Raw genomic sequence first — 184,536 nt, 5'->3', positions numbered from 1 at the left:
TAACTAAGCGTCACGACGTTGATTTTTCTTCCAATTTTAAACAAACTTTGGGACATAAAATTGTTACGACCACCAACCTTATACTTCATTTATATTGGATCTTTTTCAGTAGTCCATTAATTCAATTTAACTAATTGCCTGCCGCAGGCTTATGTGCAAGCACGACTGTGACACGCTACAAGTTCGTCCCTGAAAGCTCGGCCATGACGTCCATGTCATGGACGGTCACAGCCTTGCTTACACTGGGATTATTTTCTCTTCGATTTGACTGCATTCGTGGCAATTTAAAGAGCTAGAAAGCTCAATTTGAATTGAGGACTTTGAAGGAAATCGCGTGAGCCTGACAGGACGTCAGGCTAGCTTTCGCGGTGCATGGATGCACCATCGGAAGCGTTAGCATTTTCGAAGAAGTCTGAAGCTGTCTACAAACGAAGTTAAAAGCTGGATCAAACCCCATCGAAAATCATGCGTTTTCCAGCATTTTTCGTTAGGGGCGCTGAGGGTTTGTTAAGGGGAACAAGCGCTTTCCCCCTTGACTCTGGTGTGGACGAAGCGCCACGACGTTAATCCAAACGGAGTTTGGAAACAGAGATAACCCCACGACGTTAATCCAAACGGAGTTTGGAGATCCAGTGTGAAATCCCTATGCCTAAAGCTGATATTAACTAAGCAACAGGATGTTGATTTACCAAATAATGGCTTAGTGAATATCCCAAATGGCACAGAATGACGCGCTTTAGTAACTAAACCGCTACTAGGTTCTCCCCTGATAGTGATAAAATCTTTGCATCAGAATTAACGAGACACTCTATGTTTATCCATCATGTTAACGGCATCGACTGGCTGGTGATTACCGCTTTTGAAGAACTGAAAACGATGTTTATTGAAGAAGCAGGTGCTATCCCTTCTTACTTCTCTACAGCTAGTGAATTGAGCCTGATTGATCAAGCCAAGCGCAGTTATGGATATTTGCCTACATTCAGCGGCGTAATCACTGACACGGGAACCTTTCAAAGTCAGGATAACGAAGAAGATTTGACCCCACAGCTTGCTTGCATAGTTGAAGGGCGTGGTCGGGTGTTTATCTATCACGACGGCTTTGTTGCTTTTGTGGATGACGAACACACGCTTATTACCCGAATGGACTAACCATGTGATGCAAACTCAGGGGTAAAGTACTTTTGTTGTAGTTGCTCTACTGTCAGCGGCTTATCGAAGTAATACCCTTGAATGAGGTCACATCGGTATGATTTTAACGTTAAGAACTGCCTTTTTTCTTCAACACCTTCAGCGACAACACTGATGTTGTAAGCTTCGCTTATGGCAAAAATTGCTTTTACGAGTGCATTACTTTGCTTACTGCTATTAATATTATTAATAAAGCATCGATCAATTTTGATTTCAGTAATCGGTAGCTCGTTTAAATAACTTAATGAAGAGTAGCCAGTGCCAAAGTCATCAAGGGAAATACCAAATTTTAGTGCCTTTAATTCATTTAAAATTATGGCGGTCATTTTTAAATCTTGAAGCACTAAGTTTTCAGTAATTTCTAAGGTAATACGATGAATATCAATACCCACTTCACTGACGATTTGGGTCACTGATTCTACGAAGTTGATATCCACTAATTGCTTAGGTGAGATATTGATTGAGACATTGATTGCACCGTGCCCATTGGGCGATGTTGCTAAGATATCTTCACAGGCTTTACGGAAAATAAATAAGCCAATATCAATAATCAGTCCGGTTCGTTCTGCAAGGTTAATGAATACGTCGGGTGAAATTGAACCAAGCTTTGGGTTATTCCAACGAGCAAGCGCTTCAACGCTTTGTATTTTCACATTGCGGGTATTGATTTGAGGTTGATACAAGACGCTAATTTCATTGTTGTCTAATGCCTCCCTTAGTTGCTCTTCAAGCTGATACTCATAACTGACCTGAGCATCGACTTCTGCATTAAAGAATGTGACTGAGCCGTTTAAATTGGTTTTAGATTTATAAAGTACGATGTCTGCTTTTCGGATTAAGCCTTCAGGATCTTGGCTGTCTGAGGGATACATACTAATACCGATACTGCACTTAATCATATGTTCAGTGTTATTTACCGTATAGGCTTTATTTAAGATCGTTTGTATTAGCGCAATTTTTTGATGAACTTGTTGGTTGTTATCTAAGTTAGGAAAGCAAAATGCAAACTCATCGCCACCAAAGCGTGCCAAGGTATCGATAGGTTCAATTGATTGCGCTAGGGCTTGGCTTAATTTTTTAAGTAATTCATCTCCTGATGATTGGCCATAAATATCATTAACCTTTTTGAAGTTATCAATATCAATCAGCACCAGCGCGAGCTTTTTATGGTGTTTTTTAGCAGATTTAAGATCTTGGTTAATTTTGTCTAATAAACACATTCGATTAGGAAGCCCAGTTAATGCATCATGCATTGCCATATGTTTCATGGTGGCTTTTGAGTTGGCTAGCTTAGTAAAATCCTTTTCGATACGGTGTTTAAACTTTTTGAATCGATTCGCAATAAGGTTACTTGCAAATAAACAGCCTCCCACCATAAGAAAAGTGGAGATGATACTTAATGTCAGTACCTTCATTAATTTCTCGTGGTTATTGAGCAGCAAGGCTTCTTGCTTGCTCATAAGGTAAGCTTCAAAGTCATGGGAATTGAAGTGAGAGCCAACAATCCAGCCCCATGGTTCAAACAGTTTGGCATAAGTGATTTCTACCGGGGTTAATGCAAACTCTGTTTGGCTCGATAAATCAAACTCCACCAAGTTACCTTCAGTGGTTACTTGGGAAAGTAGCTGTTTCACCATTTGTTGCGTTGTATCTTCATGGCGATCAATAAAAGCATGCTCGTTATGCGTGATAGGGTTAGCGAGTGAGTGACCTTGTTTGTCAATGACAAACAGGCGTTGATGATTACCGTAGTCGTATTCAGAAATCCAATTCAGTAAGGTTGCCTTCTCATCATTTTCAACATCGGCGATATACTCTCCAGTCCCGATAAACCAATTAAATGGGGTAAATTGTTTACCAAAGCCGACTTTTTCGAATTCTTGTGTGGCTGGGTACCCTGGTTTTTGGTACCACCAATGATAAAAGGCTTCACCTTGTTGGCGTTTTATTTTATTGATGTGCTCTTGCAGGATGAAAGTGCCGCGTAAATCTTGGGCATCCCATACTGAGGTGCCTTCCAAATGGGGCTTTAATCCATGCAGGATATTATTGCCCTGCATGTCAAAAATGAAAAAATACCCTCTGCCATCATTAAAGCGTATCGGCCTTAACGCATTGATAATCATTTTTATGACGTCTGATTTCGGCTTGTCAGGGTTATTAACGAATATACTTTGCGCGATTGAGTGGGCTTCATCGACCCGTGATTTGGACTGCTGTTTTAGCTGTGATAACACCAGGTTGTTTTTGAATTGAATGACATTGATGATTTGATTTACTTGTTGATTAATCTCTTTTTTCTGACGAGAAATAACGTCTTCTCGAAGGGATAGGATGCTTTCATTTTCTTTTTGTTGGTTGTCATGAATGATGACCGCATTGATCACTATCATAAAAAAGCATACCGTTAGCGCAGGGGCATACTTGATTAAGTTAATCAGTTTTTGGTCATTCCATAGCAGCATAATCTTCCTTGAATATCCTTTAATTTCTGTTTTAGCTTAGACTAAACATAGAACAAAACTCAACGCCCCTTATTAAGATAAATAATATCGATATCAATTACTTTGGATTATGTGAGAATCATCAAGCTATTGATGGTATTTAATGAGGCTTGGTTGCTTTTTCATCAAGGTTAAGTGCTGAGTTAACATGCCCCATGATATTTCGATAAGTATCGACCCACAGTAAGTCTCGGTTATCGCTCAAATACTGCAGTAATTCATTGTGAGCTTGATTGCTGACGCTTAAGTAATCTTCTTCAATGCCGTGAAATAATATGTTGGCAATGCCCCCTTGTTGTTGGGCTTGCTTGACAAAATTAATCAAGGTTTCGCCATCTACATTTTCAGGCATTAATAGCAAATCGAACTTTGGAGCCAGTTGTGGGTTGTAACCTTTGATTGCGACAAAGTTTTCACGTATGGCATCAATATAATTACCATCTGCGGCATAAAAATCACCGCATGGCGGCGTAAAAGTACGCTCAGTTTGTTGGTCTATGGCTTGGAGGAAGGTATTGGCGGTTTCGATTTCTTGCTGCATTTGCGCCATGGTTTTCGTATCAATATTATTGTGAGGCTCTACCCAATCACGTCCTTCAATACTTTTACTGCAGGCATGGAATAAGGTGTGGTTGCCCAGTTCGTGGCCATCAGCGGCAATATCACGCCATCGCGCTAGCGCTGTTTGGGTACCAGAATTAGATAGCGTGAGATAAAAAGAGGCTTTAAAACCATGCTTATTTAACGCTGGAATCGCGTAGTTTAATTGGCTAAGTAGTGCATCATCATAAGATAAACTCACCGCAGCTTGATAGTTGTTTGGCCATTTTAGATCTGCTTGGTTTGTTGCTGCATATGCAGTGCTAGTGACTTGAAAGCTCGATAACGCCAAAAGGGTGATGGCTGATGCAAGATATTGGCGCAACATAACTAATCCTTGTACTTGTAATGCTGTATCGAATTGTAATGGTGTATTGAATTGCTTTTTCAGCTTATAGACACCAAGTTTCAACACCACTGACTGAAGCGGCTCATTAAGTAAAAAGCTGGTTTGGTCATAGTCGTCAGCGTGACCGTGTTTATAAAGTAACAATGCCAGCCATGAAAGCAATCAAATTTATGGCATGTGGCTATTCATGTAATGAATGGGGCAAAGGGATATAACCAATGATGACTTTTGATATAAATGACTTTTGATACAAATAAATAGTGCCTAGAGATATAAATGACTTTTGATATAAATAAATGGTGCCTAGAGATATAAATAAATGATGCGCAGTGAACACAGTAAAAAGGGGCGTTAATGCAATCATTAACGCCCCTATACGTTTTGTTGAGACCAATAAAACGCTTAGTTTCTTACCGCTTGACCTGGGTAGATATCTTTTAACACCACAGAGTCATTAACAATGACGGTACCGTTAATCAATACATAGGGAATCCCCGTTGTTGGTAAACCTGCATCGGTTAACGTGGCGTTATCTGTTACGGTTGTAGGGTCAAAAATAGTAATGTCTGCATCTTTGTTCACTTGAATACGGCCTTTATTTTCCATCGCATGCACACCGTTTTCTTGTAAGTATTTCGCAGGCTTGTAACTCATTTTAGAGATAGCAGTCATGAGTGGCATGATGTTTTGCTCACGCACTAAACGTAATACTTTGCCATGAGTTCCCGCAGCTCTAGGGTGACCTTGTAAGCCTTCATAAGGGGTATCAAAGTCAACAGCCATTTGCCCAGTAGCAGGGATTGTTAACGGCATAGCGTCACTACCAACATGAACATTTGGATCCACTAATGCTTCCAGCATACCTTGCTTAGAAATACCTGCAAAAATTACTGATGCACTTGGGTTGTTTGCCACTAACTCATCGTAACGCTCTTTGGTTAACGGCTTCATGGTTGCCACTTCAATAATGTCTTTATACGTTCTCCCCATGTTTGGACCATAGTTATCAGGGACGAGGTAATCTGCACCAGCAATGGTTGCACCTTGATAGTATGGGTAAACCTCTGCTGAAACCTTTAGTCCAGCTTTACGCGCATCTGCAATCATTTTTAATGCTTCAGGTGTTTTCTCTAATGATTGTTGGTGGATATGTTGGATCAGTAAGCCGCCGCCATAAATACCTACATTTGAGATCATTTCTTGGAAGCCTAAAATGCCAGTCGTTGCCGGTTTTTGGCTTGAGAATCGGCCATGTAAATAAGTTGATGAACCATATTTAGCTGCGGTTTCTTGCCATGAAATGGTTTCTTCTGATGTCGTACCTACTGACATATAACCTACAGGAACACCAATACCGATTGCGCCTTGCTTCATTTCTTCATCAACCATTTGGTTGATTTGGCCAATTTGTTCTTTATTAGGTAAGAAGGTAGCTACTGCCATGCTGGCATGTGAATGCTCATGTTCATGCTGCTCAAATAAGTCAGTAACAATTGATGCTGTATTTGAGTGATATTCAGGGTTAATAATCGATTCACGTATGCCAGCGGGTGATACCGATGTGCCGTAGTTGGTCATCGACTTGCCTTCTAGTCGGTCGTAGAAAGTATTAACAGGGTAAGAGCCAATCTCTAAATCTAATGGGGTCGTTACACCGTCACGTAAGTGCAACTTTTGCCCAAATGGAATGTTTGATACATGAGAGTGAGTGTCAATAAACCCAGGTGCAACCACTAACCCCTTGGCGTTGATTGATTGCTTACCTTCGATGATGTCTTTGGTAATGCTTAAAATTTTACCATCTTTAATACCAATATTGGCGACTTGATCAAAACCTGTTTCAGGATCCATCACACGTCCTTCGTTGATGACAATATCAAAGTCTTGTGCTTGAACTTGACCACCAATGAGTGCCATTGCGATAACCAATGGAGTGATTTTGCTGACTAATTTCATGATTATTCCTCGAGTTAGAAAGATGAACATTAAATCCATCGTATTCAGGCAGCGTGTTTGCCTGTTGAATGACGAGTAATTTACTGGCTAACTGCAAAAAAGTGATATCTCTTAAGGAGGGTTTAATCATCACCTCGGAGGAGGGAACTGCCCCTTTTGTGTACCTTTTGAGTAATAGAAAGGCTTTTATTCCCAAGTGGTGGTTTTTTTGTGGATGTTTTATCTGCATTGAAGCGTGTGATGATGAAATTGTCATCGCTTGGCGATTATCTGGATTTAAGAAGTGGTTTTACTATCTCGGTTTACATCAATACCGGAGATAGCACTAATGAAACGATCGACCTTAGCAACACTTTTATTGAGCTCACTAATATTTACTGGCACTTATTCCTCGGCAATCGTTGCCGAAGAAAAGCCTGAACATGACCCTTCTGATTTAACCAAAGCAACGACATCTGGCTACGCCGCGATGAGCAATAAAGGGGACTTGAAGGTGTCTATTTCAGGTTCGTTTAGTGTCAGTCCCACCCAAGAAGGAATGCTGACGCTTGAAGGGACGATGAACAATGAAGGTGAGTATAGCGACAGTCGTTTACAATACTTTCATGTGTTTGATTTAGAAAGTACAGCCGTACCTAAGGTCGCGATGTCATTGGATATGATTGACAATGATGCTTTTACCACGGCGGCTATTGGCGGAATTGCATCGATTACGTTACCGAGTGACAAGGTTAATTTATTCGTAAGAGCGGGCGTGCTAGGTGGTGAATACAGTGATGATTTTGTCGAGATGATGGGGGAGTCAGACACGGCAACTTATGGGGCAACAGGCGATATATTCTTGATTTTGAAAACGGGCAATGATGGCACCTATTTTATGATTAACCCTGAATATACCTACATGACAGGCAGTATTGAAACATCGGTGCTAAAAACCACATTAGAAGTCGCAACACCATTAAGCCAAGACAAAACTCGTTGGGGTCAGATTAAGATTGAAAATACACTAGCAAGTACGTCATCAACTCATTTTGATTACTCAGCTGATGAGACGGTTGTGTGGGCGCTATACAAGGCTTATTTTTAATCGAGTGCCAATCTTATCTGGCGGCTGCTCACGATGTATGTGCGGTTTTCCGTGTTGATTGTCGTGTTGATTACCGTGTTAATTGTCATGTAACTGATGTAAAAAAGCGACGTTGAGTCGCTTTTTTATTGCGTGTTTTTTATGACGAGCATGTTTTCAGTAAAGGATTGCTATTGAACCTGCTGGCCTAACGATATGTATCGATCAAACGCCGCTTTTATCGACTTTTTCACTTCAATGATGGGTTTTGTTTTTAAACTCCACAAAGCCAGTGGAACGAAATAGTCATCGCTAATTTGCGGACATTGTATTTGCAGTAGCTCATTGGTGGCGTTGGCATTATCTTGATGTTTTGGGAGTAAGGTCCAGCCTAAATTATCGTTGACTAATTTGATGGCGAGCGACAATTGATCCACAACATCATAATGGGGTGACAAGGTGATTTTTTTTGCCATATTTTCATCTAAAAAAGATTTTAGAATAATTTGTCTTGATGATTGAAGCGCACTAAACACTTCATTGCTATCGAGCTTGGCGATATCACTATTGCGATTAACATACGGAGCAAAAGGCATTTGGCCGAGTAAGACATAATCTAAATTACTCATGGCGCTGGCATTCGTGATATTCACAATACCAAAATGAATAGACTCATCTTCAATTCCCGCTCGGATCTCTTGCTGAGTCCGCACTAATAGACGCACCCGCATATTAGGAAAGTCAGAGGTGAGCTGTGCTCTGATCAATGATAAGGCTGTGTGTGGAATAAAGCTGTTATAAGCGATTGTAATTGAATCAAGTTCGCCGTAAGAAAGGCTAAGCGCGACTTTATCGAAAGTTTTGACTTGTTCTAAGGCTTGCTTAGCGTAATGGTACAGTAAACTGCCTTCGTGGGTTGGGGTGACATTTCGAGCTCCTCGTTCAAACAAGGTCACTGCTACTTGGTCTTCTAAATTGCTGATCACTTGTCCAACAGTCGTGCGGTGTTTATTGAGTTTGATTGCGGCTTTACTGATTGATTGTTCCTCATAAACAATCACGAAAGCTTGTAGCTGCTCTAGACTAAAATTCATTCACCGCTCCGAGGTTGGTTGCATCAGGCTCTAAATTATTAACATAATTGAAGACTGGATATTATTAGCATAACTGAACTCAAGTTATGTTGCTGTTTGATTTACGCTGTTTTCAATAAAAATGGCTGATGATGCAATGACTGAAGAGCGTAATGGGCTGCGTTAGCTTTAAAACATTGTTGCTTTTTTAGGGCAGATAAAAATAGGGCATAACATGGAAATGTTATGCCCTAAAATCGTGAACGGTAAAGATGCATTGCAGTATCAAGTTATAACTCTGACTCACCATCCATTTTTCTAAACAGCCAGTCTGGTAATTTATGCCAGCTTCCATAATTAGGATTGCTATTGAGTACCTTATCTTGACTTCGCCACTGGATATCCCCGTTTTCTTGTTGGGTTACATGCCAAAAAAGCGTGGCTTTTTGTTGTAAAAGATACTGGTGTAGATGCTCGGCAAACTCAGTGCTGTGAACGAACAAGCCAAACTCTATGTTTAAGAAATCTGAGCGTGGATCAAAGTTTGATGACCCCACATAAGAGACATGATTATCTAGAATAATGGTCTTGTTATGGTAGTAAGTATCACCATGGTAAAAATGATCGTCATTTTGGGCCGTGTCTTTATATTCATAAATATCGACTCCCATATCCAATAAGGTTTGGCGGTGCTTTTCATAATATGCCGGGATAAATAGCGAATCATTTGACGCTGACGAGTTGGTCACTAACGTGACTTTAGATGCTTGGGCTGTCAGGTTTGCAATGACCGTAAACTCGTTATCTGTCGGCACAATGTAAGGTGTTGAAATAACGACATCCTTGGCTTGCCTTAACTCTTCACTGACCGTCATTTCAGCTCGTGTTCTGAAGTAAGGTAAACGGTCATGCATTTTTTGCAGAGAATCGAAAACAGGTGACACTGTCACATCAATAAACGCTGGGTTTGTCATATTATTGATTGTTAATTCAATATCTTGTGTTATTTCTGGGTGCTTTTTTTGGGCTTTAGCTAAGGCTTTAGAAAAGTGACGTGTGTCGCTAATATCCGCATTCACCTTAATTAACTCACTCACAGGGACAACAAAGTCACTTTGCCATTGCTGTTCATAATTGGTTGCAAATGGCGTAATAATATCGCCAGTGAACAGCACATCTAAGTCGAAAAAGTTAGCCTCTTTACTGTAACCAAAATACTCGTCGCCAATGTTTCTTCCGCCGAGGATCATTTGCTGATGATCGACGTTAAAGTACTTTTCATGCAAACGATTATCTAGCACTTCTTGATGGATTTGGAAATCAAAAGCACGGCCAACCCAGCCCATTTTTCGCGAGTTAAATGGGTTGAAAATTTTGATTTGGACATTAGGGTGCTTGTCGACATCCGCCAGCCATTTTTCGTTAAAAACCAGTAAGTCATCTAAGGTTAGCCTGACCTTTACGCCACGGTCAGCCGCGAGTTTGAGCTCATTCAGTAAGGTGAGGCCTAAGGTATCGCCATTCCACGAGAAATAGGTCATATCGATGCTTGATTGTGCTTTTCTGACTAAATCAATTCGACGGGCAAAGGCTTCATTTGCCGCTGGAATTAAGTAAGCCTGTGCTTGATAGTCACGTTTTACAAAGTGGCTTTCAAATCCTTCTGGGACACTTGGGTTAGGTGTGGCGCAGCCTGTCAGTAACAATATGCCGCAAAGCAATGTCAGCAGTGACATATGCTTAATAGGGTTAATTGACTTAATAGGGTTAAACAGCTTCATGAGGTATCCGTTAATCGTCAAAAAACGTCATAAAAAAGGCCAGCGAACTGGCCTATTTTTTGGGGGAGTTGTTAGGTATGACTAACAAAGAGTGAAATCTTGTGCTTTGATCGCGCTAAGTCACTGCTTATAGGTAACCTAAGATCAGGTTTAAATCTTCAAGTCCTTGTAAGCGACCTTGTCTAAGCGCCGGATCCGTACCTGGCTGTTTGCTATCCCAGTCTGACTCGAATGTATGAATTCCGTCTTCGTCGATTAACAGCACGCTGTCGTTGTTGTATTGGTAGTTTTCGAATAATGCATCGCTAAACCACAGGCGAGACATTTTATCCATTAACGCTTGATCTTTACTGCTTACAGAGACTGGTGAACCATCCAGTTTCAGTGCTTTGTTAAATACAAATGGCAGTTCAGAGCCATTACACGCACCACTTATACAGCTGATCGTTTTAATCACATCGCCGATATCAAGATTGCCATCTTCACCTTCTGTGTTGTATGTCCATACGTTGAAACTTGCATGGTAACCAAACTGATAGAAGGTGGCGTCTACGTTATTTTCTTGGGTTTCTCGTGCTTGTTTACGTGAAGGCCCAGCAAATAACATGTCATTTAGCATCATTTTAAATTGCTTCATGTTGGTTAAAGCGCCCGATAATTCACTTTCATTGTTTGGATAAAAGTCTGCTAAATCGAGTAATGCATTGGTGGTGTCACCGTTACCAAGACCAAAGTAAAACTTAACAATGGCTTCATAGGCGCTGCTCGGTAAGATATCACCTAGCTCCACTTGCGCTTTAATATCATCAGCGGTTAGTTGAGCAATTTCTTGTTCAGCTAAAGCCATGTTTTTCTCGTCAGCAAGCCAAGTTAGCATGGCTTGATTGATGTCACCTTGTTCGATTAACTCTGGATCGAGATTATTCATTAAGTTAATAATCGTTGGGATCAAGAAGGTTAAGCTTGGCAACATCGCGAAAGTATTGGCTTCTTCCGTATTCGAACCTACAACTGTCGGTACGGTAAAATGATCCAATGAAGGCTGAGTGGTTAAGTGGTAGCCTTTAATGGTTGAACCAAACGTTGGCTTGTAATATTCAACGTATGGTGCAAATGGCATTAGATTAGCCATTGGGCTTGCTTCACCTGATATTTTGCTGGTTAAGCATATTCCGCTACCCACAAGGTTATCTAGATCAACACAGCTAAGCCCAGTCCAATCACCGATACGACCAATTGGCGAGTTCACTTTAGCCTGAAGTGCCATAAGCTGGTCTAAAGGCATATCCGCTAAACTTAACTCACTGAGTTCTGGCATTTCAGCGCGGGTGTCTTCAATTCTAGTGGCAAAGCTTTTAGCCTGATTGTACGTGCGATAATCAAATCCAGCAGGGTTACTTTGCATAATAGCGCGAGTAAAATACTCACCTGCCATCGGCTCTTCAGTTGCTTCTTGTTGTAAAATGCCTACCGACATTGCACCAGCGCCTTGACCGATTAGGGTGATGTTTTCAATATCACCGCCAAAGTCAGCAATATGGTTATTGACCCACTCTAAAGCGCGCTTTTGATCGCCAAGGCCATAGTTGCCGCCTTGATTGTCTTTAAGCCAGTGGCTGCCTAACATGCCAAGGCGATAGTTAAGTGTCACGGCAATAAATGGGTTACCTTCAGCAGCGCCTTGCGCAACAACCGTATCGCCATGAATCAATGGCTCAGAGCCTGCGCCGTATTCAAAATCACCACCATGGATAAATACATAAACCGGTAGTACCACATCCGTTGACAGATCCGCTGGACGCCAAATATTCAAATTTAAACAATCTTCAGACTGAGGTTGTGATGTTGTTTTAAGCTGTGGACATGCAAAGCCAAATTCTGTCGCATTGACCGTTTCGTCCATATCAAGTTGCGCACTATGGCTAAATCGCTCTGCTGTTGCGTAAGTAATGCCCTTGAATGTTTCGATACTGGCAAGTGATTTTTCACCTGTTACTGAGGTAACAACATGAGACTCTTTTAGGGCTTCAACCTGACTTTGGCCAATGGTTAACGTCACCTCTTCAGTCGGAAGTGGCGTGACTTCTGGTGGTGGCGGTGGCGTCGGTGTTGTTTCGTTATTATCATCGCTGCCAGAACAAGCTGCTAATGTGAATGCGATTGAAACAGCAAGTATGGTTTTATTGAATATTGTCATTTTCGTGTCCTGTAATGGCCTAATCGTCCAAACGTAACCTGTTATTTGCTAATGAGGCTGATTGATTATTGTTAAGGCCTGATAGCTAGGTTGTCTGCAAATGTGGCTGTATATTAATTGTTCAGCGCCTACATGCGTAATCGGTTATGTAGGATGAAACCCTCATGAAAATTCAGCCCTGATTGTCAGCCTTACCCGTTGAGGTGCGTGCAAGGAGAAATGACTCACTCAACTTGATAGAGTGAGGTCATTGGTTTTCTCAGGTAGTGTTTTGGGTTACATCAAGTCAATTTAGAAGTGGTAACCGAAATTGAGTGTGACTGCATTACGGGTTTCGCCTTTGTTATACAGCACAGTTAAGTTGTAGTGCTTACCAAATTGTTTGTTAAAGCCAACAAGGTAAGCCCACTTATCTAGGTCAACTCCCACGTTGTAGAAGAACTCTTCACCGCCAAGTTCGACGCCTTGGATAGACCCTTCCATGTTAGGTTTTAGGCCTTGATATTCAGCACCAACAAAGATTTGTGCGCGGTAATCTGCTAACTGGTACCCCAGCATTGGTTGAACGGTTAAGATGCCGTCGCCCCACTTATCTGTTCCGACCATTCTTGTTCTCGAGTAGCTACCTGTAACAGAAGCAAAGAACTGTTTGTAACCAACCGATAAGGTTGTTCCAACCCCCATTAGGTCGTATTCAAGATGCAGGGGTACGTTTAAGGTGCCAGAGTTACATAGTGCTGATAGCTCATTACAGAATGCATTACCTAAACCAGGTAACTTGTTGTTTAACTTATCTTGTAACTGACGACCAATTTCACCTGTGTATTCAGCATCAACTTTGGCATCAACATTAATTTTTCCGACGTAACCAAATACATTCCAAAAAGGCAAAATATTCACATCACCACGTAAACTTAAGCTTTCCGCATTCACTTGAGCTACCGATTTAAATGGGTCAAAGAACTCATTTAAATTGGCGCCCATAATGTCAAAGTCACTAAAGCCAAAATTCATATCTTGATTACGGTAAGCAACAGACACACCGAACGGTAAAGGCACATCGATACCTTGACGGCGGACTAAATCCCCCATTAATGGGAATACGCGGTCTAGCTTCACGCTTTCTTCTTTGTAGCGAGGATCTGATACTTGGGACAGACGTTCTTGGTTAACAACGGTAGCTTCCATGTCACCATCGTAAAAGGCCACAGGTTCAACGATGGTTGCGATGCTAACGGCTGTGCCTTTTGAGTTTTCACCATTGGCTTCGATGCGCTTGTTTTTAACGCCAACGTTACCATTGTCATAGGTTTCAAAATTGACCACTTGATGATAGTCATTAATGCGGTAATTTTGATATGCAAAGTCACGGGTATTCTTAATAATCATTTTTACAGGTTGGTTATTCTCAACCGTGATTTTGACTCGCATAAAACGAAAGTAAGCAATATCTTGCGGTAAGCCAAACTTAGAGTAATTGAATGCGATTTCTACTTGGCCATTACCTAGCTCTGTTGCGGTAACAGAGTTCGGATCATAACTTTGCGCATAATTACGTAAGCGATACTCAATTTTAGTATTCGCTTCGATTTCTTTAATAATGTCTTCGTTTTCATCAAGCTTTGCTGGGTCATATTTGATACGAAGGTCAATGTTGCCTTTCTCGTCAGTATTTTGAATTAAAAACACTTCGGATTTACGCTCTTCATCGCCGACTTTGGTTGAGCGTTTGACGTGCTCAACCAAGTGCTCACCTTGTACTAATGAATTCAACCCAAGCTTAGGTAAGTCATCTGCAATGCCGTATTTTTTGAAGATGGCTTTACCTGTCAAAATTTGCTGTTGCTCGCTCTCTTCAACAGATTGAAATTCTTCAGCTAATGCATTCACTGGAAAGTTGAGTGCCATTACGCTGATGCCTATGGATAAAGCTTGCTTCGGGAAAGAGGTTATCCAATTTTTAGTAAAGGTCATGCTGTATTTGCTCCTACTGAACCGCAAACCTATGCGTATTCAATCGTTATTGATGTCAACTAACCGTTCATTTGTTAGTCGTGAATCTCATACAAACCTCGCTAAAAAGGCTGCAGTCTTTTTTGTGCCGCTAGCGCTTTTTGCATTGATGAAACTGTGTTGGCGAGCATTCTAGGGAGAAAGATTAAATTTAGTTAATCGCGTTTGTAGGACGAAACCCTCGGTTTGTTTTTTATACAAACTGATTAATAAATGACGAAACACAAACTGTTGAATGGGTTACTTGAGAGAAGGAATTAATTCCGTTTGCAGTTAGGAGTTAAGTGCTGAGGAAATGGCGTTGAGAATGAAATTAGGGAAGTGATGCATTTTCCATTGAGTCATTGGGGCTGTAACACGAAACGCTAGAGACTTGGTCAATACTGGATGAGGGTTTGATCCTTCATATGTGATTCTGCTTAGGTCATTTCAGTCTCTATAATGCGTCAAATCAACCTGCTAACCTTAGGTGTTTCACTATAAAGTTACTGATTTAAAAGCTTTTTATAATAAGTGGTGTGTAGGTGTGACAAAGTGGATTTACCCCATTAAGCGTTATTTTCTGTGTTGTAGCCACAAACGGCGGACCAACAGAAGAGAAGGCTTGTTGCAATAAACAGAACATATAGAGAGAAGCAATGAATCACGTTAAACAGATAGCAGCCATTTTATTATTGATGCTTATCGCTGGCTGTAGCACCACACATACTTTGGATCTTCGAGTTCCTGAACAGGGTTATGAGCAAGCGACCGTTGGTGGTGAAGCAAAATCACCTAATGCTGAGCCGCTGCGCTTTTGGGCTGGGGAACCATCCACTTTTTTATATTCTGATTTAACAAAATCCACCCCGTTAACTGTTCAGGGCGATGCGTTAAACATTTTAGTGTTATCAGGTGGCGGGGCTAAAGGTGCGTTTGGTGCAGGTGTCGTTAATGGCTTATACGATCATGATCAACTTGAACAATACACAATAGTGACAGGCGTTAGTGCGGGGGCATTAATCGCACCATTTGCATTTTTAGGCGGAGATGAAGTGCCTAGATTAAAGCAGGTCATGCTATGCATTAATGACAAAGAAATCATGGGCAAACGTAACTTTTTAAATACGCTTTTTAAAGATGCTTTTACCAACGGTGACAATATGCTGGAGTTCATTGCTAGCGTGTACACCCCAGAAATGATAGCTGATATCGCTAAGCAGCATAATGCAGGGCGTCGATTATTTATCGGCACAACACAGTTTGATTCTGGCCGTTTATCAATATGGAATATTGGTGCGATTGCTAACAGTAATATCGACAATAAAGCTGGTTTTATTCATCAAATTTTAGCGGCGAGTGCATCGATCCCTGGTGTGTTCCCTCCGCAGTTTATCAAGGTCGATTATCAGGGTGAAGCGTATGAGGAATTGCACGTCGATGGTGGTTTATCTGCACAAATGTTCTTTGAGCCAGTAACAACTGATTATGGAAAACTATCAAAGGCACTTGGGCTAACTCAACAGCCATATATTCATGTTATCCGTAATGGCATGTTAACTATGCCTTATGAAGTGATACCAGATAAGGGCATGGCATTGCTGACTCGAAGTTTAAAAAGTTTAACAGTGCTGCAAAGCAGAGGTGACTTATACAAAATGCTTTATGACAGCCAATTACAACAAATCGATTTGAGCTTCACTTATGTGGATAACGAATTTGATGCACCAGTAGAAACTAAGGCAATGTTTGATTTTGAATACATGCAAGCACTTTACAATTACGGCTATGACAAAGCAGTGAAGGGGCAAGTGTGGTCTAAGCAATTACCTTAATAGAAACGGGTTTTAAGCCAATTAACAATACTCAGTTTAACCATAAAAATACCAGATAAATCGACTTTTATTACCAACCCTAATCGTTGATTACAGCTTTACCTGTCCATGTGTTGTGGCACAAGGTGTAGCAAATTTGCGTAAAAGCACTTTTGGTAATCAATGCACGGAAGCAGCTTGTTAGCCGGACATCTTGTCCGGCTTTTTTTTAACTAAAACAGGGCTTCGCAAGTAAGGTATCTGCAGCTGTGATTCCCATTTGATATCCTGCCTCTAAAACCGCTTTATCAGTGGTTAATCTACCGACGTTAAAATCATCTGGCGGGGCGATAATATGGATTTTGCAGTCTGCTGGTGGCTGCATGATAAAGTCGATGGCTTGGTTATAATTGGTTGCACGGTTCACCATGGCTTCTGCAAGTTTAGGGTGTCGTTTGAGAGTTTTAGTGATTAGCCAAGGTATTTTAGGGGCCTTTTTGCGATAACCTAATGGTCTAGATAATACTACTGTGATCTCTTTGGCGCCCATTTCGTAGGCTTTAATAACAGGTATTGAATCGGCAATGCCGCCATCTGTCATAGGAGCACCTTGATAAGTAGGAAAGTCTCGATAAGCGATAGGCACTGAACAGGATGCTTTTAAAATCAGTTCGAGATTGTCTTCTGTGCTTTTTATATAAACCGCTTCACCTGTATTGATGTTGGTTGTGACCACAAATAGAGGGATCGGCTGTTGCACAAACGCTGCCATATCGTAATAGCATTCTTTTGCCAAAATATCCCATAACCAGTCAAGCTCAAGCCAATGACCGCCACGAATAAAACGGCCAAAATCAATAAATTCAGGCAGGCATGAATAATGGGTAATGATACGGTAATTGCGCTGCTTTTGATGAGATAACCAAGAGGCTAAATTTGTTGAACCAGCTGACACGCCGATACAAAAGTCGAAAGGACGATATTGTTGTTCAATAAATCTGTCTAACACGCCAGAGGCAAAGATCCCTCTCATTGCGCCGCCTTCTACTACAAGGGCGTGTTGATTTTTCGTTGTGGTATATGCATCCATTGCGGTTTCTTTATCGCTCAATGCGATTATCTGATTCGAGTGTTGTCATTATCTTAATGTTGATAGAGTAAAGACTCAATATTTGTCATGGGATCCGCTAATGATAGCGTCGATTATTATGGATTAATAAGTCCATAATGTTTGGTGCTGGTGGCTATGTCGAAATTAGCCATTTTTAACTAGTATTACTGCAACAAGATTTTAAGCGACTTTATTCATGGGAATGGTAATAACATTCTCTTGATTCATTTTTGTCTCTTGATTCATTTTTTGACATTGCTTATTGAGGAAATACTTTATGTCTCATCAAATTATTACAGATCTTAACAGCCGCTATACAGCTAAAAAATATGATGCTTCTAAACGGATTTCTGCAGAAAATATGTCAGTACTTAAAGAGGCGATGCGTTTATCTGCTTCTTCGATCAATTCGCAGCCTTGGAAATTTATTGTGCTTGAAACGGATGCTGCCAAACAACGTTTCCACGATACTTTTGCAAACATGCATCAGTTTAATCAGCCTCATGCGACTGAAGCATCACACATTATTTTATTTGCTCACAACCCGTATTACACCAAAGATGATTACCGTAAAGTGGTTGACGCAGAAGTGGCATCAGGCCATTTACCGGCAGAAATGTACGACAACATGTTAAATGGTGCTTATGCCTTTGCTGATTTAAATACTGATGAAAATGGGTTTAACGGCAACTGGACTAAAGCGCAAACATACATTGCGATTGGTAATACACTGCACGTTCTAGCGCGTTTAGGTATTGACTCAACGCCAATGGAAGGGGTCGATCCTGACTTAATTGGCGAGATTTTCAAAGAAGAACTAGCAGGTTATGTGTGTCAATTTGCATTAGCGATTGGTTACCATAAAGGTGGTGAAGATTATAACCACGGTAAACCTAAAGCTCGTTTACCTGAAGCTGATGTGATTACTGTTTTATAATCGCATTGGTTTACTAAAAAAGCTCAAGCAATTGCTTGAGCTTTTTTGTTTTCGTCACTATTTTATGCTGTCACTTATCGAGCTGAAAACAGGGCAGAACCTTTTCATAAAAACAGTCATAAAAAAAGTCATAAAAACTGACAGAGTTACTTGTCAGCATTGGTTGAGCCAATTTTGTGAATGGCTAAATCAGCGCCTATATATTCATCTTCTTGGCTCAAACGTAAGCTAGCTATTTTATGAACAATACCGTAAACAATCACGCCGCCTACGATGGCAAAACCAACACCCACAAATGTGCCAACCAGTTGCGACATAATGCTTACACCACCAAGACCGCCTAAGCTCTGTTGTCCAAAAATACCAGCAGCAACACCGCCCCAAACACCGCATAATCCATGCAAAGGCCAAACACCTAATACATCATCAATTGTGGTGCTGCGTTGAAGTTTTGTGAATACAAAAACAAATAAGCCACCGGCAACACCACCGACGACAAAAGCGCCAACTGGATGCATTAAATCAGAACCCGCACAAACAGCAACTAACCCAGCTAGTGGACCATTATGGATAAACCCTGGATCATTTTTACCAACAACTAAAGCGATAATCGTGCCGCCGACCATGGCCATTAAACTGTTTAGGGCCACAAGGCCACTTATGCCATCTAAGGTTTGTGCTGACATGACATTAAAACCAAACCAGCCGACAATTAATATCCACGACCCTAATGCCAGAAAGGGAATGTTAGATGGAGCAAAGGCAACTCCCGGCTTACGGCCACCACGAACACCTAAAAAGTACACAGCAACTAATGCTAACCAACCGCCCATACCATGTACGACAACAGAGCCTGCAAAGTCATGAAACTCTGCGCCAAAGGTGTTGCCTAACCATGCTTGAAATCCATAGTTACCATTCCAAATCATGCCTTCAAACAGTGGGTATACAAACGCCACAATCAATGCAGAGGCAAACAAGAAGGGGCGAAAGCTACCACGCTCAGCAATACCGCCAGAAACAATGGCGGGAATAGCGGCGGCAAAGGTGAGTAAGAAAAAGAACTTCACTAAGTCATAGCCATTATTAGCAGCTAATGTCTCTGCACTGACAAAGAAGTGGCTGCCGTAAGCGATTTGATAGCCAATGACAAAATAGGCTACAGCTGAAAAAGCAAAGTCGGTTAAAATCTTAACTAATGCGTTCACTTGGTTTTTATGTCTAACAGTTCCCACTTCTAAAAATGCAAAGCCTGCGTGCATAGCTAGCACCATAATTGCACCAAGAAGGATAAAAACGGTATCCGCACTTTGTGCAATTACCCCGATCGCGTCACTGATATTGTCCATTTATGCTCCCCAAAGCTATTCTCTTATTTATAATTCAGTCACTTAGTGAAGCAAGAATTATTCCTATGTTGTTAATTTGTTAAATGCTGGTGGGGCTAAAATGGTGCGGTTAGATAAAAATTCCATCATAACAATAAGTTCTATGATCGATATCGGTGCGATTTTTCTGCAGCTTTAGGTTGAGTGATTAAGTTCTGTTCAGTAAATGAGCGCATTTTGTTTCATAATGGTGCGATGGCTGAGTCACCACAGTGCAGCGCGTTATCAAACAGTGCAGCGTTATCAAATAGTGTGGAGCGGTTTATTAAGGCCATTTAATTTGATGTGTTCTAATGCGCTAATCGCTTTTAAGATGCCATCTGAATTATCAACAGCGTTGAGATCAACATGGGTTTGTTGGCGGACTTGTTCTAGGATTACAGATCGGTTAACTCGATATTTTTCAGATACGCAAACGGCACAAGAGCGTGCACTCGATGCTCGATAAGCAATAGGGCGGCTTTTATCTAATGCACGTTTACGGCTAGAGCTAAATGACATTATTAACGGTATTTCATCGGCTTATGTATGCCACTCATGGCTGAAGGCTCATCGCTGAAGGCTCATCGCTTAAGGTTCATCGCTAATGGCACTTTACTAAGAGTGCCAAGTTAGCTTGATGATATATCGTTTATTGCTTTGTTTTACAGCAGTATTAATAACATTTACAAATGGCTTTTAGCTGTTTTTCATCGAGGTCTAACAATCGTCAGTATATAAAGTGGTTTTAGCGGGATAAGTTGCTCCACGAGCATCAGTCCACTGGTGGCTGTATTGTACGAAGCAGTTGCCAGCCCCATCACCAATGGTAGGGTGGTCAGCAGGATGAATTCTCATGTTTACTTCATTGGTTTTTTCCATTTCCCATGCACTTGGGTCATCAATACCTTCGACAAACATCACTAAGCTTGTTTCATCAGACTGCATGCTGCCATATATGAGCGTTGCACCTGCATATTCATCGCCAATTGCAGCAGCATCTATCGACGCTTCTTTTTCAACACCATTAATCGCAGACTTCGAGTAAACCAAGCTGTTTGCGCTATCAATGGCTCCTGCCATCGCTTCAACGGTAGCAGTATGGGCATCGCCTTTAAGATCGATAAATTTTGGCGCTGCGACCACAGATAAAATACCCAAAATAATAATCACGACCACTAATTCAATTAGCGTAAAACCATTACTGCGCTGCATTATAAAACCTCAAATAGTGAATTTGTGGCTATTATTCCTCAATGAAAACTTAAAAAGTTACCATTTGGTGCCAGATACAGGATTTATGGCATAACGCAAGGAATCATAGTGAGAGCAACTAAACAAAAAAGGCAAAGGAGCTGAAATAACATTGCATTTTAATAGACGATCGGTCTAATATGATTTTATGACAAAATCAATTGTAGAAAACATCACTAAACCACGACGTGGTAGACCGCCCAAGCAGGCGAGAGACAGTCAAGATACTCGGGCGGAACTAATTCGCAGTGGTCTTGAGCAACTGACTGAGAATGGCTTTGCCTCTTCTGGAATCGATCAAATTCTTAAAAAGGTCGGGGTGCCCAAAGGTTCGTTTTACTATTACTTTGCGAGTAAGGAAGCATTTGGTCAGGCGGTGATTGAAAACTACGCCACGTATTTTGCCTACAAACTTGATAAGTGCTTGCTAAATGAAGCTTACTCAGCGCTTGAACGTATTGGCCTTTTTGTTGAAAGTGCGATGGATGGTATGGAGCGCTATCAATTTAAGCGTGGTTGTTTGGTTGGTAATTTAGGCCAAGAAGTGGATTTATTGCCTGAAAGCTACAGACAGCAATTAATTGATATATTTTTAGATTGGCAGCAAAGATTAACGGCTTGTCTAGAGGCTGCCAAAGTTGAGGGCGAATTATCCCCAACGGCTAACTGTGCTTTATTGGCTGAGCATTTTTGGGTTGGCTGGGAAGGGGCAGTAAGCCGTGCAAAGTTAGTTAGAAGCACTCAGCCACTGCAAAATTACCTTGAATGTTTTATCGCAGGATTACCGCGATAAAATTTTTTAACTATTTATAGACGAGCGGTCTATATTGAGGAGTGACCATGTTTAACGGCTTATTAATTGAAAAAGATGACCAAGGATATCGCGCGGCAGTTAAGGAAATTGATGAGAGTGTTTTACCCGATGGCGATGTAAGCGTAAAAGTGATTTATAGCACGATAAACTATAAAGATGCATTGGCAATTACCGGTAAAGGTCCTGTGGTTAGGCAGTTTCCTATGGTGCCTGGTATTGATTTAGTGGGGCTTGTTGAAGCGTCCGACACTGATAAATTCAAAGTTGGCGATTACGTGCTACTCAATGGCTTTGGTGTTGGTGAAGTGCATTGCGGTGGCCTTGCTGAGCGGGCTCGTTTAAAAAGTGAATGGTTGATCCCATTGCCTAATGCCTTTACACCAAAGCAAGCTATGGCGATTGGCACCGCAGGTTATACCGCAATGTTGAGTGTGATTGCGCTGGAGAAAAATGGCGTCACTCCTGAAAAAGGTGAAATTCTGGTGACAGGCGCTAATGGTGGTGTCGGTAGCTTTGCTATCGCCATTTTAGCCAAACTTGGCTATCAGGTTGTGGCATCAACAGGGCGAGCAGATCAAGCCGCTTATCTTGAAAAGCTTGGCGCTGCAGAAGTGATTGACCGTAACACCTTATCGGAGCCAGGTAGACCATTAGCCAGGGAGCGCTGGGCTGGGGCGATTGATTCTGTTGGTAGTCACACCTTAGCCAATATCTGCGCCAGTACAAAATATGGCGGCACAGTAGCGGCTTGTGGCTTGGCACAAGGGATGGACTTTCCTTCTTCTGTCATGCCATTTATTTTACGTGGTGTGACGTTAGCGGGTATCGACAGTGTCATGCGTCCTCTTGAAGACAGACTTGAGGCATGGCAACGCTTAGCTGAGATTATTGAACCACAAATGTTTGATGATATTTCAGCAGATATTGGTTTAGATGAAGTGATAAGCACGGCAGAAGCGTTAATGGCTGGTCAAGTTCGTGGCCGCGTTGTGGTCGATTTAACTAAGTAGCAAAAGTACACTTTCATCGACTCATAAAAAGCCAGTCAATTGACTGGCTTTTTTATTTATCGGGTGATTGACCGATTACCAAATACGAACGCGTTGGTCTTCTGGTAAGTAAAGCTTGTCACCTGGTTTCACGTCAAACGCTTTGTACCATGCATCATGGTTACGAGGCGCAAGTGCGCGGTAACGGCCTGGTGCGTGAGTACCTGCACGCAGCTGACTTAACATGCTTTGCTCGGTGCGTTTTTCTTTCCACACTTGTGCCCATGCTAAGAAGAAACGTTGATCGCCCGTCAGGCCATCAATAATCGGTGCTTCTTTACCATTTAAGCTTAACTGGTATGCATGATAGGCCATGGCTAAACCACCTACATCACCAATATTTTCGCCTAAGCTGTTACGGCCATTTACGAAGTTGTCCGGTAGTGGCTCGTATTGACTGTATTGATCTGCAAGCATATCGGCTTTCGCCTCAAATGCGGCTCGGTCACTGTCTGTCCACCAGTTACGTTGAATACCGTTAGCATCAGATTTAGAGCCTTGGTCATCAAAGCCATGGCCCATTTCATGACCAATCACAGCGCCAATGCCGCCATAGTTCACAGCTGGGTCGGCATTTGGATCGAAAAACGGAGGCTGTAAAATCGCAGCTGGGAACACAATCTCGTTAAATGAGCTGTTGTAGTAGGCATTAACAAATTGAGGCGTCATGCCCCAACGGTTACGGTCAGTCTTTTTCAATTCTTTAGCAATGCTATCGGCATGGAAGTACTGGCGTAAGTTTTGGATATTAGCGATTAAGTCTTTGTTGGTTAATGTTAAGCCATCGAATTCTTGCCATACATCTGGGTAACCAATCTTAGGTTTGAATGCGGCAAGTTTAGCGTGGGCGTTTACCTTAGTTTCATCACCCATCCAATCAAGACCATCAATACGTTGACCTAACGCAGTGCGAAGATTTTCAACCAATTCAGCCATTTGCTGTTTTGATGACTCAGGGAAGTAACGCGCTACATACACTTTACCAATAGCAAAACCTAACGATTGGGTGCCAGACATTTCGGCTACGGCACGTTTCCAGCGCGGTTTAGGCTCTTCTTGGCCGCTAAGCTCTTTGCCATAAAAAGCAAAGCTTGCGTTGTAGATATCTTCAGATAGTAGGCCTGCATTGTTACTGACAGTGTGGAAGGTCAGGTAGTCTTGCCATACATTCAACGGCTCGTTATTGATTAGCTCAATCATCGCTTTGATCGGCTCAGGCTGAGACACGTTAAGTTGTGGGATTTGGTAACCTGATTGCTCAAAGAATAAGTCCCAGTTGAAGTTAGGGTACTCATTATTTAAGTCTGCACGTTTAACCTGATTTAAGGTTAAGTCACGGTTACGGCGTTTCTCACGTGGCCATTGACCTTCAGCAATTTTAGTTTCTAACGCAAGAATAGCTTCTGCGCGAGCTTGGCCATCTTTAATGCCAGCAAAAGCTAGCATTTCAGCAATGTGGCTCACATAAGCGGTGCGAATTTTTACAAAACGCTCGCTGTCTTCTAGGTAGTAAGAGCGATCAGGTAAGCCTAAACCGCCAGCGCCAATAGACAGTTCATATTGGTTTGGATCTAAACGGTTGAACCACATGCCGCCATAAATTGGCGATTCAGCATCGGTGAGCCACGCGTTACCAAATACCTTGGTTAAGTCATCAGTGTTTTTAACTGCGGTAATAGTATCTAATGTGCCTTGAATAGGGGTGATACCCAATTTATTGATGGTATCAGTATCCATGTAAGACTGATAAAAATCTGCAATTAACTGCTCTTCAGCATTTAAATCACTACGACTAGCGATATCATCAATGATTTCTTTAACTTGTTTCTCGCTGCGCTCACCTAATGCAGTGAAAGCGCCATAACGAGTTTTATCCGCGGGCATTTCAAAGTTGTCATACCAAGTGCCACTGGCATACATAAAGAAGTCGTCACCCGGTTTTACCGCTTCATTTCGGGCGGTTAAATCAATCCCGAAATCGCCTAACTCAGCGTGGGTGTTGGTGGCTTTTGTTACTGTAGCTTCTGCCTTATTCGTGTCATTGACTTTGACATCTGAACTGCCGCAAGCACTCAAAAAGGTTGAGGCTAGTGCAATTGCAATTAGCGTTTTTTCATTGTGGTCTGCTTCCTTACAAAAAATGGGGTTCATTTTTGTTTTTTATTGGTTTTATTTTGATTTTTATTCGGGCGATCTTTTTACAACGACAATTTTTTACTGCAATTATCTATAGGATCCATATCTAATAATCGCCACCATATTCTAAGACTGAGCCAAAAAGTCAATCTTATAATTGTTAGCAAATCTTGTTACGTATATAGCCAGCTTGAGCTTAATACTTAGGTATGAATCTAAACTGAAACAATGAGGTGAGCATTTGGGAGATAAGTGTTAAATATTAATGCGAAACAATAATGTTATTTTGAAAGCGCTTTCTGTGTTTATTTTTTGTTAATTAATTGTTTTGTTTTATGTGTTGTTCTGGTTGTTTTGGCTAAATGTAACAAAATATTTGGTAAGTGCGTTAATTGAAGACTACAGGTTAAAAGGCAGCTTAATTGTTTGTATTAATTCTACATTACACAAGGAATGTCTATGACCTCAGATCAAACTGCTTTTCAAAATAGTTCAGCTTTTTACTCAAACTCTGTGAACTTTTTCCATTGTATTACCTCATCTCGCATAGTGAGCCATGTGAGTATTTTACTCGTTGGTGGGGCTATCACGCTTGCCTTGTTTGTATTCATGGCCCAGTTGATAAAAAGCGATGATGTTTATGTGGAAGAAGTGCAACCGAGCCCAATCATTGATTATTTTGAGAGGCCTGCAGAGCCGTCAAAGCCGATAAAAAAAATTAGATTGGAAAAGAAATCAATACCGCCCTTAGTTAAACGCGATACGGTTGCGACAACCAGCTCGGATACGAATAATACTTTTGATGACATCTCGCCAGAAATGACGACGCCGATTCAAGAAACGTTTACTCCGGGATTTAATGAAGGGGACGCAATGCCTGTAGTACAAGTCTCACCTCAGTATCCTATGGATGCTGCTCGTGACGGGAAAGAAGGTTATGTGATAGTGATGTTTGATATCAGTAGCAGTGGGGCGGTTATCAATGCACAAGTGCTGGAGGCTGAACCTAAAAGAACCTTTAACCGTGCAGCTTTGCAGGCGATTAATAATTGGAAGTACAAACCAAAAACGGTCAAAGGTCAGGGCGTGATCCAGCGTCATCAGCAAGTAAGATTAGACTTTACGCTCGATCATTCTCAGTAATAGCGCTCAGTAATAGCGCTCAGTAATTGCACTCAGTAATAGCGCTCAGTAATTGCACTCAGTAATCGCACGTAGCCGTATTGGCGGTTTTATTCGGGTTAACCTAGCTCATTTAGCTGCAGAGTTAGGTTAATCTGCTAAACCACTATTGTCGCTGTGATGGCGGCAGGTGACGACTTATCCAATCTGACGTAAAGGTAATAAAACTCGCTAATCTTGCTGATTGATGTATCAGTTGTGGATGAACAAGGTAAGTAGAAGAGGCCTGTGTGGGCTCATTGACGAGTAAAGGCATTAAGTTGCCAACTTCAAGTTCTCTATCAACCAAATACTCAGGCACAAAAATGATCCCTTGGGCATCAAGTGCTAACGCTTTTAGCATGTGATTATCATTAATGCTTAAATGACTTTTCACCATCATCGGTTCTTGCCCTATATGCCACAGGCTTTGTTCTTCAGCGGTTAAGCAGTGATGTTGTGTCAGCTCTTCAATTGTACTTGGAGCACCGTGTTGTTCAATATAAGCGGGTGCCGCGCAGCATACATACTGGTAAGAAAATAACTTTTTAGCCACCATATTTTGTGGTGGTGTTTTGGTTGCTCTAATGGCTAAATCAAAGTCATTTTGGGTTAAATCGTAGGTGGTGTAACTACTGTCGAGCGTAAACTCAATGAGTGGATTTTGCTTTTGAAAATCACGGCAAATAGTCAATAGGTAACGTTGAGTAAACTGGCTGGGTGCTGTAATACGAATTCGACCCGCAATACTGTCATTGTCATGGCGTATCTGCCTATCTAACTCCAATAACGATTGTTTTACCTGTCCCATCTTCGCCAATATTAATTCACCTTGAGGTGTGAGTTTTACACTGCGCGTACTGCGGATCAGCAAAGGTCTGCCAAATTCCTTTTCTAATTGGCGGATCTGTTCCGAAAGATAGCCTCTGGATATGCCTAAAGTCGCCGCTGCTTCGGTAAAGCTGAGCTGTTTTGCGACTTCATTAAATAGAAATAGTCGCTCAAATTTCTTGTGCTCTCGGCTCATTAGCTTAGTCCTTCATAAAATACGTATGATATTTTTTGTTCTTTAAAGTGAATTGTATTTTGTTATTGGTAGTTATATCAAATAATGATTTTGGAGAATACGGTTCCACTGATGGGCTTAATGTTGAGAATATGCATCATCTTAATACTTAACATCAGTGATTAAACCATGAAGTCTGTCGTTAAACCTTTGGCAAATGTTAGCCCTAATCCTTTACCTCTTAATCAGCACTTACCTCACGCAAGCCCTTTAGTGTATGGCTGTATGGGGTTGGGAGGGGGCTGGAATAAAAATGGCATAAATGCAAAAGACTTAGCGCAGGCACATGATGTGGTGAATACCGCTTTAGACCAAGGGATAACCTATTTTGACCATGCGGATATTTATACTTTTGGTAAAGCGGAACAAGTATTTGGTCAAGTTTTATCGTCTCGACCTGAGCTAAGAGAGCATATGTTGATTCAAACTAAATGCGGTATTCGATTTGCTGATGATAAGGGGCCTAAACGCTATGATTTATCGGCACAATGGATAGGCCACAGTGTGAATCAAAGTCTAAAACACCTGCAAACTGACTACCTAGATGTACTGGTATTACACCGACCCGATCCGCTAATGGATGCAGAAGATGTTGCCCATACCTATCACCGACTTCGTGACGAAGGCAAAGTGAGATTTTTAGGTGTCTCGAATATGCAGCACCATCAAATGCGTATGCTGCAACAGCATTTAGATACGCCTTTGGTCGTGAATCAGTTAGAGCTGAGTTTACACAAACAGCATTGGATAGATGAAACTGTTTATGCCGGAAATCAGCTTGGGGCTGATATTAATTTTACCCCTGGCACATTGGAGTATTGCCAACAGCAACATATTCAAGTGCAGTCGTGGGGAAGCTTATGCCAAGGACGATACAGCGGCGCAGATCTCAGTGATGAGCCAATGCGGGTTAAACAAACCTACGCATTAGTTTGTCAGCTTGCCGCTGAATACAGTGTCAGTAAAGAGGCCATCATTCTTGCTTGGTTAATGCAGCATCCGGCTCGAGTTCAGCCAGTGGTTGGAACAACCGACTTGCAACGTATTGCAGCATGTCAGCAAGCAGTGGGGTTACAGCTAACTCGTGAGCATTGGTATGCCTTATATGTCAGTGCAAAGGGGCATGAACTGCCTTAATTTCAGCACGTTATTGGGCTGATTTGGATTATTCATTAATGGATTAAGAAGGTGTTATGAAACAAATATTTTACACGAGTTTGGCTTTACTGTTATTGGCCTTCCACATACACGCTGCGCCTAAGGTAAACGATGCGAAAGCAACGGACGATAACGTGATATATCAGGATTATCTTCATCGTGATATTCGAGATGACATTTTTTATTTTGTTTTACCAGATCGTTTTAACAATGGTAATCAAGCCAATGACAATGGAGCCGTATCTGGTGTATCTCATGGCGGGTTTGCTCCCCTTACTGAGCGCGGTTTTCATGGCGGTGATATTAACGGTATTGAACAGAAACTTGCGTATCTTGAATCGCTTGGTATTACAGCAATATGGATGACACCACTGCTAAGAAATAATGCGATTCAAAAAGACGGCATTGCTCACCATGGATACTGGATTGTCGATTTTACTGAAATCGATCCGCACTTTGGTACAAACGATGATCTGAAACAATTGATTGATGCGGCGCACCGACGTGGCATGAAAGTATTTTTTGACATTATCACTAATCACACTGCAGATATCATTCGTTATAAAGAGTGCCACCAACTTGATGGTCGATTTATTGAAGGGCTAACGCGTTGTGAATATAAGCCAGTAAACACAGCAATGAGTGAGCAGTATTCGCCATTTCTATTGGATGATGAAGCCAATATCAAAACACCATCTTGGCTAAATGACCCACAGTATTATCATAATCAAGGCGACAGTAATTTTGAGGGAGAAAGTTCATTAAACGGTGATTTTAATGGTCTAGACGATCTGAATACTTTGCATCCTAAAGTGCTGTCTGGGATGGTCGAGATATATCAAAACCTCATTGCTGAATTTAAACCTGATGGATTCAGAATCGATACCGTGCGTCATGTTGATTTATCATTTTGGCAAACCTTCAGCCCTGCTATTGTTGAGTTTGCCAAGCAGCAGGGGATCCCTCAGTTTCATGTATTCGGTGAAGTCTATGATACCAACCCTGTTAATTTGAGCTTATACACAACAGATGGAAAACTGCCGTCGGTATTGGACTTTGCTTTTCAAGACGTGGCTGCAAAAATCTTTTATCAAGGGCAAAGTCCGCTGCTTGCCAAGCAATTATTTGAGCAAGATGATTTGTATAAAGATGAAGATAGCCAAGCCGATTTACTGATGACTTTTTTAAGTAATCACGACATGGGACGAGCAGGTTACTTTATCAATGAATCTGGCATTGCCAGCACAGAAGCAGAAAAATTACAGCGCAGTATTTTATCCCATGCCTTTATGTTTTTATCTCGAGGGATTCCGGTGGTGTATTACGGTGATGAGCAAGGGTTTACTGGCGATGGTAATGATATTGATGCCCGAGAAGACATGTTTGCCTCACATGTCGCAAGCTATAACGACAATTCGTTATTGGGCACTTTGGCAACAACGGCTGATGACAACTTCGATAAAGCGCATCCTTTGTATAGGGCTATTGCCGCACTGAGTGAGCTACGCAAGACTGAGCGGGTTTTACGCCGTGGTGAGTATCAAGCTCGATTTTATGCTGATAAAGAGAACGCAAGTCATGCCGCTATGTTTGCTTTTTCAAGAATAGATAGCAGCACTGGTGAGGAGTTATTGATGGTATTTAATACTGGTACCAGCTTGGCTTCGGCAACGATTCCTATGCTGGTTACTGAAGTGGATTCACTCCTTAATACGCAGGCTTTAAAAGAAGCGGCAACATCATCAAAGACTGCTATATCACCGAGTCAAGTCAGGGTTAATGAGCATGATATTAAGGTCTCACTCGCTGGTTTAAGTTTTGAGGTGTATCGAGTGACTCATCGCAACGACTATTAGCAATGCAACGACTAATAGCAAGGAGTCAATATAGGCTCAGATTGACGATAAAACCTCACTAAGGAGCTTTCCCCTTTTTACTCCTGACCACTGTAGGTATGAGTTTACAGTGGTTTTTTTATTGGATAAGCGTGATGCAACGATTGCGCAGTGATTAATGAAACTAAGTGGGATTATTGGATAATTCATTAAGCTCAGAAACCAATGAGCTTAATGAATAACAAAGCGTGGTGGGAGATGAACGCCTGTATTGGAAAAAGAAATCGTTAGTTAAGAATTCTAGGGATTACGCAAAAAAATCATCCTCACCCATTGCACGTTTGAGTTGTTGTGCTTCGAGGTAGTCTTCAAGACGTCTTTTTACTTCACGTCTGTGTTGTATATCTTCTTTTGCTTTTGGATTAGATGGTTTTTCAAACCCATCTATTTCTGTGTTACTTGGAACAAATTCAATAATTTCAGCCATAAAATATCCTCATTATCGAGTCGAATTTTCTTGGTGTTTCATGGGCCAAATGGCGCTGATGGTATTCAAGAAAACCTGTCGATATCAAACATAGAGACCAAACTACAAGCATTTAGTATTGGTAAAAATAAACACTACATTAGTGTATGCTTAAGCTGGAATTTATCAGGAGTTTCAAAATGAAAATGCGATCCGGATAACAATTTTATTTTAAAGTTTCAAAAGGAGATATCCGTCATCTTTTTAGATAGATAGCAGCTTTTTGTGGCTATTAAATCTGACTATCAACAAGCTAAAAATTGCTAATTTACGTAAAGGTAAGCCCATTTTATAATGGCTATATAGATTTTGTTGATTATTTCGCTGAGCAATTTGGCCAAAAGCCTTATTGGGATTAAAGCATGGCCATGAATGTATCTTTAACTCCAACTGCGACTTCAGAGTAATTCCATATGACTGATAGAGCTGCTTTAACGTTAAGCCCGACTCAAGCTAGAAAGTTAGTTTTACTGTCTCAAGGTTTTCCGGTTAAATCCTCAAAGAACACCGCAAACTCAGCCTCTTTGGCCGTAATAAGGCGCTTAGGCTATGTGCAAATCGATACTATTTCGGTGGTGCAAAGAGCGCATCATCACACGCTTTGGACTCGTAACCCACATTATCAACTCGATCATATCGATACGCTTATTGCAGATAAAAAAGTCTTTGAGTATTGGTCGCATGCAGCGGCTTACTTACCCATGCAAGATTATCGCTTTAGCTTACCAAGAAAGAATGCTTTAAAAGCTGGGGAGCAACAGCATTGGTTTAATAAAAATTTACCATTAATGGCTGAGGTCATGAGTCGAATTGAAGCGGAAGGGCCGCTAATGGCTAAAGACTTTGTGTCGAAAGGTTTAAAAAATAACGGTTGGGGAGCCAGTCCAACAAAACAGGCGCTAGAAAATTTGTATATGCAAGGTGATTTGATGATTACCGAGCGGCGAAACTTTCATAAGGTCTATGATTTAACCCAGCGAGTATTACCTAAAAATATTGATGACAGTGTGCCTACACCACAGGAACATGGCCGATTTTTAGTGTTGCGATTTTTACGCGCTCAAGGCTTTGGTACTCTGGCTGAAATCATCTATTTACTCAAGCACGTTAAAGCCTATGCAAGTGCAGCTATCGATGAGCTTTATCACTCAGGTGAGATTGATAAAGTGCTGATTAACGGTGTGGAATATTATGCTTGCCATGATGTTTTAGCATTACTAAACCGCAGAGTGAACAAGCAACAACTGAAAATACTGTCGCCGTTCGATAACTTACTGATCCAACGCAAACGCGCCAATGCGATATTTGATTTTGATTACTTGCTTGAGTGCTATGTCCCCGCCGCAAAACGCCAGTTCGGCTATTTTTGTTTGCCGATAATGTGGAATGCAACCTTAGTAGCAAGAGCGGACTGTAAAGCAGAAAAGCGAACAGGTACTTTGTATGTCATTCACTTAATCCTTGAGCCTTCAATAAAAGAGTTAAGTGAATTTATGACGGAGTTAGAATCGCAGTTGCAAGAATTTGCTCACTTTAATATGTGCGAAAGATATATTATTCAGAAGGTTAGTAAGATTTCTTAATCACTTTTAGTGAGTTCTATAAATAACCGCTACTTTATCATTCAGCATCTAAGCCTTTTCGTTTTCAATACGCAGTAATTCTAATTGTGCGCCACTTATGTCAAAGCTTAAAAGACTGTAAAGCTGCTAGTGATTAGTGTCTTGCTAGGGTTAAATAACCTTATTCAATATTTTTGAATAGCCTATTATTAACAAACACATTTATTTGATTGACTGAAGGGCCTATGAAAAACGAATTGTTTAAAAACATCCTATTTTCAGTTGGCGGTATCGTCATGATAGGAAGTACAGCGATGAGCTGTGCTTCTGATGATATTCAAATGCACCATGATGACTATCTCGGCTCAGGGAGTATTACCCAAGGCGCTGCGACTACCGTCGTCAGTAATTTGTTTACGTGTCAAAATGGTCGCAGTCGCGTTGCTGGTATAGGTGAGATTACTGATGCGCAGGGCGCAGTATGGACTGTACCAGGCAGTAATCAATTTAGCAGTGCGCCCAAAGCAATGGATTTATATGAACAATGCGCTGGTATTACCCCTAGAAATTTAGCCGAAGTTAATCAAGATGATGTACCTGTGGTGACAGTTGACCCGCAAGGTGAGGTGATTACTGGGTATATTTTTGCAGATAATTACTTTGAGCTTTATATCAATGGCAAATTAATCGCCGTTGATAGCGTGCCATTTACGCCATTTAATTCAAGTATTGTAAAATTTAAGGTCAGTAAACCTTATACCATTGCAGTTAAAGTCATTGATTGGGAAGAAAACCTAGGTTTAGGTTCTGAGAATAATAGAGGTAATGCATACCATGCTGGTGATGGGGGCTTTATTGCCAGCTTTAGTGATGGCACTGTGACAAATCGTGATTGGCAAGCGCAAACCTTTTATACCTCTCCAATTTTAGATTTAAGCTGCTTATCTGAAAAAGACGGCGCGAGATTATCTACTGATTGTGGTGTTACGGATGAGAAAAATGGACAACAAGCGTATGCCGTACATTGGACGATGGCTGATAATTGGATGAATGAAGATTTTGATTCAAGTACTTGGCCGCAAGCAAGCTTATACTCAGATGATGAAATAGGAGTGAATAATAAAAAAGCCTACATGAATTTTATCGAAAAATTCAGTGGCGCGGGAGCCAGCTTTATTTGGTCTACTAATGTGGTGTTAGATAATGAGGTATTGCTACGGTATACCGTGAACTAATGCGTGGTTGATAAGACATTCAGTAAAGTAAAAACAGTGGCTTAAATAATGGCAAAGTGTTGAGGGTGAATCCCAACACTTTGCAAGGTAATAGCTGTTAAATTAGCATGTTAGCCTACCAAGAAAACGTTTGAATGATGTCTTGTTTTGTCACTGGATTGGTTGCTATTTCATGCTCAATTCTATCTTTAAATGGCACTCTAGCTTGAGGTAACATGCCTCGCATTGGCGAGATATTATTACCGTGATCGCCCCAGTAATAGCAGTCAAAATCCGCTAAATTTTCCAGTAAGTACTTCTCTTCTTCCAGCACTTGTAATGGACTTGGCATAAGAAATTCACCACGCAGTACTTGCTGTTCGAGTTCTGTCCCTGGCTGAATTGCAATGGCCATTGGCGCAATTTCTTCCGGCTGCATAATGTTTAAAATATCTGTAGTCGCTTTAATGTGCTCTTTTGAGCGATGACGGCCACCTAGTCCAAATATAAATGAAGCCAGCACTTTAATCCCTGCCTCTTTTGCCATCGCCATGCCTTCAATGGCATGTTCAGGTTTCATCGCCTTTTTGATGTTATCGAGGACAATAGGATCGCCAGACTCTAAACCTGCGTATGCCATTGTCAAACCCGCAGCCCGCATTTGTTTAAGTTCTGCCACTGTTTTACGGCGAAAATCATTAAAGCCTGCATATAAAGCAATATTTTGAATTTCAGGGAAAGTCTCAGTAATTTTATTGAGAATTGCCAATAAAAATTCGGTTCTTACAGCCATGACATTGCCATCAATCAAAAAGATAGATTCAACGTGAGCGTGGATTTTTCTGGCCTGTTCAATATCACTAAAAATATCTTCTAGTTCACGAATTTTAAATCGTTTATCGCTGAACATATTGCAGAAAGTACATTGGTTGTTACTGCAACCTAATGTGGTCTGAATGAGGATGCTGTCAGCCTCGGGCCATGGACGATAAACTTTGCCTTCATAACGCATAACGTTTCCTTAAGACTGTCGTCTTATTGAGAATACATCACCTAGAAGTGGAGACACTCTAGGTCAATGCTAGATGAAAAGACACCTAGCAATACAATGAGGGCGATCTTAGCAGTAGATTTTTAGCTTGATAATTAAGCAGTATATTGAATCAGTTTATCGATTTTGTTGATAATCGCTTTATTGCTAAGTCACAGGACTGTTATGCAACTCAGGGTTTGCCGCGATGAAAAGGCGTTGTGCTTATGCTGAAGATGACAGGTTTTATCAAAAGAATGAGTCATCGCAGGGCAATAAAAAAGCTAAAGGCACGGGCCATTAGCTTTTTTAATATTAAGGTTTTTGTAATTGAAGCTGAGCTTAATTATTAGCTTAGCTCTGTAAGAACTCGCTCAAGCACAGCAACCACTTTTGCGGTTTTAGCTACATCAAGTGCATCAGGGTGAGGTGATGCAAATTGGCCTCTGTCATTATCAAAATATTGCCCAGTTGCTTGAGCAAACTCTTCTGATAATGCCGCTCTGGTTAGAATGTCCGCACCAATTGATAAATCTCCGCCAGCCACACCGTATGCTTGTTTAACCATTTTACTGCCTAACATCGAAGCAGGATTGACCGAGACAATCATAGGTCCATGACCTTGAACTGATAAGGCGAGATCTCGTGACCACATGGTCAGAGCCAGTTTACTTTGGGCATAGACAGTACTATCAGATAACTGACTTGGCTGTGCCATGTCGCTTGCTAAAAAAGCGGCTTGTGCAGCTGAAGATAAATTCACAATGCGGCCGCTATTATCCATGATCGGCATTAACAACTTACTAAGCAAATAAGGCGCAAAAGTGTTTACTGCATAGCGTGAATCTAAGCCGTCTGAGGTGATTAACGTCGTAGGGTTATAAACCCCAGCATTGTTAATTAACACATCCAGTTTACTGTGTTTTTCTTTAATGTTTGCTGCTAACTTTTTGACATCACTCATGCTAGATAAATCGGCAACATACGTTTCGATTTGTGCAGCAGAGGAGCTGTTAGTAAGCAGCGTTTCCACATCGGCAAGTTTGTTAGGGTTACGTCCATGAAGTAATACTTTATGGCCTTCAGCGAGTAACATTTTTGCAGTTTCTAATCCAATTCCATCTGTTGAACCAGTAACAAGAATGATTTTTTGCATGGTGTATTCCTAATGATATTAATCGCCGCTGGGGCGCTGTCCACTGTTTTGATTCATTAATATTAGCACTTATTGAGTGTTTGATAATGGCACTAAATGCAGAATCACTTTATAGATTCGGTTGATAATAGAGCACTGTAAATAGCAGCAATAGATTGGTTAAAAATTAACTTTATTTAATTTGCACAATCACAAAATTGAGTCCAATGTTAATTTAGAGTCTTTACTCTATTTGGTTTTGTGGTTGATACACTTGTCGTTTCAATTAAGTCGTTTCAATTAAGAAAAAAATAGAGTGATGGTTATAAGGTGGATTAACTCCAACGCTAGGATGGCATTCGAGGTTTAAGATGACTTAAGCCTTCATCAGAGAGACGAAAATGTCTCTATAGCGAGGTATCACTATGAAATTATCAATGGTTACAAAACCGAATTTTTCAATGTCGACAACTCAAGCGCAAGGCGGCTTCACTTTAGTCGAATTAGTGGTTGTCATCATTATTCTTGGCATTTTAGCTGTCGTGGCCGCGCCCAAGTTCATTAATTTGCAGGGTGATGCTCGCGTGAGCTCGCTTGCTGGAATGAAAGCGGCGATTCAAAGTGCTAATACATTGGTGTATTCAAAAGCCAGTCTTGCTGGAGTGGAGAAAGATGCAAATGTGACGGATTTAGATATCGGTACAGGTAATGATTTGTACACAGCCTACGGTTATGTGGTTGCTTCTGAACTAGATTTAGATAATTTGCTACAAAATGACTTTAACTCAGCCGTTTCTGAAACCGATCCAACCATGGCTGTTGATAGAGGTGCTGAATGGACAATGTATGAAGGCAATGGGCAAGCGACTATTTGGCAAGTCGGTGCGCCTGCAGAATGTAAGTTAATCTATAAGGAGGCAAAAAGTACAACAGAATTACCAGAGTACATAATAGAAACTGATCCAAACAAGTGTTAAGGAGGCTAAGATTTATAGATTGAAATATAAAGCAGTCTCATGTGTTGAGGCTGCTTTTAGTTTTAGCTAAATCCTATGTTTTTTCGAACTGACTTAGCTTAGTAGCGATTGCTTTTCACTATTAACCGCTTATGCTAATGCCATGTTTATTTTTCGCTAAATTATTATGCCTAAAGCTAAAAACGCTAACCTTGTATCTGTCGTCGTTATCATCGGCTTGCTAATAGCTGTTATCACATCAGTTGTGATGATCAATCAGTCTAATCAACATAAAGGCCCTGAAGTTTGGAGCTCATTTGTGTATAAAAATGGTTATGATTCTGCCGCTTATGAAATGGATACAGATTTTGTAGATTACCCTTCATGTAAAGCTCATGCACAGACAGTATCGGCAGAATATAACAATGCACCATGGCAGTGTGGTTTATACTGTCGATTCGACTCTATGAGACAAGGCTTCGAATGTGAGTCGATGTTAAATGACTAATTCATATAGTTGCTTCTCTTTTTGTTGATATATTTTCTATTTATCTTGCTGACATCATATGAAACCACAGTGGCGTAAAGTGGTAACTAGGTTTCAATAATTCTTCATATCATAGCCACATCAAGCATAACTTTAATGGTTGAGGCGCTAATACACCTTAATAAACCAATGATGAACAATGTTTCACATTAACAATAGGTCATCTTGGACTTTAACACTCAGTAATCGCGTATTATTCCGCCAACAAAAGGTGTTAACCAATGTTTCAGCTTGTGCAAAAAGAGCGTGTTTGTCGAAAACCTTAATCTATTAGCCAATGATGTTAATGAGGATAGAAATGAAAAAATTATTAGTATGCAGTGTGTTATTTATGTCATCAGCAGCAATGGCAAATCAGTCTGAAGGTTATTCTGATAATGCTGCCGTAACGACACCAGCGTTAAATCAAGCTGGTGGATTCAGTGGACCAGTTGCTGGTTCTGCTCATACGGTTGCTTCTGCATTAGAGGCAAAAGACGATGCTCCAGCCATACTAACAGGGTTTATCGTCGAGTCTTTAGGTGATGAAGAGTATCGATTTAAAGATGACAGTGGCGAAATTATTGTCGAAATTGATGATGACAAATGGAGTGGTATTCATGCTACTCCAGAAACCAAGCTGACTTTACAAGGTGAAGTGGATAGCGAGTGGACTACTACGTCTTTAGATGTCGATGTTGTTCGTTTAGCTGACTAATACAGGTTAACCGAGTTTAATAACTAAGATTATTAAACTCGGTTATTCATTAAGAAAATAAGAGGCGAATCATCCTAGTGATGGTTCGCCTTTTTGTTTTGAAAAATTAGTCTGCAGAGGCATTAAGTAAGGTTTTAGACGACTGATCTTTATCGATAATAAAGGTCTGTTTTTGCTTATCATGTTGGCGGGTAATCGTCATATCCATTTGTTGCTCAGGCAAGTGACGACCAAATAAGCGATTGGTAAACGTTAATTCGTCATTGGTGTTATCTAGGGGATATTTACCCATTACAATTAAGTGTGATGACGGCTTTTTGGGATTGCCATGAGATGCTAATGAAATGATTAACCCTTGCAATGGTAGCTTGGCTTTTGAGTCACTAAGCTGCACATTTTCATGTATTAATTCAGTTGCTTGGTTTTTGTATCGCGTAAGTTCGGCAGAGGATGCTTTGCCATCATTGTCCATATCTAAACCTTCAAAGGCAGATACGGGTAAGGACAGCACCATAAAGGCGCCTTTATCAACAATATTGATGGTACCGTGCTGCGCAACCATCATATGTGCGAGTGCGTTGGCACACATTAGAATACAGATTATTAATATCGTGATAATTTTTAATAACATCATCTTGGGTATACTCTTAATTGATGTAAGTGTAATCGAGTTATTGGCTTCAACCAGATAAATAGAGACTAAACCTCGCCTTTGACACAACGCTGAAAGTACGGGTAACTGTCGGTGGCGTAATAGTGGTAAATGCCATTAGGGAATTCAGGTGTGACTCCAACTCGTCCATTGCATTCATCTAAGTCACCGAAACCTGCTATATATTCCCAATCTTGAGCAAAGGTCCCGAGTGGATAAATCTCGGTCGAAGGCCTGCTTTCACTCACCGTGGTGACTAGCTGATAACTCCCTTGTATGGCTTTGAGCTCTGAACTGGCGTCATTGGCATCGCTGTAACCATATCGAGCATATATAGGAAACCCATCAGCAGCCCAACCTATGAGGGTCATTTTGTCGTTACCGCCTTGCTGAAGTTCGATAAAGCCTTCTGGCATTCCGTGATAATGGTATTCGCCTCCAGGTTGAACGTGGGCGTTATTATCGTCGGTACCAAAGTTAAAGTTGCTTTGGCCTAATGCCTCAATATTCCAATTACCCTCGTTGCCTACTAAGCTGCAGTTATTTCCAGAATCATCACAAGTCCCCGCTGTACTGGCATCAATTTTTACTCCATTGAGTACATAACCTAGGGTGCCTCTTGGGCCGCCTAGAACGGTGGCAGTGTTAGTTTCGACAGGTGTTAAGCTGAAATTAGCTAAGATATCTTGCTCGAAAATCATATTTGGGTTGTTGGCATTGGGGAAAGTGCCGACATCATGGTCAGGGATCCCGTTTGCTTCTAATAAGCGTTCACCTCCCTCGCATGACCATTCGGCGTTACTGGTGTTATAAACTGATTCAGATTCGTTATAGGTGCTATTTATATAGTCGCAAAGCACCCCATCAGTTGAACCTGCACCTTCATCATCAGCACCTGAGTCGTCAGAGTCATCACCAGAGTCACCACCAGTGTTATCATCACCTGAGTTGTCATTGGGGGTTGTGACCGTTTCTTGGGTTTCATCTGCAATCTCTGAATCACTATTACTGTCACTACCGCCACAAGCAGTTAATGTGCAGATAAGTAATAAAGATAACCAGTGCAGTATTAGGTTGGCATTTATATTATTTGAATTAACTGTCAGTTTCATCGCAACGATTTCCTATGTAATGCAAAGGGTAAGTTAGCGTTTGCTCATGTAGTAAGGTCTATCGTAGCGATGAAATGTGCAGCAAATGTGTAGAAAAGAAGGAGAAAGTGGATAAATGTTAGTTTTTTGTTGTTAAGCGGTCATCGCCATCAAAGTCATGGCGATGACACTAAGCAACTCATTGGCCGAAGAGCATTAACTTACTGGGTTTAAAATCTTGCATTTAAATCTAGGCCAAATAGCAAGGAGTCTTGGTTATCGCCATTGTCATTAAATAGCTTACTTGCACTGAATTTGGCAGAGAAATGGGGTGATATCTGCCACCAGTAAGCCGTGTTAAGACCGTAATTATTGACACTGTCAGAGACTTCAATTGTATCCCCCTCAGGGGTGAAGCTGCTGCTATTAAATTGCTTGATATCAATATCTTGCCAATCGTATTGCGCGCCTATTGACCACGACTTATTGATGTAAAAATCAGCGGCTAGAAAAATGTGGTTGAAGGTATTATCAATGTCAGTGGTGAAGTAGCGTTCTGGCAAAAAACCATCTTGCGCGAGTCGATAATAGTAATATTGACTCGCATCGGTGTACTGCCAGCGTGCAAACAAATTCACCCCATTAATTGATTCCATTGGGATATAACTTTGAGTCTCTATACCGAAGGTATCGGATTGGTTATCAAAATTAGCTGCTAATAAGCCGATTTGGAAATTCTGACCACTGCCACTTGTGTGTTGATAACTATCTGATCCACTTTGATTTTGGTAAAAAAGGGAGATTTGCGAGCTTTTGTTAAAGTAATAACCTAGCTTAAGACCATAAAGTGACTCGTCGTAATTATATGGCCAAGCAAAGGAGTCATCGTCATCATTGATTTGCTGATAATTTGCGCCAATGAACCAGTTTGATTCAAAAACATAAGTGCCATCGACTTGATAACTGCTGGTCTCGGCTAGATCTGATTTAAGGTAGTTTACGCCGAAGTTTGAAGATTGAGCCAAAAAGGTATTTAGGGCCCAAGGACCTAAATCAGTGCTCACGGCATCAAAATAATAACGATAACTGGCAAATAGATAAGCGTTGTCGCTGTTGTCTGTATCAGTGATATATGAAGCACTAGTATCGTGATGAAAACTGTTGTTAGCTGATGCTAGCGTATCATTAGCTTGAGCAGAAAAAGCCACAAAGCTAATAGCAATCGCTGCGGTCAGTTTGAGTGGCTGAGAGTGGCATCGTTTCATATCTTACATCCTTGTTTGTTTACTGATTTAAATAACAAGATTGACTATTACCATTTGGTAACACTTGTGTATAATTGTATCGATTGTTGTTATTTATCAATGTGTTATGTTTAATTCAATTTATATAAAAGTGTGAGCGGTGTAAAGACTGAAATGTTGAGGCTTGAATTGTGTGGTTTCGTTTCTTAGCGCATTTAAGCTATTTATTGGGCTTGAATGGCTGTGAGATTACGTAAGCCAATTAGCCGTTAAAATCGAGACAAAATGAGCTTATACAGACGTTGATATGCAATTAAAACCGCTTGCGAATGTGGGTGACTTTGACTGCATTGTCTAAGAAGGTTTCGGCAAAATTACCCAGTTTGCCATTGATGTGTGCAGTCTTCGTATTTCCCCTTTTTTAATTAACTCGATAATAAGTAGCGAGAACTCAAGCTGTGAGGACAAAAGTCCGCATAGGTTGAAGAGCTGCAAAAACTATCAGTGGATCACAAAATTGGCGTATGATGCGCCTTTTCAACTATTGTGATTCTCGTTACTTGCTTATGCGCCATTTAAAAACCACTCATCATCCAGATACCCCCATTGAATTTGTGAACGATACAAATAACGTCATGCTAACTCGACGAGCGGCTAGAGCGATTGTGCTACAAGGTCAGAAAATACTGATGTTGTATACCGCCCGATATCATGATTACTCATTGCCAGGCGGTGGTGTTGATGATCACGAAGATATTGAGCAAGGCTTAGTCCGTGAGTTGAGTGAGGAAACGGGCGCGCGTGATATTCGAAATATTAACGAGTTTGGTTTATATGAAGAGTACCGACCATGGGCTAGGAATGGGGCAAACCTCATGCATATGCTGTCTTATTGTTATACCTGCGAAATAGATCAAGAGTTAGGTGATACCCAATTTGAGCAGCATGAAATTAATAATGGCATGAAGCCTGTCTGGATGGACATTGATCAAGCCATTCAACATAACCTTGATACGATGGCCAATAGTGACAAGAAAGGCTTATCCATTGAGCGTGAAACCTTTTTGCTGAAGTTAATTAAACAAGAGCTACTGTAATACGCTGGATGTTTGATGGCTTAAAAGTACGACTTGTGTAACAAAAGCGTAATTCCACCAACAATTTAAAACCTTTTTGTTACGTATGTAGTGGCTGAGTGTACGGACTTCATATATGCTGCGGCTATTATTAATCTTATTGATTTTGATAGGGTTTGGCTTGTTTTAAACCTATTGAAATATCATGTTATTTGAGAAGTATTATGAGAAGCAGTTATTCACAACGTGGCTTTACGTTAATAGAACTTGTGGTCGTCATTATTATTTTAGGTGTGTTAGCCGTTGTGGCAGCACCTAATTTTTTAAATCTGAAAACAGACGCAGTGACTGCCAACTTACAAAGCTTACAAGCGAGTTTACAATCGGCGAATTCACTGGTTTATTCAAAAGCGGCTATCGACTCGCAAACGAGTCTGGAGTCAGGTGAAGTTGAGGTTAACGGCGTAAAAATCGCAACGACAGTTGGCTACATTACTGCATCTAAAGTGAATATTCCTAAAGCTGTAGAAGGGGACTTTGCTGAGTTAGCCAGTCCAGCGGAAGCATTTACTCAAGATTGGGGGATCTATGATGTACCCAACTCTGGTGTGTACATTTTCCCACAAGGATACGATATCAGCAGCAATTGTAACTTACGCTATAGCGTGACAGCGAACGTTGCAGAGCCAGCGTTTTATGATTTAACCGTTACGGGTTGTTAATTCATCGAAAATGATAAAGCCTGAAATTTTTATTTCAGGCTTTTTTTTGGCTGTTTATATGCGGATTACATATTTTGTTAGCATAAAACTAAAATCGATATTGGTTATTTAGCAAATTATATATGAGGTATTACTGAAAATACCTATTTCGAGGTACGCTAAATTAGTATTAGTTAATGATCTTGCTCACAATTATTGATACGCAATTGTAGTCTTTTTGTAACATTGTTTTAGATCAATATTTATAGTTTATTTCACCTATATAACATCACTCGAGATGATGAAATATAAGGATTACAATAAATGAAATTAACTACCCTCACATTAGCTGTTCTTGCCGGATTAGCGACATCTGCAGCTTACGCTGAATCAGAAAGCGTCGATCCATTAAAAAAAGCATTTATCGATGACTCTTCAGTGAATGTGCAGTTTAGACTTCGCTATGAAGATGTCGATGTGGCGAATGTTGACCAGCAAAATCAAACCACATTACGTACTCGTTTAACTTATCAAACCGGTGATATTTATAACCTATTTGCTTTAGCAGAAGTTGATGATGTGCGTTCAACCGATAATGAACCTTTAATTGGTGATTACAAATATACTCAAATAAACCAAGGCTTTATTGGTTACAAAGGGCCTGCTGAAACCTTAGCTAAATTAGGCCGTCAACGCATTTTATTAGATAATCAGCGTTTTGTTGGTGGGGTTGGCTTCCGTCAAAATGAACAAACTTACGATGCGGTATCTGTTAAAAATACGGCGATTGAAAACCTCACTGCTTATTATGCGTATGTGGCCAATGTGAATCGTATTTTCCCAGAAGGCTCAGGTAAAGAAGAACACGAGAACGAAACCAGCTTAATCAATATCAATTACAAAGGACTCGAGTTTGTTAATTTAAGTGGTTACGGCTATTTGATTGATAATACAGATGTTGCTGCATTCTCAACTGATACCTTTGGTGTTCGTGCAACGGGTAATATTAAGTTAGATGCACTGAAAGTGAGCTATGAAGCTGAATATGCTCAGCAGTCTGAAGGCGGTGATAACCCAGTCAGTTACAGTGCAGATTATTACAAATTAGGTGCCGGTATTGATTTTGATGCTTTTGGCGCAAAAATTGGCTACGAAGTACTCGGTTCTGACAGCGGCAAAGCTGGCTTTATTACACCATTAGCAACATTACATGCCTTTAACGGTTGGACTGATAAGTTTTTATTTGGCGGTAAAGGTAACTGGGATAATGGTTTAGTTGATACCCATGTGATTGTAACGGGTAAAATTGCCGGCCTTAAACTTTTAGCTAAATACCACCAGTTTGAGTCTGATTATGGTGATATCGATATGGGTACAGAGTGGGGCGTTGCTGCTACATACCCATTTGCGAAGCATTATAGCCTAGGCGTTAAATATGCAAGCTTCAGTGGTGCTGACGAAGGTTATGATTTCTCAAATGATACCGATAAATTATGGCTGACATTCCAAGCTAACTACTAAGTTGTAAGCATCTAACCAACGGCAGTTTAGGTGAGCTGTCGTTGTTGACACTCCCCCACCTAGTTTGCAGGAATCGATTAGATTCCTGCTTTTTTATACCATTATTTATACCGCTTTAGCGCGAAACTTCTCGCTCGGATTAACTAATTCATTTTGCGCAGCAATGGTTTGCAGTTCCCATTCTTGTCTTTGTTGAGTCTCTTTTAATACGCCGTAACAGGCATTAGTTGCATGCTCAAATGCATCGACTTCGCTCATGCCATTTAATAATCCACCAGTGAATAAAGCGGAGATTAAGTCACCGACACCAACTGGTTGTTTATCAAATTCAAGTTGTGGGCGCTGGGTAATATAACAACCTGATTCAGTGGCGAGCATCATGGTAAAAGTGTCATCAGCAACAGAGTGCAGGTGTTTTACCAACACCATTTTAGGCCCCATCGATAACGCTTTTTGACAAGCGGCTCTGGCTTGCTCAAGGTTGTTGATTTCCATTTTAGTAAACTGAGTTAACTCAAATTGATTCGGCACAATCACATCAGCAATCGGCATCACTTCATTTATCAATTGTTCGGTAATACCTTCTGCGAGAATGCAGCCCTTTTCAGGATCGCCCATCACAGGATCGCACACATAAAGTGCAGCTGGATTTTGCAGTTTGACTGTATTGACCGTGTTAATAATAGCTTGGCATTGTTCTGCGCTACCTTGGTAACCTGATAATACCGCCTGACAGTCTGCTATTTTGCCGATATTGTCGATACCAGTGACTAGCTGATTGATATCATCTGCTGAAAAAGCGCGGCCTTTCCAGCCTTGTGAGTATTGGGTGTGATTTGAAAATTGTACGGTATGAATAGGCCAGACTTCCATTCCCATGCGTTGCAACGGAAATACTGCAGAGCTATTGCCAGCATGGCCAAATACCACATGAGATTGAATTGAAATAATGCCTTTCATTTATGACCTACTTTTATTGAGTTGTTTGATGCTGTTATCGCGTGAATTGAGCTTAATACACAGCCTGATGTGCTGACTGAGCTTTTAGCTTTTTACGTGTTATAAGTTTTAGCTTTTAAGATGCAAATTCATCGTTAGCTTATAGTCGCTTAGTATGGATATATCAATATTAGTATGGATATATCAATAATAGAGATAGTAGTCTGTGATCTTGAAGTGTTTAAGCTACACATAAACCACAACTTAAGCGCTGAGCGCATGGCAAAACCTGCTTGAATAAACGTAATAAAACGCCAATCTTATGATTGGCGTTTATCGTCATGCTAATAGATTAACTTATTAAATCAATTAAGCTTGAGCGGCTTGGTATTCAGCAAAGTAGTCATCTAATACTGAGCGAGTTTCACGGCCAATTAACTCATATTCATAGTGAGTTAAGTTAGCTAGAGAAACACGTACAGATGGATGAACAACATCAAACCCTTTACCTGGTAATAAAATCACGCCAGTTTTATGGGCTAAACGGAATAGGAAGTCTTTACCTTTACCGTGTTCTTTAAACCAGGTGACAAACGCGTCACCATAAAGCTTGCCGCCTAGTGTATCGAGCTCAAGTAGTGTGTAGTAATCAACACGGTCTTCGTTGTCTTCAACTTCAACACCCATGTTTTTATAGAGTGTGATGTAACGTTCACGAATAATACGTTTACAAGCCGCTTTGTAGTTATCTTCTAAGTCCATTAAACAGTTTAGAGAGAATAACGCCATTTGCACTTGCTGTGGTAATGCTAAACCCGCAGTGTGGTTTAGCGCGACCGCGCGGCTATCTGCAACGATACGATCGATGAATTTGATGCTACGTGGATCTGGCGTGATTGTTTTGTAACGGTTATCCAACTCTAGTTGATGTGCTTCAGGTAAGGCGCGCATAGCATCATCAAAGACATTGCTGTGATGAATACCAATGGTGCCTAAGCGCCAGCCGGTTGCACCAAAGTATTTTGAGAATGAGTAAACACATAAAGTGTTGTATGGCAGTTTGGCAAACAAAGACACAAAGTTGTCGGCAAAAGTGCTATATACGTCATCAGTAATGATGAATAAGTCGCTACGTTGGGTGTTTACAAAGTCAGTTAAACGGTTAAGTGTATCGTTTGAAAACTTAACTGATGCTGGGTTAGCTGGGTTAACAACACATAATAGCTTGATGTCAGTATCCGCTAATTTTTCAATTTCTGACTGTGGTAACTGCCAAGTGGTTTCGTCTAGACGGATCTCAACAATTTCGAGGTCGTACTCAGCTAGCTCTGGGATCTCTAAGTAAGGCGTAAAGATAGGCGTGATTAACGCGATTTTATCGCCTTTCTTAAGTAAGCCATTGTTAGCCATTGTCGCAAAAGTATAAGTCATTGATGCTGTGCCACCTTCGGTAGCAAACAGGTCAAAGTTAGTGGTCATTGGCATATCGCCATACATTTCTTCACCGATGTACTGTTTTACGACTTTCTCGATGTTGGTTAGCATGCGTGAAGGGACAGGGTAGTTACAGGCTAAAAATGCGTTTACAAATTCGTGTAAGAAAGACTGCTTTTCAATGCCTAAACGATCTTTTGCGTAGCTGATGGCTTTTTGTAAAAACTCAACGCCTTCTTTGCCTTGATTCGCTTTCGCAAACGTATCGAAACGTTCAACAACGCCTTCGCCATCAGGGATACCACCAAAGCCTTCATTTAAGTAAGAATAGCTGCGCTCTGATTCTTCTAATGCAAAGTCACCTAAGCGTAAAAATGCTTTACGTGGCAGGGTTGCTAGGAAGTTTGGGTTACCACGACCTGCATCTAATAAGGTGCGATCAGGTACTGTTTGTGCCACTTCAATTAACTTATCTTTTAGTTCAAATGGGCTTAAGTTAGCGAATTGGGTGAAGTCGATAGCCATTGCTGTATCAGTGTGTTGGTTATTCATAATGTTTACCTGTTTATATTTAATAAAATTAATCTGTTGGCGAGTAAGTTGAGTTGAACTCACTCGCCGAATTCATGCTATTGAGTAGAAATTAATGAGTAGAAACTATTGAGTTGAAATGATGCCGACAATGATTGGGCCCCAAAGGGTGAGCAATACATTGGCAATGGCATAAGTCACGGTGAAAGCAAAAACCGGTGTTGCGTTACCTGCTTTTTCAAGTAAGGCTGCGAATGCTGGGTTTGCGCTTCTGCCACCAGATACACAAGCTAATGCTTCAATTGGGTTCTTAATTTTCAATACGTAGTAAGAAATAAAGAATGAAATGATTTGCGGAATAATGGTTACCGCCATACCCAAGAACAATAAAGTTAATCCATGTTCTTTAATGGTATTAATGGCTTCTGGCCCCGCTTGTAGGCCGACAATACCGACAAAGACTGCTAAACCAAAATCACGTAAGAAGTTAGACGCACCTAAAGGCAGAGAGCCTATTGCTGGTTTACGACTACGTAACCAACCCACGAATAAACCTGAGATTAAACAACCTGCACCAGAACCGATGGTGACCGGAATGCCAGCAATTTCGAAGCTGATTAGGCCAATTAACAGACCTGCAACCATACCTAGACCAAAGAAAATAAAGTCTGTAGCAAAGGCTGAACCCAAACGTTTACCGATAGATTTTTCAACACGGTTAATGTCTTTTGAGTTACCAGTTAGTTGGATGATGTCGTCTTTCGCTACGACGAAATCAGCACTGATAACTTGTGAATGACCACCACGGATAATATCGGTGATATACACACCACGGTATGTATCGATATTGGCTTGTGCTTTTATTTGCGCAATTGTTTTACCGACCAATTTGGCATCTTTAGCAATCAGTTGACGATTTTCTTCGATTAACACTGTGCCTGTCGGAATAGCGACTTCACTAGTGGCTGCACCCATATGACCCGCAATCGCTTCACGGCGACCCGTAACAATCACTATGTCACCGGCCTTGATTGAAACCGCTTTGTCGAGCTCTATGTCGCTGCCATCTCGAGCAATCATTTCGATAGCAATAGCAAGCATGTCTTTATTGATTTGCTGAATCGTTCTGCCAATAAATGGATTATTCTCATCAACTTTATAAGCACGTGAAACTAAATCAGTGATGGCGTTAAACTCACCTGGTGCCAGTTCAGGTTTACCCCCTGACATTGATTCAGCTAGTTTGATTGCTTCACCACGGATATCCCATTTCATAAAGGTAGGAATTAACCATGACACCATCAAAATTGGACCTAAAGAACCAAAAATGTAGGTAACGGCATAACCGACAGCCACATTGGTCTGCATCATTTGTTTGGCTTCTTCAGTGACATTACCTAACTGAGATATTGCATCACCAGCGGTACCAATGATGGCTGATTGAGTGAGACCACCTGCAGCAAGACCTGCGGCGGTGCCACTATCAAGATCAAACATCATTGCTGCAGCAAGTACACACAATAAGCCTGTTACAGTCATGACAACTGCTGATAGGAGGATATTAATGGTTCTAAAGTTGAGCGCACTGAAAAATTGTGGCCCGCCTTGATAACCGACGGCGTAGATAAATAACGCGAAAAAGATGGTTTTTACACCAGGATCTATTTGAACTCCGAATTGGCCAATTAGTACACCCATGATCAAGGTTCCTGCCACACCACCTAGCACAAAGCGGCCGATAGTGATTTTACCAATGAGGTAACCTAGAGCGAGTGTTATAAATAAAGCGATATAAGGAGATATGGCAAATAGTTGTTCGATAATGCTCATAGTATTTGCTGCCTTAAAAAATAATAGTTCTTTAGTGAATGTTCACTGATTTAGTTGAAACTCAAACCAATTCACCGAAGAACTGAACTTGTAAGTGAGGGGGCGTGGTTTCGGCAGCAATGTTAGGGGGATAAATTAAACATGTTTAATCTTATATGAAGGATCAAACCCTCTATAAATTATTAGTAAATTTGATGAATAACTGGAGGTGATTTTTAAGCTAATGATTATTAGAGATAAAGTGTCTAACCTTGGTAAGGTAGCCGAAAATACATATTTAGAGTTTTTACTCAAATATATCCATTAAGAGATATAAAAAAAGCCAGATAAATATTGAAGATGACGAAAATAGAGTGGATTTAGATAAAAAAGACCGCAGCTTATCCGAGAATAAGCTGGTGCTAGAAATGGTGCTAGAAATGGTGCTAAAAAGCTTAACCTTGGTAATTGGCGAATACCTTAACGATATTTTTTTTAATCGGTGCTACTTGTTTTGAGTGTGGGGACCACATTGCAATCGGAACGTTCAAATGGTCTTGTATTTCATCGCATTCAAAGGTTACGAGGTTCTCTTTAAAAAGTTGAGAGTTGATGACTGAACTCGGTAACACCGCCCAGCCAATATTCTGCTGCACAAATTTTACTACCAATGCCATTTGATCTATGGCTTCATAATCGGCTGATAAAACCACTTTTTCTTCCATGTCGTCATCAATCATCGACTTGAGCACGAGCTGTCTTGATGATTTCATCACAGATAAGGCTTTACTCTTTGGGGTTGTTGCTAGTGGGTGTTCTTTACCAGCATAGAGAAGAAACTGTAAATTTTTTAAAAACGTAAAGTCGATGCTATTAACGATTTTACTGCTATAAACGTTGACTATCGCAACATGGATAGTCCCATTTTCAATGCCTTTCTTAATTTCCGGTTTGGTTCGAACAACAAAGTGGACTTTCATATTTGGAAATTCGATATCAAGACTTTTACGTATTTCAGCTAATATACCTTGGGGTAAAAAACTGCAATACGCAATAGTGATAGATTCAAGCCCACCATAAGATAAACTCAAGGCAACTTTATCAAAGGTCAGTGCTTGTTGAACCGTGGTTTTAGCGTATTGATAAAGTAACTCACCATCTTCAGTGGCTTCAACACTTCTACCAATTCGATGAAATAACTCTACTGCAACCTGATCTTCAAGATTAGTAATGACTTGACCGACAGTAGTGCGATGTTTTTCAAGTTTGGCTGCTGCTTTACTAAAGGAGCGCTGCTCATATACTGCAACGAAAGCGCGTAACTGCTCTAAGCTAAAATTCATTGGTTATTGGCTCCTTTATCAATTCAGTACACAAGTTGATGCTGTGCTATTTTTACGAGATTAAACACAAAGTTAATTAAGTTTTTACTCATCGTTTTAGTGTAATCAAGCTTGAGACTAAATGATACTGTTTGGCTATCACTATGCCGTGAACGGACTATTCTTTATCGGTTTGTGAACTGGATGAGTGCGGTGTTAAGCAGCTTGTTTAGAGACTGGTTACATCAGGTTACGTATCCCTCACTAATAAGCGGCAGAAGGTGATGGTTAAGCTTGAAGGGTCAAGTCCTCCCAAAGCGATTTCGGCAATGTCCCATACTCCCATAAAATAACGCCATTAATGAGTGAAATGACATTGTGTCCTCTGTTTTTGCTCTTTCGTATATAACCTTATTGGTGACTCAGATGCCTCATGAATTTGCTATTGGAGAAGTGTATTTTCCGCCCCTGCTCATTACTGTGATGTTGGCTTATTTTATAACCGTCGCGTTGGTCTTTATTGCAAACAAACTCGGTTGGCAAAGAGTGATCGTTATGCCTGCTTTAGTCGAGCTTTGTCTGGTGGCGATTATCACCGTGTTATTAAGCAGATTTATTGCATTTACCTAATTCATCAGATTTTTGGAGTTTGTTATGTTTCGTATAATTACTACGCTGGTGATGGTTGCGATTGCTGCCGTTGCAGTGTTAAGCCAATACCAAGATTACAGTGCTAATCCGTGGACTCGAGATGGTCAGGTAAGAGCTCATATTATTCAGATAACCCCGAGAGTGACGGGGCCTGTGACTCAGGTATTAGTGGAAGATAATAGCCAAGTAAAGAAAGGGCAATTGCTGTTTGAGATTGATCCTAGCCTTTACCGTGCAGAGTTAAGCAATGCTAAAGCAAAACAGTTGCAGGCTATGGCTTTATTAGATAAGGCTAAAAATGAGAATCACCGAGCTATGGCGCTTGAAAGTCGTAAACACGGAACGGTTTCTGAACTTGATTTAAATAACTTTCAAAATGCTGTGCAAACCGCACAGGCTAATTTGGCCGCTGCAGATGCTGTTGTAGAGCAAGCTGAACTCAATATGGCCTATACCCATGTAACAGCACCTACCGATGGTTTTATTACTAATCTGAATTTAAGACAGGGGGCCCAGGTTGTGGCAAATAATCCTGTTGTAGCCTTGATTGATCAAAATAGTTTTTGGATTGAAGGCTTCTTTAAAGAAACGGACTTACAAGGCGTCAATATTGGAGACAAGGCTCAAGTCACCTTAATGATGAATCCAAATAGCCCTATTAATGCTCAAGTAGAAAGTATTGGTTACGGTATCGCTAAATCAGATGGCAGCACGGGTAATACATTATTACCAAACGTGAACCCTAACTTTCAGTGGATCCGTCTCGCACAGCGCATTCCTGTCAAAGTGCATCTAGAGCAAGTGCCTGAGAGTGTGCAACTGCGAGTGGGGACAACGGCATCTGTACAAATATATACCGGTGTTTAATTTCAGGTTAACCGAACCGTTTATATCGATGAATTGAGCTGCATGAGTGGGTTGTGATACTCACTGAAATTGGGGATGAAAAAATGTTAAGTCGCGCAATGAAAGAAGCGATTAAGGTTTCGTTAGCCTTTACCAGCGCAATTGTACTGGCAATATTTTTTGGCTGGGACAAACCCTATTGGGCGGCCATCACAGTCGTGACCTTAGCGTCAAATGAGTCATTTAGCCACTCCATTAAAGCTGCGCATAACCGTATTTTAGGTACGTTTGTTGGTGCCAGTATGGCGATTGGTTTGGTTGCTTTTTTTGCTCAAGATCGATTCCTGTTTATTGGCAGTTTTATACTGCTGGCTGGCATATTTACTGCGATGTCTTATGACCGTAAGAATGGTTATTTTTTCAGAATCGCATTTATTGTCTGTGCACTAATAAGCTTTATGGGCAGCTTTGATGATGCAATATCAGTCAAGATTATCTTTTTAAGGCTACAAGAAACCATACTAGGGGTTGTTGTATTTTCATTGGTATATCAATTTTTATGGCCAATGAATTCAGAGGTAGAGTTTTACGAGCAGCACAAAAGTACATCAAAGGGTCTACATGATTTGGTGGTGGAGTTGACCGAATGTGTCAGTGGTAAAAGAGCCTACACCCAAGAAACATTAGCTGACTATCAAGCAAGATTATTGGCAATGTCGAATAATATTAAGTCTCACAGTTTAATTTTAGATTTACCTGCTGCAGGTAGCTATCAGCTGTCACAACAGCGTAAGCACTGGAGAAAACTGACTCTTGCTAGCTATGAAGCCATTGTTAAATTACAAGCTTGGTTAGACAAAGCGGCGCCATTAGTGAATAACACATCGCTTCCATCTGACTCTGAACATCAACAGGGGAGCACTCTACTTAGTGAACTTGCGAATGAAGCTGTGATTATTGAATTGAATGAACAGCTAATTGAAATCAGTGACACGGTTAGTTTAATTCAAGAGGCAAGGCGTGAGCTACACAAGTCAGCAGGCCAACTGAATCATTCTTTTGATGCAGTCGAAAAGATTAAAGTTACGAGTCATTGGCAACATGTTATTAAGCAATGGAATAATCCAACACCGTTATCAATACGGCTTAAAGACTCGGCGATTGTGATGGTGTCGCTAATGGCCAGTTTTGCTTTATGGATATATTTGCCGCTGCCAAATGGTTATATGTTCCCCATGTTAGCGGCGGTATTCGCCATAAACCTTGTTGCGATGCCAAAGTTCATTGTTAATCAAGCCTTGGTAGGGATGTGTGTATCAGGCACGTTAGTGCTACTACAATATACGTTCATCATGCCTGCACTGACTGAAATCTGGCAGCTTGCAGCATTCTATTCTATAAATTTACTGATTATTTGGCGGGTATGTTCAACGCCTGAATTAGCGGTTCAAAAAGTGATTGGAGCGAATTTATTAGTTGTATTAACCATGAGTGCATTGTATCTCACCCCGAGTTTCGATATTACCGCCTCACTTAATATGTTCGTACAGGTATTTTTAGCCTTAGGCGTTATTCGCTTTTTTATTGCTTGGTGCAAAGAGGGATAAACAATTTGATGAGTCTAGTGACTTAATAATCGCTAGGCTTATTTCGTCATTGGGCTAGAAAATCCCATAAAAGCTGACTTTTAAATGTTAATTTCAATTAATTGCTTGCGTCATTAAGCTTACGAGGGTGTGATTGTTTATTGAGCTTAACTTTGCAAGGCTTAACAAAAAATCGTTTTACCTACGCTGCTTTTTTACACAGTTTACCCTCGGTTAACATTAAAGGTAATTACACTTTTATTCTCAAATTAGTCTTGTAGCATGCCAACAAATTATATTGTTCCTTCGTTTTTTTCGTAAAGATGATGTGCGCTGAGTTGGGAATAACACCATGCTTATTGAGCATCAAACTGTTCGTTTACAAGTTGATAATGTACTAGTGCAGTATCATATTTTTGATACGAATGAACCCGTGATGGTGACTTTCCCTCCTAACTGTCAAGCTTTAACACAAGATCAAGTTGATGCCGATAAGCAGGCTTGGAGCTTTCATTTTTTTAGCAAGCGGAAAATGAATATTATCGCCTTTAATCATATTGGTGGGGACGATCATTATTTTGATTCTTTTATTTTCGCGCAATTTCTTCAAAAATTGTCACTCGCGTTGCAGCAATTCCCGAAAAGAATAGGCTATGGCGTGAGTAAAGGTGGCTTTGCTACCGCCTTTCATGCCGACAAGCTAAAGTTGGATAAAGCGTTATTGTTAATGCCGGTGAGTACCTATTGGCAGCCTGCAGCGCCTTGGGACCCTAAACTCGAGAAGCATTTTCAACTGCAAAAAGGCAATATGTCCTATCTTAATGCGAGTGAGTGCAAAACGCCTTTGACCATCATTTATGATCCTTTATACAAACCTGATGCTAATCATAAAGCCAGCTTTAAAAGCTGTATTGCCAGTTATCGATTACCTGGTGTTGGGCACCGAATAGCAAGAGCATTGGCTGATATAGGTTTATTAAAAGACATTATTCTAGCATTCAGGGAAGGTGATATTGATTCTGCACGCTTTTACCAAGCGGCGCGCAAGAGAAGGTATTTATCTTATTACTTTCGTTCTCTTGATAAAGTGCATGTCGGAACCGTTTCCAAAAAACGTTTAGCAATAATCTACTTACACAAGTTTTATCGATATAAAGAACAAAGTATTGATCTTGATAAAATCAAAGCTAGATTACAAGAAAGTGTGTGTAAACGCCTAGATTATGTATGTTGCCTTGTACACGGGAAAAAAATACTTGCCATAAGAAATGTTGCAGCGGGGTCGGCATTGGTTTTCTGTTAACGGGTGTAATTATGAAAGGATTAAGTTGAAAACGAACTAAGGTTCGTTTTTTTATGTCTGTCTTTTCTTGTACTTAAATTTATTTTCTTCCTCTTTCGCTGATTCTGATTCTGTTCCTTTATTGATTATTGAGATAGTTATTGCTCATCTGGCGTAAATTGATAACTATTGCAGTGATAAATAGGTGATTATTTGTTCATCAAATACGTCGCAAAAAGGAAATAAGATGCCTATTACTTACAAAAAGTCGCTGACTACACTTGCGGGAATATTGTCGACTTTTGCGTTTGCCACCGCGATTAACTTATCAACGGTAAATCACAGTATGGCCGCCCAATATGTATTTCCTCAGCAAAACCAAAGCACAGAACAGCAAGCGGCGGATGAAGCCAGCTGTGATACTTGGGCGACGATTCAAACAGGCTTTGAGCCAAATGCAGCCGCCTCGACGACACAAGCGGCTCAAGCTGTTGAACCAACAGCTGAGCGAGGGTCGGGTATGCGTGGTGCGATAGCTGGGGCAGCAACAGGGGCGATGATTGCTGAACTAGGAGATGATGACCGCAGCAATGCCGCACAAAACGGTGCTGCAATAGGCGCAGTGGCGGCAAGAAGACAAAGCCGCCGCGCATCAATCCAACAAGCCGAACAACAGCAAGCTGCTGAGCTGCAAGCACAAGCAGCTAGTACTGTTGGAGAAGATAACTTTTATCAAGCACGAGCGGCGTGTTTAGAAGGTAAAGGTTACAGTGTCAATTAACGGCATTAACTCGATTACGTATCAATGCCGTTTCGTTGAAGCTCATCTTCAAGTAATTGTTTGCCGTTGGTTTGCACATGATTTAAGAATTGATCCGCGATTAAGGTTTGTCTTTTTGATTTAGACCAAACAAAAAACCATTTTGCATTAATGGGTAAAGCGCTGACAGGAAGACGAACCAAGCCATGTTGTCCGCCGTATGTCAGGGTATGGGCAGACAATATAGAAATACCTAGCTTTGCCATCACACAATGTTTAATTGCTTCATTACTTTCAATGGTCATCTTTACATTGGGAGTAACATCATGCTCCTTAAAGAACCCTTCAATAGCATGACGCGTACCCGAACCTGTTTCTCGAATTAAAAAGGGGGCTTGGCATAATTGCGTTAAGCTAACGTGTGGCTGTTTTGCTAATGGATGATCTTGATGTGCAATGGCGACCAGTGGGTTTTGTAATAACTCAATACTGTTAAAGTCTGCATCGATTGGTGGGTGACTGAATACGTAAAAGTCATCAATACCTTGCTTTAAACGCTCAATGGTTTGTTCACGGTTACCCACATTTAATTGAATATCAATTTCAGGAAACTGCTCGCAAAAAGGGCCCAACAAATGCGGAATAAAATATTTGGATGTCGTGACAACGGCAATACGTAACGTCCCCGTTTTACATTCACGTAAATTACCTAACGACATATCGAGTCTGGCAAAACTGTCTAATACTTCTACCGCTGTTTTGACCATTTCTAGGCCAACATCGGTAAAGAGAAGCTTTCTATTTGATAAGCGGTAAATGGGTTCACCGACAGCATCAGCAAGCTTTTTCATTTGAATTGAGACGGTTGGCTGAGTCAGAAATAATGCTTTAGCGGCTTCGTTTATGCCACCTTTATCATGAACAGCTAACAGAATTTCTAATTGCCTGATGGTGCCAATGTGGGCGTGTAACCTTGATTGCATGTTAATGACTCTTAGATGTGAACGATTACTTTTCGATTCAATTTGCTTTGTAAGCTTACTTTAAAATCTAATATAGATAATAGTCTATTTAACTTATAGGTAATATCAATTTTTATCTATTTATATCTGTTGTCATAATGCCGTCATAAATATCATTGAGCAGAGGTGGACATTATGGATAGGCAATGGGTGTTTTGTGTGGTGGTGGCAGTGTTAATGATGTTGCTTGGTGCTTGGGTCGCAAAAACAGACGCTGTTGGTTTAGGGTTAATGGCTGTTGGATTTGGCTTGTTTCTATTGAGTTTTTTTACTGCATATTTAGACCGAGATAAGCTAAAAACACCTGATGTAGCTCAGTCCGTTATAAAGGATAAAAACGAATTATGTTAATTAACATTGGTTTTTTTCTGTTGGGTGTTTTTGCTGTTTTGTCAGGAACCAAAATCGCTTTCCCTAAAAGCTTCTATCAAGCCTTAATGCTGTTTTTAATGATTGCCATTGGGTTAAAAGGGGGCGTGGCACTGGCTGAACACGCGTCATGGACATTATTTACTCAGTCTTTATACATATTAGCTTTTGGTTTGATACTACCGTTTATTGCCTTTGCTATTTTGTATTATATCGGTTTGTTTGAACGCCATGACGCCGCATCAATCGCTGCACATTATGGTTCGGTGAGTGTTGGCACTTATGCTGTCGCCGTGGCGTATTTAGAAAGTCAGCATATACGCTATGAAGCTTACATCCCGTTATTTGTCGTCCTACTTGAAATGCCTGCAATTGTGGTGGGTATTATGCTGGCAAAACCGAGTTTGTTTAGGCAGAAAAAATCAATAGTCCAAGAGGAAAATGATAAACACGCTAGTAAAGCCTTATTACATGAAATGTTTTTCAATCAAGGGATAGTATTGATGGTGGGCAGTTTAGTGATTGGGTTTGTGGCTGCCGATGAGATTAAATCAATTACACCAGTATTTTTTAGTTTATTTAATGGTGTGTTGGCATTGTTTTTACTGGAAATGGGCATGGTTGCAGCAAGTCGTTTAGAAGATATTAAGCGAGCTGGAAGCTTTATTTTAGCCTATAGCATGGCAATGCCGCTCATTGGCGGTGTGTTAGGTTGTGGTTTAGGAGTTTTGATGGGGCTTTCAAGTGGCGGGGCGATTTTAATTGCAGTCTTGGGGGCAAGCGCGTCATATATTGCCGTACCCGCGGCGATGCGAGTCGCATTGCCACAAGCAAATCATAGTTTATCCATTAGTGCCTCTTTGGGGATTACGTTTCCGTTTAATGTGATGATTGGGATCCCTGTGTATACCGTGATGACACTGTGGTTTGTCAATTAACGTCCCCACTACTGTGATGGCTGGGAAACTATTTAATGGGATGAAAGGTTATTGCTAATTGAAGCGATATCTTCACTGCCTTTTACATAGAGTCGGTAAAACTCTGATTTAGTGAGCGGTTTTGAAAACATAAACCCTTGTAGATAATCACATGACAGCTGTTTTAATAACTGTTGCTGAGCAGGTGTTTCAATGCCCTCGGCGACGACTTTAACACCTATGTTATGTGCCATTGTCGTGATTGCTCTGACTAGGGCAGCACTGCTCTCATTGGTGGTGATGTTGGTGATAAATGAACGATCAATTTTAATGATGTCGATATCGAGTTCTTGTAAATAGGCTAACGACGAATAACCTATGCCAAAATCGTCAATAGCGACTTTGATGCCGTTGTTATTGAGCAGTTTTAATTGCTGCTGTATTGATGAGTCCGGTGTCATTAAGGTATTTTCAGTGACTTCAATGAGAAACGAGCCATGGGGAAGCTTGGACTTGTTACAGTCTAAAATCCATTGGTCAATCCATGTGCCAGAACGATCTATTTCAATAGGGGATGTATTGACACTAATTTGAATGACGTTCCCACTGGTTTGATAAAACTCAATTGCATCGGCAATGACTTGCTTACGCACCCAATTGCCTATGTCGACAATTAAGCCGTTCTCTTCAGCTAGAGGAATAAAATCATCGGGTTCTATTATGCCGAGTTCAGGGTGCTGCCAGCGAATTAAGGCTTCGACTTTTTTGACTACAGAGCCATTAATATCAAGAATAGGCTGATACATTAATAGGAATTGCTCTTCTTTTACAGCTTGCCTTAACTCCTCAGTTAATCGCCTTTTACCAAGGGCTTGTTCTTCCATGGCGAATGAGAAAAACTCATAACGATTACGGCCTTTATTTTTTGATAAATACATGGCTTGATCGGCATGTTTGACCACATCTTCTATGGTTTCCCCATCGCTTGGATAGAAGGTCAATCCGATACTGCTGGTAATATAAACCTGCTCATCTTTTATGGTGATTGGCTGCACTAAGCTGTTTTTGATGACTTCTGCAATTTCGCTAGCGCGGCGCTGATCATTGATGCCTTCAACAATTAATGTGAATTCATCGCCACCTAGGCGAGCGACAGTGTCATGGCCTCTTACACAGTTTTTTAAGCGCTTAGCGACTTGCTGTAATAGTAAGTCGCCATAGTCATGACCAAGGGTATCGTTAATCTCTTTAAAGCCATCAAGATCAATAAAGATTAATGCGAAAATCATATTGTCAGTGTCAATTAAGGACTGAAGTTTCTCATAAAAATAACGGCGATTAGGTAGGTCTGTTAAGCCATCTTGATAAGCATATTGGTGTAACTTTTCATTGGCGCTTTCAAGCTCTTCAGTGCGACTTTTTACTTGGCTTTCTAGGCGTTTGTCCCGTTGCTCAATGGTTTCAAGCATGTCGTTAAAGTGCGAGCTTAATTTTCCGACCTCGTCATCGGATAGCTCCTTCGCGCGTAAGCTATAGTCGTTAGAGTCAGACACTCGCTCTGCAATGGTGGCTAGATGTAAAATAGGGCTTAAAAAGCGTCGACGTAAAATTAACGATATTGAAAAACTGATCCCGAGTGCGAATATCAATAAAATAATAATAAATTGACCGTAAAACTTCACTCGGGTGTTGATGTAGCTGTCATCGGCTAATATTTGAATTTGGCCATATTCTTGTCCATCTAAGGTCAGCGCATTACTAATTTGTGTCACATTTAGCGCAGTGCTGAGTATGCTATTGGAGTCATCGGTTTCTTGGCTGACAAAAGCAATGACGTTGCCTTGGTTATCCGTCACTGTCACTGAAACAATGTCACCACGAAGCAAGATAGGGGTAATTAATTCATTGATGGCATCTTGATCATCAAATAATACCGCGGCAGTAATATTAGGAGACATCATCTTAGCTAATGTACTTAGCCCATCAATTTGTTCTCGTTTTGCGGTTGTTAATTCGTAAGCACTGAACACAAAAGTGACTGTGATAATGGAGGCGAAAGACACCCCCATTAAAATCATGAGTAATTTTTTGCTGATGGTGTTCATTGAGAATAATTTAGTCATCACATCACCTTTCCAGCACGCGACCAAGTCGCAATACTTTAGAACTCATAGTGATGCCGGATTGCTGTAATTGCTGCGGGGAGACTTCAAACCTGACTTTACCGCTAGCAATGAAAAAACGAATATGTCCGCCAGCCTCAATTAACCCCTTTGATTCGCCCACAACCATTGTGTTTTCAGCAATATAGTCTTGCTGTTTTTGCCAGCTTAACCAATCAGAAAGCGACGCAGATGAAATGAAAAGTAATTGGCATTGATTCACTTGCTCTAATTCAAATTGAATATGTCGAATAGTAATCGGGCGTTTATCGACTGAGCGTTGGTTTAATACTGACTTGGCGGTTTCTGTAAATGATGCATCAGGGCTACATATGACAAATTTATCAGGACTTAATGCGCTGTCATGCCATTCACCGTAACGGGCAAAATTATATAAAAAGCCCGCTTTAAGTGCGTATTCTTGCTCAGCAGCAACTGCACTTTGGCTAGTGAATAGCAAAAATGAGAATAGTAATACATGCAGAAGCTGAGTGATTTTATGCATTAATTCATTTAAAAATTAGCTGTGACTTTGAACAGCACACTTTCATCTATGTAGTTGGGGATTGTGTAGGTTTCTTGTCGGTTTGCATATTCAAGATGACTACCAGCAAATAAATTCTTCCCAGTGACTGAGACTCCCCAATGCTGACTTACTGCCCAATTCCAAGTTAAATCTAACAAGGTGTAGTTTTCCGTAAGGTATGCATCGCTATTTTCTACTCTGACAGTGGCAAAGATATTATGGCTGTCAAATAGGTGAACATCGGCTTTAGCAAAAATCTGTCGAGTCGTAGAGTCTCTACCAATGGCCGGAAACGTATTTTCAGGAAGGTCGTACTCAAAGGTGTTATAGCTATAACCAAGTTCAGCGTTAAACATATCTGCAGGTACCCAAGATAAAACGATATCACCACCTTGGGTAGTTAGATCGGCAGTCGACACAATATCAAATTGAATTGTCGTTTGCGTTAAGGCTTGTAATGCTTGCTGTAGCTGGCCCGATTGAAATAGGGCAAGGGCCGGGTAAAACTGTTCAACATTAGGGTTGATATCTATAACGGCAACATCTTCAGTCTCGGTATGATACAGCGAGACATCAAGGTTCCATGATTGCTGTGATAATCGATAACCTAACTCGTAGGATAACGATGTTTCAGCTTCAACGTCATCGTTACCGTTTAAATAGGTTTTAATATGGTATTCATCAATCGCTTCTATGCCTGTAGAAAAAGGTAAAACCTCACTGACTTTTTGACCATTAATCGCGTAATTGTCATTAAATTCAATTAAAGATGGAATACGAACGCTTTGAGATACTGCGCTCCATAACACTTGGTTGTCCTGCGGTTTCCATAATAACCTTGCTAATGGTTGGTATTCCCAATCAGTTAAGTCATTGTGCTCGGCTCTTGTGCCGAGAACAAGGTCAAGCTCCTCTGGAATAAGAGCAAACTGAGCTTGTATAAAGCCACCATATTGCTGCAGGTTATCGAACTCTTTGTCGCTATGCAGGAATAAACTGTCTTCAAAAGAAATGGTACTGTAGCGGTAATTTAAACCCCAATCGAGTTGTAATGCTTGATAAATAAAGTTCATCTGATAGTCGACATCAAATGATTCGAACTCTTCTTGTAGGTAGGTTTGCGAGCCAGATTGATTAAGCCAGGATACTTGTAGCATTTGATTCGCTGAGTCCGACATTCTGTTTTCAAGTCGCGCCATGACCCGTGAGTCTGTTCGCTCTAGTTTGTCGGTAAAAGTGATGTTTCGGTTAGTGTCATCAATCACACCACGATAATTTTGCCCCAATTTTGATTCAGTTATATCGCCTTGCACGAAACCTGACCAATGGTCGCTGGTTGAAAAATCCATCCTCCCACCAAACGAGTACTGCTGAGTGACATCATTAGGCTCTAGTACCAAGCCTTTTTCAGATGCGTCACCATCTTTTACATGACCATAAACCCGATAGCTGCCTATATCACTGATGTCATTGCCATAACGGATATTTGCATCAATATTAACTTGGCTGCCACTGGCGGCATCAGCATATAAACCTCGTGTATCTAAACTGTTTTTGGTAATGATATTAATCACACCATTGTTGGCGTTACTGCTCCAAAGCTGTCCACCTTGGCCACGAATGACTTCAATGCGTTCAATATCATAAAGCGGTACGTTTAGTGTTTCCCAGTACACCGCGGAAAACTGTGGCGTGTAAAGGCTTTGACCATCAATCATCACTAACATTTTACTGGAGAATCTTGATGCAACTCCGCGCGCTGATATTGCCCACTGATTGTTATCAAGTTGACGTACAACTAGGCCGGGTACCATTTTTAATGCTTCTGGAATAGAGGTTGCGCCAGAGTGGGTAATTCGTTCTTTACTGAGGACATAAATTGAGGTGGCAGTGTCAAATGCGGATTGAGATCGTTTCATTGCCGATGTCACTTGAATGTCCATCGCCATCAGTGACTCTAAATCTAAATCATCGAGGGAGCCTGCGGCATAAGTCATTGGTGACAAAATCACTAGAGGCATTAAAAAAGGTAAATGTGTTCTCAATATTTCATCTCCGACAGTCTATATATGCACGAATTACTTCATGGCGCATTGTGTGCGGCTGTTACATTTTACTTTATCATGTTGAGAAAATGTTAGTAATCTCGCCTGGTGAAATTATTTCCTTTTGCGATGTGGATCGGCTAAAACGTTGACCAAGCTGAACGTTTGAGTATTGTTGATGCTGACACCAATGTTGATGTTACCAATAAGTGTATATCAAACATCGTCTTTTTGCGTTTTCTTGAGGCGTGAATGTAATAAAAGCCAACAAATGATTTTTGTTGGCTTTTAAGTCAGATACAACGTAGACCGCTGGACTCAATAAAATCAATAGTAAAACAATCAACCTAAGTCAGGCAGAGCAGACCGTTTGAATTGTTTAAATGAGTTTCCTCTTGCTTATATGCTAATGAGTCAGCTTTCAATCTGTTATTGATTAATAGGCATATCCATCATGCTTATTGCTCAAACTATAAAATGTCGCTTGAACATAATCATCTGCGTCACCAGTATTGTTTTGGTTATAAACACCCGCTTTGAAGTACATGTATTGATTGCCAGCATCGTAAGAGCTAGCACTCATATCGACTTCTTCAACAACATCAGCTTTACCTTCGCGCATAATTGTTACGGTTAAGATATTACCCACCACTTTGACTCGGTAACTGAACTTTTCATCAAGGCTGATACCATCAGCTGGGTTTGAAGCTGAGCTGCTACGAGAACCAATCATTTCGTAGTATTGCTCAGATCCAGTAATGGGTTCATGGGCAATGTAAATTGAGCCTTTGCTATTCGATGGCAACTTACGGTAATAAAGGCGAAGAGGTTCGTCATCGTTAGCATGGATCTGCCCAACAATCACACGTCCCACTTGGCTACTATCTCCGGTGGTGGTGACATGGTTGACGGCAAGCGTTGCTTCTAATGTACCGTCGACACCACCTGCTTCGCTTTGATCTGATGAAGGAGCGCTGCTGAACACCCAGTTATTGCCTCCGACACCTTGAGTGCTATAACTGGTATCTCCGCGGCGTAGCATTTCACGTAACTCAGTACGAGCATAACTGGTGTTAGTAGAGGTTTTTGGTGCATCAATAGGGCATCTGAACACCATGCCGCCATCTGCTGCGGTGTAAAAGTATGGGCTTCGAGTATATCCACTGGATAATTCAATTTCTTTAATGGTGTCTGACTTACCATCGTTGTTTTCATCAACAGGCACACCCAATGTCCAATCCACTAACTCGAAGTTACCTGACGGTGGTAAGTCAGGGTCTAAATTTCCTACAGGGTTGCTGGGTTCTGTAGGCTCAGTTGGCGCACTGCCATCAGAACAACCATTGATTTTGGTTTCAACAATGCTGTTCCATGTATTTGAAGAGTTGCCATAGCCTATGATTTGGACATACTGCGCGCTTGTATCAGTAACATCATATTCTTCAAGGCCAGAATTACTTCCGCTAGACTCCCCTGAAGCTAAGACGGAAATCCAGTTATTGCCATCTGATGATGTTTCAATATCAAAGTAAGATGAGCGTTCATTACCTTTAAACCATGCTACAGAGACAGATTTAACTTCTGATTGGACACCTAAATCGTAAATAATGGTTTTGCCCTCACCATTGGATGACCAGCGTGATTCGGTGCCAAAATTATTGTCGATGGTATTCGCAGGTCCATGGCCATCGTTGCTACCATTATCGGTTGCTGAGGCAATGGTTAACGCACTGCTACCTGTGCAGGTGACTGGTGTGATTGGCTCTGTGGGTTCTGTAGGCTCTGTGCTGTTTGATGTTTTTTCTAATCCAAATGAGTCAAAGCGACCTTCACTACCAAAATACTCTCCATAAATAGTGATAGTATTTGCTGAGCCACTATTAAATGACACACTGACTTGTTGCCATTCACTTGTGCTTACCGTAGTCGATTCACTGACACCGCTGCCTGAAACCCCTAGCTTTCCGCCACCAGACACATACGCTGTAAGGATATAGTTACTATTGGCATCGACAGTGACGTTTTGTTCAACCCTGCCGTTATTGCCAGACATTTTTGCTGATTTACTGCCTTGATAAGCCACACCAGAGACGGATGAAGGATCGATATCGGTCCAGCCATCAAAGCTATTTTCAAAGCTAGGGTTGTTAATGTTGATGGTTTCAGTGTGAACAAAACCGCAGCTGAAAGTGCAAGTAAGTGCTGTCGCCAGGGTAATGGCAAGTTTATGCTTTTTATGATGTTTTATCATTTTTGTACCTTAGGTCGTTTCCCCATTTGAGTTAACAACTTATTCAGTAAAATCTCTTACTTTATCTCAGCAGTTAGATCAGATCATTGTATGAAAAGCGAATACAACTGAATAAGTTGTTGCTACCTAATACATAAAATGACCTCAGTAATGTAATACACTATTTGAAGCATTAGGTATTACTGGTTATATGATCTTGTTACCAATTTGTAAAACTTATTTATATCTAAATAACGCAAATTGGTTATAATTCAAAGTGGGTTGAATAGGTTTTATATTGTTGTTACGTGTTATGTTTCTGATTTTAAAGGGTGTGTATATTTTTATAGCCTTGTTATTTACATAGCTGGTTCTTATATCATTTTAGAATAACTATATAAGTGATTGCTTATTTTTTTCTTTATAAGTCAAATTGGTAAGGTAGGTTTATGCTTTTGAATGATTCTTTAACTGTTAATCAGGAAAGTCTCTGCATATTCACAATCTGGTAAGGTTTAGAGTGACAATGTTGAGCTTGATAGTGCGGAAGAAAGCGTTAAGCGAAAATCGCTCAACTTTGATTAAGCGTCAAATCGCTAGTGTATCCAGTCTGCTGGTATCACTGACGAGGTAATCGTTTAGCGGGTGAGTTAGTTCATTTTGCAATAATACGCCGCTGGATTAATCATTTTTTATTAGAGCTTGATCTAATTTTTGGACATTAGTTGTACGTATTTTCGCCCTAACCGAGTGTGACAGAATTAACTGTTTTGAAAGAAAATTTAATTAACATTTTTGGCACTTGCAATCGTGCTAGACGAGGTGGGTATGGCACTTTTGCTAGTAAAAGCCTTGTGGCTAGTGCATGTGCCTAGTATTGGCTTGTTTGGTAATATATTGAAGGTTTGCTGAATTTACAATTAACTAACATTCTCCTTCGGATAAGGCATATAGCCTGACAACCCCTACTTTAGTATAAGGTCTAGCTACTTGACCAATGGCACGTAGTGCATGACACTCAAAGCTATTCTAATACCCTACACAGTTACGGATGGCTCAATAAAATGCTAATTTTCCTCCTTTGTATTGCGTTATTGATCCTCGCTTACAAGTTTTACAGCCCTTTTGTAGAACGCCAAGCAGGCATTAATCCCAACGCAAAAACCCCACAACAACGTTTTGAAGATGGTGTCGACTATGTTGAAGTTCACCCTGTTAAAGCGTACTTAATTCAATTCTTGAACGTTGCAGGTGTTGGTCCAATCTTTGGTCCCATCTTAGGTGCCTTATATGGCCCAATTGCACTTGTTTGGATTGTACTGGGTAATATCATTGGTGGGGCGGTTCATGACTACTTCTCTGGTGTATTAAGTATCAAAGAAGATGGTAAGAGTTTACCTGAAATTGCTGGACATTATTTTAATGTTTACTTTAAAGGTGTCATGCTGATATTCACGGCAATGTTATTGTTCTTCGTGGGTGTCGTATTTATTATGAGCCCAGCAGGATTATTAAGTAACCTTGACTATTTTGAAGGCACTATTTTAGCCAATAACGTCTTTTGGGTATTAGTGATTTTAGGTTACTACTTCTTAGCGACCTTACTGCCTATCGATAAAATCATTACTAAACTTTACCCGTTATTTGGTTTATTAATGATTGTGATGACGACATCTATTGCGGTGGCGTTATTAATTAGTGCTCCTCAGTTACCAGAAATGGGCGATATTTTCGCTTACTTTGACCATAGCCATTACAACAATGATTTATTAGAGCCAAACCCAGATGGACTACCTGTATGGCCATTGCTGTTTGTGACCATTACTTGTGGTGCAATTAGTGGTTTCCACTCGACTCAAGCCCCTATCATGGCGCGTTGTTTAACCAACGAAAAATACGTGCGCCCAGTTTACTACGGTGCAATGATGTCAGAAGGTATTGTTGCTTGTGTATGGGCAACTGCTGGTATTGCGGCTTTCCCTGGTGGTTATGCAGAGCTTAAGAGTATTCTGGATGCTGGTGGTCCTGGACTTGTTGTTAATCAAGTTGCAACCAGCTACTTAGGTGTTGCGGGTGGTATTATGGCAATTATTGCTGTTGCTATTTTCCCTATCACGTCTGGTGATACAGCATTCCGTTCATTACGATTAACCATTATTGATGCATTTAAAATCCCGCAAAGTATACGTAACCGTTTACTTGTGGCATTGCCAATTTTAGTGATTGCTTACTTCATGACTAAGATTGACTTCTCGCTGATTTGGCGTTACTTCGCCTTCTCAAATATGCTGCTTTCTACCAGTGTTTTATGGTTGGCGACTAAGTACTTATTTGACCGTGGAACTTTCCACTGGATTGTGAGCTTGCCTGCGATTGTCGGTACTTGTGTCACCGTATCTTATATTATGACTGCGGGTATTGGTTTTGGTTTACCACAATCATTAAGTCAACCTGTCGGGATTGCCACCGGTATCGTTTGTTTAATTGGGTTAATCATTGCCCATAATAAACGCAAACCTGTGACTGAATAACCTCGGTAAGAAAAACAAAAAGGACTGCAATTGTAGTCCTTTTTTGTATTTGTTCGCACTAGAAGTCATTTTACGTTTTATTGCTGATGAACGCTTTGAGACGTTCGCTCATATCAGAAAATATGCTAAATAATCTGACGAATCCGTAATAAAGGTATCTAAGCTGAAAGTCCCCCAAATAATACAAAAACACGTCATCAGCTTGTTTTCGAGTAATCGGAATCTCATGCCGGTACTGGCACAAAACGTCATGAACCATCGAAGCGTAATAGGTGATAGGTTTACCTGTATTAACCAGTTTTCGACCATCTGGTACACCCAGTAAGCATAAATCAAAGCAATTTACTTTTGGTGTGCAACCATCCCAAGCATAACCCTTTTCACGGCTTCCCTTTACAGTGATATCGCCAGCGGTATTGATCTCTAAAAACGTATCTTCTTGGCTGAATGCTTGCTTAATTGTGGTTGCGTGGAATACCACATCTTCATGGACCACAAATTTATAAATGCCTTTTCTTTTTTTAGCGGGGCTGGCTGTAAGACTCATGCTTCCTCTCCTCCTTGAAGATGGATTTATAGTGCATCGTTGTTGTGCTAGTGATTAATCTAGCAGACTTGGTCAGTAAAAAAATCAGTAGAGAGGATGTTTTAAAGCGCTAGTGAAGTGTTAAAACAAGTTACCACAGCCTCAAGTAAGGCTGTGGGGCGAGTAAAGTGAGTTTAGGTTGTTGTGCAGGCATTACTAAATAAAGTGGCTTAGGCCGCTTCTGTAGGTGATTTAGGAGTACAAACTCCAGTTCCTGTGAGCGCAATATGATTTAAATTATTGCGAATCACCTTGGAGCCGACATTGTAAGATGATTCTGGTCGGCTAATTAAAAATCCTTGCACGCAATGAATACCTAGATTTTTAACTAGTTCAAATTGCGATGCGACCTCGACACCTTCTGCAACTATTTTTAAATCTAATTGCTTGCCTAAGTCACTAATGGAATTAAGGATTTTTTCATATTTTGGGTTGATAGTCGCTTGATCGATAAATAGTTTATCAATCTTAATAATATCTACGGGGAGATTACCTAACGCAGATAATGAGCTAAAGCCGGTACCGAAGTCATCAATGGCTATCTGCACGCCTTGTTGGCGAAGGCGTTCTAAATCATCAATGATTTTTTCTGAAGCATGAATCAAACAAGACTCAGTGATTTCCAATAGAAGAGCGGTTGGAGGTAAGCCTGTTTTCGCTAACGTGTCCATCACCCATTCATAAACGGGTAAATGTTTTAATTGAATCCCAGAAATGTTGACAGACATTTTGACTTTATTCATGCCTGCATTATGCCACGCGGACATTTGGCGGCAGGCTTCAAACAAGATCCAATTACCTAACTCAATAATGAGGTTAGAGTCTTCAGCGATAGGAATGAATTCGGCAGGTGAGATCGGGCCTTCAACAGGATGATTCCAACGAGCTAGTGACTCGAAGTAATCAATGCTGAAATCATCCACATTCACAATCGGTTGGAACGACAAAGTAAAACTTTGACTGGCAATAGCAAGGCGCAGCTCTTCAATCAAGTAATGATAACGTCTAATTTTATTACCCATTTCTGGCGAGTAAACTCTAAAAATACCTCGGCCATCCGTTTTAGCACGGTACATGGCAACATCAGCCATTTGTAATAGGGTGTTAGGGCTAGAAGCACTATCAGGGTATGTGGCAATACCGATACTGGCGCCAATTTTAATCACCTTATTACCGAGTACAAAGTCACGTTCAATCTCATGTAATACATTTTGGGCAACATCAATTGCACGATTTTCATCTTCAAAGTCTTCGATAAAAATGGAAAACTCATCACCGCCAAGTCGTGATAAATTGAGCTCGAGTTTTACGGTTTCGCTAATTTGACTTAAGCCTTGATTGCGAACAACCGTGGCTAAACGCTGAGCGACCTGAATTAAGATTTCATCACCAAAGCTGTGACCAAAAGAGTCATTAACCTGTTTAAAACCATCAAGATCGATAAATAGTAGGGCTTGTTTCTTCTGCTTTTTTTCTGCCAGTGCTAATTGCTTCTCAAGGTGTTCTAGATAGGCGTGACGGTCTATTAGCCCTGTTAATTTATCTTGGAATATTCCTAATAAATTCTGAGTGGTTTGCTGCTTAACGTGCTTGTTTAATTCATTAAGAGCCACACTGATATGCGAGAGGGTATTTTGTCCGTCATTTTCAGGCGGAGCGATATTGTAACTTTTGAGTAATTTATTGGTTTCGTTGTTAATAAAACTCAATGATGCACTGTTTTTACGATCGGAACGTGATTTTATATAAAAGGGAATCAAATAAGCTAAAAAAGCCAATAGCAATAATGGAATATTGCTGAACATCATCATCTCACTCAGTACATCTTTAATTTTGACGACTTCTAGTACATCTGATTTTTTAGATAATACGGCGTAGTAATACTGGCCTGATTGAACCAAATTGTTATCAATAAATAATAACTTTTGCCAATGAGTGGGTAGGTTACTGGCTTCACTCAATGGGATTTGAGTAATTTTATGATGGAAAATATTGCTATGAATACCTTGCAATCCATGATTAAAACTTAGCACCAATAATACGTACAGCATGCAAATAAAGCTGACGATGGTAAAGGTAAACTTAGATAATTTAGTCATAAACAAACTTCATATTCTTGATGGATTGCATTGCCATGTAAGTGACATGTTGCACAAGGTTAATTGCGTTATTATATAGTTTAAGCATTGTAAGTACAATTGTTTGTGACATGTTAAGTGGTTAAAAGTTCAATAAAATTAGTTGTTTAGTTTGCTTTGCTTGTGAGTGGGCTTTAGCAGGGGAGCTAATTGTAAAAACGTGCTGAGCGGTGTTTAGCATGCAATATTTGCAAGCTTGTTTCGGGGGTAAAGAAACGTTAAGTTTTTATCGACTGCGTAAAAATTACCTTGAGAAAGAATTGATAAAAATCGATTCTGATAATTGGTTTTTAACGCTTAGTATTGGTTTTTATTATAAAAATTGATTAAAAAATATTCTTTGATTTCGGTCAGTTTAATTATTTCTCTTGCCTGTGTATGTTATGTAAATTACATATTTGTTGTTTTTGTGGTGTTAGGTAACGATTTTTTAAATTGATGAGGCATAAAAGTCGACTGAGTAGCGTTTTTATTTTTGGGTTCGTGATTAAATCTTTGGTACTTATCTATGCTATTCAAAGGTATCGAAGTATTCATGTTTGAAAAAACAAGTGGCTTTGAAAGGAACAAAGAGCAACTCGCACTACTTAGACTCATTAATTGGTTATTGAAATTAGGGCTGATTTTTTTCGGCACAGAGTTATTCGATTTAACTTGGCCGCCCAAAGAGTTGAGCTATGTACTTTTAGCCGAGTTCATTTATGTCGTTGCCTGCTTCCGATATCGATTCCAATGTATTAATACACCTTCCATTTTATTTAGTACCTTACTGTTAGATACATTGTTCTGGGCTATCTGGCTGTTTTATACAGGTGGTGCCACGAATGCGTTTGTATCATTATTGCTATTACCCATTGCTATAGGTGCTGTCACTCTTTCTCGCTGGGCACCGTGGGTACTGACGTTCCTCTCTACTGGGTTATATACCTTGATGATGTTTACTATGCCTGAAAACCGTATCCGTCATCATGGTATGGACATGAGTTCACATTACCTTGGAATGTGGTTTAATTTTGTTATTTCAGCCTTGGTGCTCACAATTACTGTCGGTTATATCGCTAAGCGAGTCAGGCAAAAAAATGCCCAGCTCAGCTACTTGCGAGAGGCGCAACTTAGACAAGAAAAGTTGCTTGCACTCGGTACTGCCTCTGCCCAAATAGCACATCAGATGGCTACGCCTCTGGCTACGTTACGCTTACTTGTTGATGAATTAGCTGAAGAAGGTGTCGCAACTGATATCGAACCTGATATGCAACAAGCCTTACTTCGATGTGAGGCGACATTGGCTGATTTGCGTCATGCAACAGAATCGATAAGAGAGCAAAAACGTGTTGCCACACCTATTCATCATTTTGTTGAAGATTTACGCGATAGAGTGCAATTACTGATGCCAGAAACGCAATTGGTGATTGAGCAAAGTGAATTGCTCCATTCAGCCACAATCAATACTGATGCCAGTGTACTGCCTGCTTTTTTAGCCTTAATCGACAACGCAGCTCGTGCGAGTGTTGAAAATATCAATCTTGCTAAAGTGATGCTGACTGTTGTGAGCTCTTCTCCACAAGAGGTGTGCGTTAATATTCGCGACTTTGGCAAAGGAATGGGGGCACAGCAGTTGGCTGAACTAGGACAGAATGTCGTAAGCGATCCAAAAGGAATGGGAATAGGGGTGTTATTGAGCCATGCCAGTTTTGAGCGTTTGGGCGGTCAGTTTAGTTTGTGTCAGCATCAAGAGGGCGGAACGATTGCATCAGTGACCTTGCCTGTGACCAATAATAATTTATAAGGTGGTGTGCAGTATGAACAAATTACTGATTATTGAAGATGACCAAGCATTATCATCAACTTTGGCAAGGCGATTAACTAAACAGGGATTTGAATGCGTTCAATGTCATGATGCAAGTAATGGGTTACTCATGGCGAGGCAGTTTATGCCGAGCCATATTTTACTTGATATGAAAATTGCTGATCACAATGGCTTAACCCTGATTAAACCGTTACGTCAGTACTTGCCAAAGGTCAAAATGGTACTTCTTACTGGATATGCCAGTATTGCCACAGCGGTTGAGGCAATAAGGTTAGGGGCGGATAATTACTTAGCTAAACCCGTAGATACGCAAACCTTGCTAAATGCGCTTGCAGCAGAAGTCGAACCAGAGGTTCAAGCTGAATTTACAGATCAACCATTAAGTCCGAAGCGATTAGAGTGGGAGCATATTCAGCAAGTGCTGGCGAATAATAATGGTAATGTGTCAGAAACTGCCAGAGTATTGGGGATGCATCGCCGTACATTGCAGCGTAAGTTACTTAAAAAGCCGGTAGCGGATAATCGATGTGCCTAATGCGATTCTCCTATTATTGTTTATTTAGTTAGTGGTTAATTTGGAAGTTATTGTGTAAGTTTTGCTGGTTCATATAGTCCTTAATCAGCACCATAGCACGTTCATAAACTGGGCCTAATGGATGGCGTCGACTAGACAAGCAATCGACAGTGTTTATCCAGCCGTTGGGTTCGTAATCAATATCGAGTTTGATAAGCCTTCCTTGTTCAATGGCGCTTTGCACCATCTCCTCAGGCAATATCGACCAACCAATGCCTTGCTGAGTTAATTCATTAATGATGTTGTGATTGCTGGCATACCAATGTTGCGAGCTAATACCATTGCTAAACCAAAGCTCTTGCCCTTGAGTAGCACGAAGGACTACCTGACGATGATGGCGAAGGTCTATATCTTTAATACCGTGCATGTTTGATAACGGATGCTCAGGCGCCGCCACCGTGATAAAACGTGTATAACCCACCGTAGTAAAGTCAGCTTGATGGTGGATTTTACCATCCGCGTAAACAATGCCGATATGAGCGCTACCTTCTTCAATGAGTGTGCCGATATCTAATGTCGATTCAGCAATGATTTCTATATTGGTGATAGGAAACTCATCAGCAAGCAATGCCAGTTGCCCCAGCAGTGCAGGGCTAATTAGACTTTCTTCAATGGCGATAACTAGCTCATGTTCATGTTGCTGCTCAAGCGAGGCAATTTTTTGCTCTAAATGGACTTGTTGCAGCATCAATGCCTTTACGACAGGTAAAAGGGCTTCACCTTCAGATGTCAGCTCTGGAATATTGCCACTTCGGTCAAATAAGGTTTGATTGATACTAATTTCTAAATTGGCGATCGCTTGGCTAATGCCTGATTGAGCTCGGTTAAGTTTTCTTGCAGCTGCTGAAAATGACCCTGTTTCACATACTGTAATAAATATTCTTAGTTGCTCGAAACTATACATTGCCCGCTCTCAATCTTTATCTCAACCCTGTTAAGGTATCACTATTCGTGATGGCTGTTAACTTTTGTTGATGGATTAAGCTTGCCATAATCTCGCTTGTTTTCAGCTATAGAGTCGAATCTATAGCATCAGCAGAGGTTAATATGTCTACGTTAGAGCGTGTGTTTCATGCGGTGTTGTTTGAGTTTTTGGCCATTATTGGTTCCGTGATTGGATTGATGTTGTTTACTGAACATGAATTGGCTTCCCTTTCAGGAACAATGATAGCTATTGCGACAATCGCCATGGGCTGGAATTTTGTATTTAATCTTGGGTTTGACCGTTTCTTTACTGGAGCTCGTGAAAAGAGAACCGTAAAACAGCGCGTATTACAAATTGCCTTGTTTGAAAGTGGCTTATTGATACTGACCATTCCTGTGATGGCCTATATTTTAGACATTAGCCTGATAGAGGCTTTTTGGCTAGATATCAGTGTGACCTTGTTCATCACAGTCTATGCCTATGTTTACAATTATGCTTATGATCATATTCGCGCCAGCATCATCAGTAAACGGCAAGCTCATGAGCCCTTAGAGCTATCATGATATTGCCGCTTACTAAGCGCATGTGCATATTGTCGTTAGTCGTATGCGCTAAAGGTGTTCCTTTGGCGCATCGGCTTTTTTACTTGCGACAACTTCAGAAGCCAGCTTAACAATAGGAACTAATGCGGCGATTCCTCCTTCACTAAAGGCTTTAATATCTTTGCCAATGCGCTGCATTCGCTCGACCGTAATGGTGACATCTTCAGCAGTGTTCGTGAGTTCTGTTTTGAGGCTGTCAGCAAGTGCATCCCTAATTTCCATAGCAGCGGCATCAGGTTGATGATTTGAATGGGCAAGAAGCAATAATCCAGGAATAACTGTAAATGTGCCGTTCAAGGCCACTAACCACCATGCTTTTTGGGCATATATGCCTAGGTCAGCAATGCTTAGATAAATAGCGACATTTAGCGCTAATACGGTTAAGGCAAAAAAAGACATGGCAATGGCCAGTAAAAAAGCGGCTTTGCGTTGATGTTTAAGCTCAGTTTTTAATAAGCTTTTTTCAAGGCTATACAGCATTTGAATTTTTTCAAAATCCATCTTCATGTTGAGTCCTTTTGGAAAATTCTGTTGCAAAAAATAAATGAAAATATTTAGTGAATTTAATTTGTTATGGCAATCAACTATAGCTGAGTATGGGGGAAATGTAACTTTACTCGCTGATATGAGTCATTTAACGATAAAACATTCAACGCATTACCAGTGTTTGTCATCAAGTTGTATTACTGCCTCAATAACCTTATGCCAAGGTGACAAAAGTAAGTTAATTAGGCATAGAACATGGGAAAGTTTTCGTTTGAGCATTCTTTTGAAATAGACACTTTGCAGCGGCTGATTGCTAAACACCAAGGGCTATTTCGTCACCAATCATTATTTGATACTCATTATCGAGGAAAGCCGCTTTCAATTACCGCCATTGAACTTGGGCATCAAGAGTCACCTTGCCCGACAGTGTTGTTTGTTGGTGGTATTCATGGGGTAGAGCGCATTGGCGCCCAAGTCATATTGTCATTTTTAGACAGTTTATTGAATCGATTAGCGTGGGATAAGCACTTACAAATCTTGTTAAAGCAAGTGCGGTTAGCTTTTGTACCAGTGGCTAACCCTGTGGGCTTTTTACAAGGCTCACGAAGTAATGGTAATCATGTTGACTTGATGCGCAATGCTCCCATCGATGCTGAAGAAAAAGTTACCTTCCTAGTCGGCGGACACCGCATCAGTAGCAAGTTGCCTTGGTACCGTGGTCAAAATGGCATGGAGGCAGAAACTCAAGTATTAGTCGATTATGTGCGCGAGTTACAGGGCACCAGTACCAGTGTCATCGCGCTAGATGCGCACTCTGGTTTTGGCTTAGCTGATCATATTTGGTTCCCTTACGCTCATACTCGCAAGCCCTTTGAAGGCATGGGCTATATCTACCACTTAAAGCAATTGTTCGATCGTGGTTATCCGCATCATGGGCATTATAAAGTTGCACCGCAAAGTCACTATTATCAGACACACGGTGACATTTGGGATTACCTTGCAAAAACTCATCCCACTAAAGTCCCTTTTGTGCCATTGACATTAGAGATGGGCTCCTGGGCTTGGGTAAAAAAGAATCCACGGCAAATATTTAATTTTTCGGGTTATTTTAATCCGCAGAAACCCCACCGTCACCACAGGATATTGCGCCGGCATGTTGTATTGATGCAATTTTTGATTGAAGCGGCTTTTTCTCAGACCCTCGAAGGAATCAGCGCCGAGCAATATTTAGGTTTACAAACTGATGCACAAAGGCATTGGTCTAAAAAACGTTAAGCGATATATTAGTGTCACTATAGTTTGTTGGTAGGTTAAATTTCACACTGGGGTAGTCGATGGCAACGTGGGTTTTACTGCGAGGGTTAATGCGAGATAGTCGTCATTGGTATGGCTTTGATACGCAATTACGTCAAGCGGGCATTAATTTGCTGACACCTGATGCCACTGGCAATGGGGAACTTGCTGATAGAAATAGTCCGTTAAATATCCGAGATTATTGCGATGATATCTGGCACCAAATAGATAAAGGCTTAGCTAAGAACCCAGAATATAGTCGAGAGTTAGTGGTCGTTGGCGTGTCGATGGGGGGCATGATCGCATTAGAAATGGCAAGACAACGTCACAAACAAGTACGTCATGCTGTATTGATTAATTCAAGTGCAGCTAACTTATCTCCTTGGTTTCAGCGCTTTCAGTTAATGCCATTAGTGAATGCTATTTGGCATCGCCATAAAGCAAAAGAGTTAAGTTTTGTAGAATCCTGCGTGCTTAACTACACCACAGTCACTAAAGCCCATGATGAAAAAGTCATTAAAGATTGGGGAAACATGCGTAGTCAATTACATACCCGTATACTTAATGGCGCAAGGCAGATATATGCAGCTGCTCGCTATCAGTGTTCTTGGTTTGGTCACTGTAAAGTGAGTATTATCGTGGCGAATCAAGATAAGTTAGCCAACCCTAAATGTAGTGAAGCATTAGCCAAATTTTATCACACTGAATTGTTGCGTGTAGATCACTGCGGCCATGACGCAAGCCTAGATCAGCCTGAACAAATACAACAGCTTATTGAAATGGCGTTATCAAGGTCTTGATTTATGCTTTAGCGTTAATTGAGTCAACCTTGCTTGAGGTCACTGCTTTTGCTTATTACTGATTGCTGTGTGCTAGATAACGTTAAATTAATCAAAACACAGTATAATCAAAGCTAGGTTATGTTGATTGGAAGATGATGTGCTGACAAAAATACTAGTCACGTTATTAGTTATAGCGGGGGCTTTTGCCTATATTCGCAGTGGTCGAGGCACTAAAGTGAGCAACAATGATAAGTTGCTGGCAGGTGAAAATTCACCTTTTTTCAGCCGTGTTGTTATTTACGCCATGATTGCGGTATCCATGTTGGCCTCTGCTGGATATTGGGGCTGGACTTGGTATGACGATAACACCATCGTTGAAGTCACAATTTCCTCTCCAGTTGAAGCCATGTCTGCTAGCTATCAAGTTCGCAAAAAAGACATTGAAGTCCAGCGCATCACCACAGTCGATGGTATTCAAATTCGATTATCAAACCAAGAACGGTTAACGGTAAAAGCAACAGAGAGTCAGTAATAGCCAGTAAACTATTGGTCTAAAAACTTATGCTGTAACGCAGCTGTTGGTACCATACACGCCTGTTTTTTACCAAATAGACAGTATCGATTTTTGGCAACTAAACGATAGGCGTAATCCCGAATTCTCTTGGGTAACACGCTAAACCCCCTACATAAATACCAAAATCCAGATATATCTTTTGTTATCTCTAACGCTGCATCACTGCGTAAAAAAAACTTATCACCTTTGATTAGAATAAATGAATCATTACTGACCGCCTCCAACTGATGTTTGGCGATTAGCGATTGTGCTGTTTGGCTTTGCATCGGGGTGAACAAAAACACATCTTTATGGTCACGTTGAATGATAAAGCTAACCGCACCATTGCAAAGATTGCACACGCCATCGAAGATAATAATATGCTTTGGGATAACCTATTCCTTATGGAGTTAGAGATGGTGATTAAGAAAGGAGGAGTTTGTTAATGCTCAAATATTATCATATCTGGGCTTTTAGATTTTATAGGTTTAGATAAATGGAAACTTGTTAGTATTCCCCCAATTAAAGCACCTGCCGATAAAGTGTTGAGGCTTTTAATTTGCGTTGAACTGGGGAGTTGGATTTAAGCTTTTTCAGCTGTAATTTCTATTTGAGATAAGTCTTTAACTAAAATATGGGTTTGATAATAATACTTATCGGTTCTTTTCTCTTTAGAGTAAAAGTCTATTTTTTGCCTTTTAGCTTGGCCTTTTATCATGATTTATTTCGTTAATTCAATCTCTTAACTTTATTGTTGATTTAATTTAAATCAGATTATTAGCTAATAATCATTCTTTTCCAATCCACACAAAATCTCGTAAATGTCTTCAGCAAAGAGGGTATTTATATTTGTGGATCAATACCTAACACTTTCTTGGCATTTCAATCGGGACGTTTATCTTACTGACACTTTGGCTTTCTAATGTGAATTTAACCGTAATAGTAAATAAGCTGCCAACCCCTAATCCTTCTTAGACTGAGCTAATTCACACCTTTGTCTGTTTAATACTGTTATACCTGTGCGAAATTATGAGGTGATAAGTTGCCATAAAGCAGTCTCGTGAGGCAGAGTCTTGTTCTCGTTCGCTAAATTTTTACGCTGATTTGCATTGCTAAAAGGCGAGGCTAGGCATTAAAGTGAGCAACATTGATAAGTTGCTGATAGGTGAAAATTCACCTTTTTTTAGCCGTGTTGTTAGTTAACCTTGTACAGCTCATTTTTTCTGAAATTGTATGAAAATGATGTAAAAATAGCATTCCCCTACTTATAAACCATATAAAGGAAGCGTTTAAAATGATGAAGTACCTTCTTACTATGCTGTTTGCTTTTTCTGTGTCTTTACAGGCATATGCCGCCACTCAAGTGACATATAACAAAGAGCTTGATGGGTTCGAGTATCCATTTCAAGTCAATACTTTTGATTTCAACTCTCAGAATCAAGATTTACAAATGCGCTATATGGATACAGGTAATAAGAGTGCAAAGAAAGTTGCTGTGTTATTACATGGCAAAAACTTTTCTGGTTATTACTGGGAAAAAGTAGCTAAAGATCTATTAGAGAAGGGCTATAGAGTCGTGATACCAGACCAAATTGGATTTGGTAAATCAACTAAACCAGCGTTTTATCAGTATAGTTTTGGTCAGCTTGCCTTAAATACGAAGTTAATATTGGATCATTTAGGGGTTGAAGAAATAACACTTGTAGGCCATTCCATGGGAGGGATGTTAGCGACAACGTTTGCCGTTAATTACCCTACATTAGTGAAAAAGCTCATCTTGATAAACCCAATTGGTTTAGAGGATTATGGTCAGTATGCGCAATTTAAAGACGTAAACTTTTTTTATAAAAGAGAACTCGCAAAGACGTTAGACAAGGCTAGAAACTACCAGAAAAAAAATTATTATGATGGTAAGTGGTCTAGTGAATACGAACAACTTTTAGTGCCTTTAAAAGGAATGCTAGCTGGGGCTGATTGGGAAGCGGTTGCTTGGAATAACGCATTAACTTACGGGCCGATTTTTTCAGAAAATATTGTGGATAGGCTTTCACAAGTGACCAGTCAAACATTTTTGATTATTGGTACTAGAGATACCACAGGCCCTGGTAGAGGTTGGCTTAAAGATGGGGTAACAAAGACGTTGGGTGATTATAAAACGCTGGGTAAACAGGCTAACAGCCTAGTTAAAGGTTCAGTATTGTTTGAGCTTGAAGGGTTAGGTCATATGCCACAATATGAAGATTATGATGTTTTTATAAAAGCTTTTAACAAAGCACTTGAGCACTAGTCTTTAATCTAACAAGGTGAAATAGCTTATGGGCAATAAATAACGTCATACCTATTTCATCTTGCATAAGATTAACGGTTTTTACACTAAGGCGTTTTCATTTTAAATGAGTTTGTAGCGTGTATTAAAACATGGATGTAGCTCATACAGCGACAAATTAAGCATAGTAGTCAGTTAAAGGGAGTTTAACGATGGCACTTTTTTCTATTTCATTTGGGGCAATAATATTCTTAGTATCATTAATTTGGATGATGTTATATACCCAATTATCTTCGAGTGATAATGCATTATTTGTGGCAATGGTGGGAATGCTACCGATTATATTCGGTTTATTTATTGCGATTCCAAGTACCTTATACCGCACCATTTTTGTATTAATAAATAAACCTAAGCAATCATTGATAGAGAAAGTCATTTTAACGATGGGCTTAGCAATGACACTGCTGTTTGGGGCTGCCTTAGTGGATATTATTTTTCGATAACTTACTGAAAACAGCAGTTCTATTCTTGACTTTCTACCGCTATCACCATTCGCCTAAAACCATACTTTTCAACCTATTCCATAGAGGGGAAAGCCTTATATCAATGACTCTATCTTTGTTGTTACTTGCCCCAATTGACGCAATATTCAATAAAACGTTTGAGTAGCGGGCTCTGATATTTGTCTTTGTGAAGTAATACCCAAAACTCTCTTGGCATTTCAATCGGGACATTCACCTTGCTGACGCGTTGGCTTTTTAATGCATGCTGGGCTGCGATATTCGATAAGCAGCCAAACCCAAGTCCTGCAGCCACGGAATTGATCAGTGCCTCTGTGGTATTAAGTTCAATACTTTGATGCCATTGTTTAATGTGTGGGGCTAAGTTTTGAATAAAACTGTCCCTGGAGCCTGAGCCTTGCTCTCTGAGTACCCACTCACTGTTTTCAAGTTCTGATAATGCAACATGTTCTTTTGCTGCTAATGGGTGCGATGGAGCACAAATAATACACATGGCATCGCCACTAAAAGGCACCGCAATGATATCAGGGTGATGTGGCTTACCTTCGATAAGACCAATATCGAGTTCATAATCAATGAGTTTTTGGCAAATATGTGCAGAGTTTGAGACAAACAAACTTTGGGTTTGCTGGGGTGTTTTTTGCTTAAATCCGCTTAATATACTCGGCGATAAATGATTACCTATGGTGTCACTACTTCCGACCCGTAAAACGGCTGATAAGCCTTGGTCTTGGTCAAACACATGATTGATGTGTTGTAGGCGGTTAATTAACTCATCGGCCAAGGGGAGTAATTTTTTACCTTCTTGATTCAAGATTAAGCGATTATTTACTCGGTCAAATAACGGGTGGCCGAGTTGTTTTTCTAGTTCGGCTAACGACAAACTGACAGCTGCTTTTGAGACAAATAATGTTTCAGCAGCAGCGGTGAGCGTTTTGTGCTGAGTAATCGCATTGAAAACATTGAGCTGTTTAAACGAGATATGTGCTGACATAACGTGAGCCTTAGTGGTTTATAAACCTTATTATAAACGGTTACCTTAACCGTTAAGTATATCTTAACCTAGGTTTTAAAATGTTAGATATAAATAAACGTTTAGCAAGCGTAAGATCAACTTAATTGAAAAAGACAGCTCGTTTGCTCCAATGGTTTTTGAGCAAGTAGCTCAACGATATTGAGGTGATTATGTTACAAACCGCCAAAGTTAAATTGCTTGCAGCACCAACACCTATGGCAGGTCTTGCACTTGGCATTGCGAGTTTAGGTTGGTGCTGGGAAAATTTTGCAGATATACAAGGATATGGCCAGTTACTTGGCGCCTTGCTAGCCAGTGTGTTGCTGCTGGTGTTGACCGTAAAATATTTAATTCATTCTGACACCCTTAAAGCTGATTTAGCTCATCCTGTGGTCGGCAGCGTTGTGCCAACTTTTGCGATGGCCTTGATGGTCGTATCAAATGCGTTGGGGCATTACTCACTGATTTTAGGTGATAGTTTATGGCTTGTGGGTCTTGGGTTACATGTCGTCTTTTTAGTCACCTTTATCTATCATCGCGCAAAGGATTTTGAGCTCCACCACATGGTACCAAGTTGGTTTGTGCCACCCGTTGGAATTATCGTTGCTGACGTATCGTTTTCAGGTACAGGGGCGCTTAGTTTATTGGCAAACTCTGCCTTAATATTTGGTATGTTGGCTTATGCGGTAATGCTGCCGATGATGATTTATCGCTTAATGTTCACCCATGAAGTCCCAGATGCTGCGAAACCAACAATTGCCATTTTGGCCGCGCCTGCCAGTTTATCGTTAGCGGGATATTTAACGGTAACAGCATCACCATCACCACTTATTGTTGCTTTACTATTTGGTATTGGCGTACTGATGACAGCGATTATTTACTTAGCTTTTTTCAAATTACTGCAGCTCCCATTTAGCCCAGGTTATGCGGCTTTTACCTTCCCGGTGGTGATTGGTGCGACAGCGTTATTTAAGATGATTGAATGGATGCAAAGCATTGGCATGGCCAGTCAATATATTCAGCAAGTACAGTTACTGGCAACGATTGAGCTAACCATTGCTACGCTAGCGGTGACTTATGTGGCAATCAGATATGCGTACTTTTTTAACAGCCAGCGTCATTTAACGGTTTAATCTGCCGTTGACTTAACGGCTTCACTATTTTGGGTATCTGATTGAGCCTCAGTTATATCGGTTTCAGTTAATGAACCATGATTATCTTTTAATGGCTCAATCATCAAGGTGTGCTCAATCTCAGTAGGTAATAATGGTGTATTTTGATGTGTCACATATTGCTGATAACCACTTCGGTAGTAAGGCGACAAAGGATGACCCGATTGCCCCCCCGGTATGGTCATAATTGCATCTTGCTCTGCACCTGGCTGCACAATAAAGCGCTGTGAAGCACCAAACGATTTACCTTGAACTGCAGGCATAAAGCTATCACCAAAACCATCAACACTTGGCATATCTAACCAACGACTGAGTTGAGGGATCTGTTTTGAAAAAGGGTGTTGGATTAGTAGTTGGTTGACCTTTCCCCAGCGTAGATCTGATAGCTTTTGATGCTTACTATACTTGGCGAATAAAGCCTGTTTGGCATCGTTATATGCGCTTAGTGCAAAGGCCTGCCAATGAGGTTGAGCTTTAGGTAGCCAACTGGCTGGTTGCTGCTCGATGATTTGCCACATTGGGGTTTCAAGGTATCGTTTTATCACTGACAAGCCGCTTTCTCTTTCTTTGAGCTCTGTTTCGATAGGGGCAAATGTTTGATCTATTAGCGCCGTTCTAAAGTGTCTGACTAATGTGTAGCCCACTGAATCAGCACAAGCGCAGTGGCCCCAATTGGCAATCAGTTTTATGTCTTCGGCATATTCAACAGGGTATTCACTCAATATTTGCAGTAAATATTGCTGCCAAGGTGCTAAAAAAAGTGCTTCATTATCGAGCTGTAACTGATAAAAATCGGCTTCGCTAAAGTTGGAACTTGCTAATAGGCGATCACGTATCTGTACGCCGCGAGCGCCAAGCGCATAACCGCCATCTCCAAAGCGTAATTGCTCTTCGCTAGATAAAACGCGAGAGTTTGCTGTCCATATACGTTGGTTATCAGGATTTATCACCTCAGGCATAACGGCTTGTTGCAGTTGCCATTTTGAAGATTGAAAATTGCTTGGTGACTGGGCTGTATTCGAAGGGTTGTCACGAGCGGGAACTGCCCCTGCGATTGTCCAGCCTGCATTACCTTGATTATCTGCCAGCAACATATTTTGTGCTGGGATCCCAATTTCTGTTGCAAGTGCGCTGGCTTGCTCAACAGTCTCTGCGGTTTCTAATGACAATAACGCCATGTTAACCGCGTAATCAGCATGCCCCACCCAAGATAGTGCATAATTAACACCGGCTACTGTTTTTACTGGGCCAAATTCACTAACTTGAATCGTATAGTTCACTTGATCGTTAGGCAGTTCGATAGGTTCATATTCAATATCGATTGCTGTATCAGGGCTAATTTCAATCCAGTCAGCCGTGTCGATGTAACTGTTGGTAAAGCCCCAAGCGAGTTTGCCATTAGAACCAACGACTATCGCAGGTGCGCCCGGAAGGCTTACTCCTGTGATTTGGTGTGATGATTTATCTGAAACAGGTGGATTAGATTTTGCTGAATCTTGAGCTGCACTTGTTTGGTAATTGAGTTGTGCACGATACCAAATAATGGGTACCGCAAAGGATAAATGCATGTCATCGGACAACATTGCGCGGCCGGAATCGGTTAATTGCCCCGTTACTGCCCAATTGTTACTGCCTACTTCTACTGGTTCTTCAATCGCCTGAGTTATCGCACTCAGTAAAATATCGTCCTCGAGAGCGGGAATATCTCCTTGATACAGCGGTATTTGGCTTTCATCTAAGGCGGCTTGGTGATGACTTGGCTGGATTAAAAAATCGACCATTTCGTTGCCAAAGGCTTGCTGCAATTGGGTTAACGCCATATCACGTTTAATTGTATTACCTTGTAAATCTAGGTACATACTATAAATCACTAACAAGCTGTCAGTTTCATGCCATTCTCGTGGGCTAGACTGTGTCAGCAAGTACTCAAATGAGTGCACAGTTTGTTCTGCTAATGCATGATTTACCCCTTGGGTATATGCACTAAGCATGGCTTTATCTTGCTGTGCTAGTTGCTCAAAAATGTTTTGTGCTCGCATTCTTAATTGATGAAAACGTTTGTTTTTATCCAATTTAAGTGCGGCTTTGCCAAATATTTCAGCCAATTCGCCAGCGGCATTTCGGCGCAATAAGTCCATTTGAAAAAATCGATCTTGGCTATGTGCATACCCCAAAGCATAGGCTGCATCTTTGCGGTTACTGGCGGTAATGATTGCGGTGCCTAATGTGTCTCGTTCAATGGTTAGTGGAGCTGAAATGTCGTCACTCACTACCGTGGCTGATAACGAGGGCATGCTTAAACGCAGGGTGCTATAAATAGCCAGAATGATAATACCGACTAGCAATAACACTATGGCTAGTGAATATTTGGTGAACTTAGATTGTAAAACCCGGTTAAGGCTAAAAGACATGATTTCTTACCCAGTAAAGTGAACCTGTCTATCATAACCAAGGTTATCGAATTGTTAAAAGTGATTTTTGAATATAGTGTGTAAAAAAGCAAAGTAGAAAGAATCAGTTAGCCTCACTTTTGGGTAAAGCTAACGGTTTCGAAGAAGGCGGGTTGCGTTACTGACTTATTTTGGCTTTAAACTTCGCTTTGGTTTCTGCATTGGCTTTGTTGTACCAGTAATCCAGCATTTCACTGATTTCAGCTTGGTCTTCAGCAATTGATTTTGGGGTAATCACCTGTGGTTGAACAGGCGCAACTGTACTGGCTGACGCTACGTTAGTCGGTACTGTGTTCGTTGATACTGTATTAGTTGATACTGTGTTAGTCGGTACTGTGTTCGTTGGTGCAAATGCAGCAACCGAGGCAAGCTGTTGCGTTTGATTGTAGGTGAGTAATTCTTCTTGATAATCTCGACCTAGCTGTAATCCATCTTTACGTAAAATGTCGGCTTGATATGCCACTGAATTACTTTGATTACTCCTCAGAGTGACTGATGGGGTGTTATTGAATTTATTCGCTGCATTTTTATTGCGAATGCTAGGTAGCGATAATTCATATTCAGCGTTATTGGCATCAAAGGTTAAAATGACAGGGTCTGAGTTAAACTGGGTTTGCATGCCACTATCGCGGTAATTGATAACGTAGCGAAACACGATTTGGTTAGTGCCTTCTACTAAAGTGACTTCACGGCCGCCATCAAACGTCTGGCCATTCAATACTTTGACTTCGGCACTGCTAGGCAATTTCAATATGCTGGCAGCAAAAGACATAGGGCTGACGAGTGATAAAAATAGTGTGATAACGAGTGTAGTGAAAAGTGGCTTAGAGGTCATAGTATTCTCATTTAGGCAAGGGTAGCTAACGCAGCTTGTACCTTGTATTAATGTATAAAAGCTCTGGTTAAGTTATAGCAAATCTTGCGATAGTTACATAATGACAAAATTGTTATTTAGCGATTAATGACTCAAACCTAGCTTTTTATAATCAAAGAACTTTCTATGTTCTGGACCTGCCAAATTAGTATTAACCTTATTAGGGTGCTTATGCTCGCCCCAACTAGCCACATTCGTGCCGACATTTAACACAGGAAAACTGTGGTTAAGGCTGACATTAATACGATTTTCGCTTACTCCAATAAAGCGCAGTAGTTGCGTTAGGCTATCTGGTTCGCTTAGTGTAATTGTGAGTAAATCATCACGCTGTGAAAAATAATTGAATACACCTTGCTGATGCCTTAGATAGCATGCTTTAAGCCGTGCTTCATCGAGTAAGTTGTCAGCGTTAATATCTCCAAAAGTTTGTTTAAAGCTACGTTTTAATATTGGATGAAACGTGCCAGTTTTTTCTAGCAAGTTAGGTTTCATTTTAGTGAGTAACATTTGAATTGAGGATACCCACTTATCAAGCGGCCTATCGATATAAACAAATTTGGCATCAGGAAACAGCTTGTCTAATTGGGGATAATCACAAAAGCAAGGTACATCGGATACCACATCAGCAACTTCAAAGGCACGTTTAGTGAGCCCAATATGGGCGACTTTAAACCCGTAATCTAATAATGCAACACTGACGCTGGTGGTGCCAGTACGTGGCAAACCAATAATAAAAACTTTACTCATAAATGCACTCAGGTTGGCAAAGGGCGATATAGGGAAGGTGGGCAAGTACCATAATGACTGTCACTTCTTATGCTTGTATTTGAGGTCACTGCTTGCAGCATTAGGCATTGCAACTATCAATAAGTAGCCAGCCGAACTTTAACTTAGGTTCTGTACAGCACTTTTATGACATGCCAACCAAATTTGGTTTTAACAAGGTGAGGTGTGATGAGTTCACCTGTAAAGCACACTTTATCAAACTGAGGTACCATTTGACCTTTTTTGAACTCACCTAAGTTACCGCCATTTTTACCCGATGGACACGAAGAGTGTTTTTTGGCGAGCACATCAAACTTGGCGCCTTTCTCGAGTTGTTTGATTAAATCTTCTGCTTGTTGCTTATGTTTAACGAGAATGTGCAAAGCAGCCGCTGTTCTGGCCATGATAAATACTCATTTTGACGGGTTGGAGATGAATGACGGGATTATAGCGTGATTTGCCTATGAGCGGCTACAAATGGCGTTACACTTTAACCTTGTCCGTTATGTTGTAGATAGAGCAAGGATATTTTAAGCTCGAGAACTATCCCTTATAAACTGATAATTAAGCGTATTTTATGACTTCTGATACCACAAAACTTAAATATGTGTACGACCCTATGTGTAGTTGGTGCTGGGGGTATCGACCCGCTTGGATAGCACTCAAACAGTTAATCGCAGAGCATGGTAACGATATCGACATTGAGTATTGTCTAGGGGGATTAGCAGCAGATTCTGACGTACCCATGCCTGATGAGATGCAGGGCTTTTTGAGCCAAACTTGGCATAAAATTGCAGCGCAATTAGGCACTGAGTTCAATCACGATTTTTGGCAAGAGTGTCGCCCTAGACGTTCAACCTATCCAGCATGTCGCGCCTGTATCGTTGCCAGAGACTATGGCCTTGAGCAGCAAATGATACTGGCAATTCAAACTGCCTATTATTTAGAAGCAAAAAATCCATCAGATATTGATACTTTAGTGGAGGCAGCGGTCAGTATTGGCATTGAAAGCGCTGCTTTTAGTAAAGCAATCATGTCAGATGAAGTAAATCAAAGGTTGATGGCAGAGCTCACCGCAGTGCATCAACTGCCAATAAGAGGCTTTCCATCATTAGTGCTCGAATATAAAGGGCGGAATTACCCTATTGCGCTCGATTATCGGGAAGCGCAAGTGACCTTTAATGAAATTAAGGCATTGATGGCCTAGAAAGGGGGAGCTTGATGTGCTGGTTAAGGCCAGCTTAAATTGGGGATATAAAAAAACCAGCTGAGCAATCAACTGGTTTTTATTCTCTTACAGAGATAACACTTGATTTAGTGAACGAGCAACGTCAAATCTGGTAAAAGACAGTTGCTGTAAATCAAGGTTTATACGAGATTAAAGCTCGTGACAATCAGCACATTCAGTGATTGTTAGGTCAGGAGTGTGCAAGTCTGCATCTAACTCATGAGCGTCAGCAAAGCTGTGACAATCATTACAAGTTTCGATGTTTGCTTCCATCTCAGCATGCTCTTCAACGTTGATTTTTTCGTGACAATCTACACAATCAACAGCAAAAGCAGAACTAGCGAAAACTAGTGTAGCGATCATAGCTAAATATTTCATAGTAACTCCATCATCAGTTAAGGGGCTTTATCGCCCGTGCTAAGTGCCAAATTCGGCCTTAACAAATCGCGCATAATCAATGTACAACTATCTTAATGAAAATAAATCCGTTACTTCAAAACTAAGAACACTGAAAATTGGTTAGCACATTTTAATTTATTGTTTAAAGCAATCTAATAAAATGAAAAAAGGCTGATTTCTGTCCAGAATCTTAAGCGCTTTCTTAAATTCCAAGTACTTTACTCAGCTACCATCTTATTGATTTAACTTAATTGAAACTTAAAATGGCCTGCAAAGCCAGTATTTTGCATTTTCTAGCATACTTATTTCTCAAGGTTGTGATCTGCTTAATAAAATTCTACATTTTTTAAATGTGTTTTGAGTAATGGTTGGACTTCAAATTTGTGTTGAATCAGTGATTTTAATCCAATGTTCAGGCAATGGATTGATGAGTTCAGACAGATTGTCGACTGGCTGAGTTAGCCAATGATTTATCTGAGTTGAGGCGATAAATAAGGGCATTCTGTGGTGATACTGAGCACACTTAGTATTGGGTTTAATCGTTAACGTCACAACTTGTTGCCGATCGGGATACATCACGCCAGCCATGAATAATGGCTTATTTCCCGCATGAGAAAAGCGGTATTTGTGCTTTTGTTGCTGACTTGAAATAGGGGGAGTATCAGCGCCGTTTGCCAGTTCTTGGTCAAGACTCAATAAATCTGTTGTCGGTTCTTGTCGTCACTCAAACCAACCACTGCAAGGAATAATGCAGCGATGCTGAGCAAATGCGCTAGAAAACGTGGGCTTTTGTGAAACGGTTTCAGCCTGAGCATTGATAATCAGTTTTTTCGACCAGTCAGGCTGTATTCCCCATCGCTGCTGGCTAGAAATGATTTTACCTTGTCGGTGACTAAGCGTCATAATGGGATCGGTGGGACGTAAATCAAGGTTGTCTTGAATCGTCAGCGGCTGCTCGAATAGATTGTCTAAGGTCGACTGCATTCCACTTAGTAACACCTCAATTCTACCGCACATTGGTTGTCTCCTTAGTCCCCATACTTTGGCACGTTATCACTGTAAGCTGCTGTTGGTTATTTTTCCAATCATTTTCGGCGATGTATGTAAGGTTTGCGTTAATCTCATCGACAGGGCTTATTGCGTATTGTTCAAATTTAATCGCGTAATTGAGTCAATAATCTCTTCCTATTTTTGACTCGCTATTTTGAAATGTCTCAGCCTAAATAGCATCGTTTTTGCTTAAAAAATGCAAAAATTCAAACGAGCGTATAAATTTTTTAATTTTTTTTCATTTCAGCGTACATGTGTAAGTCTATGAAAAGTTGGTAATTATTTTTGTTAGCTGCTTTGTTACTGTAAATAAAGGCTTTATTTTTGAATTAGAATATTTGATCTAATTTGTTTTTTGTGACGTAATGCACACTATTATTCTGGTCTGATGAGTATGAACTATGAGCATAAGAACAACATTTAAAAAAGTACTGCCGAGTATTTCAACGACTGAACAAGAAGCGTTAGATGCTGGTGACGTGTGGCTTGAAGGCTCTATCTATCAAGGTATTCCTGATTTTGCTGCATTGCGTGACATTCCTAATGCGACCCTGTCGGCGGAAGAGCAAGCTTTCTTAGATGGCCCTGTGCAAACTTTAATTGAAATGGTCGATGATTTCGATATTCAAAACGGGAAGCATTTGCCTGAAGACGTACTCACTTTCCTAAAAGAAAATAAATTCTTCTCTCTGATTATTCCAAAATCATATGGCGGACTCGAGTTTAGTCCATATGCTAACTCAACCATTGTTGCGACAATAGCGGCGAAAAGCTCGGCTGTTGCAGTAACAGTAATGGTACCTAACTCCCTAGGCCCAGGTGAGTTGTTAATGCATTACGGTTTAGATAGCCAACGTGACTTTTGGTTACCTCGTTTAGCTAACGGGCAAGAAATCCCTTGTTTTGCATTAACAAGTCCAGAAGCAGGTTCTGATGCCGGTGGTATACCAGATATAGGTACTGTCACTATGGGCGAGTACGAAGGTAAAGAAGTACTTGGCTTATCGGTAACTTGGGACAAACGTTATATTACCCTAGCACCTATTGCGACAGTATTAGGCTTAGCATTTAAAGTTGAAGATCCTCAAGGTCTATTAGGCGGTAAAGAGCAACTTGGTATTACTTGTGCGTTGATCCCAAAGGCACATCCAGGTGTGCAATTAGGTAATCGTCACGATCCAATGGGTTGTCGTTTTTATAACGGTACGACACGTGGTGAAAATGTATTCATTCCAATGGACTTTATTATTGGCGGCCAAGACAATATTGGTCGTGGTTGGCAGATGCTTGTGAGCTGTTTAGGTGCGGGCCGTGGTATTTCGTTGCCTGCATTAGGTGTATCAGTGAGCCAATGTTCATTTAAATCGTCTGCTGAATATGCTGCGGTACGTGAACAATTCGGTTTATCAATCGGTAAGTTTGAAGGTATTCAAGAAAAGCTTGCTGATATTGCTGGTAAAACATACTTGCAAGAAGCGATGCGAGTGCTGACAACGGAAGGCTTAGGTCTTGGATTAAAGCCATCAGTAGTCACCGCGATTGCGAAATACCATATGACTGAGTTAGGCCGCGATATTTTAGATTCAGCGATGGACATTCAAGCGGGTAAAGCGATTCAACGTGGTCCTCAAAATACGCTAGCATCTGGTTATGTTGCACAACCAATTGCGATTACGGTCGAAGGCGCTAACATCCTAACCCGTAATTTGATGATTTTTGGTCAAGGTGTGATGCGTTGTCATCCTCATTTACAAAGCATGGTTGAGTCTATTCACAGTGATGCAAGCGATGCGGATAAAACCTTTAATCGTATCTTCAGACAAACCATTGGTTACAGTGTTGGAAACAGCCTACGTGCATTCAAATTAGGTTTATTACCATTTACTGCGCCAGCTCAATCAACGCTTCCTGAGGTTGTTGGTTACGAAAAGTCGGTGCATAAACTGGCATCAAAACTCGCTGTATATGCCGATTTCTCGTTACTTGTATTAGGCGGTAAGCTGAAACAAGCTGAAATGCTGTCAGCACGCTTAGGCGATGTGATGAGTTATTTATACGCTGCAATGGCATCAATTCGTTTTTACGAGCAAAAAGTGACAACTGATGAGCGTAACGAAGCAAAGCCTTATTTTGAATACGCAACGCGTTGGGCATTATGCAAAGCGGAAGAAGCATTGTTGTCTTTCCTTGAGAATTTCCCATCGAAGCCAACACGCCAGTTTATGCGTTTAATTACCATGACTTACTCAGGCAAAATGGTCAAAGTGAACGATGATTTAGTACGCGAATTAGCTGAACAAGCGCAACTAGATACTGCTTTCAAAAAGCAGCTGACGCATCTTGTTAAACCAGTTGCTGGTGATGGTAATTATATTAATGAGCAAGCTTACCTTGCTAAAATGACCTGTTTACCATTGCTTGCTAAAGTCAGAAAAGCACTTAAACAACGTGTATTTAAAGCGGGTGTTCGTTTTTCAATTACCCTTGATAATGCATTAGACGCCAAAGTCATTAGTGCAGACGAGCATAAGTTGCTGCAAGATTACAACTTAAAACGTGAACGTGCGATCCGTGTTGACGAGTTTGATTTTGATTTAAATCTTATCTCTGATAAAGCGGATTTAAAAATCGCTAATTAATTGTTCGTTTCATTACGTTGAAATAAAAAGCCGCTAATTAGCGGCTTTTTTGTTGACTCAAACTGTGCGCTGAATGAGTTTGTGGTCGATATTTTTTTGTTTGTTTTTTAACCGGATCACAGTTTGGATATCTAGTTTCTCTATTTTAAAAACAAGCTTACAAAGTTTGATCTAGCTTACGTTCCCATTACCAATAATAAGTGATGATTAATTAAGGTATCACTGAAATGGGAGGGCGTATGGCGGCAAAACAGCTCATTAAAAGTCTGGCTATATTGTCTTTATTCCCGCAGTTTTCTTATGGTGCTGATAAGATTATTGGTGGGGTTGTCGGTTATCATTATGCAGAGTTGTCAACATTTTCAGCCTTGCCGTCTAATGTAAATGATATCCAATTAGGTGGGATTAACTACCAGTTACGAAACGGTGTCGCCTTTGACCAAGCGAGTCGGCTATACGGCACTTACTCATTTAGTTCTGATGATTTAAGTCATCATCAAGGGGTTTTAGTTTCCTATGATTGGTTATTTCCCTTTGATAATGCCGGACTGGTTAGTTTATTTGTTGGAGCTTCTGCAGGGTTAAGTAGTCAAGAGACCCAATACACAGATAGTGAACAAAGCTATTTTGATACTCGTAGTAGCTATGTTTTTGGCGGACAAACTGGTGTTGTCTTTGAGCTGAGTGATCAGTTTACATCAGAGGTGGGTTTTAGGTATTTGATGCATAACTTTACTTCGTCAGGGGACAATGTGTCATCTCTGTCGGTAAATGATGCTGAACAAGTTTATTTGGGCATTGATTATATGTTCTAACGCGTAAAAGCGAGTTTCAATATCGTTTCGTCCATAAAAAAGCCACGTTAATTAACGTGGCTTTTGAGTCTTTACGGATAAAACAAGATTAGCTTGCTTTAATCGCACGACCTTGTGAGTCTTTAAAGTTACCAACTGCAATAATAATGAAGTCGATTAACGTCCAAATACCTAAACCGCCAAGGGTTAACAGCATCAAGATCCCAGTACCAATTTTACCTGTGTAAAAACGGTGCACACCTAGAGAGCCTAGGAAAAAACACAAAAGAAGAGTAGGTACAAAACCTTTCTCGCTTAGTTCTACTGGTGTTTCAGCTGTTTGTACTTCTGACATAATTAAAATCCCTTAGTTATAATTTTTGTCCCGGATAGGTGATTAACTTACCTTGTCCGTCTCTGTAGCTTCCAACTAGAAGCATAAATGTCACTACGACTGTATGAATGACATCAATAAAAATAAGACCTGCACCGATCAGGGTGAGCGTAACGTCTTCAAACTGCAATAACGTAATGCCAACAATGGCTAGTGTTAAATCAAAAAAACCATGCAAAACTCGGCCACAATAGAAATGGTGAACTCCAAAAATCCCGAAAATTCCCGATAAAATAACTGCAGTCGCATAATTTTTGTCAGATTTGACAGATTCAGTCACTTTCAACCTCCCTGATGAAAATCTTAAATCTTTTATATAGCAAAGGCTTAGGTTAATCAAATACAAATGTTAAATTTACCTATGTAATGTGCTCGAGATCTAGCGAATTGGGTTAACTTGGTTTGCAATTGAGTAAGGTTTGGTCGATGCGTTAGTGCTGGGTTAGTTTGAGGTTATAGCTTGTTGCGGAGCTTAATGGTAAATAAAAGTTGTTAAGCAAGATTGTAAAGCGCCCTTAAGTTAGGCATGTTAATAGCTTAGGACAATGAAACACATTCAGGGATTAATATGCCTCAAACAACGCGTAACGCTTCTATTTTAACGAGCTTGAAATCAACGCTTAAGTGTTATAAAAAAGCGACTAGCAAGGCAACTATGTTGCTATTGACCATAGGGCTGTCTTCAGCAGCTTTTGCTGCCGACTACAAAGTGATTCATGCCGGTGAACTATTAACTGTAGCTGGTAAATCCACACTGAAAGCACATTCGGTTGTGGTTAAAGATGGCAAAATCTCTACCGTCGAAAAAGGCTTTATACAAATAAACGACAATGAATTAACAGCAGCTGACACGATTGAGTATGTCGATTTAAAGCAGCAATTTGTAATGGCTGGCTTGATGGATATGCATGTTCATCTTCAAGGTGAACTGGGACCCAATAATGACAGTGAATCTTTAAGGATGTCTGATGCCGACGTGGCGATGAGAAGTGCTTATTTTGCTAATAAAACCTTGATGGCTGGATTTACCACCGTACGAGATTTAGGTGCAAAACCTGAACAGATTTATGCGCTTAGAGATGCCATTAATAAAGGATGGTTAGCAGGACCTCGTATTATTGCTTCTGGTGGTGTTTCGGTGACTGGCGGCCATGGTGATGTAGATGGTAAAAGTCCTGATCTGTTGGATATGCTGACATCTAAAACCATTTGTGATGGCCCATTTGATTGTCGCCGAGCAACTCGTCGGGCAATTAAATATGGCGCGGATGTCATTAAAATCACCTCTACTGGCGGCGTTCTTTCCGATACCAATACAGGTACAGGTCAGCAGATGGCAAATGATGAACTAAAAGAAGTCATCGATGCGGCTCATGCTCTGGGAAGAAAGGTTGCCAGCCACGCCCATGCTGCAGAAGGGATTAATGCTGCTCTACGTGCTGGTGTAGACAGTATTGAACACAGCAGTTACGCCAATAAAGAATCAATTAAGCTGTTTAAGAAGTCTGGTGCATATTTGGTTCCCACTTTATTAGCTGGTGATACGGTCGTACAAATGGCTAACTCCAGCGGTAACTTTATGTCGGAAGCAATTAAAGCCAAAGCTATTCGTGTGGGCAATGACATGCAAAACAACTTCGGAAATGCTTACACAGCGGGTGTTAATATCGCTTTTGGTACTGATAGTGGCGTATCAAAGCATGGCCAGAATGCCAAAGAAGCCATACTGATGCATCAAGCTGGCATGTCTAATCAAGATATTCTTATTTCAGCCACGATTAATGCGGCTGACCTTTTGGGAATGTCAGATGATATAGGCACGTTAGAGCCTGGTAAACAAGCAGATATTATTGCACTTAACACCAGTCCAGTAGAGCAAATAGACGCCTTACTGGATGTACCTTTTGTGATGAAGTCTGGAGTCATTCATAAACGCTAACCCCCGTTGATACAGATAAACGAATGGCTAACGCTGTAATGAGAGTTAGCCATTTTTATTCTGAGCTGTTGTTTATGTTTTGGCTCAGCTTAATGGCTTAGATTAAAGGCTTAGAGCAGGTAAAGATAAGGTCGCAATGCAGCCTCTTGGGTGGTTTGATTTTAGGGTAAATTGCCAGTTATATCGATGGCATAAAGTATCAATAATCACTAAACCTAAACCGTGGCCTGACATATCGCTTTGTTGCTGACCTTTCTCAATATTAGATAAACCCTGTCCGTTATCTTCTACCACTATTTGATTGTCTAAAATGGTAATCTTAATCCAGCTCGTTTCATCGTCAGGCAAATTATCACCGCGAGCATTAATTGCGTTATTCAGCAAATTACTAAGTAACATTTTAATCACGGCTGTATTGGGCTGCACATATGGGTTACCTTGCCAGTTAACTGTCACTTCAATGTACTGTTTTTTAGCTAAGTTCACTGCTGTTTCAATGGTTTGGTTGAGCTCTTGTTCAGTCAATTGACGTGGTGGATTACTATTGTCAGACTTTTCCTGCTTAACAATATTCAATAAGGCGTCTACTGTATTTTGCATGTCTTGGGCTGCACGAGTGATGCGCTCTTGCTGGCGCAACTGAAAATCAGCATCGGGCTTTTTAGAAAGCAATTTAGCCGCGCCAACAACGATACTCAATGGGGTACGTAACTCATGACTGGCATACCTGGCAAAGGCTTGTTCTTGTTTGATTAAGGTTTCATTTTGCTGACGATAACTATTTAAGCTATCGGTTAGAATACCAAACTCTTTGGCTGCACTCGTATTGACGCTAAATGTGGTTGGCAAAGGTTGCTTCGCAAGCTGTTTGCTTAAGTCATTGATGGGTTCAATTAAGCGTTTTGATAATTTGATCAGCGCATAGCCAAGTAAAATTAATAGCCCTAATGTGAATAGCAATGAGAAGGTACTAATACTTTTCCATTGGGCGTTAGAAAGTTCAACATTGTCAGCTGGCATAGTCAGGTATAACTGAACGACTTCTCCATCCAGTAAAAACTCATCTCGATGCAAAAACAGCTCATGAGAATCATCATTAATTTCACCATTAAAGCCAAGTGGATAGTTTTGAAGCTGACCATATTTTTTCGGAATAAAATTGGTACTGTAAAAGGCGGTAATATTAGGCGGCAATACCAAAGGTTCTGGGGTACCTGATTGAAATTGCTTTACCATATACGGGGCGCTTTCTCTGAGGTTATTTAAGCTTACTTCATCCTCAACCCATTGCAGTATGAAAATCATCGTGACATAAATGATCCCAGCAGCCAAAACACCAATGAATGCAAAGTAGACGCTTAGCCTACCAACAAAAGATCGCGCAGTGGTATTACTTGTGCTGGTACGACTTACTTTGGGTTGATTTAGCATACTTGTATTCACTCGGTTAAATTCGTATCAGTAGAACCTTGGTCGAGGCGTAGACCGACTTTGGGGACTGTCACTAGCATAGGTTGACCAAACGGCTTATCGAGTTGATTACGAAGCTGATATACATGACTGCGCAAAATATCTTTTCCTGGTGGGTGTTGGCCCCAAAGCTCGTCGATAAGTTGCTCCCTTGTGACAACATTTGGTGCATTCTTAATGAGCAAACGCAGTATTTGATAGGTGGTGGGAGTGAGTGGCAATATCATACCTTGGCGTGTGACTTGGTGACGTGCCGTGTCGACTTCAAGATCGCCAAAGCGCAGCTTAGCTTGAGCTACATTTCCACGGTGGCGTTTAATCAACGCCTTGATTCGTACATCCAGCTCATCTAAATCAAAGGGTTTACCTAAGTAGTCGTCAGCACCACTGTCAAATCCGGTCATTAAATCCGCTTTATTGTCTAAGGCTGTTAGCATCAGTACTGGTGTAGAGCACCCTTGTTCTCGCAGGGCTTTACACAGAGTGAGTCCATCCATTTTAGGCAGCATTAAATCTAAAATAATAGCGTCAAAATCGTCAGCGAGAGCCAGAGATAGCCCAAGCTCACCATTCGTTGCAAAGTCAATTTCAGCATCTTGAGCTTCAAAGAAATCGCCTAAGATCCCTGCCACATCGTGGTTGTCTTCAATGATAAGTAGTTTCATTTGTTGCTCGTTGCCTTCGAAATGGAGGCTTATTATCAGTCATTTTTTGTCGAAAAAATGTCAATGACATTTCTTACACTCGCTATCATTCAAGATGTTGGCATATTTTGATTCACAGGAATAGTCCATGCGTCATCAATCCTCAGCCAGCCAGCAATCGGAAGTCTGCTTATCGATCATTATCCCAATGTTTAATGAGGCGCAAAGCCTTGATGTGTTGATGCAGCGCCTTGACCGAGTGCTCTCAACCATGCCCGAGCATTGCGAGTTAGTGTTTATTGATGACGGAAGTACCGACAACACTTGGGCGCTATTACAGCAATTACGCATGAGTCATGGCGAGCATCAATGCATTAAACTCAGCAGAAACTTTGGTAAAGAGGCTGCGCTTTCTGCGGGCCTTGCTCAAGCAAGAGGCCTTGCCGTTATTTTGCTTGATGCTGATTTACAAGACCCACCAGAGCTTATTCCACAGATGTTAGCCACTTGGCGTGAAGGCTATGAAGTGGTGAATATGCGCCGAAAAAAACGGTTGGGCGAAACCTGGTTTAAGCGCTTTTCAGCAGGTTGTTTTTATCGATTAATGAATGTGATGTCAGACTCTCCTGTGCCTGAAAATGTTGGCGATTTTAGGTTGCTAAGTCGTCAGGTGGTTGATCATATTAATGCAATGCCAGAACGTAATCGTTTTATGAAAGGCATTTTAAGCTGGCCAGGCTTTACCCAAACTACGATTGAGTTTGATCGAGATCCTCGCAGTGTAGGGGAAACCAAATGGAATTACGGCAAGCTGATTGGTTTAGCGATGGATGGAATTACCTCGTTTAGTTTTAAGCCCCTTCGTTTAGCCACCTGGTTTGGTGTCACCATTGGTTTAAGTTCGTTGATTTATGGTGTGTGGGTGGTATTGAAAACCTTGGTATTTGGTGAAGCTGTCGCGGGATATGCATCAATGATGGTGGTGCAATTATTTTTAGCGGGAATTCAATTACTGGCGATTGGTTTAATTGGCGAGTATCTGGGACGGGTGTTTATGGAGGTGAAGCAGCGCCCAGTATTTATTGTAGAAGAGGTATATCACCAACAAAGTATTCCTAATACGGTTGTGAGTTTTAAAAAGCCGCTCACGTCAATGACCAAAGCAACGACTCATAGCAAGCAAGCGCTAAAGCGTGCTAAGTCGACATCTATAAACCATGTAAATCAATTCAGTAACGGTGATTTGCAAGTGAGTGTTCAGCAAGGGAGTCATTTGCAACAAGCATTTTTTGTACAACCAACAAGTTACAAGCAAACCTACAACTATGGTGGAAATGTCTAAATGAATGCGCTGCAATTACCTTCACATAAATCTAACCCATTGGGAACGAACCTATTATGGCTTTTAATCGGCGTGTTATTAGTGCGATTAGTGTCATTAGCCTTATACCCGTTAATGGATACGACAGAGGCTCGCTATGGTGAAATGGCAAGGCTTATGGCAGAAACTGGAAATTGGCTCACACCTCAATTTGATTATGGTGTTCCATTTTGGGGAAAACCGCCTTTGCAAAATTGGATGAGTGCCAGCTTTATCGAGCTGTTCGCCAATAATGAGTTCTTTTTACGTTTACCGCATTTCATTGTCGGTGTGCTGAGCCTTGCCTTGGTGGTTAAATTTGCGAAACGATTTTCAATCAATGGCTTAACCGTTGCCATCATCTATGCGACAACAACCGTTTTTTATGTGTGTTTAGGCACAGTTATGACGGATATGGGCTTATTACTCGGGTTAACGTTAGCATTTATTGGTTTTTATTTAGCATGGCAAGGTGAGTATTTTTGGGGATACGCAGGCTTCGCAGGATTGGCCATAGGCCTAATGGCCAAGGGCCCTGTTGTGATTGCGATATTTGGCATCGGTGTTTCTTTGTGGATGCTTTGGGCAGTAGGCCCTATCAACATGTGGCGCGAGTTATGGCAAAAAGTCCCCTTGTTATCGGGCCTGACTTTGATGCTGAGCTTAGTGTTACCTTGGTACGTGATGGCCGAGCAGGCTACCCCTGGCTTTATTCAATACTTTATTGTTGGCGAGCATTGGTCAAGGTTTGTTGATAGCGGCTGGAAAGGCGATTTATACGGCACTGCCCATGATGAAGCACGTGGTACGATTTGGATGTATTTTGCCGTAGCGTGTTTACCTTGGTCATTTTTCTTGCCACGTGGACTCTATCGGTTATATCAAAATAACAGTGGGGCAAATACTGAGGTTAGCCAGCAAAATAAAGGGTTTGATTCTGTCACTAAATTTCTGATCTGCTGGATGATATCGCCTATGGTGTTATTCACTTTAGCGGGAAACATTCTACCTGCTTATGTGTTACCCGCAGCGCCAGCGTTGGCATTACTTATTGCTTATGCTTGGAAAGGTGATGTGATTAAACGGTTTGTGACCATAGTAACTTCTATTCCCTTATTACTTATGGTTGTCGTTGGGGTACTTAATACTGGTGTCAGTAAAGAAAAAAGTGATAAGTGGTTGTTAGAACAACGTTTATATGACTTACCAGTGTATTACTGGCTACAGCAACCATTTTCGTCTCGTTATTACAGTGAGGGTAAAGCGGTGGTGGTCAATGATGAAGAACAGCTAATTCGTCTGCAAAATACTCCTTATTATATTGTTGTGACTCAAACACAACTGACAAAATACGATAGTTTTGCCACCTGTAAGTTAGAAGTCGAAACTAAGAAAAAAGTGCTAATGTTGTGTGGTGAAAGCTAATGCCGCGCACACTGATGTTATCCCAACCAGCCCAAGCTATGCCTGTGTTTAATCGGCAAAAACTTAAAACCGTGAGCTGCTTTTTACTGGTAGGTGGTGGGAGTTTTTTAGTCGACTTAATGCTCTTTTTAAGCCTATTACATTTAGCTAAATGGCCTGTTTTATTGGCGAGGTTTGCCGGATTTAGTATTGGATTAGGGCTAACTTGGTGGGGGCATAGGTGTGTGACATTTAGCCACCGCAAGCAGCTACAAACCCGTGCACAAATGAAATGGGTGGTTGCGGTAGCGATAGTCGCAGGAATAGCTAATTTACTGAGTTTTAGTCTCATCAGAACTTGGTTACCAACTTCGATTAGTTTTGAGGTATTTAGTGTTGCATTTGGAGTGCTGATTGGACTGATTGTTAATGGGTTAGGGGCTAATTATCTGACATATCGTTCACAACCCGATGGAGACTAATATGATTTATATTCAATATCGGCTTTATCTGGTTCAAGTGATCTTAAATACCGCGCTCTGGCAGTATTACGTCACTCATCGCTCGTGAGTATTGTTGCTCGTAAATAATGTAGCTCGTAAGTACCGTTGCTCGAGAGTACCGTTACTCGTGAGTATCTTGACTCTTGAATAAAATATAAAGCCTTAACTATTACAGTAAGGCTTTATGTTTAACTAGCTATTTTCCGCACTAGTCGACCCAATGTAATACATCCTTTATGACTGACCATCTTGGCTGCTTAGGCTGGGCGTTTTCTCCTAAAATCCAGTAACTATAGAGTGTGTCTACATAACCGGATGATTGCTGAATTGCCAACCAGCTATTTAAAAAGGTGTGCAATGAGGTATTCCCTTTTGCAACAGCGTAGGATGCTGGGAAAGATTTAATTTCTTCACGGTTATATAGGGTCGTGTATTCAGGGTATAAAATGGTCCAAGTTTGACCAGCTTCAAGGCTAATAAGCAGTCCGTCCCAGGTTTTGCCATCATCTTCAAAAAAGAGTTTGTCAGAGTCGATTGAAGTAAATTCAATGTTATCGAACTTCTCTTTTAGGTAAGGGATAATTGAATATTCTCCCACAGACGCAACTCTGATTTTATCGGCTTGATGTATAAGTTCATCAGTTTTAAATTCATCAGCACGGTAATCTTTAACAACAAAAGAATAGTGAAGATCGAGCACTGGGTTAGTGAAGTCGACTAAACCGATTCGAGTCGTGGTCATTTGTAAGCCTGAGACTGTGATATCAAACAAGCCACTGTTGATTGACTCTAAGGCATTTTCGCTTGAGTAAGGGATAAATGCGATTTGTAAATCAAGTTCAGCAGCCAGCTTTTTCATCAATTCGATATCAAACCCGACAAGTTCATGCTCGGCATTAAAAAATGAAAAGGGGACTTGAACAGGATTATATCCGACTCTTAACGTCCCGCTTTGCTTAATTTGTTCCACAGAGCGGGGGCCATTAACAACTAATTCTTCTGACCAATTAAAGGTTGTCACATCTTCAGGTACTTCTGCAGCAGAGCTCATTTGTGCTACCACTTCATCCATATTGTATTCAGTATCAACAATACTATTAAGCAGCCAGCTGGTTCCCAGTAAAGTGATGCCAAAAACAATCGGTGTCAGGGCGCTGCACATTATCAGTTTTTTCATGCTGACTTTTGCGATACCAGCCAGCATCGCTGTACCGCCAATCGCTAAAATAAAGATATTCATTGCAGCGAGTAATGAGGTAAAACGGCTAGTGAATAAACTCGACACCATATACAGCTGGAATAAATCCGAAGACAGCTCTAACGAATCCAATAGCATAGGAATGGTTAAATAGACGCTGCCAAATAAACTGATTAAGCCATTAACAGACATCGGAAAATAACTAATAAAATCGAGCTCTTTGCCTGAAAACCAAGCGGCAAATAACACAAAAACGATGGTTAACAACTTGCCCAAATTAGGAAAGCTAAACACCACAGGAATAATAATATTGGCGTAATCATCGGTTTGCGCATTACCAATCTTGTATTTGTGGAATAGCTCCTTGGTGCGTTGAATAAGCAATGGCAAGATTATAAAAATATTACCGGCTGCAAATGCTGTAATCATGGCATCTTTCGCGATACCAGTAATGTCACGATAGGAGAATGGTGTGATCACCATAATGATGGCGGGTAAAACCCAGTAAGTGAGTAATATTGTCATCACCACATGAGCGATAAAATAAACCTGTAATTTTTGAAACTCATCAAAATCCATCGTGCCAGCTGTCGCCGCTGTCATGGCAAAAATACCAATTGGCATCAGCATGACAATACTTTGTGTGACCTTATTAAAGGAGGCGCCAAGTAACTGCAATGGGCGCATTAATGACTCTTTATCATCAATGGATATCAGCGCAATGCCCGTGGCAACACAAAAAAGTACAATTGCAGGAATATAACTATTAGACAGTGAGAAAAACGGGTTAGAAGGGATATATAAATCCAAAAGGTTGACCGAATTAGGATCTTGTAATGCCGTTAAACTAAAGAATTCACCTGCTTGCCACTCAGGGAAGGTGTACTTGATCAAGTACATACTTAACAGACCGAAAAGCCATATCACTAGCATCAATTTACCGACTTTTACACCTAATGACTTGGCTTGTTCTAAGGTTAAACTGCCTAAACTAGAGATTAACGATACGATAATGTAAGGAATGATGGTCATCTGTAATAACTTGATAAACGCATCGCCGATGACCGACATCCACGCCAGCATTTCACCGAAAAACAATCCTGCAATAATACCGCCTGCAAATGACAGTAATACCCAACTCGACATACTGATTTTTTTATCTTTCTTAACCGGTGCTGATTGATTTTGTTGTTCGGTGTCCGTTTGCGTGCTGGCATTAGCCATATGATTCCCTTTTACTTATTGTTTTTGTCGACTTTCATGGACGTTGCTGACATGAGTTAACATGCCAGCATTACTGCTATAGCAATAGCAAGCGTTAAATCGCTTAACTTGCGACAGCTGAGCGGCTAAATCTAGCTAAGGTCTGGCGGTAACAGTCAACGTATTGTTTGATTTTATTGTCGCAATTAAAGTGCGTTATGGCTCGCTCACGCCCAGCTTGACCGAGTCGTTGCTGTATTGAACTATCCGAGAGAATATGGCTAATTGCAGCTGCCATACTAGTTGAATTTTCAGGGGGAAATGAGTAACCCGTTACGCCTTCATCAACGACTTCGGGAATACCATCAACATTACTGCTAACCGTCGGAACCGCGCACGACATGGCTTCTAAAATCACCATGCAGAATGATTCCCTAAAGCTAGGTTGGATAAGGCAGTCAGCATTGGCAATATAACGTTCAACCTTATTAACTGAACCGGTAAAAGTGACACGGTCGAGTATGTTTAATTGCTGGCATTGCTGTTTAATCTTTCCAATATCAGGGCCATCGCCCACTAATACTAACCTTACAGGCTCACTGCAGGTTAGTTGGCTAAAGGCATCGACAACTGTTGAGGTGTTTTTAAGGGGTCTAAAATTGGAGACATGCATTAAGATTTTTTCGTCATCTTGAGCTAACGTCGCTCTTAACGTTTCATCTTGAAGTGCTGGGGTGAAATCGTCTGCATCAATAAAGTTATGCACTACGTTAATCGGTTGCTGAATATCGAACTCTTGCAGTATGTATTGACGCTGAAATTCAGAAACTGTCGTTAATAAGGCACTTTGATTCATGCTAAATGTATTTAAGCGCTTAATCGCATCGTCTTGGCCAACGATGGTGACATCCGTGCCATGAATTGTAGTGACAATAGGGAAGGGATAACGAGCAATATTACTGGCTAAATGGGCGCAAAGTGAGTGTGGAATAGCATAGTGAGCATGCACAATATCTAACTGGTATTCTTCCGCAACTTCAACAATTTTTGCCGTTAACGAATAGGTGTGTAGCGGGCCTTCAAATAAGGGATAGTTCACTTCATCTACGCAATGAAAGACAACATTCTCTATATCTTCAGGTAATTTAAATGGGCGCTTGTGTGCAATGATATGCACTTCATGGCCAAACTTTTCCAAGCCTAATCCCAATTGGGTGGCAACCAAGCCTGAACCGCCAATACTGGGGTGACAGACAATACCTATACGTAACTTATTCATCATTCTTCACTAGTATCCTTACTAATTGGAGCGCTAAATATCAACGAGGTGTTTAACAAAAATGCTACAGTTATTTTTAGGTTAACTTTACAAGGTTTGCAATATTTTTAATCGTTTTCAATCTATTGATTGTCACCTGATAGAAGGCAATAAATTCACAATTTATTGCAATCACCATAGCGTTATACTGTAGTCGGTGAATATGACAGTTTTAGGTAGGCTTAATTGCCGTAAACCTAGTGACAAAATGAAGTGAATATAAACATAAAGCCTAACAAGCAGATTTGTTAGGCTTTATGTTTTTGGGATTGAGGCATATTATTCAAACTAAATAATACTCAAACTAAATAGTGTTAAATCATCAGCTTTGAGGGACTAAACGGGTTAATCAACCCAATGCAGTACATCACGAATGATTGACCATCGAGGCTGCGGTGTCGTGGCACCTTTACCTAGCATCCAGTAATCATAAAACTCCTGTTGGTGACCATCGACTTTGCGAAGCTTTTGCCAGTTATTGATGTAATTCAATAATGATTGATTAGTCTGAGCAACAGCATAAGCAACTGGGTATCGATTTTTACCTTCTAAAATAGCGATACCGTAGCCAGGGAAGAACAATGTCCAAGCCGACCCAGCCTCAGCACTAATGACCACCGCATCATACTTATCGCCTTTCTGTCTAAAGAAGTCTTTGTAGCCATCGATTTTTACAAAGGTTAAGTGCGGTAACACCCGCTTTGCTTCTTTAATTTTGTCATCATGTTCGACGTAAGCAATGGTGGTATTTTCCATTTCTAAAATCGATTGATTCGTTTTAAAGCTATTAACTCTATGGTCTTTGGTGGCAATCGCAACGTTTAGCTCAAGTACAGGATCGCTATAGCTCAAGCTGTCCATTTGCTTAATATCCATTGCGAGTCCCGACATAGCAACATCAAAAAATCCTGCATCTAGCGAGGCAGATAAGGTCTTTTTACGAAAAGGAATAAACTCTACTTCGACATTTAAATCTTCAGCCAGCTTCGTTGCCATAGCAGAGTCAAAGCCGACTAATTGGCCTGCGTTATTATAATAACTGAATGGCACATTGCTTGGAATGTAACCAACTCGAAGTACGCCACGCTTAATAATGTCTTGTACGCCAGCGATAGGTTGTGAAGGGGTTTTGCCGACTTCAGGAAACTGTCGTTTAACTTTTGTAGGAACCTTATCAGCCACTTGCATATTGGCAATCACGCCGCTGGTAATTTCAGGACTATGAATAAATAAGCCCATGCCGACTCGACATATCAATATCGTCACGACAGTGCTAATCAATAAACCCGCGGACATTTTAATTAATTGAGGGGGACGCAGTTTAAGACTGCCTTGGAATAAGCAAACGGTGAGCAAGGTTAAGGCAAATAGATTCATTACCGCAGCGATTGAGTTAAATTTACCGGTTATAAACCCAGACATCACAAACAGTTGAAATAGATCTGAAGGTAAATGAACCAACTCAAGCATAAACGGAATCGCCACATAAACACTGCCAAATAAAGACAATAAGCCACTGATAGATAATGACGGCATTGCACTCACTTCAACAGGCGTTCCATTAAACCAGCCTGCAAAATAAACAAATAAAATGACGGTCAGTTTGCCAATATTGGGGAAGGTGAAGGCGATTGGTACGAGGATTTCAATTAGAGTTAACCCATCTTCGCTTAGGTTATTATGTTCACGCATGATTTGCTTACATTCTTCAATGATCACAGGGATCACAATAAAGATGTTACCTGTGGCAAATGCAGTGACTAAGCTGGCTTTTGTTATACGCACTGTTTGGGCGTAAGTAATAGGCGTTAATGAGCACACAATCCAAGGTAAAATGACAAACGTGAGCAATAAACACAGTACAAAATAACTGATTAAGTACACCTGCATACTGGCAAATTCATCAACCCCCATCGTGCCTGCTGCTGCCGCTGACATAGCAAAAATACCAATAGGTAAAACTTTGACTAAACCTTGAGTAATACGAGAAAAGGTTTCTGTAATGGTATGCATGAATGACAACACTTGGGTCTTGTTGTCGCCTTCCATACCGATAAGCGCCAGTCCCATTGCAATACTGAACACCACCATTGCTGGTACATAGCCTGCAGCCATTGATTCGAATGGGTTTGAAGGAATATAGAGTTTGAAGTAGTTAATTGGCTCGACAGGTTCAACAATACTGGTACTAAAAAAAGAGGCCGATTCAATAAAGGGAAATGACAGTGGCATTAAAGCGGTAAGCACGATTCCGACGAGCCAAAGCAGCAGCATAATTAAGCCTGCTCGACTAAAAATAAGAATGGCGGTGCTTTTTTGGAGCTTACCTATACCGCCGATAAGTGAGACAACAATGTAAGGTAAGACGGTCATTTGCATTAACAAAATAACGCCATTGCCAATGGTGCTTAACCAGCCAACAGATTCACCAAAGAAAATCCCTACAGCAAAACCCACAAACATAGCGACCAGCATTTGGGTAGAACTGGTCATCGCAAGTAATTTTTTAAACACAATTAATATCCATTTATTCGATTATGCCTGCGGCGATTGAGTGCTATGACTCTGTATGATCTTTCAGCCACTTTTGATGAGGTTGCTAAAAGTTTGCTAACCATTAATTGTTAAGTGGTGAAACTGTTAATTTTTATCAATATTAACAGTGTTATTATCGAATAGTCAGGTTTTATGGAATAAAATTATCGTGAACTGTAAGTTAGCAATTGCTAATTAAAAGGTGGGTTGATTGGGGATATGTTAACAAGCAATAGCCAGAACAAAAGCGAACTGGCTATTGCAAAAAATGCACGTTTAAGTCTAATACGACCAACTAAAGCGGTTTTAATTTTCCTTTCGCATCTGCAATGCATTGGTAGTTTTTCGACTTCATAAACTCAGCAAGCTCTGTTTCAATTCGTTCAAAACAGGTCTCGCCTTCTTTTTCAAAACAAGTGGCTATTTGCACCGCATCAGCACCAGCTAATAAGTATTCAAACGCATCAATCCCCGTTTTTATGCCGCCTACGCCAATGATTTGCACATTGTCATCAAGCAGTTCTCGAAAAGCTCTCACATTTGCAAGACCAACAGGTTTGATATAGTCACCGCATAAGCCGCCGAATCCGCCTTTAGGTTTGATTATTGGCTGCTCTGTATAAGGATCAATGATTAAAGTGTTACCGATTGAGTTGATGCAGGTAATAAATTTAACGGGGTATTTTTTAATAACATTTGCGGCGGCGACAAAGTGGGACATATCAAAATAGGGAGCTAACTTAATCCCTATAGGCTTATTTCCTAATGCGGTAATCGCTGCTAATGCCTTATCTGTTTGTTCAAAGTCATAGGCAACTTGAGCTTTTCCCGGGATATTAGGGCAGGAAAAATTCACTTCAATTAAATCAACATCACTTTGCTGAAAAGCCGTCACCATTTCGATGTTATCTTCAACACTAAAACCCGATACGCTTACAATCACAGGTTTTCCTAAGGCTTTCAGTGCTGGGATCATTTCTAGATAAGCTTTATAGCCTAAGTTTGGTAAACCCATTGACTGAATTGAGCCAAGTGGCAAGTCTTGGTAACGAGGCTCTGGGTTGCCCTCTCTAGGGGCGATGGTACAAGATTTGGTGACCACAGCAGATGAATGAGATTGCGCTATGGTGTGTAATTCTTCCCAAGTGGTGCATTTAGGACCAGAGGCATTCATCAAATAGCTTTCTAGTTTAACGCCTGCAACGTGAGTGGATAAATCGATTTTCATTAATGCGTCCTCTTGACTAAATGAGTATGGATAAACATGACGACCGATTTGAGGAAATAACTGTAGGCTGCATTGTTGCGGTGTAGGGCGCATCTGGCTAGCTGTGAAATTAATCTCCGACAAATTGCGCCATAGTTTATGGAGCAAAACAATGGGGATATTGATTAGAAACAAGAAAACAGCAAAATAATGGTTAAATTGTCAATAGTGTTAAGCTGAGCAGACAAAAAGCGATCATGCTTAAGATGATCGCTTTTTAATATCACAGTGAACTGGCTAGTATTATTTTAAGCGATAAACCACTTCCACACGTTCTTCCACATTAACCTCCCCATATTGATAGCTTTCCATTGTGTCACTTTGCACAGCAGACATTCGCATCATTACAGGTTGTACAGGGTGTTGGGTTAAGTAACGGATCTCCCAAACACCATCTAGCTTACGGTCAAAACCCTGTGCCAAGGATTGGGCTTTTTGTTTAGCATCGTTAATTGCAGCTTGTCTCGCTTGTTCAATTGCTTTGGTTTCATCCGATGATTTAAGGGCAATATTTTGTACACGGTTTATGCCTTCTTCTAGTGCAGAGTCGAGAATGTCGTTGAGCTGGTTAAGCTTCATTACTGTCACTGTTAACTGACGGCTTGCATGATATCCGGTTAACTCTCTAGGCTGCTTTGAAGGATAATGATATTGCGGCTGGATTTGTAAATTAGCGCTTTGTATATCATCGGTGCTTACGCCAGCTTCTTTTAAGCGAGCAATAAATTTAACCACGGCTTCATCAACCGCCGATTTTGCCTCTTTCGCTGTTGTTTTAGTAAGGCTCACTTGCACAGAGATTTCAGCCATGTCTGGCGCAACCTGAACTTGGCTTATGCCGACAGTTTCAAGGTGAGGGAAATCATAATTTGCTGCTATAGCTGATTGGCTACCGATACCAAATAATAAGGCTGCACATAATGCTGAGGCAAGAATTTGAGTATTGAATAAAGGTTTTTTAACAGAATAAGTCATGGTGTTCTCCAACAATAAAACAGAAAAATCAATCGGTGTTATTGCTATAAACGAGAACAAATTTGAAAAGGGTTATTTTATTTTTCTTATTTTCTGTTACTTAATCTTCCTTGTTTAATGCACTTGTCTAAAGCACTTGTCTAAAGCACTTATTTAATGCACTTATTTAACATGGCGCTAGTTAACGTACCTGATGGTTAACCAAACACTGGCTACGAAGATTTTATGGGCTTACTAAAAAAGCCCTTCAATGCTTAAACCAGCTAAAGGGCTCTTCTTAGTATGTGTAAACTTAGTATGTGTAATCTTGATTGATTAATTAATGAACTCGCTTGCCATTGACCCAAGTTTCGTTGACTGTGACTTTCCACATATCTTTATATGGGGTGGTAAAAATATCATTCTCAATCAAAATAAAGTCAGCCTTCATTCCAGGGCGTAGCTCACCAATCATTGATTCTTGATGCGCCGCATAGGCTGCATTAGAAGTAAAACTGGCTAAGGCTTCTGTTAGGTTCATTTTTTCCTTTCGATACCATCCGTTAAACGGCTGGTTTTGATGATCTTGTCTGGTGACCGATGCATGTAAACCATAAAATGGATTTGGTGACTCAATAGGAAAGTCAGAACCTGCTGCAATAATCGCACCCGAAGTCATCAACTTTCGCCAAGCATAAGCACCTTGAATACGGGTGTTACCAATTCTATCGACAGCCATGTTTTTGTCGCTGGTGGCGTGGGTCGCTTGCATCGATGCAATCACATTAAGTTCTGCAAATCGAGGAATATCACTTAGCTGCAGTACCTGAGCATGCTCAATGCGGTGACGTAAATGACGTGACTGAGTTGTTGCTATGAGGCGCTGGTATTCATTTAATACAATGTGATTAGCAAGATCGCCAATGGCATGAGTATTGACCTGAAACCCAGATTTCATTGCAATTTCGATAGTATCGATTAAGGCGTCATTAGAATACAGCAGTAACCCTTTATGACCTTTTAAGTCGCTGTAATCTTCAATTAACGCTGCACCTCGGCTACCTAATGCGCCATCGGCTGAAATTTTAACACTATTGATTTGCAGCTTATCTGAACCAGCAGCGATGGGGCCTGCCGTCATTAACTGAGCAAAATTCGGATCTTCGGCATCAATCATCGCATTCACGCGGATAGGTAACTTATTAAAGTTTTCTAGTGTTTGGTATGCCTTGATTGTGTCGGAGCCAACGCCTGCATCATGCACGCTAGTTAACCCCATTGCAGCTAACGCATTAAGTGCTGTCAGTAATACAGTTTGTTGCTCATCAACTGACAAGCTTGGAATATTGTTGGTGATTAAGCTCATGGCATTATCAACAAACACCCCTGTAGGGCGTCCGTCACTGTGGCGTAAAATCTCTCCCCCTTCAGGGCTTATTGTCTTGGCATCTACCCCAGCAATTTGCATGGCTGCCGAGTTGGCCCATCCAGCATGTCCATCGACTCGTACAAGCCATACTGGTGTGTCAGGAAAGGCTTTATCTAAAGATGCTGCTGTAGGGAAGGTGTTACTTGGCCATAAGACTTGATTCCAGCCTCTACCTTGAATCCACTGCATATTGCTGTGTTGTTGACGAAATGCTTTGACCATATTCACCGCATCATTTTCTGATTGGCTAGTACGAAGTTGGGCACGCATTAAACTTAACCCATAGCTCAATACATGCCCATGCGAATCAATTAAACCAGGTAGTAGTGTTTGGCCTTTACCGTCTATTCGAACAATATTAGCTTGGGTGCTGTAAGGTAAAATGTCATGTTCGGTATACACTTCTTCAATGGTGTCGCCGTTAAATTGTAGCGCTTTAAATTGAACAAGTTGTCCATCTTTAATGGTATAGCCGTGGATATTACTTATTAACTGACTTTGTGCAAACAGCGAAAAGCTGCAAAAGCACAAACAAGTAATAACAATCTTTTTGCTGATATTAATCATGTTATTAATCGATCCGTGTTCTTATTATTTATTGTTTGATACTCAAAATGGGTAGTAGGTAAATCAACATCTTCCTGATTGATGTTGACATAATGTTAACTGCTTTTTAGGTGAAACACGAATTGGCTGATTTAAAGGCGAAAAAGTCGCTGACAGCCGCAAGTTAATGGATAACTGCTACACTAAATATGGAGGATTAATGGCACCTTTTTTCGATTTTTCCACTTTACTGTCTGGCACTTAGCTTTGTATTCAGTCAAAACGGCTAAGCATAAAACAAACAGCACTGATACCCACAGGAGTCCACATGGATTTTTTTGCACTTACAATGGTATTACTTGGGCTTGTTGGTCTAGCACTGTCTTTACGACCCGCTTACGACATCTGTGCTTACTCGCAATTTAGTAGTAAAGGTTGGTTGGCTTTACTGATGATGATTGTGCTATTTGTGATTGGTTATTTCAGTTATTTATCTTTATTGCTGCAGCATCAAGACCGCGTTAATTTTATTGAAGTGATTGTGGCAGGTATTTTTTTAGCTGGTGGATGGTTTGTGTTTTTAGTGACCAACTTAAGCAAGCAGACTATTGAGAATTTGGATGACATTTTGCAGCAAAAAGCCCATCAAGCGAGCCATGATATATTAACTGGGCTCCCTAATCGGCAGCAGTTTTATCAGCAACTCGATAGTGCCATTGCACGAAAGCCAGACTCGTTTTATTGCATGATGTTAGATATTGATAACTTCAAAATGATCAATAACACGTTTGGCCATGTCGAAGGTGATAAAGTGCTACAAGTGGTGGCAGACAGGATAAACCAAACCGTCCCTAGTGATGGCGTTATAGCCCGCATTGGTGGCGACCAATTTGCCCTTATCGTACCTGATGTTGAAGCACGAAATATCACTGTCGTTGCTAAAGAAATAGAGCAAGCACTATTGGTCGATATTCCTTGTTCAGGTCATATGATAGTGGTTGGCGTCAGTATCGGTATTTCAAAATACCCTGACAATGCTCAAGATAGAAAAACGCTCATGAAAACCGCAGATAATGCGATGTATCATGCTAAAGAGCATGACATTGCCCATCATTATTATCAGGCCGATTTACAATCCTCTCAATATACGAGTTTTGCCGCAGATCCCCATGGCCGTCGCTTTTAGTTTTTGTTATGTATGTGACAAAAAGAGCTAATCGTATATCATGCCGTAACCTATTTAAATTACCGCTTTTATTGCCTTCACATTGTATTTTTTAGTGACTGCGTACATTTGCTATACAAGTGTTAACTCAGCTGTTATACAATGTGGCCAAAATTAATGATATGGGGGTATCATGACAACAGAACAACGTTTATTAAATGCAGCAAAAGACCTCATTCAAGAACATGGGTTAATCAATTTTTCTATGTCTGATGTACCTAGAGCATGTGGGTTATCTCGCGCATGTTGTTATCAAAATTTTAGAGATAAAAATGAAATCCTTGCAGCGCTTTGTATCGAAGAAGTTCAAGCCAATATTAAAGCGATTCAAGAGCAACGATTTTCTGATTTAATTGGCACATTTAGTATGGTGCTTCGCCCGCTTATTTTTAATCATTTAAAAGACAAAGATCGCTTAGCATTAGATCACGTTTTTGCAGAGCTGCTCGCGCTTATCCATGGGCTCCCAGAAAAAAATGAATTCCTCTTTTTAAAGCGTGGTTTCGAGTTCATTGAATTAGAAAGAACTCAAATTAAAGCCAATATCACTTAACCTTTCATTTTATCTATTGATTCATAACGTTAATGTTGTAAAGAACCTTTAGGTTTTTACAACATTAACTGTTTGCCTATTTTCTACTCCCACTCCAACTCCCACTTTAGCCAAGCTTTAATACATCAGCCCTATATAGCCTTAGACTCGCTTTTCTCATCGGTTAAGGTGTCATTATGTTCATATTTGATGACAACTCTTAATGAGCTAAGTGTATTAAAAATAACCTAATAACCATCTAATGAGTGACAAAGGTCATCATGTTAATTTAAAGTAACGGTTCAAGGAGTCAGAAAGGCTCTGTTCAGATAATCTCTGTAAATTACCGAAAATCAGTAAAATACAAGCGATAGCATATTGAATAGTATCAATAGCAAGGAAGCAACACCTGCATGAGCAAGCAAGATCACAGCGATACTGAGACTTTAGATGAAGCAACAGTTGCACTAGAACAAGCAATAAACCAACAAGCAGCGCAACAAGCCTCTGATGATGATCACCATCAACACCTACTAGGCCACTGCCATCATCATAATCAAATGCAGCAACATTTAGATGATCAAGCTAATCCTGAAAATGTTGATGATTATTGCTCTGAAAAAACATCTACAGCCAAGTTCACTGCCCAATCAATACAGCCTAGAACCGTAAAATTACCCCTAGTCAATGTGTATGCCAAAGGTGGTTACTGCGTACAAATGCGCCTTGGCAGTGAAGGTAGCTTGGCAAATTTAATTGTTGATACCGGTAGCAGTACGCTTGTTGTAAAAAAGCAGGTGTATCAGCCCCATGAAGACCAATATCTACAATCTAGTCCTTTTGCCCAACAGGTCATATATGGCGCGGGTGGTTGGGATGGCCCATTAGTGCATACCAAGGTGAGTGTGAGTGAAGATGGTCTCAAGCACGACCCATTAGCTCAAGATTCTTTGGATGAAAATACCTCAACCCACGTCCCACATTTAAACTTAGCGCATCAGCCTTTATCACTTAACGATTGTCCTGTCGCGATTGTACCTTCATTACAGCAACAAAAAACGTTCGCCGATGCAGACGGTATTTTAGGGCTGGCGTATTATGGGCTTAATAAAAGCTATGATTTAACAGCCTACATTGAAAAACATAAAATTAAACCCGCCTCGACCTTTCCATGGCCTTTTTCAGAGCCAAATTCTGTGTGCCCAGCCCATTGCGAGCATGATGAAAAGAGCTGTGATGAAGCAGACGAGTCAGAGCGTTTTAGTGGCGAGGATTTAAAGCGTTTCAGAAAATTCTTGAAAAAACAGCCACAGCAGACAGTCGTACCTTATTTTACTCGCCTTAACAAAAATGGCTTAACGCACAATAAATTTGGCTTTTATTCAAAACGCTCGAGCATCCATATTGCTAAACAAGAGTATACCCAAGAGCAAATTGCAGCTGACCCACTTAACAAAGGTTGGTTAATATTGGGTGGGGGCAAAGAGCATACCGAGCTGTATCAGGGAAAGTTCAAAACCATCGATGTGATTCATAATCGTTATTACAACGTCAAACTGTATTCAATGCGAGTGGGTGAACAAGCAGAAGTAGAGGCTCCAGCATTACAAAGTCAGTATGTCGCATCCCATAAAAGTAACGCCATTATTGATACTGGTGTTTCAGGGATTTTACTGACAGACTTGTTATACAAAGCCATGATGACTGGATTTAACAATGTTTCTAGTGACTTTGTAACGTTAGTCGAGCCATTCAAAGATATCAGTTTTCAAGAGAAAGGCATTGATATGGCCGAGCTATTTAAAGGCCGAGATATGACAGGCCATCATCCTGATGATTTAAGCCACTGGCCGACACTGCATTTTACATTTGACGGTGAAATCACCAACGAATGCCCTGATTCAGAAAATGAAGTTATCGATAAAGCGATTACTATCAGTTGTAAACCAGAACATTATTGGCAACTCAACTCGCCAAGCCCAGGTAAAGCGTGTTTTAAAATATTAAGCCAGCTACCAAGGTGGCCAAATCAATGCTTATTGGGAACGCCATTATTGAATGATTATTATGTGATTTTTGACCGTTCAGCCCATGAAACGGGAGTGATTCGATTTGCAGAGCAAAGGGATTAGTATGGAAGCGAAAGGGCGACATTCACATGCATGATTTTGAAACTGAGCGATTAAAAATGCGCTTACTCGAAGTAAGTGATGAATCGTTATATATCAGTTTGTACACTGATTTTAAGACGATGCGTTGTATTTCTTCTCCTTTTCAAATACAAAAGGCTTGTTCAACATTTAAAACGGCAATAAATTTAAATAATGCCGAGCAAAATACCCAATTAATTTGGTGTATTAGAGAAAAACCTGCTGATAAAGCTTTGGGTATCCAAAGTTTAACCATAAAAGGTGATGTCGCCGAAGTAGGGATCATTTTGTCTAGAGCTGCTCATGGTCGCGGAGTGCCTGAAGAAAGCGTGAAGGGATTGATAGAGTATGGATTTAAGGTGTTAAATCTATCTGTAATCGAAGCAAATAGTCATTATCAAAATTATGCTACTTTGCGAATCATACGAAAGTTGGGCTTTAAAGAAAGTCATTATAGCGACTCTTTTACTCGTCATTTCAGAATTAATCGAAATGGATACAAATTCTAACACTCCTCCTTCGAATCAATGCTTTTACAATTCCAAAACAGATTGATAACTGTTATCGTACGGTCAATTGTGAAAAAATTACAATAATTCAAAGAGAAGACATGACAGGAAGTTTAGCCTGCGTAGGCATTGGCATGACGCTAGGGGCACACATTTGCCCTTTAAGTAAAAGTTATATTGAACAAGCAGATGTCGTATTTTCAGGTGTGTCGCACGGGATTACTGAAATATGGTTACAGGAAATGCACCCTGATGTGCGTAGCCTACAGAAATACTACCAAGAAGGTAAGAATCGCCAAATTACTTACAATGAAATGGTTGATGCGATGATGACTGAAGTGAGGGCGGGTAAACGAGTAGTTGGCGCTTTTTATGGCCACCCAGGGGTATTTGCCCAAGCGCCGCATAAGTCAATTGCAATGGCAAAAGCTGAAGGCTTTCCAGCACGGATGGTGCCAGGAATTTCAGCTGAAGATTGTTTAATCGCTGACTTAGGTATCGATCCTGGACGCTTTGGTTGCCAACAGTTTGAAGCCAGTCAGTTTATGTTTTATAAACGCCAGTATGATCCCTCTTGTTATCTTATTTTGTGGCAAATAGGTCTCGCGGGTGATAAGTCATTAGCAAAATTCTCAACAGGTGCTGCTCATAGACAAGTTTTGGTAGAACTATTGACTGAAAAGTATTCATTAGATCATCAAGTGATTTTATATGAAGCAGCAGTATTACCGATTGATTCAGTGCGAGAAGAGTGGATTTCTATTTCTGATTTAATTGATGCAGATATTCATATGCATACAACGTTAGTCATTCCACCAAGTCAAAAAATGAAGCCTAATAAAAAGGTTTTAGCTCGTTTGACTGAAATTGAAAAAAATTTGTCAGCAGTTACGAAACAGTAAATAGTTTAAGTACATATTTTTTCAACATGATAATAAAAGCGCTTTTAAAGCGTAATGTAATATAAGGAGATACGATGTCTAGTGTAATCAAACTTTTAGAACGTTTAGGGAAAGATGCAATTTTGTCTGAATCTGCAACAAGCTTTGAAAAAGCAATTTCTGAGTCAGGTTTAACTCCAGAACTTATAACAGCATTGAATAATAAGGATGTTAAGTCATTAGTTAATCAGCTTGATGTATGCCCTGAAATTGTTTGCGCATTACTGCCAGCAGATGAAGATGAAGATGAATCAGAACAAGAAGAAAGTAAAATTACTTCTTTGGCTCAATAAATTTATTGAAAGTAATGATTAAATTTATCAGCATCGCAGTATTTGCATTTCTCTTCATTGGCTCAGCTTGGGCTAATGAAGTAGTGACTAATGCTAGTTTATCCACAGAAGAAATGTTACGCGAAGCTGATAGTTTAAGAACAAAAAAACCTAAAAGGTTTAATACCTTAATTAATGCTTTAAAGGCTAGAGAAGTTGAACTTAACTTAGCACAAAAAGATTACTTCAATTACTTGAAAGGGTACCAGTTAGCATTTAATGGTGAGTACAAAAAGGCTGAGTCAATTTGGGTGGAGCTAAGTGAGTCAAACTCTTCGCTTGAGTTAAGGTTTAGGGCAAATTTATCTTTGATAAATATTTTTGCTTACACCAAAAGGTGGAATGAAGGATTGAAATACTTAGAACAAAATATCTCAAATCTTCATTTGATTAAAGACCAAACTATAAGCAATTTAGGAATATCGGCAGCTTCGATATTTTATAATCAAATAGGTCAGTATGATCTTGGGTTAAGTTATGCGCAAAAGTTAGACTCTTTATCTTTACACGGAAGGGATTTATGTGTTGCAAAACATCAAATTGTTGAATCGAAGTATCACCTTGGTCAATTAGATGTAGATTCTGAAGATATTAAATTAGCTATCGAATCTTGTTTTATTAGTGATGAAATCGTATGGCTAAATTTAATAAATATATTTATAGCTAAACAACTCGTTGATGAACAGAAATTTAGGGAGGTAATTGATTTACTGGAATCAAATATTTCAGATATCAAAAGGCTAAAGTATGTGCCCAGTTTATTTCAGTTTTACGCTTTATTGTCTCAATCTTATTATGGAACAGGTCAATTCACTGAAGCTCAAAATTTTGCTAATAAGACTATCGAACTTAGTGTTGGTATGGAGAACACAGAATCGGAGATAGTTGCTTTCGAAGTTTTGTATAAAGTAGCAGTTAAAGAAAATAACTTTGAAGAAGCATTAAAATACTACATTAAGTTTGCTGAGGCAGACAAAGCTTTTTTCGATGACCTAAAAACCAAATATCTTGCCTTCCAGTTAGCACAACACAAAGCGGTTGAGCAAAAAGTCCAAATTGAATTGCTTAACAAACAGAACAAGCTATTACAAGCTAGCCAGCGCCTTGCTGAAAGTGAAACTGAAAATAATCGCTTGTTTATGGCCTTATTGATCATGGTTATAAGCTTATTAAGTTTAGCCTCGATTCGTGCCAAACAAACCCAGAAACGTTTAAAGCGTTTAGCGCAATATGATTCGCTGACTCAGATATTCAACCGTGGTCATTTTACCTCTGCTGCGCAAGAGGCGATTACGGCCTGTCAAAAGAATCAAGATACAATCAGCTGTATTCTATTTGATTTAGATAACTTTAAAGGTATTAACGATAAACATGGTCATGGTTGCGGTGACTGGGTGCTTAAACATGTTGCTAGTACTTGTGATGACTTAAAGCGTAAGCAAGATATATTTGCGCGCATAGGCGGCGAAGAGTTCTGTGTTGTTTTATCGAACTGTAATGCTGAAATGGCGATGAATATTGCCGAAGATTACCGTAAAGCGATAGCAGCATTAGACAGCTCGCCAAGCGGGTATGAGTTCCCAATAAGTGCAAGTTTTGGCGTTACAGATAGCCAGCAGTCTGATTACAGCCTAGAGGCGTTAACCAGCAATGCTGATAGTGCCATGTACCTTGCCAAGCATACTGGCCGTAACCGAGTTTGTAATTATGCTGATGTTGAGTCCGCAAAAGATGCTGACGGAGTGATGATATAAGGGGTTATCATTATAAGTTGGCAGAAATTTAAAACTAATCATTGTTTATAGATAAAGCGATTGTGCTGAAAAGCATTAATTGCTTTATTTTTGTTTAACAAATTGATTAATGAACTGCTATTCTAGTCACTTATCAAGTTGTTTCGTTACCTCAACCTTTATGTCGTCTTTCGCTTAGGGAGTACTCTTTTGGAAAAATCAGCTTATTTAGATGCAATGGGGGTAACTCGTTGGCGCAGTGCTGATGCGAAAGGAAAACCATATTTAATCATTTATGACAGCGAGGCTGATAATAATGGGGCTGATATTAGCCTGCACCCGTTAGTTACAGAGGTGCTATCTTTATTGAATATCGCACTTGCTGATTGTGATTTTGATACCGAAATGGTCAGGGGAATGCAGGTTGTCTGGGATATGCGTAAGTTAAAAGTGCGCCCCCGAGTGGCTTGGTTAGTGTCGTCCCCTTTAGATGAACTGCAGCAAGGGCATCAAGCCAAACGTGAACTGTGGCAGCAGATTTATCAACATTTATCAAAAGCAGCTTAGGTTTTAGCGGTTTTTAATACCTAAAGTAAGTCATTCTATTCTCATCATTACCATATGAATCCAACATCTTATGTCTGATAACTCATCGCTACCTGAACATCAAAAAATACCTTCTTCTTTAACGGTAACAATCCGTCTACTGGAGGTTGAGAACGCTCCTGAGATGTTTAATATTGAACAGCAGGCTCACAGTCACCCTTGGAGCCTTACAAACTTAGCAGACTGTTTTGGGCGTTTATATCGCGTTTATGGCGCTTATGATGGGCAGACATTAGTTGGTTTTGCCATAGTGCAGCAAATAGTTGATGAACTAACCTTGCTGGATATTTGTATTGTGCCAAATTATCAAGGATTAGGGTTAGGTAAGCAATTACTTGACCATCTTATGATTGATGCAAGGCAGTATGACGCGGTAGTTGTGATGCTAGAAGTTCGGCAATCAAATCAAGCTGCGATCGGCTTGTATCATAAATTAGGATTCAGTGAATCTGGTAGGCGTAAGGGCTATTATCCGTGTGATACTGGCCGAGAAGATGCCATATTAATGGATTACTCGATTGAAGCTGCCTGATATGACCTATCATGTTAGGTTGATTTAACTAAGCATTATTGACGTCATTATATAAGAGTAAGAAGTCGCTAGGCTTTTTGAAACACGCAACCGCGATGGCTGTAAGCATTAACTGAGTATGAGAATTAAGTGGATATGAGAGCATCACTAAGAGCCAAAATCATTGAAGTGTGTGATAAAAAAATTGCGGTGAAAGGGGATAATGTTGGCGTGTCATTTTATGCGTTTTTTGCTAATAAAAATGATGACCCTGAGTTGTTGATGGAAGCCGCAACTTGGTGGATTCAAACACATAAGCTCGACCATTTTGTTAAAGCCAAGATAATCAAAAACATGGTTCAACAAGGGCGATAAAATCAGCTTGCGGGTAAACTTGTCATTTGCCAGTTAGGTTAACTTATGGCTCATAAAAAACGGCGCGATGCGCCGTTTTTTTGGTTAAATCGACCAGCTTTAACTACTTACTTCACTTCTTTACCTTGAGCTTGTAAATCTGCATGGTAGCTTGAGCGTACTAACGGACCACAAGCTGCATGGGTAAAGCCAAGTTCATCAGCGAGTGCTTTTAATTCGTCAAATTCAGCTGGCGGTACATAACGTTCAACAGGTAAATGGAACTTAGAAGGCTGTAAATATTGACCTAAAGTTAGCATTTCAACGTCATGAGCACGTAAGTCACGCAGCACTTGAGCGATTTCTTCGTTAGTTTCACCGAGTCCCATCATTAAACCCGATTTAGTCGGTACATTAGGGTGGCGCTCTTTAAAACGTTTTAATAAATCGAGTGACCATTGATAGTTAGCACCAGGACGCGCTTTACGGTAATGCTTAGGCGCTGTTTCTAAGTTGTGGTTAAACACATCAGGTGGCTCAGTGGCAATGATGTCTAGTGCTGCATCAATACGACCACGGAAATCAGGCACTAAAATCTCAATTTTGATATGCGGATTTAAAATACGGATTTCACGGATACAATCAGCAAAGTGCTGTGCGCCGCCATCACGTAAATCATCACGGTCAACAGAGGTAATAACCACATACTTAAGTTTCATATCCTTGATGGTTTGCGCTAACTTTTTAGGCTCTTCAGCATCAGGTTTTAGCGGACGCCCATGGGCAACGTCACAGAAAGGGCAGCGACGAGTACAAATGGCACCTAAGATCATGAATGTAGCTGTACCATGGTTAAAACATTCAGCAAGGTTTGGGCATGATGCCTCTTCACAGACTGAATGTAAGCCATTTTTACGCAGTGCTGATTTAATTTCAGTAATACGTTGGTTCGATGCAGGTAGCTTCACGCGTAACCAATTAGGTTTGCGCAACATGGTTTCTTTTTCAGAAGGAACCACTTTTACTGGAATACGTGCGACTTTTTCGGCATCACGCAGTTTTACACCAGGTTGTAATCTTTCAGGCCTATTCATATTATTCTGCTAATCCTTGATGATGTACAAGTTCTTGGTAGCCCAATACTTTGCTTAATGTTTGAATCAGTTTTTCGCCAGCTTCAGTTACGGTTTGAGGGCCGCCTAATGCTTTGCATTGCACCATTTCAAGCCCCGCATAACCACACGGGTTGATGCGTTGAAACGGCGCTAAATCCATATCGACATTGAGGGCAAGGCCATGAAAAGAGCAGCCTTTACGAATTCTAAGCCCTAAAGAAGCCACTTTGCGTTCGTCAACGTAAACACCTGGAGCATCAGCTTTAGCGTATGCATTAACATCATACATAGCCAACATATCGACAATGCTTTGCTCGATGTTATTGACCAGTTGTCGTACGCCTAGTTTACTGCGCTTGATGTCGATAAGAGGGTATACAACCAGTTGACCTGGACCGTGATAAGTCACTTGACCGCCGCGGTCGACTTGTATGACGGGAATGTCACCAGGGTTGAGGATGTGCTCGCTTTTGCCTGCTTGGCCTTGGGTGAATACGGGCGAGTGTTCAACAATCCATAATTCGTCATTGCTGTCGCTATCACGATTATCGGTATAGGCTTGCATTGCATGCCACACTGATTCGTAATCTTGGCGTCCAAGATGTCTGATATGTAACGCTTGAGTTTGCAAGGGCAACCTCTCCCCTCAAAAAAGATGGCTTATTATACGCACCTAACACTAAAAAGACATTAAAGTGTTAGGTTGATCACGTTTTAAACGCAATTAAAGTACGCGGTTAACGCCTTCAATTGCTGCAAGATCTGTATAAACTTTTTCGATGTGCTCTTTGCTCGTTACAGTAATACGAATAGAAATAGCGTAGTACGTACCTTTGCTTGACGATTTTACTGTTGGGGCGTAATCGCCTGGAGCAAGCTGTTGTGCAACGGCAACAACACGATCGGCTAGCGTATCATCTGCTGCGCCAATGACTTTGAATGGGCAAGAATTCGGGAATTCCATTAATTCGCCAAAGTTTGTATCTATCATGTGTGTGCTCTCTGCGGTTGTGATTTGTGCTTTGTGTTCTATATGGGGTAATTATACTGTAATACAAGGCTAATGCGGTTAAATAAAGCGGTAAAAAATAAAGTCACCCTAAGGTGACTTTATTTATATGAAGCGAGGTTATGGTTTTTAGCTAGGTTTAGCCAAACCAACCTTCAAACATTTGCTTGAAGTAATCCATAAGTTTACTAAACCAGCTGCCTTCGTTCACTTCATTAAGAGTAACAAGTGGGAACTCAGCAATATCTTTTCCGTTAAGTTGGAAGAAGATACGGCCAACCGTCTCACCTTTAGCTAAAGGCGCAGATAAAGGCTTAGTTAGCTCGAAGTTAGCTTGTAAGTTTTTAGCTTGACCACGATTAATGGTAATTGGGGTGTCAGTGACCACACCTAAATCTACCGTTTCACGATCGCCATACCAGATTTTTTGAGTTACAAAGGTGTCACCCGCTTTATAAGGGGTAATCGTTTCAAAGAAACGGAAACCATAATTAAGTAACTTTTTGCTTTCCGCTTTACGAGCTGACTCACTGCCCGTACCCATCACAACAGTGATTAAACGCATGCCGTCATTGGTTGCAGAAGAGACTAGGTTATACCCAGCGCCTGAAGTGTGGCCTGTTTTAATACCATCAACATTTAAGCTGTTGTCCCATAGCAAGCCATTACGGTTGTACTGTTTAATACCGTTAAAGGTAAATGACTTTTCAGAGTAAACACGGTATTCATCTGGTACATCACGAATTAATGCAGCACCTAATAATGCCATGTCGTATGCAGTTGTTTTGTGGTTGTCAGAATCAAGACCGTGTGAGTTTTCAAAGTAACTTTGGGTCATACCAAGCTGTTTTGACCAAGAGTTCATTAAGTCGACAAAGCCGTCTTCTGTTCCGGCAATATGCTCAGCCATGGCAACACAAGCATCGTTACCCGATTGAATAATAATGCCTCGGTTTAGGTCTTCAACAGTGACTTTTTTACCTACTTCGATAAACATTTTCGACGAATCTGGGAAGTTTTTAGACCATGCTTTTTTACTGATGGTTACTTCGTCATCCAGCGAAATGTTGCCAACTTTAACTTCATGACCAATAACGTAGCTGGTCATCATTTTGGTTAAGCTAGCAGGGTTAAGTGACTCATAGGCATTATTTTCAGCAATAATGCGGCCAGAGTTGTAATCCATTAATACGTAAGCTTTAGCGGCTACCGTTGGCGCATTTGGCATAACCATAGGTGCGTTGGCTGCTTGAGAAGAAAAAGATACAGCGGAAAGCAGCAGCAAAGATTTAAGCGGTGTGTTTACAATTTTCATCATTGAGTTTGCACATCTCTGGTTAGTCATGAAAGAAGTCGAGTCGTTAATCAATATTTAATGATATTACAGCGAGTTAAACATAAAGTAGCTAACTACTTCAGTTGATTTACACACTAAAACGACACAATTAAAACAATTATATCATTAGTCGACCATAAATTGGCATTTAGGTTCATTAACAAGGGTTAATTTACAGTCGGTAATGACAGGTTATTATCGATTTATTTTTTTGTCGGTGTTCTCAGGTAACTTTGTGGGTAACCGTCTTGTTTTATCTGGGTTAATAACTTATTGGCTAGGTAGGTTTGCGCTATCGGTCCTAGCAGTAAGCGGTAAAAGCCATTTGCACTTTCTACTATTGCAGGCACCTTGTATTTGCGCTCAAACTCTTTCGCTAATACGTTAATTCTTACTTGGTCTTTAGAGGCCACAACTTGAATGATATGTACGCTGTCATCTTTTAGCTCATCTAGGGCCATAGATTCTGGTGACTCTATATGAATGGTTTCAATACTTACTTTGGCAGTACCGCTACCTAGCATGTCGAGTTTATAGGCCGCAGCATATGACAAATCAATAATACGCCCTTCGTGAAATGGGCCGCGATCATTGACTCGAACGATAACCTGTTTGTTATTGGCTTCATTGGTCACTTTAACATAGCTAGGTAAAGGCAAAGTCTTGTGCGCCGCAGACATTGAGTACATGTCATAGGTTTCGCCATTTGAGGTTAAATGACCATGAAACTTAGAGCCGTACCAAGAGGCGTAACCACTTTGTCTGAAGTCTTTTGCTGTCGGTAGTACAGTATATGACTTACCACGCACGGTATACGTTCGCTTATTGCCTTGTCGACTGTAGGGCTCATATTTGGGATGGGCATCTTCAACTTTACTGACATCTGGGGCACTTTTCGGAGCCCGATCATTTTTCATTTGATAACGATCATCTTGGCTTGAACCAGAGCTTGAACACGCGCTGAGCAAAGCACATAAACTCACTATGATAAGGCTTAAACGAGTGTTATTTTGCATGATAAGCTGCTTCTAACTGTTGGCTAAACTGGTATACGGCCATAGCATAAAGCGGGCTACGATTATAACGAGTGATGACGTAAAAATTATTTAAACCTAACCAATACTCGTTCATCTCAGGTTGTTCAAGCTTAATTAATAATGCAGGTTGTGATGCATCGATGTCTTTAGATTCTGCCAGACTTAAACTTGGCGCTAAAATGTCTGCAACGGTTTGTGTTGGCTTACCCTTAACCCAAACACTTGCAGCAGGCGCAGTGTCACTGGTGTGGTTTAATTTGAGTGTAACAGGAGCACCTTTTTTCCATCCGTGTTGATGAAAGTAGTTAGCAACACTGCCAATGGCGTCTTCTTTACTATTGAGTAAATCTCGACGTCCATCGCCACTGAAGTCAACAGAGTAATGGCGATAACTTGAAGGAATAAATTGACCATAACCCATTGCGCCAGCGTAAGAGCCTTTTAGATTATCGTTATCTAATTGTTCTTCTTTGATCAGTGACATCAAGTTGCCAAACTCGCTGCGGAAAAAGGTCGCTCTTGGCGGGTAATAAAATCCTAAGGTATATAAAGCATCTTGAACCTTATAGTTACCCATGTAACCGCCGTAGAAAGTTTCAATACCAATAATGGCCACGATAATTTGTGGGTCGACTTGAAATCTTTCAGCTGCCTTTTGAATGGTCTCAGCATTTTCTTGCCAAAATGCGAGGCCTTTTTCTAATCGCTTATCAGTTAAGAAAATGGGGTAATATTGATGCCAAGGTTTGGCTTCCCAAGGTTTTGAAATGGCATCTAATACAGCTTGATTGTGGTTAGCACTGGAAAGAAATTGCTGCACTTCTTGTTCAGTAAACCCTTTACTGACTTGGGTGGCGATAAATTCTTGTTTTAGGGCGAGGACTTCAGCGCTATCGGTCATCGTAGCGCTATCAGTCACTTGCGTATTCACCGTATCTTCAGCTTGAAGGCTGGTGCAGCTCAGTAGCAATGCTAATCCAGCTGCGAGTCTTGTTTTAAAGTGCATTAACAATCCTATTGTTTAATGTTTATTAGCGACTTATTGTAATGCGAGCCGTTGTGTTACGACTCGAGGCATAATATACAGCGCAATACTTAACGGTCTATGAATCGTCGATGAGTATGAATACTCATTAAGATGCCAAATCCTATCATCAATGTCATCATCGATGTACCGCCATAGCTGACTAACGGCAGTGGTACGCCCACTACAGGTAAAATGCCGGAAACCATGCCAATATTCACGAAAATATAAACGAAGAAGGTCAGGGTAATACTGCCTGCGAGTAAGCGGGCAAAACTGGTTTGTGCTCGTGAGGCGATAACAAGGCCTCGGCCAATGATATACAAGTACAAGCCTAATAAAATTAAACTACCTATCAAACCAAACTCTTCGCCTATCACGGCAAAAATGAAATCAGTGTGGCGCTCAGGTAAGAATTCTAATTGTGATTGTGAGCCCTGTAGCCAGCCTTTACCCCAAAGACCACCAGAACCAATAGCAATTTTGGATTGGATAATATGATAGCCAGCACCTAGAGGGTCACGTTCAGGATCGAATAGGGTCATCACACGTGTACGTTGATAATCGTGCATTAAAAAGAACCACAGTATTGGCAGAAGCGCCAAAATTGCTGCGACACAACTGCCGACAATAACCCAGCTCATGCCTGATAAAAACAGGACAAATACACCTGATGCGGCAACAAGAATCGAGGTCCCTAAATCCGGTTGTTTGGCAATTAATAACGTTGGGATTAACAGTATGACTAAACCACCCGCTAAGTGACGTTTTTTAGGCGGCAATGGAAACTTACTGATATACCAAGCCATCGTAATTGGGAAGGCTAATTTGATGAGTTCAGAGGGCTGAAACTCCATAAAACCGAGGTTTAACCAACGTTGTGCGCCTTTATTGATGGTGCCAAAAAAGTGCACTCCCAAGAGCAGTATTATGCCGGCAACGTAGATGGGCAGAGCCCACCGCCTGAGGATTTCAGGGTTAATTTGTGCGAATACAAACATTACGCCTAGCGACAGTGTTAAGCGAACTAACTGACGCTCCATCATGGCAGCATCTTCGCCACTGGCTGAATAAATCACAAATAAGCCAAATAGCATTAATGCTAATAGGCCCAGTAATAGTGGCAAATCTATGTGAAGTTTTTGCCAGATATTTTTTTTATGTGGGTGGTGAGAAGCATTCATTCTTCTACCTTCCATTCGTCACGTAACATATATTCATCCAATAGAGCACGGGCAACTGGCCCTGCATTAACACCACCCCAGCCAGCATTTTCAAGTACAACTGCTAAGACTATTTTCGGGTTCTCATAAGGGGCATAGGCAATGATTAATGCGTTATCTCGTAAATGCTCTGCAACGGTTTCAGAATCGTATTTGGCATCTTGTGCGACACTGAATACTTGCGCCGTACCGGTTTTCATTGCTGCGGTATAAGTAGCATCGGTAAAGCGAGATTTGTGAGCTGTGCGGCGCATTGCTTCATTGATGATTTCCCAGTTGTTGTCATTATCGAGCACAATTGGGGCTTGCTCATCTATCGGTGTATCAATTTTTGATGTTTCATCTTTAAATGATTTTAATAAATGAGGTGTGAAGCGCTGTCCATGATTGGCTAATATGGTGGCAGCATTCGTTAGCTGTAATGGCGTGGTTGTCCAGTAGCCTTGGCCAATTCCCACCGAAATAGTGTCACCAATATACCAAGGTTGGTTATAGCGCATGCGCTTCCAATCTTTTGAAGGCATGATGCCGTTGGCCTCTTCGTAAATATCGATGCCAGTGGATTCGCCAAAACCAAATTGGGACATAAACTGGGCAATTTTATCGACACCGACTTTATAGGCGAGATCATAGAAAAACGTGTCGCAGGAATCCATGATTGAACTATACACATCTACCCAACCGTGACCCCAACGTTTCCAATCTCGGTACTTACGCTCAACATTTGGAATTTGCCAAAAACCAGGATCCCAAATACGGGTTTTCTCGGTAATGGTTTTTTCTTCTAGCCCAAGCAGTGCGACATGGGGTTTAATCGTCGATGCAGGTGAATATTGACCTTGTGTTGCACGGTTAATCAAAGGCCTAGATTTATCATTAAGTAATGCGCTATAGGCTTTAGAACTAATGCCATGTACGAATAAATTAGGGTCGTAAGTTGGGCTAGAAACCATGGCGAGAACACCACCATCTTGCGGGTCAATAGCGACAACAGAGCCACGGCGACCATCGAGTAACTCCATGGCTTTTTGCTGCAGTTTTAAATCTAATGTTAAGTAGATATCTTGACCCGGTGTCGGCGGGGTGACTTTTAAGGTACGGATCACTCGACCACGGTTATTCACTTCTTCTTCTAAGTGGCCAGGTTTACCTAATAATAAGCTTTCGTAGAATTTTTCGATGCCTTGTTTGCCAATGTCATTGGTTGCGGCATAGTTTTTCCATTGTCCTGAGCTTTCAAGTGAAGCACGGTCACGAGCATTAATTTTTCCAACATAACCCAATACATGGGTCATTAAGCCTTCATATGGGTAATGACGTTTAAGGCCTGCCTCTACTCTAAAGCCAGGAAATTGGTGTTGGTTAACACTAAATGTGGCAACTTGTTCTTCAGTGAGACGGGATTTAATTGTAAGTGGCTTAAAGCGGCGATGGTAACGCAATCTTTCAGTGATGCTTTCTCGTTCATCTGGGGTGAGCGCAATGATCTCATTGAGTTTATCCAGCGACTCAGTTATTCCTTGGGCTTTTTCTGGGATCAGTTCTAACGTATAAAAAGGTTGGTTTTCAGCCAATAACTGTCCGTGTCTGTCATAAATAAGACCACGACTAGGTGCAACAGGCACCACACGAATACGGTTATCATTGGAGCGTGTTTCGTAATCTTGGAAAGAGACAACCTGCAATTGGTATAGATTAGACAGCAGGATACTGATTAGGACAAATACGCACAGGAAGGTAAACAAAGCACGACGTTTGAATAGCGACGCCTCGGCAGCGTGGTCGTGCATGGCAATGCGCTTTTTTGGCGACACTTAAGCTATCTCCGATAGGGGTAAGGCAGAAAAAATTCAGAATAGCTATATTAGCTGAATTAACTTCACTTTTACCAGCGCTTTACCAATTAGGTTTATTCTCTGTGGTAGGGGTGGTTGTTATTTATGCTCCATGCTCGATAAAGGCTTTCTGCCACCAAAACTCGAACTAATGGATGGGGTAAAGTCAGTGCAGATAAACACCAACTTTGGCTTGCTGCTGCTTTACAGTCAGGAGCAAGACCTTCAGGACCGCCAATCAATAAGCTGACATCGCGGCCATCAAGTTGCCATTTACTGAGTTGCTGAGCAAGTTGAGGCGTTTCCCAATTCTTGCCTGGCAAATCTAGGCTTACAATGTGATTGCCTTTGGGCACTGCTGCTAGCATAAGTTCGCCTTCTTTTTGAAGAATGCGTGCTATATCAGCATTTTTACCGCGCTTTCCTGCGGGGATTTCAATCAGTTCTAACGCCATATCGCGAGGAAAGCGACGTTGGTACTCTTCAAATCCGCGGGTGACCCAATCTGGCATCTTAGTGCCAACAGCAATCAGTTGTAACTTCATTATGCGTCGCTATCAGTCCATAGTTTTTCTAGGTCGTAGAATTCGCGTGTTGCTTGCTGCATCACGTGTAAAATTACGCCACCTAAATCAACCAGTACCCATTCGCTGCTATCACGACCTTCAACACCTAACGGTTGCATGCCTGCAGTTTTAGCTTCGACAATCATATTCTCTGCGATTGCACGAACATGTGTTTTTGATGTACCAGAACAAATTACCATAAAATCAGTAATGTGCGATTGGTTTGCCACGTCTAATACCACAACGTCTTTGGCTTTTAGGTCATCGATCTTATCGACAACAAAATCTTTTAATTCCGTGCTCTGCACGTCACTTACCTCGATCTGTTAAAACAACGGGGCATTATACGCAAAATACCCCTGTTAGCGCAATTGAACTGGCGTGCAAATGAACAGCTTAATTAGCTTGATACAGACTATGTTGGCAAATGTATTGCTGAATGACCTCAGGGAGTAATGCATTTAGCTGTGCATTGTTTGAGTCTTGGCGTTCTTCGACTGTTAAATTGCTCAGCAATTGGCGTATTTGTGTCGAGGAGATATCTTGCGGCTGTACTTCGATAGGGTAGATTTTTCCTGTCAATGCACTGGTACTGACGAGTTGGTTATCTGCTAATACGATTGTCATTGGATGTTCAGCTATTAACTGCCAACCTGGTCGCTGACACACGACGATATGGCATAAGTCGAATAATGATTGCCAGTGATACCAAGTGGGTAATTGGATAAACGAGTCGGTTCCCATAATGAAGTAAAACTGATGCTGGGGATATTGCTGTTTAAGTAATGCTAACGTTGCTACCGAATATGATGGCGTGTCACGATTAATTTCAATATCACAAAGTGCAAACTCATCATATAGCTCACAGACAGCTTGAGTCATTGCAAGACGATGTTGAGTGTTGACTGTCGTTGATTGTTTGTGGGGCGGTATATGATTTGGCATTAACCAAATTTTATCGAGATTTAGCTGATGCAAGACTTCCAATGCGGGCTTGATGTGACCTAAATGAATTGGATCAAAAGTGCCGCCTAGTAATCCTATTTTCATGTCTGTAGCTCAATATGGGCAAGGCGGCGATGTGCATTTGGATCAAATAGCAGACATAAATGGCTCATAGCGGTCCAATCTTCAATACCGTGTTGTTTGAGATTCATTTCCATTTTTGAAGCAAAGGCAAGCATGTGTTCGATTTGGCTTAGGGTTAAGCGCGTTAATGCTGCTTGATAAAGCGGTTTGCGTTTATCCCATATTCGGTGCTGTTGCCAAAGACTATTAAGCTGTGCGCCTTCTTCGACCGCCGTTTTTAAACTAAGCAGTACATTAAGTTCTTTAAACAGTGCCCACATTAAAATTGGCATGGCGGTGCCTTCACCATTTAATTGCACCAGCATGTGCTGTGCGTGCTTTTGATGGTTACCTAATAGGGCATCCGTAAGCTGATATACGGTAAAGCGAGATTGATCTTCAAAATAATCAGTTAAATGATCACTATGAATCGGTTGTTCCGGACTGAGTAATTGCAGTAGCTGTAGTGCTTGCTCTGCTGCTAATAAGTTACCTTCAAACAAATTAAACAGCATGGCTTTGGCATCCATTTGCACTTGCAAATGATAATGATGGATTCGGTTATCTAGCCAGCGCTGAAATTGCTTCCCTTCTGGGGTAGTACAAGGTAAATAAATGCCAGATGCATCGAGGGTCTTAAACCATTTACTTTTAGTTTCAGCGGACAGCTTTGGTCCGTGAATAAGTAAAATAATGTCTGGATTAGGGCTTTGCATCATTGAAATTAATGCAGCAGAGCCTTCTGTGCCGGGTTTAGCTTGTGGCAGGGTTAATTCAATGATCCGTCGACTGGCAAATAAACTCATGGATTGCCATTCCTGAATCAAATCATTCCAGCTGAAACCTGTTTCTTGAGTTAAGTGAACACGTTCATCAAAGCCATGCTTTTTCGCTGCTGCTAAAATCTGTCCTTTGCAATTTTCGATGAGCCATGGGTCATCGCCAAATAACAGGTAGCAACCTTGCGGATTTTTTAAATGCTGGCTTATTTGATCTGGGTAAACCCGCATCAATTCACCTCGATTGAGGCCAACGTTTGAATAATGTTGTCAGCTGCTTGAATACGCATTTCTTTGACCAACATATCCATCTCGCGACTTTTAGCGAGAGCTGTACGAGGATCGTCTTGGTAATCGCGACGTACTTCAGCATGGAAAATTTGTGGTTCAGATTGTGGCAAAGTGACGGAATAATTCACTAAATAAATCAATTCGTATTCGGCAACGTTACCTGTTGGGTATAACGATAATGTCGCTCGCTCTAATGAGTCGTTAATTAACCTTAGTGTTGGCGTTGTATCTGATGCAGGTACTGTTGAGACTGCATGAATACGTAATCTGTCGCTTACCAGTCTTGATAGCTCACTGTATTGATCGCTGGTACTTAAATGTAATTCTTCAAGCTCAGCTGGAATAGAATAACTGCGTTGTAATTTAAAGCCGCAACCTGCAGTGGTTAAGATAACCAGTGCGATTATTGCCAAGCTAATGCGTTGTATTAGCATCACTGTTATTGGCATCCTTTTAAACGTTGGAGTGGATATTTTGCTTAAGCAAAGTTGAATAATAGATTACAGGGAAATAAGTAAGGTTGCTAATCAATAGCAACCTTACTGTCAGAAAATGCATTATTTCACTGTAGTGAACAGCGTTAATTGTTGAAAATGATTATTTTGCAACAATGTTCAGCAGTTTACCTGGTACGTAAATCACTTTACGCACGGTGACACCGTCAGTGAATTTTTGTACGTTTTCATCCGCTAAGCCTAATGCTTCAACTTCTTCTTTTGATGCATCTGCAGCAACGGTGATTTTAGCGCGCAGTTTACCATTCACTTGAACGATAATAAGTTTGCTGTCTTCAACCAGTGCTGATTCATCAACTGTTGGCCATAAGCTGTCTTCAATATCAGTTTGGTTACCTAATGCAGTCCATAAGCTAAAGCTTGTATGTGGAATGATAGGGTAAAGCAAACGCGTTACTGCAGTTAATGCTTCTTGCATAAGTGCACGATCTTGCTCGTTAGCAGACGGTGCTTTTTGCAATTTGTTCATTAGCTCCATGATAGCGGCAATAGCAGTGTTGAACATTTGACGACGCTCGATGTCATCACTGACTTTGGCGATGGTCTTATGCAGTTCACGACGAAGTGCTTTTTGATTGTTATCAAGCGCTTTAGGGTCAAGAGCAACAACGTCACCTTGAGCAACATGATCGTGTGCCGTTTTCCATAAACGCTTAATAAAGCGATGTGCACCTTCAACACTTGATTCTTGCCACTCAAGAGTGAGCTCAGGTGGTGCAGCAAACATCATGAATAAACGTACGGTGTCAGCACCGTATTTATCAACCATTTCTTGTGGGTCAATACCGTTATTCTTAGACTTCGACATTTTGCTCATACCGGTGTAAACCAGCTCATGGCCTTCTTTGTCGACAGCCTTAACTACACGGCCTTTGTCGTCAGTTTCTTGAACTGTTACATCAGCTGGTGAAACCCAAACTCGAGCGCCTTTCTCATTGGTGTAGTAGTACGCATCAGCAAGTACCATACCTTGAGTCAATAGACGTTTTGCTGGCTCGTTCGAATCCACTAATCCGATATCGCGAAGTAATTTGTGGAAGAAACGGAAGTAAAGTAAGTGCATACACGCATGTTCGATACCACCAATGTATTGATCCACTGGTAACCAGTAGTTCGCTTTAGCAGGGTCAAGCATTTGATCGGCATGCGGGCTACAGTAACGTGCGTAGTACCAAGATGATTCCATAAAGGTATCGAAGGTATCTGTTTCACGCAGTGCTGGCTGGCCGTTAACTTCTGTCTTAGCCCATTCTTTGTCTGCTTTAATTGGGCTTTGAATACCATCCATTACCACATCTTCAGGTAAGACAACGGGTAGTTGCTCTTCTGGCGTTGGCATGACAGTACCGTCTTCAAGGGTCACCATTGGAATTGGTGCGCCCCAGTAGCGTTGACGAGAAACACCCCAGTCACGTAGACGGAAGTTGACTTGACGCTTCCCTTTACCTTCTGCGGCAAGTTTTGCATCAATCGCATCAAAAGCGGCTTGGAATTCAAGACCGTCGAACTCAGCTGAATTAAATAGTACGCCTTTTTCAGTGAAGGCTTCTTCACTAATATCTAGCTCACCATCAACTGGCTTAATTACAGCTTCAATGGCTAAACCATACTTTTTAGCAAATTCGTAATCACGTTGATCATGAGCAGGAACTGACATAACAGCGCCTGTACCATAGTTCATTAATACAAAGTTTCCGACCCAAATTGGGACTTCTTTACCCGTTAATGGGTGAATGGCATTAAGACCCGTTGCAACGCCTTTTTTCTCCATTGCAGCCATAGCAGCTTCAGTGGTATCAACGTTTTTACATTCTTCAATGAATGCAGCTAACTCTGGGTTATTCAGCGCGGCTTTTTCTGCTAGCGGGTGACCGCTTGCAATCGCAACATACGTCACACCCATAACGGTATCAGGACGTGTTGTGTAGATATCGAACGTCTCGTCACTGTTAGCAACATTAAAGGTCATTTCGATACCTTCACTGCGGCCAATCCAGTTACGCTGCATTGACTTAACCTGTTCAGGCCATTCGTCAAGCTGATCAATATCATTTAATAGCTCTTCAGCGTAATCGGTAATTTTGATGAACCACTGAGGGATTTCTTTTTGAACCACTTCAGTGTCACAGCGCCAGCAGCAGCCGTCTTGTACTTGTTCATTGGCGAGTACGGTTTCATCGTTTGGACACCAGTTTACTGACGCAGTCTTTTTATAGACTAAGCCTTTTTCGTATAACTTGGTGAAGAACCATTGCTCCCACTGGTAGTACTCAGGAGTACAAGTCGCAATTTCACGACTCCAATCATAACCAAAACCTAATAATTTAAGCTGGTTTTTCATGTAGTCGATATTTTCGTATGTCCACGGTGCTGGGGCTGTCTTGTTGTTGATTGCCGCATTTTCAGCAGGTAGGCCGAATGAGTCCCAACCGATAGGTTGTAACACATTTTTACCTTGCAAACGTTGGTAACGAGCAACAACATCACCTATGGTGTAGTTACGGACGTGTCCCATGTGAAGTCGACCAGATGGATAAGGGAACATTGAGAGACAGTAAAATTTCTCTTTGTTTTCATCTTCTGTAACTTCGAAGGTTTTTTTGTCTTCCCAGTGCTTTTGCACTAGGGCTTCAATTTCTGAGGGATTATATTGCTCTTGCATCAATCTATTCCGGCCTATGCCGCCCATTGTTTGATCTAACGCTAAAAAGCGCGAGTGAGATCTGCATAGAATAAACTAGAAGTGATGCATTAAAAAGGTTCAGATGAAGGAGTATTTTTTATGAGTGGAAGAAGTTCAGCATTATTAGGGCTTTATCAGACGCTTTTTGAGCAAGTGAAACAGCGCTATGAAGAAGATAACTCATTGACTGCAAAGAGCCTTTTTGCATCAGTAACCCAGTGTAAAGATTATTTGCAATTGAAGTCAGAAGCTCAAGCAGAGGAGCTCGCTTTAGTAGAAGAATTTTTAAAGCGTGACATCGCAAGCTATGTAAAAGAGGAAAATGCTGAAAATCTCAGTTTTAGTCCTACAGTTATCACTTTAGAAAACACCCTTTGGCATTGGCTAGGTGAAATTACGGATAGAAGCCAAGTTGAATGGCATGAGATTGCCCAAGACTTCAAACACAAGGGCTTTTATATGTCGGGTGAGGTGATAAACCAAGGAAAGGTCATTTGTACTGAATGTAACCATGAAATGAGCATTGAGTTTCCAAGCTTAATTCCTGACTGCCCTCAGTGTGATAATGAAATGTTCACCCGAGAATCTTTAGCACCTTAATGTTTTAGCAAAGGTTAATTGGCTCAGCTGAGCCAATTAAAGGTTTAACACCCAGACACCTCGTTGACATAGCCTGGTGGGGTGGTTGCATTAGCAGCTTGGGTATAGAGAAAATAGCATTGGTCATCTTGGACTTTGCCGTCTTGGTTTAAATCGTAACCGATAAAGGTATTTGCAATGCCTTGGTACTCAATCACAAAACCATCATCAATAATGAGCCATTTTTCGATATCAGTATTGTCTAGGTAACCCCATTTTAGGCGGGTATTAAAGCTGCCATCACCTTCTAAATCAATATCCAATAAATCCGTTCTATTTCCTACTGATTGGGTTGAGAAACTACTCATCTGCGAGCGGGCATAAACAAGATTATTTGCTGTTTTAGCACTGGCATTGAGCTGTGCAAGGCCACTGACTCTCGCTTCTGTAGAGACAGTGATAAATTTAGGTGCTGCCACGATGGCTAAAATAGCCAAAATGATAATGACAACAAAGAGCTCAATTAAGGTAAACCCTGTTTGCTTTTGTTTTTGGTTCAATCAGTTTTGCTCTGTTTCCATATCGACACTTGAATAGCGATGCCTATGAGTAATAGTAACCAGCACAATATCAATAATGGGGTCTGACCTAGATGTTTAAACCAAGTTTCACCGTCATATAAAGCGACATCGGCCACTAATACGCCTTCTTTAAATTGTGGTATTTGGTGGGTAATACGACCGTGGACATCAACCACAGCTGTCACGCCATTATTGGTTGCTCGAACCAGTGGTCTACCAAGCTCAATTGAGCGCATTTGGGCAATTTCCATGTGCTGTAGGGGGCCAATTGAGTCACCAAACCATGCATCATTTGACACTGTAAGCAGTAAATCAGTATCAGCATGAGTATTGGCGCGAAGCTGTTCTGGAAATACGATTTCATAGCAAAGTGCTGGAGCAATTTGATACCCCATAGCGTTAAGGTTTTGCTGTTGAAAATTTCCCCTAGCAAATGATGACATTGGCAGATTAAAAAACGGTGCCAATGGTCTTAGTAGACTCTCAAACGGGACGAATTCACCGATAGGCAGTAAGTGGTGTTTTTTATAATCATTAGTGCCATTGCCTTGATAATCGCCCATAGGTTGAACAGCTTTATTAGCGTTACCTAGGACAATAAGAGAATTATAAAAATCATTCTTTTGCAGACTGATGATGCCAGTAATAATGGCACTGTCATTCATATTGGCGACTTTATCTGTGTTTCTTAAAAAATCACCCACCATTGATTCTGGTGCTGGAACAGCAGCCTCTGGCCATATGACAATATCAGCATCAAAATTTGGACGGCTTAAGTCCATGTATTTTAGCAGTGTAGGCCATAGTGCATCAGGCTCCCATTTCATGCTTTGTGCAATATTACCTTGCACCAAGGCAACTTTTACAGTCTCATTGCGAGGGGTAATGTCCGATATCATTGGTGCTGCGATTGTGGACGCCAATAGCACTGCAGAAATAATGATGGCACTCATAAAGCGCTTTTTCATGACTAATGCAATAGAGCCACAGAATAGGGCAATGATGTAACTTAATCCAAGTGCGCCAACAATGCTGGCTAACTCAGAAAGCGGCCCTTGGGTTTGGCTGTAGCCAGCCCATAACCACGGGAACCCAGTTAATACCCAGCCTCGCATCCACTCTGTAATAACCCAAAGAGCTGGAAACAAACCTAGATATTGGAAATAACAATGCCAATGCTTAAAGCGTGGGTGTTGACTAAGCTTAGCGGTGAGGTAGCCTGCCAGTGCAGGATAAAGTGCTAGGTAAAGAGCTAATAACCCCATTAATGTCATCGATACAAATAAGGGTAATCCCCCAAAGGTGTCGATGCTGACATGTACCCAGCTTATACCAAAGGCAAAACAGCCAAAGCCGAAACTTAACCAGTGAAAGAAGTTTTCTTTTGGGGTTAATTTACGGCTTTGCCAGAGGACAAATAACATCGCCGCTGGATAGAAGGCCCAAATGGAGTAGGGCGCAAAAGCGAGTGTGGTTGAAGCACCCGCAATAAAAGCGGTCATCATCTTAACTAAAGATGATGCAGAGATATTATTTTTTTTAAACACAGTGTTAGTCGTCGTTGTCTTCTTGAAGTTTAGGATCAGGTAACTTCACACTAAGCTGAATGAGTCGTCGAGTATCAGCGTTAGTGACTTTGAATTCAATGCCTTCGATTAACACGCTTTCATTACGCTCTGGTAAATGACCAAAGGCATGAGACACTAAACCACCGACAGTATCGAACTCTTCGTCGCTGAATTGGGTACCACAAGCTTCATTGAATTCATCAATGGGCGTGCGGGCTTTAATCATAAACGCTGTGTTACTGATCTTCTTGATTTCCGTATCTTCCACTGAGCTATGGTCAAATTCGTCTTCAATTTCGCCGACGATTTCTTCCAAGATATCTTCAATGGTGACTAGACCGGATACACCACCGTACTCATCAACCACAATGGCCATATGATAACGTTGGGAGCGGAATTCTTTTAGCAGCACATCGACTCGTTTACTTTCTGGGACAACTACAGCAGGTCGAATGACTTGGTGTAATGAGAAAGGTTGGTCAGATTGCTTAAAACCATATTTGAGTAGATCTTTTGCTAACAAAATACCTTCAATATGATCTTTGTCTTCGTTTACTACGGGAAAACGAGAGTGCGCTGATTCGATGACTGTTTCAAGTAACTCTTCAACAGTACTATCGATTTGTAATGTGACTATTTGGCTTCGAGGGATCATAATATCGCGAACGCGAAGACCCGATACTTCTAAAACACCATTCATCATTTCGCGAGTATCTTCGGTAATGAGATCACGCTCTTCAGCGCCTGCAATCACATCAACAAGATCTTCACGATTTTGAGGTTCGCCCTGAAACAACTGACCTATTTTGTCAATCCAGTTTTTTTTACGGGCGCTGGTACTCGGTGGGATGTCGTCACTCATAATATTTTACTAAATCGCTGGAGGGCACTTTCATGCAATCCTTTGACTTATTTATGCTTCCTTATACGGATTTGAAAAACCTAAACCTTCAATGAGTTGAGTCTCTAATGACTCCATTTCTTCGGCTTCACTGTCGATAATATGGTCATAACCTAGCAAATGCAAGCAGCCATGAATAACCATATGAGCCCAATGTGCAACAAGGGGCTTATTTTGTTGTTTTGCTTCGAGTTCTACGACCTCAGCAGCAATGATTAAATCACCTAAAAGTGGCAATTCTACCCCTGGTGGGGCATCGAAGGGAAACGATAAAACATTTGTTGGTTTATCCTTGCCTCGATAAGTATGGTTAAGCTGCTGACTTTCAGTATTTTCGACAATACGAATCGTCAATTCAGCTTGTGCCATTGTGTTACCAATTGCGGTGCGAACCCATAATTCAAACTCTTCTTGTGTCGGAATAGCTTGTGGGTCATTTACCGCAATCTGTAAGTCTACATCTAGCTCCAGTTTCGTGCTTTTCTCAGAGCTCATTTTTAACGACCTCAGTAGCATGATTTTCTTGCGTCATTTGTTCGTTAAATGCTTCTTGTCGCTTTTTGTACTGGCGCTCTTTTTCTGCTTTTATTGCTAGCTCTTTACTGTCGAAGGCATCATAGGCTTCAACAATTCTAGCAACAATTGGGTGACGCACAACATCGTGTGACATGAAAAAGTTAAAGCTGATGTCATTCACTTCGCTGAGCACTTCGATAGCTTGGCGTAGACCAGACTTTTGGCTACGAGGCAAATCTATTTGAGTAATATCACCTGTGATAACAGCGCGAGAATTAAAGCCGATACGGGTTAGGAACATTTTCATTTGTTCAACCGTTGTATTTTGGCTTTCATCCAAAATAACAAACGCATCATTTAAGGTACGGCCTCGCATATAAGCAAGTGGCGCGATTTCAATAATGTTGCGCTCAATCAGTTTTTCAACTTTTTCAAATCCGAGCATTTCAAATAATGCATCATAAAGCGGGCGTAAGTAAGGGTCGACTTTCTGGCTTAAATCACCAGGCAAGAAACCTAATTTTTCACCTGCTTCAACCGCTGGTCGAGTTAGCAAAATACGGCGGACTTCTTGGCGCTCAAGGGCATCAACGGCTGCAGCCACGGCTAAGAAGGTTTTACCCGTACCAGCAGGACCAATACCAAAAGTAATATCATGCTTGGCAATATTGGCCACATAATTGGCTTGATTTGGATTTCTTGGCTTGATAACACCGCGTTTAGTTTTGATGTGCAGGGCACTGTCTTCACCTGAGCTTTCAGCTTCAAGGTTGATGACTTCTTGTATGGCTAAATGCACGCGCTCAGGTTCAAGATCAGGGGTGCTGCCTTTAACCGTTTGCGTTTCAATATATAACTGCTTGAGCAAATTATTCGCATTAAATGCGTTGCGTGGTAGGCCTACAATCTTGAAATGATTGTTTTTGTGGGCAATTTCAACCCCTAAACGGCGCTCAAGTTGTTTAATGTTGTCATCATAAGGACCACATAATGAGGCCAACCTTCGAGTCTCTGAGGGCTCAAGGTACAAATTCATGGTTGTTACTTTAGTGGACAAAAATATTGCTCCAAAACGAGAGTTTATTAACAATCAATCTACGAGTGTAAACGCTAAAATACCACGCTATGATGGTAAAAGCATAATAAAGGCGGCTCAAGGCCGCCTTTATTAACAAAACATAATCTGATTAATGATTAGTTTGGAGTGAACTTAGTCACACCTAAATCATCATCGGTTTTATGTTTAGCCAAAATATCTGACGGGCGTAAACTACGACGTAAATCCATTTCGTCTTCACCACGGACAAATACGCCACGTAATGAATTCGTGTAAACGTCAACGATTTCAACATCAACAAAGCCACCAATGCACTTTGGATCGCCTTCAAAGTTAACGACACGATTATTTTCAGTACGACCACGAAGCTCCATTGGATTCTTTACAGATGGACCTTCTACCATAATACGTTGCACTGTACCTAGCATTTGACGGCTGTAACGCATCGCTTGTTGAGTAATACGGTCTTGTAAAATCGCTAGTCGCTGTTTTTTCTCTTCCATGGATACATCATCAGGCAAGTCCGCTGCTGGAGTACCAGGACGTGCACTGTAGATAAAGCTGAAGCTGTGATCAAAGCTCACATCTTCAATTAACTTCATGGTGTCTTCAAAGTCAGCTTGAGTTTCACCTGGGAAACCAATAATAAAGTCAGAACTGATGTGAATATCAGGACGGGCTTTACGTAAGCGACGGATGATTGACTTGTATTCAATCGCCATATGGCCACGTTTCATGTTAGTTAAGATGCGATCTGAACCTGACTGAACAGGTAAGTGCAAGAAGCTCACTAATTCAGGTGTATCTTCATAGACATCAATAATGTCTTGTGAAAACTCGATAGGGTGACTCGTGGTAAAGCGAATACGATCGATGCCATCAATAGATGCTACTAAGCGAATGAGCTCAGCAAAGGTGCAGATTTCATCATCGTGAGTTGGGCCACGGAAAGCATTAACGTTTTGGCCAAGTAGGTTTACTTCACGTACACCTTGCTCCGCGAGTTGTGCAACTTCTAGAATCACATCATCGACAGGGCGGCTGACTTCTTCACCACGTGTGTATGGCACAACACAGAAAGAACAATATTTACTGCAACCTTCCATAATGGACACGAACGCCGTTGGACCATCAGCTTTAGGCTCAGGTAAACGGTCAAACTTTTCGATTTCAGGGAAGCTCACATCAATAACGGCTTTATCACCGTTATTGATTTGGGTAATCATTTCAGGAAGACGGTGTAAGGTTTGTGGGCCAAAAATAATATCAACACACTGAGCACGTTCTTTAATTGCTTTACCTTCTTGCGACGCAACACAGCCGCCAACACCGATAATTAAATCAGGTTTTTTATCTTTTAAGGTTTTCCAGCGACCAAGCTGATGAAACACTTTTTCCTGTGCTTTTTCACGAATTGAACATGTGTTTAGTAGCAGTACGTCTGCTTCTTCAGCATCCTCAGTCAAGGTATAACCTTGATAATCGTCCAGCAAAACAGCCATTTTAGATGAATCGTACTCGTTCATCTGACAGCCCCAGGTTTTTATGTGCAGTTTTTTACTCATCAGTTACGCCGTTCTATTACCACAGAAAAATAGCCGAGTATTTTAACTGCACAAAGGCTCGCTGGCTAGCCTTTGTGCACATCTTGTTGGCATTATTCTGAAATGGCGAATACCCCTATTTTTTCAGGGTATTTATCTTGCTGTGCTAACTCATTTGATTGATTAGCAAAAAAGCCAAAATCTTCGGCCATCGCTAAATTATCTAAACGTGCTTGAAGCATGACCTTTTGATTTAAATCAGCATGCAATCTTGATGAATGGGTAAACTCTGCGGCTAAATTGACGAATTCTTGTTCGTCATCAGCAAAAAAACCGTATCTTTTTGCCAAGGAGACATTGTCTTGGCGAGCTTGAGCAATAATTTTCTGGCCTAGCTCTCGATTAAAGCCAGTGAGCATTTCCGTGGTTTGTTGATATAAGGCATAATCAAATGGCGTGCGATAGATGACAGTGACGGTTTCCATTGGTTGTATTTGCGCATGAGATGCAGCAGAAAATAACCCTGTGACGGCCAATATAGCGCTCACTAAAACGCGGGATATTTTTTTTACATTAAACGCCAATGACGTTGTCGAAAGTTTGGTGCTAATTTTTGTAGAATGTACGTACGTGCTGTTAGTAGACATAGTATCCTCTCTTACCTTGGCATGACAGAAGTGGTGCAAGGTGTTTTCATTAGACAGTTTGAGTATAAGAAGAGGTTTGCTGGTTAATATGTCACCATTGTAAGCAGGTGTTGCTCAAAGATTGTCTAGCAACATATCGACACGATTAAGCGATTTTAGACACGTTTGCACATATTTAACTAAAACAAGTGTGACGTGCGATGAGAAGGGTTTAGTAATGCAAGATGCAGTTCAAGATACGGTTGAAGGCAGTGACCAAAGTCAAGAGATTCAACATGATGTAGTAATTGTTGGTGGCGGGATGGTTGGGGCTGCAGTTGCTGTTGGCTTGGGGCAGTTAGGCTTAAATGTTGCAATGATTGAAGCTTATCAACCCAAGGCCTATGAACCAGAACAAGCGCTGGACCTTCGAGTGTCAGCAATTAGTGTCGCCTCTGAGCAATTGCTCGACCGTCTTGGTGTGATGGACACCTTATTATCATTACGTCATGTGGCATACAAAGGCTTAGAAACATGGGAGATGGATGATTGCATCACTCAGTTTCATGCGGACCAAATAGATGAACCGCATTTAGGTTACTTTTTTGAAAATCGCTTAATTCAACTGTGTCTATGGCAACAAATCGAGACGATGGACAATATCACCTTATATTGCCCCAACAGTGTAAGTCGATTTGAACGAGTTAGCTCAAGTGAAGCTACACAAGTCAAAGTCAGTCTTGATTCTGGTGCTGAGCTGATGGCGACACTGGTTGTGGGGGCCGATGGGGCTAACTCACAAGTCCGTCAGTGGGCTGGTATTGGTATTACAGGTTGGGATTATGCACAATCAGCCATGTTGATTAATGTTGCCACAGCGACTGAGCAACAAGATGTTACATGGCAACAATTTACACCTCATGGCCCACGTTCGCTTTTACCTTTACCAGGTAAAAATGCGTCATTAGTTTGGTATGACAGTCGCAGCCGAATTAAGCAATTAATGCAACTTAACCCTGTGCAACTTGCCGAACAAATCAGACAGCATTTCCCTGAGCGGTTAGATAGTGACTTTACCGTTATCGACAGAGGCAGTTTTCCATTAACACGTCGACATGCGCAATCATATTATCAAGACAATGTGGTCATATTAGGTGATGCAGCACATACCATTAACCCACTTGCGGGGCAGGGGGTGAATATTGGTTTTAAAGATGTTGATGTATTGATTGCGACGATTGCTGATGCAATTGGCAACGATAAACCTTGGTGGACTGGAAGCGTGTTACAGCAATATCAGTGCAAACGTTATAACGACAATTTACTGATGATGTCTGCGATGGATGCATTTTATGCTGGTTTTAGTAATAATTTATTGCCGCTCAAATTATTAAGAAATGGCATGTTAAAGCTAGCAAACCATGACAACCCAATCAAAAAGAAAGTCCTTAAATATGCATTAGGCTTAGCATGACCGATATTGTGACTAGCCATACCCACAGATCTGAATCATTAATTAAATAATGTTGTCGAATGAAGTGCCTGAAAAGTTCAGGCACTTCTAATTTTAAACATCTATCTTCTCGTTTTCTCCTGCTGTTTTTCTTCTTACTAGGCACAGCCTTTGCGCCAATAGCCAGTTTGTGGCAATAAAATTAAACGCGCTCGTCAGTAAAAGCAGCCGCTTAAAGCCAAGTTATTATCTTGAGTTTAGGTTAATTAGCACAGGGTATTTGTTGAGTTCTGTTTTGAGTGTTAAAATGCCGCGCTTTAGCGCAATCAGATCATTGTCAGTGTGTTTTTGTACTTTGATTTGTTGTTCGCGCGGTATTATTTTCGCTAAAAAATGAGTACTAATGAGTCAAATTAAACTAATTGTCGGCCTTGCAAATCCGGGCGCTGAATACGCGCAAACTCGTCATAATGCAGGTGCATGGTATGTGCAGGAACTCGCACGTTTATGTGGCGCTACTTTAGTACCTGATAGCAAATATTTTGGTTTAACCGCAAGAGTGACCATTGACGGTAAAGATGTCAGGTTATTAATACCGACAACGTTTATGAATTTAAGCGGTAAGTCAGTGAGTGCATTAGCTAACTTTTTTAGAATTACCCCAGAGCAAATTTTAGTTGCACATGATGAGCTGGATATGGAGCCGGGAGTCGCTAAGTTTAAACTTGGTGGCGGTCACGGAGGCCATAACGGTCTAAAAGACATCATTGCGAAAATGGGCAACGATAAAGGCTTCCATCGTCTTCGTATCGGTATCGGCCATCCTGGTGATAAAAATCGTGTCAGTGGCTATGTGCTGGGTAAAGCGCCCGCAGTAGAACAAGAAAAAATGAATGCAGTAATAGATGAAGCAGTGCGTTCAACAGAGATTTTATTTAAGCAAGATATGGCGAAAGCCATGAACAGATTACATACTTTTAAAGCTGAGTAAGGATTAATCCGTATCAACGGGCTAATCGTCATCGGTTTTAAGATGATTATTGATATTCACTGCATCAGTGTTGGTGCAGTTCAACATAGATAAAGGTAACAAATATGGGTTTTAAATGCGGCATTGTTGGTTTGCCAAACGTTGGTAAGTCAACACTATTTAATGCGTTAACTAAAGCAGGAATTGAAGCAGCTAACTTCCCGTTTTGTACCATTGAGCCTAACACTGGTGTTGTACCAGTACCGGATTCTCGTTTAGATAAGCTTGCTGCTATTGTTAGCCCTGAGCGTATTTTACCAACGACAATGGAATTTGTTGATATTGCAGGTTTGGTTGCTGGTGCATCTAAAGGTGAAGGCTTAGGAAATAAATTCCTAGCTAACATTCGTGAAACTGATGCGATTGGTCATGTGGTTCGTTGTTTTGAAGACCCAAACATTGTTCACGTTGCTAATAAAGTTGATCCAGCTGGCGATATCGAAGTGATTAACACTGAATTAGCATTAGCTGACTTAGACAGTTTAGAGCGTGCGATTACACGTCAACAAAAGCGTGCTAAAGGTGGCGATAAAGAGGCTAAGTTTGAAGTTGAAGTGCTTGAGAAAATGCGCCCAACGCTAGATGAAGGCCAAATGCTGCGTTCACTTGAGCTAAGTAAAGAAGAGTTAGCAGCTATTGCTTACCTTAACTTCTTAACACTTAAGCCTACTATGTATATTGCTAACGTGTCTGAAGATGGTTTTGAAAACAACCCACATTTAGATGCAGTAAAAGCGATTGCAGAAACAGAGAATGCTGTCGTTGTTGCTGTTTGTGCGGCGATTGAATCTGAGCTTGCAGAAATGGACGCTGAAGAGCGTGATGAGTTTATGGCAGATCTCGGTTTAGACGAGCCAGGCCTTGATCGCGTTATTCGTGCAGGTTACCAATTACTGGATTTGCAAACTTACTTTACCGCTGGTGTAAAAGAAGTGCGTGCTTGGACTGTGCCAGTTGGCGCAAGTGCTCCACAGGCTGCTGGTGTTATTCATACAGACTTTGAGCGTGGCTTCATTCGTGCACAAGTAATGAGCTATGATGACTTCATTGAGTATAAAGGTGAAGCTGGTGCTAAAGATGCGGGTAAATTACGTGTCGAAGGTAAAGGTTATATCGTTAAAGATGGCGATGTAATGCATTTCTTATTCAACGTATAAATGCGATTTTCAAACTATAATAGTGTGAAGATTGGTTAAAAAAGGGATTGAGGTTAACTTTACTAAGATATTTTGTCGATTTGACGCTCAGTTTGGTGAACTTATAGCCGAACAACAACAATTGATGAAAATAGCTAAAAAAAGCAGTTGACCTCGATACCCTGAATAAGCATAATACGCCCCGTCCTCACGACGAGGGCAAGTAAGAATAAAGTGGCAATGTAGCTCAGCTGGTTAGAGCACAGCACTCATAATGCTGGGGTCGCAGGTTCAAGTCCCGCCATTGCTACCATCTTCTCTAGATGTAAATTAAGAGATTGCTGGTTAGTTAAAGTATGACTTTAGAAATATGACCGGCTACCTTCTCAAGGTTAAATGAGCATCGTGTTCTGGATGATAAACAGAGTCTGTGCGGGAGTGGTGGAATTGGTAGACACGCCAGATTTAGGTTCTGGTGCCGCAAGGTGTGAGAGTTCAAGTCTCTCCTCCCGTACCATTATTAAGAAAATTGGCTTATTGCGAGTTTTCAAAAAAGCTTTAGATTGGGATATCGCCAAGTGGTAAGGCACCGGGTTTTGATCTCGGCATTCCCAGGTTCGAATCCTGGTATCCCAGCCATTTTAAAGTAAGTAGTAAAGATTATTGGGATATCGCCAAGTGGTAAGGCACCGGGTTTTGATCTCGGCATTCCCAGGTTCGAATCCTGGTATCCCAGCCATCTTTGGCAATGTAGCTCAGCTGGTTAGAGCACAGCACTCATAATGCTGGGGTCGCAGGTTCAAGTCCCGCCATTGCTACCATATTTAAAAGGTAGAGTAGAGGGAAACCCTAAACTACTTAGTTAGAAAAGAGCAAGAAACAGCGTTTACTCATGATTTAAATGAGTTTACTCTGGTAAAAATTTGATGCGGGAGTGGTGGAATTGGTAGACACGCCAGATTTAGGTTCTGGTGCCGCAAGGTGTGAGAGTTCAAGTCTCTCCTCCCGTACCATCAAATTTTCTTCAATATGTACATCTTCCTAGTTTAAGAGTGACATATCCAAGTTTTTGGGATATCGCCAAGTGGTAAGGCACCGGGTTTTGATCTCGGCATCCCCAGGTTCGAATCCTGGTATCCCAGCCATATTTAACCTTACGGTTAGAGCAAAAGCCCGTCTTATGACGGGTTTTTTGTTGCCTGAAATTTAGTATCAGCGTTATGCTTGAAGCACTCTAGCGCTTAACAATGGCGCTTTGATTATTCAGAACCCTAACGGCGATTGTTATTAGCGAGCTATCTTTAGAGAATGTGATGCAGATAAACAAGATTGAACCATCAATGTGGCAAGCGATTTTTGAGTTACAGTGTGAGGTCTATACTGAGATTGAGCCAGAAAGTTTGCAGGTGTTAAGAGGCAAGTGGCTACATTCGCCTAACTGCTGTTTTGTATTGCAAGATAAAGCGGATAACATCATTGCTTACTTGCTCGCTCACGAATGGCACGATGAAACGCCTCCTAAGCTTTATCAGCCTCTTTTAAATGAAAATAAAGGGGATAGACTGTTCTTACATGATTTAGCAGTTTCTAAAGTACTTAAAGGCAAAGGCGTTGGTAAAAAAATGGTAACCCAGTTAATTGATATTGCTAAAGCTGGTCATTACCAACATATTCAATTAGTCGCGATTCAACATTCAGTGCCATTTTGGCAGAAAATGGGCTTTAGCATTGATGTAAATAATGTCGCCAGTGAGACTTATGGCGACAATGCGCAAGTGATGGTGCTAACCCTATAAAAAATACGGCCTATTGGCCGTATTTTTGTTTGTCGTTAATGCGATTAACTAGCTGGGTAAGAAGTCGATGGCCCAAATTGTCGTCATGGTCGCTACATCCTCAGCAGGAAAGCTGATTGAACGTAAAACAACCTTTAATTGGCGTTCTAATTTCGGGTTATTTAATTGGCTCGATTGAATATCGACACGACTAATGCTGCCGTTTGGTTGAATTTCAATTTCGAACATGACTTTACCTTTAAGAAAAGGATCTTTTCTCAAAGCACGGTTATACAGTGCATACAATCGTGCTTTGTTGGCCTCAAGGGTACGCCTTAACGCCGCTTCAGAACGTTGACCTGCAGAACTTGCCTCACGATCAATTTCTGCATTCGCCCCTGCGACTGCTAATACCTCTTCTTCAGCTAACCGTATTTGCTGGGTATTTTTAGTGCTAATCGCATCAGATACCACGGTTTGCTGCACGGTCGAAGTCGATAAGCTTTCACTTTGTGTATTAGCCGCTGCGGCAAGTAATTTGCGTTTTACTTTCACTTCTTGGGCTTGGTTTTGCTCAAGGTTACTTTGCGCTGCAGGTTTAACATCAAAAGCTTCACGCATCGAAAAAAGCTCATCTTTCATGGCTGCAAGGCCTGACTTTTGTGCTTTCTCTTTTGCTGCCTCTCGAGTTGTTGGTTGCACCTTTGGTGGTTCTTCCACTTTCTCGACAGGTTTTTCTTCGAGTTTTTCTGGTTCGGGTTCTGGGATAGGTTCCTCTTTTGGCTTTTCAGGTACTGGAAGTTGTTTTTCTTTCAGCATGATTTTGGCCAGTTGAGGTGGCAATTGCTCTTTGACTTCCCTTGGCACTTCCACTTGCTCTAAAAAAGGGACACCAATACCAAAGATGACATAAACCACCAGTAACAAAATTAAGATTTGTTTAAATAATCTATCTTGTCTACTTGGTTTAAACATATCACCGATATCAGAAAAGCTATTATCACTGCTATGAGTAAGGCTTGCTGTGGTCATATTAGCCCTCACTCTGTGTTTTACTGGCTTGTCGCTCAACAGCGAGTGACATATTGCGATAGCCTGTTTCAGCACATGCAGCCATAATTTGTTTCAACACTAGGTAAGGCGTGTCAGAGCCTCCTATGATGGTGACCGCTCGTCCTTTTTCCTTTTCGGACTCTGTCAATTCAACACGCTTGCTGGCTTGATAGGTCAGCTCTGTGGTGATAGCGGCAATAAATTGCGCATTTTCTTGTTCGCTAAAATTGGGTTTATCGTCAGAGTTTTGCCACACTGCACGCTCCTGAATGAGAACAGTGTCTGGCAATACAGTGATAACCAAGTTCTCAACAGGCAGTTCTTCGGCAATCGATACTGGCAATTTTATCTTTTCGATATTTTGCAATACCCGCACTTCTGATTGGTTCACAATCAAAAAGAAAACCAAGATTGTGAAAATATCCATTAATGCGACAAGATTAAGTTTACCGCCAGCTTTAAAGCGCTTGTGGTGCTTTGCAAGACGTTTAGCTCTTGAAGATTGCTTCATGGCTGGCCTCCTGCGGTTGTACTGCTTGCACTTTGCTCAAGGCTATTTTCTGGGGCGTCGCCTAATGAAATAAGCGGAAATAACTCAGCATCCACTAAATTGGCGGCAACCACAGCTTTATAAGATCTAACGGTATCCATTGTCGTGACGATGGTTTGGTAATCCACATTGGGCTCAAGCAACAACACGATATCTCTTTTCTCAATGGCTTGTTGTTGAAATGTCAGCTTCAAATCTTGTAAATATACAGATAATGCCTTGAAGTCATAGCCTTCGTCAGTTATTTCAAAACGTTTAAGTAAAATACCCGCTGGGTAGTTAAGGGTTAAGTGATTCGAGGTGATCACCAGCTCAAGTACCTTAGGTTCTTGATCTTCATCAGCTTGCTGAGATTCTGCAGACACAGGTAGTTGCAGATTTAAAATCCGCACTTGTGAAAACACTAAACTAAGCAGCAATACTGGCACTAACACGATCATCAAGTTCATAAACGAAGTGATATCGAGTTCAGCGTCTTCGGTATTGGGGCGACGACGGCGTCTCATAGTATTAGCCTCGATCAGAATCCGTATGCTTATTAAATGACAAAGAGTTAAGTAACTTAATGCCTGCCATTTCAATTGAATCTACAATCGTTGCTGTTTTCGTTTGCAGGGTTGAGTGGAATAAAATCAATGGGATAGCTGTGATCAAGCCAAATGCTGTGGTGTTCATTGCAACTGAGATACTTGATGATAGTAGATTGGCTTTTTCTGCTGGATCGGCACTTGCCACGGCAGAGAATGCCGCGATTAGGCCCATAATGGTACCGAGAAGACCGAGTAAGGTGGCGATATTGGCTAACGTTGCAATGAATGGTGTGCGCTTTTCTAGCCTCAGCATGTATTCCATGATGGTTTCTTCCATCGCATATTCCACATCTTCACGACGATCAGCTTGAGAGATACGAACAATCCCTGATTGGAGGACGTCAAATACTGGCGCTTTATTGTTTTGTGCATGTTGGCTGATGGTTGCAACGTCGCCCTTTTTTAATGCCTCTTTAATCAGTGCAAAGGCTTTTTGATTTGTGCGATGTGCTGAACTTAAATATAACCAGCGTTCAATCGTGATCGCTAAACCTACCACGAGCACTAATGCGATAGGGTAAATGAATGGGCCGCCATTTTGTAAAAATGCAATGATATGGTCGGTAAAACTCATGATATTTTCCTTTTTATTGAGTTGAACGAATAGTTCTTATTAACTCGTCCTAATTGTTTTGAATCGTTAGTTACGTGTTTTCGGGTAAATTTTTATTATTGATTAATCGTTATTGGTCTTACTCTTGTTAAGGCTGAACTCTCTTACTTGTTGTTGAAACTGCTTCGGATGTATCGGGTTAAATTCAGGTAAGGTGACTTGCATGTCAGTATCCTGAATCGCAACAGGATTTGTAATCCCTTGCCAAGGCATGATGTAGAGTACTTTGGGTTGCTCTTGCGTGCCGGTCACCTTGGTTTCAATCAGTACGGGGTTATTGGGCGAGCTAGCAGGTTCGGCCGCATGTGTTTGAATTGCTGATAGGCAACAAATACAAAACAATCCACCATTACGCAGCATTGAGCTGACAAAGCGCTTGAGTGTTGCTGAAGGAATAAATGCCGTCATATTAACTTTCTCCTTCAGGCAAGGTTAAGCCTGCACGCTGAATTTTAATTTCTAAGCCTGCCAACCAACGCTGAGCAAGTTGATCATCTGGTTTTAAGCGTAAATAAGATTGGTAATAGTGGCGAGCATCTAGCAATTTGCCTCTATAAAGCTCCAGTAAAACCGCAAGGTTAACTTGCGCTTCTGGGTAATTAGGCCAAATTTCAAGTGCCGTTAAGTAACCTTGTTCAGCTTGTTCAAACTTGCCTTGGGTTTTGGCTATGTTGGCTTTGATTTGATGGGCATAAGGGTTAGTTGGGTTGGCACTAATGGCATTGGCTAAATGTCCGTTAGCTTTATCTAACTGGTTTTGATTGAGGGCAATAATAGCTTGGTTAACATAGGCACCTGACAGTTGTGGTTCTGCGTTAATGATTACAGAAAACATCGCATCCGCTTGTTGCCACTCTTGATGCTTCATTAACGCTATCGCCTGCTGATATTGCTCTAATACAGAGGCTGGAACGTTTGCCAGCTTTTGCTTAGCCTCTGCTTCATAAGCATTCACTTGGCTTGTTGCTGAGCTTGTTTGTAATGATGACTCTATCGATGCTTGGGCACCATTTGTGGTGTCTACCAGCTCAACTAATGCTGCCGAATCACTTTCTAACTCAGTGATGTCGTCGTTTTGGCTTTCTGCAACTTGAGTGTTGCTACATCCTTGTATTAAAGCAAAAAAGCTTAACCATAGACTTTTTCTAGTCATACAAATAAGCGGCGCTTTAATGAATCGCTTCAATAACATCATGAGTTACCTCCGGTTTGTTATATAAGGCGGGGGATAATTCAGTGAGTGTGGCAAAGCTTTTACCTACCCATTGGTCGTATATATTTTGCCAAGCACGTTGCGAGTTACTGATGTGGATCTCAATCGCTTTTTCTTCAAATGGGTAGGCCAATTCTTCTAACAAGATTTCATATTCTTCTAGTGCCAGTTCATCTAAATCTGATGGGCGCTCAGAGTCCATAACATCGGCCGCCAGTTGACGATACATCTCTGCAAGTTCATAAGTGGCTTGGGGCACATATTGTGCTTGCTGGAAATCTAATACTTGCTGGTAATAGTTAATTGCAAGTTTCATTTCATCTTGTTTACGTTTTAACGTCTTGTTGAGCGGCGCTGTTAGCTTAATGGTTTTAAATGTTTGCTGATGAGCTTTGGCAAGCGAAATTGCAGCAATGGAAGCGATAACGACCTCACGATTGCCAATAGCTAAAGCTTGATGGCGCTGTTTTTTGTCGGCGCTGAGAATTTGGCGATACCAATAGTATTCTTTGTTCGGTTCATTGGATACTTGATAAAACCCACTCATTTTTAGGCGAACTTCTTGGGCTAAATCAAACGGATTAGGGTAAGTTCTAGCGTAGGTTCTGAAGGTTAAACGGGCTTTTTCCGTATTGCCTGCCTTTAGGTAATACTCTGCAGCTGTGTACTGGGCTTCACGTTTTAATTCTGTTGAGGGCTGATTAGCAACGATAATCAGCAACTGCTCTGCGGCAAGCTCCCATTCTTCTAATGCTTCGTAAGATTGCGCCAATTTAGCGGGGATCGTGGCGCTAAATTCATGGTTTGGATATCGCTGCTGAAAGGGCACTAAGACCTCAATAGCTTGTTGCCATTTTTGTTGGGAAAGCAAAATATTGGCAGCCTCAAATTGGCCGTTTATCGCATATGGTGACTCTGGCACTCTGGTACTGATCCGTTTCAAATCCATTACGGCTAAAGCTGGGTTTTCCGCCTTATTGGCTTGGGCTTGAAAGTAGATGCTGGATGCCAATAAATTGCGCATTTCTGTTTTGGCTTTATGCTGCTGTGGCTTTAGATTTGTGCTGGCATTGAGGTAATTCAGGGCGATGTCGTAAGCCGATTCTGCCTGAATATAGTGTGATTGTTGGTACAAACTATGGGCATACAGTTGGCTGACAACTTGTACTTGTGTTAATGCAACACTTGATAAGGCTTGCCCGTGACGCAAGTGATTACTGACTTGGGAGTTATCGTAACGAATAAGCCTGCTCTCTGGCTCGTTTCCAGCTTGTTGATTTACCGCTAGCGCAGCATGCGCATTTTCTTCGCTGTCATTTTTGTTGCTGGTATTACTATTACTATTGCTATTTGCCTGATTAATCACTTTGTGGCGCAGTAATACAAATTGACTGAACTGGATTAAATCATCAAATTGCTTGGCGTTAAATGCATACTGTGCGCCATCGGTAGCAAGCTCTAACGCGCGTTTATCAAGTGGGTGGTTGGCAATAAATAGCTTATCTAAGCGGGTTCGCTCCGAGATGATGGATTGTCTTTTTGACTGACTTATTGGTGTTATTTCAGCGCCTTTCACCACTGACTCATCATGTTGTGACAATATGGCTCGGATGGTCAACGTGGTCGCAAATGCCGCTTTTTGCTGTAAGTCAAGTTGCTCTGCAGGTAGGGCGAGCGCATCTTTTTGTGCATAAGCGATAGCCTCATAACTGATTAAGGCTTGTTTAAATTGCTGCGCTTCATAGTTTGCATCAGCAAATAGATACTCGTCACCGTGAATAGGTTTGGTCAGTAAAGATTGAGCTTGTGGCAACTTAGCAAGTTGTAAGTAAACACTTAAAGCACTTGCAGCGGTTTTAAATCCATCTATGCGAGCTTGCCCTGGTGGAAGTTGTTGTGCACTGGCATACAGGCGACGACTGTGCTCGTCACTGAAGGCTAATAAATGCGGTAACACTTCTTGCTGCTGTGCGGTATTAGCGTGAGTCCAAAATTGGCTAGATAAGCCATATTGTTCAACGTACTGATTTTTAAGACGGTGCATCGAGGCGAACTTGCCTTGCTGTTGATATAAATCCAGCAAAGCTAATGAGTAACGCGCAGCCCAAATGTTATTTTTGTCAAATTCAATATAAGTTTGATAAGTCAGCTCTGCGTCATGCTGTAGCTCTTTTTTAAGTAAAAATTTGGCCAAATTATCAAACAGTACATGTTGATATATCGTCAGGTAAGGGGATGACTTTTGTTGGTTTACCAAGTTAAGCAGTGAGCGAGATTGCTCTTGTTGAGACAATGAAATACTCAGTACGCGTTGCGCATCGATAGCCAGATTTTGGTAGCGGCTTGCTAACTTGTTAAATTCAAAACTGGTTTGGGTTAACTGTTCATTATCAGTACTAATTAATTCTTCGTTTGCCGCAATGATGTTATCAAACACCTGCAAAAATCTTGCATCCGCTTCGGGTAATCGATTGAGCTTAAATAGCGCCCAACCAGACATGTAAATACTATTGATGAGATATTTATCATTGTCGTTTGCCGACTCTACTTGCTGATAAGCTTGAATCGCAGCTGGGTAATCTTGCAAGTTGTAATAAATCTCACCACGGCGGAAGTTGAGTTCTGCCCGATATTGAGTATTAGGGTAGCGAGTCAGTAATGACTCCATTTCGATCAAGCTTGCATCTATCTCACCCTGCACATCGAGTGCTTTCGCAAGTTGGTACTGCAAGTGTTCATTCTCGGCTCTATCTGGGTAACGGTTCAGTAATACTTGGTATTCTGCAATAAGCTTATCGAGCTGTTGATCATTGTGTTTTAGCTGAGTTAACGCCAGCTGCTCAGCTTCTTGCGCCGACATGTCAGTCTGTTGACTGGCAACTTCATCAAAGGCTTCGCCAAACATTTGTTCTTCTAAATGTTCTGATTTGATTTGAACTAAGCGATATTCAACATGAGTTCGCACTTCTGGATCTGGCTCTAACGTCAGTAGTTGCTGGTAAATTAATGCTAACTTCGCTTTTCGCTGAGCTTGGCTTAATTGCTGTTTTTCATAGTTTACTTGAGGCTGGCTATTGGCTAAATCTGTCAATGTTGGTCGCTGTTGTTTGCTTGACGTTGGCGACTCATCGGTTAGTTGGCAACCCGCTAGACTGATTAACACTAAGCAACTTACCAATCGTGATACACCAAAGCGTTTAGGAAGAGTTAAGGCCACATTGCTACCAAGGCTTGAAACATTGCTAGTGTCAGAGTTGTTGGCTTGTAAAGCGAGTGGGTTAGTGCGCTGCATAATGCTTCTCCACTTGCTCGAAATGAGCAGTCAATGAACTCAATGGAGAATGCTCCTGTTGGGGCATGAGCTTAGTTGTGTTCAAGTTATCAGAGGTAATCGCATTGCTCGGTGTTATATCTTGCTGGCTCATTCTTTCCAGTACCGCTGCCATTTCATGGCGTGAAGTCAGCAATAACTGCGTTAGCTGTTGACGTTGATTTTGGGTAAATAGGCGCAGTTTTTGTTGAATCGTTAGCTGTGTTTTGTGACTTGCTTGCTTGATGTCACGCGTAATATCTTCGATTTGGTTGGCTAAATTCTGCTGACGGATAGCATACTCAGTGGCGCCTTGTTGAGATTGCGAGACTGATTTAAAACGAACATATTGAGCGTTTAATGCTTGTAATTGGGTGTCGATGTCTTTTAATAGTTTTTTGTGTTGCCATAAACGTGGAATAAAAGATTGTTGCAGCTGCCAATTCAGCGCACCTTCTACTCGTGTTAGTCGCAGAAAATCATCTTCTGTGTCACGTGCTGAGGCAATGTTAGTAAGTGCTTGTTTGCTTGATTCAATCCGCTGTAACCATGCTTGTTCGGTACTATTGGCAAATAGTTGCATTTGCTGGAAGGTAATTTCATCGACAGGAACATCAACAGCTTGGATCTGTTTGCTAAGTTGCTGCTTGCGTTCGGTTAGTTGACTAATAAGGTTTTCATAATCGCTTAATTGCTGTTGAGCTAACCTTTTTTCTCTACGCTGCTTATTTAAATCGATAGTCTCAGCGAGCCAGTCACTTTTACGTTGTTGCTGAGTAAGGTTCTGTTCCAATAGGGATAAACTGGCTAATGTCGTAAAGTCATTTTTCAATGCATTGTCTGTTAGCGCTTTTTCAAGCCAAGGGTGCTTTTCGAGTGTTTCAGGGCTTAACCCTTGCGGGGTTAATGCGGTTTGCATTATTTGGCTTGTGTTAAAGCGAGTTTCTAGTGCTGCTTCAAAAGCGTCTAATTGTGCTAATTGTTCAAGATAAAGTGTTTCTGCTTCTTGGTAGCTTGTTAGACTTTGTTCAAGGCTTTGTTGCTCACGAACCTGAGCGGCCAGTAATATTGCCGATTGCCAACCCATTAAAGAATAAGGATATTGGCGTTTTAGGAGATCCAATAGCGCTAATGAAATGGGATATTGCTGCAATTGCTGTGCTGAAAATGCATATAAAAATAACGCTGATTCGGTATAAGGACTCTGTTGGGGAAAGTCTTTTAATTGTGTAAATGCTGCTTGATATTGACCTTGTTTGACATAGGTCTGCGCTAATAATAGTTGCGCATAATCATTGATCGCTTGCTGCTGTACTTGCTGTTCAGATTCTTGGTCTGTAACGCTTTTGGGGCTATTTTCGTTATTTTCAGCTGTCATTGGAGCGGTAAATTCTGAGGGCGTTTTTTCAGTGAACAAGCTTTGCCAAAAGCCCGTTTCAGTTTCAGCCAAAGGCATATTTTTAATTGTAATGAGCAGGGTTTCAGCTTGTTGAAACTGCTTTTGTTCAATGAAATGCAGCGCTTGGTTTAGCATAACGTAAGCCGATAACGATGAAGAAGCTGACTGGTTATCAGTTGGGTTATCGTGATTGATAGAATCAGACGCATTAACACCACCCGCAACCTTTGCCATTATGGCAGGCTCGTTAGGCCAATAAGCCAGTTGGTTAAGAATATGGTATTGCTCAATATAGCTGTGAGGGACTTGGCTAATACGCTGCAACGTTTGCTGCGCTTGGTATGGCTGACCTTGCTCTATTTTCTGCTCTGATAATTGCAATAATGCAACTAACTTGAGTTCAGCGGGTGAAGTATTTTTTTGAGACTGAGAAGACGTTTGATTGGCTTGGTTTTTGTTGCCAGTTAACGCTTGCTCAATTGCCAATGTTTGCTCAAATGAAGATAAGGTGCGAGTCGCTTTTTGATGAAGACCAACTGATACTTGCAGCCCAGCTTCGAACAATTGACTTTTAGCAGTATCAGCATCAAATCGTTGTCGGTTAATGCTGACTTGCCTTAACGCTGCTTGATAATCGCCTTCAAAGTAGTAATACAAGGCTTGGCGATAAAGTTTATTGCGCAGTACTTGGTTTGCTTGAGTCGTGACTTCAGTATTAGCAGTGGTCACCGTGCTTACTTCAGTTGCTGAAACACTGTTGCTGCAGCCAATAGCGAATGTCATCAGACACAGTAGCGACAAAAACTTCGTTTTAGCTGGTTTATCTCGCTCTGGATGACGATATTGTTTACTGATATCGACGGCTTGGGTTCGTTGAAGCACTAGTATCATCTGTTATAAAACCCATTCTTCAACGCTAATATCAGCTCGGTAACTTGATTCGCTGTCTTCAAGCTTTAATTCAACCATGATGGTTTCATCTGTCTTTTCAAAAGGGTGGTTGACTGCTCTTTGTATCGTGCGTCCTTCTGCATCAATGCCGGTGAATATTGCTGTTAATTGATGCTGGCCAGTTTTTAAATTGCCCATATATAATTTTTGAATGCCGCCTTTTTCAAGGGCGCGGCGCTGACGCTGGGTATATAAAAATCCAGCCACATCTTGGTTATTTATTTTTAGCTCGACGCTATCTAAGGTAAAAAAACGTCCAACATCCACGGAGACAAAGACTGCTATTTGCGTGCTGGCAGGGAAAAGTAAATCTTCTTCTAAAATAAACAAATCACGATTGAGTTGAATGACCTGGCTTTTAATATCTTCAAGTTCACTACCAATACTGCTTTGCGCTTGTGAGGCATCTGCCGCGACGACTGGCGATACTGAGATACATAAGCTCAAAAAGAGCGCGTACAGTGCTCGTTGAGATAAGCTGAAAAAATGTTGTGTTCGTTTCATATTATTGCCTTGGACGCAGCGTTGAGTTGCGTACTACTAAAAATAAATACTGTAAAAAGCACGAATGACATTGGCTGAAAAGCTATAGAATGGCTCATTACCGACACCACCTTCAGCGGTAGGATCTCTGAAGTTGCTATAGTCAAAGGTAATGTAATCCCATTGCAGGCTGGCCTCTGAGCGGTTATCTCCAAAGGACAGGCTTTCAGGCATTAAATAAGTCACGCCTAAACCTAAGGTTAAGTCATTAAAATCACTAAGCTCTTTATCTCGAGCGAGATAATTTTGTGCATCTTGATAAGGAAACAGATCACTATAAAACTCAGCTTGAGTTTGTTGGTAATAGCGCACTTTAAACTCCAGCTCTAAGTAGTCACCAATCGGGTGACGATAGCCAAGCTCCACATCATTGGCATTGATTTCCCAGCTATCGTTAAAGTACCGGTAGTGAAAAAATAGCGCTGCACGATAGGGAAGAAAATAACTGGCTGACAATTTACTCGAAAAGGAATTACGGGTTTCAGGATACACTTCGGATTGATAGCCTACCCCTGAAGGGCTGGTAGTATCGATAAAACGTACTGTTCTATATGGGTTATTAAGGTAGCCTTCATCGGCAATTGCTTCAAAATTAAGTTGTGCAGTTAAGTTACGGGTTAAAATCTGACTGATGCCCGCACGAATTCGATATTGTTGGCTTTGCTCTTCAAATAGGTCATCACCGTTTCGGCGAATTTCATTGTCACCGTAAGACACACCGAGACTAAGATTGGTTAAGTCGCCAAAGGTATCTTGCGAAACGTTAATACTAAAAGACTGGGCAAGGTAATCGTCTTCGTCACTTTGCCTAGCATTAAACGTCATTAGGGTTTTGTCATTTAGGTATTCAACACCAATTTGACCTTCATGACGTTTTTCAGTGTAAGGGCTGGCAGTACTGAGTACATCCACTGACGCAGAAGAAATACTGTCTAGATAATAATAACCTGTGAAAGCTAATGACTCGGAGGCCTTCTTTCGCAGCAGCACAGAAGGACCGTCAATTTTCATCCCGCCGCCTTCGTAACTATGATAAAGCGCATCGGCTCTATCTGGCTCTAAAACAGCCGCCCATGATAAGGGGACATTTAAGCTAACGAGCAGCAATGTGATTAGCTTACATACTGTAAGGTTCATTATTCTAGTTACAGCCACAACCACCGCCTCCCGTACCTTCAGCGCCTCTTGCTGATTCACGCGCTTCAAGCACATGAGCTACATGCATATTGGCAATTGGGTGGCGACCAAAACGCATAATAGGGTCGGCTAAGTTTTGGCGCTCGTAAGGTTTTACCCAAGGCTCTATATCAAGACTAGAGCAAGCTGAGAGCGTTAATAATGAGCTTAATCCTGCACTTAACATGATGAGCTTTGTCATAGAAGACTTCATAGCGTTACTCTCTGATTAGTTTCTTGATAGCTGCGGCGTACTTTTTCTCATAGCCGTCTTGATAACCTAAGAAGACGTATCGTACGACACCATCACGATCGACCATCACAGTGGTTGGCATAGCTTTCACGTCATAGGTTTCTGAAAGGGAGTTAGTTTCATCAAAAAAGATAGCAAAGCTTAAATCTAAGTCTGCTAGGAAGTCTTTACCGGCTTGGTTTTCTTGCTCGACATTAATCCCCCAAACTGCGACACCTAAGTCTTGGTACTTATCTTGTAATTTTTGCAGTACGGGCATTTCTTTACGGCAAGGTCCACACCAAGAAGCCCAGAAATTAATTAAGATAATATTGCCACGCTGCTCAGACAGCTTTTGGTTCTCGCCTTGCATATTTTTAAGGGTGAAATCTGGTGCAACTTGCCCCGTTGTGACCGCATTTGCTTGCGCGGTAAGTCCCAGCGTCGCAGCCAATACTAAGCTTTTAAGGCTTTGATTTAATTTAAACATTAATAATCCTTTATTGTTTTTATTCTGTCTTTCACTGCTTGTTATTGTTCGTTACTCAGTTGCTTATTGCGCTATGTAAACAATAACCTCAGGTTAAAAGTAAACGGCTATGCCGGTTGCAAAGGTCAAGTTATGAGTCGTTTTACTTGAGCCAGTGATTTGGGTGTCAAAAATGTAGTCACTCATGGCCAGATCCCAAGCAACCCAATCAGTTAAAAATACTCGATAGTTAGCAGTTAAGTTGACAGTAAACTGTTCATCACCAGCAAACTCAGTGCTGCCGCCACCTAATTCAAATGAAAAGACACTGTTGAACACTAAGTCTTCACTGAAAAAGATTTCGCCAGGTAGAAAGTTATACCCAATATTCAGCCCGTAATAGCGCATTTCACGTTCTTCATCTGTCAACAGTGGGGCTGTATTAGCTAGCTTTTCAAAACTGGTATCACCGCCTTCAGCTATGGCGTAACGGGCTTTGACATAAAAGTGTTCACTGATGTGGTAGCCTAAATGTGCACTAATCCAAGGGCTATTTTCGAAGTCTTCAATCGACATTAAGCCGCCTTGTAAACCGATCTCGAAATTTTCGGTATCTAATACATCGTCCAACACTTCACGACGCTCAACATCGGCTTTAACACCAACACTGTTTGGGTTTTCTTGAGCTAAGGCTCCAGCGCTGAAACTGAGCCCTAGTGCCAGCAAGCAATAAGTGAATCGGCTTTTCAAAGCGGTTTTAGCACGGCTTGTTATTGTTGTTTTCATTGCTACCTTCATGACGACTTTGATGTTAATTAATATGTTTAGAAAAATACGCTAAAACCGAGTTGCCAAGATTGCAGTTGCTCATTTTCATCTCGGTCGGTTAATGCCAGAGAAAACTTATATTCAGCCCGTAAAATAAAGTTACGGCCTAAGTGATATTTAAGGCCTGCTGCCGCACTCATTAAGGTGTTTTCACGTGATTGTGAATCTGCAATAACACTGTGAGGGCTAGTTTTAATAATGCCACCGCCAACACCAATATATGGACTAACTACCCATTCAGGAAAAGGATGGCTAATTAACATGGCTTCGAATAAATCACTGTCAGATATACTGCCAAGTGCTTTACCAGCTGATATTTCAGCGCTAAATACAGGGGTAAATACATAGCCGAGTTGGATGGTGTAAAGGTTTGCACCTTCAAAATCGCCGTACATTACCCCGGCTTCCCAATCTCGATTAAGGTATGCATCAGTCCCGAGCTGAGTTTGTTCAACGGCTTGTCCATGTTGACTAAAACCGAACAAATCATCTTCGTGAAACCAACCTTCAACCCCACGTTTGTCACGCACTTTTATCCAAGCCGTTCGCTTGACTAACACGGTCACTTCTTCACTTTGTTCTACCACATGCACTACAGGGTAGCCTGCGCTTGGGCCTGAATGTAGCTCGATAAAAGGCACGTCTATGGTCAATGTTGCTGCTGTATTTGTGTCTTGGTATGAATCGACTGTGGTGTCACGTTCAGGAATGGAAGTAGGCTCAGCCGCAAGGGCATAGCAAGGAAGCATCATTGCCATAGACATTAATATTGGGCTTAACCACTTCATGGTAAATGGATAATTAAACATGGTTTCCTTGTTGTAACATCATCATTCCTTTATGTGCTGTTGTCAGTGTTTACTACTCTTGTGTATAAAAAGGGGTGTTGTAATATTGCGCCCCAATATCTATCCACTCAGCGATTAATTTGAGTTCGTCGGCAGACAGCATGTTTTGATGAGTGACATCATTCATGGTGTCAAAAAAGTTGCTGCTAGCGCTTGCGCCGTTAGTTGACATGATGGCTGGCACATTTACTGTCGTCATAACCGGAATTGGGTTACCTTCAGCATCAAGAATAAGCTCACCTTCGCTATCAACTTGATAGACAATATTGCCATCAGCGTCGAGAACCACGACTAAGCGATCGACGATAATGCCATCAATGTCTTCTTGTTCGACATCATTGAAAAACAATTCTCGATAGCTAGTAAAGTGTGCAGGTTGGTCAGTGGACGGCGTTGCTACTAATTCAAGCTGCCCAGCTGGTACTTGGGCAAGGTTATTGTCATCAACAATGCTATGGCAGCTAGTGCAGGTGTTATCAGCAAGAACTGCTAAAGTCGTTTCATCTATTGCAAGACGCTGCAAATCCCACAATGGCTGTATATGTTCTTCATAGTTAATCTGAATTCGGCAATAAGCATTCCAATTGTTAAAGCACTCACTACCATTTGGCGCTGGTGTAGCAAGGTTTTGGTAGGAATAATCTGTACTGGGATTAACCGTAGATAATGCGTGGTTGGTCCAACGATCTTCGTAGGTTAAGTTAGCCGATAACTCGGCGATACCATTAACCATCGCATCAGCTTGAGCCATGGTTTGCCCTTGAGTGGGAATGATGTTTTGTGTGGCGTTTGTAAAAGCTGCCCCGCCCGTTGCTCCGGGGTTAATTGATTCAGCTTGCGCATCATAACGGCCGTGGGGTAATTGACTGTTTGCAGTATGACAGCCTTTACATTGCAGTGTTTCACCCGGCTTTAAACTAATCCATTGGCTATGACGGCCACCAATACGTTGACCAGATGCATCCAATACGCTGATAGCCAAAGGAACATTAGCTGGGACTTTAATTTTTACAGAGCCATCAGGTTGTATTGGCGTGTAACCAATAATTTCACGCATTAGCTGATTGCGACTACGACCAAAATCTGTATTAGGAATATCTCTGACTTCATCTGATGGCATAGGCACGCCACGAACTACTTTCAAAAAACGTGCAGGTAGCTCAGTTGCACGTGTTTGGGTTGGATCGCTGAGTTGGCTAATCCCGCCTAAATTAGCACTACTGTCTTGACCGTCAAAGTCATACACACTGCGAATATCAATGGCTGCTGCCAGCTCTTCGTGTAGTTGCGCATCAAGTTCATTGCCGATCACTTTATTGGCTATAAATGTTTTTGGCTGTGAACTCGGTTGCATGACTAAGGCTTCAGTAATCACTTTTCCTTCTTCACTATCAGCGACTAATTGCTGAGTTCCATCGGCATCATTTAATAGCCAAAGCTCGTACAAGGGATCGGCAAGTTCTAGTGTGGGATCCAATAACTGTTCATCAGTTAGCTGCCCGCAAGCACGAATTTGCTCTTCAATCACGACACGACATAAATCCCAACTTAATAAATAGCGCTGACTATTATCAGGTAGTGGCGTTAAATGGGTTAATCGTCCAGAAGGAGAAAGGTTATCTGAGAAGTTAAAATTAAACTCGAAACTGAATGCTAAATCGTTAATGGCACTATCGTTAGCACCAGACGCAAAGGTTGGCTGTTGGTTATCAGTAAACTCTTCGATATTAATCACCACAGGGCGCTTTTGGTAGCTGGTTTCGTCTTGTGAAGAGAGTAAAAGTAAGATCTCACCATTCGGCAGCTGTTGTGGTTTAACAAATTCGATGAGTTCATCTTGCTGAACGAAGGCTATTTGATGTGAATGCCAGCCAAACATCAACTGATTATCGGTGCCATCAGGGTTCATTTCATACAGGTTTATGCCCTTATTGCCGCCCATATTATCCCAGCGACTGTACAAAATTTTACCGCTTTGCAGCACTAATGGGTGTGTGTCGTGGCTTAAATTAAAACTCAATTGCTCTATACCGCTACCATCGGCATTCATCACATGAATATTGAAGGTTTCATTATCTCGGCTTTCATCTAGGGCGGTGTACTGGGGCTTACCTTCATCTAATAAAATCGCTCTAGATAAACGCTGGCGAGTCGAAGCAAAAATGATGCGGCCGTCAGGTAAAAACGATGCCATGAGATCGTCACCTTGCTCAGCAGTGGTATCGCTGACAATCACTCGTTCAAGAGTTTGTGTTGCAAGTTGATAACGCCAAATATTCCAACTCGGTTGGTCCATTTCATCCGCATCTTCAATTTCAGGCGCTCTAATTGACACTAAAAATTGTTGGCCATCATCTGAAACTGACAAATCTCGAATATCAATAGCCTGAATGGTGTCAGCAGGTGCATCTTCTGGCAGTAAATCAGCAAATAACTGGGCTGATATGTTAGTAACAGGGGAGTCGCTAAAGGCATTTCGTTTGACGAAAAGCTGCGCGCCGGGATTAAACTGAGCGGGGTGTCGAGAATCAAAACTGGCAGGTTGAGCACCTTCATCGCCATCTAAAGCGGCAAGATCACGCTGAATATAAATAACAGGGTATTCAACTAAAACAGGATCAGCTTGCTCGTCCTTAATGGCTGTATCGGTATTACATCCTGTAAGATAAAAGAAGGCCAGAATGATATAGACGCACTTCCCTGCATAGCCCCAAATTGGCCTCATTTATTACCCTTAATACGCAATTGTTATTATTGTTATTGTTACATAGTAAAAATGTAATAATTCTTGACATTATTGCCGCCTAGTCTCAGTGTTTCAATACTTTTTAGCAAAAATTATTTTGCCAAGTAAAAAATAAAGTTAACAAAATAAAAACAACAAGCTTTATGATTTTAGAATACTCGATCATTGTCTGCGTTTTTATCTTATTGCTACTAAAGCAATTGTTAGCTAAGAACAATGACAAGGAGACAGTATGAAGTTGCAACTTTATACGCTTAAAAGTCGGCATTTTTTGAATGGAATTGATGTATCCCAGCTTAAAGTTCAACAAGGTATTACTTTGCTTTTGTTGTCATGCTTGACTATTTTTTCAGCAAACACCTCTGCTGGTACATTAGAGCAAGCCAAACAGTTACATGACAGAATCGCTGGTGTCCCAGCATCAGAGCAAACACTCAATGAGATGTCTTTATTGCTCAGTGACAGTAAGCCAATTGAAGCGGCTTATTTAGCAATGGAAAACCCCGCTTTTTATTCGACTACGCTTAAATTATTTGCCACTCCATGGACCAATATTGATCAAGATAGCTTTGCACCATTAAATGATTACAGTGCTACTGTGATTGGTGCGGTTCGAGATGATGTGGATTTTAGGCAGTTACTTCAAGCTGATATGGTTTATGTGGGCGATAACAGTCTAAACCTTCCCGCTTATAGCACCCGTGATAATGCTCATTATCAGGCACTTGAAGATCAATTTATTGATTTAAAGTCAGGCTTAGAGCGAACCACTCAATCCAGTGTTAACGGCTTACCTAGCGATGCAACAGCTGGAGTGCTTACAAGTCGCGCCGCGGCAAAAGCATTTTTCTATTTAGGCACTAACAGAGCGATGGTGCGCTTTACCTTGATGAATCATCTTTGTACTGATTTAGAGCCTTTAAAAGATAATACTCGCTCACCTGACAGAATTCGCCAAGATGTGAGCCGCAGCCCTGGTGGTGATAGCCGGTTATTTATCAATAACTGTTTGGCTTGCCATAGTGGAATGGATCCCCTTGCTCAAGGGTTCGCATATTATCAATATGACTTTGATGTTGAGAGCGACCCTGATGGTGATAGTGGGGCAATTACCTATAACCAAAGTGGTCAAATAGATCCTGACACTGGCACCAGAGTACAGGGGAAATACCATATTAACTCCACCAGTTTCCCCTATGGTTACGTGACAGAAGACGATGAATGGCAAAATTATTGGCGTGAAGGCGTTAACCAAAAGCTTGGGTGGGACGAATCACTCAATGGTAAAGGCTTTGGGGCTAAGTCATTAGGCCAAGAGTTTGCTAACAGCCAAGCATTTGCCCAATGCCAAGTTAAAAAAGTATTTAAAACCGTATGTTTAAGAGATGCAGAGTCAACTGAAGACATTAATCAGATTGCTGCTACAACTGCATCTTTTCAACAAAACTCATATCAACTCAAGCGTGTGTTTGCTGAAGTTGGCAATTATTGTATGGGAGAATAACGGTGATATTACCTCATAAAAACCTAACCTTACTCTCTGCTATTTGTTTGCTATTAACTTTATCCGCTTGTGGTGGGGGAGATGTCGAAAGCAATCCACCTCAACAGCAAGATCCTGGCTCTGATGTCTACACAGGTCCTGCGCCCGCTACAGAAGACATTCAAAAATATAAAGTGTCGCTGTGGGATAATATTTCAGGGCAAAATCGATGCGGAGCATGTCATACCGAAGGTAATCAAGCGCCGTATTTCGCTAGTCGAGAAAACGTCAATGACGCGTACGCTGCGACTAACCCATTAGTAGACTTAACAGATCCTGCGGCATCTCGTTTAGTTGAAAAAGTCGCTGGTGGCCATAATTGCTGGTTAGACAGTGATAGTGCCTGTGGTGAAACCATGACTTCATGGATCAAGCTGTGGGCTGATGAGCGAGTCAGCAGCGCTAATACCATCGAGCTGACATCACCAGTCATACGAGAACCAGGAGCCAGTAAAAGCTTTCCCGATGATAGCGGCTTATTTAGTCAGCATGTCTATCCTATCGTAAGCCAGTATTGCAGTGATTGTCATAATGAATCAGCAACGTTTGCCCAGTCGCCATTTTTTGCCAGCAATGACATTAATCAAGCTTATGAATCAGCCAAAAATGTCATTAATATTGATGAGCCAACCCAATCACGTTTAGTGGTTCGTTTGGGTAGCGAGTTTCATAATTGCTGGACTAACTGTCAGGAAAACAGCAATGAAATGCTTGCTGGGATTACAGCAATGAGTGATGCCATTGAAGTCGATGAAATTTCACCAGACATGGTGGTATCAAAGTCATTACGTTTAACCGACGGTATTACCGCATCCAGTGGTGGCCGTTTTGAAACTGATGTGATTGCGCTTTATCAATTTAAGACGGGTGAAGGTGCCATTGCTTATGACACATCGGGCATAGCACCAGAAGCCAATTTATCACTAACAGGTGATGTTGAGTGGCTAGGTAGCTGGGGATTATCTTTTACTAATGGCAAAGCGCAAGCCAGTACCGCTAATAGTAAGAAACTGCATGACCTTATTACCTCAACGGGTGAGTTTTCTATCGAGGCTTGGGTGACTCCAAACAATGTTACCCAAGAAGGCCCAGCAAGAATCGTCACCTATTCTGCAGGTGATGATGCGCGTAACTTCACGTTAGGTCAGACACAATATAACTATGACTTTATGTTGCGATCAGAAAGCTCAACAGTAAACGGTGAGCCTGCGTTAAGTACGCCTGATGCTGATGAAGTGCTACAAGCAACATTGCAGCATGTGGTACTGACCTACAATGCAACTCAAGGGCGACGTATTTATGTTAATGGCAACCTTATTGACGCCGTTGACGAAGATATTGCGCCGCTTGCATCATGGGATGACAGCTTTGCATTAATACTAGGTCGCGAAGCCTCAAACCAGCATGTATGGCAAGGGGATATTCGTTTATTAGCGATTTATAACCGTGTACTCGAGCAAGAACAAATTAGCCAAAACTACGATGTTGGAGTTGGTAAGAAATTTTTCTTACTGTTTTCAGTCAGTCATTTAATTGATTTACCCGAAACCTACGTCATGTTCGAAGTCAGTCAGTTTGATAATTATAGCTACTTATTTACTGGCGCATCACTGGTGAATATTAATGGCACGCCTGTGGCGGACAACTTTGATATGCGCGGGATCCGTCTTGGTATTAACGGCAAAGAAAGCGCTCAGGGCCAGGCATACTCCAATGTTGATTTAACCATAGACAGTGGTCAAGAAATTGCTGAACCAATGCCAATTTCGGCACTCGGCACGATTATTGGCCTTGAGAAAGGTGCCAGCCAAGATGAGTTTTTCTTAACTTTCGAGCAAATAGGTGAGCACGAAAATGTTCGCGTACCGGGTGTTGTCATTACACCAGAAGAACTCCCAGCCAGCACAGAAACATCGCATATTGGTCTACGTAATTTTGCCGAAATTAACCATACCATGAGCGAATTAACCGGTGTGGCACAACAAAATACAAAAGTCTTTGATACCTATGAGTTAGTGAAGCGGCAACTGCCCAGTGTTGAAAATATTGATACCTTTATTTCAGCGCAGCAAATGGGGGTAACTCAACTGGCCATTGCCTATTGTGATGTTGCTATTGACGACAACGAGATTCGCACGGCTTGGTTTCCTGATGTCGACTTTAGCCTTGCACCTGCTGACGCATTAAATGCAGCGCAACGCCCAGCATTGCTTAATCCGCTCATTAATCAATTAATGCCGTTGAGTCTTGCAACCCAGCCAGATGCAACTGCTGTGTATGATGAACTGGACTCTTTGGTAAGCCACTTATCAGTTTGTGGTACAAACTGTAATGCAGAACGCACCCAAACGATTGCTAAAGCCTCTTGTGCTGCAGTGCTCGCTAGTGCTGTTATGTTGATTCAATAGGAGAGTAATAATGATAAAACAGCAACTGAATATTACTTCTCGTTCAAAATTGAAACTGGTCAATGTGGCAAGTGTATTAGCCTGTTCAAAAGGATTTCAACATGACTAAACCAAAGCATCTTCATCCGGACACGCCATTATTGTTTTCTGATCACCGTAAACCAATGACGCGACGTGAGTTTATCTCAACAGGCTTAGCAAAAGGTGGCCAAGCGATAGCAGGCTTATCGTTAATGAGTATGTTTGCTAACCCAAACCAAGCTAATGCAGCATTGTCTTCTGACTTAGAAGCACTGCGGGACTCTTGCGGTATTAGTGTTCAAGGTGCAGGCAAAATTCCTTTTATTAGTTTTGACTTGGCTGGCGGTGCAAATATCGCAGGTTCAAATGTATTGGTGGGCGGTGCAGGTGGCCAGCAAGATTTCTTATCAACCGCTGGCTATAACAAACTGGGATTACCTGGTGATATGGCGCCATCAATTGCTAACCCTGATGTGGGCATGTCTGATTTTATTAATACAGACTTAGGCTTAGCATTTCATTCTGATTCTGCTTTTTTACGTGGCATTCTAGAAAAAGTCTCAGCAGATACGGCATCACGTATAAATGGTGCCGTTATCCCATGTCGCTCTGACAATGACACCGGTAATAACCCGCATAACCCAATGTATGCCATTGCTGCAGCTGGTGCGAATGGTTCACTGATGCCGTTGGTTGGCTCTCGCAGCACAGATTCTGGTGGCAACTCTATGGCGCCGAATAACTTTATTGATTTAAGTATGCGCCCGACTAAGATTGATCGTCCATCAGATGTGACGGGCTTAGTCGATGTTGGGGACTTATTTAGCTTATTGTCTCAGCGCGATGCCGTCACTGTGATGGAAAGTATTCAGCGTATCAGTGCTCAGAAAATGGCTTCAGTGAATACTCAAGTCACCCGTGACGATGTGATTAAAGATTTAGTCAATTGTGGTTATGTAAAAAGTGCGGATTTAGCAGATAGATTTGGCGATCCTTCAACCTTAAACCCGGTACTCGATCCGGATATTGTTGGCCCTGCGGGCATATTCACGATTAACGAATTTGATTCTGAATCAGAGTTTCAAAAAACCGCATCGATTATGAAATTAGTCGTGAATGGTTTCTCTGGAGCGGGTACCGTCACCATGGGCGGCTTTGACTATCACACAGGTGAGCGTGGCACGGGAGAGCTTCGAGATTTACGAGCGGGTCGTTGTATGGGGGCATGTTTAGAGTACGCTGCCAGACGCAACCAACCATTGATGATGTATGTGTTCAGTGATGGCTCCGTTGCCAGTAACGGCCGCATTGATGAATCAATGGAAGGTCGAGGTAAAGGTGAATGGACTGGTGATAACTCATCAACTGGCGCTTCGTTTTTCTTAGTCTATAACCCTTCAGGTAAACCACAATTGATGGGGGCTAATGCGGATCAAATGGCACAAAACCAACAGATTGGTTTTATGCGCTCAGATGCCTCAGTGGATACCGCATCAGCGCCATCGGCGAATAACGTGAACTTGCTAGTGGATACAGTTTTACTAAACTACATGGCACTGCATGGTGAACAAGGTCAGTTTAATACGGTAGCCCCAAGACAAGGTTTGGGGAACAGCACAATGCTGGATTCGCTGACAGCGTTTCAACCGATTGTTTGATTGAAATGTAGGTTTATTTTGCTGATTAAATTGAAAAGCTTAGAGGTTTTCCTCTGAGCTTCTTGTTTTGGGGTTTGGTTTTAATTTTATGGCAAAGCTAAGGTCAAAAACAAAATTAAAAGACAAGTTGTGGCGCTTCGCCCACTCCAGACTAAAAGGGGGGGGAAATGCGACTCCCTCTTACTTTTCACTAAGAGCTATGCCCCGCAGCTCCGGCGAAATTTAAAAAGCAAAATTTCCAACGGAGAACCATCCAGCTTCAAACTTCATTTTATGCCCGCTTCGGCAAGCTACAAAAATCACTAACGCTTCCGATGGGGCGTCCCTTCCCCTCGAAGGCTAGCCAGACATCCATGTCTGGACTCACGCGATTTTTTGCTTACTTCAATTTAATTGCAGCATTCATAGAAAATCAAAATCAGTTTAAAGCTTTAAATAATGGGTTATGTAACAACAAATGAACTTGCAGGCTCAATAATCTCCGTTGGAAGTGTCCGAATGCGTTGAGCTAATTTGCGTGATGGAGGCAGGACGCCGACATAGCCTCAGTTGAGCCATGGATGGCGAGTCTGAGGTGGTAGTAAATTCGCTCTATAGCATGAGGAGTAACACTTCGTCGGAGCGGCAAGGGATATCGAAAAGGGAAATGCTGTTGTTTCCCTTTCGTCTGGTGTGGGCGAAGCGCCACGACGTTGATCTTAATCCAAACGACGTCTGGAAATAAAGCAATCAAATAGCGCGTCATCGGAATCGAATGATTCCAATTATAGATGCTCGTTTATCCAACTCAATTCTGATAGAGTTCATATTAATCAATAGCTTTGCATTAGTCAGGCTTAAATATTTGGTTTATTGAAGGTGCACGAGCACTATAAAATTTAGTAATACAAGGATGTGTATGAAGTTAATCGACTATTCTCAATATTCAATTGATGAGTTAATAGAGGTAAAAGGTAACATCGACCCTAAAAGTGAAAATTATGAGTCTTTGTTGAAGGAGTTGGCTAATAGAAAGGAAGAAGTTACAACTCATCAAGTTAAAGAAAAAGAGAAAGAGCTAAATATAGCTGAAAAAAGAGTGCAAATTATTGGCTACTTTCAAGTGATAGCAGCAGTTGCAATTACTGCAATCTATTTTTTGTCAGTATTTGATGGAGCAGCTTCCCTGTTAAGCACTCTGGTTACGTTAGTTTTAGTTGCGCTAAATATTGTGGCGGGTATAACGGCAATCAAAGAAAAGTATAAGTACTATTGGCTTTCCATTTTCAATCAAGCTCTACAAATTCCTAATATTGCTATTGGAACCATTTCTGCTAAATACTCAGGTATTGGTGGAGCATATGTTTCAATCAATTTAGCACCTCAAATTTCCCTTGGTGTTGATGCATCATTGAGTCCAGGCTTTTCTCTTTATCAATATACAGCCCCTATGCAATCACAATTTATCGCTATAGATATTCTGGCAATTATCTTTCTTGGTGCATTGATAACCGTTAGCGAAGTCAAAGGTACTACTGACACTAATGAGCCTCCAACTGAATAATAGTTGAGCTTGATTTATTTGGCTGCGGGAGCAGCCAAATCCAAATCAATTAATAATTGCTTTTATTTGCGTCATAAATACATCTTTCAAATTTTACAAATGTGTGGGAGACACAGTCCAAACTGCTCCCAACTTACCCTTTAATCTAATTCTCTTGTAATCCTTTAGACACATGCAAGGTTTGCTGATTATCAATAATAATCGCTTCATATTCTGGCAGCTGGTTAATCAGCGCCATGCCTTCTTGTAAGCCTTTAACAAACACTGCGGTAGACAGGGCATCAACGTAAGTTGAGTTTTTACCAATTATCGATACGCTAACCACTTTTCTGGCTGAGTCACCGGTTTTGGGGTTAATGATGTGATGGTAGCGTACGCCATCTTCAATAAAGTAACGCTCATAATCCCCTGATGTTGAGATGGACTCATCGCTTAACGGTAATTGCACTGCTGTTTTTTCAGCGGCGCGAGGATGTTTAATCCCCACAAACCAAGGGCGGCCGCGTCTGTCGCCTAATAATCCTGTGTCTCCGCCTGCGCTAACGAGTCCATGTTTTATACCTGCTGCTTTAAGTATGGCTAGGCACTGCTTTACTGCATGACCTTTGGCAATGCCACCTAAATCAATACGTACATCTTGATTTTTAAACCGAACACTTGATTGTTGCTTATCTAACATGACTGCTCGGTAATCAATGGCATCAAGCGCTTGGTTGATGTCGGACTTAGCTGGTTTTTGACCTTGACGATAATCATATTGGTAACCGATAGAAGCGTAGGTGATATCAAATGTACCTTGGGTTAACTCGGCGATTTGGCGTGAATCAAGCAGTAAATTAAACAGTTCTTGGTCTACCGTAACTGGGGCTATTCCAGCTTGCTGATTAATGTGACTCAGTTGACTATTTGGCTTGTAAGGACTCATTAACCTGTCGATGCGGTGCATCTCTTGTTCGACCTTTTCAATAAGCTGGGCTGGCGAGTCTGAGATGCTCGAGTGTTCATTTTGTTCAAGCCAAAACTCGACATGCGCTTGAGTTCCCATGACTTGAAAACTTTTTTGATGCCATTGCGCAGTAGCATGGCCTGATAAGCTGGCTGCAAAAAAACAAAGAACAAGAATAAGATAGTTAGGTTTAAACATGACGTGCAGCTCATTTATTTTTATTAGTCACTGTGAGTGCAAGTAGGGTACTGAGTTATACAAGATTTGGCTAGCTGAGATGAAAAATGGTGCAGCTGCAAAGTGTAAAGCAATAAAAAAACGCACTCAATTGAGTGCGTTTAATCTATTCTGTTTCGCTATGTAGCGTGTCAGAATATTAGTGGCGGAACATCGCAGAGATAGACTCTTCGTTGCTTACACGGCGAATTGCTTCAGCCAGTACCGCTGACATAGTCAGTTGGGTTACTTTTTCCACTTTTAACATTTCTGGGCTTAATGGCACAGTATCAGTCACAATCACTTCATCGATAACTGAGTTAGCAATGTTGCTTGCTGCGTTACCTGAAAATACTGGGTGAGTTGCGTAAGCAAATACACGGTTTGCGCCATGTTCTTTTAATGCTTCAGCAGCTTTACATAAAGTACCGCCAGTATCGATCATGTCATCAACGATGATACAGTCACGGCCTTGTACGTCACCAATGATGTGCATGACTTGTGCAACGTTCGCTTGTGGGCGACGCTTATCAATAATGGCTAAGTCAGAGTCATCAAGCAGTTTAGCAACTGCACGAGCACGAACAACACCACCAATGTCAGGTGAAACCACTACAGGGTTATCAAGTTCTTTACCTAACATATCTTCTAGTAACACTGGGCTACCAAATACGTTATCAACAGGCACATCAAAGAAACCTTGAATTTGCTCTGCGTGTAAATCACAAGTTAATACGCGGTCAACACCAACACTTGATAAGAAGTCTGCAACAACTTTCGCGGTAATTGGTACACGTGCGCTACGTACGCGACGATCTTGGCGAGCATAACCAAAGTATGGGATAACGGCAGTAATACGACCTGCAGATGCGCGACGTAATGCGTCAACCATAACGATAAGTTCCATTAGGTTGTCGTTAGTCGGTGCACAAGTAGACTGAATGATAAATACATCAGCACCACGTACGTTTTCATTGATTTGAACACTGATTTCACCGTCGCTGAAACGGCCTACTACTGCATCGCCAAGTTTGCAAAATAAACGGTCGGCTATTTTTTTGGCTAGTTTAGGGGTAGCGTTACCAGCAAAGAGCTTGATATCGGGCACTTTATGAACCTCAGGTGTTGGCTTTAATGTTAGTGGCTAAAGATGAACTAAATTGACCGAAATCGTCGGTTAAGTTTAGTCAATATCATCTTTAGAAGATAAATTTTAGCTTTGGCTTAAACGGCTCACTAAAGGTGATTGATTTAAGCCTTTTGCAACAAAACCTTGCATAGAATCAGGCAGTTGTGCCAATGCATCTAGTGCTGTTTGTTGCTGTTTGAACTCTCCGAAGACGCATGCGCCAGTTCCGGTCATTCTTGACGGCGCATATTCTACCAGCCAGCTTAATGCATTGGCAACTTGAGGGTGCTTTTCTGCGACCAACTTCTGACAATCATTTGTCCAACTTTTCTGCATTAAAGTAGTTAGCTCTAATTTAGGGGTGTTACGTGGTAAGTGCGGATCTTGAAAGATAGCTTGCGTCGATACATGCACATCAGGGACGATAACTAAATAATAGTATTCAGTGGGTTCAACTGGTAATAGTTGCTCGCCAACACCTTCTGCGAAAGCTGAAAAACCATTAATAAAAACAGGGACATCCGCTCCAAGTTTTAAGCCAATTTCAGCTAGCTTTTCCAGTGGTAAATCGAGTTTCCAGAGCTTATTTAACGCGATTAACGTGGTCGCAGCATCAGAAGAGCCGCCGCCTAAACCGCCTCCCATTGGTAAGTTTTTCTGCAACCAAATTTCAGCGCCGCCATCATAATTGGCATATTCTTGTAATGATTTTGCGGCCTTTAGAATTAAGTTATCTTTTTCAGCGACAACTTTTGATAATTCAGAGTGTATCTTGATGCTGCTATTTTCTGTTGGTAAAAAGTCCAGATAGTCACAGCGATCGATAAATTGAAATAAAGTTTGGAGTTCGTGATATCCATCGGCACGTTGCCCAGTGATATGCAAAAACAAATTCAGTTTTGCCGGAGCTGGCCAATGGGTTGAAATGGCTGAGTTTTGGCTATTGGTTGTCATAAAGCGCTTCTGTATTCTTGTGTTATAAAGGGATATCAATAGGCGCAAGCGCTTGCCATTGATTAATTTGAATCTTAATACGCACATCTGCACGAGTTATTTGCAACAACTTTGGTACCATTGCACCGCTTTGTTGTTGGTAGCTTATATATTCTACTTGCCAACTTTCACCCAACTCAGGACTGGTAAAAGCGCTAATACTACCGTCATCATTATAACTGTCGACGATGTCATCGTTTGTGACTTGACCTGTTATCCAAAGCGGCAGTTTATTCAATGGAATTTGCATACCACTGACTTGGCCAATTAGGCGCTGTGGATCTGTATCTGTATAGGTTTTACCTTGAACAGTAATGGTGGCTAGTCCTTGTTTAGAGGTTAATGACAAGGCTGTCGTGCCAATCATCGTCGTTAAAGACAGCTCATCGTGCGGTTGAGATAAAAGATTGTCATGAAACCAAAAAAGGTTTGTGCTGAATTTGTCGGTTGATGAACGAAAGGCCAGTTTACCTTGTATTTCCCATGCCTTGGCTTCATTGGCTTGGGTAACATCAATATTTGACAGCGTATGAGGCGGCTTTACCGAACAGGCACTGAGGAATAAACAGCACAGTAATAGTATGCGCTGGGGAGTAAATGTTAAATATTGCAAGTGACTATGCGCCCTAAATAGAGTGTTGCTTTATAATACTGACCATAGTCTGCATTGTAAAAACAGCTTTGCGCTTTTTGCATTTTTATTAGCCAATAGAAGTAAATATCGAAAGATTACTATGCATGTTAGGGATTTACCTGCATCATAAACATTAATGAAATTGGTCTAATTTCCTATGGTTTTGTTAACAAGATAGAATAAATAGAAAAAATATAGACAATTATTCGGTTTTGTTAAGCCAATTGTGTTTTTCATTTTTGCAATTCAGTAGAATAGCCTAATTAATGATCCCGCGAAGAACTTAAAACGAGTCACATGAGCCTAGTAGCAATCGGAATAAATCATAAAACCGCCACGGTAGACCTTCGTGAGAAAGTCGCATTTTCACCAGATAAAATTCATGATGCCATGAAGAGTCTGGCGAGTCGCACAAGCTCAGGCGAAGCCGTGATTGTGTCGACATGTAATCGCACCGAGCTTTATTGTAATAATGGCTCGAAAGAAGACATTATTGAGTGGCTTGAAGATTATCATAACCTCACGCACGAAGAGCTCATGCCGTGTGTATATAGTTATGAAAACCATGAATGTGTTAAACATTTGATGCGTGTATCTTCTGGTCTTGATTCATTAGTCTTGGGTGAACCGCAAATTTTAGGTCAAGTGAAACAAGCTTTTGTGAAAGCAAAAGAGGCAGGTACCACTGCGGTAACGATTGACCGTTTGTTTCAAAACACCTTCTCAGTGGCGAAAAAAGTCCGCACCGAAACTGAAATTGGCGCTGCAGCTGTATCAGTGGCCTTTGCCGCTGTTAGTATGGCAAAACACATTTTCTCTTCGCTTAGTACCACCAATGTCCTGTTAATTGGTGCCGGTGAAACCATTGAGCTTGTCGCAAAACATTTAAAAGATAATGAAGTTGCCGGTATTGTTGTAGCAAACCGGACAGTTGAACGTGCACAGGCCATGTGTGAAGAGTTCAATGCAACAGCAATTACACTACAAGAAATTCCAGACTATCTACCTAAAGCCGATATCGTGATATCCTCTACCGCCAGTCCGTTACCTATATTAGGTAAAGGCATGGTAGAAAAGGCGCTAAAACAACGTCGACATCAGCCAATGCTGCTAGTTGATATTGCAGTTCCTAGAGATATAGAAGCAGAAGTTGGCGAATTAGACGATGCTTTCCTTTATACTGTGGACGATTTACACAGTATCATTGAACAGAACATGGCTTCACGTAAAGAAGCCGCCGAGCAAGCAGAGATAATTGCTGATGAGCAAGCCCATGTATTTATGGAGTGGGTACGTTCATTAGAGTCTGTAGATAGTATTCGAGAATACCGAAGCCAGAGTTTGGCAATAAAAGATGAATTAGTAGAGCGCGCCTTGAACAAATTGACTCAAGGTGGTGACAATGAACAGGTGATTTTAGAGCTGGCAAACCGGCTAACCAATCGCTTAATCCATGCACCAACACAAGCGTTAACTTCTGCTAGTCGTCAAGGAGACTTGAATACCTTAGGCCAATTACGCGTCACGCTTGGTTTAGATAAAAATTAAGGTAACAAAGCTAAAATGAAAGAGTCGGTTATTCGCAAGCTGGAAGGCTTGCTTGAACGTAATGAAGAAGTGTTGGCATTACTCAGTGATGCAGAAGTTATTGCGGATCAAGACCGCTTTCGTGCTTTATCAAAAGAATTTTCTCAATTAGAAGATATCGTTAAAAGCTTCACTGCATTCCAAGAGGCGCAAGAGAATCTTGAGTCAGCTAATGAAATGTTAGCTGAGGACGATGCAGAAATGCGCGAAATGGCGCAAGAAGAAATCAAAGAAGCAAAATCAGAAATTGCACGTCTTGAAGACGAATTGCAAATTTTATTACTGCCTAAAGATCCTAATGATGATCGTAACGCCTTTATTGAAATCCGTGCTGGTGCCGGTGGCGATGAGGCCGCGATTTTTGCTGGCGATTTATTCCGTATGTACTCTCGTTACTGCGAATCTAATAAATGGCAAATGGAAATCATGAACGCTAACGAAGGCGAACATGGTGGATTTAAAGAATTAATCGTACAAGTTACTGGTGAAGGCGTTTACGGTAAGCTTAAATTTGAATCAGGCGGACACCGTGTTCAACGTGTACCTGAAACTGAATCACAAGGCCGTGTTCATACCTCTGCTGTTACTGTTGTGGTACTGCCAGAAATTCCAGAAGCTGAACAAATTTCGATTAACCCTGCTGATTTAAAAGTGGACACGTTCCGTGCATCAGGTGCGGGTGGTCAGCACGTTAACAAAACCGATTCTGCAATTCGTATTACTCACGTTCCTTCAGGGATTGTGGTTGAATGTCAGGATCAGCGCTCGCAACATAAAAACCGTGCTCAAGCGATGAGCGTACTTTCTGCTCGCTTACAAGCGGTTGAAGATGAAAAGCGTCGCAGCGAAGAAGAATCTACTCGTCGTAACTTAGTGGCCAGTGGTGATCGTTCTGAACGTATTCGTACTTATAACTTCCCACAGGGGCGTATGAGTGAGCATCGCATTAATTTAACCTTATATCGTTTAAATGAAATTATGGAAGGTGATTTGAATTCAATCATCGAGCCATTGATGCAAGAAGAACAAGCTGATTTGCTTGCTGCGTTAGCAGACGACTAATTCCAATGATTGATTCCATTGAATAAGGAGTGACGTTGTCACATTCTTCTTTTTCTACCATTGCGGAATCTTTGCAATGGGCCTATAGCCAATTAGTCGACTCGTCAGAGTCGGCTCATATCGATGCAGAAGCTTTGCTTCTGCATTGTCTTAATAAACAACGTAGTTATCTTTACACTTGGCCAGAAAAAGTGCTGACTGCGGATCAATTTAAAGCTTACCAAACGATGATTGAAAAGCGTCAACAAGGGGTTCCTGTTGCGCATATCATTGGTGAACGTGAGTTTTGGTCATTGCCGTTTATTGTAAATGCCACAACGTTAATCCCAAGACCGGATACCGAGATCTTAGTTGAAACGGCATTAAACTTGCCTTTAGCTGACAATGCTAAAGTGCTTGATTTAGGGACAGGCACTGGAGCAATTGCTTTATCGTTAGCATCAGAGCGCCCACAGTGGCACATGACTGCAATCGATAAAATTGAGGATGCTGTAGCGCTTGCAAAAGCCAATCGTGACAACCTTAATTTACCGCATGTTGAGATATTACAATCGGATTGGTTTAGTGCTGTTGAGCATCAAGACTTTAATTTGATTGTGTCTAATCCTCCTTATATTGATGAAACCGATGTGCATCTTGATTTAGGCGATGTGCGTTTTGAACCATCGAGTGCGCTAACTGCGGCAGAACAGGGCTTTGCTGATTTATTTCATATCGCCCAGCACGCGACGAAACACTTATCTAACGGTGGATATCTATTGTTAGAGCATGGTTTTGAACAAGCACTCACGGTTAGACAAAAGCTGATTGATTTAGGTTATGTCAACGTTGCTACAGTACGTGACTTTGGTAGCAATGACCGTTGTACCCTTGGCCAGTGGCGCGGGGAATAAACCTCAGTAAGCTCTGCGCTTCGAATATGTAAGCTATTAGTACGCTAATACGATTAGCGTACTGTCATAGGCTGTTTTTCCTAACATTGCTATCAGGCTGCTTGATGAAGTAAACTAGCGGCCATTTTATCTGTAGAGCAAAGAGAAAAACAATAATGGAAACCTTTTACAGTTTATATCCTGCTGTTAAGCATACGCACTTAACGTTCATCTTTTTAAGTGTGGTATTCTTTATTACTCGCTTTGTACTGCACATGCGTCAATCGCCTGTTATGGACAAGAAGTTTGTCAAAGTTGCACCGCATGTAATTGATACCTTCTTATTATTGTCAGGACTGACATTATGCTTCATGATCAAGCAGTATCCATTTGTAGATGAATGGATGACAGAGAAGTTAATTGCCGTACTTGCCTACATTGGTCTAGGTGTAATGGCATTAAAAGGTAACCGCAATAAATTCTTTAAAATCTTTGCCTTTTTAGGCGCTATTGGATGGCTCGTATTGGCTGCCAGGCTGGCTCATTTTAAACAAGTTGTATTAATGGGTTAATAGAGTTTCATGGCTAAACATCAAATGAATGATGCAGTTAAGATCCCCGAAACTGCATTCGAAATAACGCAACATCTCGGTTTTTCACAAGAAAAAAAAGCACTCTGGGCTTGGTATGAAATTGCAGGTTCAGTGATGAGTTTGCATGTGGAAGATCCGCAGCAACGTTTTGACGGTTTATTACGCTGGTTTTATAACGATCTTGGCTTTTGTGCCCGTGAAGATTATTTCAGTGTCGAAGCGGCAGATTTAGGCAGTTGTATTATGAGCCGTCAAGGTAATAGTACGACTCTGGCAACTGTTTTAGTGTTACTGGCTAAGCAGTTGGACATCACCTTAGATGCTGTTTTGTTGCCGGGGCAAACTGTTGTTCGTTCTCGTATCAATGACGAAATGAAGTACTTTGACCCGCTAACGGGTGAGGCATTAACACGTAACCAACTGCATTTATTAGTGCGTGGTGAGTTAGGTAATGCTGCCCAGATGAAGCCTAAGTACCTTAAAACGGCAACACTTAAGCGTCTGATTTCTCGCATGATACATGAGCTTAAAGCAGGCTGTATTGTGACGCATCAATTTGAGCAAGCGATGGAGTGCTGTAATTTATTATTACAATGGCACCCAGATGATGTGAACTTGAATCGTGAAAGAGCCTTCATTGCACAGCAACTCGGTTGTATTAAAGTGGCAATCTCAGATCTACAGCACTTTGTAGACAGTAGCCCGCACGATCCTGTGACTGAAATTGTTAAAATGCAATTAAAAGAGCTCAGTCAACAGCCGCAAACTTACCATTAACCGACTGACTGCACATCGATATTCAGGCTCATTTTATGAGCCTGAATTTTTTTGTTTCAAATGAGAACCTTGTTAACTAGGACGTGATCAATGTTATCGAGTGAGGTAGTTCAAGCAAACACCATGTAACTGCTGCTCAAAACAAGATTATCGATTACAGTACCAAGCTCATTAGCGATAAAGGCTAATGTAGCAGATATAACAATAATACGATTGACAAAAATAAGTACGATTAAACGTATATAACAATAAAAATATTTCACTATGACATGCATTCGCAAGGGAGATTGTTCATGACAACCAGTCCTATGGTTACTAATGACGCAACAGCATTAGGCCTGTTAGCCGTTATTCTCGGCTTTGTTTTTTATACCAGCTCATCATCAAGTCCATTCTGGCAAAAGTTTTATAAATTCATTCCAGCCTTATTACTGTGTTACTTCTTGCCTTCATTATTAAATACGTTTGGCATTGTCGATGGTGATACCTCAAAGCTTTACTATGTCGCATCCCGTTATTTATTGCCTGCTTGTTTAGTGTTACTGATTTTAAGTGTCGATTTAAAAGCAATTCTCAGTTTAGGCCCTAAAGCCATTGTGATGTTTTTAACAGGCACAGTAGGCATTGTTATCGGTGGCCCCATTGCACTATTAATCATTTCAGCGATAAACCCTGATGTATTAGGTGGTAACGGTCCAGATGCGGTTTGGCGCGGTATGACGACGCTTGCGGGCAGCTGGATTGGTGGTGGTGCAAACCAAGCATCGATGAAAGAGATATATGAAGCGGGTGGTAATATCTTTTCGGTGATGGTCACGGTTGATGTGATTGTGGCTAATATTTGGATGGCTGTTTTATTACTCATGGCCTCAAGAGCTAAACAGATTGATGTTAGAACGGGGGCTGACACCACAGCACTTGAAGCATTAAAAGAAAAAGTAGAAAAGTATCATGCTGAAAATGCCCGTATACCGTCATTACGTGATTTAATGCTGATAGTGGCAATAGGCTTTGGGGTAACAGGGTTAGCTCATTTTGCCGCAGACTTTTTAGGGCCATTTTTTGAAACCAACTATCCTTGGACTCGAGATTACAGCTTAACCTCGAAGTTCTTCTGGTTAGTGGTATTGGTGACATCAATTGGTTTGGCTTTATCATTTAGCCCAGTTAAGCATTTAGAAGCCGCTGGCGCATCTAAAGTCGCGTCGGCGTTTTTATATATTTTGGTGGCGACCATTGGTTTGCACATGGATGTATCAAAACTCGCTGACGAGCAAAACTTGTGGTATTTCGCCATCGGAATTATATGGATGATTGTGCATGCTAGTTTTATGTTACTGGTGGCCAAATTAATCAAAGCCCCATTGTTTTATATGGCAGTGGGAAGTCAGGCAAACGTTGGCGGCGCAGCATCAGCGCCAGTGGTTGCCGCCGCCTTCCATCCAGCTTTAGCGCCTGTGGGCGTATTGTTAGCGGTATTGGGCTATGCTGTAGGAACGTATATGGCATGGTTATGCGGACAGCTATTACAAATTATTGCTGTTTAGCCTTATTATATGGCGCTGGATAACCAGCGCATTGAATGTTGAAAAAGAGAAGTGACTATGGAACAAAAAATCATTGGTTTGAATGAACTTGAAATCGCAAATGACAAACCGTTTGTATTATTTGGCGGCATGAACGTGCTTGAGTCTCGTGATCTTGCTATGTCGATTGCTGAGCATTATGTAGAAGTAACACAAAAGCTAGGCATTCCGTATGTATTTAAAGCCTCTTTTGATAAAGCAAACCGTTCATCGGTCAATTCATACCGTGGACCAGGTATGGAAGAAGGATTAAAGATTTTCGAAGAAATTAAATCAACCTTTAACGTACCTATCATCACAGATGTGCATGAAATTCATCAGTGTCAGCCTGTTGCAGATGTGGTTGATATTATTCAATTGCCAGCGTTTTTAGCCCGTCAAACAGACTTAGTGGTTGCAATGGCTAACACTGGTTCAATCATTAATGTGAAAAAGCCACAGTTTTTAGCGCCACATGAAATGCGTCATATTATTAAGAAGTTTAACGAAGCGGGTAATGACAACATTATCTTATGTGAGCGTGGCTCAAGCTTTGGTTACAACAACTTAGTTGTGGATATGCTAGGCATGGATGAAATGAAGCAATCAGGTTACCCAGTGATTTTTGATGCGACTCATGCATTGCAGCGTCCTGGTGGACGAGAAGATAGCGCTGGCGGACGCCGTGCTCAAGCAACAGAGCTTGCTCGCAGTGGTATGGCGTTAGGTTTAGCAGGTCTGTTTATTGAAGCGCATCCAGATCCCGATAATGCCAAATGTGATGGCCCATGTGCATTACCATTGCATCAGCTTGAAAACTACTTGACCCAAATGAAAGCGGTTGATGATTTGGTTAAGTCGTTTGAGCCGATTGATACCAGTAAATAGATAAGATATGTTTAAAAAGCCCTGAACTTATTGCTAAGTTCAGGGCTTTTTTGTGGCTTAATATTTAAATTTTATTACTTAAAGTTAATGGCTTTTATTCTGAGTAATTGATGATTTATTAGTGTTTTAGTTTGAAATAAGATCAAGGTGGTGGCGCCCCGCCGACACCAGAGCAAGAAGGGTGAAACTGCTCACCCCTCTTGCTTTTCGCTAAGAGCTTCGCCCAGCAGCTCAGGCGAAATTTAAACAGCAAAATTTCCGACGAAGAATCATCTAGCTTTAAACTTCGTTTGTAGTTCTTACGCGTTTTTGCTTAAAACCTTGTTTACTATTTTGAAAACTCTACGTCATGGCACTTTGTTAATATCAGTTTTAGTCATATGAATTTCACACAGGAATTCCAAATGAAGGTTGGAAATAAAAGATGAGCTAGCAAGAGAAACTCATGTGGCGGAGAGCGCAAATATCTCCTTATATTTCTAAAATATTGCGCACTATATCTGACCTTAAAGGACTAGATAGATATACAGTTATCATTTTACACGAATGATTCTTGAGTAAAATGAGCAAAAAGTCGGATTATTTTCGCTCGATAAACTGCTAGTTATTTGATAAGTTGTTGAATCTAAAGTTATTGGTAAAAGGTTGTAGAGACCTCTACATCAAAGCGCTCACTTTTGCGGGCTTGATATTTCAAAAACGGATCTTAAATTTTCAATTTATCAATACTAAACAGTCGGTTGGCTTAGCATGGTTGCTACTAAGCTGAATTTTAGCCGGAAGATTATCGAGCAGCTATACAATAAGCTGTTAACTTTCTTAGGAGAAAATGTGGATTTCCCGAAGTTTAAATATCATCCAGACCCGATTTCGACTGGAGCCATAAAGAATAGCGATGAAATTTGCGAATGCTGCAATGAAGCTAGAGGCTATGTCTATAATTCCATTCTTTACTCCGCAGAAGAAATTGAATTCATTTGTCCATGGTGCATTGCAGATGGTTCAGCTGCTGAAAAATTTGATGGTATGTTTTCTGATAATCATCCCTTGATAGAAGCAGGAGTGCCGGAAGAAGTAATATCCGAAGTATGTGAAAGAACACCTGGTTATAATTCTTGGCAGCAGGAAGTGTGGCAGGCTCACTGCGGAACAGCCTGTGAATTTCATGGAGACGCCAAGAAAAAAGATTTGATAGAGCTAAATGGTGATTCTTTGGAGAGCTTTCTAAAAGCTGAGATGATCAAGCCTGACAATTGGAAAAATATCCTAGAGCACTATAGCAAGGGTGGCAACCCCGCCATTTATAAATTTAAGTGTCCTGAATGTTCAGAAAACATATACACAATGGATTTTACCTAGTGTCAAAAGTTAACAAGCAAAATCAGCTCGACGCAGCTACGCTGCGCGGCTGTTTCGGGCGTTAGAGTGATATCAGAGTGAGACTAACTAAAAAACATGTAGATCCTCTCAGCCGAGGGTACCGAATAGCATCTTTCTTTTTCTTTGTTTGCGCAATTTTGGCTGACATAAGTGTTATTCTTTTGTCATCATATAGTGAGTGGATAAAGCAGGGCTGGATATCGTTGTGGTTTTTATTCTTACTTGCTTCAGGGACCCATGTTAGCGGAAGTATTGCTTTTACAGGTTATGCGCCATGGTATTTGTTATTTGCTCATGGGCAAAAAAATAATAAATAGTTCTCAGATCTCAAGTAGTAAATCACTCTAACAAGGCGCTCAAGAGGGAAAATTTACAGTTGGCTGTTTTCACTCCGTTCAACATTTTAGCCAACAATAAATTTCCCCTTAGCGGGGCGTTATATGCTTTAAGGGAGTTAGATGTTTAAATCAGAGGATGATTACCTTTCCAAACTTTTAGAAAGTGGTGATGTATCACATCAAAAACATGCCGTATTAGATGCAATAGAAAAAGGTGGGGTCTGGGAGGAATGTGTTGAATGGCGCATTTCTACTTATACCGAGACAAGTATTTCCCCTGAAAAATTTAAAGATGAAGACTGGTTTAGAGTTGTGGTCAAATGTGACTATGAATTCAGTTGTGTATGTCCAACTGTTGATCGCGCATTAGAAATGGTAGCTTTATACCAGCAACTCATTTTTAAATTATTTCGTCAAGTTGGCTGGCCATCTTGGGCAACAAGTAACTCTGTTAAACCTGAGTAAGTCAGCATATAACAAGTCATTAAAGCAGGAAAATTTACAGCTATCTGTTTTCACTGCGTTCAACATTTTAGCCAACTATAAATTTCCTCTTAATGAGGCGTTATATGAGTAGAGTATGAAATTAACCTTTGGCACAATTTTATTGTTTTTTAGTATGCAGCTCTTAGCTGATGATTCTCCTAGTTCGATTTTAGATTCATTGTTGGATAAATGCATGAATAAAAGCTCAAGTATTTGTGGGGATGTTTTAGTTGGAGACACTGAAAAAGAAAACATCCTTCTTAGTTTTCTTAATGTAATGAAGAGTAGTGCTGCTTTCGAGGAGTTGTACGTAAAAACATACGGAAAGAAAAAATACGCCGAGCTAATTGACGCATACAGTCTTACAATATCTCCGCTTACAAGTTCTGATTTCCAGCTTCAAAGTACAACCGCAACCAGTGCAACATTTTTAGGAGCTGACAACACGACTCTTTCAATTATAAAAGTACAAGCTGGTTGGGTGATTGACCTTGCAAATTCAACCTTCTCGCCTGGTGGAGAGTCTGGTAATAATGATATGCTAGAATTTGTGAATCTTCTTGCTGGGTCTCATTCTCACTTAATAAAACTTATAAAAAATAATTCATCAGAAAAAGAGGTATTTAAAAAAGGAGGCTTGTATTACTTAGCTTCCATTTATTCACTTCTACCAGACGAACAAAAGCCCCAATTAGATAGTATTTTTAAGGAGCATGATGCAGATGTTACTTCTGTAAAAAAAGAAATACTTAATGGCGCAAGCAATTAAAACTCATATAACAAGAGACTATGGAGTCAATAGCTAATTTCAAGCTTTTGGCGCTTCCCACA

159 protein-coding genes, 7 tRNA genes and 1 pseudogene are annotated in these 184,536 nt (G+C 41.1%); 77 read left to right on the top strand and 90 right to left on the bottom strand.

What is annotated here, in order from left to right; translation table 11 throughout:
* The first annotated feature begins 810 nt into the window (after window positions 1-810).
* Window positions 811-1,149, top strand: a complete 339-nt coding sequence (locus tag AB4128_RS17185) for a cytosolic protein (protein WP_372038409.1) — start codon at window positions 811-813, stop codon at window positions 1,147-1,149.
* Here the strand turns inward: AB4128_RS17185 and AB4128_RS17180 are convergent.
* From AB4128_RS17180 to AB4128_RS17170, 3 genes are all read right to left on the bottom strand, one after another.
* Window positions 1,146-3,653, bottom strand: a complete 2,508-nt coding sequence (locus tag AB4128_RS17180) for a cache domain-containing protein (protein ID WP_372038408.1) — start codon at window positions 3,651-3,653, stop codon at window positions 1,146-1,148. The genes AB4128_RS17185 and AB4128_RS17180 overlap by 4 nt on opposite strands.
* Window positions 3,654-3,792: 139 nt before the next feature.
* Window positions 3,793-4,785, bottom strand: a complete 993-nt coding sequence (locus AB4128_RS17175; RefSeq protein WP_372038407.1) for a polysaccharide deacetylase family protein — start codon at window positions 4,783-4,785, stop codon at window positions 3,793-3,795.
* Window positions 4,786-5,043: 258 nt separating this feature from the next.
* Window positions 5,044-6,597 carry an amidohydrolase family protein gene (locus AB4128_RS17170; protein ID WP_220753181.1) on the bottom strand — a complete coding sequence of 518 codons (1,554 nt, stop codon included), beginning with the start codon at window positions 6,595-6,597 and terminating at the stop codon, window positions 5,044-5,046.
* A gap of 328 nt (window positions 6,598-6,925) precedes the next feature.
* Here AB4128_RS17170 and AB4128_RS17165 point away from each other — a divergent pair, with 328 nt between their 5' ends.
* Complete coding sequence (locus AB4128_RS17165; RefSeq protein WP_372038406.1) at window positions 6,926-7,684, top strand: hypothetical protein; 759 nt, start codon at window positions 6,926-6,928, stop codon at window positions 7,682-7,684.
* 170 nt (window positions 7,685-7,854) lie between these two features.
* On the opposite strand, the gene AB4128_RS17160 is transcribed toward AB4128_RS17165, so the two are convergent.
* The 4 genes from AB4128_RS17160 to AB4128_RS17145 all read right to left on the bottom strand — a co-directional run bounded on the left by AB4128_RS17160 (window position 7,855) and on the right by AB4128_RS17145 (window position 14,688).
* Window positions 7,855-8,757: a LysR family transcriptional regulator gene (locus AB4128_RS17160; protein ID WP_372038405.1), complete on the bottom strand. Its 903-nt coding sequence runs from the start codon at window positions 8,755-8,757 to the stop codon at window positions 7,855-7,857.
* Between the two features lie 269 nt (window positions 8,758-9,026).
* Window positions 9,027-10,517, bottom strand: a complete 1,491-nt coding sequence (locus tag AB4128_RS17155; RefSeq protein ID WP_372038404.1) for a phospholipase D family protein — start codon at window positions 10,515-10,517, stop codon at window positions 9,027-9,029.
* Between the two features lie 127 nt (window positions 10,518-10,644).
* Window positions 10,645-12,714, bottom strand: a complete 2,070-nt coding sequence (locus tag AB4128_RS17150; protein WP_372038403.1) for a carboxylesterase family protein — start codon at window positions 12,712-12,714, stop codon at window positions 10,645-10,647.
* A gap of 291 nt (window positions 12,715-13,005) precedes the next feature.
* Window positions 13,006-14,688 (bottom strand): hypothetical protein, encoded by a 1,683-nt coding sequence (locus tag AB4128_RS17145; protein ID WP_080915025.1) that lies wholly within the window; start codon window positions 14,686-14,688, stop codon window positions 13,006-13,008.
* Window positions 14,689-15,365: 677 nt separating this feature from the next.
* Here AB4128_RS17145 and AB4128_RS17140 point away from each other — a divergent pair.
* The gene (locus tag AB4128_RS17140) at window positions 15,366-16,541 is read left to right on the top strand and encodes a patatin-like phospholipase family protein (RefSeq protein ID WP_372038402.1); all 1,176 of its coding nucleotides are present in this window, start codon (window positions 15,366-15,368) and stop codon (window positions 16,539-16,541) included.
* Between the two features lie 208 nt (window positions 16,542-16,749).
* Here the strand turns inward: AB4128_RS17140 and AB4128_RS17135 are convergent, their stop codons facing one another.
* Window positions 16,750-17,610 carry a patatin family protein gene (locus AB4128_RS17135; RefSeq protein ID WP_055024817.1) on the bottom strand — a complete coding sequence of 287 codons (861 nt, stop codon included), beginning with the start codon at window positions 17,608-17,610 and terminating at the stop codon, window positions 16,750-16,752.
* Between the two features lie 298 nt (window positions 17,611-17,908).
* On the opposite strand from AB4128_RS17135, the gene AB4128_RS17130 reads away from it, so the two are divergent.
* Window positions 17,909-18,568, top strand: a complete 660-nt coding sequence (locus tag AB4128_RS17130) for a nitroreductase family protein (RefSeq protein WP_055024816.1) — start codon at window positions 17,909-17,911, stop codon at window positions 18,566-18,568.
* Between the two features lie 146 nt (window positions 18,569-18,714).
* Here AB4128_RS17130 and AB4128_RS17125 read toward each other — a convergent pair whose 3' ends face one another.
* The 3 genes from AB4128_RS17125 to AB4128_RS17115 form a co-directional block, all read right to left on the bottom strand.
* Window positions 18,715-19,917 carry an ammonium transporter gene (locus AB4128_RS17125; protein ID WP_372038401.1) on the bottom strand — a complete coding sequence of 401 codons (1,203 nt, stop codon included), beginning with the start codon at window positions 19,915-19,917 and terminating at the stop codon, window positions 18,715-18,717.
* A gap of 282 nt (window positions 19,918-20,199) precedes the next feature.
* Window positions 20,200-20,457: a hypothetical protein gene (locus AB4128_RS17120; RefSeq protein WP_192022191.1), complete on the bottom strand. Its 258-nt coding sequence runs from the start codon at window positions 20,455-20,457 to the stop codon at window positions 20,200-20,202.
* A 198-nt stretch (window positions 20,458-20,655) separates the two neighbouring features.
* Window positions 20,656-21,150: a type II secretion system protein gene (locus AB4128_RS17115; protein ID WP_080915027.1), complete on the bottom strand. Its 495-nt coding sequence runs from the start codon at window positions 21,148-21,150 to the stop codon at window positions 20,656-20,658.
* 187 nt (window positions 21,151-21,337) lie between these two features.
* On the opposite strand from AB4128_RS17115, the gene AB4128_RS17110 reads away from it, so the two are divergent.
* Window positions 21,338-21,982 (top strand): TetR/AcrR family transcriptional regulator, encoded by a 645-nt coding sequence (locus AB4128_RS17110; RefSeq protein ID WP_372038399.1) that lies wholly within the window; start codon window positions 21,338-21,340, stop codon window positions 21,980-21,982.
* A 47-nt stretch (window positions 21,983-22,029) separates the two neighbouring features.
* Window positions 22,030-23,013, top strand: a complete 984-nt coding sequence (locus AB4128_RS17105; RefSeq protein WP_065109949.1) for an MDR family oxidoreductase — start codon at window positions 22,030-22,032, stop codon at window positions 23,011-23,013.
* Between the two features lie 75 nt (window positions 23,014-23,088).
* Here AB4128_RS17105 and AB4128_RS17100 read toward each other — a convergent pair whose 3' ends face one another.
* Window positions 23,089-25,203 carry a M13 family metallopeptidase gene (locus AB4128_RS17100; protein WP_372038398.1) on the bottom strand — a complete coding sequence of 705 codons (2,115 nt, stop codon included), beginning with the start codon at window positions 25,201-25,203 and terminating at the stop codon, window positions 23,089-23,091.
* Between the two features lie 444 nt (window positions 25,204-25,647).
* Between AB4128_RS17100 and AB4128_RS17095 the strand changes: the two genes are divergently transcribed.
* On the top strand, window positions 25,648-26,331 hold the full coding sequence (locus AB4128_RS17095) for an energy transducer TonB (RefSeq protein WP_197495554.1): 684 nt from the start codon (window positions 25,648-25,650) through the stop codon (window positions 26,329-26,331).
* 145 nt (window positions 26,332-26,476) lie between these two features.
* Here AB4128_RS17095 and AB4128_RS17090 read toward each other — a convergent pair whose 3' ends face one another.
* Window positions 26,477-27,376 carry a LysR family transcriptional regulator gene (locus tag AB4128_RS17090; protein ID WP_080915032.1) on the bottom strand — a complete coding sequence of 300 codons (900 nt, stop codon included), beginning with the start codon at window positions 27,374-27,376 and terminating at the stop codon, window positions 26,477-26,479.
* Between the two features lie 168 nt (window positions 27,377-27,544).
* On the opposite strand from AB4128_RS17090, the gene AB4128_RS17085 reads away from it, so the two are divergent.
* On the top strand, window positions 27,545-28,552 hold the full coding sequence (locus tag AB4128_RS17085) for an aldo/keto reductase family oxidoreductase (RefSeq protein WP_372038397.1): 1,008 nt from the start codon (window positions 27,545-27,547) through the stop codon (window positions 28,550-28,552).
* 56 nt (window positions 28,553-28,608) lie between these two features.
* Complete coding sequence (locus tag AB4128_RS17080; protein ID WP_372038396.1) at window positions 28,609-30,429, top strand: alpha-amylase family glycosyl hydrolase; 1,821 nt, start codon at window positions 28,609-28,611, stop codon at window positions 30,427-30,429.
* A gap of 286 nt (window positions 30,430-30,715) precedes the next feature.
* Here AB4128_RS17080 and AB4128_RS17075 read toward each other — a convergent pair whose 3' ends face one another.
* A complete protein-coding gene (locus AB4128_RS17075; RefSeq protein WP_055024806.1) occupies window positions 30,716-30,895 on the bottom strand; it encodes a PA3496 family putative envelope integrity protein in 180 nt (59 codons plus the stop codon).
* A 452-nt stretch (window positions 30,896-31,347) separates the two neighbouring features.
* Between AB4128_RS17075 and AB4128_RS17070 the strand changes: the two genes are divergently transcribed.
* Both AB4128_RS17070 and AB4128_RS17065 read left to right on the top strand, forming a co-directional pair.
* Window positions 31,348-32,517 (top strand): winged helix-turn-helix domain-containing protein, encoded by a 1,170-nt coding sequence (locus AB4128_RS17070; protein WP_372038394.1) that lies wholly within the window; start codon window positions 31,348-31,350, stop codon window positions 32,515-32,517.
* 224 nt (window positions 32,518-32,741) lie between these two features.
* The gene (locus tag AB4128_RS17065; protein ID WP_372038392.1) at window positions 32,742-33,731 is read left to right on the top strand and encodes a hypothetical protein; all 990 of its coding nucleotides are present in this window, start codon (window positions 32,742-32,744) and stop codon (window positions 33,729-33,731) included.
* A 115-nt stretch (window positions 33,732-33,846) separates the two neighbouring features.
* Here the strand turns inward: AB4128_RS17065 and AB4128_RS17060 are convergent, their stop codons facing one another.
* Window positions 33,847-34,722 (bottom strand): radical SAM protein, encoded by an 876-nt coding sequence (locus AB4128_RS17060; RefSeq protein WP_372038391.1) that lies wholly within the window; start codon window positions 34,720-34,722, stop codon window positions 33,847-33,849.
* A gap of 367 nt (window positions 34,723-35,089) precedes the next feature.
* On the bottom strand, window positions 35,090-35,896 hold the full coding sequence (locus tag AB4128_RS17055; protein WP_119969111.1) for an SDR family NAD(P)-dependent oxidoreductase: 807 nt from the start codon (window positions 35,894-35,896) through the stop codon (window positions 35,090-35,092).
* Window positions 35,897-36,300: 404 nt separating this feature from the next.
* On the opposite strand from AB4128_RS17055, the gene AB4128_RS17050 reads away from it, so the two are divergent.
* The 3 genes from AB4128_RS17050 to AB4128_RS17040 all read left to right on the top strand — a co-directional run bounded on the left by AB4128_RS17050 (window position 36,301) and on the right by AB4128_RS17040 (window position 38,075).
* On the top strand, window positions 36,301-36,852 hold the full coding sequence (locus AB4128_RS17050) for a type II secretion system protein (protein WP_372038390.1): 552 nt from the start codon (window positions 36,301-36,303) through the stop codon (window positions 36,850-36,852).
* A gap of 166 nt (window positions 36,853-37,018) precedes the next feature.
* Window positions 37,019-37,339 carry a hypothetical protein gene (locus AB4128_RS17045; RefSeq protein WP_119969110.1) on the top strand — a complete coding sequence of 107 codons (321 nt, stop codon included), beginning with the start codon at window positions 37,019-37,021 and terminating at the stop codon, window positions 37,337-37,339.
* 337 nt (window positions 37,340-37,676) lie between these two features.
* On the top strand, window positions 37,677-38,075 hold the full coding sequence (locus AB4128_RS17040; protein WP_119969109.1) for a YgiW/YdeI family stress tolerance OB fold protein: 399 nt from the start codon (window positions 37,677-37,679) through the stop codon (window positions 38,073-38,075).
* Window positions 38,076-38,181: 106 nt separating this feature from the next.
* Here the strand turns inward: AB4128_RS17040 and AB4128_RS17035 are convergent, their stop codons facing one another.
* The 3 genes from AB4128_RS17035 to AB4128_RS17025 all read right to left on the bottom strand — a co-directional run bounded on the left by AB4128_RS17035 (window position 38,182) and on the right by AB4128_RS17025 (window position 41,083).
* On the bottom strand, window positions 38,182-38,709 hold the full coding sequence (locus AB4128_RS17035; RefSeq protein ID WP_192022200.1) for a hypothetical protein: 528 nt from the start codon (window positions 38,707-38,709) through the stop codon (window positions 38,182-38,184).
* A 65-nt stretch (window positions 38,710-38,774) separates the two neighbouring features.
* Entirely contained in the window at window positions 38,775-39,839 is a 1,065-nt protein-coding gene (locus tag AB4128_RS17030) for a YHYH protein (RefSeq protein WP_372038389.1), read from the bottom strand.
* Window positions 39,840-40,048: 209 nt separating this feature from the next.
* Entirely contained in the window at window positions 40,049-41,083 is a 1,035-nt protein-coding gene (locus AB4128_RS17025) for a putative porin (protein ID WP_372038388.1), read from the bottom strand.
* Between the two features lie 545 nt (window positions 41,084-41,628).
* Between AB4128_RS17025 and AB4128_RS17020 the strand changes: the two genes are divergently transcribed.
* From AB4128_RS17020 to AB4128_RS17010, 3 genes are all read left to right on the top strand, one after another.
* Window positions 41,629-42,159 (top strand): NUDIX hydrolase, encoded by a 531-nt coding sequence (locus AB4128_RS17020; RefSeq protein WP_080917398.1) that lies wholly within the window; start codon window positions 41,629-41,631, stop codon window positions 42,157-42,159.
* Between the two features lie 203 nt (window positions 42,160-42,362).
* Entirely contained in the window at window positions 42,363-42,860 is a 498-nt protein-coding gene (locus AB4128_RS17015) for a type II secretion system protein (RefSeq protein WP_372038387.1), read from the top strand.
* A gap of 303 nt (window positions 42,861-43,163) precedes the next feature.
* Window positions 43,164-44,360, top strand: a complete 1,197-nt coding sequence (locus AB4128_RS17010) for an alginate export family protein (RefSeq protein ID WP_055024782.1) — start codon at window positions 43,164-43,166, stop codon at window positions 44,358-44,360.
* A 105-nt stretch (window positions 44,361-44,465) separates the two neighbouring features.
* Here the strand turns inward: AB4128_RS17010 and pdxY are convergent, their stop codons facing one another.
* The 4 genes from pdxY to AB4128_RS16990 all read right to left on the bottom strand — a co-directional run bounded on the left by pdxY (window position 44,466) and on the right by AB4128_RS16990 (window position 50,416).
* Entirely contained in the window at window positions 44,466-45,320 is an 855-nt protein-coding gene (gene pdxY / locus AB4128_RS17005) for a pyridoxal kinase PdxY (RefSeq protein ID WP_372038386.1), read from the bottom strand.
* A 348-nt stretch (window positions 45,321-45,668) separates the two neighbouring features.
* A complete protein-coding gene (locus tag AB4128_RS17000) occupies window positions 45,669-47,285 on the bottom strand; it encodes a bifunctional aspartate transaminase/aspartate 4-decarboxylase (protein ID WP_065109966.1) in 1,617 nt (538 codons plus the stop codon).
* Window positions 47,286-47,390: 105 nt separating this feature from the next.
* Entirely contained in the window at window positions 47,391-49,094 is a 1,704-nt protein-coding gene (gene aspT / locus AB4128_RS16995) for an aspartate-alanine antiporter (protein WP_372038385.1), read from the bottom strand.
* A gap of 434 nt (window positions 49,095-49,528) precedes the next feature.
* Entirely contained in the window at window positions 49,529-50,416 is an 888-nt protein-coding gene (locus AB4128_RS16990) for a LysR family transcriptional regulator (protein ID WP_372038384.1), read from the bottom strand.
* Between the two features lie 405 nt (window positions 50,417-50,821).
* Here AB4128_RS16990 and AB4128_RS16985 point away from each other — a divergent pair, with 405 nt between their 5' ends.
* The 5 genes from AB4128_RS16985 to AB4128_RS16965 all read left to right on the top strand — a co-directional run bounded on the left by AB4128_RS16985 (window position 50,822) and on the right by AB4128_RS16965 (window position 55,541).
* Window positions 50,822-51,025 carry a DUF1656 domain-containing protein gene (locus AB4128_RS16985; RefSeq protein WP_055024777.1) on the top strand — a complete coding sequence of 68 codons (204 nt, stop codon included), beginning with the start codon at window positions 50,822-50,824 and terminating at the stop codon, window positions 51,023-51,025.
* A gap of 24 nt (window positions 51,026-51,049) precedes the next feature.
* Window positions 51,050-51,913 (top strand): HlyD family secretion protein, encoded by an 864-nt coding sequence (locus tag AB4128_RS16980; RefSeq protein ID WP_055024776.1) that lies wholly within the window; start codon window positions 51,050-51,052, stop codon window positions 51,911-51,913.
* A gap of 83 nt (window positions 51,914-51,996) precedes the next feature.
* Window positions 51,997-53,499 carry an FUSC family protein gene (locus AB4128_RS16975; RefSeq protein WP_372038383.1) on the top strand — a complete coding sequence of 501 codons (1,503 nt, stop codon included), beginning with the start codon at window positions 51,997-51,999 and terminating at the stop codon, window positions 53,497-53,499.
* A gap of 331 nt (window positions 53,500-53,830) precedes the next feature.
* Window positions 53,831-54,781, top strand: a complete 951-nt coding sequence (locus AB4128_RS16970) for a hypothetical protein (RefSeq protein ID WP_372038382.1) — start codon at window positions 53,831-53,833, stop codon at window positions 54,779-54,781.
* Between the two features lie 226 nt (window positions 54,782-55,007).
* Window positions 55,008-55,541, top strand: a complete 534-nt coding sequence (locus tag AB4128_RS16965; protein WP_372038381.1) for a hypothetical protein — start codon at window positions 55,008-55,010, stop codon at window positions 55,539-55,541.
* 14 nt (window positions 55,542-55,555) lie between these two features.
* Here the strand turns inward: AB4128_RS16965 and AB4128_RS16960 are convergent, their stop codons facing one another.
* A complete protein-coding gene (locus AB4128_RS16960; RefSeq protein ID WP_372038380.1) occupies window positions 55,556-56,503 on the bottom strand; it encodes a LysR family transcriptional regulator in 948 nt (315 codons plus the stop codon).
* A 174-nt stretch (window positions 56,504-56,677) separates the two neighbouring features.
* Here AB4128_RS16960 and AB4128_RS16955 point away from each other — a divergent pair, with 174 nt between their 5' ends.
* Window positions 56,678-56,893 (top strand): hypothetical protein, encoded by a 216-nt coding sequence (locus AB4128_RS16955; RefSeq protein ID WP_372038378.1) that lies wholly within the window; start codon window positions 56,678-56,680, stop codon window positions 56,891-56,893.
* Window positions 56,887-57,849, top strand: a complete 963-nt coding sequence (locus AB4128_RS16950; protein ID WP_372038377.1) for a sodium-dependent bicarbonate transport family permease — start codon at window positions 56,887-56,889, stop codon at window positions 57,847-57,849. The genes AB4128_RS16955 and AB4128_RS16950 overlap by 7 nt, the downstream gene beginning before the upstream one ends.
* A 32-nt stretch (window positions 57,850-57,881) precedes the next feature.
* Here AB4128_RS16950 and AB4128_RS16945 read toward each other — a convergent pair whose 3' ends face one another.
* The 4 genes from AB4128_RS16945 to AB4128_RS16930 form a co-directional block, all read right to left on the bottom strand.
* Window positions 57,882-59,951 (bottom strand): putative bifunctional diguanylate cyclase/phosphodiesterase, encoded by a 2,070-nt coding sequence (locus AB4128_RS16945; RefSeq protein WP_372038375.1) that lies wholly within the window; start codon window positions 59,949-59,951, stop codon window positions 57,882-57,884.
* Between the two features lie 4 nt (window positions 59,952-59,955).
* A complete protein-coding gene (locus AB4128_RS16940; RefSeq protein ID WP_055024768.1) occupies window positions 59,956-60,495 on the bottom strand; it encodes a YfiR family protein in 540 nt (179 codons plus the stop codon).
* An 8-nt stretch (window positions 60,496-60,503) separates the two neighbouring features.
* On the bottom strand, window positions 60,504-62,537 hold the full coding sequence (locus AB4128_RS16935) for a TonB-dependent siderophore receptor (RefSeq protein ID WP_080915050.1): 2,034 nt from the start codon (window positions 62,535-62,537) through the stop codon (window positions 60,504-60,506).
* A gap of 460 nt (window positions 62,538-62,997) precedes the next feature.
* Window positions 62,998-64,812, bottom strand: a complete 1,815-nt coding sequence (locus AB4128_RS16930) for a polysaccharide lyase family 7 protein (protein ID WP_119969095.1) — start codon at window positions 64,810-64,812, stop codon at window positions 62,998-63,000.
* A gap of 1,043 nt (window positions 64,813-65,855) precedes the next feature.
* Between AB4128_RS16930 and AB4128_RS16925 the strand changes: the two genes are divergently transcribed.
* A complete protein-coding gene (locus AB4128_RS16925) occupies window positions 65,856-67,322 on the top strand; it encodes a carbon starvation protein A (RefSeq protein ID WP_055024765.1) in 1,467 nt (488 codons plus the stop codon).
* A gap of 70 nt (window positions 67,323-67,392) precedes the next feature.
* Here AB4128_RS16925 and AB4128_RS16920 read toward each other — a convergent pair whose 3' ends face one another.
* Complete coding sequence (locus AB4128_RS16920) at window positions 67,393-67,869, bottom strand: hypothetical protein (RefSeq protein WP_080915053.1); 477 nt, start codon at window positions 67,867-67,869, stop codon at window positions 67,393-67,395.
* A 209-nt stretch (window positions 67,870-68,078) separates the two neighbouring features.
* On the bottom strand, window positions 68,079-70,007 hold the full coding sequence (locus tag AB4128_RS16915) for a putative bifunctional diguanylate cyclase/phosphodiesterase (RefSeq protein ID WP_372038372.1): 1,929 nt from the start codon (window positions 70,005-70,007) through the stop codon (window positions 68,079-68,081).
* Window positions 70,008-70,581: 574 nt separating this feature from the next.
* Between AB4128_RS16915 and AB4128_RS16910 the strand changes: the two genes are divergently transcribed.
* A complete protein-coding gene (locus AB4128_RS16910; RefSeq protein WP_282167319.1) occupies window positions 70,582-71,832 on the top strand; it encodes a sensor histidine kinase KdpD in 1,251 nt (416 codons plus the stop codon).
* Between the two features lie 13 nt (window positions 71,833-71,845).
* The gene (locus AB4128_RS16905; protein WP_055024762.1) at window positions 71,846-72,388 is read left to right on the top strand and encodes a response regulator transcription factor; all 543 of its coding nucleotides are present in this window, start codon (window positions 71,846-71,848) and stop codon (window positions 72,386-72,388) included.
* Between the two features lie 28 nt (window positions 72,389-72,416).
* Here AB4128_RS16905 and AB4128_RS16900 read toward each other — a convergent pair whose 3' ends face one another.
* Complete coding sequence (locus AB4128_RS16900; RefSeq protein WP_372038371.1) at window positions 72,417-73,331, bottom strand: LysR family transcriptional regulator; 915 nt, start codon at window positions 73,329-73,331, stop codon at window positions 72,417-72,419.
* A 143-nt stretch (window positions 73,332-73,474) separates the two neighbouring features.
* Between AB4128_RS16900 and AB4128_RS16895 the strand changes: the two genes are divergently transcribed.
* On the top strand, window positions 73,475-73,915 hold the full coding sequence (locus AB4128_RS16895) for a PACE efflux transporter (RefSeq protein ID WP_372038369.1): 441 nt from the start codon (window positions 73,475-73,477) through the stop codon (window positions 73,913-73,915).
* A 48-nt stretch (window positions 73,916-73,963) separates the two neighbouring features.
* On the opposite strand, the gene AB4128_RS16890 is transcribed toward AB4128_RS16895, so the two are convergent.
* On the bottom strand, window positions 73,964-74,461 hold the full coding sequence (locus AB4128_RS16890; protein WP_372038368.1) for a hypothetical protein: 498 nt from the start codon (window positions 74,459-74,461) through the stop codon (window positions 73,964-73,966).
* A 234-nt stretch (window positions 74,462-74,695) separates the two neighbouring features.
* On the opposite strand from AB4128_RS16890, the gene AB4128_RS16885 reads away from it, so the two are divergent.
* From AB4128_RS16885 to AB4128_RS16875, 3 genes are all read left to right on the top strand, one after another.
* Window positions 74,696-75,715, top strand: a complete 1,020-nt coding sequence (locus AB4128_RS16885) for a M14 family zinc carboxypeptidase (protein WP_372038367.1) — start codon at window positions 74,696-74,698, stop codon at window positions 75,713-75,715.
* 59 nt (window positions 75,716-75,774) lie between these two features.
* Entirely contained in the window at window positions 75,775-76,533 is a 759-nt protein-coding gene (locus tag AB4128_RS16880) for an alpha/beta fold hydrolase (RefSeq protein WP_080915059.1), read from the top strand.
* 139 nt (window positions 76,534-76,672) lie between these two features.
* Window positions 76,673-77,047, top strand: coding sequence for a hypothetical protein (locus tag AB4128_RS16875; protein WP_372038366.1), 375 nt, complete (start codon window positions 76,673-76,675; stop codon window positions 77,045-77,047).
* 11 nt (window positions 77,048-77,058) lie between these two features.
* Here AB4128_RS16875 and AB4128_RS16870 read toward each other — a convergent pair whose 3' ends face one another.
* Window positions 77,059-77,442 carry a thiol-disulfide oxidoreductase DCC family protein gene (locus tag AB4128_RS16870; RefSeq protein WP_372038412.1) on the bottom strand — a complete coding sequence of 128 codons (384 nt, stop codon included), beginning with the start codon at window positions 77,440-77,442 and terminating at the stop codon, window positions 77,059-77,061.
* A gap of 920 nt (window positions 77,443-78,362) precedes the next feature.
* Here AB4128_RS16870 and AB4128_RS16865 point away from each other — a divergent pair.
* Entirely contained in the window at window positions 78,363-79,355 is a 993-nt protein-coding gene (locus AB4128_RS16865; protein ID WP_080915061.1) for an alpha/beta fold hydrolase, read from the top strand.
* Between the two features lie 191 nt (window positions 79,356-79,546).
* Window positions 79,547-79,837, top strand: coding sequence for a hypothetical protein (locus tag AB4128_RS16860; protein WP_372038365.1), 291 nt, complete (start codon window positions 79,547-79,549; stop codon window positions 79,835-79,837).
* Window positions 79,838-79,958: 121 nt separating this feature from the next.
* Here the strand turns inward: AB4128_RS16860 and AB4128_RS16855 are convergent, their stop codons facing one another.
* Window positions 79,959-80,849 (bottom strand): LysR substrate-binding domain-containing protein, encoded by an 891-nt coding sequence (locus tag AB4128_RS16855; RefSeq protein ID WP_372038364.1) that lies wholly within the window; start codon window positions 80,847-80,849, stop codon window positions 79,959-79,961.
* Window positions 80,850-81,040: 191 nt separating this feature from the next.
* On the opposite strand from AB4128_RS16855, the gene AB4128_RS16850 reads away from it, so the two are divergent.
* Window positions 81,041-82,003 carry a TDT family transporter gene (locus AB4128_RS16850; protein WP_372038363.1) on the top strand — a complete coding sequence of 321 codons (963 nt, stop codon included), beginning with the start codon at window positions 81,041-81,043 and terminating at the stop codon, window positions 82,001-82,003.
* Here the strand turns inward: AB4128_RS16850 and AB4128_RS16845 are convergent.
* The 4 genes from AB4128_RS16845 to ppiC form a co-directional block, all read right to left on the bottom strand.
* The gene (locus tag AB4128_RS16845) at window positions 82,000-84,453 is read right to left on the bottom strand and encodes a penicillin acylase family protein (RefSeq protein ID WP_372038362.1); all 2,454 of its coding nucleotides are present in this window, start codon (window positions 84,451-84,453) and stop codon (window positions 82,000-82,002) included. The genes AB4128_RS16850 and AB4128_RS16845 overlap by 4 nt on opposite strands.
* Before the next feature lie 157 nt (window positions 84,454-84,610).
* Complete coding sequence (locus AB4128_RS16840) at window positions 84,611-85,327, bottom strand: DUF2057 family protein (RefSeq protein ID WP_372038360.1); 717 nt, start codon at window positions 85,325-85,327, stop codon at window positions 84,611-84,613.
* Between the two features lie 123 nt (window positions 85,328-85,450).
* A complete protein-coding gene (locus AB4128_RS16835; RefSeq protein WP_372038358.1) occupies window positions 85,451-86,113 on the bottom strand; it encodes a sulfotransferase family protein in 663 nt (220 codons plus the stop codon).
* A 143-nt stretch (window positions 86,114-86,256) separates the two neighbouring features.
* Window positions 86,257-86,535 carry a peptidylprolyl isomerase PpiC gene (ppiC, locus tag AB4128_RS16830; RefSeq protein WP_065109995.1) on the bottom strand — a complete coding sequence of 93 codons (279 nt, stop codon included), beginning with the start codon at window positions 86,533-86,535 and terminating at the stop codon, window positions 86,257-86,259.
* 173 nt (window positions 86,536-86,708) lie between these two features.
* Between ppiC and AB4128_RS16825 the strand changes: the two genes are divergently transcribed.
* Window positions 86,709-87,338, top strand: coding sequence for a DsbA family protein (locus tag AB4128_RS16825; RefSeq protein WP_372038356.1), 630 nt, complete (start codon window positions 86,709-86,711; stop codon window positions 87,336-87,338).
* A 171-nt stretch (window positions 87,339-87,509) separates the two neighbouring features.
* Here AB4128_RS16825 and AB4128_RS16820 read toward each other — a convergent pair whose 3' ends face one another.
* Window positions 87,510-87,737, bottom strand: coding sequence for a cytochrome c3 family protein (locus tag AB4128_RS16820; protein WP_055025796.1), 228 nt, complete (start codon window positions 87,735-87,737; stop codon window positions 87,510-87,512).
* A gap of 396 nt (window positions 87,738-88,133) precedes the next feature.
* Window positions 88,134-88,775 (bottom strand): annotated as a pseudogene (locus AB4128_RS16815) (SOS response-associated peptidase).
* A gap of 434 nt (window positions 88,776-89,209) precedes the next feature.
* On the opposite strand from AB4128_RS16815, the gene AB4128_RS16810 reads away from it, so the two are divergent.
* Window positions 89,210-91,447 (top strand): acyl-CoA dehydrogenase, encoded by a 2,238-nt coding sequence (locus AB4128_RS16810; RefSeq protein WP_372038354.1) that lies wholly within the window; start codon window positions 89,210-89,212, stop codon window positions 91,445-91,447.
* 239 nt (window positions 91,448-91,686) lie between these two features.
* Window positions 91,687-92,262, top strand: a complete 576-nt coding sequence (locus tag AB4128_RS16805) for a hypothetical protein (protein ID WP_080915070.1) — start codon at window positions 91,687-91,689, stop codon at window positions 92,260-92,262.
* An 88-nt stretch (window positions 92,263-92,350) separates the two neighbouring features.
* On the opposite strand, the gene AB4128_RS16800 is transcribed toward AB4128_RS16805, so the two are convergent.
* Together AB4128_RS16800 and AB4128_RS16795 are read right to left on the bottom strand one after the other, a co-directional pair.
* Window positions 92,351-92,596 carry an NINE protein gene (locus tag AB4128_RS16800; RefSeq protein ID WP_055025792.1) on the bottom strand — a complete coding sequence of 82 codons (246 nt, stop codon included), beginning with the start codon at window positions 92,594-92,596 and terminating at the stop codon, window positions 92,351-92,353.
* 16 nt (window positions 92,597-92,612) lie between these two features.
* Entirely contained in the window at window positions 92,613-92,915 is a 303-nt protein-coding gene (locus AB4128_RS16795) for an NINE protein (protein ID WP_055025791.1), read from the bottom strand.
* Between the two features lie 375 nt (window positions 92,916-93,290).
* Between AB4128_RS16795 and AB4128_RS16790 the strand changes: the two genes are divergently transcribed.
* Window positions 93,291-94,574 (top strand): amidohydrolase family protein, encoded by a 1,284-nt coding sequence (locus AB4128_RS16790; RefSeq protein ID WP_372038411.1) that lies wholly within the window; start codon window positions 93,291-93,293, stop codon window positions 94,572-94,574.
* A 102-nt stretch (window positions 94,575-94,676) separates the two neighbouring features.
* Here AB4128_RS16790 and AB4128_RS16785 read toward each other — a convergent pair whose 3' ends face one another.
* Window positions 94,677-96,005, bottom strand: coding sequence for a histidine kinase dimerization/phospho-acceptor domain-containing protein (locus AB4128_RS16785; protein ID WP_372038353.1), 1,329 nt, complete (start codon window positions 96,003-96,005; stop codon window positions 94,677-94,679).
* Between the two features lie 8 nt (window positions 96,006-96,013).
* Window positions 96,014-96,709 (bottom strand): response regulator transcription factor, encoded by a 696-nt coding sequence (locus AB4128_RS16780; protein ID WP_055025789.1) that lies wholly within the window; start codon window positions 96,707-96,709, stop codon window positions 96,014-96,016.
* A 127-nt stretch (window positions 96,710-96,836) separates the two neighbouring features.
* Between AB4128_RS16780 and AB4128_RS16775 the strand changes: the two genes are divergently transcribed.
* From AB4128_RS16775 to AB4128_RS16765, 3 genes are read left to right on the top strand one after another with little or no spacing between them, the layout of a single operon-like run.
* The gene (locus AB4128_RS16775; protein WP_192022229.1) at window positions 96,837-98,030 is read left to right on the top strand and encodes a glycosyltransferase family 2 protein; all 1,194 of its coding nucleotides are present in this window, start codon (window positions 96,837-96,839) and stop codon (window positions 98,028-98,030) included.
* Complete coding sequence (locus tag AB4128_RS16770; RefSeq protein WP_372038352.1) at window positions 98,031-99,473, top strand: ArnT family glycosyltransferase; 1,443 nt, start codon at window positions 98,031-98,033, stop codon at window positions 99,471-99,473.
* Window positions 99,473-99,934: a GtrA family protein gene (locus tag AB4128_RS16765; RefSeq protein WP_372038351.1), complete on the top strand. Its 462-nt coding sequence runs from the start codon at window positions 99,473-99,475 to the stop codon at window positions 99,932-99,934. Before AB4128_RS16770 ends, AB4128_RS16765 begins: the two co-directional genes overlap by 1 nt.
* Window positions 99,935-100,163: 229 nt before the next feature.
* Here AB4128_RS16765 and AB4128_RS16760 read toward each other — a convergent pair whose 3' ends face one another.
* The 6 genes from AB4128_RS16760 to AB4128_RS16735 all read right to left on the bottom strand — a co-directional run bounded on the left by AB4128_RS16760 (window position 100,164) and on the right by AB4128_RS16735 (window position 110,426).
* Window positions 100,164-102,377 (bottom strand): cation:dicarboxylate symporter family transporter, encoded by a 2,214-nt coding sequence (locus tag AB4128_RS16760; RefSeq protein WP_372038350.1) that lies wholly within the window; start codon window positions 102,375-102,377, stop codon window positions 100,164-100,166.
* A gap of 103 nt (window positions 102,378-102,480) precedes the next feature.
* On the bottom strand, window positions 102,481-103,638 hold the full coding sequence (gene bshA / locus AB4128_RS16755; protein WP_372038349.1) for an N-acetyl-alpha-D-glucosaminyl L-malate synthase BshA: 1,158 nt from the start codon (window positions 103,636-103,638) through the stop codon (window positions 102,481-102,483).
* Window positions 103,639-104,019: 381 nt separating this feature from the next.
* Window positions 104,020-106,188, bottom strand: coding sequence for a cation:dicarboxylate symporter family transporter (locus AB4128_RS16750; RefSeq protein ID WP_055025785.1), 2,169 nt, complete (start codon window positions 106,186-106,188; stop codon window positions 104,020-104,022).
* 316 nt (window positions 106,189-106,504) lie between these two features.
* Window positions 106,505-107,560: a dihydroorotate oxidase gene (locus tag AB4128_RS16745; RefSeq protein ID WP_240433825.1), complete on the bottom strand. Its 1,056-nt coding sequence runs from the start codon at window positions 107,558-107,560 to the stop codon at window positions 106,505-106,507.
* Between the two features lie 159 nt (window positions 107,561-107,719).
* Entirely contained in the window at window positions 107,720-108,451 is a 732-nt protein-coding gene (locus AB4128_RS16740) for an oxidative stress defense protein (RefSeq protein ID WP_372038348.1), read from the bottom strand.
* A 319-nt stretch (window positions 108,452-108,770) separates the two neighbouring features.
* Entirely contained in the window at window positions 108,771-110,426 is a 1,656-nt protein-coding gene (locus tag AB4128_RS16735; RefSeq protein ID WP_372038347.1) for an amidohydrolase, read from the bottom strand.
* Window positions 110,427-110,733: 307 nt separating this feature from the next.
* Between AB4128_RS16735 and AB4128_RS16730 the strand changes: the two genes are divergently transcribed.
* The 10 genes from AB4128_RS16730 (at window position 110,734) to AB4128_RS16685 (ending at window position 119,319) form a co-directional block, all read left to right on the top strand.
* Window positions 110,734-111,591 (top strand): GGDEF domain-containing protein, encoded by an 858-nt coding sequence (locus AB4128_RS16730; protein ID WP_192022235.1) that lies wholly within the window; start codon window positions 110,734-110,736, stop codon window positions 111,589-111,591.
* Between the two features lie 172 nt (window positions 111,592-111,763).
* On the top strand, window positions 111,764-112,183 hold the full coding sequence (locus tag AB4128_RS16725) for a TetR/AcrR family transcriptional regulator (protein WP_372038346.1): 420 nt from the start codon (window positions 111,764-111,766) through the stop codon (window positions 112,181-112,183).
* 392 nt (window positions 112,184-112,575) lie between these two features.
* Complete coding sequence (locus AB4128_RS16720) at window positions 112,576-114,294, top strand: pepsin-like aspartyl protease (RefSeq protein ID WP_372038345.1); 1,719 nt, start codon at window positions 112,576-112,578, stop codon at window positions 114,292-114,294.
* A 26-nt stretch (window positions 114,295-114,320) separates the two neighbouring features.
* Window positions 114,321-114,821, top strand: a complete 501-nt coding sequence (locus AB4128_RS16715) for a GNAT family N-acetyltransferase (protein ID WP_372038344.1) — start codon at window positions 114,321-114,323, stop codon at window positions 114,819-114,821.
* 101 nt (window positions 114,822-114,922) lie between these two features.
* Window positions 114,923-115,723: an SAM-dependent methyltransferase gene (locus AB4128_RS16710; RefSeq protein WP_372038343.1), complete on the top strand. Its 801-nt coding sequence runs from the start codon at window positions 114,923-114,925 to the stop codon at window positions 115,721-115,723.
* A gap of 74 nt (window positions 115,724-115,797) precedes the next feature.
* On the top strand, window positions 115,798-116,055 hold the full coding sequence (locus AB4128_RS16705) for a hypothetical protein (RefSeq protein WP_055025778.1): 258 nt from the start codon (window positions 115,798-115,800) through the stop codon (window positions 116,053-116,055).
* Window positions 116,056-116,069: 14 nt separating this feature from the next.
* Window positions 116,070-117,848 (top strand): GGDEF domain-containing protein, encoded by a 1,779-nt coding sequence (locus tag AB4128_RS16700; protein ID WP_055025777.1) that lies wholly within the window; start codon window positions 116,070-116,072, stop codon window positions 117,846-117,848.
* A 189-nt stretch (window positions 117,849-118,037) separates the two neighbouring features.
* Window positions 118,038-118,394, top strand: coding sequence for a hypothetical protein (locus AB4128_RS16695; RefSeq protein ID WP_372038342.1), 357 nt, complete (start codon window positions 118,038-118,040; stop codon window positions 118,392-118,394).
* Window positions 118,395-118,464: 70 nt separating this feature from the next.
* Window positions 118,465-118,965 carry a ribosomal protein S18-alanine N-acetyltransferase gene (gene rimI / locus AB4128_RS16690; protein ID WP_372038341.1) on the top strand — a complete coding sequence of 167 codons (501 nt, stop codon included), beginning with the start codon at window positions 118,465-118,467 and terminating at the stop codon, window positions 118,963-118,965.
* 135 nt (window positions 118,966-119,100) lie between these two features.
* Window positions 119,101-119,319 carry a DUF6500 family protein gene (locus tag AB4128_RS16685; protein ID WP_080917403.1) on the top strand — a complete coding sequence of 73 codons (219 nt, stop codon included), beginning with the start codon at window positions 119,101-119,103 and terminating at the stop codon, window positions 119,317-119,319.
* 107 nt (window positions 119,320-119,426) lie between these two features.
* Here the strand turns inward: AB4128_RS16685 and lipA are convergent, their stop codons facing one another.
* The 14 genes from lipA to leuS all read right to left on the bottom strand — a co-directional run bounded on the left by lipA (window position 119,427) and on the right by leuS (window position 133,758).
* Window positions 119,427-120,392: a lipoyl synthase gene (lipA, locus tag AB4128_RS16680; protein WP_055025775.1), complete on the bottom strand. Its 966-nt coding sequence runs from the start codon at window positions 120,390-120,392 to the stop codon at window positions 119,427-119,429.
* Between the two features lies 1 nt (window position 120,393).
* Complete coding sequence (gene lipB / locus AB4128_RS16675) at window positions 120,394-121,044, bottom strand: lipoyl(octanoyl) transferase LipB (RefSeq protein ID WP_065110013.1); 651 nt, start codon at window positions 121,042-121,044, stop codon at window positions 120,394-120,396.
* A 93-nt stretch (window positions 121,045-121,137) separates the two neighbouring features.
* Window positions 121,138-121,404: a DUF493 family protein YbeD gene (ybeD, locus tag AB4128_RS16670; RefSeq protein WP_055025773.1), complete on the bottom strand. Its 267-nt coding sequence runs from the start codon at window positions 121,402-121,404 to the stop codon at window positions 121,138-121,140.
* Window positions 121,405-121,561: 157 nt separating this feature from the next.
* Complete coding sequence (locus tag AB4128_RS16665; protein WP_080917405.1) at window positions 121,562-122,737, bottom strand: serine hydrolase; 1,176 nt, start codon at window positions 122,735-122,737, stop codon at window positions 121,562-121,564.
* A 224-nt stretch (window positions 122,738-122,961) separates the two neighbouring features.
* Window positions 122,962-123,774, bottom strand: coding sequence for a septal ring lytic transglycosylase RlpA family protein (locus AB4128_RS16660; protein ID WP_372038340.1), 813 nt, complete (start codon window positions 123,772-123,774; stop codon window positions 122,962-122,964).
* Window positions 123,764-124,801, bottom strand: a complete 1,038-nt coding sequence (mltB, locus tag AB4128_RS16655) for a lytic murein transglycosylase B (protein ID WP_372038339.1) — start codon at window positions 124,799-124,801, stop codon at window positions 123,764-123,766. The genes AB4128_RS16660 and mltB overlap by 11 nt, the downstream gene beginning before the upstream one ends.
* A gap of 89 nt (window positions 124,802-124,890) precedes the next feature.
* A complete protein-coding gene (gene rodA / locus AB4128_RS16650; protein WP_055025769.1) occupies window positions 124,891-126,003 on the bottom strand; it encodes a rod shape-determining protein RodA in 1,113 nt (370 codons plus the stop codon).
* A complete protein-coding gene (gene mrdA, locus AB4128_RS16645; RefSeq protein ID WP_055025768.1) occupies window positions 126,000-127,856 on the bottom strand; it encodes a penicillin-binding protein 2 in 1,857 nt (618 codons plus the stop codon). The genes rodA and mrdA overlap by 4 nt, the downstream gene beginning before the upstream one ends.
* 95 nt (window positions 127,857-127,951) lie before the next feature.
* Entirely contained in the window at window positions 127,952-128,422 is a 471-nt protein-coding gene (rlmH, locus tag AB4128_RS16640; protein WP_055025767.1) for a 23S rRNA (pseudouridine(1915)-N(3))-methyltransferase RlmH, read from the bottom strand.
* On the bottom strand, window positions 128,422-128,751 hold the full coding sequence (gene rsfS / locus AB4128_RS16635) for a ribosome silencing factor (protein ID WP_055025766.1): 330 nt from the start codon (window positions 128,749-128,751) through the stop codon (window positions 128,422-128,424). Before rsfS ends, rlmH begins: the two co-directional genes overlap by 1 nt.
* A gap of 88 nt (window positions 128,752-128,839) precedes the next feature.
* Window positions 128,840-129,493: a nicotinate-nucleotide adenylyltransferase gene (gene nadD, locus AB4128_RS16630; protein WP_372038338.1), complete on the bottom strand. Its 654-nt coding sequence runs from the start codon at window positions 129,491-129,493 to the stop codon at window positions 128,840-128,842.
* Window positions 129,490-130,521: a DNA polymerase III subunit delta gene (holA, locus tag AB4128_RS16625; protein WP_372038337.1), complete on the bottom strand. Its 1,032-nt coding sequence runs from the start codon at window positions 130,519-130,521 to the stop codon at window positions 129,490-129,492. The genes nadD and holA overlap by 4 nt, the downstream gene beginning before the upstream one ends.
* Window positions 130,521-131,015: an LPS assembly lipoprotein LptE gene (gene lptE, locus AB4128_RS16620; protein WP_055025763.1), complete on the bottom strand. Its 495-nt coding sequence runs from the start codon at window positions 131,013-131,015 to the stop codon at window positions 130,521-130,523. Before lptE ends, holA begins: the two co-directional genes overlap by 1 nt.
* A 163-nt stretch (window positions 131,016-131,178) precedes the next feature.
* Window positions 131,179-133,758: a leucine--tRNA ligase gene (leuS, locus tag AB4128_RS16615; RefSeq protein WP_055025762.1), complete on the bottom strand. Its 2,580-nt coding sequence runs from the start codon at window positions 133,756-133,758 to the stop codon at window positions 131,179-131,181.
* A gap of 120 nt (window positions 133,759-133,878) precedes the next feature.
* On the opposite strand from leuS, the gene AB4128_RS16610 reads away from it, so the two are divergent.
* Window positions 133,879-134,379, top strand: coding sequence for a zinc ribbon-containing protein (locus AB4128_RS16610; protein ID WP_055025761.1), 501 nt, complete (start codon window positions 133,879-133,881; stop codon window positions 134,377-134,379).
* A gap of 44 nt (window positions 134,380-134,423) precedes the next feature.
* Here AB4128_RS16610 and AB4128_RS16605 read toward each other — a convergent pair whose 3' ends face one another.
* From AB4128_RS16605 to AB4128_RS16575, 7 genes are all read right to left on the bottom strand, one after another.
* The gene (locus tag AB4128_RS16605) at window positions 134,424-134,918 is read right to left on the bottom strand and encodes a prepilin-type N-terminal cleavage/methylation domain-containing protein (RefSeq protein ID WP_372038336.1); all 495 of its coding nucleotides are present in this window, start codon (window positions 134,916-134,918) and stop codon (window positions 134,424-134,426) included.
* Entirely contained in the window at window positions 134,915-136,444 is a 1,530-nt protein-coding gene (gene lnt, locus AB4128_RS16600; protein ID WP_119969155.1) for an apolipoprotein N-acyltransferase, read from the bottom strand. The genes AB4128_RS16605 and lnt overlap by 4 nt, the downstream gene beginning before the upstream one ends.
* Window positions 136,445-136,490: 46 nt before the next feature.
* The gene (corC, locus tag AB4128_RS16595) at window positions 136,491-137,369 is read right to left on the bottom strand and encodes a CNNM family magnesium/cobalt transport protein CorC (RefSeq protein ID WP_055025759.1); all 879 of its coding nucleotides are present in this window, start codon (window positions 137,367-137,369) and stop codon (window positions 136,491-136,493) included.
* A gap of 51 nt (window positions 137,370-137,420) precedes the next feature.
* Window positions 137,421-137,903: an rRNA maturation RNase YbeY gene (gene ybeY, locus AB4128_RS16590; protein WP_055025758.1), complete on the bottom strand. Its 483-nt coding sequence runs from the start codon at window positions 137,901-137,903 to the stop codon at window positions 137,421-137,423.
* The gene (locus AB4128_RS16585; RefSeq protein ID WP_055025757.1) at window positions 137,893-138,981 is read right to left on the bottom strand and encodes a PhoH family protein; all 1,089 of its coding nucleotides are present in this window, start codon (window positions 138,979-138,981) and stop codon (window positions 137,893-137,895) included. The genes ybeY and AB4128_RS16585 overlap by 11 nt, the downstream gene beginning before the upstream one ends.
* A 137-nt stretch (window positions 138,982-139,118) precedes the next feature.
* Window positions 139,119-140,546 carry a tRNA (N6-isopentenyl adenosine(37)-C2)-methylthiotransferase MiaB gene (gene miaB / locus AB4128_RS16580; RefSeq protein WP_372038334.1) on the bottom strand — a complete coding sequence of 476 codons (1,428 nt, stop codon included), beginning with the start codon at window positions 140,544-140,546 and terminating at the stop codon, window positions 139,119-139,121.
* Between the two features lie 92 nt (window positions 140,547-140,638).
* The gene (locus AB4128_RS16575) at window positions 140,639-141,172 is read right to left on the bottom strand and encodes a hypothetical protein (RefSeq protein WP_372038333.1); all 534 of its coding nucleotides are present in this window, start codon (window positions 141,170-141,172) and stop codon (window positions 140,639-140,641) included.
* Window positions 141,173-141,389: 217 nt separating this feature from the next.
* Between AB4128_RS16575 and AB4128_RS16570 the strand changes: the two genes are divergently transcribed.
* The 11 genes from AB4128_RS16570 to AB4128_RS16520 all read left to right on the top strand — a co-directional run bounded on the left by AB4128_RS16570 (window position 141,390) and on the right by AB4128_RS16520 (window position 146,566).
* Window positions 141,390-142,625 (top strand): FAD-dependent monooxygenase, encoded by a 1,236-nt coding sequence (locus AB4128_RS16570; protein WP_119969062.1) that lies wholly within the window; start codon window positions 141,390-141,392, stop codon window positions 142,623-142,625.
* Between the two features lie 382 nt (window positions 142,626-143,007).
* Window positions 143,008-143,595 carry an aminoacyl-tRNA hydrolase gene (gene pth / locus AB4128_RS16565; protein ID WP_119969061.1) on the top strand — a complete coding sequence of 196 codons (588 nt, stop codon included), beginning with the start codon at window positions 143,008-143,010 and terminating at the stop codon, window positions 143,593-143,595.
* 104 nt (window positions 143,596-143,699) lie between these two features.
* Window positions 143,700-144,791, top strand: coding sequence for a redox-regulated ATPase YchF (ychF, locus tag AB4128_RS16560; RefSeq protein ID WP_055025752.1), 1,092 nt, complete (start codon window positions 143,700-143,702; stop codon window positions 144,789-144,791).
* Between the two features lie 215 nt (window positions 144,792-145,006).
* Window positions 145,007-145,083: transfer RNA gene (locus AB4128_RS16555), tRNA-Met, on the top strand.
* Between the two features lie 119 nt (window positions 145,084-145,202).
* Window positions 145,203-145,287: transfer RNA gene (locus tag AB4128_RS16550), tRNA-Leu, on the top strand.
* A gap of 47 nt (window positions 145,288-145,334) precedes the next feature.
* Window positions 145,335-145,409, top strand: a tRNA-Gln gene (locus AB4128_RS16545).
* A gap of 25 nt (window positions 145,410-145,434) precedes the next feature.
* Window positions 145,435-145,509 (top strand) — tRNA-Gln (locus tag AB4128_RS16540).
* A gap of 5 nt (window positions 145,510-145,514) precedes the next feature.
* Window positions 145,515-145,591 (top strand) — tRNA-Met (locus AB4128_RS16535).
* 107 nt (window positions 145,592-145,698) lie between these two features.
* Window positions 145,699-145,783: transfer RNA gene (locus tag AB4128_RS16530), tRNA-Leu, on the top strand.
* A gap of 57 nt (window positions 145,784-145,840) precedes the next feature.
* Window positions 145,841-145,915, top strand: a tRNA-Gln gene (locus AB4128_RS16525).
* A gap of 168 nt (window positions 145,916-146,083) precedes the next feature.
* On the top strand, window positions 146,084-146,566 hold the full coding sequence (locus AB4128_RS16520) for a GNAT family N-acetyltransferase (RefSeq protein ID WP_372038332.1): 483 nt from the start codon (window positions 146,084-146,086) through the stop codon (window positions 146,564-146,566).
* Window positions 146,567-146,614: 48 nt separating this feature from the next.
* On the opposite strand, the gene AB4128_RS16515 is transcribed toward AB4128_RS16520, so the two are convergent.
* The 15 genes from AB4128_RS16515 to AB4128_RS16445 form a co-directional block, all read right to left on the bottom strand.
* Window positions 146,615-147,577: an AgmX/PglI C-terminal domain-containing protein gene (locus tag AB4128_RS16515; RefSeq protein ID WP_372038331.1), complete on the bottom strand. Its 963-nt coding sequence runs from the start codon at window positions 147,575-147,577 to the stop codon at window positions 146,615-146,617.
* A gap of 1 nt (window position 147,578) precedes the next feature.
* Window positions 147,579-148,109 carry a biopolymer transporter ExbD gene (locus AB4128_RS16510; RefSeq protein ID WP_080915101.1) on the bottom strand — a complete coding sequence of 177 codons (531 nt, stop codon included), beginning with the start codon at window positions 148,107-148,109 and terminating at the stop codon, window positions 147,579-147,581.
* Window positions 148,106-148,654: a biopolymer transporter ExbD gene (locus AB4128_RS16505; protein WP_055025748.1), complete on the bottom strand. Its 549-nt coding sequence runs from the start codon at window positions 148,652-148,654 to the stop codon at window positions 148,106-148,108. The genes AB4128_RS16510 and AB4128_RS16505 overlap by 4 nt, the downstream gene beginning before the upstream one ends.
* Window positions 148,655-148,658: 4 nt before the next feature.
* Window positions 148,659-149,312 (bottom strand): MotA/TolQ/ExbB proton channel family protein, encoded by a 654-nt coding sequence (locus AB4128_RS16500; RefSeq protein WP_055025747.1) that lies wholly within the window; start codon window positions 149,310-149,312, stop codon window positions 148,659-148,661.
* A gap of 102 nt (window positions 149,313-149,414) precedes the next feature.
* Window positions 149,415-149,759 (bottom strand): hypothetical protein, encoded by a 345-nt coding sequence (locus AB4128_RS16495; RefSeq protein WP_372038330.1) that lies wholly within the window; start codon window positions 149,757-149,759, stop codon window positions 149,415-149,417.
* Between the two features lies 1 nt (window position 149,760).
* On the bottom strand, window positions 149,761-150,546 hold the full coding sequence (locus tag AB4128_RS16490) for a tetratricopeptide repeat protein (protein WP_372038329.1): 786 nt from the start codon (window positions 150,544-150,546) through the stop codon (window positions 149,761-149,763).
* Entirely contained in the window at window positions 150,521-153,856 is a 3,336-nt protein-coding gene (locus AB4128_RS16485; protein ID WP_372038328.1) for a tol-pal system YbgF family protein, read from the bottom strand. Before AB4128_RS16485 ends, AB4128_RS16490 begins: the two co-directional genes overlap by 26 nt.
* Window positions 153,843-156,164: a tol-pal system YbgF family protein gene (locus AB4128_RS16480; RefSeq protein WP_372038327.1), complete on the bottom strand. Its 2,322-nt coding sequence runs from the start codon at window positions 156,162-156,164 to the stop codon at window positions 153,843-153,845. The genes AB4128_RS16485 and AB4128_RS16480 overlap by 14 nt, the downstream gene beginning before the upstream one ends.
* Before the next feature lie 3 nt (window positions 156,165-156,167).
* Complete coding sequence (locus tag AB4128_RS16475; protein ID WP_372038326.1) at window positions 156,168-156,728, bottom strand: AraC family transcriptional regulator; 561 nt, start codon at window positions 156,726-156,728, stop codon at window positions 156,168-156,170.
* A gap of 36 nt (window positions 156,729-156,764) precedes the next feature.
* On the bottom strand, window positions 156,765-157,922 hold the full coding sequence (locus tag AB4128_RS16470; RefSeq protein ID WP_372038325.1) for a DUF3570 domain-containing protein: 1,158 nt from the start codon (window positions 157,920-157,922) through the stop codon (window positions 156,765-156,767).
* Window positions 157,909-158,157, bottom strand: coding sequence for a DUF4266 domain-containing protein (locus tag AB4128_RS16465; RefSeq protein ID WP_055025741.1), 249 nt, complete (start codon window positions 158,155-158,157; stop codon window positions 157,909-157,911). The genes AB4128_RS16470 and AB4128_RS16465 overlap by 14 nt, the downstream gene beginning before the upstream one ends.
* Before the next feature lie 4 nt (window positions 158,158-158,161).
* A complete protein-coding gene (locus AB4128_RS16460) occupies window positions 158,162-158,665 on the bottom strand; it encodes a TlpA disulfide reductase family protein (protein WP_055025740.1) in 504 nt (167 codons plus the stop codon).
* Window positions 158,666-158,758: 93 nt separating this feature from the next.
* Window positions 158,759-159,430, bottom strand: a complete 672-nt coding sequence (locus AB4128_RS16455) for an outer membrane beta-barrel domain-containing protein (RefSeq protein WP_192022254.1) — start codon at window positions 159,428-159,430, stop codon at window positions 158,759-158,761.
* A gap of 38 nt (window positions 159,431-159,468) precedes the next feature.
* Window positions 159,469-160,281, bottom strand: coding sequence for an SH3 domain-containing protein (locus AB4128_RS16450; RefSeq protein ID WP_372038324.1), 813 nt, complete (start codon window positions 160,279-160,281; stop codon window positions 159,469-159,471).
* Window positions 160,282-160,333: 52 nt separating this feature from the next.
* Window positions 160,334-163,045, bottom strand: coding sequence for a hypothetical protein (locus tag AB4128_RS16445; protein WP_372038323.1), 2,712 nt, complete (start codon window positions 163,043-163,045; stop codon window positions 160,334-160,336).
* A 253-nt stretch (window positions 163,046-163,298) separates the two neighbouring features.
* Between AB4128_RS16445 and AB4128_RS16440 the strand changes: the two genes are divergently transcribed.
* The 4 genes from AB4128_RS16440 to AB4128_RS16425 all read left to right on the top strand — a co-directional run bounded on the left by AB4128_RS16440 (window position 163,299) and on the right by AB4128_RS16425 (window position 170,239).
* On the top strand, window positions 163,299-164,570 hold the full coding sequence (locus tag AB4128_RS16440) for a hypothetical protein (RefSeq protein WP_372038322.1): 1,272 nt from the start codon (window positions 163,299-163,301) through the stop codon (window positions 164,568-164,570).
* Window positions 164,571-164,572: 2 nt separating this feature from the next.
* On the top strand, window positions 164,573-167,017 hold the full coding sequence (locus tag AB4128_RS16435) for a LamG domain-containing protein (RefSeq protein ID WP_372038321.1): 2,445 nt from the start codon (window positions 164,573-164,575) through the stop codon (window positions 167,015-167,017).
* A gap of 101 nt (window positions 167,018-167,118) precedes the next feature.
* Window positions 167,119-168,696: a general secretion pathway protein GspF gene (locus AB4128_RS16430; protein ID WP_282167938.1), complete on the top strand. Its 1,578-nt coding sequence runs from the start codon at window positions 167,119-167,121 to the stop codon at window positions 168,694-168,696.
* Between the two features lie 898 nt (window positions 168,697-169,594).
* On the top strand, window positions 169,595-170,239 hold the full coding sequence (locus AB4128_RS16425; RefSeq protein WP_372038320.1) for a hypothetical protein: 645 nt from the start codon (window positions 169,595-169,597) through the stop codon (window positions 170,237-170,239).
* Window positions 170,240-170,384: 145 nt separating this feature from the next.
* Here the strand turns inward: AB4128_RS16425 and AB4128_RS16420 are convergent, their stop codons facing one another.
* The 4 genes from AB4128_RS16420 to lolB all read right to left on the bottom strand — a co-directional run bounded on the left by AB4128_RS16420 (window position 170,385) and on the right by lolB (window position 174,136).
* Window positions 170,385-171,383 (bottom strand): FAD:protein FMN transferase, encoded by a 999-nt coding sequence (locus tag AB4128_RS16420; protein WP_372038319.1) that lies wholly within the window; start codon window positions 171,381-171,383, stop codon window positions 170,385-170,387.
* Window positions 171,384-171,561: 178 nt separating this feature from the next.
* Window positions 171,562-172,509, bottom strand: coding sequence for a ribose-phosphate pyrophosphokinase (locus AB4128_RS16415; protein WP_055026471.1), 948 nt, complete (start codon window positions 172,507-172,509; stop codon window positions 171,562-171,564).
* Between the two features lie 105 nt (window positions 172,510-172,614).
* Window positions 172,615-173,484 carry a 4-(cytidine 5'-diphospho)-2-C-methyl-D-erythritol kinase gene (ispE, locus tag AB4128_RS16410; RefSeq protein WP_055026470.1) on the bottom strand — a complete coding sequence of 290 codons (870 nt, stop codon included), beginning with the start codon at window positions 173,482-173,484 and terminating at the stop codon, window positions 172,615-172,617.
* Between the two features lie 22 nt (window positions 173,485-173,506).
* Window positions 173,507-174,136, bottom strand: a complete 630-nt coding sequence (gene lolB, locus AB4128_RS16405; protein WP_055026469.1) for a lipoprotein insertase outer membrane protein LolB — start codon at window positions 174,134-174,136, stop codon at window positions 173,507-173,509.
* A gap of 318 nt (window positions 174,137-174,454) precedes the next feature.
* Between lolB and hemA the strand changes: the two genes are divergently transcribed.
* The 10 genes from hemA to AB4128_RS16355 all read left to right on the top strand — a co-directional run bounded on the left by hemA (window position 174,455) and on the right by AB4128_RS16355 (window position 184,474).
* On the top strand, window positions 174,455-175,705 hold the full coding sequence (gene hemA, locus AB4128_RS16400) for a glutamyl-tRNA reductase (protein WP_055026468.1): 1,251 nt from the start codon (window positions 174,455-174,457) through the stop codon (window positions 175,703-175,705).
* Between the two features lie 15 nt (window positions 175,706-175,720).
* Window positions 175,721-176,806, top strand: a complete 1,086-nt coding sequence (prfA, locus tag AB4128_RS16395) for a peptide chain release factor 1 (RefSeq protein ID WP_055026467.1) — start codon at window positions 175,721-175,723, stop codon at window positions 176,804-176,806.
* A gap of 35 nt (window positions 176,807-176,841) precedes the next feature.
* Window positions 176,842-177,699 (top strand): peptide chain release factor N(5)-glutamine methyltransferase, encoded by an 858-nt coding sequence (prmC, locus tag AB4128_RS16390; protein ID WP_055026466.1) that lies wholly within the window; start codon window positions 176,842-176,844, stop codon window positions 177,697-177,699.
* Between the two features lie 155 nt (window positions 177,700-177,854).
* Window positions 177,855-178,250 (top strand): SirB2 family protein, encoded by a 396-nt coding sequence (locus AB4128_RS16385; protein ID WP_055026465.1) that lies wholly within the window; start codon window positions 177,855-177,857, stop codon window positions 178,248-178,250.
* A 9-nt stretch (window positions 178,251-178,259) separates the two neighbouring features.
* Window positions 178,260-179,048 carry a SirB1 family protein gene (locus AB4128_RS16380; protein ID WP_372038318.1) on the top strand — a complete coding sequence of 263 codons (789 nt, stop codon included), beginning with the start codon at window positions 178,260-178,262 and terminating at the stop codon, window positions 179,046-179,048.
* 293 nt (window positions 179,049-179,341) lie between these two features.
* A complete protein-coding gene (locus AB4128_RS16375; RefSeq protein WP_372038317.1) occupies window positions 179,342-180,595 on the top strand; it encodes a DUF819 domain-containing protein in 1,254 nt (417 codons plus the stop codon).
* Window positions 180,596-180,652: 57 nt separating this feature from the next.
* Window positions 180,653-181,501, top strand: coding sequence for a 3-deoxy-8-phosphooctulonate synthase (gene kdsA / locus AB4128_RS16370; protein WP_055026462.1), 849 nt, complete (start codon window positions 180,653-180,655; stop codon window positions 181,499-181,501).
* Window positions 181,502-182,251: 750 nt separating this feature from the next.
* Window positions 182,252-182,860, top strand: coding sequence for a CbrC family protein (locus AB4128_RS16365; protein WP_372038316.1), 609 nt, complete (start codon window positions 182,252-182,254; stop codon window positions 182,858-182,860).
* Between the two features lie 479 nt (window positions 182,861-183,339).
* On the top strand, window positions 183,340-183,684 hold the full coding sequence (locus tag AB4128_RS16360) for a hypothetical protein (protein ID WP_282168135.1): 345 nt from the start codon (window positions 183,340-183,342) through the stop codon (window positions 183,682-183,684).
* A gap of 115 nt (window positions 183,685-183,799) precedes the next feature.
* Window positions 183,800-184,474 carry a hypothetical protein gene (locus AB4128_RS16355; RefSeq protein WP_372038315.1) on the top strand — a complete coding sequence of 225 codons (675 nt, stop codon included), beginning with the start codon at window positions 183,800-183,802 and terminating at the stop codon, window positions 184,472-184,474.
* Window positions 184,475-184,536: the final 62 nt, after the last annotated feature.

The organism is Shewanella sp. 10N.286.52.A9 (genome assembly GCF_041468985.1).
Lineage (GTDB): Bacteria > Pseudomonadota > Gammaproteobacteria > Enterobacterales > Shewanellaceae > Shewanella > Shewanella japonica.
The sequence above is the reverse complement of the archived record's forward strand: the minus strand, read 5'-3'. Positions and strand labels throughout refer to the sequence as shown.

What these genes read in the sequence shown, in the direction of transcription:
- AB4128_RS16975 (WP_372038383.1), top strand. Translation starts at nt 51,997, where the DNA reads ATGTTAAGTCGCGCAATGAAAGAAGCGATTAAGGTTTCGTTAGCCTTT.
- nadD (WP_372038338.1), bottom strand. Translation starts at nt 129,493, where the DNA reads ATGAAAATAGGATTACTAGGCGGCACTTTTGATCCAATTCATTTAGGT.
- AB4128_RS17055 (WP_119969111.1), bottom strand. Translation starts at nt 35,896, where the DNA reads ATGCAAAAAATCATTCTTGTTACTGGTTCAACAGATGGAATTGGATTA.
- AB4128_RS16365 (WP_372038316.1), top strand. Translation starts at nt 182,252, where the DNA reads ATGGTTGCTACTAAGCTGAATTTTAGCCGGAAGATTATCGAGCAGCTA.
- lnt (WP_119969155.1), bottom strand. Translation starts at nt 136,444, where the DNA reads ATGATGACCGCTTTTATTGCGGGTGCTTCAACCACACTCGCTTTTGCG.
- AB4128_RS17085 (WP_372038397.1), top strand. Translation starts at nt 27,545, where the DNA reads ATGAAGTCTGTCGTTAAACCTTTGGCAAATGTTAGCCCTAATCCTTTA.
- AB4128_RS16505 (WP_055025748.1), bottom strand. Translation starts at nt 148,654, where the DNA reads ATGAGACGCCGTCGTCGCCCCAATACCGAAGACGCTGAACTCGATATC.
- AB4128_RS17080 (WP_372038396.1), top strand. Translation starts at nt 28,609, where the DNA reads ATGAAACAAATATTTTACACGAGTTTGGCTTTACTGTTATTGGCCTTC.
- kdsA (WP_055026462.1), top strand. Translation starts at nt 180,653, where the DNA reads ATGGAACAAAAAATCATTGGTTTGAATGAACTTGAAATCGCAAATGAC.
- AB4128_RS16915 (WP_372038372.1), bottom strand. Translation starts at nt 70,007, where the DNA reads ATGACTAAATTATCTAAGTTTACCTTTACCATCGTCAGCTTTATTTGC.
- AB4128_RS16790 (WP_372038411.1), top strand. Translation starts at nt 93,291, where the DNA reads ATGTTGCTATTGACCATAGGGCTGTCTTCAGCAGCTTTTGCTGCCGAC.
- AB4128_RS16940 (WP_055024768.1), bottom strand. Translation starts at nt 60,495, where the DNA reads ATGCATAAAATCACTCAGCTTCTGCATGTATTACTATTCTCATTTTTG.
- AB4128_RS16935 (WP_080915050.1), bottom strand. Translation starts at nt 62,537, where the DNA reads ATGCCTCTAGTGATTTTGTCACCAATGACTTATGCCGCAGGCTCCCTC.
- rlmH (WP_055025767.1), bottom strand. Translation starts at nt 128,422, where the DNA reads ATGAAGTTACAACTGATTGCTGTTGGCACTAAGATGCCAGATTGGGTC.
- AB4128_RS16770 (WP_372038352.1), top strand. Translation starts at nt 98,031, where the DNA reads ATGAATGCGCTGCAATTACCTTCACATAAATCTAACCCATTGGGAACG.
- AB4128_RS16705 (WP_055025778.1), top strand. Translation starts at nt 115,798, where the DNA reads ATGTCTAGTGTAATCAAACTTTTAGAACGTTTAGGGAAAGATGCAATT.
- AB4128_RS16715 (WP_372038344.1), top strand. Translation starts at nt 114,321, where the DNA reads ATGCATGATTTTGAAACTGAGCGATTAAAAATGCGCTTACTCGAAGTA.
- AB4128_RS17035 (WP_192022200.1), bottom strand. Translation starts at nt 38,709, where the DNA reads ATGATGTTATTAAAAATTATCACGATATTAATAATCTGTATTCTAATG.
- AB4128_RS17130 (WP_055024816.1), top strand. Translation starts at nt 17,909, where the DNA reads ATGTCTCATCAAATTATTACAGATCTTAACAGCCGCTATACAGCTAAA.
- AB4128_RS16430 (WP_282167938.1), top strand. Translation starts at nt 167,119, where the DNA reads ATGACTAAACCAAAGCATCTTCATCCGGACACGCCATTATTGTTTTCT.
- AB4128_RS16495 (WP_372038330.1), bottom strand. Translation starts at nt 149,759, where the DNA reads ATGACGGCATTTATTCCTTCAGCAACACTCAAGCGCTTTGTCAGCTCA.
- AB4128_RS16860 (WP_372038365.1), top strand. Translation starts at nt 79,547, where the DNA reads ATGGCACTTTTTTCTATTTCATTTGGGGCAATAATATTCTTAGTATCA.
- AB4128_RS16980 (WP_055024776.1), top strand. Translation starts at nt 51,050, where the DNA reads ATGTTTCGTATAATTACTACGCTGGTGATGGTTGCGATTGCTGCCGTT.
- AB4128_RS16800 (WP_055025792.1), bottom strand. Translation starts at nt 92,596, where the DNA reads ATGTCAGAAGTACAAACAGCTGAAACACCAGTAGAACTAAGCGAGAAA.
- AB4128_RS17070 (WP_372038394.1), top strand. Translation starts at nt 31,348, where the DNA reads ATGACTGATAGAGCTGCTTTAACGTTAAGCCCGACTCAAGCTAGAAAG.
- AB4128_RS16700 (WP_055025777.1), top strand. Translation starts at nt 116,070, where the DNA reads ATGATTAAATTTATCAGCATCGCAGTATTTGCATTTCTCTTCATTGGC.
- leuS (WP_055025762.1), bottom strand. Translation starts at nt 133,758, where the DNA reads ATGCAAGAGCAATATAATCCCTCAGAAATTGAAGCCCTAGTGCAAAAG.
- AB4128_RS16570 (WP_119969062.1), top strand. Translation starts at nt 141,390, where the DNA reads ATGCAAGATGCAGTTCAAGATACGGTTGAAGGCAGTGACCAAAGTCAA.
- AB4128_RS17030 (WP_372038389.1), bottom strand. Translation starts at nt 39,839, where the DNA reads ATGAAACTGACAGTTAATTCAAATAATATAAATGCCAACCTAATACTG.
- AB4128_RS16480 (WP_372038327.1), bottom strand. Translation starts at nt 156,164, where the DNA reads ATGATACTAGTGCTTCAACGAACCCAAGCCGTCGATATCAGTAAACAA.
- AB4128_RS17075 (WP_055024806.1), bottom strand. Translation starts at nt 30,895, where the DNA reads ATGGCTGAAATTATTGAATTTGTTCCAAGTAACACAGAAATAGATGGG.
- AB4128_RS16485 (WP_372038328.1), bottom strand. Translation starts at nt 153,856, where the DNA reads ATGCAGCGCACTAACCCACTCGCTTTACAAGCCAACAACTCTGACACT.
- AB4128_RS16835 (WP_372038358.1), bottom strand. Translation starts at nt 86,113, where the DNA reads ATGAGTAAAGTTTTTATTATTGGTTTGCCACGTACTGGCACCACCAGC.
- AB4128_RS16885 (WP_372038367.1), top strand. Translation starts at nt 74,696, where the DNA reads ATGGGAAAGTTTTCGTTTGAGCATTCTTTTGAAATAGACACTTTGCAG.
- AB4128_RS16850 (WP_372038363.1), top strand. Translation starts at nt 81,041, where the DNA reads ATGTTACAAACCGCCAAAGTTAAATTGCTTGCAGCACCAACACCTATG.
- AB4128_RS16895 (WP_372038369.1), top strand. Translation starts at nt 73,475, where the DNA reads ATGTCTACGTTAGAGCGTGTGTTTCATGCGGTGTTGTTTGAGTTTTTG.
- AB4128_RS16765 (WP_372038351.1), top strand. Translation starts at nt 99,473, where the DNA reads ATGCCGCGCACACTGATGTTATCCCAACCAGCCCAAGCTATGCCTGTG.
- AB4128_RS16360 (WP_282168135.1), top strand. Translation starts at nt 183,340, where the DNA reads ATGTTTAAATCAGAGGATGATTACCTTTCCAAACTTTTAGAAAGTGGT.
- AB4128_RS17165 (WP_372038406.1), top strand. Translation starts at nt 6,926, where the DNA reads ATGAAACGATCGACCTTAGCAACACTTTTATTGAGCTCACTAATATTT.
- AB4128_RS16375 (WP_372038317.1), top strand. Translation starts at nt 179,342, where the DNA reads ATGACAACCAGTCCTATGGTTACTAATGACGCAACAGCATTAGGCCTG.
- AB4128_RS16475 (WP_372038326.1), bottom strand. Translation starts at nt 156,728, where the DNA reads ATGAAACGAACACAACATTTTTTCAGCTTATCTCAACGAGCACTGTAC.
- AB4128_RS16520 (WP_372038332.1), top strand. Translation starts at nt 146,084, where the DNA reads ATGCAGATAAACAAGATTGAACCATCAATGTGGCAAGCGATTTTTGAG.
- AB4128_RS16990 (WP_372038384.1), bottom strand. Translation starts at nt 50,416, where the DNA reads ATGAATTTTAGCTTAGAGCAGTTACGCGCTTTCGTTGCAGTATATGAG.
- AB4128_RS16930 (WP_119969095.1), bottom strand. Translation starts at nt 64,812, where the DNA reads ATGATAAAACATCATAAAAAGCATAAACTTGCCATTACCCTGGCGACA.
- ybeD (WP_055025773.1), bottom strand. Translation starts at nt 121,404, where the DNA reads ATGATAGATACAAACTTTGGCGAATTAATGGAATTCCCGAATTCTTGC.
- AB4128_RS17120 (WP_192022191.1), bottom strand. Translation starts at nt 20,457, where the DNA reads ATGTCATTTAGCTCTAGCCGTAAACGTGCATTAGATAAAAGCCGCCCT.
- AB4128_RS17185 (WP_372038409.1), top strand. Translation starts at nt 811, where the DNA reads ATGTTTATCCATCATGTTAACGGCATCGACTGGCTGGTGATTACCGCT.
- AB4128_RS16880 (WP_080915059.1), top strand. Translation starts at nt 75,775, where the DNA reads ATGGCAACGTGGGTTTTACTGCGAGGGTTAATGCGAGATAGTCGTCAT.
- AB4128_RS16970 (WP_372038382.1), top strand. Translation starts at nt 53,831, where the DNA reads ATGCTTATTGAGCATCAAACTGTTCGTTTACAAGTTGATAATGTACTA.
- AB4128_RS16665 (WP_080917405.1), bottom strand. Translation starts at nt 122,737, where the DNA reads ATGAAAATTGTAAACACACCGCTTAAATCTTTGCTGCTGCTTTCCGCT.
- AB4128_RS17160 (WP_372038405.1), bottom strand. Translation starts at nt 8,757, where the DNA reads ATGAATTTTAGTCTAGAGCAGCTACAAGCTTTCGTGATTGTTTATGAG.
- AB4128_RS16825 (WP_372038356.1), top strand. Translation starts at nt 86,709, where the DNA reads ATGACTTCTGATACCACAAAACTTAAATATGTGTACGACCCTATGTGT.
- AB4128_RS17180 (WP_372038408.1), bottom strand. Translation starts at nt 3,653, where the DNA reads ATGCTGCTATGGAATGACCAAAAACTGATTAACTTAATCAAGTATGCC.
- AB4128_RS16865 (WP_080915061.1), top strand. Translation starts at nt 78,363, where the DNA reads ATGATGAAGTACCTTCTTACTATGCTGTTTGCTTTTTCTGTGTCTTTA.
- AB4128_RS17145 (WP_080915025.1), bottom strand. Translation starts at nt 14,688, where the DNA reads ATGACCTTTACTAAAAATTGGATAACCTCTTTCCCGAAGCAAGCTTTA.
- AB4128_RS16805 (WP_080915070.1), top strand. Translation starts at nt 91,687, where the DNA reads ATGGCGGCAAAACAGCTCATTAAAAGTCTGGCTATATTGTCTTTATTC.
- AB4128_RS17150 (WP_372038403.1), bottom strand. Translation starts at nt 12,714, where the DNA reads ATGACAATATTCAATAAAACCATACTTGCTGTTTCAATCGCATTCACA.
- AB4128_RS16855 (WP_372038364.1), bottom strand. Translation starts at nt 80,849, where the DNA reads ATGTCAGCACATATCTCGTTTAAACAGCTCAATGTTTTCAATGCGATT.
- AB4128_RS16710 (WP_372038343.1), top strand. Translation starts at nt 114,923, where the DNA reads ATGACAGGAAGTTTAGCCTGCGTAGGCATTGGCATGACGCTAGGGGCA.
- ispE (WP_055026470.1), bottom strand. Translation starts at nt 173,484, where the DNA reads ATGACAACCAATAGCCAAAACTCAGCCATTTCAACCCATTGGCCAGCT.
- AB4128_RS16500 (WP_055025747.1), bottom strand. Translation starts at nt 149,312, where the DNA reads ATGAGTTTTACCGACCATATCATTGCATTTTTACAAAATGGCGGCCCA.
- AB4128_RS16785 (WP_372038353.1), bottom strand. Translation starts at nt 96,005, where the DNA reads ATGCTAAATCAACCCAAAGTAAGTCGTACCAGCACAAGTAATACCACT.
- AB4128_RS16460 (WP_055025740.1), bottom strand. Translation starts at nt 158,665, where the DNA reads ATGTTTAAATTAAATCAAAGCCTTAAAAGCTTAGTATTGGCTGCGACG.
- AB4128_RS16685 (WP_080917403.1), top strand. Translation starts at nt 119,101, where the DNA reads ATGAGAGCATCACTAAGAGCCAAAATCATTGAAGTGTGTGATAAAAAA.
- AB4128_RS16720 (WP_372038345.1), top strand. Translation starts at nt 112,576, where the DNA reads ATGAGCAAGCAAGATCACAGCGATACTGAGACTTTAGATGAAGCAACA.
- AB4128_RS17045 (WP_119969110.1), top strand. Translation starts at nt 37,019, where the DNA reads ATGCCTAAAGCTAAAAACGCTAACCTTGTATCTGTCGTCGTTATCATC.
- AB4128_RS17100 (WP_372038398.1), bottom strand. Translation starts at nt 25,203, where the DNA reads ATGAACCCCATTTTTTGTAAGGAAGCAGACCACAATGAAAAAACGCTA.
- AB4128_RS16820 (WP_055025796.1), bottom strand. Translation starts at nt 87,737, where the DNA reads ATGAAATATTTAGCTATGATCGCTACACTAGTTTTCGCTAGTTCTGCT.
- AB4128_RS17060 (WP_372038391.1), bottom strand. Translation starts at nt 34,722, where the DNA reads ATGCGTTATGAAGGCAAAGTTTATCGTCCATGGCCCGAGGCTGACAGC.
- ppiC (WP_065109995.1), bottom strand. Translation starts at nt 86,535, where the DNA reads ATGGCCAGAACAGCGGCTGCTTTGCACATTCTCGTTAAACATAAGCAA.
- AB4128_RS17065 (WP_372038392.1), top strand. Translation starts at nt 32,742, where the DNA reads ATGAAAAACGAATTGTTTAAAAACATCCTATTTTCAGTTGGCGGTATC.
- AB4128_RS17155 (WP_372038404.1), bottom strand. Translation starts at nt 10,517, where the DNA reads ATGAAGCTGTTTAACCCTATTAAGTCAATTAACCCTATTAAGCATATG.
- AB4128_RS16810 (WP_372038354.1), top strand. Translation starts at nt 89,210, where the DNA reads ATGAGCATAAGAACAACATTTAAAAAAGTACTGCCGAGTATTTCAACG.
- AB4128_RS17110 (WP_372038399.1), top strand. Translation starts at nt 21,338, where the DNA reads ATGACAAAATCAATTGTAGAAAACATCACTAAACCACGACGTGGTAGA.
- AB4128_RS16490 (WP_372038329.1), bottom strand. Translation starts at nt 150,546, where the DNA reads ATGATGTTATTGAAGCGATTCATTAAAGCGCCGCTTATTTGTATGACT.
- AB4128_RS16775 (WP_192022229.1), top strand. Translation starts at nt 96,837, where the DNA reads ATGCGTCATCAATCCTCAGCCAGCCAGCAATCGGAAGTCTGCTTATCG.
- rimI (WP_372038341.1), top strand. Translation starts at nt 118,465, where the DNA reads ATGTCTGATAACTCATCGCTACCTGAACATCAAAAAATACCTTCTTCT.
- rodA (WP_055025769.1), bottom strand. Translation starts at nt 126,003, where the DNA reads ATGAATGCTTCTCACCACCCACATAAAAAAAATATCTGGCAAAAACTT.
- AB4128_RS16385 (WP_055026465.1), top strand. Translation starts at nt 177,855, where the DNA reads ATGGAAACCTTTTACAGTTTATATCCTGCTGTTAAGCATACGCACTTA.
- AB4128_RS16510 (WP_080915101.1), bottom strand. Translation starts at nt 148,109, where the DNA reads ATGAAGCAATCTTCAAGAGCTAAACGTCTTGCAAAGCACCACAAGCGC.
- AB4128_RS16960 (WP_372038380.1), bottom strand. Translation starts at nt 56,503, where the DNA reads ATGCAATCAAGGTTACACGCCCACATTGGCACCATCAGGCAATTAGAA.
- AB4128_RS16760 (WP_372038350.1), bottom strand. Translation starts at nt 102,377, where the DNA reads ATGGCTAATGCCAGCACGCAAACGGACACCGAACAACAAAATCAATCA.
- bshA (WP_372038349.1), bottom strand. Translation starts at nt 103,638, where the DNA reads ATGATGAATAAGTTACGTATAGGTATTGTCTGTCACCCCAGTATTGGC.
- AB4128_RS17000 (WP_065109966.1), bottom strand. Translation starts at nt 47,285, where the DNA reads ATGAATAACCAACACACTGATACAGCAATGGCTATCGACTTCACCCAA.
- AB4128_RS16945 (WP_372038375.1), bottom strand. Translation starts at nt 59,951, where the DNA reads ATGACTAAATTATTCTCAATGAACACCATCAGCAAAAAATTACTCATG.
- AB4128_RS16845 (WP_372038362.1), bottom strand. Translation starts at nt 84,453, where the DNA reads ATGTCTTTTAGCCTTAACCGGGTTTTACAATCTAAGTTCACCAAATAT.
- corC (WP_055025759.1), bottom strand. Translation starts at nt 137,369, where the DNA reads ATGAGTGACGACATCCCACCGAGTACCAGCGCCCGTAAAAAAAACTGG.
- ychF (WP_055025752.1), top strand. Translation starts at nt 143,700, where the DNA reads ATGGGTTTTAAATGCGGCATTGTTGGTTTGCCAAACGTTGGTAAGTCA.
- AB4128_RS16610 (WP_055025761.1), top strand. Translation starts at nt 133,879, where the DNA reads ATGAGTGGAAGAAGTTCAGCATTATTAGGGCTTTATCAGACGCTTTTT.
- pdxY (WP_372038386.1), bottom strand. Translation starts at nt 45,320, where the DNA reads ATGAAAGGCATTATTTCAATTCAATCTCATGTGGTATTTGGCCATGCT.
- AB4128_RS17020 (WP_080917398.1), top strand. Translation starts at nt 41,629, where the DNA reads ATGCGCCATTTAAAAACCACTCATCATCCAGATACCCCCATTGAATTT.
- AB4128_RS16440 (WP_372038322.1), top strand. Translation starts at nt 163,299, where the DNA reads ATGAAGTTGCAACTTTATACGCTTAAAAGTCGGCATTTTTTGAATGGA.
- AB4128_RS17125 (WP_372038401.1), bottom strand. Translation starts at nt 19,917, where the DNA reads ATGGACAATATCAGTGACGCGATCGGGGTAATTGCACAAAGTGCGGAT.
- AB4128_RS16450 (WP_372038324.1), bottom strand. Translation starts at nt 160,281, where the DNA reads ATGTTTAATTATCCATTTACCATGAAGTGGTTAAGCCCAATATTAATG.
- AB4128_RS16900 (WP_372038371.1), bottom strand. Translation starts at nt 73,331, where the DNA reads ATGTATAGTTTCGAGCAACTAAGAATATTTATTACAGTATGTGAAACA.
- AB4128_RS16950 (WP_372038377.1), top strand. Translation starts at nt 56,887, where the DNA reads ATGTTAATTAACATTGGTTTTTTTCTGTTGGGTGTTTTTGCTGTTTTG.
- AB4128_RS16465 (WP_055025741.1), bottom strand. Translation starts at nt 158,157, where the DNA reads ATGAAGTCTTCTATGACAAAGCTCATCATGTTAAGTGCAGGATTAAGC.
- AB4128_RS17135 (WP_055024817.1), bottom strand. Translation starts at nt 17,610, where the DNA reads ATGGATGCATATACCACAACGAAAAATCAACACGCCCTTGTAGTAGAA.
- AB4128_RS16445 (WP_372038323.1), bottom strand. Translation starts at nt 163,045, where the DNA reads ATGAGGCCAATTTGGGGCTATGCAGGGAAGTGCGTCTATATCATTCTG.
- AB4128_RS16725 (WP_372038346.1), top strand. Translation starts at nt 111,764, where the DNA reads ATGACAACAGAACAACGTTTATTAAATGCAGCAAAAGACCTCATTCAA.
- AB4128_RS16515 (WP_372038331.1), bottom strand. Translation starts at nt 147,577, where the DNA reads ATGACCACAGCAAGCCTTACTCATAGCAGTGATAATAGCTTTTCTGAT.
- AB4128_RS17025 (WP_372038388.1), bottom strand. Translation starts at nt 41,083, where the DNA reads ATGAAACGATGCCACTCTCAGCCACTCAAACTGACCGCAGCGATTGCT.
- mltB (WP_372038339.1), bottom strand. Translation starts at nt 124,801, where the DNA reads ATGCACTTTAAAACAAGACTCGCAGCTGGATTAGCATTGCTACTGAGC.
- ybeY (WP_055025758.1), bottom strand. Translation starts at nt 137,903, where the DNA reads ATGAGCTCTGAGAAAAGCACGAAACTGGAGCTAGATGTAGACTTACAG.
- AB4128_RS17140 (WP_372038402.1), top strand. Translation starts at nt 15,366, where the DNA reads ATGAATCACGTTAAACAGATAGCAGCCATTTTATTATTGATGCTTATC.
- AB4128_RS16925 (WP_055024765.1), top strand. Translation starts at nt 65,856, where the DNA reads ATGCTAATTTTCCTCCTTTGTATTGCGTTATTGATCCTCGCTTACAAG.
- AB4128_RS16965 (WP_372038381.1), top strand. Translation starts at nt 55,008, where the DNA reads ATGCCTATTACTTACAAAAAGTCGCTGACTACACTTGCGGGAATATTG.
- AB4128_RS16910 (WP_282167319.1), top strand. Translation starts at nt 70,582, where the DNA reads ATGTTTGAAAAAACAAGTGGCTTTGAAAGGAACAAAGAGCAACTCGCA.
- lipA (WP_055025775.1), bottom strand. Translation starts at nt 120,392, where the DNA reads ATGAATAGGCCTGAAAGATTACAACCTGGTGTAAAACTGCGTGATGCC.
- AB4128_RS17170 (WP_220753181.1), bottom strand. Translation starts at nt 6,597, where the DNA reads ATGAAATTAGTCAGCAAAATCACTCCATTGGTTATCGCAATGGCACTC.
- AB4128_RS16955 (WP_372038378.1), top strand. Translation starts at nt 56,678, where the DNA reads ATGGATAGGCAATGGGTGTTTTGTGTGGTGGTGGCAGTGTTAATGATG.
- miaB (WP_372038334.1), bottom strand. Translation starts at nt 140,546, where the DNA reads ATGAGTAAAAAACTGCACATAAAAACCTGGGGCTGTCAGATGAACGAG.
- AB4128_RS17090 (WP_080915032.1), bottom strand. Translation starts at nt 27,376, where the DNA reads ATGAGCCGAGAGCACAAGAAATTTGAGCGACTATTTCTATTTAATGAA.
- AB4128_RS16575 (WP_372038333.1), bottom strand. Translation starts at nt 141,172, where the DNA reads ATGTCTACTAACAGCACGTACGTACATTCTACAAAAATTAGCACCAAA.
- AB4128_RS16730 (WP_192022235.1), top strand. Translation starts at nt 110,734, where the DNA reads ATGGATTTTTTTGCACTTACAATGGTATTACTTGGGCTTGTTGGTCTA.
- AB4128_RS16740 (WP_372038348.1), bottom strand. Translation starts at nt 108,451, where the DNA reads ATGACTTATTCTGTTAAAAAACCTTTATTCAATACTCAAATTCTTGCC.
- AB4128_RS17105 (WP_065109949.1), top strand. Translation starts at nt 22,030, where the DNA reads ATGTTTAACGGCTTATTAATTGAAAAAGATGACCAAGGATATCGCGCG.
- holA (WP_372038337.1), bottom strand. Translation starts at nt 130,521, where the DNA reads ATGCGGGTTTACCCAGATCAAATAAGCCAGCATTTAAAAAATCCGCAA.
- AB4128_RS16425 (WP_372038320.1), top strand. Translation starts at nt 169,595, where the DNA reads ATGAAGTTAATCGACTATTCTCAATATTCAATTGATGAGTTAATAGAG.
- AB4128_RS16920 (WP_080915053.1), bottom strand. Translation starts at nt 67,869, where the DNA reads ATGAGTCTTACAGCCAGCCCCGCTAAAAAAAGAAAAGGCATTTATAAA.
- AB4128_RS16735 (WP_372038347.1), bottom strand. Translation starts at nt 110,426, where the DNA reads ATGATTAATATCAGCAAAAAGATTGTTATTACTTGTTTGTGCTTTTGC.
- AB4128_RS16660 (WP_372038340.1), bottom strand. Translation starts at nt 123,774, where the DNA reads ATGCAAAATAACACTCGTTTAAGCCTTATCATAGTGAGTTTATGTGCT.
- AB4128_RS16380 (WP_372038318.1), top strand. Translation starts at nt 178,260, where the DNA reads ATGGCTAAACATCAAATGAATGATGCAGTTAAGATCCCCGAAACTGCA.
- AB4128_RS17015 (WP_372038387.1), top strand. Translation starts at nt 42,363, where the DNA reads ATGAGAAGCAGTTATTCACAACGTGGCTTTACGTTAATAGAACTTGTG.
- AB4128_RS16355 (WP_372038315.1), top strand. Translation starts at nt 183,800, where the DNA reads ATGAAATTAACCTTTGGCACAATTTTATTGTTTTTTAGTATGCAGCTC.
- AB4128_RS17050 (WP_372038390.1), top strand. Translation starts at nt 36,301, where the DNA reads ATGAAATTATCAATGGTTACAAAACCGAATTTTTCAATGTCGACAACT.
- AB4128_RS16905 (WP_055024762.1), top strand. Translation starts at nt 71,846, where the DNA reads ATGAACAAATTACTGATTATTGAAGATGACCAAGCATTATCATCAACT.
- AB4128_RS16455 (WP_192022254.1), bottom strand. Translation starts at nt 159,430, where the DNA reads ATGAAAACAACAATAACAAGCCGTGCTAAAACCGCTTTGAAAAGCCGA.
- AB4128_RS17115 (WP_080915027.1), bottom strand. Translation starts at nt 21,150, where the DNA reads ATGCAGCGCAGTAATGGTTTTACGCTAATTGAATTAGTGGTCGTGATT.
- AB4128_RS17010 (WP_055024782.1), top strand. Translation starts at nt 43,164, where the DNA reads ATGAAATTAACTACCCTCACATTAGCTGTTCTTGCCGGATTAGCGACA.
- AB4128_RS16780 (WP_055025789.1), bottom strand. Translation starts at nt 96,709, where the DNA reads ATGAAACTACTTATCATTGAAGACAACCACGATGTGGCAGGGATCTTA.
- AB4128_RS17095 (WP_197495554.1), top strand. Translation starts at nt 25,648, where the DNA reads ATGACCTCAGATCAAACTGCTTTTCAAAATAGTTCAGCTTTTTACTCA.
- hemA (WP_055026468.1), top strand. Translation starts at nt 174,455, where the DNA reads ATGAGCCTAGTAGCAATCGGAATAAATCATAAAACCGCCACGGTAGAC.
- AB4128_RS16985 (WP_055024777.1), top strand. Translation starts at nt 50,822, where the DNA reads ATGCCTCATGAATTTGCTATTGGAGAAGTGTATTTTCCGCCCCTGCTC.
- AB4128_RS16890 (WP_372038368.1), bottom strand. Translation starts at nt 74,461, where the DNA reads ATGAAGATGGATTTTGAAAAAATTCAAATGCTGTATAGCCTTGAAAAA.
- pth (WP_119969061.1), top strand. Translation starts at nt 143,008, where the DNA reads ATGAGTCAAATTAAACTAATTGTCGGCCTTGCAAATCCGGGCGCTGAA.
- AB4128_RS16840 (WP_372038360.1), bottom strand. Translation starts at nt 85,327, where the DNA reads ATGACCTCTAAGCCACTTTTCACTACACTCGTTATCACACTATTTTTA.
- prfA (WP_055026467.1), top strand. Translation starts at nt 175,721, where the DNA reads ATGAAAGAGTCGGTTATTCGCAAGCTGGAAGGCTTGCTTGAACGTAAT.
- lptE (WP_055025763.1), bottom strand. Translation starts at nt 131,015, where the DNA reads ATGCTAATACAACGCATTAGCTTGGCAATAATCGCACTGGTTATCTTA.
- AB4128_RS17040 (WP_119969109.1), top strand. Translation starts at nt 37,677, where the DNA reads ATGAAAAAATTATTAGTATGCAGTGTGTTATTTATGTCATCAGCAGCA.
- AB4128_RS16420 (WP_372038319.1), bottom strand. Translation starts at nt 171,383, where the DNA reads ATGTTTAAACCTAACTATCTTATTCTTGTTCTTTGTTTTTTTGCAGCC.
- aspT (WP_372038385.1), bottom strand. Translation starts at nt 49,094, where the DNA reads ATGAGCATTATCGAACAACTATTTGCCATATCTCCTTATATCGCTTTA.